Genomic DNA, 230686 nt, shown 5'->3' with positions numbered 1-230686 from the left:
GAGGTCGGCGCTCCACGAGACGAGCACGACGTCGTGCGTCAGCCATCGCCGGGTCGATTCCCGGGCCACCCGCTGGATCCCTGTCATGAGAGTGGTCGACGCGGTGTGCGCGACGTCCACGACGGTGCGCTGCGACTCGACCCTGACGTGTCGGCGAGCCGACTCTGTGGTGGTGAGCTGAGCGAGCCGACGCACGAGCGCGGACGGGTCCGACTCGCTCGCCCGCGCCGTCTCGACGACGGTCGTGTCGTCCGGCAGGGTCGCGGAGAGGACGGCGAGGGCCAGCCAGACCTGTGACGGATCGGTCATCTCGACGATCCTCCCGACGGCCTCACGAACTGCTGCGGGGGAGGCCTCCGGAACTTCTGCTGCGGTGTCGAGAGCCGCCGCGAGGATCGGGACCCGGCGGGACCACGCGGCGATGATGTCGGGGTCGAGGTGCGGTGCGGCGTGGGCGGACCGTCGCCAGGTCCGAGGTCTCGTCGGCGTCATCAGTGCTCCCCCTTCGGCGGCTCCGCTCCTGTCAGGAAGTCCCACAGGTCGGCGGCGTAGTCGTCCCACGTCCGTTCCGGACGGTTCCGCGCCTCGCCCTTGAGCCGCTCCCGCAGGTCCCCGTCGGTCACGAGCCTGCGCAGTCCTTCGGTCACCTGGTCGTCGTCGCGGGGATCGACCAGCACGCATCCGCCGTCGGCGGCGACCTCGGCCTGGCTGCCGTAGGCGGTCGTCAGCACGGGGGTGCCCACCGAGAGCGCCTCGGCGATCGGGAGGCCGTAGCCCTCGTGGAGCGAGACGAACGCCACTGCGTCGGCCGCGCGCAGCTCGTCCCACAGGACCTGCTCGCTGACCCGGCCCAGCTCGACGAGCGGTCGGCCCTCGGCACGGAGCCGCGCGGTGGCGTCGCCCAGCGGCTCGTCGGACCAGCCGAACCCGCCGACGAGGCGGAGCTCGAAGTCCACGCCCTCGCGCCACAGCCGCTCGGCGGCGTGGACGACGGCGCGGTGGTTCTTGTGCGGTTCGCGCGTACCGGTGCAGAGCACGACGGGGCGCGCGGAGGCGTGGCGCGCGCGGCCGGAGTCCGGCATCGGTGAGGAGATGGCCGGCAGCTGGACCTCCTCCACGTGCGGTCCGACGAGACCCTGCGCCGGGAGAGCCTCCACGAAACCGCGGAACTCCGCCGTCGCGGAGCGGCTGATGCACGCGACGCGCTCGGCGTGCTTGACCACGTGCAGGAGCCCCGCCGTCCCGTTCGCCTCGCCCCACGGACGCAGGTCCGCGCTCGTGATGGGAATGAGGTCGTAGCCCACCAGCCCCACCGTGCTGCCCGACCATCGAGCGAGCGTCGCGAGGACGTCGCTCGCGGCCCCGACGGGCACGTCGGGGAGCAGGATCCGTGTGTGCCAGGGGACCACGATCGTGTGGACGTAGTCCGACTCCGGCTCGAGCAGGGGATCGTCCTGGCCGAACGACAGCACGCGGGCCTTCTCGCGGGGCGCCAGGGTGCGCAGCGCGGCGTTGTCGTCGCCCCACGCGGTGAGGGTGACCTCGTGGTGGTCGGCCCACCGCGGTACCGTCTCGCGCACCACGCGCTGGATGCCGGTGTGATGGTCGTGGCGAGCGCTGTAGTTCACCTCGACGACCGCCGAGCGGACGATGATCATCGGTCCGTCGGCGTGCCGCGCGGGGTTGCGCATCGCCGTGGCCAGGAGATCCGCCTCGACGGCCTCAGGGGCGTCGAGCTCGAGCGAGCGTCGGAAGGCGACGAACTCGTCCGACGTGGGGTACCTCGCGAACACCGCGACGAGCACGAGCCAGCGGACGTCGTCCCCGGCCTCGTCGTGCCGCGCCGCAGCGACGAGGAGCGGGAGCAGCTCCGCCGCCGTGGTCCCGGGCGGCCCGTCGACCGGGCCACCGTCGGACCCGAGGACGATCTCGGCCGCGCTCGCGAGCCGGTGGTCGAGCGCGTCCAGGTAGCGCGCGGCCCCGGACGCGGCTGAGGTCACGAACCCTTCCTCGCGGCCAGCCGGCGGACGAGGCGCAGGGGTCGTGTGACCCGCCACGACAAGGTCCGCCGCATCGCCTCGAGCTCCTGGCGCGCGGACTCGTCGACGGCCGGCTGACGAGCCTGCGCCTCGGCCCACTGCACCAGCGCCTGGTTGCGCCAGTGCACGAGCTGGCGTGACACGTCGGAGACCTGGTTCGACTTGTCACCGAGCTCGCGGGCGTAGTTGGACTGCGCCTCGACCAGCGTGTACGGGGTGTAGTCGTCCAGCGCGCAGGCCGGGTACGAGAGCTTCGACCGCAGCGCGTCCGCCCGTTCGCTGGCGACGTAGAAGCGCGAGATGCCGTCGAAGAGGCAGAACTCGTATCCCGCCTCCAGGATCCCTGGCTCCCAGACGTCGTGCGTCGGGGTGGTCGACAAGGGGGCCGTCGACTCGATGACCAGCACCCACGGCCGCCAGTGGGTCAGGTCGATGCTCGAGAGGACGTCGGCCTCGGCGCCCTCGACGTCGACGAGGAGGAAGTGGATGTCGCGGGGCTCCCATCCCGTGCTCTCGAGCAGGGCGTCGAGCCGCCGGGCCTCGACGGTGACGTCCTCGTGAGCGAACCCCGCCTCCGCGTGGCGTGCGCTCACGTCGTCCACGAGGGTGGACAGGCCGCTGTCCGGGATGAGGTGCAGGGTGATCTCGTCGACGTCGGCAGACGTCACCGCGACCTGCGCCTGGATGTCTCGAGGACGCTCGCGCCGATGGGCCTCCACGTAGGCAGGGACAGGCTCGACCGTCAGGCCGCACCATCCCCTCTCGTAGAAGGTGCGGCTCACCGAGTGGCGCAGGGGTTCGTTGGCACCCACCTCCACGTAACGACCGCCGTGGACATGGCCGAGCGCGCGCCAGAGCACCACGTCCTCGTGGTTCTGCGCGTACGAGATGAGGGGACCGTCGGGCATGGGCGTCAGCATATCCACGACGAACGGCTCGCCGTGCACGCCTCGGCGCGGGTCCTGCGCCCTCGGCTACGCTTGCTCGGTCCCCGAAACCGATCAGACGAGGAACCATGGCACGCGCGCTCATCACCGGCATCACCGGCCAGGACGGTCTGTACCTCTCGGAGCTGCTGCTCTCGAAGGGTTACGAGGTCTACGGGCTCATCCGTGGACAGAACAACCCGAAGCTCGACCTGGTCCGCGAGACCGTGCCGGACGTGAAGCTCGTGACCGGTGACCTCACGGACCTCTCGTCGCTCCTGCGTGCGCTCCAGGTCGCCCAGCCCGACGAGGTCTACAACCTGGGCGCGATCTCGTTCGTGGCGTACTCGTGGGAGAACGCCACGCTGACGAGCGACGTCACCGGCAAGGGTGTGCTCAACATCCTCGAGGCCGTGCGCCTCTACTCGAACGACGACCCGTCGAAGGTCCGCTTCTACCAGGCGTCGAGCTCGGAGATGTTCGGCAAGGTCCAGGAGGTCCCGCAGCGCGAGTCGACCCTCCTCTGGCCGCGCTCGCCCTACGGCGTCGCGAAGGTCTTCGGTCACTACATGACCATCAACTACCGCGAGTCGTACGGCATGCACGCCTCCAGCGGCATCCTCTTCAACCACGAGTCCCCGCGCCGCGGCCCCGAGTTCGTCACGCGCAAGGTGACGCAGGCGGTCGCGCGGATCAAGCTCGGTCTCCAGGACGACCTCGTCCTCGGGAACCTCGACGCGAAGCGCGACTGGGGCTTCGCCGGGGACTACGTCGAGGCGATGTGGCGCATGCTCCAGCAGCCGGAGGCCGACGACTACGTCGTCGCCACGGGCGAGACGCACTCGATCCGCGACCTGCTCGACCACGCCTTCTCCCACGTCGGGATCGAGGACTGGTCCGGCTACGTGAAGCAGGACCCGCGGTTCATGCGTCCTGCCGAGGTCGAGCTGCTCATCGGCGACCCGGCCAAGGCGCACGAGAAGCTCGGCTGGGAGCGCAAGGTCGACTTCCCGGGCCTCGTGGGCATGATGGTCGAGAACGACCTCCGGGAGCAGTCCGAGCACGCCGGTCGGTGACGGGGATGACGACAGCCCTCGTGACCGGCGTCACCGGTCAGGACGGCTCCTACCTCGCCGAGCGTCTTCTGGCAGAGGGCGTCGAGGTCCACGGGATCGTGCACTCGGCGTCGACCCCGGCCGGTGGCCCGGCGGTCCCGGAGGGCGTCGTGGTCCACGTCGGCGACCTCCGGGACGGTGAGGGCGTCGCCCGCATCGTCGACGACGTCCGGCCGGACGAGATCTACAACCTGGGCGGCATCAGCTCGGTCGCCTACTCGTGGGACCACCCGGTGGAGACCGGCAGCGTGAGCGGGCTCGGGGCCGTGGCCCTGTTCGAGGCCGCGCGCCGGGCGCAGGACGCGTCCGGTCGGCCGGTGCGCGTGGTGCAGGCGTCGAGCGCGGAGATCTTCGGGTCCCCCGACCGCACGCCCCAGGACGAGCAGACCTCGGTCCGTCCGCTGTCGCCGTACGGCGCGGCCAAGGCCTACGCGCACCAGTCGGCGGCGGTCTACCGCAGCCGTGGTCTCGCCGTCTCCACGTGCGTGCTGTACAACCACGAGTCGCCGCGGCGGCCCGAGTCCTTCGTGACCCGCAAGATCACCGCGGCCGCCGCGCGGATCGCGCGGGACGGCGGAGGGGTCGTGACCCTCGGGCGGCTCGACGTCCGCCGGGACTGGGGCTGGGCGCCGGACTACGTGGACGCCATGGTGCGCGCCGTCCGGCACGCGGAGGCCGACGACTACGTCGTCGCGACGGGCACGACGCACTCGGTGGAGGACTTCGTCCGGGTGGCGCTCCAGCGCGCCGGGATCGAGGACTGGCGCTCGCACGTCGAGGTCGACCAGCGCTTCGTCCGGCCCGCGGACGCCGCCGAGCAGGTGGGCGACGCCTCGAGAGCACGCACCGTCCTGGGCTGGGAGCCCACCGTAGGATTCGACGACATCGTGGGGCGGATGGTCGACCACGACATCGCCCTCGCAGGGAAGGGCTGACGCCGACGTGAACGAGCCGACAGTGCGCGACGGTGTTGTCTCCGTCGTCCTGGTCAACTACAAGGGCGCGGACGACACGATCACGTGCCTCCGGGCGTTCGACGAGGTGGACTGGCCGCGCGAGCGGCTCGAGCTGATCGTCGTCGACAACGACTCGCAGGACGGCAGCGCCGAGCGGATCCGTGCGGCGGTGCCGCACGCGAAGGTCGTGGAGTCGGGAGGCAACCTCGGCTTCGCCGGCGGGTGCAACACCGGTGTCGCGCACGCCACCGGCCAGTGGGTGGGCTTCATCAACAACGACGCCCGTCCCGGCCCGGGGTGGATCACGGCGGCGGTCGAGGCGATGAGCGCCGACCCGTCGATCGGCGCCGTCGCCTCGAAGGTCCTCGACTGGGAGGGCAAGCTCGTCGACTACGTCGACGGGTCGCTCACCTGGTACGGCATGGGCTACAAGCGCGAGGCGGAGTGGCCCGACTCTCCGGAGTACGACGTGCCGAAGGACGTCCTGTTCGGGACCGGCGCGGCGATGTTCGTGCCGACGGCGCTCTACCGCGAGATCGGCGGGTTCGACGAGCGGTTCTTCATGTTCTACGAGGACGTGGACCTCGGCTGGCGTCTGAACCTCCTCGGTTACCGCGTGCGGTACGTCCCGGGGTCCGTGGCGTACCACAAGCACCACGTCACGATGAAGAAGTTCGGGAACTACCGGGAGTCCTACCTCCTGGAGCGCAACGCGCTGCTCTCGATGTACAAGAACCTCGACGACGAGTCGCTCGCGCGCGCCCTCCCGGCCGCGATGGCGCTCGCCGTCCGGCGGTCGGTCGCCCGCACCGGCACGGACGCCACGATGCTGGACCTCCAGCGGTCACCGGGCGGCGACGACGTCGGCACCGTCGAGATCGAGAAGATGGCGCTCACCGGGCCGCTGGCCATCGACTACTTCGTCGAGCAGCTCCCGTCGCTCGCGGAGTCGCGCCGCGAGCTGCAGGCGCGGCGCAGACGCTCGGACCGCGAGCTCTTCCCGCTCTTCCGGCACGCGATCGAGCCGGCCTACGCCATCGAGAGCTACCTGACGGCGCACTCCGACCTCGTCGAGGCGTTCGGGATCGACGAGCACTTCGTGTCGCGGCAGCGCGTGCTCGTCGTGACCGGTGAGCCCCTCCTGGAGCGGATGGCGGGGCCGGCGATCCGTGCGTGGGAGATCGCGCACGCGCTCGCCCCGGTCGCCGAGGTCCGGCTCCTGTCCACGGCCGGCGTCAAGGTGGAGTCTCCGGAGTTCGACGTCGTGCACGCGCACGGCCGCGAGCTGCGCAAGCAGACCGACTGGGCGGACGTCATCGTCTTCCAGGGCTTCCTCCTGGAGGGCGCGCCCTGGCTCAAGGAGAGCTCGAAGATCCTCGTCGCCGACGTCTACGACCCGATGCACCTCGAGCAGCTCGAGCAGGCGAAGGACCTCGGTCCGAGCGGTCGTGACCGGTCCATCCGGGAGACGACGCGCGTGCTCAACGAGCAGCTCGCGCGCGCGGACTTCGTCCTGTGCGCCTCCGAGAAGCAGCGCGACTTCTGGCTCGGTCAGATGGCCGGTCAGGGCCGGGTGAACGCAGCGGTCTACGACGAGGACGAGAGCCTCGACTCGCTCATCGCTGTCGTCCCGTTCGGCATCGCCGACGAGAACCCCGTGCAGCGTCGCCACGCCATCAAGGGCACCGTCCCCGGCATCGGTCCGGACGACAAGGTCATCCTCTGGGGCGGCGGCGTCTACAACTGGTTCGACCCGCTGACCCTCGTGCGCGCGGTGGACCGGCTGCGTCGTCGCCGCCCGGAGGTACGCCTGTACTTCCTCGGGCTCAAGCACCCCAACCCCGGTGTGCCGGACATGCGGATCGCCTGGGAGCTCCAGCAGCTCTCCGACGAGCTCGGCCTGACAGGCAAGCACATCTTCTTCAACGAGGGGTGGGTCCCGTACGGCGAACGGGCCGACTACCTGCTCGACGCGGACCTGGGGGTGTCGACGCACTTCCACCACGTCGAGACGGCGTTCAGCTTCCGCACGCGCATCCTCGACTACCTCTGGGCCGAGCTGCCGATCGTCGCGACGAGCGGTGACACCTTCGGCGGCCTCATCACCGAGCACGGCCTGGGTGCCGCGGTGCCTCCCGAGGACGTCGAGGCGCTCGAGTCAGCGCTCGAGACCTACCTCTTCGACGACGCGGCGATCGCGGAGGCGCGGGAGAACGTCAAGAGCTTCGCCGAGTCGTACCGCTGGGCGGAGGTGCTGCGCCCGCTCGTCGACTTCTGCCGGTTCCCCCGCCGCGCGGCCGACCTCCACTACGACCTGGGCGAGCCGGAGACCGTGGCCCGCGGCTTCGAGCGCCGTGGCGGGCTGCGCGCGGACCTCGCGCTGGCCCGGGACTACCTGCGCGCCGGAGGGATCGGCGAGGTCGCCCGACGTGCCGGCGGGCGCGTGCGCAGGGCCATCAGCCCTTCCTCCTGACCGGACGGAAGCCCGACGGGACGACGAGGGCGGGTGCGGCAACGCCGCACCCGCCCTCAGCGCGTGAACGGGAGGGAGCCGCGCAGCGCCCGCCCGCGACGCGCGACGACGTCGCGCAACGACGTGAGCCGCTGGTCGAGGTTCCGGCTCGCCCCGTGCAGCCCGGCCAGGTGCTCGGCCATCCGCCGTCCCGCCACCTCGGGCGAGTGAAGGGTCCGGATGTCCTCCGCCGCTCGTCGACCGACCCCCCGTGCGCGCTCCGGGTCGTCGACCACGGTCCGCATGTGCGCCGCCGCGGCGGTGACGTCGGGCTCCGCCCACGGGCTCCCCGCGGGATACGGGTCGGCGCCCTCGGGGATCGGCGTGCTCGTCCACGGCACGAGGAACGAGTTCTGCTCGGTCATGAACTGCATGTCGCCCGAGTACGCGGTGGCGATGACCGGCCGGCCCCAGGCCATCGCCTCGGCGATGGTCAGGCCCAGTCCCTCGGACCGGTGGAGCGAGACGTAGCAGGCGCAGCGAGCGGCTAGCGCGTCCCGCTCCGCAGCGGAGAGGTATCCCTCGAGCAGCACGACGTCCGGGTCGTCGGCGACGAGGAGCCGAAGTCGTTCGGCGTCGGCCGGTCGCTTGTCGGCGTTGATCGTCTTGAGCACCAGCACCGGTCCCTCGCCCGGTCCGAAGGCCGTCCGGAACGCGTCGACGACCGCCCAGGGGTTCTTGCGCTCCACCGTGCTGAGGTAGTCGAAGGCGAAGAGGAAGTAGGGGCGGTCGAGCGGGATACCGAGACCCTCGGGCAGCGAGGGCCGCTCCGGCGACCGCTGCGGCAGCGGCGGAGGCATGGTGACGACCGGTACGGGCGCGGCGGCGGCGATCGCGTCGCGCACGAAGTCCGTCGCCGTCCACACCTCGTCGACGTGGTCGAAGGCCGGCGCGTAGGACGCCGGGAAGGCCTCGACCTCCCAGTACCACATGCCGATGCGCCGGGACCCGGCGGTGAGCGTCGCGACCGCCGCCGCGATCTCCGGGGTCTGGTCGGCGTTGACGCAGAGCAGCGTGACGTCGAACACCTCGTTGTCCCGGGACGCCTCGAAAGTGGCCGACGTGCGGCTCTGGAGGTTCCGTGCCACGGGGACGGTGGAGTGGCGCACGCCGCCGGCGGTCAGCGCCTGCTCCACGAGGCGCGCCGACTCGCCGACCCCGAGCTCGCCCGCGAGGTACCCGACGAGGTTGACCCCGTGCGGGTACTGGCCCTGCTGACGCAGCGGAACGGCCCGATGGGCACGGGCCGTCGCGCTGGCGGCGGCTCGCATCAGGTCGGGGTCGTAGGCCGCCTCGCCGACTCCGCTCGCCAGCGCCCAGTCGACCAGCGCGGGCGTGTCGGGACCCGGGACCAGCGGGAACGCCGCGCGCAGGTCGTCGCGGTCGTCGTACGCCGCGGCGAGGTAGCGGGCGACGCCGGCGTCGTGACCGGTCGGCAGCACGTCGAGCAGCCACGCCGTGAGCGCCGTCGCGGACCCGTCGGCGAAGAGGTCCGGGAACGAGCCGCCCTCGGAGGCGGTGCGCCGGAGGACGAGGCGCAGGTGCCGGTGGAGCGGGATGCCCGATGCGGTCGTGGAGAACCGCCGGGTGGCCGGGTGCACGTCCCGCCCGCGCTCCTCGGCCTCGGTAGCGCACCGGTGCGCGAGGGCGGGGTGCTCGCTGAGCAGCAGCATCGGCGGGTCGTCGCTCCGGACGTCGAAGAGCCAGGGCCGAGCGGGATCGAGGCCGCCGAGGTCGAGTGCCACGACGCCCCGCCCGTCACGGCGCAGGGCGGTGCCGTCCTCGTCGAAGCCTGCCGAAGGAGGCGTGTTCCAACGGGTGACGAGCACCGCGTCGTCGCGCACGACGGTCACCGGCACCGCCATCGCGAAGAGGTCGAGCGCGGCGTCGCCCACCTCCCACGACTCGAGCAGGCGGACGAGCGACGGGAGCGAGGGCAGGATCACCGGCCCGAGCGCGATCAGGTCGCTCACCAGGCGCGGCCGCGGGACGAGCGACGACGCGGAGTCCTCGGGTCCACGGCCGAGAGGGGCGGTCGCCCGGGGGAGGGCCACGAACCCGGTCTCCTCGACGCGCCCCGTGAACCTCGCGGGAGAGGAGAGCAGGACGACGCCCGCGGCGACCACGAGCACCTCACGGCCGGCGGCGAGCAGCTCCGCGGCGAGGCGTACGCCGAGGAGCCGCACGAGCTGCTCCTCCTCGAGCAGCGCTGCCCACCGGTGCAGCTCTGCGCCCGGCACGACGTCCTCCGGACGCCGCACCTCCTCGTCGCGGACGGGCTCGTAGCCCTCGTCCACGGCGAGGACGACGACGGGGCTGCTCGGGTCGACGCGCCCGACGGACCGGACGGTCGCGCGGGCCGCGGCGTTCGTGGATGCGGTGGCGACGACGACGACGGTCACACGGCCTCCTGGTGCTGGACGGAAGGATCAGAGCCTAGTCGGGCGGGCGGGGAGCGGTGGGGCGGGCACCCTGCGCCGTCGCGACGCGGAACACCTCGGCCCGGGTGCGGCGCGCTCCGCGCCAGAGGCTCCGCCGCTCGCGCCACGTGGTCGGCGCGCGGCGGACGGCGTCGACCACGGCGCGACGGCGGGCGGCGGTCACGGCGGGCCGCTCCGAGCGGCGGACGCTGTGCACGACCGCCGCGGCGACCTGGCGCACGGTGGAGCGCACCACCACGGCCGGCGGCGCGTGCCGGCCGAGCACGACGAGGGAGTTGCGCGTGTTGTAGTAGCGGAACAGCGGGCTCGCCGCGTCGCTGCTCGCAGCGTGGTGGTGATGGGCGACCGCGGTCGCGCAGTAGCGCACGGTCCAGCCTCGGGCGCGCAGCCGCCACGAGAGGTCGGTGTCCTCGTAGTACAGGAACAGCCACGGGTCGAACGACCCGACGTGCCGGAGGGCGGCGGCCCGCAGGAGCGCCGCGCCACCGCAGAACCCGAAGACGTCGGGGTCGGGGTCGATCGTGCCGTCCACGGCCAGCCAGTCCCGGTCTCCGCCGGCGCCGTCGGGCCGCACGACGTTGCCCGTCGAGTTGACGAGCGTCCGGCCGAGCGTGTCGGGCTCCGTGAGGAGGATCCGCGCGGTCACGGCGCCGACGGCGGGCTCGGCGTCGGCGACCTCGACCATCCTCCGTACGGCGTCCGGCTCGAACCGGGCGTCGTTGTTGAGCAGCACGGCGTACTCGGCGTCGAGGTCCCGGAGACCGAGCTCCGCCCCTCCGGCGAAGCCCAGGTTCTCGGGGCTCGCGACCACCCGGACCGTCGGGAACTCGGCCGCGAGCATCGCGGGCGTCCCGTCCGACGAGCCGTTGTCCACGACCAGGACGTCGAGCTCCCCGTCGGCGAGGTCCTGGGCGAGCAGCGAGGGCAGCGACTCGCGCAGCAGCTCCGCGCCGTTCCAGGTGACCACGACGGCCCGCACGCGCGGCGTCGTCGCCGGGGCGCTCACGCGGCCGCCTCGAGCGCGTCCCGGTACGCCTCGGCGTGCGCGGCGGCCGAGCGCTCCCACGTGTACCGGGCGGCGTTCTCCACCGCGGCGCGGGAGAGCACGTCGTGCCCGTCGCCGGCCGCGCGCTCGATCCCCGCGGCGATCGCGTCCGGGTCGGCCGGGTCGACGAGGACCACACCGTCGCCACCCACCTCCGCCATCGACGTCCCGCGCGACGTGACGACCGGCGTGCCGTGCGACTGGGCCTCGAGCACCGGCATGCCGAACCCCTCCCACCACGACGGGAACGCGAAGACCCGCGCGGACGCGTACGCGAGGTGGAGGTCGTGCACGCTGAGCGGTCCGAGGAGGTGGACCCGTCCGGGCGGCAGGAGCGCGAGCCGGGACGCGACCTCGCGCTCGGCATCGCCCCAGCCCGGAGGGCCGGCCAGGACGAGGTCGAGGTCCGTGCCTTGGCCGACCAGGTCCCGGTAGGCGTCCACGAGCCCCGTGACGTTCTTTCGCGGCTCGAGCGCACCGCACCAGAGCACGAACGGACGGTCGAGGCCGTGCCGCTGCCGGAAGGAGCGGGCCTGCTCCGCGGTGACCCGCGGGCCCTCCGCGCCGTGCGGGATCACGCGGACACGCTCGGCGTCGACGCCCGCCTCGATGCAGTCCTGCCGCGTCGCCTCGGACGGCGTGACGACGACGTCGGCCTCCCGGCGCACGACGGCGAGCCCACGCTCGAAGAACTCGACGCCGCGGGCGGTGAAGTGTTCCGGGGCACGGCGGAACGCGAGGTCGTGCACGGTGACGACCAGGGGCGCCGTCCGCGGCGGGACGGCCCAGGTGGTGGCGTGGACCACGTCGGGCCGCGGACCCGGGACGCGCGGGCGACGCCAGCGGGACCACGCCTCGTAGAGCACGGGGCGCGGGAGGACCGATCGGTGGACCGGCATCGCGGGCGGGAGCCCGCGGTCGTCGGCCGGACCGCGCGCCCGGGCGCCGGCGACGACGACGTCGTCACGCTCCCAGAGGCCCCGGGACAGCTCGCGCACGTAGGTCCCGGAACCGCCCGGTACCGGCTGCCAGAGCTGTTCGACGGTGAGCGTGACGCGCAGTCTCGCGGGGTGGGGAGGCACGCGATGCAGCCTAGACGCTGCCGGTCGCCGGGCGCGGCGCCGCCGTCACGAGTCCCGTCGAGAGCCGCCACAGGGTCACGGCCGCGACGAGCGCGCCCGTCAACGGTCCGACGACCGCGCCGACCACCGCGGACGGGACGAGGTCGAGCGGGCTCAGCAGGAGCCACAGCGCGGTCGACACCGCTCCCGTCGCCCAGACGACGACGACCCAGCGGTAGCTCCCGAACGCGATGAGGGCGGCGGACATGAGCTGGAGGCCGGCGAGGAGGCACGCCGAGAAGACCAGGCCCGCGATGGCGGCGGGAGCGATCACGTAGTCCGCGCCGTAGGCGAGCCGCACGGCCCACGGACCGAGGAACCAGGCACCCGTCGCGAGGGCCGCGCCCACGACGAGCGTCGCGGCCACGCCGAGGAGGAGGAACCGGCGCGCGCGAGCCGTGCCCCCGCCCGAGTGGCGCCACCGCACGATGGCGGGCACGGCGAGGGCCTGGAGCGGCGCGACGAAGAGCAGCGGCACGCGCGAGACGGTGAGCGCGGCGAAGACCGTGCCGCCCGCCGCGCCGAGCTCCCCGCCCGAGAAGGCCGTCACCATCGTGGGGTACCCGGTGATCATGCTCGCCGTCAGGCCCGCGGCGAGCATGAGCGAGCCTGCGCGCGCACCGGAGGCGGACCACGACGCACGCCCGTCGTCCGTACCCGTGGTCGTACCCCTGCCCGGGTCCGTGGCCGGGCCGGACGCCGGACGGCGGAGCTGCCGGGCGTACACGAGCCAGGCGTACGACCCAACGACCACCGCGGCGGCTGCGGTGCCGAGGGTCAGACCGATGGTGGCCCAGAGCGCCAGCAGGACGACGAGGCGCGAGACGGCCTCGAGGATCACGAGCACGCTGTAGCGGCGGACCTGCCCGCTCCCCACGAGGATGCCGCGGACCGTGAACTGCACGGCGAAGCCGAGGACCGCGACGAGGACCAGGACCCCGAGCCGGCTGCCGGCGTCGCCGTAGAGGCGCAGAGCGACCGGCGGCAGGAGCGTGAGCGCCGCGGCGGTCGCCGCGATGACGGCCGCTGTCGCCGCCACGCGGCGGATCGGCGCCCGCGCGCTGGTGCCCGGTTCCGCCGCCTGCCGAGCGGCCTCCTGCTCGATGGTGGACAACGAGCCGGCGAGCCCGAAGAGCACGCCCCAGAACGAGACGAACAGGCCGAACTCCGCCGGGCTGAGCGCACGACCGACGACAGCGAGCAGGAGGTAGCCGACGACGCTCGAGATCGCGATCGCGACGCCCACGCTGAGGACGCGCGTGCTCCCCCCGCCGCGTGCCGGGCTCACGCCCGCGAGCCGCGGGACCGCAGCGCGTGCCGGGTCGCCAGGAAGAAGCCGCGGAGCACGCCCGCGCCGAAGAGCGCCACGAACGCGGGGGTCAGCGCCGCGGCGGCACGCACCTCTGCGCCCTTGCCGCCCGACGCCGCGACGACGGCGGGCACCAGCACCCAGACGGCCCCCAGCCCGACGACGCCGAGCACCGGTCTGGCGACCGTGAGCGCGACCAGGCCCGCCCCGCTGACCGTCGCCGCGACGAGCAGGCCGCCGAGCAGCCGTGACTGGCCGAGATAGCTGTCCACGAAGGTGGTCCCGCGGAAGTAGGCCTGCCGGCGGAAGCCCGAGACGCCCGACTTGCCGTGGTAGGTGAACGCGAAGTCCGGCGAGAGCCAGATACGCCGCTCGGCGGCGGCCCGGCGCAGAAGCCGGGTGTCGTCGCTCGCGAGATGGTGCGACTCGAACAGCGAGTCGAACGACGCCGCGAGCTCGAGGAAGTGCTCGCGCTCGAGGAGGAGGCACGTCGTGCCCTTGGGGTAGAGGTCGAAGTCGTCGGCCCCGAACGACACGAGGCGGGGGCGTGAGAAGTACCGACGCCAGCCGACCTTGGCGAGGCCGGACCAGAAGGCGGCCGTCGGGTTGCCCCGGGTCTCGACGTCGACGTGGCCGCACCACACGGTGGCCTCGGGCCTGGCGGGCAGGTTCTCGACCATCCAGGCCAGCGAGTCCTCGCCGACGAGCACGCGCGAGTCGAGCATGAGGACCCAGCGGTTCCGGGCCGCGCGGGCGCCGGCCGTCCGAGCAGCCATCCGCCCCGAGTTGGGCTGGCTGAGGCGGCGGACGCGCGCGTCGGCCGCCGCCAGCTCGTCGACGACGCCGGCCGTGCCGTCGGTGCTCCCGTCGTCCACCACGACCACCTCCGCCCGCACGCCGGCGCGGTCCACGGCGGCGAGCACCGCACCGACCGAGCGTCGGATCCACGTCTCCTCGTCGTAGACGGGGATCACGACGCTCAGGTCCGTCAACGGGGCGCCCGCCGTCGGCGCGAGATCGGGCAGGGGAGTGGTCACGCGCATAGGCTAGCCGCCCTCCGTGCGCCTGTAGGCTGGCGCGACGTCACGCGGAGGGACCCTGGCTACGTTGATCGCCTTCATCGTCGGCACCACTGCCGAGCTCATCAAGATCGCCCCCGTCTACCACGAGCTCGGCTCCCGGGGCCGGTCGGCGGAGATCTGGTACACCGGACAGCACGTCAACGAGCTGCCCGGCGTCCTCGCCGACCTGCACCTCCCGGAGCCGGCCGTGTGGCTGGTCCCCGAGGAGGGGGCCACGAACCTCGCCCGGACCGCGCAGGTGCCGGGGTGGGTGCTCCGTCTGGCCCGCACCGTGCTCTCGCGCCGCGGCGAGCTGCGCGCGCGGCTGCGGGCCGACGGCGGTGCGCCGGTCGTGCTCGTGCACGGCGACACCTTCACCACGCTCTTCGGCGCGGTGATCGGCCGGGTGCTCGGCGCACGCGTGGGGCACGTCGAGGCCGGGCTGCGCAGCGGGCACCTCCTCCACCCGTTCCCCGAGGAGATCAACCGCAAGCTCACCGCCCGGTTGGCGCACGTGCACTTCGCTCCCGGCGAGGTCGAGGCGAAGAACCTCGCCGGGCGGAGAGGCGTCGTCGTCACGGGGGGGAACACGGTCATCGACGCGGTGCGGGCGGCGCTCGCGGAGGACGTCGTGGGTACGTCCCTGCAGCTGCCGGAGCGGTACGGGCTCGCGACCCTGCACCGGTTCGAGCTGGTCCGGGACAGGGACGCCTACGCGGCGGCGCTCGCCGTCCTGCGGGAGCACGCGTCACGGGTCCCGATCGTGTACTTCGCCGGGGAGTCCGAGAAGGCGCGTCTCATCGAGTACGGATTGACCGAGGTGTTCGACGGCGAGCACCTGCTCCTGCGGGACAAGCTCCGCTACGTCGAGTTCCTGCCCGTGCTCTCGGGGGCCGAGTTCGTCGTGACGGACAGCGGCGGCGTCCAGGAGGAGTGCGCCCACCTCGGCATCCCGTGCGCGGTGCACCGCCTGAAGACGGAGCGGCACCAGGGGCTGGGCGCCAACGTCGTGCTCACCGAGATGGACCGCGCGCGGCTGGCCGCGTTCCTCGAGCACGTCGAGGACTACCGGACCGGTGACACGTCCGACTCGGCACGCCCGAGCGCGGTCGTCGCGGACACCGTGGAGAGCATGATCTGACAGCGGCCCGTCCTCGGGCGCTGGTGGGCCGGGTGACGGTGCGGGCAGCGGTAGGATGCACCCTCGTGACCGCCCCCTCGCCGCCGCGCATGCTGGTGATCCTGCCCGCGTGGAACGAGGAGGAAGCCCTGCCAGGTGTGCTGGTCGACCTCCGCGCGCGCCTCGCGGGGGCCGACATCCTGGTCGTCAACGACGGCTCGACGGACGCCACCGGCCGCGTCGCACGACAGGGCGGGGCCATGGTGCTCGACCTCCCGCTCAACCTCGGTGTCGGCGGTGCCATGCGGGCCGGCTACAAGTTCGCGCGCAACGAGGGCTACGACATCGCGGTACAGCTCGACGCGGACGGCCAGCACGACCCGGCCGAGGTCCCCAAGCTCGTGGACACCCTGGCCGCCGAGGGAGCCGATGTGGTGATCGGCGCACGGTTCGCAGGCACGGGGTCCTACGCGGTCCGGGGACCCCGCCGCTGGGCGATGCGGCTGCTCTCCCTCGTCCTGTCGCGGGTCGCCGGGACGCGCCTGACCGACACGACGTCGGGCTTCAAGGCCTCGAACCGTCGCGCCGTCGAGCTGTTCGCGCGCGAGTACCCCGCCGAGTACCTCGGCGACACGGTGGAGTCCCTCGTCATCGCCGCACGCGCCGGCCTCACGGTGCGACAGGTCGGTGTCTCGATGCGCGCGCGCGCCGGCGGGACGCCGTCGCACAACGCCGCGAAGGCGGCGCTCTTCCTCGCGCGCGCGATGCTCGCGCTCCTCATCGCGCTGACGCGCCCCGTCACACCCGAGGTCGAGGCCCGATGAACACGTACTATCTCGCGCTCGCCGTCGTCGTCGCCCTCGTCATCTTCCTCGTCGTGCTGCTGCGGACGCGCCGCCTCAAGGAGAAGTACGCGGCGGCGTGGCTGCTGCTCGCCGTCGCGGTGTCCGTCGTCGGGGCGTTCCCGAGCGTGGTGTCGACGATCGCCGCCGTGCTGGGGGTGGCGACGCCGAGCAACCTGCTGTTCGCCGCGGCGCTCGCCGTGCTCCTCGGCGTGTGCATCCAGCTCAGCGTCGAGCTGACGACGCTGGAGGAGGAGACGCGCACCCTCGCCGAGGAGCTGGCGATGCTCCGCCTCGACCTGGAGAGGCGGACGGGCACCGGGGTGACCCCTCCGTCGGCGCCGTCCACGGGCGCGGTCGACGTCACCTCCTCCTCCGCCTCCTCGGCGCCGAGCGCCGCCGAGACCGGGGCATGAGCGTGGAGCAGGAGGCCACGGACCTGCCGGAGACGGCGGCTCCGAGCACGGTGCGGTCCCGACGGGCGGCGGGTGCCGCCGCGGCACCGCTGGTCGGACTCCTGCTGTTCGTGGTCTTCCTCACGTCCTGGGCGTTGGCCTCTCCCGTGGGCTCGAGCCCCGACGAGGACTACCACCTGGCGAGCATCTGGTGCGCACAGGGCGACCGTGACGGAGCATGCGTCGTCGACGGCGACGGCGAGGGCGCCGACGCCACGTACGCCGTCCCGGCCGACGTGCGCAACGCTCCGTGCTTCGCGTTCGACCCCGCCGAGTCGGCGGCCTGCCAGCGTGCCGACGAAACGGGGATGGTCGAGACCGAACGCGGGAACTTCGGGGCGCACGCTGGCGACTATCCGCCGGTCTTCTACGCGACCATGAGCCTCTTCGTCGGTCCGGACCTCGAGCGTTCGGTCCTCGTGATGCGGCTGGTCAACGTGCTGATCGCCGCGGCGATGCTCGCCGCCACCTACGTCGCGAGCTCCGTCCGGGTGCGCCGAGGGGTCGTGGCGACGGTCGGCGTGACCCTGGTCCCTCTCGGCGCGTTCATCGTCCCCTCGATCAACCCGAGCAGCTGGGCGGTGACGTCGGCGCTCACGCTGTTCTTCGGGGTGCTCGGGTTCCTGACCGCGAAGGACCGGTGGCGGGCGGTCGCGCTGGCCCTGGTGTCCGTAGTCTCTCTGGTGCTCGCCGCCGGGTCCCGGGCGGACGCGTCCGTCTACTCGATCGTCGGGATCGGGGCAGCCGTCGTCACCGCGCTCTCGGTCACCGGCCTCACTCGTCGGGCACTCGTCCGGCTGCCGCTGCCGGTGGCGCTCGCCGCGGTCGCGGCGTGGAGCTACGGCGCCGCGGGCCAGGCGGTCGGTGGTGGCGAGACCGTCCGAGCGAGCGTCGGCGACTTCGTCCTCGTGGCATGGGACGCGCTCGGCTACTGGGTCGGTGCCCTGGGGATGAGCCCGCTCGGATGGCTCGACACCTCCCTGCCCGCCGTCGTGTGGGTGCTCGTCACCGCCTGCTTCTTCGCCGTCGTGTTCGTCGCCCTCGCTGATGTCGGCGTCTGGCGCGGCGCGATGGTGGCCGGCGTGGCGCTCGCCGCGGTCCTGGTCCCCACCTACATCGAGGCGACGTCCGCGAGTCCTGCCGGCAGCGTGCAGGCGCGCTACCTGTATCCGCTGCTGATCCTCCTCGCGGCCGTCGCGACGACGAGCACGGAGCGTGAGCGGAGGGACTTCCGGCTGACGACCGTCCAGCGATGGGTGGTCGTGCTCGCGGTGAGCACAGCGGGCGCCGTTGCCCTGTACACGAACGTGCGGCGCTACGTGACGGGCGACGACGTCATCCACCTGCGGCTCACACCCGCCGAGTGGTGGTGGGAGGGGCTCCCGGTCTCACCCGACCTGGTCGTCCTCGCGGGGTCCGCGGCCCTCCTCGTCGCGCTCGCGACGGCGTCGCGCGTCCTCGTGATGACCCGCACGGACACGCCCCACCGTGAGCCTGACGCGGACTCGGGTGCCGGACGGACTACCGCGGAGTCGAGTTCCGTCGCGGCGTAGGCACGCCGTCAGGCAGAGTCCACGTCGGCACGACGGCTGGTCGTCGGTCGTGCCTCCGAGCCAGTCGGAGACGCGGAGGACGGTAGGATCGAGGCCGTCCACTTCTCGATCGGAAAGCCGTCATGAAACTCTTCGTCCAGATCCCGTGCCTCAACGAGGAGGAGACCCTGCCGCTCGTGCTCGCGTCGATCCCACGGGAGATCGAGGGCATCGACGAGGTCGAGATCCTCGTGATCGACGACGGCTCGACCGATCGTACCGTCGAGGTCGCCCGTCGTCTCGGTGTCACCCACATCGTCCGGCACACACGGAACATGGGCCTCGCGCGGTCGTTCCGCGACGGCGTGGACTACGCCCTCAAGCACGGGGCGGACATCGTCGTCAACACCGACGGCGACAACCAGTACCCCCAGGAGTCGATCACCGAGCTCGTCGCTCCTCTCCTGCGCGGCGAGGCGGACATCGCGATCGGTGACCGTCAGACGGCGACGATCGCGCACTTCTCTCCCTTCAAGAGGTTCATGCAGCGCGTCGGCAGCGACGTGGTCAACAAGGCAGCAGGCACTGACCTGCCGGACGCGGCGAGCGGGTTCCGCGCCTACTCCCGTGCGTCCCTGTACCGGCTGAACATCGTCACCGAGTTCAGCTACTGCATGGAGACGATCATCCAGGCGGGCAACAAGCGCCTGCGCATCGCGAGCGTCCCGATCACCACGAACGCGAAGACGCGCGAGTCCCGGCTGTTCAAGAACATCGGCCACCACATGGCCAAGTCCGGGCAGGCGATCATGAGGAGCTACCTCATGTTCAAGCCGCACGTGGTATTCGTGTCCCTGGGGTCCTTGTTCCTCCTCGCCGGCATCGTCCCGTTCATCCGCTTCTTCGTCCTGTGGATGATGGGTAGCGCCGGCGGGCACGTCCAGTCGCTCATCTTCGGCACGGCGATGCTCGTCGGCGCACTGCTCTGCTTCGCGCTGCTCGTGATCGCGGACCTGCTCAAGACCAACCGTGCCCTCATGGAGGACACGCTCGAGCGGCTCAAGGAGATCCAGTACCGTCCCGGTGCCGGCAGCTCGGGTGCGACGGCCGACGAGGTCCTGGCGGCCGCCCTCGCCGACAGCCTGGTCTCGACGCCCGACGCGTCAGGTGCGCTCCGCGATCCGCGGATGCCGCGCGAGCAGCACGCCGACGAGCGCCGCTAGCGCGTCGACCAGGGTCAGCAGCGCACGGCTGACGATCGCGAGCACCAGCGCGTCGGCTGAGGTGAGCGCACCGCTGAAGGCGACGACGAGAGCCGCCTCGCGCGCTCCCACGCCCGCGGGTGCCAGGAAGAAGAGGAACCCGACGAGCCAGGCGAAGGCGAAGGCACCCGTCGAGAGCAGGAGGCTCGGGGCGTCGTCGGGCGAGCCGGCATCCAGGTCCTGCAGGATGAGCCAGGTGTGGGCGCCGAACGCGAGCCACATGGCGAGCGACCAGCAGGCCGCCTCGACGAGGCCCCGCCAGGAGAGCTCGGGCGCCGTGTACGTGCGGCGTGTCGCGCGTGCGACCAGGGTGAGGACCCGCGAGAGCACGGGAGGGGTCAGGAGCGCCGCACCCGCGGGCACGAGGGCCAGCAGGTACCAATAGGTGCGCACCCCTCCCGGGGTCGCCGTGATGAGGGTCGCTGCGGCGACGCACGCGCTCGTGACCACTCCGACCGCCATCGCGACCAGCGACCCGGTTGCGCTCGTCGACCGGGAGATGCCCCGGCGCCGTGTCATCTCCATCTGGGTCACGACGGGCCAGATGCTCCCCGGGAGGTACTTGCCGATCTGCGAGACGAAGAAGATCCGGACCGACCACAAGGCGGGTAGCGGTGCCCCGACGCCCTTCATCGAGCTCGACCACGCACCGGTGTTGAGACAGAGCGCGACGCACCCCAGCAAGAAGGCTCCGACCAGCGTCGTCCACTGCAGGCGGGACGCGGCCTCGAGGAACTCGTCCTTCTGCCTCCAGACCGCGACGGCGAGCAGAGCGGTCGCGAGCACGGCGAACACGCCGTTGATCCATCGCTTGCGCACGTCCGAGCGTGCGACCGTCTCGGTGGGCGCGAGCTGCTCGTCGGCCCCGGTCACTCGTCGCGCTCGCCGTCGAGGATCCACTCCCACATGGCCTTCGTCCCTGTCGCGAGCGGTGTGCTCGGAATCCACCCGACGGCTTCACGAGCCGCCGAGACGTCGAGCCACACCCTGTCGGCGTCGAACGAGCGCGCCGGGTCGATCTCGACCTGCGGTACCTGTTCCCCGGCGACCTCCCGCACGACGGCGAGGACCTCGGCGAGCGTGGTGGGCACGCCGGAGCCGAGGTTGAGGACGGCGGGCAGCGCCGGGGCGGCGTGGAGCCGAGCGAGACCGTCGACGAGGTCGTCGATGAAGACGTAGTCCCGGACCGAGCGGAGGTCGCCGAAGACGTGCACGGTCCGCCCCGCGGCGACCGCGCGCAGCCAGTGTCCGAGCACGCCCTGTCCTGGTGCCGTCCGCTGGCCGGGCCCATAGGCGTTGGACACACGGACGGCGACCGATCCCGGGGGAGCGAGCTCGTGCAGGTCCTCCTCGAGGACAGCCTTCGCCCGCCCGTACGCGGTGGTGGGCCGCACCGTGACGGACTCGGTGAAGGGGGGCGCGCCCGCGTCGCCGTAGACGGTTCCCCCGGAGCTGAGCAGCACGACGCGGCTCGTCGAGCCCTCCGCGCGCAACCCGGTGAGCAGGTCCCGGAACGCCATCCGGTCCGAGTGCACCAGCTCCGGGTGGCGCTCGGCGATCTGCGGGTTGATCGTCGAGGCGCACCAGTAGATCGTCGAGTCGTGTGCCGCCGCCGACCAGGTCGAGGTACCTGGTTCGAGCGGGAACGAGCGTGTGACATCGCTCACCTCGTACCCGTCTGCGACGAGCTTTCGCGCGAGAGCGCGCCCGATGAACCCCCGCGCACCGACGATCACGGCTCTGCGGGTGTGGGATGCTTCAGACATGCTCCTCCAGATGGACGTCCATGAAGAACGGTAGCCCACGTCTTCTCGTGCTCGGGTCCACGTTCCCGGGACGAGCAGACGACGGAACGCCCGCCTTCGTCCGGGATCTGGCCATCGAGATGTCGTCGACGTTCGACGTCCGAGTCGTGACCCCGAGCGTTCCGGGGAGCGCGGGGGCAGAACGTGTCGACGGTGTCGACGTCCGCCGGTTCCGCTTCTTCCCGCGGCGGTGGGAGGACCTCGCCGACGGTGCGATCATCGAGAACCTGCGCGCCCGACCGAGTCGTTGGCTGCAGGTGATCCCGTTCCTCGTCGCCGAGGCGGTCGCAGTGAGGCGTCACGTGCGCGAATTCCGGCCGGACGTCGTCCACGCCCACTGGATCATCCCGCAGGGTCTCGTCGCGACCCTGGCGGCCCCGCGGGTCCCTCGCGTCGTCACCACCCTGGGCGGTGACCTCTACGCTCTCAGGTCTCGCCCGCTCACTCGTCTGAAGTCGTTCGTCGTGCGGCGGGCCTCGCGCGTGACCGTGATGAACGCCGAGATGGCGACGATCGTGCGCGAGCTCGGGGCCCAGGAAGTCCTGACGCGGCCGATGGGGGCGGACACGGGTCTCTTCGCGCGTGTCGCGCGGTCCCGACGACCGGTGCCCGGGACGTTGCGTCTCCTGTTCGTCGGCCGGCTGGTCGAGAAGAAGGGGCTCGCCGTGCTCGTCGACGCGCTGCGCGGCCTGGGCCGCGAGGATCTCCAGCTCTCGGTCGTCGGCGACGGTCCGCTGCGTGCCGACCTCGAGGGTGCGGCCGCGGGGCTCCCGGTGACCTTCCTCGGTCAGCTCGGCAGGGCCGACCTCGCGCAGGTCTACGCCGAGCACGACGTGATCGTGGTGCCGTCGGTGCACGCCGGCTCGGGTGACAAGGACGGCCTTCCGGTCGCTCTGCTGGAGGCGATGGCGGCGGGCTGTGCGGTCGTCGCGTCGGACCTGCCCGGGATCAACGAGGCGGTCCGTCCCGGGGTGGACGGCGTGCTTGTCCCCAGCGGTGACGAGGCGGCCCTCGGCGCGGCACTGGCGTCACTGGCCGACGGGAGGGCGTGGTGCGACGAGCTCGGGGAACGAGCGGCGGCGCGTGCCGACGAGTTCTCCCTCCGGCGCGTCGGTGGCCGGTACGCCGAGATGCTCCTCGCCGTCGCAGGGCGGGCGCAAGCACGTCCTGCAGAGCTTGCAACGGCCCACGAGGAGCGCGACGGCGCCGAGACCCTCGAAGGCCTCGTCTCCGTCGTGCCGAGCGGGTCCGGTCCTCGCGCGACCTGACGGGCGAGCCACCCGCACCCCGCCCGTCCGCCGCGCGTGTCCCGACGGCCAGGCCGTCGTCGCACGGAGACGGTTCCCGCCGGGTTCGGCCTCCGCGGTTGTTAGGGTCTGTCCGACTCTCCGCCGCGACGAGAGCCTTCCCTCGGATCGGAGCAGCCTGTGCGAGTACTCCTTGACGCGACCGCAGTCCCCGCCGACCGCGGGGGCGTCGGCCGCTACGTCGACGAGCTCGTCCCCGAGCTCGTCGCGGCAGGCGTGGACCTGGTCCTCGCCGTGCAGCAGCGCGACGTCGACCTCTTCGCGCGGGTCGCGCCCGCTGCGGACCTCGTGCCGGCGCCGTCCGCCGTCGCGCGTCGCGCGACCCGCATGGCCTGGGAGCAGTCCGGCCTGCCGGCGCTCGTACGCTCGGTGCGCCCCGACGTCGTGCACTCGCCGCACTACACGCTGCCTCTCGTCACGGGAGCGCCGACCGTGGTCACCCTGCACGACGCCACGTTCTTCACGACGCCGGAGCTGCACCTGCGGTCCAAGGCCGTCTTCTTCCGCAACGCCATCAGGCTCGCGTCCCGTCGTGCGGACGCGCTCGTCGTGCCGTCCCGCGCCACACGGGACGAGGTCGTCCGGCTCGTCGGCGCCGACGCCGAGAAGTTCTTCGTCGCCTACCACGGCGTGGACCACGCACGGTTCCACCCGACGAGCACCGACGAGCGTGAGCGGGTGCGTCGCACGCTCGACGTCGGCGACGCCCCCTACGTCGGCTTCCTGGGCACGCTCGAGCCCCGCAAGAACGTCCCCGCGCTCGTCCGGGGCTGGGTCGAGGCGTGCGCCGGGCTCGAGAACCCTCCTGCTCTCGTCCTCGCGGGCGGCCGCGGGTGGGACGACCGCATCGACGCCGAGGTGGCGCGCGTCCCGGAGCACCTGACGGTGCGGCGGCCGGGGTACCTCCCGCTCGACGACCTGCCGGGCTTCCTCGGCGGGGCGAGCGTGCTCGCCTACCCGAGCCTCGGGGAGGGTTTCGGGCTGCCGGTGCTCGAGGCGATGGCCTGCCGCGCGACCGTGCTCACGACGCGCGAGCTCTCGCTGCCGGAGGTCGGCGGCGACGCCGTCGCGTACTGCGGGACGGCCGACACCTCCATCGCGCGCGAGCTCGGCTCGCTGCTGGCCGACGACGAGCGCCGTGCGCGCCTCGCCGTCGCGGCGGCGGCGCGGGCGCAGGAGTTCACGTGGGCCGCCGCGGCCCGCGTCCACGTCGAGGCGTACGAGGCCGCGGTCAGGCGCGCAGGGAGGCGATGAACTCCTCGACGGCCGCCGCCGTCGGGAGCAGGCCCTGCTCGGCCGCCTCGTGCAGCCCAGGCGCTGCCTCGTCCTTCGCGGAGAGCTGGTGCGTGAGGGGCGAGCCGTCGCGTGCCGTCGTCGGCCACTCGATGCCGACCGCCGGGTCGAGCGGGTGGATCCCGTGCTCACGGCCGGGCGCGTAGCCCGTCGAGCACAGGTACAGGACCGTCGAGTCGTCCTCGAGCGAGAGGAAGGCGTGCCCGAGCCCTTCGCCGAGGTAGATGGCACGACGGTCCACGTCGTCCAGCAGGACCGAGTCCCACTGCCCGAACGTCGGCGAGCCGACGCGGACGTCCACGACCACGTCGAGCACGGCGCCCCGGGCGCACGTCACGTACTTGGCCTGTCCCGGCGGGACGTCGGCGAAGTGGATCCCCCGCAGGACCCCCGCGGCGGAGACCGAGCAGTTCGCCTGCTGCAGGTCGAGCGGGTGGCCCACCGCCTCGGCGAACGGCCCGGACTTGAACCACTCGAGGAAGACCCCTCGCGGGTCGCCGTGCTGCTGCGGCGTGATCTCCCACGCACCGGGGACGGCGAGCTCGCGGAACTGCATGGAGGTGCTCCTCTTCGGACGTCGTGGCGGACCGCGCCACGGACGTCACGCGGCGGGCCCTTAGGATCTTACGGTGCCCCGACCGGGGCGCGCGGCCTCCCGCACGACAGGGGCGGGCGCACCTCAGCACCGACCGCCGTGCGTGGTCGCATCCAGGGACGGAGCGTCGTGGACGAGACGACGGACCACGGGACCACGCGGACCGGATCCACCGGGCCGTCACGCCGATGGCTGGTGGTCGGAGCGGGCGGCATGCTCGGGCACGACGTCGTGGCGGCGGTCGGTGCCACGGGCCACGAGGTGGTCGCGGTCGACCGCCGGTCGCTGGACGTCACGGACCCGGTCGCTACGGCCGATGCCGCCCGCGGGTTCGACGTCGTCGTGAACTGTGCCGCATGGACGGCGGTCGACGACGCCGAGTCGCAGGAGCCGGCCGCGTTCGCGGTGAACGGCACGGGCGCCGCCAACGTGGCGCGCGGGGCTGCTCGGGCAGGGGCGCGCGTCGTGCACGTCTCGACCGACTACGTCTTCGACGGCCACGCCACCCAGCCGTACGCGGAGGACGCTCCTCCCGCGCCGCGGTCGGCCTACGGGCGCACCAAGCTGGCGGGGGAGTGGGCCGTCCGGGCCGAGGCTCCGGACCACCTCGTCGTGCGGACCGCGTGGCTCTACGGAGCTCACGGCGCGTGCTTCCCGAAGACCATGGCCCGCCTGGCGGCCGAGCGCGACGAGCTCACCGTGGTCGACGACCAGGTCGGTCAGCCGACCTGGACCGTGGACCTCGCCGACCTCATCGTGCGCCTCGTGGCGGCGGGAGCCCCGAGCGGGACGTACCACGGCACGTCGTCGGGGTCCGCGTCCTGGTTCGAGTTCGCGCGACAGGTCGTGGCGTCGGCGGGCGGGGGCGCCCGCGTGGTCCCGACGACGAGCGAGGGCTTCGTCCGTCCGGCTCCGCGCCCGGCCTACTCGGTGCTGGGTCACGAGGCCCTGCGTGCCTCCGGCGTGGAGCCGATCGGTGCGTGGGAGGAGCGGTGGGCGTCGGCCGCGACCACGGTGCTGGGCCGGGACTGACCGGGCCTGCCCGACCGGCCGGCCCCGCTCGAGCGGCCCTGACCGACGGCCCCGGTCGAGCGGCCCGGGTCAGACGGGGCTCAGGAGCGACGTCTGCTCGCCGTAGGGGAGCGTGGGCGTGAGGCCGGTGCAGCGCCTCTCGCGCAGACCGCTGCTCTCGATCGCGGGCCTGTACCGGGCCCGGCGGCTGTTGTCGAACACCACGAGACCGTCCGGCGCGAGGCGCTGCACGGCGTGCGCGAGGCTCGCGCCCCGCGCACGCCCGTCGACCACCACGAGGTCGAACGTCCCACCGGCGCGGTCGATCGCGGCGACGTAGTCGGCGAAGTCGAGCCCGGACTGGCCCTCCTTCTGCGACGGCACGACCGGGTGGTCCGAGACCTCGGGCTCGACGAGCTCGACGCTGAGGTTGTCCTGCGCCTCGAAGGACGGGCGCATGTACTCGTAGAAGCCCTCGTGGTGCTCGACGGAGTGCACCTCTCCCGCACGGCGCGCGAGCCACAGCGAGCTCGCGCCGGACCCGTACTCGAAGATGCGGGCCTGCTCGCGACCCTTGAGCCAGGTCTCCACGGCGTCGATCGCGTCGTAGGTCCACCACGGGACGTCCATCTTGATCATGGCCTGCGGGTCGTACACCCGCGTGAGGCTGTAGAACCAGTGCTTGGTGCGTGCGGTGCGGGGAGGAGGAGCGTCGTCGAGGACGTGCAGGGCTCGCAGCCCCGACCCGAGCGTCTTCATGCCTGACACGTAGGCGCTCTTCGACATGCGGAGGACGGTGTCTCTCATCAGGTCTGCTCCTCGGTGGTCACCGGACGAGCCCGGCGACGAAGATACGAGAACGCCACCAAAGCGGCGGCGCCGTCCACGAGAACATAGAGCAGTCGCGAGACTGTGGCAACGATCACACCCGGTGCCGCGCCGAGCCCGCACAACGCGGCGAAGACGATCTCGCGCAGGCCGGCGCCGGCGGGTACGGGGACCGCGACGATCCCGACCGTCCACGCGGCGACGGCGGCCATCGACACCGCCGCCGCCGACTGCTCGTACCCCAGCGAGGCCGTGACGAGCACCGATGCGCCGCCCACGAAGAGCCACGACGGGAGGGTGAGCACGGTCAGCCGGCACATCGCCCCCCAGCTGGGCACCGTGAGCATCCGGTCCCCCCGCAGCGCGACGTGCATCAGCCGCAGACCGAGGCCGACGACCCGCGGGTGCAGGAGCACCGCTCCGAGGGGGAGGGCGAGGGCGAACCACGCCACCCAGGTCGGCGCGTCACCCAGCGCGACGGCCAGCGGCCCGACGACGCCGCAGAACCAGCCCCCGGAGACGACGATCGCGCCGAGCGACAGGAGCGTCGAGGCGTAGCTGGTCCGGCGGTCGATCCCTCCGCGCACCGACAGCTCGCCGCGCCCGACGATCGCCCAGATGCCTCCGGGCAGGTACTTGCCGATCTCCCCGCCGAAGTACCAGGCGAGGACGTCGTTCACGGCCCGGCCGTGCCCCACGATGCGCAGGCAGTACCACCACGCGGTGGCCAGCACGAGACCCGCGAGAGCGCTGACCAGGAGGGCGACGGCGAGGAGCGTCAGGTCGGCGGAGCGCAGGTCCGCCGAGATCCGGTCCCACTGGGTGACCACCGTCCACACGCACAGCGCGACGGCGACGACGGCCACCAGCCGGCCCGCGAGGCGGACCCATCTGGCTCGTGCGGTGGTGGGGCGGGCATCGTCGTCCTGCGCAACCTCGGGCTCCTCAGATGTCACGGCCCCACAGTACGGTGCGCTCCGGCGGAGCCCCAGGGTGGCGACTACTCGTCGAGGAGGCCGATGAGGTAGGAGCCGTACCCGGACTTCACGAGGGCCTCGCCACGCTGGCGGAGCTCGTCGTCGGAGAGGAAGCCGCGGCGCCAGGCGACCTCCTCGGGCGAGCCGATCTTCAGGCCCTGGCGATTCTCGATGGTGCGCACGTAGTCCGAGGCCTCGAGCAGCGAGTCGAACGTGCCGGTGTCCAGCCAGGCCGTGCCGCGGGGCAGGACCTCGACCTGGAGCCGTCCCTGGCGCAGGTACTCGCGGTTGACGTCGGTGATCTCGTACTCGCCGCGGGGGGAGGGCTCGAGGTCGCGGGCGATGGCGACGACGTCGTTGTCGTAGAAGTACAGGCCGGGGACGGCGTAGCTGGAGCGGGGCTGGGCGGGCTTCTCCTCGAGCGACAGGGCGCGGCCCTGCGCGTCGAACTCGACCACGCCGTAGGCGGTGGGGTCCGAGACGCGGTAGGCGAAGACGGCGCCGCCGTCGATGTCCTCGAACCGGGTGAGCTGGGAGCCCAGACCGGGTCCGTAGAAGATGTTGTCCCCCAGGACGAGGGCGGCGGAGTCGTCCCCGATGAAGTCCGCGCCGAGGACGAACGCCTGGGCGAGGCCGTTCGGCTCGGCCTGGACGGTGTAGCTGATCGAGACGCCGAACTGCGACCCGTCACCGAGCAGGCGGCGGAACTGCTCGGCGTCGTGCGGGGTGGTGATGACGAGGATGTCCTGGATGCCCGCGAGGATCAGCGTGGACAGGGGGTAGTAGATCATCGGCTTGTCGTAGACCGGGACGAGCTGCTTGCTCACGCCGAGGGTGATCGGGTGCAGACGGGTGCCGGAGCCGCCGGCCAGGATGATTCCACGCATGGTCGCCATTGTGCCGTACGCCAGGTGGCTCAGGACCGTGTCGCCCGGCGCGCGCCGGCGACCTCCAGCTGCTCGCGCACGCGCAGACCGAGGACGGCGACCCAGCGCACCGGTGCCTCGAACCAGCGCCGGTACCGGCGCCGCACGTACCGTCGGGCGCTGGCGTGGTGGGCGCGGATCATCGGTTCGGGCGTCCGCTTCCAGGACGCGCCCTGGATGTGCGTCACGGTCGCCGAGGGGACGACGACGTTCTCCCACCCCGCACGGCCCAGCCGCTCCCCGAGGTCGAGGTCCTCGAAGAACATGAAGTAGCCGTTGTCGAACCCCGACACCGCCTCGAAGGCCTCGCGGCGCAGCAGGAGGAGCGCTCCCGAGAGCCAGCCGACGGCGCGCTCGGCACCGGGGTCCGCTGGGTTCTCCCGGCGGTAGCGGCGGGACAGCGGGTTGGACGGCCAGACGCGCACCAGGAGCGCGTGCCCGGCCCCGAGCCACAACGAGGGGACCGCCCGCGCCGACGGGTACACCGTGCCGTCCTCGTTGAGGATCCGCGGACCGAGCGAGCCCGCCGTCGGGCGGCGCGCGGCGGCGTCGAGCAGGGCGTCCAGGGACCCGGGTTCCCAGACGACGTCGGGGTTCGCGACCACCAGCCACGGCGAGGCGGAACCGCGCGCGCCGATGTTCGCCGCGCGGCCGTAGCCGACGTTGCCCCCGGACTCGACGAGACGTGCCGCGCCCTCGTCGACGAGCTGCTGCACCACCGCGCTGGGTCCGCCGTTGTTCACCAGGACCAGCTCGTACGACTCGCTCGTCGCCGTGCGCAGCGAGCGTGCGAAGGCCTCGAGCTCGGGGCCGGGGTTGAACACGACGCAGACGACTCGGACGGCAGGGGGGACCGGCGGAGGGGCGGACGGCATGGCACGCGAGCCTAGCGGTCGCCCGACGCGCCGCGGGCACGCCGGCGGCGATTGGGGCGTAGGGTCCCGATCGGATAACCTCCTGGCGACATCGGCCCGAAGGACACGCGTGAAAATCTCAGTGATCGGTTGCGGTTACCTCGGCGCCGTGCACGCGGCGTGCATGGCGAAGCTCGGCCACGAGGTGGTGGGCGTCGACGTCGACGAGGCGAAGGTCGCCGCGCTCGCAGAGGGGCGCGCGCCGTTCTTCGAGCCAGGCCTGCCCGAGCTGCTCACCGAGGTCTCGGGCACCGGGACCCTGCGCTTCACGACGGACATGGCGGAGGTCGCGGGCTCGCAGGTCCACTTCGTCTGCGTCGGGACCCCGCAGCGCCGTGGCGAGTACGCGGCCGACCTGCGGTACGTCGAGAGCGCCGTGACGGGCTTGATCCCTCATCTGCGCGAGGGCGACCTCGTCGTCGGCAAGTCGACCGTCCCGGTCGGCACGGCCGCCGGGATCGCGGGGCGGCTCGAGCGCGAGGTGCCGGGGGTGTCGCTCGCGTGGAACCCGGAGTTCCTCCGGGAGGGCTTCGCGGTCAAGGACACGCTCCACCCCGACCGGCTGGTCTACGGGGTCCCCGCCGCGGAGGCGGGGGAGCGGGCGGTCGCGCTGCTCGACGAGGTGTACGCCGGGCCGCTGTCGGAGCACACGCCCCGTGTCGTGACGGACTACCCGACCGCCGAGCTCGTGAAGGTCGCCGCCAACTCGTTCCTCGCGACGAAGATCTCGTTCATCAACGCGATGGCCGAGCTGTGCGAGGAGACGGGAGCGGACGTCACGCGCCTCGCCGACGCGATCGGGTACGACGACCGGATCGGGCGCAAGTTCCTCAACGCGGGCCTCGGCTTCGGCGGCGGCTGCCTCCCGAAGGACATCCGCGCCTTCATGGCCCGGGCGGGCGAGCTCGGCGCGGACCAGGCCGTGGCGTTCCTCAAGGAGATCGACGCGATCAACACGCGCCGCCGGGTCCGGATGGTCGACCTCGCGCGCGAGGTGCTCGACGGGTCCATCGTGGGCAAGCGGATCGCCGTGCTCGGGGCGGCGTTCAAGCCCAACAGCGACGACGTCCGGGACTCGCCGGCCCTCGACGTGGCGGTCCAGCTCGCGCGACAGGGCGCGGACGTCCGGGTGACCGATCCCCAGGCGGTCCCCAACGCGCGCCGGGTGCACCCCGAGCTGCGGCTCGTGGAGTCCCTGGACGAGGCGGTCGTCGACGCCGACATCGTGCTGCTCCTCACGGAGTGGCAGGAGTACCGCGAGCTCGTCCCGGCCGAGCTCGCCGAGAAGGTCGCGGGGCAGCGGATCCTCGACGGGCGCAACGTCCTCGACCCGGTCGCCTGGCGCTCCGCCGGCTGGACGTACCGGGCGCTCGGCCGCCCCTGACCTCGTCGCGTCCGACCGCCTCGCCGTCCGACCGCCCCGCGTCGGGGCGCGTCAGGCGGTGACGCGCTCGTCCCGTGCGATGCGCTCGAGGCGCGTCGCGTCCAGCGTCTGCACGAGCACCGCCGAGCCGTCGGACGCCCACAGGCGCACGACGGTCCGCAGGACGCCGTCCAGGGGTTCTGCGGCTGCGGCGACGAGCTCCCGGTGGCCGGCGCCGGCCGTCTCGCCGCCCGTCGCGTCGGCCTCTGCGGGACGCAGGAGCTCGGCATGGTCGCGCTCGGCAGCGCCCGCGACGGCCGGGAGGTCGAGGTCGGGCTCCGGCACCCAGCCCAGCTGGTCGCCGTACGTCATCACCGCCGACGCGGCGTCGACGGCCCCGGCCGGCAGGTCGCCGTCGAACCCGCGCGCGAGGGCGGGGAGCGAGACGGCGACGAGCTCGGCCCTGGAGCCGGCCCACCGCCCTGGCCGTGCCGTCACGACGACGTCGGGTGCCTCGGCCGCTCCGGTCGCCCCGTCCTCGTCCACGAGGACGGCGGTCGCGCCGACGCGCCACACCGCGAGCGCCCAGATGACGGTGCGCCAATGCGCGGGCAGGTCGATGACGACGCGTGTTCCCGGGCCCGCGTCGAATTCCTCGACGAGCAGGTTCGTCGTCTTGTTGATCCAGTTTTCAAGCACCGCGCCGGACAGCTCGACGCGTTCACCGTCGTCGCCATACCAGGTGAGCCGCGGGCGGCCGGGTTCACGGGTGATCAGACGCAGCAGGTCAGCGACGTGCGCCGGGCGCTCGCCGGGAGTGCCGGAGCCGGCCGCGGAGGGATGGGGAGAGGTCACCATGGCACCACCCTAGGTGGTGTGCTATGCGTCCGGACATGTCGGGATTTCACCCCGGCGCCTTCGCGGGGCTATCACATTTCGGCTTGACGCCTGAGGACGACACGCGTGTAATTTCTTCAATGCAGTTTCTCGTGAACGGCATGAAGGGGCGCACGATGTGGAACATTCTGGACGGAGCCGGAGGGGGCATTCCCTCCGACGCTGGGCGTGAGGTGGAGCGTGTAGCACCGGTGCTGCCGCTCTTCGGCGAGCCGGTCGACGACGGGCTCATGGGGTGGCAGGAGCGCGCCCTGTGCGCGCAGACCGACCCGGAGGCGTTCTTCCCCGAGAAGGGCGGGTCCACGCGCGAGGCCAAGAAGGTTTGCACGGGCTGCGAGGTCCGCGCGGAGTGCCTCGAGTACGCGCTCGAGAACGACGAGCGCTTCGGGATCTGGGGCGGGCTGTCCGAGCGGGAGCGCCGCAAGCTCAAGCGCCGCGTCGTCTGACGGGGCGTCGGGCCTGGCGGGAGCGGACGGCACGAGCGCCGGACCGCAGTCCCCACGGGCCCTTCTCAGGCGGGGTGACGACACCCCGCCACACCGAGGCGCGCAAATGCCGGGTCCCGCGCCGTCCTCGTCGCATGATCGACGGGACATGACTTCCTCGGACCTGACGAGCAGCACGCGCGCGCCCCTCCCGGGCCCTGCGCAGACCGTGGTGCGCGCGCCCGTCGGCGCCGCGCCGCCGACGTCGCCCCCGACCGGCGTGCCGGTCTCGGCGCCCGACGTCGTCGCGACGGTGACGGGCGCGCTGGCCGTCGTGGTGACCGTCACCGCGGTGGTGGTCACGCGCGGCGAGTCCCCGTACCTGCGCCGCACGCTCGCCGCGGTGCGCGACCAGACGAGCGGGCCGGACGCCGTCGTCGTCGTCGACGCCGCGAGCGCGGGGGCCGCCGGCCAGTACCCCGACCTCCACCTCGGCGACGCGCGGTTCGTCGCGGCGCCCAGGGCGCGCTCGTTCGGTGACGCCGTGGACGCCGCCCTGGCGAACGTGGACGCGGGCACGTGGATCTGGCTCCTGCACGACGACTCCGCGCCGGCGCCGGACGCTCTCGCCGAGCTGCTGCGCGCCGTCGAGCACTCGAGCGCCGTGGCCGTCGCGGGGCCGAAGCAGGAGCGATGGGTGCACGGCCCGGCGCCCGAGCCGGCGGACCCGTTCGAGCCGGGGAGCCCGGGGCGCCTCCTCGAGGTCGGCTTCACGACGACGCCGCTGGGCCGTCGGATGACGGGCATCGACGACGACGAGATCGACCAGGGTCAGCACGACGCGCGCGAGGACGTGCTCGCGGTCGGTCTCGCGGGAGCGCTCGTGCGTCGGGCCGCCTGGGAGGAGCTTGGCGGGACCGACCCGGAGCTCGGCCCGTTCGGGGACGGTCTCGACCTGTGCCGGCGCGCGCGGCTCGCGGGGCACCGGGTGATCGTCGTCCCGTCGGCCGTGGTGCGGCACGCGCAGGCGTCGCTCCTCGGGTTGCGGGACCGGTCCGCGCGCCGGGCCGGCGAGGCGCCGCGGCCGGACCCGGACACGTCGTACGTCCAGCGACGACGGGCGCACCTGCACGCTCGTCTCGTCGGTGTCGCGCTCCCGTGGCTGCCGGTCGTCGCGCTGGCCATGCTCCTGGCGGCGCCGTTCCACGCCATGTACCGCCTGCTCGTCAAGCAGCCCGGTCACGCGCGCGACGAGATCGTCGCGCCGGTCTGGGCGCTGGCCCGGGTCGGGCCGGTCGTGCGAGCACGCCGGCGGGCCGGGCGGACGGCGCGGCTGCCGCGCGGCACGCTGCGTCCGCTCAAGGGGACGTGGCGCGAGGTCCTCGCCGAACGCCGGGACCGTCGTCTCGCGCGGGCCGAGCTGCGGCGCACGGTGTGGGCACCCACGGACATCGAGCGGCGCGAGCTCCGCGCGCTGGCCGTGCGCCGGCGGGCCGGCCTCGGCGTCGTGGTCGCGGGGCTCGCGGGACTCACCGCGCTCGTCTTCGGCCCGCTCGTCGGTCCCCTCCTGGCCGGGGGCCGGCTCGTCGGCGGAGGCATGCTCCCGGCCGGCAGCACGCTCGGGGACGTGTGGCGGGCCGCCACGACGGGCTGGATCTCGACGGAGCTCGGGGCGTCGGCGCCCGCCGACCCGTTCGTCTCCGCGCTCGTCCCCGGGGCGCTCCTCGCGGGCGGCTCGGCGCAGACCGCCGTCGACGTCCTCGTGCCGGCCTGCTTCCTCGTTGCCGGTCTGGGCGCCTGGTTCGCGGCGGGAGCTCTCACGCGCTCGGTGGCCCTGCGCGGATGGGCGGCGCTCGTCTGGGTCGCGGCGCCGAGCCTGCTCGCCGCCGTCGACTCGGGGCGCATCGGTGCGGTCCTCGCGCACGCCGCGCTGCCGTGGGTGGCGCTGACCGTGGTGCGCGCCGTCGGCCTGCAGCGGGTCGACGTCGTCGCCCCGGCCACGCCCGACGCGCCCCGCCGCCCCACCCGTCCGGAGCCCGGGTCGCTCGCCGCGGCCGCGGCGGCGGGGTTCGCGTTCGCCGTGGCCGTCGCCGGGGCGCCCGTCCTCCTCCCGGCCGGCCTGGTCGCCCTCGGGGTCGTGGCGCTGGGCGTCCGCCGCCACCGCCGCTACCTCGCGCTCGTCCCCGTCCCCGCGGCCGTCGTCTTCGCCCCGTTCCTCGTGCACGCGGTCCGCACGTGGTCCGACGGCGGGTGGCGGCTCCTGCTCGCCGACCCCGGGGCGCCCGTCGCCTCCGACGCGGCACCCGGGTGGCAGCAGGTGCTCGGGCTGCCCGTCACCCCCGTGCCGTGGTTCGGTGCGGACGGGACGGGCGCCGCCGACCTCCTCGCGCGGTGGGCGCCGTTCGTCGCGGGCGGCGTCGTCGTCGTGCTGGCCGTGGCCGCCGTCGTGCGAGGACGTCGTGCCGCCGCGGGCGCGTGGTTCGTCGCGGCGGTCGGGATCGGCGCGGGCGTCCTCGCGGGGGCGACGACCGTCGCCCCCGGTCCCGCGGACGCCGCACCGGTCACGGGCTGGCCGGGTGCGGGCGTGTCGTTGGCGCTCCTCGCGCTCCTCGGCGCGGCGCTCGCCGGGCTGCCCCGGCTCCCGGGGCGGGACGCGGCCGCGTGGCGCACGGGCAGCGTCGTCGCGCTCGCGCTCGTGGTGACCCTGCTCCCGCTCGGGACGGCCGCGTCGTGGACCGCGCAGGTCCTCGACCGCACCGATGCCAGCGTGGGAGCCGTCCGCGCCACCACGCAGCCCGTCGTCCCGCCGGTCGGCCGCCAGATGCAGACGTCCCCGCGGCAGGCCCGTGTGCTGACGCTCGAGCCCGGGGCGGACGGCGTCGTCGCGTACGCCGCGCTCCGCGGTGACGGGCCCCAGGCCGTGGACGCGTCCGCCGTCGTGCGCTCGCGCCAGGAGGCCGCGCCCGGCGTCGTCGAGGCGGACCTGCCCGCGACGGTCGCCGAGCTCACCGCAGGCACGTCCGACGACGCCGCGGCGCGCCTCGCGCGGCTGGGCGTGGGGGCGGTCCTCGTCCCGGCGTCCGTGCCGGCGGACCAGGAGCGGGCCGAGCTGGTCGCCCGGCTCGACATGGTGCCGGGCCTCGAACGCATGACGGAGGGACGGTCGGAGGTGACGTGGCGGGTGGCGCCGGAGGGCGTCGAGCCGTCGTACGCGCGCGTGGAGACGGCGGACGGTGCGGTCGAGACGCTCGCCGCCGACCGGAGCGCGCTGCGGCCCGTCGACGTCGCGCTGGTCGCCGGGCCGGCGGACCGTACGGTCGTGCTGGCGGAGAACGCCGCTCCCGGCTGGCGCGCGACCCTCGACGGGCGAGCGCTCGACCCGGTCGACCCGGCGCTGACGGGCGGTCTGCAGGCGTTCGAGCTCGGTCCGGACGGCGGGCACCTCGCGGTCTTCCACGCCGCGGACCACCGGACGGGGTGGCTGGCGGTCACGGGTGTCGTCCTGCTCGTGTTCGTCCTGCTGGCGGTCCCGGTGCGGCGACGTCGGCCGGTGGCGCGATGACGGCCCGGCGCTCTGTCGCCCGTCGGCTCGCGACGACGGGCGCAGGCGTGGTCGGCATCCTCGCCGTGGGAGCGGTCGCGGCGTTCGGGGGCGTCCTCACGGACCGCGTGCCCGACGCCGAGGTGGTCGATCCCGTCGAGCACGTGACGGTGGCTCCCGCGCAGGACGTCCTCGTGTGCCCCGGACCCGCGCGGCTTACCGACCCCGAGGCGGTCGGGGACGCCCAGTTCGGGCCGGCCCCGGTCGGCACGACGAGCGCGCTGCGGGCCGCCGTCGGAGGGGACGCGACGTCGACCCTCACACCGCTCGACGGCGGCGCGGCAGCCGAGCTCGACGCGGGCGCGGACACGGAAGGTCCCGCCGCGACGACGGTCGAGGACCCGTCCGTCGGGTCGGTGCTCGCGGTCCGGCCGGGCGAGGGCGACCCGCCGCGGCCCGCGGCGTCCGTGGGCTCGGTGACGACCGCGGGCGACCTGCGCGGTCTCGCCGCGGCGAGCTGTGTCCGACCCGGGATCAGCCACTGGCTCGTCGGCGGAAGCACCGAGGTCGGCAGCAGCGCCCAGCTCGTCCTCCAGAACCCCGGCCTCACGCCGGCGACGGTCCAGGTGACCGCCTGGGGACAGGGCGGCCAGGCGGTCCTCGCCGGGGGCGGGCAACAGCTCGTCGGGCCGGGAGAGGAGGTCGTGACGCTCGTCGAGGCGGCCGCACCCGAGCAGCGACGCCTCGTCGTGCACGTCGAGGCGTCCGGCGGGCTCGTCTCCGCGTACCTGCAGCACACCACCCTCGACGGGCTCGTCCCGCTCGGGGTCGACGACGTCGTGCCGGGCGCCCAGCCCGCCCAGGCCGTCGCGCTCACGGGGTTCCAGAGCGGGGGAGAGGCCGTCGACGACCCGCACGCGCCCCGGCTGCGCGTGCTCGCTCCCGGCCCGGACGCGGGGACGGCGCGCGTCGTCGTCCACGGCGAGGACGGGGTCGTGCCGCTGCGCGGCGTCGAGGAGGTCGCGCTCACGCCGGGCGTCGTGACGGACGTGTCGCTGGGCGGTCTGCCCGAGGGCCGGTACACGGTCGCGGTCCACGCCGACGTCCCCGTCGTCGCCGGAGGCTCCGTCGACCGGCGGGGCGAGCCGGACCCCGACCTGCTCCACGAGGAGCGACAGTACGACCGGGCCTGGATCGCGGCGGTGCCGCTCACGGTGCCCGAGTCCACCGGGCCGGCACGGGCGGGCCAGGTCGCGCTCGTCCCGCGCACGTCGTCGAGCCTGTCGCTCGCGGCGGTGCCGGTCGACGACGAGGCAGGCGACCCTCCGGCCGGAGAGGTCGAGCTGGTGGTGCGCGCCTACGCCGTGGACGGGACGCTCCTCGGGGAGGAGACGGTCGCCGTGCCGGCCGGGGCGACGACCACGCTCGCCGCGAGCTCGCTGCGGCCGGAGGACTCGGACGACGCGCCGGCGACCGTCACCGTCGACGTCGTCCGGGGCGTCGAGGGAGTCGTCCCCCTGTGGTCGGTGCTCGCGAGCGCCGGCCCGCCGAGCGGGGACGAGGGCGACAGGACGCCGAGCCTGCTCTCCGTGCTGCTCCCGGTCACCGACGGCACCGCACCGCGCGAGGTGGCCGTCCGCGCGTCGGGCACGGCTGGGCTCGGGCAGTAGTACCGGGCCCGGCCCGGCCGTCAGTGGTCGCCGGTGTAGCGCGGGTCGATCTCCTCGGGCGAGCGCGCCAGCAGGTGCGCGACCTGCTCCACGACCACGTCGCGCACGAGGTCCTCGAGGTCCTCCGCGTCCAGCGCGCGGGCCTCGACCGGGCGACGGTAGACGACGACCCGGGACGGCTGGCCGGACTCCGCCGGGAAGCAGCGACCGAGCGGGACCACGCCCTGCTCCCACGGCGCGGGGTCGGACGGCGGGACGTCCTCGACGGCGAACTCCGTCCCGCGCAGCTGCTTGGCCCACCCACGCTCCACGCGTTCGACCACGTCGACCACGACGTCGTCGAACCGCTCGGCCCGCGTCCGGCTCGCCGGCGCGGACGGCGGGAGGAGGGGGCCGCGCAGGCCGCGGCCCCGACGGTCGCGGCGTCGTGCCGCCGGTCCGTGCCCGCCGGGCCCGGGCGCGCGCAGGGGGATGTCCAGGTCGTCGAACGACGGCTCGACGGGCCCCTGCTCCGCGGACGCGGTCGGACGGCGACCGGTGGCCCGGTCGCGCGACCGGCGCCCACGCCCTGCCGGCTCGGGCCGGGAACCGGGGAAGGAAGGGAAGCCACGCACACGACGACTGTAGACGTGCAGGTGGGCCGCTGTCCCGCTGCGGTCCCGGTCGAGCCGGGACACGGGGACCACGACGGCGTGTGCCGCGACCGCCGACCTCGCGGAAGGCGTAAGGTCACCCCGTGAGATCCGTCAGGCAGTGCTCGCGCACGGCGTGCGTCCGTGCCGCCGTCGCGACCCTCACCTACGTGTACGCCGACTCGACGGCGGTCCTGGGTCCGCTCGCGCACCTCGCCGAGCCCCACAGCTACGACCTGTGCGCCGAGCACGCCGAGCGTCTCACCGCCCCGCGCGGCTGGGAGGTCGTGCGGCTCTCTCCGGAGTTCGTCGAGACCGGCCCGAGCGACGACGACCTGTCGGCGCTCGCGGACGCGGTCCGGGAGGCGGGCAAGGTGCGGAGCGAGCCCGAGCCTGCGGCCGTCACCGAGGTCGGGCGGCGCGGCCACCTGCGCGTGCTGCGCGCCGAGGGCGACTGAGCGAGCCTCGTCGGCCGCAGCGCTCCTGAGCGCCGGCTAAGGGGTCCAGACGCAGACGACGTGGCCGTGTCCGCCGATGCGCAGGGACCCGGCGCTGTGCGGCACGAACGCGGACTCGCCCCGGGCGAGGACCAGGTCGTCCTCGTCGCCGTGCAGGACGGCCTTGCCGTCCAGGCACAGGACGATGCGAGGGCCCTCGGACGGGAACGTCAGCGTCTCGTGCTCGTCGACGTCGGCGACGACGAGGCCGAACTCCTCGACCGGGGCCCGGTACGTGTGGAGCTGTCCGCGGTCGCCCGTGGCGGTGACCGCAGGAACCATGGGGCTGCTCGGCTCGAAGACGGCGCACTCGACCAGTGCCTCCTCGTCGACCCGCTTCGACGTGAGCCCCGCGCGCAGCACGTTGTCGGAGCTCGCCATGACCTCGATGCCGAGGCCGTTGACATAGGCGTGCACCACGCCGGCCGGGATGAACAACGACTCGCCGGGCTCCAGCGTCACCCGGTTGAGCAGGAGCGAGACGAGGGCTCCCGGGTCACCCGGGTGCTGCTCGGCGAGGAGCATGACGGTGCGGTCCGCGCGCTCGTACGGAGATCCGGCGTCCAGTCGACGGCGCACCGACTCGAGGGACTGCACGAGCGCGGCAGGCGTGCCCGGGTCGTGGCGCGACGCGACGAGGCCCGTGAACGCGGTCCGGATGCCGCGGGCGGACCTGTCGGCGACGAGCGCCTCGCGGACCGCCGCGACGAGCGGGCCGTCGAGGTCCTCGAGGAGGGACAGGATCGCTCGCGGGGTGCGGAAGCCGACGAGTCCCTCGAACTGCGAGAGCGCGACGACCATCTCCGGCTTGTGCTGGTCGTCGTGGAACGAGCGGTCGGGAGAGCCGTGCGGCAGCCCGTCGAGGTTCTCGCGGTTGAAGCCGGCTCGTGCGTGGTGGGGTCGTGGGTGCACCTGGAGCGAGAGGGCCCGGTCGGCGGCGAGCACCTTGAGCAGGTAGGGCAGTCGCGGGCCGAAGGCGTCCGCCACGCGTCGTCCGAGCATCCTCTCGGGGTCGCCCTGGACGAGGTCGGCGAGCGAGACCTGTCCGGCCGAGCCACCCGGTGCCGCGTCGAGCACCGTCGACGGCGCGCTGCGGTGCGCACCGAGCCAGAGCTCCGCGGCCGGCCGGCCGTCCGGGACCGAGCCCAGGAGCTCGTGGATCCGCGTGGGCGAGCCCCAGTCGTAGTGCTGGACCGTGTTGTCGAGCCGGAGGTGCCGGTTGTGCATGCTGAGAGGTCTCGCGTCCGTCTGGCGGGGGCGCGTCCTGCCCTCGCGGTCCGATGAGGTCTCCGGCCAGGGTAGCCGAGGGCCTCCGACCGCCGGGGCACCCCGCGCGCGTGGGCCGGGGGGAGCTCACGGCCGGTCCCCACTAGTGTTGTCGGGTGACCACGAGCGATCTCTCCCACCTCATCAAGGCCTACGACGTCCGCGGTACCGTCCCGGACCAGCTGAACGCGGAGGTGACCCGGGCGATCGGCGCCGCGTTCGCCCAGGCCGTCGTGCTCCCCGAGGCGCCGGTCGCGGGCGGTGACGTGGCGGCGCGGCCGAGCGTCGTCGTCGGGCACGACATGCGCGACTCCGGCCCGGAGCTCGTGGACGCGTTCGCCGCAGGCCTCGCGGACGCGGGCGTGGACGTGACCCGGATCGGGCTCTGCTCGACGGACGGGCTGTACCACGCGTCGGGCGTGCTCGGTGTGCCGGGCGCGATGTTCACGGCGAGCCACAACCCCGCCGCGTACAACGGCATCAAGCTGTGCCGCGCGGGTGCGCGACCCGTCGGGCAGGACTCGGGCCTCGCCGAGGTCCGCCGCCTCGCGGAGGGCTTCCTCGACGACGGTCTGCCGTCCGCTGTCGGCGAGCGCGGCGTCGTCTCCGACCGCGAGATGCTCGCCGACTACGCGGCGTTCCTCCGCGACCTCGTCGACCTGTCCGGCATCCGCCCTCTCAAGGTGGTCGTCGACGCGGGGAACGGCATGGGCGGGTACACCGTCCCTGCCGTCCTCGGGACCGGCGCGGGCCTGCCGGCGCTGCCCCTCGACGTCGTCCCGCTGTACTTCGAGCTCGACGGGACGTTCCCGAACCACGAGGCCAACCCGCTCGACCCGAAGAACCTCGTCGACCTGCAGGCCGCGGTCGTCGAGCACGGCGCCGACCTCGGGCTCGCGTTCGACGGCGACGCGGACCGCTGCTTCGTCGTCGACGAGCAGGGCGCCCCGGTGTCGCCGTCGGCGATCACGGCTCTGGTGGGGCTGCGGGAGGTCGGCAAGGAGCTCGAGGCGGGCCGTACGCCGACGGTCATCCACAACCTCATCACGTCGCGCGCGGTGCCCGACTTCCTCGGCGCGGCCGGCGCTCGGACCGTGCGCACGCGCGTCGGGCACTCGTTCATCAAGGCGCAGATGGCCGACAACGACGCCGTGTTCGGCGGGGAGCACAGCGCGCACTACTACTTCCGCGACTTCTTCTTCGCGGACACGGGCATGCTCGCCGCGATGCACGTGCTCGCGGCCCTCGGCACCCAGCCGCACCCGATGTCGGCCCTCGGGGAGATGTACGAGCCGTACGTCGCCTCGGGCGAGATCAACTCCACCGTGGCCGACGTCCCCGCGGCACGGGCCCGCGTCGTCGAGGCCTACGTAACGCAGCAGGGTGCCGGACCGGTCGACGTCGACGAGCTCGACGGCCTGACCGTCTCGCACTGGGACTCCCACCCCCAGTGGTGGTTCAACCTGCGTGCGTCGAACACGGAGCCGCTGCTGCGGCTCAACGTCGAGGCCGCGGACCAGGACATCCTGGAGAAGGTGCGCGACGACGTCCTGTCGCTCGTGCGCGCGTCCGACGGCCCGGCGTCGGGCACCACGACGAGCGAGGAGCGAGCATGAGCCGCCAGATCGACCCGTGGGTGCGCGAGGCCCTGCGCTGCCCCGTGACGGGCGCGACGCTCGTTGACGGCACCGGACCCAACGGCGCTCCCGAGCTGCACTCGACGGACCCGGAGCGACCGCTGGCGTACCCGGTGCGCGACGGCATCCCCGTCCTGCTGGAGGACGACGCCCGGGCACTCTGAGCCCCTGTCACGCGCACGAAGGCCGGCTCCCTGGAGGGAGCCGGCCTTCGACGTCGTGAGAGGTGCGGGTCAGACGCCCGCGGCGTCCTTGAGGTCGTCGACGAACGTCGGGTTGGCCTCGAGCCACGCCTCGACGGCCGCGTCCTCGTCGGCGTGCTCGTCGGAGTTGAACATCATGTTCTCGAGCGAGAACAGCTGCTCGTCGTCCAGCTCGAACGCGCCGACGAGCTTCGTGAGCGTCGGGTAGCGGTCCTCGAAGTCGGCGGCGCCGTACGTGTGGATCTCCTCGGCGTCGCCGAGCGTGCCCTCGGGGTCCTCGAGGTCGCGGACGGGGAACTCGTCGTAGGCCCAGTGCGGGCGCCACAGCGTCACGGCGATGTTCTCGCCGGAGCCGGTCGCGCCCTTGAGCTCGGCGAGCATCGCCGGGGTCGAGGAGATGGTGTAGTCCATGCCCTCGAGCCCGTAGGTCGGGATGACCTCCTCCTGCGTGACCTTGGTCAGGCCGGCGCCGGCCTCGATGCCCACCAGCTTGTTGCCGTACTCGTCCGCCATGGTGGCCAGGTCCTCGAGCGACTGCGCGGGGGAGTCCTCGTTCACCGCGATGGTGAGCTTCGCGTCGTCGTACCAGACGCCGAGGTCGGTGACGTCCTCGCCGTACTCCTCGAGGTACGACGCGTGCGTGATGGGCAGCCACGTGTCGAACAGCAGGTCGAAGTCGCCGCCGGCGAGACCGGTGAAGACGATGCCGATGTCGGCGGTCTGCGTCTCGACGTCGTAGCCCTCGTCCTCGAGGATCGCCTTCCACAGGTGGGAGACGGCGATGCCCTCGTCCCAGCCGGACGGGATGCCGATCGAGACCGACGTCTCGTCCTCGCCGGTGGAGGCGTCGCCCGAGTCACCGGACTCGGTGCCGGACGCGCAGGCGGACAGGCCGAGGCCGAGGACGGCGGCGGTGGCGACGGCCGCCGTGCGGCGGGCGGTGCGGTGGGTCGTGCGTGCGGGGGTCATGCGTTCCTTCCTTGGGCCCGGTCGGGCCCGGTCGGTGGTGCCCGGCGGCGCGACGTCGTGCGCCGTGCCGCCGGACGGGCCGGGCCGTGCCCGTGGCGTGGGCCGGCCCGCAGACGGCTCAGACGCGTGCTGCGGCGAGGGCCCGGGAGACGGGGGCGCGGTCGGCGAGGGCCGACGTCACGCGGTCGAGGAACATCGCGAGGATCACGACGGACAGGCCGGCCTCGAAGCCGAGCGCGACGTCGATGCTGCTCAGCGCCTGGACGACGGGCTGCCCGAGGCCGCCGGCGCCGACGAAGCCGGCGATGACGACCATCGACAGCGACAGCATGATGACCTGGTTGACGCCCGCCATGATCGTGGGCATCGCGAGGGGGAGCTGGATCTGGCGCAGGATCCGTCCGGGGGTCGAGCCGAACGCGTGGCCGGCCTCGACCACCTCCTTGTCGACCTGGCGGATGCCGAGCTCGGTGAAGCGCACGCCGGGCGCCATCGCGAACACGATCGTCGCGATGATCCCGGGGACGGGGCCGGTGAGGAAGATGACGACGGTCGGGATGAGGTAGACGAACGCCGGCATGGTCTGCATGAAGTCGAGCACCGGTCGGACGGTGCGCGAGACCCGGTCGTCGCGTGCCGCCCAGATGCCGAGCGGTATGGCGATCGCGAGGGTGATCGCCGTGGCCAGCAGCACGAGCGCGAGGGTGTCCATCGCGTTGTCCCACTGGGCGACGCCGGCGATGACGACGAAGCCGACGAGCGAGCCCACGGCGAGCTTCCACCCCTTGGCGGCGAGGGCGACGCCCGCGAGCACCAGGGCCACGACCCAGAACGGAGGGGTCGCCAGGACCGTCTCGAAGACGTCGTAGACGCTCGTGAGCACGTCCTTGACGACGTCGAAGACGGGGTCGAAGACGTCGGTCACCCAGTCGACGAAGGACTCGATCCACTGGCCGAGGGGGAAGCGGGGAACGAGCGTGCCGGTCATGCCGCACCTCCCTCGGTGGGGGCGTCGGCGTGCTCGACGGGGGCGTCCTGGGTCGTCGACAGGTCGATCTCACCGGTCCTGGGCTGGTCGCCCGGCACCATGGCCTCGAGCAGCGTCACGCGGGGCACGACGCCGACCAGGCGACCCTCTCCGTCGGTGACCGCGACCGGCAGCGGGGACTCCGCAGCGGGCGCGAAGATCTCCGCGAGGGCGGTGTCGGGGGAGACGGGCGCGACGCCGTCGCGCACGATGCCGTCGAGCGACTCCTTGCCGGCCTTGAGCGCGGCGACCGCGTCGGCGTCGCGCACGACGCCCTGCAGGCGGCGCTGGCGGTCGACGACGTACGCGGCCGACACCTGCGCCTCGCGCATGGTGCGGCTCGCCTGGCGCGGACCGCCGCCCATCGGGACGACGACGGCCGGGCGCACCATGACGGACGACGCCGTGAGGACGCGCGTGCGGTCCACGTCGGCCACGAACTGGGCGACGTAGTCGTTCGCGGGGTCGGAGAGGATCTGCTCGGCGGTGCCGATCTGCACGATGCGGCCGTCGCGCATGACGGCGATGCGGTCGCCGAGGTGCATGGCCTCGTTGAGGTCGTGCGTGATGAAGACGATCGTCTTCCCGAGCGTCTGCTGGAGCTCGAGGAGCTGCTCCTGCATCTCGCGGCGGATCAGCGGGTCGAGCGCGCTGAACGCCTCGTCCATGAGCAGCACGTCGGTGTCGGCGGCGAGGGCGCGGGCGAGCCCGACGCGCTGGCGCATGCCTCCGGAGAGCTGCGACGGCAAGGAGTCCTGCCAGCCGCCGAGGCCCACGAGCTCGAGCGCCTGCTGCGCCTTCTCGCGGCGCTCCGCCTTGCCCATGCCCTGGATCTCCAGGGGGTAGGCCGCGTTGTCGAGCACGGTGCGGTGGGGAAGGAGCGCGAAGTGCTGGAACACCATCGACACGTGCTGGCGGCGCAGCGAGCGCATCTGCTGCGCGTCGGCCTGGGCGAGGTCGGTGCCGCCGAGCAGCACGTGGCCCGAGGTGGGTTTCCACAGGCCGTTGAGCATGCGGATGAGCGTCGACTTGCCGGACCCGGAGAGGCCCATGACGACGAAGATCTCGCCCTGCTGGACGTCGAAGCTCGCGTCGATGACCGCGGCGGTCCCGAGAGGCTTGACGTCGTCGCGCGACGCGCCCTGCTCGAGCCGGCGCACGGCCTCGACGGGCCTGCGCCCGAAGACCTTGTAGACGTCGCGGACCGAGAGCGCGGTCTCGCGCTCGGCAGGGTTCGTGCCGTGTCCGCCGGGACCTCCGGCGGGTTCCGCGGGTCCGGGTGGTGCCGTGGTGCTGAGAGCTGTCATGCGGCGGTGTCGCCACCTTCCGTCCGTGGACCGGCGTGCCCGTGCGCCGGACGGGTCACCCCGGGCGGGGGACGTCGACGGTGGCACGGGACGAGGTCCCGGTGCGAGGACGGCCTCCTTCGGGCGGCTCGTCCGGCCGGCGCCCTGCTGGGCCGGCGCACACGGGACCTCACGCTGATCCGATGTCCATCGGTTCCCCAGCACCCTGCCTCAATCCAGGCCGAATTGAAACCGAGGTCCCGTGATTCCGGGACGTTTGCAGGTGGATCCTTGACCCAAGATCGTTGCGAGGATGCGGATAGCGCCGGATCGCGGATCGTTATCTCTTCGTGATCTTGATTCGGTCAAGAGATCGTGCTACCGCGCGCGCCCGCGCGCGCTCAGCGTTCTCGGCCGTACCGGTCGACCGGGGCACGTCGACCGAGACTCGCCGGGGCGCTCGCGAGAACCCGTCCCGACCGCCTCGTGGCGTGCTGGGTAGGGTGGGGGTGTCCGTCGGCGAGGTCGACGGGCAGGCGCGGACGGGAGCCCCCAGCGCAGACCTCGACCGTGATCGTCCCCAAGGAGAATCATGTCCACGACGGCGCCAGCCCCCACCACGGCCCCCGGCTTCGACGAGCTCCCCGGCCGCTACAAGGTCCGGGACCTCTCGCTCGCCGAGGCCGGACGCCACCAGCTCCGCCTCGCCGAGCACGAGATGCCCGGCCTCATGGCCCTGCGCTCCGAGTACGGCGCGTCGCAGCCCCTCGCCGGCGCGCGCATCGCCGGGTCGCTGCACATGACCGTCCAGACCGCCGTGCTCATCGAGACGCTCGTGGCCCTCGGCGCCGAGGTGCGCTGGGCGAGCTGCAACATCTTCTCGACGCAGGACGAGGCCGCTGCCGCCGTCGTCGTCGGCCCCGACGGCACGCCCGAGGACCCGCGCGGCGTGCCCGTGTTCGCCTGGAAGGGCGAGAGCCTCGAGGAGTACTGGGACTGCACCGAGCAGATCCTCGTGTGGCCGGGCGAGGGTGCCGCCGGCCCGAACATGATCCTCGACGACGGCGGCGACGCGACGATGCTCGTGCACCTCGGCCTGCAGTACGAGCGCGCGGGCGTCGTCCCGCCCGACACGCTGCCGGGCGAGCCGGACCACACGCACGAGATGAACGTCGTGCGCTCGGTCCTGCGCCGCGCGCTCGAGCAGGACCCGCTGCGCTGGACGACGATCGCGCAGGCGATCCAGGGCGTCACCGAGGAGACCACGACGGGCGTGCACCGCCTGTACCAGCTCGCCGAGGCGGGCGAGCTCCTCTTCCCGGCGATCAACGTCAACGACTCGGTGACCAAGTCGAAGTTCGACAACAAGTACGGCATCCGGCACTCGCTGCCCGACGGCATCAACCGCGCGACCGACGTCCTCATGGGCGGCAAGGTCGCGTTCGTCGCCGGCTACGGCGACGTCGGCAAGGGCGCCGCGGAGGCGTTCCGCGGCCAGGGCGCGCGCGTCATCGTCTCGGAGGTCGACCCGATCTGCGCGCTGCAGGCCGCGATGGACGGCTACCAGGTCGCGCGCATCGAGGACGTCCTCGACGAGGCCGACTTCTTCATCACCACGACGGGCAACAAGGACGTCATCCGCGCCGACCACATGGCCGCGATGAAGAACAAGGCCGTCGTGGGGAACATCGGGCACTTCGACAACGAGATCGACATGGCCGGCCTGGCCGACCTCCCGGGCGTCACGCGGACCGAGATCAAGCCGCAGGTCCACGAGTGGACCTTCCCCGCCGGCACGGCGGACGACGGCACGCAGCGCGCGGAGCGGTCGATCATCGTGCTCTCCGAGGGCCGCCTGCTCAACCTGGGCAACGCCACGGGTCACCCGTCGTTCGTCATGAGCAACTCGTTCTCCAACCAGGTGATCGGGCAGATCGAGCTGTACCGCGACGCCGTGGACTCGGCCGAGGCCGGTCGCGAGCGGTCTTACGAGCACCAGGTGTACCGCCTGCCGAAGGTGCTCGACGAGAAGGTGGCGCGGCTGCACCTGGACGCGCTCGGCGTGCGGCTCACGGAGCTCACCGCGTCGCAGGCCGACTACCTCGGGGTGCCCGTCTCGGGCCCGTACAAGCCCGAGCACTACCGCTACTGAGAGCGAGCGCGCCGGGCCGGCGGGGGATGTCCCCCCTCCGGTCCGGCGGACCGCTCCCTGGTGGAGGCGCGGCCGGTGTCGCCAGACTGGCACCATGATCGCCGTGACCCCTGACCAGCCGAGCGTCCTCCCCGCGGGCGAGCCGTCGTCGGGCCCTCCCGCGACGGCACCCGAGCCGGGCGCGCCCGCCGTTCCCGCGACCTTCGCCGGGACGAGCCCCGACCCGCGCTACGTGGACCACCGCCGGCAGGTCTCCTTCCTGCGCGCGCCGTTCGCGGGCAGGACCTGGCGCGAGTACGGGTACCTGTGGCTCGCGCTGCTGCTCGCGCCGTTCGGCCTTGCGTACGCGCTGTTCACCGTGTCGTTCCTCGCGGGGATGCTCGTCACGGTGCTCGGGATCTTCGTCGCCGGCGGCGTCGTGCTCGGTGCGCGCGGCTGGGGGTCGATGTACCGGTCGATGGCACGCACCATGCTCGACGTCGACGTCGCGGCACCCGGACCCTACGTCCGGCCGCGCGGCTTCTGGCGCACCCTGTGGAGCGGTGTCGGCGACGCGACCGGCTGGCGCGCGGTGCTGTACCTGCTCGTCACCTTCCCGCTCGCGCTCGTCTCGTTCGTCGCGAGCACCGTGCTCCTCGCCGTCGGCCTCGGCGCCATGACCCACTGGCTCTGGTCGCGCTGGCTGCCGCTCCAGCAGGCGAGCGACGGGACGTGGCACCGCGGCGCCTCGTTCGGCACCGACTGGTTCGTCGACACGCCGGTGCGTCAGCTCGGGTTCGTGCTCGTCGGAGCCCTCCTGCTCTGGGTCTGGCCGCACGTGACGCGCGCGTTCGCGCACCTCTTCCGGGTCCTGACCGTCGCCCTGCTCGGCCCGACCCTGGCGAGCCTGCGCGTCGCGGACCTCGAGGAGTCCCGCGGTCGCACGGTGGAGGACGCCGACGCCAAGCTGCGGCGCATCGAGCGCGACCTGCACGACGGCACGCAGGCACGCCTCGTCGCGGTCGCGATGCAGCTCGGGGAGGCGAAGGAGCAGCTCGCGACCGGTCGCGACGCGAGCGAGGCGCTCGACCTCGTCGACCTCGCGCACTCCTCGACCAAGGAGGCGCTCGTCGAGCTGCGCGAGCTCGCCCGCGGCATCCACCCGCCCGCGCTGGACAACGGCCTCGCGGTCGCCCTGGAGACGCTCGCCGCCCGGTCTCCGCTGCCGGTGACGGTCGACGTCGACCCGGCCGTCGAGGCGTCGGGCCGGCTCGCGCCCGCGGTCGAGTCGATCGCGTACTTCTGCGTCGCCGAGCTCGTGACCAACGCGGTCAAGCACGCGCGTGCCACGGGCGTGTACGTGCTCGTCGAGCGCCAGGGCACCGGTCGGGGCGCGCGGCTGCGGCTGCGCGTGCGCGACGACGGGCAGGGCGGCGCGCGCGTGGTGCAGCCCGGGTCTGACGGCCAGCGGTCCGGTCTCGCGGGCCTCGCCGAGCGCGTGCGGTCGGTCGACGGCTCGTTCGAGCTGACGAGCCCGGTCGGTGGGCCCACCGTCGTGACGGTGCTCCTGCCCGCGCGCGTGTGAGGATGGCCGCGCACCCCGACGGAAGGACATCGATGCGGCTCGTCATCGCCGAGGACTCGGCCATCCTGCGCGACGGGCTCGTCGCGCTCGTCACGCGCCGCGGCCACGAGGTCGTGGCCGACGTGCCCGACGGCGACGCGCTCGTCGCCGCGGTGACGCGGCTCGCCGCGCAGGACGCGCTGCCCGACGTCGCGGTCGTCGACATCCGCATGCCGCCGACGTTCACGGACGAAGGCCTGCGGGCGGCCCTCGCGCTGCGCGCCGCGCACCCGGGTCTCGGTGTCCTGCTGTTCTCGCAGTACGTCGAGACGCGCTTCGCGAGCGAGCTGCTGACGGGCGGGGCGCAGGGGGTCGGCTACCTGCTCAAGGACCGCGTCGCCGACGTGAGCGAGTTCGTCGACGCGCTCACGCGCATCGCGGCGGGACAGACGGTGCTCGACCCGGAGGTCGTCAGCCAGCTCATGGGCGCCTCGCGGTCCGACGACGGTCTCGCGCGCCTCACGCCGCGCGAGACCGAGGTCCTCGAGCTCATGGCCCAGGGCCGGTCGAACTCCGCGATCGCCGAGGCGCTCTTCCTCTCCTACGGCGCCGTCGAGAAGAACGTGACGTCGATCTTCGGCAAGCTCGGGCTCCCGCAGGACGCGGGCGACCACCGCCGCGTCCTGGCGGTGCTGCGCTACCTCAAGATCTGAGCCGATCCCGCTCGACCTGTCAGCGCCCCACCGGTCCGTGCACCGGTGGGGCGCTGACACGTCGGGGGACCGGGGGAGAACCCCCGTGCGGTCGGGCGGCTCGCCCCGCAGCGCTCGGGGGGAGGGTCCCGTTCCAGGTCAGAGGGGACTTCTCAAGACTGGTGGAAGCCGGATGACGCCGGCTCCCACCGACCGAGGAGCGTCTCGTGACCACCCTGCTCGACCCACCCCGCTCGCCGCGGCAGGCCCGCGCGCAGCACCCGTCCGCGGCGGCCCCGACGGCCGGGCCGCGCACCGCCGTCGGGCAGCGCGCGGCCGCCGACGGCGACGACCGCGCCGACCGCGCCGGCAGACCGCCGCGCGACGTCTTCGTCGACGCGGTCCGGGCGCTCGCGACCGTGTGCGTCGTGACCGCGCACTGGCTGATGGCCGACGCGACGTGGGACGGCCAGCGCCTCGAGCTCGGCAACGCGCTCGCGCACGGGCACGGCTGGGCCGTGACGTGGGTGCTGCAGGTGCTCGCCCTCCTGTTCTTCGCGGCGGGCGCGTCAGCCGCGTACGGGTTGCAGCGCGGTCCCGACGGCGCGACCCCCTCCGGTCTGCGGCTCGTCACCCGGCGCCTGCCGAGGCTCCTGCGGCCCGTCGGGGTCTTCGTCGGGGCGTGGGTGGTCGTGGTGGGCGTCCTCCTCGCCCTCGGGCTGCCCGACGACGCGGTGCTGACCCTCGCACGTCTCGCGCCCCAGCTCCTGTGGTTCCTCGGCATCTACGTCCTGCTCGTCGCGCTCACGCCGGTCCTGCGGCGCGCGCTGCACGCCGCGGGATGGTGGGCCGTCGCCGGGCTCGCCGTGGTCCCGCTCGCGGTCGAGGCCCTGCGCTTCGGGGCGGGCCTCGAACGCCTCGCGCTCGTGGACGTCGTGCTCGTGTGGGCCGTCCCGTACCTCGTCGGGATGCTCTACGCGGACGCTCGTGCCGGGCTGCGCGTGGTGCGCCGGGGACGCGTCGTCCCCGTCGCGGCCGTGCCGTCCCGGGCCGTGCTCGTCGCGGTGGGTGCAGGGGCGCTCGCCCTCGCGGCGCTCCTGGTCGCCGTCGGGCCGTACCCCGTGTCGCTCATCGGGATGCCGGGGGACGCGATGTCGAACCTCGGTCCGCCGACGGCGCCCGTCCTGCTGCACGCGATCGGTCTCGTCGCGCTCGTGCTGGCCGCCCGCGGTGCGCTCGTGCGCTGGGCGGACGGCCGGGGGAGTGGCGTCGTGGCGGCGCTCGCGGCCCGCTCGATGACGGTCTACCTGTGGCACGTCACCGCGATGATCGCGGTCGTGGCGTTCGTCCTCGTGGTCCTCGGGACGCCGCTCCCGGAGCCGGGCTCGGCCGACTGGTGGGCGAGCCGGCCGTTGTGGTTCGGGGCGTTCGGGCTCGTCCTCGTGGGGATCGTGCGCGCCGCCGGGCGGTTCGAGAGCGCGGCGACGCGTCCGCGCGGCACGCGGCCGGCCGACGCCGCCGGACCGGTCACCGCGACGGGTCGGGCACCGAGTACGGCAGCCGGTGCAGCATCTCGGCCTGCTCCGCCGCGAGCACCTGCTGGCGTCGCGCGGTGACCCAGTCACGGTCCCGGCGGGCGGCGAGCACGGCCATCAGGAACGCCTCGGGGTGCGTCCCAGGCGGTGGCCCGGGGGCGACGTACCTCTCGATCTGCCCGGCGAGCTCCTGCCCGAGGCGTGCCCGCGACGCCGGATTGAGCCGGTCGACGCGCGCGAGGAACTGCCGGGCGGCGAGCGCCAGGCCGTCGGGGAGCCGGCGCATGTCGGCGTGCGACGCCCAGGCCTGGAGGTACGGCGGCATCACCAGCGGTGCGAGCGTCGCCCTGCCTCCCCGGACGCGGATCGCGTACGTCCCCGCCGCCATGTCACCGAGCCGCTTGCCGCGGTCGTTGGTCAGGGACGCGACGAGCGCGACGGTCCCGAACGTGAGCCACAGCTCGCCGACCCCCACGAGCGCCCGCAGGAAGGCGTGCCGGAAGCGGACGGGGCCGCCGTCGTCGCGCACCACGCGGATCCCGAGGGCGAGCTTGCCGAGCGAGCGGCCGCGCGTGAGGGTCTCCACGGTCGTGGGGATCACGACCATGACGAGCACGAGGATCGCGATGAGGATCGCCGGCCCGTAGTCCGGGTCGACGAAGGACAGCGAACGGGACGCGACGAGCGAGAGCGCGACGAGGAGGACCCCGATCGCGACGAGGTCCAGGAAGAACCCGAGGCCTCGGGAGAGGAAGGACGCGGGCCGTGCGTCGAGGACCACGCCCTCACCGATCAGGATGCCGTCGCGCACGTCGCTCCTCGTCTCGTCTCGTCCGTCCTGCCGGGCCGTCGCGCCACCGGGCGACCGTCCCGTGTGGCAGGGTATCGGTCGTGGACCTCGACGCCTTCACCGACGTGCACCGCGCGCAGTGGGACCGCCTGGAGGCGCTGACGAAGCGGCGATCGCTCGACGGCGCGGAGGCGGACGAGCTCGTGCGCCTGTACCAGGCCGTGGCCACGCACCTCTCGACGATCCGGTCGGTCGCGCCCGACCCCGTGCTCGTCACGCGGCTCTCCGACCTCCTGGGCCGCGCCCGCACCCGCATCGCGGGCGCGCACGAGCCGGCCTGGCGCGACGTCGTGCGCTTTCTCGTCGTCTCGCTCCCCGCAGCGCTGTACCGGATCCGCTGGTGGTCCGTGGGCGTCACGACGGCGTTCCTCGTCGTCGCGCTGGTGGCGGGCGTGTGGGTCGCGACGACGCCCGAGGGGCTCGCGTCGATGGGCCCGCCGAGCGTCCAGGAGGAGTACGTCCAGAACGCGTTCGCGTCGTACTACGACCCGGGGCTCGACTTCGCGGCCGTCGTGTGGACGAACAACGCCTGGATCGCCGCGCAGTGCATCGGGCTCGGGATCACCGGCATCTACCCGGCGTACGTGCTGTTCTCGAACGCGGTCGCCGTCGGGTCGACGGGCGGGATGATGGCCGCGCACGGCGAGCTCGACCTGTTCCTCACGCTCATCGCGCCCCACGGCCTGCTCGAGCTCATGTCGATCTTCGTCGCGGGTGCGGCCGGGCTGCGGATCTTCTGGGCCTGGGTCGACCCGGGGCCGTTGCCGCGGTCCCGTGCGCTCGCCCAGGAGGGGCGTGCGCTCGTCACGGTCGCCATCGGCCTGACGATCGCGCTCGCGGTCTCGGGCCTCATCGAGGGCTTCGTCACCGGGTCCACCATGCCGTGGTGGCTGAAGATCGTCATCGGCGCGATCGCGCTCGCCGCCTTCTGGGTCTACACCATCGTGCTCGGCCGTCGTGCGGTGCGCGCGGGCGAGACCGGCGACCTCTCGGCGGACCACGCGGGCGACGTCGCCCCGGTCGCGGCCTGACGCCTGCCGCACCTCCCGCGAGCTCTGGCGCGCGCGACGTCGCCCGGGCCGCGCAACGCACCGCTGCCGGCGGTTCCACGAGGACTCAGGCGTGCACGACGACGCTCGGTCGCGCCCCCGGAGCCGCGACCCGCAGCCAGTCCTCGGCGCGTGCGACGACCTCGTCCCGGATCTCCGGGTCGGCCAGCCGGGCCGCGGGGTGCGCCGCGCCGACCGGGACCGCCCCGCTCCCCGCGCCGTCGGCCTCGGTCCCCGCGGGAAGGAGCGGCCGCACCTCCACCCGCGCGGCGGCCTCGTCCGCCCTGGCGTCGAGGGTCCACGTCCACGTGCCGGCCACCCGGCCGTCGACGAGCACCGTGGCAGCCACCTGCCCGTTGATGCTCACGACCTGCTTCACGGCGACCCCGCCGAGGACCCGCGTGCGGTCGTCGTGCGAGAGCACCAGGTTGTCGAAGTCGGCGGCGAGCACCACGGGGACGGGTTCGTCGCCGGGCGGGCGCGGCGCGTCGGGACGGTCGAACAGCTCGACACCGCGCGGTGCGCCGGTGCTCCCGGCCGCTGTCGAGCCGGGTCCCGGCCGGCTCGCCCCCGGTCGCGCGGTCGCCGGTCGCCCCGGGCCGGTGAACGTCACGAGCTCGGGCCGCAGGGCTTCGACCGCCGGGCGCAGCCGCGTCAGCCCGGACCACCGCTGCACGTCGGCGACCGTCACGGGGCCGAACGCCGCGAGATAGCGGCGCACGAGCCGCACGCGCGCGGCGAGCACGGCGTCGGGGTCGCTCGCCGTCGCGACGGCGTCGAGCTCGTCGGCGGACCGGTGCGTCGGACCGCCGAGCCAGGCGTGCGCCGTCGTCCACGTCGTGGTGGTCCCCGGCCCGTTCGCGCCCCACAGGCCGCGCGGCGGGACCTGGACGAGCGGGAGGAGGCACCGCGCGCCGTACGCGAGGTGCTTCGGGTCGACCTCGGGCCAGCGCTCCGCGAGGCGGCGTCCCAGCGCGACGGACGTGAGCGGCTCGGCGAGCAGGTCGGCAGCGACCTGCTCGAGCTCGTCGAGGTCGACGTGGCGCAGGGCGTCGCCGTGCTGGTTCTTCGCCCGCAGGTACGCGGCGAGCGCGGGGCGCGCGTGCGCGGCGAGCTCGAACGCGTCGTCGGCGGTGACGAGGTGCACGGTGCCCCGCAGCGTCGCGATCCGCACGACCGACCGGTCCAGCAACCGCGCGCCGAGGTCGTCGGTCGTGAACCCCGGCAGGCGCGACCACAGGCCGGGGTACGGCGACGACGGGACCTGCGACTGGAGCCCGACGAGGTGGCCCACCTCGGCGACCACACCGGCCGACGCGTCGGAGCCGGTCGGGCCGGCATCGGCCGGACGTCGGGGCACGAGGTGCTGACGCGCGAGCAGCGCGCGGTTCAGCGCGTCGTGGTCCAGCCACGGCCCGTACCGGTCGTCGCTCACGTCGCCCCCGCCGACTCAGGACAGGACGATGGCGAGCGCGGGGATGACGAACGTCGCGAGCAGCGCGGCGACGACGATGATCGCGACGCGCCGGTTCCGCCGCTCACGGTCTCGCGGGTCGGGGGGCTGCCAGGCCACGGGCACTCCTGAGGTCGGGGATCGTGCGGCCACGACCCTACCCTGCACCCCCGACGCCCCGAGGTAGAGCCGCGGTCGTCGAGGTAGAGCCGCGGTGGCCGAGATAGAGCCCTGGTCGTCTGGCCAGGGCTCTATCTCTCGAACCAGAGCGCTATGTCGGCGACCAGGGCTCTCTCTCGCGAACCAGAGCGCTACGTCGGCGACCAGGGATCTCTCTCGCGGTGAGCGCGTACCAGGGCGAGACGACGCCGGGAGGGGTGGAGGGGGCGCCGCGTCGTGGTGGGTCTGGCGGGAGCCGCGAGGAACGAGCGGCGGATGGTAGACGCGGCGCCCCCTCCACCCCGACACCCAGGGCGACCACGCGCCGTCGAGCACGACCACGGTGCTCTCGCGGGCGCGGAGCCGTCAGAGGCGACCGGCGGCCTTGAGCGCGAGGTAGGTGTCGGCGAGCCGCGGCGCGAGCTCGTCGGGCAGCGCGTCGACGACCTCGACGCCCTTCTGCCGCAGGACCGTCGTGACGGCGGCACGCTCGATCTCCCCGCGCGCCGCCGCGGCGGCGTCGTAGACCTCCGCGGTGCCGCTCCGGTCCGCGCGCAGCTCCGCCACCTCCGGGTCGCCCGCCGCGGCCAGGACCACCTGGTGCTTGGACGTGAGCTGCGCGACGACGGGCAGCAGACCGGTCTCGACCGCCGCCGCGTCGAGCGTCGAGAGCAGCACGACGAGCGCGCGCTGGGACAGCCGCTCCTGCACCGCGCCGACGAGGCCCGGCCAGTCCGTCTCGAGGAGCGCGGGCTCGAGCGGGGCGAGGGCGTCGGCCATCGCGGGCATGAGCCGCGGCCCTGCGGCGCCGGCGACCCGCGCACGGACCGTGCGGTCGAACGCGACGAGCTCGACCCGGTCGCCCGCGCGGCCGGCGAGCGCCGCGAGGAGCAGCGCCGCCTCGATGCTCGCGTCGAGACGTGGCTCGTCGCCGAGGCGCGTGGCCGACGTCCGCGAGGTGTCGACCACGATCAGCACGCGCCGGTCGCGCTCGGGGCGCCACGTGCGCACCACCATGTCGCGGCCCCGCGCGGACGCGCGCCAGTCGATGGAGCGCACGTCGTCGCCGATCACGTACTCGCGCAGCGAGTCGAACTCCGTGCCCTCGCCGCGCACCTGCACCGCGGCTCGGCCGTCCATCTCGCGCAGTCGCGCGAGGCGGCTCGGCAGGTGGCGGCGGGACGCGAACTCGGGCAGGACGCGCAGCCGCCCGGGGACCGGGAGCGACGCCTGACGGGCCGCGAGCCGCAGCGGTCCGAAGGAACGGATCGTCACGCGGTCGGCCACGCGCTCGCCGCGCCGCGTCGGGACCAGCATCGTCACGGCGCGCGTCGCCTCACCGGGCGGCAGGTCGACCGCGTGCCGGTTCACCTGCGTGCCCGCCGACGGCGGCCACGCGTCGCGCACGAGCGCGCGCAGGCGACGCGGCGCGAGGTTGGTCAGGGTCAGGGTCGACGCCGTGCGGTCGGTGAGCCGGACCGAGCCCGGCACCCGCCGCTCGATCGCGATGCGCCGCGGTGAGGCGGCGAGCGCGACGTCGACGGAGCATGCCGCGACGACGACCAGCGCCCACACGAGCACCGTGCCCGGCACCGGGTACAGCAGCACGGGCACGAGGCCGAGCGCCACCAGCACGACGGCGCGCCACGTCAGGGCCACGTCGAGCGCCTCAGCGGGGGACGGGCACGGACGCGAGGACCGTGTCGAGCACGCTCTCCGCGGTGACGCCCTCGAGCTCGGCCTCGGGCCGCAGCTGCACGCGGTGGCGCAGCGTGGGGTGCGCGAGGGCCTTGACGTCGTCGGGCGTCACGTAGGAGCGGCCCGACAGCCATGCCCACGCGCGCGACGTCGCGAGGAGCGCCGTGGCACCACGCGGCGAGACGCCGAGCGACAGGGAGGGCGAGTGACGCGTCGCGCGGCACACGTCGACCGCGTAGCCGAGCACCTCGCGCGCGACCTGCACGCGCGCGACCTCCGCACGGGCCCGGTCGAGGACGTCGCGCGCCGCGACGGGCCGCACGCCCGCCCCGGCCAGGTCGCGCGGGTCGAACCCGGCGGCGTGGCGGGCGAGGACCTCGACCTCCTGCTCGCGCTCGGGGAGCGGCAGCACGACCTTGAGCAGGAAGCGGTCGAGCTGGGCCTCGGGCAGGGGGTACGTGCCCTCGTACTCGACGGGGTTCTGCGTCGCGATGACGAGGAACGGGTCAGGCAGCGGGCGCGGCGTCCCGTCGACGGAGACCTGACGCTCCTCCATCGCCTCGAGGAGCGACGCCTGCGTCTTCGGGGGCGTGCGGTTGATCTCGTCCGCGAGCAGGAGGTTCGTGAAGACCGGGCCCTCGCGGAACGAGAACTCGGCCGTGCGGGCGTCGTACACGAGCGACCCCGTGACGTCGCCGGGCATGAGGTCGGGCGTGAACTGCACGCGCTTGGTGCCGAGGTCGAGCGACGCCGCGAGCGTGCGCACGAGCAGCGTCTTCGCGACCCCCGGCACGCCCTCGAGCAGCACGTGGCCCTTGCACAGCAGGGCGATGAGCAGGCTCGTCACGGCGCCGTCCTGCCCGACGACGGCCTTGCCGACCTCGGTCCGCACGGCGGCCAGGGCCTGGCGCAGCTCGAGCGACGGCGCGGGCGGGGCTCCATGTGCGGGCGCGGGGGCGGGCGGACGGGGTGCGTCCGGCCGAGGTGCGGAGGGCTGCGACGGCGGGCTCGACGGCGGGCCCGACGGCGCGCCGTCGGGCTGCCGGGACGCGTCCGGCACCTGGCCCGGTCCCTGCGCGGCGGCGCTCACGCGGTCCGCGACGGAGTCCGAGGTCTGGCTCGCGTGCGGCGCGGTGCCGTACGGGCCCGGCTGTGCGTCGGGCCTGGCTGCGGGGGCGAATCGGTCGGGCTGGGGCTGCGTGCCCTCGGGGTGCTGCGTCACGAGTGGTAGACCTCGCTCTCGATCTGGTCAAGGTGACGCGCGAGCTCGAGCAGCGCCGCGTCGTCGGCGGGTGGGGGTCCGTACAGGAGGTGGGCGAGCTGGTCGGGCGGTCGCCCGGTGGCGCGCGCGACGGCGTCCACCAAGGATGCCGCGTCGGCGGAGCGCGGGAGGCCGAGGCGTCCGGCGAGCCGGTCGGCCGCGCTCGCCCGCAGACCGGCGGCTGCGTGGCCGCGCGAACCGGCACGGCGGTAGAGGCGCCCGCGCCCGCGTGTCGTCTCCGCCGCGCGCACCACCACCGGGAGGTCCTCGGTGACGAGCGGGCCGAGCCGCCGCCCGCGCCACAGCGCGACGACGACCACGAGGACGAGGAGCTGGAGCGCGACGACGCCCGTCCACGGGGGCAGCGCGAGGGCGGGCTGCTCGTCGCCACCGGTCAGCGAGGTGTCGAACGGGTCGGGGACCAGCCAGACGAGACGCTCCTCCGCGCCGAGCGTCCACAGCGCGAGCGCCGCGTTCCCGTCCTCGGGCACGGTGTCGTTGCGCAGCACGGACGCGGTGTCGACGGCACGCACGGTGCGGTCGCCGGCCTCGTGGACGACGTAGGCGCCCGCGGTCGGCTCGGTGGGGGACGGGAAGCACACGACCGTGCTCCCGCCCGCACCCGCACCGCTCAGGGCGTACCCCACGCCGTCCGAGCGGATCCTCTCCGCGGCGCGTGCCGCAGGGTCCTCGCACCCCGGCTCGCGCACCGCGGAGCCGTCGGGCCAGTCGTACACGACCTCGGCCGCGCCACCGGTCGCGGCCGACAGGAGGTACTCGTTCGGCGCGACGAGCACGAGGTCCGCCGCTGTGGCGACGAGCGCGTCGGCCTGCTCGTCCAGGAGGAAGTCGCTCTGCGCGACGAGGAGCGTCGTGCCGTCGCCGCTCGCGGCGACGGCGTCGGCCACGGTCTGCACGTACGTCACGTCGACGCCGCGGTCGCGCAGCACCTCGGCGACGGCACGGCCGCCACCGGGTCCCGGGTTGTCGGGCGCGAGCGGCGTGCTCGACGTCGTCGGGCGGGCGATCGCCGACAACCCGGCGAGCGCGAGCAGCACCACGAGCACGGTCACGGGCCAGCGCGCGCGCCGCCAGCGCCGGCGGGCGCGAGAGCCCGCGGTGGTGCCGTCGCCCACGACGGGGACGTGCGCCGTCGTGACCGAGCGGGGCCCGCCGCCCGTCGTGGGAGACGTGGCGGTGCCCTCCGAGACCGTGGGGGTGGTCGGAGGTGGGGGCGTGGTCGCGCTCACGCGTCGCCACCTCCGAGGTGCGGTCCGGTGACGGTGAGCTCCGACCTCAGCACGGGGCGCGTCGCACGCGTCTCTTCGTCGAGCGCGCGCAGGAACGCGTCGGCCTCGGGCCCGACGACGGTCTTGCCGTACGCGACGTCGTCGAACAGGTCCGCACCGCGTGCCAGCGCGTCCGCGACGTCGGGCAGCCGCTCGCCCGCGGCCCGGGCGGCCTCCCACGCGGTGCGGCCGGGCCGTACGTCGAGGATCGCTCGCTCCTCGAGCGAGCGCACGACGGCGCGAAAACGTTCGAGGACCGCCGTCGACCAGTCACCCATGGCCGCGGCACGGTCGGCTGCGGCCTGCATCTCGGCCGCGGTCCGCACGTCGTCGTCCAGCACGACGGCGGAGCCGGGCGCCTTGCGCGACAGGCGCACCGGCCCGGCGACCCAGTACGCGATCCCGGCGACGAGGAGGACGACCGCGACGACGGCGAGCGCGACCCAGGGCGTGGGGAGGTCCAGGGCCGGGGCACCGTCGAAGAGGCCGGACAGCCACTCGAGGAAGCGGGCCAGCAGGGACGGGTCCGTGCTGTACTCCGGCTTCGCGAGCTCCTCGACGAGCCAGCGCCGGGCCTCGTCCGCGCCGGGCTCCACCGGGACGTCGGCGGCGAGCAGGGTGAGGGTCATGCCGCGGGCTGCTCGCTCGCTGCCGCGGCGAGCTCGACGTCGAGGCCCTCGCGCCGCATCCGCACGTCGATGTAGAGCAGGGCGACGACGCTGCCCAGGAACAGGGTCAGGGCGATGGTCGACACCGCGATCCCGAGCGTCAGGACGAGGTTGCCGACGAACACCTGACCGGCGCCCAGCGCGATGCCGCCGACGAGGCTGAACGGTGTGATGAGGATCTGCGTGACGACGTAGATCGCGACGTACGCGAGCAGGTAGATGCCGAGGAGGCGCCAGAACGACCCGCGCGTGAGCCGCCACACGCGGGTCACCGTGGCCCAGAACGGCTGACCCTCGAGCGCGAGCGCGGGCGGCACCAGACCCGTCCGCACCCCGACCCACACCACGAGCACGAGGTACGCGGGGATCGCGAGGAGGATCGTGATGCCGCCGAGCGCCGGGTCGACGGTGAACGCGAGGACGGCGAGCAGCACGAGCGCGGTGACCAGCACGGTCGACGCAAGAGCGAGGAGCAGCGTGAAGCCGAGGAGGAACCAGGCGCGCCGTCCGACCTGCGACCAGACCTCCCCGACGGTCGCCCTGCGGCCGATGACCGACTGGCCGATGGAGACGGTGAGGAGGCCGCTGACGATCGGCGTCGCGAGCGCCGTGGTGATCCCCGTCCCGAAGAACGTCGAGTACACCGTGGCGAACTGCGACTCCATCCCCCCGAACCCGGCGTCGGACGGCAGCGCGAAGAAGAGGTCCGCGACGTAGCCCGAGAACGCGTACCCGATCAGCGCCCCGACGATCGTCGCCGCGACGACGACGATCGTGGTCATGCCGAGCATGACCCGCGGGTTGTGGCGGATGGCGCCGAACGACCCGTCGAAGATCTCGCCGAGCGTCAGCGGTCGCAGCGGGACGATCCCCGGCTTCGAGGCGGGCGGGACGTACGGGACCCCGCCGAACCCGGCCGGCGGCCCGTACCCCGGCTGACCGTACTGCGGCTGCCCGTACTGGGGGGCCTGGCCGTACTGCTGCTGTCCGTACTGCGGCTGCCCGTACTGGCCCTGTCCGTGCTGCTCGGGCTGGCCGTACTGGCCCGGCTGTCCGTACTGGCCCTGCCCCTGCTGCCCCTGCTGCTCGGGCTGGCCGTACTGGCCGTACCGCGGCTGCGCGGCCGGTGAACCTGTCGCGGGTCCGTATCCGGGCTGCCCGTACGACGGCGTGCCCCAGCCGGACGACGCGGGCTGCGTGGCTCCCGCAGCAGGACCGGCCTCCTGCTCGTCCCGTGCGTCGGGCGCGGCCCCGTCCGGCGTGCCGGGGGCGTCAGGTGTGCTCATCGGGGCTGTCGTCCTCGCTCGTCTTCAGAACGTCGTCTGCACATCGTTGGCTGGTTGTCCCGCTCATGTCCTGCTCGACCGCCTCGGGGACGCGACGCGGCACCGCTGGCGAGGCCACCCTAGTACGGGCCCCCGACCCGCGACGGGGGCGCGCCCGCCGGTACCGACGCCCCGCGATGGCAAGATGTGCGCATGAAGGTTCGCGTGCTCGTGGTCGACGACGACACCGCCCTGGCCGAGATGATCGGCATCGTGCTCCGCTCGGAGGGGTTCGAGCCGGTGTTCTGCGCGGACGGTGACCTCGCGCTGGAGACGTTCCGCAACGCGCAGCCCGACCTCGTGCTGCTCGACCTCATGCTCCCCGGCAAGGACGGCACCGAGGTGTGCCGCCTCATCCGGGCGGAGTCCGGGGTGCCCGTCATCATGCTCACGGCCAAGAGCGACACGGTCGACGTCGTCCTCGGGCTCGAGTCCGGGGCGGACGACTACATCTCCAAGCCGTTCAAGCCCAAGGAGCTCGTGGCCCGGATCCGGGCTCGCCTGCGCCGGACCGACGAGCCCGCGCCCGAGCACCTCGCGATCGGCGACGTCGAGATCGACGTCACGGGACACCGCGTCCTGCGCGGCGGCGAGGCCATCGCGCTCACCCCGCTCGAGTTCGACCTGCTCGTCGCCCTCGCGCGCAAGCCGTGGCAGGTCTTCACCCGCGAGGTCCTGCTCGAGAAGGTCTGGGGCTACCGGCACGCCGCGGACACGCGGCTCGTCAACGTCCACGTCCAGCGCCTGCGGTCGAAGATCGAGCACGACCCGGAGAACCCCGAGATCGTGCTCACCGTCCGCGGCGTCGGGTACAAGGCGGGCGCGGCGCGGACGTGAGCACGACGGCCGGCACGGGTGCGCGGCGACGCGGTGCGTGGTCCCGGCTGCGGGTCCGCGTACGGGCTGCCGTACGCCGCGTCGTGTGGCGGTGGCGCTCGTCGATGCAGCTGCGGGTCGTCACGTCGGCGCTCGTCGTCGGTGTCGTCGTGGTCGCGGCCCTCGGCGCGTTCCTGTCGGACTCGATGCGCGACGGCCTGTTCGAGCGCCGGCTGGCCGAGATCGACCAGGAGAGCGCGCAGTCCACGGCCCAGGCCCGGCGCACGCTCGACGCGTCGCCGGCGTCCAGCGTCTCCGAGGCGCAGTCGCTGCTGTATGACCTCTACTCGATGCTCCTGTACAGCGGCTCGGCGTCGCGCGAGGTCTTCCTGTGGCGCGCCGAGGACGAGACGTCCGGCGCGCTGCTCGACCTCTCGTCGAACGACCAGCTCGACGGGCTCGTCTCGCCCGAGATGCGGGAGCAGACGCTCGCGGCGGACGGCGGGCAGAAGCGGCAGTCGGTGGCCATCCCGCTCGACCCTTCCGACCCGGGTTCCCCGGTGGTGCCGGGCGTCGTCGTCGGCTCGACGGTCGAGGTGCCGATCGGCGGCACCTACGAGCTCTACTACCTCTACGACCTCGAGGCGGACCAGGAGACGCTGTCGTTCCTCCAGTCGGTCCTGCTCGTCGGGGCCCTGGTCCTGCTCGCGCTGCTCGTTGGGATCACCGCGCTCGTGACGCGTCAGGCCGTCGTACCGGTGCGGCAGGCCGCGCGCGTCGCGGAACGTCTGGCCGACGGGCACCTCGACGAGCGGCTGCCCGTCAAGGGGCACGACGAGATGGCCTCGCTCGCCCGGACCTTCAACGAGATGGCCCACAGCCTCCAGGAGCAGATCGAGCGCATGGAGGAGCTGTCGATGCTCCAGCGACGCTTCGTGTCCGACGTGTCGCACGAGCTGCGGACGCCGCTCACGACGATCCGCATGGCGTCGGAGGTGCTGCACTCCTCGCGCGACGACTTCGACCCGGTCTCGCGGCGCTCGACCGAGCTGCTCCAGGCCCAGCTCGACCGGTTCGAGGACCTCCTCGCCGACCTCCTGGAGATCAGCCGGTTCGACGCCGGCGCAGCCGTCCTCGACGCCGAGCGCCGGGACGTGCGCGACGTCGTCAACGCGGCCGTCGACCACGCCGCGCCGCTCGCGGAGCGCAAGGGCGTGTGGCTCTCGGTCCACCTCGGGGACGAGCCGCTGACGGCCGACGTCGACCCGCGGCGCGTCGAGCGGATCGTGCGCAACCTGGTCGTCAACGCGGTCGAGCACGCGGAGGAGAAGCCGGTGGAGATCACCGTCGAGGGGGACGGCCACGCGATCGCGGTGGTCGTCCGCGACCACGGGGTGGGCATGACGCCCGACGAGGTCCAGCACGTGTTCGACCGCTTCTGGCGGGCCGACCCCGCGCGCGCCCGCACGACCGGCGGCACCGGGCTCGGCCTCGCGATCTCGCTCGAAGACGCCCACCTGCACGGCGGCTGGCTCGAGGCGTGGGGCCGGCCCGCGCGCGGGGCGAGCTTCCGCCTCACGCTGCCGCGCCGCGCCGGCATCCGGCTCCAGTCGTCGCCGCTCCCGCTGGTCTCCGAGGTGACCGGGGACCGGGGGCTCGGCAGCGGGTGGAGCGCGCACGCCGCCGTCGTCGAGGACGTCGACGGCACCGTCGGGCCCGCCGACCTCCCGTCGGTCACCGGGGGGATCCCCGTGGTGATCCCGGCGTCGGTCCCCGGCGCCGACGACCGCGCCCGCACCCCGCACGCCGGCGCGGACGAGGCGTCCGGAGCGGCAGGCCACGACTCCACCGTGCGTGAGGGCGGACGATGAACAGGACCCGGTTCACGAGGCACCGGTCGCGGCGCGCGGCGCTCGCGGTCCTCGCCGCGGCGCTCGTGGCCGGCCCCGTCGCGGCGTGCGCGTCCATCCCGACGTCGGGTGCGGTGATGGACGGCGAGACGGTCCTGTCCCAGCGCGGCCCGGTCTTCGTCCGGGCCGACGCCCCGCGCGAGGACGCGCTGCCCGAGCAGATCGTGCGCGGCTTCCTCACGGCGCAGGCGGAGGGTGCGTCCGGCTCGTTCGACGTGGCCACGCAGTACCTCACGCCGGAGACGGCGACCACCTGGTCGCCGCTCGCCCAGGTGGCGGTGCTGGCCGCCGAGCCGGAGCTCGAGGTCGACGACTCGCGCGCCGAGGAGGGTGTCGCCACGGTGCGCGCGACCGCCGACGTCGTCGGCACGGTCGACGCCCACGGTGTGTACACCGAGGAGGTCCCCGGGACGACGACCGACCTCGTGTACGGGCTCGTGCGCGACGACGAGGGGCAGTGGCGCGTCGACACGACGGACGACGGGCTCGCGGTCTCGGCGACGAACTTCGTGCAGACGTACCGCGCGACCGACCTGTACTTCCCGACGCCCGACCGTCGCTACCTCGTGCCCGACGCCCGGTGGTTCCCGAGCCGGAACTGGCAGACGCTCGCGGTGCGCGAGACGCTGGTCGGCCCCGTCCCGTGGCTCGCGGGATCGGTGACGACGGTGGCCCCCGAGGGGACGGCGCTGAGCATCGACTCCGTGACCGCGCCCCCGTCCGGCCTCGTCGAGGTGCCCCTCACGGACGCCGTCTCCGGGACCTCCGCCGAGGATCGTGCGGTGCTGGTCGCGCAGCTCGGCGCGTCGCTGGGCAACCCGTCTCCGCGAGAGGTGCAGATCACGGTCGAGGGCGTGCCCCTCGGCGCCGTGGACGAGACGACGGCGCGGCCGGCGACGACGCCGAACGACCCCGTCGTCCTCGCCGGCGACCAGGTCACGAGCATCGTCGGACGGTCCACCCAGCCCCTGGAGTCCGTCGCCCCGCTCACCGGCCTGCAGCCGACCGCGCTGGCGTTCACCGGCTCGTCCTCCGACGCGACGTTCGTCGTGCGTGACGGGTCACGTCGCCTCGTGACGGCCCCCACCGCGGACGCGGAGCCCGTGCTGCTCATGGACGGCGAGAACCTCCTCGCGCCGAGCGTGGACCGGTTCGACCTCGTGTGGAGCGGGCCGCAGGAGCAGCCCGGCTCTCTCCGGGTCGCCGACCTGGAAGGTGCCGTCACCGAGGTGGCTGCGCCGTGGCTCGCGGGCCGGACCGTCATGTCCCTGCGGGTCGCGCCCGACGGTGCGCGCATCGCCGTCGTGAGCGCTACCGGGACGGGCGTGCAGGTCCACGTCGCGGGCATCCTGCGGGGCGAGGAGGGTCTGCCGACGGAGCTCTCCGAGCCGGTGCGGGTCGGTCAGCCGATCGTCGCGGCGACCCAGGTGGTGTGGGTGGACCGGACGACGCTCGGTGTGCTCGGCCGGTCGAGCGGCGACACCGCGCCCGTGGTCCACCTCGTACCCGTCGGCGGCCCGACGAGCAAGGCGTCCCCGCTCGAGGACGCCGTCTCGCTCGCCTCGGGGACCGGCATCGGCACGATGCTCCTCGGGACGAGCGAGGGCAGCCTGTACGCCGCCGGCTCCGCCTCGTTGTGGACACGCGTCGCGACCGAGGTGCGGCTCCCGACGTATCCGGGCTGAGACGCCGGATCGGGCCGTCCACAGGCCCGGTCCAGCGCTGCCCGTCCACAGGACGTGGCACGGGCCACGGTGCGGGCGCACCGAGACGCGACGATGCTGCGATGAGCAGCCGTCCCGAGCGTGCCCTGACCCTTCTCGCCGTGCTGGGGCGCGGCGTGCACGACGTCGCACGCCTCGCCCTGCCCGTGGCGTGCCCCGCGTGCCGCACGCCGGACGTCCGCTGGTGCTCACCCTGTCTCGCCGCGCTGAGCGCCCCGCCGTGGCGGTGCGAGGCCACCGCACCGCGCCTCGACCGGCTCGACGACGTCGGCCCGCTCCCGGTGTGGGCGCTCGCCGACTACGCGGGCGGCCTGCGCGACGTCGTCGTGGCGTGGAAGGACCGTGGCCGGGCGGACCTCGACGCGCCCCTGCGCGCGGCGGCCCGACGCGCGGGCGAGCGGCTGCGTCCGGTCCTCGCTCCCGCGGGGCCGGTGCTCGTCGCGGCCGCGCCCACGAGCAGGGCCGCCCGCCGGGCGCGCGGTCGGGACCCGGTGGCAGGGCTCGCGGACGCGTTCGCCGCAGGGCTGGCGGCGCCGGCCCGCTCCGCGCGCCTCCTCGTCCAGCGGGGGCGGGCGCGCGACCAGGTGGGGCTCGGTTCACGGGCCCGCGGCGACCGGCTCCGCGCCGTGGAGCTCGCGCGGGCGCCACGGGTGCGACGCGTCCTGAGGCCCGCGCCGTCGGTCCTCCTGGTCGACGACGTGCTCACCACCGGCGCGACGCTCGCCGCGTGCGAGAAGGCCCTCGCCCGAGCAGGGATCCCCGTGGTCGGGGCGTTCGTCCTCGCCGCGACACCGTCGCCGCGGCGGGAGTCGTGAACGCCTCGTGGCGCGGTCCCGCGGGTCCCGGGGCCGACGGACGAACGTCCCGGTGTTCACCTTCCGTTGGGACTGCCGACACCCTGCAGCGGGGGTTACGCTGAGGGCCAGTCGCCGCGGGGACCGGGTGCACAGGACGCCTGTGCCGGTCGCCGCGCGAGCCCGCCGAGCGGGACGCCCCGGCGTCGCAAGGAGGTGGTAGACCACCGGCACCGATCACGGTGCCCTACCAGATCCGGACCGACGCTCGCGCAACGGGCGTCACTACCCTCGTGGAGGCTCACATGGAGATCGTCGTCGTCGGCAGGCACACCGAGGTGGCCGACCGCTTCCGGCAGCACGCGGAGGACAAGCTCGCGAAGGTCCAGCAGCTCGCGCCCACGGCGCAGCGCGTGGACGTCGAGGTCACCCACGAGAACAACCCGAGGCTCTCCGGGGTCCGTGAACGCGTCGAGCTCACGGTGCGCGCCAAGGGGCCCGTCGTCCGGGCCGAGGCTGCGGCCGACGACCGGTTCGGCGCCCTCGACCTCGCGATGGAAAAGCTCGCCGAGCGCCTGCGCCGCGTGCGAGACCGTCGCAAGGACCACCGGAACCACACCGTCGTGCCGCCCGTCGACGTCCGTCCCTACGACCCCGTGGCGCACGCCGCGCCACCGGCACCGACCCCGACGTCGCCCTCAGAGCCCGGGGAAGCGGTCGAGACGCCCCTCGGCGACGGTGACTCGCCGGTCGTGATCCGCCAGAAGCTGCACAGCGCCGAACCCATGACGGTCGACGACGCGCTCTACGAGATGGAGATGGTCGGCCACGACTTCTTCCTCTTCGTCGACGTCGAGACCGCGCGCCCTTCCGTCGCGTACCGGCGACGCGGCTGGACCTACGGCGTCGTCGCGCTCGACACGTCGTGCGACTGCGCCGAGGTGAAGGCCGAGAAGTCCGCCTGACCCTCGTGGACCACTTGCGGTCCTGAGTCGCCTCCGGACGAGGTGAGGGTGGGCGCTCCGGTTGGCTCCGGACGAGGTGAGGGTGGGCGCTCCGGTCGGCTCCGGACGAGGTGAGGGTAGGCGCTCCGGTCGCCTCCGGACGAGGTGAGGGTGGGCGCGCGCGACCTACCATCCGCCCGCTCGTTCCTCGCGGGCTCCCGCCAGGCCCGCCACGGTCGCGCGCGCCCACCCTCACCTCGTCCTCTGCTGCCACTCTCACCTCGTCCTCTGCTGCCACTCTCACCTCGTCTTGTGCTGCCACCCTCACCTCGTCGTCCGCCCGGGTTTCCGGTCGGCGAGCGGCAAGTGACGAGATAGAACCTCAGGTCTCGACGTAGAGCTCCGCGAGTTCTACGTCGAGACCTGGGGTTCTACTTCGCGGGGGTCGCGGTGGCGGGCGAGAGGCGTGTGGGTGGGGCCGGGCAGGATCGGGGGGTGGTCACCGTCGAGACGATGTCGTTGTCCCAGGCCCGGCGGGTCGCGCTCGCGGCGCAAGGGCTGCACCGGCCGCGCCCGTTCGGCGGGGCCGGGGGAGAGGGACGCGCGGGGGTGCCGACGATGCGGCACGTGCAGGGCGTGATCGACCGGCTCGGTCTGCTGCAGATCGACTCCGTCAACGTGCTCGCCCGTGCGCACCTCATGCCGCTGTACGCGCGGCTCGGGCCGTATGACACGGCGCTGCTGGACCGTGCGGCCGGGCGGGCGCCGCGTCGGCTCGTCGAGACCTGGGCCCATGTCGCGTCGTACGTCCCGCCGTCCACCTGGCCCCTGCTCGAGTGGAGGCGCCGCCGCTACCGCACGGAGGCCTGGGGCACCATCAGCGCGGTCGAGATGAGCCACTCCGAGACCGTGGAGGACGTGCGGCGCCTCGTGACCGAACGTGGGCCGGTCACGGCGAGCGAGGTGCACGCGATCCTCGAGGAGGAGGGGCGCGCCCACCCGCGCGACCGGTCGCAGTGGGGCTGGAACTGGACCGTCGCCAAGCGCGCGCTCGAGTTCCTCTTCTTCACGGGCGAGATCACCTCGGCCCGGAGGAACGGTGCGTTCGAGCGCTGCTACGACCTCACGGAACGCGTCCTGCCGCCCGAGGTGGTCTCGGCCGCACCGGTCGCGGACGCCGACGCCGTCCGGCAGCTCCTCGAGATCGGCGCCCGTGCCCACGGCGTCGGGACGCTGCGCTGCTTCAAGGACTACTTCCGGCTCGCGGGGCCGGCCGTGCGCACGGCGCTCGCGGAGCTGGTCGAGGCAGGGACGCTGCGGCCCGTCGCCGTGCGGGGCTGGGACGAGCCGACCTACCTGCACGCCGACGCCGCGCTGCCGCGACGTGCCACCGCCGCGACGCTGCTCAACCCGTTCGACCCGCTGGTCTTCGAACGCACCCGCCTGGAGCGGCTGTTCGACGTGCACTACCGCATCGAGATCTACGTCCCGGCGGCCAAGCGCGTGCACGGCTACTACGTGCTCCCGTTCCTCGAGGGCGAGGTCCTCACGGCGCGCGTCGACCTCAAGGCCGACCGCCGCGCCGGCGTGCTGCGCGTGCTGTCCGCGCACCGCGAGCAGGCGGCCGGGCCGGAGACCCCCGCACGGCTCGCGGCGGAGCTGCGCGTGCTCGGCGCGTGGCTCGGCGTGCCCGAGGTCGAGGTCGCACCCTCCGGCGACCTCGCGCCGGCACTGGCGGCAGAGGTCGCGAGCGGCGTCACCGTCTGAGGGCGAGCTCCTCCAGCCGGCGGACGACGTCGTCGGGCGGCGTCACGCTCGTGTCGATCTCGTGGGTGCACGCCGCGCGCAGGAGCGGCACGACGGCGCGGGTGTCGGCGACGATCCGCTCGCGCTCGGCCTCGTCCTTGCCGAACGGGTTGGTCGTCCGTCGGGCGACCCGGTCGAGCATGACGTCGAGCGGTGCCGTCAGCAGCGCGACGGCGTCGAACCGGTCGAGGAACCGCCCCAGGTTCGGCACCGTGCCGGCCACGACGAGCGGACGCCCCGCGCGGTCGTCGAGCAGGGCCGTCATCCGCTCCTCGCGCCACACGCGGTCGACCGTGCCACGCGGTGCACCCGGCACCTGGCCGAGGACGCACCAGTCGCCGTCGTCGGTCTCGACGACGTCGACGCCCCGGTCCCCGAGACCACGGAGCGCCGTGGACTTCCCGACGCCGGACATCCCCGTCACGAGCACGTGAGCCACGGCCCGAGCCTACGGGCGGCCGGACGCGGCGAGCGAGGGCCTCGGTGGGACGGGCACGGTTCGTCGTGGGCGAAACGCGCGCGGGACCACGAGGCCTCTGGCTCCCCTACGATGTTGTGTGACGTTGCCGACGCCCGACCCGCGCGCCCGCGGTGAGGAGCAGCGGCCTTCCCGCGCCGTCCGGCACGGGACGCGATCGATACGGGAGTTCTGCGTGCCTTCGATCCTCGACAAGGTCCTTCGCATCGGCGAGGGCCGGATCCTCAAGAAGCTGTCCGGCATCGCCGACCAGATCAACAAGCTGGAGCCCAGCTTCGAGGATCTCACCGACGAGGAGCTGCGGGAGGAGACGGACCGTTTCAAGGCTCGCCTCGCCGACGGTGCGACCCTGGACGAGATCCTGCCGGAGGCCTTCGCGACCGTCCGGGAGGCGGCGCGACGCACGCTCGGGCAGCGCCACTTCGACGTCCAGCTCATGGGCGGGGCCGCGCTGCACCTCGGCAACATCGCCGAGATGAAGACCGGTGAGGGCAAGACGCTCGTCGCGACGACGGCCGCCTACCTCAACGCGCTCGAGGGCAAGGGCGTGCACGTCGTCACGGTCAACGACTACCTGGCGAAGTACCAGAGCGAGCTCATGGGCCGCGTCTACCGCTTCCTCGGGCTCACGACGGGCGTGATCCTGTCCGGTCAGACGCCCGCGCAGCGCCGCGAGGAGTACGCCGCCGACATCACGTACGGCACGAACAACGAGTTCGGCTTCGACTACCTGCGCGACAACATGGCGTGGTCCACCGACGACCTCGTCCAGCGAGGCCACAACTTCGCGATCGTCGACGAGGTCGACTCGATCCTCATCGACGAGGCCCGCACGCCGCTCATCATCTCCGGCCCCGCCTCGGGCGACACGAACCGCTGGTTCGGGGAGTTCGCGAAGGTCGTGCGCCGCCTGAACGCCGGCGCGGACTACGAGGTCGACGAGAAGAAGCGCACCGTCGGCGTGCTCGAGCCGGGCATCGCCAAGGTCGAGGACTACCTCGGTATCGACAACCTCTACGAGTCGCTCAACACGCCGCTCATCGGGTTCCTCAACAACGCCATCAAGGCGAAGGAGCTCTTCAAGCGCGACAAGGACTACGTCGTGCTCAACGGCGAGGTCATGATCGTCGACGAGCACACGGGACGCATCCTGGCCGGCCGGCGCTACAACGAGGGCATGCACCAGGCGATCGAGGCCAAGGAGGGCGTGCAGATCAAGGCCGAGAACCAGACGCTCGCCACGATCACGCTGCAGAACTACTTCCGCCTGTACTCGAAGCTCGCGGGCATGACGGGTACGGCCGACACCGAGGCGGCCGAGTTCCAGGGCACGTACAAGCTCGGGGTCGTGCCGATCCCGACCAACCGCCCGATGCAGCGCCTGGACCAGGCCGACCTCGTCTACAAGAACGAGGACGGGAAGTTCGACGCCGTCGTCGCGGACATCGTCGAGCGCCACGCGCACGGTCAGCCGGTGCTCGTCGGCACGACGAGCGTCGAGAAGTCCGAGCTGCTGTCGTCCAAGCTCAAGAAGCAGGGCGTCCCGCACGAGGTCCTCAACGCGAAGCAGCACGCGCGCGAGGCCGCGATCGTCGCGCAGGCCGGCCGCAAGGGCGCGGTCACGGTCGCGACCAACATGGCCGGTCGAGGCACCGACATCATGCTCGGCGGCAACGCCGAGTTCATGGCGGTCGCCGACCTCGCCGCCCGGGGGCTCGACGCCGCGGAGAACGCGGAGGAGTACGAGGCCGCGTGGCCCGACGCGCTCGAGAAGGCGAAGGCTGCCGTCGCGGCGGAGCACGACGAGGTCAAGGAGCTCGGCGGGCTCTACGTGCTCGGCACGGAGCGCCACGAGTCGCGCCGCATCGACAACCAGCTCCGCGGTCGGTCCGGCCGTCAGGGCGACCCGGGCGAGTCCCGGTTCTACCTGTCGATGCAGGACGACCTCATGCGGCTGTTCAACTCGGGTCTCGCCGAGTCGATGATGAACCGCGCAGGGTTCCCCGACGACGTCCCGCTCGAGTCGAAGATGGTCACGCGCGGCATTGCGAGCGCGCAGGGCCAGGTCGAGTCGCGCAACTTCGAGATCCGCAAGAACGTCCTCAAGTACGACGACGTCCTGTCCCGTCAGCGCACCGTCATCTACGACGAGCGTCGCCGCGTGCTCGAGGGCGAGGACCTGCACGAGCAGGTGCAGCACTTCCTCACCGACGTGATCACCGCCTACGTCGAGGCCGCGACGGCCGAGGGCAACCCCGAGAACTGGGACCTCGAGGCGCTGTGGACCGCGGTCAAGGCCGTCTACCCGATCTCGATCGAGGTCGACGAGGTCGTCGAGCAGGCCGGCGGGGCGACGCGCCTGACGCAGGAGCTCCTGCTCGAGGAGATCCTGTCCGACGCCCGCATCGCCTACGAGAACCGCGAGGAACAGCTGGGCTCGGCGAACATGCGCCAGCTCGAGCGGCGCGTGACGCTCTCCGTCCTCGACCGCAAGTGGCGCGAGCACCTCTACGAGATGGACTACCTCAAGGAGGGCATCGGGCTGCGCGCGATGGCCCAGCGTGACCCGCTCGTCGAGTACCAGCGCGAGGGCTACCAGCTCTTCCAGGCGATGACCGAGGCGATCAAGGAGGAGACCGTCGGCTTCCTCTTCAACCTCGAGGTCAAGGTCGCCGAGCCCGGCGCGGCACAGGGCCAGCCCGCGGTGATCGACGCCGCGCAGGCGGCTCAGGCGGCGCAGTCCGCGGCGGGCCAGGCCCTCGGCGGTGCTGCGGGCGCTGCCACCGCAGGTGCGACCGCCGGTCTCGCCGCCGCGGCCCAGGCGTCGGCGACGCGGCCCGCCCCGGCGTCGTCCCCCGTCGAGGACGCCACCGTGGACGCCGTGGAGGACGCGACCGTCGAGGACGCGCCGACGGAGGCTCCGTCGGTGGCGAAGTCCTCGGTCGACGAGGCGCCCGTGCAGGCGGCCGCCGCAGAGGGTGCGCCCGTGGCGGCGCCGGCAGCGTCCGGCGACCGTACCGGCACGCTCATCGCGAAGGGTCTCGACGGCCCCGAGCGTCAGGTGCCGCTCTCGTACAGCGCCCCGAGCGAGGACGGCACGGGTGCCGCGGTCGTGACGGGCGACGCCGGTCGCCGGTCGCGCCGCGCGCTGCACGGGGAGGCGACCGCCGTCGAGAGCGACGGCCGGACGTTCCCCGGGACGCCGCGCAACGCGCAGTGCCCGTGCGGCTCGGGCAAGAAGTACAAGGTCTGCCACGGTCAGAACGAGGCGTGACGGACCCGGGTCGCAGGACGCGCCTCGACCCACGAGCACGAGGGGCGGTCGGTTTCCGACCGCCCCTCGTGGCGTCTGACCAGGCGCACCACGTGGACGGTGCGGAAGGTCACCCGATCTCGAGCGCGACGACGCGCCACGTCCCGCGCCGCACCTCGAGCCGGGCGGCGGCCGCCCGCACCCTGTCGCCGTCGTCGACGACCACCGTCGCCTCGGCGACCTCGGACCCGAGGCGCAGGACGCGGGCGCGTCGGACCGTCACGGGTCGTGTCGCCGTGTCGGGAGCGAGACCCGCGTCGAGCACGATCCGCGCGCGGCGCGCGAGCGCCTCGTAGATCTCGGGAGTCACCCACCGAGCGAGCTGCTGGACCGTGCGGTCCCCGCGCACCACCTCGACGGCAGCCCTCACCACGGCGCAGCACAGGGGTGTCGGGTCCGGGAGCGGCACCGAGGTCGTGGGGACCAGCGGCCGACCGTGCACCACGTGCCGCGGGACGCGCGCCCGAGGGTCGCGGACGTCGACGGTCGCCGCAGGCGTCTCACCGACGCACCGGAGCAGCCGGGCGCCGCTCGCCTCGGTCGGGACGCTCGTGGAGCGTGCCGTCGCGGTGGTCTGGGGGTCGACCACGCTCGTCGTCGTCATCGTCGGCTCCTTCGGTCGTTCGGGACGGGGGTCACGCCGACGGTGCGACGAGCACCTGGCCGGGTCGGATGAGGTCGGGGTCGTCGCCGATGGCGGCGGCGTTCGCCGCGTGCCACTGCCGCACGGCCGCGGCGACGTCGGCGTCGGTGGCGTCGGCGGGGAGCGACCGGGCGGCGATGCCCCAGAGCGTGTCGCCCCGCAGCACCACGACCTCGGTGCCGGACGGGGGCAGCTCGCGGGTGACGGTGAGCGCGGCGTCCCGCTCCGCGGCGGGCAGCGACGACGCGGGGCGGACCGCCGTGGTCCGGGCGTCCGCGACGCTGGGACGTGGAGCAGTGTCGGTCGTGGGAACGCGGTGGGTGGTCGCGTGCCCGGACTCCTGCCGAGGAGGGCTGCTCTGGCCGGACGCGGGGGACCGAGGTCCGTCGGTCCTCGGTGCCCCCGGTGCCGCCTCGACGGGGAGCGCGGAGGAGGTGGGAGCGCCGTCGGCTGCAGGCGCGGCACGCGTGCTGCTCGTGCTGGGCGGCACCGGGGTGGGAGCGGTCGCGTCGCCGGGGGTGGCTGCCGTGCCACGGGACGGCAGGGCGTCGCCGGGCCGGCCGTCCGTGCCGTGGTCGGCCGTGGACGTTCCCGGTCCTCCTGCCACGGCCCCTGGCGCGACCTCCGGAGCCGATGCGCGCCACCCGAGGTCGACGGCGACGACCGGTGCTCGGTCCTCGTCGGGGCCTTCGGTCGCGTGGGCGGTCCCGGCGCCGAGGACCAGCCCGGCACCGACGGTCATGCTCACGCCGATGCGCGCCGCCCGGCGCACGACCGCGGGGGCGTGGCGGGCGATCATCCGTTCACCGGCGGACCAGGTGCGCCCACCCGCCCGGACGGCCACGCAACCGATCGCCAGCGCGCTGCACAGGGCGACCCAGGCGGCGACGAACGCCCCGACGGCGACCGCCGCGAGCTCGAGGTAGACCTCGAACCGCGTGGTGGGCAGCGTCTCCGCGACGTGCAGGGCCCGTGCCGTGAGGGCTGCGGCCGCCCCGGACATGACCGCGAGCAGGGCCAGGAGCGTCCAGCCCCCGTGACCGCCACCGCCGCCGCGTGCTGCCGGCTCGTCGGGTCGTGATCGCTGGTCGGTCCGCCGTGCCATGTGTCCCCCTGGTGCTCACCGCCGCGAAGCGTTCGGCGAGTCGATCTCGGTGCTTCGATGTCGTTTGATGGAGTTTGATGCTGGTAACGCCATCTAAGTGCAGCTTGTTGTCGGTGTCCAGGGGGTTCTTGCGATGTGGACGGGGCGGACCTGTCCTGGTGCCCCGCCCGCTACCGTGTGCGCGTGCGGTGGGACGCCCTCTTCGACGACCTCGCGGCGCAGCTGGCCGCCGCCGAGCGCGCCGAGCTGACCGGCGCGGTGGCCGACCTGACGCGCGCCGAGCACGCCACCGTCTCTCTCGTCGAGCGCCTCCGCGGGGCGGAGGGAACCGTCACGCTGGAGCTGCGGGACGGGTCCCGGGTCACCGGTGTGGTCCGTGACGTTGCCACGGACTGGGTGCTCGTGGAGGAGCAGCAGCGTCAGCACCTCGTGCCGTCGGGGGCCGTCGCTGCCGTCACCGGGCTCGGGAGGTTCGCGCGTCCCGCGACCACCGAGCGCGCCGAGCGGCTCGGTCTGGGACACGTCCTGCGAGCCCTCATGCGCGACCGTCGACCGGTGCAGGTGCGGGTCCACACCGCCGCGTACCCGGGCTGGATCTCGCGCGTGGGCAAGGACCACGTCGACCTGGAGGTCTCCCCGGGGGCGCGGCACGGGACCCGGTCGGTCCCGTATGCGGCGCTGCTGTGCGTCAGCGACTCCTGGCCGGGTGGCGCCGCACGATGATCACGACGCAGGGGGAGCGTTCGGAGAGGTCCGGGAGGTCAGGCCGAGAGGCTCGACGCCAGCGCGGCCGCGTGGCGACGTCAGCCGTCGAACTCGCCGGCCTCGATCCGCTGGCGGGTCTGCGCGTACATGCGCTGGATGTAGCCCTCGAGCTCGCTGGCCTCGACGCGCCACTGGCCGCGTCCGCCGACCTGGATGGCGGGCAGCTCGCCCGACCGCACGAGCGCGTACGCCTGCGCCGCGGAGATGTTGAGCTCTTCCGTGACGTCGGCGAGGGTGAGGAAGCGCTGGGCCATGCCGCAAGTCTGGCACGGGGCCGACGAGGCACCGACGTTGTCCACAGCCCTCCCCGCGGCGTCGCGGCAGCGACGATCATGGACGGGCGGCCGCCGGCCGCGGGCTCGAGCAGGTGCAGGACCTCGCACACGACCACGGACGGGACTCGATGACGACGACCCTGGAACGCCCTTCGCGCGACACGACGGCGACGCTCTCGCCTCCCCGCACAGCCACTCGGCTGCGGCGGCCGACCTGGCGTGACCCGCGGCTTCTCGTCGGCCTGGTCGTCGTCGCCGCGTCCGTCGCGCTCGGCTCCTGGGCCGTCGCCGCGGCAGGGCACACCGACGCCGTGTACGCGGCCGACGCGGTGCTGACGCCCGGCGACCGGGTGAGCGCGCAGGACCTGCGCGCGGTGGAGGTCCGGCTCGGCAGCGGGACGGACGACTACCTGCTCGCCGCCGACGGCGTCCCCGAGGACGCCGTGGTGCTCCGGACGGTCGAGCCGGGCGAGCTCGTCCCGGCGAGCGCGCTGGGGGCCGCGGACGACCTCACGCTGCGCACGGTCGCCGTGCCCGTCACGTCGGGGCTGTCCGACCGCATCGTGGCCGGGGCCGCGGTCGACCTGTGGCACGTGCCGCCCGCGCCGTCCGCCACCGGTGCGCAGGACGCTCCGGTCGCGGAGCCCGGACCGGCGGTGCTGGTCGAGGGAGTCACCGTGGCCGAGATCGACGAGGCCGGTGGCACGTTCGTCGCCGGCGGGCCGGTGACGATCCACGTCCTCGTCGCGTCCGACGACCTCGCCACGGTGCTCGGCGCCGTGGCGGGAGAAGGGTCGATCGCGGTCGTCCCCGTGGGCGGTGCGGGATGAGCGGGGCGACCGCCGTCGCCACGGTGCTCTGCGCGGTCCGGGGGCCCTTCGAGGCCGACGTCGTGACCGCGCTCGACGCGCCCGGGCTCCAGGTGACGCGACGCTGCGCCGACGTCGTCGAGTTGCGCGCCGCGGCAGCGGCAGGTGCGGGCCAGGTGGGCGTGGTGTCCGCCGACCTGCCCGCCTTCGACCGGGAGGCCGTCGGTGAGCTGCACGCGCACGGCGTCCGAGTCGTCGGCCTGGCGCCTGTGGGGTCGTGGGAGGAGAGCAGGCTACGGGCGCTCGGGGTCGACGTCGTCGTCGACCTCGCCGCGTCGGCAGACTCGCTCCGGGAGGCCGTGCGCGCCGTCGTCGCGCGCCCCGTGCCGGTCGCCGTGGCTCCCGAGGGCCCGTCCGGGCCACCGGTCCCGGCGTCGGTCGGCGTCGTGCCGGCGCGCCGCCTCGGGCGGGTCGTGGCGGTGTGGGGGCCGACGGGTGCGCCCGGGCGCACGACCCTCGCGGTGAACCTGGCCGCCGAGCTCGCCGGACCGCCGTCGTCCCCGCGCCGCGGGTCGCGGCGCGACCGTCGCCCGTCGGAGGTCGAGCTGCCCGCGGTCGCGCCGACGGGCCCGGAGTCCGGTGTCCTCCTGGTCGACGCGGACACGTACGGCGGTTCGGTGGCCCAGCACCTCGGGATGCTCGACGAGTCGCCAGGGCTCGCGGCAGCCGCCCGCAGCGCGGGCCACGGAGCGCTCGACGCCGCAGGCCTCCAGGCGCTCGCGCCGACCGTCGTCCCACGCCTCCAGGTCCTCACCGGGCTCGCGCGGGCCGCGCGCTGGCCGGAGCTGCCGGGGTCGTCGCTGGACGTCGTGTGGGACGTGGCGCGGTCGGTCGCGGACTGGACCGTCGTCGACTGCGGGTTCTCCCTCGAGAGCGACGAGCTCCTCACGTACGACACGCGGGCGCCGCAGCGCAACGCCGCCACGCTCAGCGCGCTGGGGGCCGCCGACACGGTCGTCGTGGTCGGGGGAGCGGACCCTGTCTCCCTCCAGCGGCTCGTGCGCGCACTCGACGAGCTGAACGACACGGGCGCCGCGGCCGGGGCGCTGCGGGTCGTCGTGGTGAACCGCGTGCGGTCCGCCGTCGTCGGGCCCCGGCCCGAGCGCGCCGTGCGCGAGGCGCTCGCACGGTACGCCGGCGTGGACGACCTGCAGGCCGTCCCCGAGGACCGGTCGCTGGACCTCGCGCTGCGCGAGGGACGGGTCCTGGCCGAGGTCGCACCGGCGAGCCCGGCACGCCGCGCCCTCGCGCGTCTCGCCGCGCACGTGCGGGCCGCGACGCCCGCACCCGTGGCCAGCACCGGGCACCTCGAGACGGCACACTGAGGCCATGCGCATCTATCTTCCTGCCACGTTGGACGAGCTCGACGCCGCGACCGTCACCGACGACGCCGCGCTCTGGACGGTGGCGCCGCGCGGCGCGCACGCCGTGACGTCGGCCCTCGTCCGGTCCCTGCCCGACGAGGACGAGGAAGGGCTCGAGTACGCAGCGGCCCTCGAGGCCGCCGACGACTCGCTCGCGCTCGTCGCGTCCCGGCCGGACGCGCCGCGGCAGCGGCTCGTCGTGACGCTGGAGGTGCCCGACGACGCGGTCCAGGTCGTCGATGCCGCGTCCGGTGACGATGACGAACCGGCGCCGAGCGCGGTCCAGGTCGTGCGGACCGTGCCCGACGTCCCGATCGTGTGCGTGCACGTCGACGAGCCCGAGGCAGCCCCCGACGTCGACGCCGTGCTCACGGCAGCCGACGGTGACGGGCCCGACGCCGACGCGGCTCTCGACTCGGCGCTCGACCGGGTCACCGAGCGGGACCTGCTCTGGTACGACTGGTCGGAGATCCCCGACGTCCCGCGCGCCTGAGGCGGCGACGACCCGCACCCGCCGGACGACCGGCACCCGCCGGACGACCGGCACCCGCCGGCCTCAGCCCAGGCGGCCGAGCACCTCGTCGTGGAGGAGACCGTTCGTCGCGACGGCGTTGCCGCCCCAGGGGCCCTGGGCGCCGTCGAGCGACGTGAACCGCCCGCCCGCCTCGGTGACGATCGGCACCAGCGCGGCCATGTCGTAGAGCTCGAGCTCGGGCTCGGCGGCGGCGTCGACGGCGCCCTCGGCCACGAGCATGTACGACCAGAAGTCTCCGTAGCCGCGCGTGCGCCACGCACCCCGCATGAGGTCGAGGAACGGGTCGAGGCGGTCGCGCTCCTCCCAGCCGGTGAGCGAGGAGTAGGCGAGCGACGCGTCCTCCCACCGCGAGACCGCGGACACCTGGAGGCGCGACGCGGCGGCGAGCGACTTGCCGGTCCACGCGCCGGTGCCCTTCGCGGCCCACCAGCGGCGGCCGAGGGCGGGGGCGGAGACCAGACCGACGACGACCTCGTCGCCGTCGGCGAGCGCGATGAGCGTGGCCCACACCGGCACGCCGCGCACGAAGTTCTTCGTCCCGTCGATCGGGTCGATGATCCAGCGTCGCGACCCGTGCCCGGTCTCGCCGTACTCCTCGCCGACGATCGCGTCCCGCCCCCGCGCACGGCCGAGCCCGGCGCGGATGATCTCCTCCGCGGCGCGGTCGGCGTCGCTCACCGGCGTCGAGTCGGGCTTCGACTCCACGTGCAGGTCGATCGCCTTGAATCGGGACATCGTGTGGCCGTCGACCTGGTCGGCGATCACGTGGGCGAGGCGCAGGTCGTCGTCGTAGCTCCGCGTCGAGGGGGGCGTCATGGCTCACACCGTAGCGGTGGCGCCCGGCATGGTGCGCGCGCCTCGCAGGGCAGGGCCTCCTGCCCGTGCGACAGCGGCAGAGCCGTCGTCAGCCGCCTGGAGGCGTGCCGACCGGCTCCGGCTCGCGGGTCGCGGCCCCGAGCCGAGCGCGACGCTCGACCTCCGCCGCGATGCGAGCCTCCCAGCGCGCCGCACGGCGTCGACGTCGGCGGACCGCCCACAGGACGCCGGCGAGGAGGAGCAGCGCGGCGAGGGCCGCCCACGGGACGACGACCGTCCCGGCCGTGGCGATCGCCGGGACAGGGTCCGGCGAGGGTGGCTCGCGGTCCACGACGACGGGTGCGACCGTCAGCCGGGCGCGCAGGTGGAGCGCGGGAGCCGCGACGTCCTCGATCGAGGTCGTCACCCTCACACGGTCCCCGGGCAGCAGCTCGACACCTTCCTCGTGGGCGGCCGTCGTGGTGGTCGGCGGGCTGCCACCGACGTCACGCCCGAGGAGGTCGCGCAGCTCCACGCTCGCCTGCGCCCGCACGCGGACGTTGCCGCTGTTGACGAGCGTGTACCGCAGCGTCACACCGCGGGTGGACGCCGGGGAGAGGGCCTCGTCCGCACGGACCTGGAGGTCCTCGACCGCGAGCGTGGGCCGGACGGGGCCCGCTACGCGCACGTCGACGACCGTCCCGAGACGACGGTCGACGGAGAGGCCGCCCTGGTCGTCCTTCCAGGCCGTGAGGAGCGCGAACGTGTGGTCACCCGGTTCCGCGTCCGCCGGGACGGCTACCCGGAACGGCACGGTCGCCGAGGCGCCCGGATCGACGGTCACGGTCGCCGCGTCGAGCGTCACCCACGCAGCGGCTCCCTCCGGCTCGTCCGCCGCGAGCGCAGCGGCCGGTGTGCCGTCCTGCCCGGTGCGCACGTCCGCGGGGTAGAGAGCGAGCCCGAGGGGTTCGGCGGAGTAGTTCGACACCACCACGGCGTCGTCCGCGGTGGAGCCGGGCTCGACCTCGAGACGCAGCGTGGGGCGTTCGACGCCCTCAGCGGTCTCTGCCGGACGGACTCCCCAGGTGACGGTCCCGTCAGGTGCCTCGGGTCCGGGCTCGGCCACGGCGGGCGGGGTCCAGAGCGCTCCGACGAGGCCTGCGACGAGGAGCATGAGGTACGGGACCGGCGAGCGACGCCCGCCGGTCCCGCGCACCGTGTTGTCGGTCATCCTCAGCCGAGCGCCGTCAGCGTGAGGGTCGACGTGTAGCGACCGGTCGGTGCCTCGACGGGCGCCTCGAGGGAGAGCTCCGCGCCGAGGACAGCGGTGCCCTGGTCGTGGCCGGGCGGCGCCGACCCGAGGACGGACGGCGTCGCGAGCCCCTTGCCGGCCAGCAGGTCCGGCTCGACGGTGACGCCCTGGCGCGTGCCGCCACCCGGGCGGAGGAGCCGTGGTTCCCAACCGAGCGAGGAGGCGGCCAGCGTGGAACCCGACCCCGACCGGAAGTCACCGACCTGACCCGTGAGGTACCAGGCGGGAGATCCCTGGCGCGTGTCGGTGACGCTCACCTCGTGCAGGGTCCCGTGGGCCGCCGTGCGATCGCCTGCCGGAGCTGCCACGCCCAGGTCGACGGGGGCGTCGCTCGCGACCGACCAGACCAGCTCGCCGGGGGTCGACTCGGCCGTCACGCTCACCATGAGGTCGACACCCGTGCCGTCCCCGGCCGGTCGGCCGATCGTGAAACGGTCGAGGATCCGTGGCTTCCCGCCGGCGGCGAGGTCGAGGTCGTAGCTCGTGACCTCGCCGGTCGCCGTGTCGAGCGCCGTGAACACCGCGTTCGTGTTGCTCTGGACGAACGGGAGCGGTGTGCCGTCGGACGCCCGGTGCGGGTTCACCGTCGGGACCACCGGGGCGAGACCACCGGGGTTGCCCTGCGCGAGGTAGTTCGCCGCGTCCCACGGCGCGCCCGGCAGCGGACGGGAGCGGCCGGACAGCGCGTGGAAGGCCCCGTAGGTGTTGCCCGTGTTCGAGGTCTCGAGGAAGTGGGTGATCCCGTTGTCGCTCTCGAACCGGTTCCAGAGGTGGCTGTGGCCGTTCTGGACGAGGTCGACCCCGGCGTCCTCGAGGAGCGGCTGGAGGTCGTACAGCAGGGAGTTCGCCGACGTCGGGTACTCGTAGCGCACGCCGACGACGGCACCCGCCTCGTCCTTCTCCTCGATCCGGACCGGATCGGCGAACACGGGCATGATGTTGTCGCCCAGCCCTTGCGGTCCCTCGTGGAGGATCACGACGCGGTACCGGGCGTTCGTGAACTCCTCGCTCTGCAGCTCCTCCGACAGCCACGCGTACTGCTCGCTCGACGCGTCGATCGCCTCGAAGACGTGCTCCCCGTAACCCTGGGCGAGCGGGTCGTCGAGGTTCGCAGCGGCCTCCTGGTAGCGGGACGAGCTCGTGCGCGCTGCGGGGTCGGCCTGGGCGGCGGTCCCGCGCCAGATCCGGGTCGAGTAGAGCGAGACCAGCCGCACGTCACCGAAGGTCGTCGCGTAGTAGGTCTCGCCGCCGGGCGAGTCCTCCGGGAGCGTGAAGATCTCCTCGTAGGTCGTGGTCGAGAACGAGTTGTCCTCGATCCATCGCGCCTCGACGGCCGGGTCGTCGCCCGGGTTGACGCTCGCCGCGACCTTCGCGTACTCCGCCTCCGCCACCTCGCGGGGCACGGGGGCGTTGAAGGACGCGCCGAGGCTCTTCGCGCCGGCACGCCGGCCCTGGACCTCGTGGTTGCCGACGGCGGGGTACAGCGGTGCGTTCTGGAGGATCTGGCCCCCCTGGTAGACGGCCCCGTCGGTCGAGGTCCGGCCACCGCGGCCCTGCAGGCTCGGGAAGAACGCGCTGCCCCGCGTGTCGTCGAACCACTCGGAGGCGCGGTCAGGGATGTTGACGAGGTCGCCTGCGAGGAACACCGCATCGATGTCACCGAGCGTCTGGGCGGCCGCCTGCAGGTTCGCCGGCGTGTTCACCATCGCCTGGTGGTCGCTCGTCAGCAGGATCGTGCTGCCCTCGCCGGGCGCGGGCTGTGGCTGGAGGGAGAAGGTCCCGGACGCAGCGACGGCGCCGCCGACGGCACTGACCACCCGGTAGGGGACGGAGACGCCGGGTTCGAGGCCCGTCACTGCCGCCTCGTGGCGATACACGGTACGGTCCACGATCCCGTCCGCGGCATCGGGCCTGAGCTCGGGCGGCAGCTGCGACGACGCGTCCTCCGCGACGCGGGAGAGCCGCGTGGTCCGGGCCTCGACCCGCGTGACGCCCGCAGGGACGCCCCCGTCGGCGGCCACGGCCAGCTGGGACGCGGTCAGGGCCGCGACACCGTCGCCCACGAGCGTCACGCTGTCGGTGCCCTCGAACTCCGTGAACCACACCACCCGGACGCCGTCGGCGGTCGGGAGCTGGAGGAACGGGTCGGACAGGAGGTCGAGGTCACCGGTCCGGTCCGTCGTGAGCGCAGGGACAGCGCCGGCCACCCCGGCGGCGGGCGCCGATGCCACGGCGCCGGGTGCGGTGGTGAGGGACGCGACGAGCGCGAGGCTGACGAGCGTGACCAGCGGAGGGGCGGAACGCGGTCTGCGGTGCAGTGTTCTCACAGGGCGGCTTCTCTCGGAGTCGTCGTGTCGCTGCCCGGTCGGCAGCCGCGCCGACTCTTCCGACCGCGGATGGCGCCCACGTGTACTGCGTGCCATCACAGGGTGACCGGTCGATGACCGGACCTCCGGAGATGTCGGAGGGGTGGCGCGCTGCTGAACCCCCGCGGAACTCTCTCGTCCCCGGGGGCGGTCCGCGTGGTCCTGTGGCTAGCGTCGTCGTGCGTCGACGCGTCGTCCCACTCATCGAGACCCTCGCAGCAGAAGGAGATTCCCGTGCCTGCAACCACCCGATCCCGTCACCGCCTCCGTGCGACGTCCCTGTCCGTGTCCGCGCTGATCGGTCTGGCCGCGGTCGTGCTCGGCCCGGCGCCGGCCCAGGCCGCCGAGTGCGTCGGCGGCATGTGCGGAGGCGTCACGGCGAGCCCGCACACCGCGCTCCCCGTGAAGTACACGACCCAGTGGTCGACCTCTCCCGCCGTCTCCGGGACGCTCCGCGCGGGTCAGAGCGCGGGCGGCTGGTGGTCGGGCGTCGACGTCGACGGCTTCTACGTCCCTCAGTACTGCCACGCATCGGTCAGTGGCTGGGGCTCGTCGAGCGCCGGCGCGGGCTGGCACAAGATCGCGACGAACCAGCAGGTCACCGTCAACATCCAGTGCGCCTGACGTGACGGTCGGGGTGGCGGGGCGGTCCGCGTCGCCACCCCGGTCCGGGATCAGGCCGCGCCGGTGCGCGACGTGAGCACGCGACGGAACGACTCGAGCCGTGCGGCGCGGGCCGCACGCGTCTCGTCGTCGGGCGCCGCCTCGACCCACTCGTCGAGGGCGCAGTCGGGGGCGTCGTCGAGGTGCGTGCACCCGCGCGGGCACCCCGCCGCGACGTCGTCCAGGTCGTCGAACGCGCGCAGCAGGTTCCCGACCTCGACGTGCGCGAGCCCGAACGACCGCACGCCGGGGGTGTCGATCACCCAGCCGCCCCCGGGCAGGCGCAGCGCGACGGCGGAGGTCGACGTGTGCCGGCCGCGGCCCGTCACGTCGTTCACGATCCCGGTGGCGCGCCGGGCGTCGGGCACGAGCGCGTTGACGAGCGTGGACTTCCCGACGCCGGAGTGCCCCACGAACACCGAGGTGCGTCCGGCGAGCGCGTCCCGGACCGCGTCGAGGGGCTCGATCACCCAGCCGTCCGGCGCGAGCCCGTCCGGCACGCGTCGCGTCTCGACGACCGACACGCCGAGCGGCTCGTAGAGCGCCCGCAACGGCGCCGGGTCGGCGAGGTCTGCCTTGGTGAGGCACAGCAGGACGTCCATCCCGGCGTCGTACGCCGCGACGACGCAGCGGTCGATCATGCGCGTGCGCGGCTCGGGCTCGGCGAGCGCCGTGACGACGACGAGCTGGTCGGCGTTCGCGACGATGACCCGTTCGTAGGGGTCGGTGTCGTCGGCGGTCCGCCGCAGGACGGCGCTGCGCTCCTGGATGCGCACGATGCGCGCGAGGCTGCCGTCGTCGCCGGACACGTCACCGACGAGGTCGACCCGGTCGCCGCACACGACGCGCGTGCGCCCGATGTCGCGGGCCTTCATCGCGACGACGACCCGTTCGTCAGGGCCGTCCGCGTCGACCAGGAGCGTGTACCGCCCGCGGTCGACCCCCGTGACGAAGCCGGTGACCGCGTCCGCGTGCTCGGGCCGCTGCTTGGTGCGCGGCCGGCTGCCCCGCTTGCCGGGGCGGGACCGGAAGTCCGACTCGTCGGGGACGCGGCGTGCCATCAGCGGGCCGCCACCCCCTCGGCGGGGGCGGCCGGGCCACCCTGCGCGGCCGCTCCCGGTGCACCGCCGGCGAGCATCCGCTCCCACATGCCCGCGAACCCGGGCAGCGTCTTCGCGGTCGTCTCCACGTTCTCCACGGCGACCCCGGGGACGCGCAGGCCGATCAGGGCGGCGGACGTCGCCATCCGGTGGTCGTGGTACGTGCGGAACGTCGCGCCGTGCAGAGGGCGCGGCGTGATGACGAGCCCGTCGCGCGTCTCCTCCGCCTGCCCGCCCAGTCGCGTGATCTCGGTCGCGAGCGCGGCCAGGCGGTCGGTCTCGTGGCCGCGCAGGTGCGCGATGCCGCGCAGCCGGCTCGGGGAGTCGGCGAGCGCCGCGAGGGCGGCGATCGTCGGTGCGAGCTCGCCGGCCGCGTGGAGGTCGACGTCGACGCCGCGCACCTCGCCCGTGCCCGTCACGGACATGACGCCGTCCTCGAGGCTCGCTGCACCGCCCATCGCCGTGAGGAGCTCGCCGAGCATCGCGCCGGGCTGCGTGGTGGTGGTCGGCCAGCCCGGGACGCGGACCGTGCCGCCCGCGACGAGCGCGGCCGCCAGGAACGGTCCGGCGTTGGAGAGGTCGGGCTCGACCTGGACGTCGCGTGCGGTGATGGGTCCGGGCTCGACGCGCCAGATCGCCGGCCGCGAGTCGTCGACCACGACGCCGACCTCGCGCAGGACCTCCACCGTCATGTCGATGTGCGGCATGCTCGGCAGGGTCGTGCCGACGTGGCGCAGCGTCAGGCCCTGGTCGAACCGCGCGGCCGCGAGCAGCAGCCCCGAGACGAACTGGCTCGACGCCGACGCGTTCACGTCGACCGACCCGCCGCGCACCCGGCCGCGGCCACGGATCGTGAACGGGAGGGTCGTCAGAGGGCCTGCCGTCCCGCCGTCCCCGTCCGTGACGCCGACGTCGAGCGCGCGGAGCGCCGTCAGGACCGGTCCCATGGGTCGCACGCGGGCGCCCTCGTCGCCGTCGAACCGCACCGTCCCGTCGGCGAGCGCGGCGACGGGCGGAAGGAACCGCATGACCGTGCCGGCGAGGCCGCAGTCGATCTCCGCAGGACCACGCAGGGCACCCGGCGTGACGTGCAGCTCGGCCGGGGACGAGCCCGCGGTGACGTCCACGCCGAGCGCGCGGAGCCCGGCCGCCATGAGGTCGGCGTCGCGGCTGCGCAGCGCGCCGCGCAGAGCACCCGGACCGTCCGCGAGGGCCGCGAGGACGAGGAGGCGGTTCGTCAGCGACTTCGAGCCCGGCACCTCGACGGTCGCGTCGAGAGGTCCGGCGACCGTCGGCGCTGCCCACCCTTCCGCCTCGGCGGGGACGGGGGCTGCGGGGCGCGGGTCGGTCATGGTGCCCAGGCTAGTGGAGGGGCAGGGCCCGACGCCGGACCCTGCCGCCCCGCGGACGAGGTCGGCCCGCCCCGCTCGTCGTCGCCCGCGGTCAGGCGACCTTCGAGCGGACGGCCGCACCGGCGTCGTGCACGGCACCCGCCGTGAGGCTCGCGGCGTGCTCGGCGGCCTCGCGAGCGGCCTTCGCCGCCCGCCGCGCGGCGCGCCCGGCATCGGCGGACGCCTGCTTCGCGGAACCCGTGACACCCTTCGCCGTCCCCTTGACGCCCTTCGCCGTGCCCTGGGCGCGCGCGACGACGGCGTCCTGCTTGGCCTGCTTGGCCCGGGCCAGGTCGTGGCGCGCCTTCTCGAGCCGCCACTGCACCCCCGGCCGCCCCTCGTAGTCGGCCCCGGCGATGAGCGCGGCACCGATCGCCCCGATGTTGGCCACGAACTTGCGCGTGCGCTCCGACCGGGTCGCCTCGCCGCCGGTGAACGGCTGGTTGACGACGGCGAGCGGGACGGTGAGCGCCGCGAGCGTGAGCGCCGCCGTGCGGGGCGCCTTGCTGACGGCGAGGAACACGCCCGCGACGGCCGTCGCGACACCGTGCGCCCGGACGAGCGCCGTGACCTGCGCGTCGCTGAGCGGAGCCTCCACGCCGGCGCCCTTCTCGACGAGCTCGACGCCGCTGCGCGCGGCGCGGACGTGCTCGGCCGGCTTGAGCGCGGTCTGGACGCCGTCGTAGACGAACCAGGAGGCCAGCATGGGCCTCGCGAGGTGACGCAGCAGCATCGGTACTCCTTCGGTCGCGTGTCGGTCCCAGCCTGCCGCGCCGACGGTCCGCGCGCCACCGGCGACGGCGCCACGGACGGACGAGTGGGGAGACGGGCACGGGGCGCGGGACGAGGGAGGCGCGGGACGACGGTGGGGCAGGGGAGAGGGTGAGCTACGGACGAGGGTGCGATGAGGGAGGGCGCGCGCGATCGTGGCGGGTCTGGCGGGAGCCCGCGAGGGACGAGCGGGCGGATGGTAGATCGCGCGCGCCCTCCCTCATCTCACCCGGTGGCGCCCGGAACGCTGCGCCCGGCGACGAGGCGACCGGTCAGAGCGCACCGCCCGCCGCCTCGGGCGCGTCCGCGGACTCGCCCGAGGCGACGAGGCGACCGGTCAGAGCGCACCGCCCGCCGCCTCGGGCGCGTCCGCGGACTCGCCCGAGTCGCCGATCGTCTCGCGCGCGACGTAGTTCTCGAGGTCGAACAGGTTGTCCCCGGCGCGCTGCGCGACGGTGAGGAGCGTGGTCGCCGACGCGACCTCCTCGACCTGCTCCTTGAGGAACCACAGGAGGAACTGCTCGCCGAGCGCGTCGCCCTCCTCGCGCGCCGCACGGAAGATCGCCTCGATCTGGGCCGTGACCTGCTTCTCCTGGTCGAGGGCGAGCTGGAGCGGCTCGACGACGGAGGAGAAGTCGTTGCGCACGTCGCTCGTGCCCGGGATGACGACGGGCAGGTCTCGGTCGAGGTGGTACTGCACGATCATCATCGCGTGGTTGCGCTCCTCGACCGCCTGGCGGTAGAAGTGCGCGGCGAGCTGGGGCAGGTCGTGCGAGTCGAACCACACGGCGATCGCGATGTACTGCTGGTGCGCGTCGAGCTCGTGCGCGACCTGCTCGCGCAGGAGGGTGAGGAAGCGGGACGGGTTCTCGGTCGTGGTCATGGGCGTCACGCTAGCGACGTCGGTCGTGCGGCACACCCCGTGCCGGGCGCCGGGGACGGTCCGGCGGGCACCGCGGGAATGGGTCGCCGTGCAGGGTGGTTGCACACCTCGTGACCATCCTGCTCGACGCCCGGTCGACCGCCACCCCCGCGGTCGCCCCGGCCTCCCCGGACGAGGCCTTCGTGGCGGCCTTCTCGGCCGGCGCTGCCGCGAGGTCGGCCCCAGAGAACAACCTGACGAACAGGGGACTAGGCTCGTTGTCGATGACTGAGCAGATCCCCGGGAGCCCCGAGACGGTGCCGTCCGCGACGCCGACCTCCGCGCTGCCCGAGGGGACGGAGCACGACGTCTCCGCGACGACCGGCACGGACGACGACACCGACACGAACCGCGCGCCGGCGGCGGAGGACGACGCCGCGCGGGCGGCGCGGTTCGAGCGCGACGCGCTGCAGTACCTCGACCAGCTGTACTCGGCGGCGCTGCGCATGACGCGCAACCCGTCGGACGCCGAGGACCTCGTGCAGGAGACGTTCGCCAAGGCGTTCGCGGCGTTCCACCAGTACCGCCCGGGGACCAACCTCAAGGCGTGGCTGTACCGGATCCTCACGAACACGTTCATCAACACGTACCGCAAGAAGCAGCGCGAGCCGCAGCAGTCGCAGGCCGAGGACGTCGAGGACTGGCAGATCGCGCGCGCCGCGTCGCACACGTCGCAGGGGCTGCGGTCGGCGGAGGCCGAGGCGCTGGACCGCCTGCCGGACACGGACGTGAAGCGTGCGCTGCAGGAGCTGCCCGAGGACCGCCGCATGGTCGTGTACTACGCGGACGTCGAGGGCTTCCCGTACAAGGAGATCGCGGAGATCATGGGGACACCGATCGGTACGGTCATGTCCCGCCTGCATCGGGGCAGGCGCCAGCTGCGAGAGCTGCTGGCCGACTACGCCGCGAAGCGAGGACTGGTAGGGGCGAAGGCTCCTGGAGGTGGGTCGTGAGCACGTCAGAGAGCCGGACGCCGGGCCTGCGGGCGACGGACGAGGCGGTCACGCCGATCCCGCACTCGACCGAGGGCGAGTCGGAGTGCGAGCACGCCCTCCTGCACCTCTACGAGTACCTGGACTCCGAGATGACGGCGGACGACGAGCTGCGGATGCGCGCTCATGTCGCGCACTGCTCGCCGTGCCTCGCCGAGCTGAGCGTGGAGGAGCTCGTGAAGCGGCTCGTGCGCCGCTCGTGCCACGAGCAGGCGCCGGCCAGCCTGCGCGCGCGGATCCACGCGCAGCTCGTCGTCATGACGACGACCACCACGGTGGTCGAGACGCGCTGAGGCGCTGTCCGGTGAAGCCCGCCGCCGCGGACTCCTCCGGACGACGAAGGGCCCGGACCGACGATGTCGGTCCGGGCCCTTCGTGGTTGCGCCTGGGATCAGGCGTTGGGGCGCTTGCCGTGGTTCGCGCCGTTGCCCTTGCGGCTGCGACGCTTGCGTCCGCGCTTGCTCATGATGTTCTCCTGATCGTCTGGGGAAGTGCCGTCCCGGGGGGTTCTCGGCGGGAACGGCCGCCCGCGGCGGGTCCGGTCCGCCTCCCATCGTCCCACACGTCGCCCCTTGCCCTGCGCCCGAACGCGATATATCGTGTCTCGGGAAACGCGATATATCGCAACCTTCCGCGGGGAAGAGCCGTGCGAGGACAGCACCGCCGACCGCCTCCGGGCGCGACCCGGTGGACGAGAGGACGGGGCGCAGGATGACGCACGAGAGCTGGACCGTCACCGGTCCGCGGACGATCGGGGTGGAGCACGTCGCACTGCTCGACGCGACGGTCATCGGCGGCCGCATCGACGTCGTCGCCCACGGCGACCCTGCCCGGACCGACGTCCTCGTCGAGGTGCACTCCGTGACCGGACGCGCGCTCGAGGTGACGGTGGACGGCACGACCCTGCGGATCGGCTACGGCTCGTACGAGGCCGGCTGGAAGGGTTTCGTCGAGCGCTTCCGCACCTACACCGGCAAGGACGCGGCGGACGTGCACGTCGCCGTCCCGGCCACGACGCGCGCCAAGGTCGTCACCGTCCAGGGCGAGGGCCTCGTCGCGGGGCTCCGGCACGGTGTGCGCGTCGGCACGGTCACGGGCTCGCTCATGACCAGCCGCACGGCGGGCGAGCTGCGCGTCGACACGGTCTCGGGCGAGGTCTCCGTGAGCGAGCACGACGGCGAGGTCCGCATGGAGTCCGTCTCGGGCGGGATCACGGCGACGGGTTCTCTGCGCTCGCTGCGGCTCGAGTCCGTCTCCGGCGCGGTGACGGTCGACACGCGCACGACCCCGTCCGAGGTGAGCGTGAGCGCCGTCTCCGCCGACGTGCTCGTGCGGCTGCCCGACCCGGACGCCATGTCGTACGCGATCCGGTGCCTGAGCGGCCGGCTCCTCGTCGACGGGACGGAGCAGCGGGGCACGGCGGGCGTGTTCAGCCGACCGGCGCTGCACGGACCGGCGGCGCCCGTCCGCGTGTCGGCCGTCTCCGGGAACGTGACGGTGCTGCGCGGGTCGCCCGGCGACGACGCGGAGCACCGCGCGGCCGCCGCGACCGGGCACGCGACCGACGACGCCCCGGCCTGGGGGTCTCCCGGCCCTCGCGCGGCGAGCGCCCCGAGCGGGCCGGTGGACCGCTGATGGCCACCGTCTTCGCCCACGGCGAGCTGCGCCTGTACCTCCTCGCGCTGCTCGACGCCGGGCCCAAGCACGGGTACGAGCTCATCACCGAGCTCACGGAGCGCTTCGGCGGCACCTACCGGCCGAGCGCGGGAACCATCTACCCCCGTCTCGGACGGCTCGAGGACGAAGGGCTGGTGCGGCGCAGCGTCGAAGGACGCAAGACGACGTACGAGCTCACGCCTGCCGGTCGCGCCGAGATCGAGGCGCGGCGCGGCGACGTCGCGCAGCTCGAGCACGGCATCTCCGAGACCGTCCGGCAGCGCGCGCAGGCGCTGCGGGCCGAGGTCCAGGGCTCGCTCCAAGGGCTACGCGCCGAGCTCGCCGCCGCCGCGCAGTCGGCGCGCGCGCGTCCGCGCGAGGGCGAGCCCGACCCCCGCCGGCGCGAGTCGTACGCGTGGCGCATGGAGGCCGAGGCGCTCGTGCACCGCTTCCGCGAGGACGTGCGCGCGGACCTGCGCCGCGCCGACGCGTCGAGCGTCGTCACCGAGCTCACCGTGGACACGCTGCGCACCGTGCTCGACAGCGCGCGCAGGGCCGTGCGGGCCACCCTGCCCTGACTGACGCGCGAGACCTGCAGGACCGGCTCCCGACCTCGACCAGCACACCGACCATCTCGACCGAGCGCCAAACAGCAAACACCGAACACCGAACACCGAACGAGGAGAGATCGCATGAGCACCGAGACCTGGGTGGTCACCACCCCGCAGACCGTCGACGTCGCCGAGGTGCGGCGCGTCGTCGTCCAGCTGACCGACGGCTCCGTCGACGTCGTCGCGGACCCGAACCGCGCCGACGGCGCGCACGTCGAGATCGGCGACGTCACCGAGCGTCCGCTGCAGGTGAGCGCGCACGACGGCGAGCTGCGCATCGGCTACGACTTCGCCGGCATCGAGGGTGTCGTCGACCGCGCGAAGGGCCTGCGCGACAAGGACCGCGCCGTCGTGCGCGTCACCGTCCCGGCCGACGTGCCCGTCAAGGTGACGACGGCGCGTGCCGCCACCACTGTCACGGGCACCACGGCCGACCTGTCGGTGACCACCGCCACCGGCCCGGTGCGCGTCCAGGGCACGACGGGCCCCGTCTCCGTCAAGACGGCCTCCGCGCCCGTGGACGTCGTCGAGCACGTCGGGGACGTCCGGGTGAGCACCGCCTCCGGCGCCGTCAACGTGGCGGGGTCGCTGGGCCGCGTGTCGGTCACGACCGTGACGAGCGGCGTCGAGGTGGTCGCGCGCGAGAGCACGCCGCTCGTCGACGCCCGCACGGTCTCCGGCGACGTCGCCGTGCGCCTTGGCGCCGGCGCTCCCGTGAACCTCAAGGCGCGCAGCGTCACCGGCAAGGCCGTGCTCGACGGCGTACGCCTCGAGAGCTCCGCGCAGCGCACGACCTCGATCGACCACGTCGACCGTCCGGCCGAGAGCCCCACCGCCGGCGGCGCCTACGTCTCGGCGAGCACCGTGTCCGGCGACCTCACCGTCTCGCGCGGCTGACCCGGTGCCCGACGACGCCGCCTCAGGGCGCGTCGTCGGGCAGGCCGAGCCAGGCGTGCCAGCCCGTGTGCAGCACGAGCCACGCCATGAGGCCGTAGCCCGCCTGCCCCGGGAAGCCGTTGCCGCTCTGGGCCAGGTCTGCGAGCCACTGCTCGTGGGTCACGAGCGGGCTGAAGGTGTCGACGTACGGCACGCGGCGACGGTTCGCGACGTCCGCGAAGGCGTTCGACAGCTCCGCGAGCCGGTCCGCGTCCTGCGGGTGCCCCGGCGGCGGCCCGACGACGAACGTCGGCAGGCGCCGTGACTCCGCGACGTCGAGCACGTTCGCGAGGTTGAGCCGGGACCGGGCCACGGACAGGCCGGAGTCGAGGTCGTGGCGACCCAGACCGACGACGAGCCGGTTGTCGACGTCGGGCTCGGGAGAGAACCGCCGCGCGGTCTCCGCCTCCCAGCGCTGGCTCAGTGCCGTCGTCGTCTCCCCGGGGATCGCGAGCGGGAAGACGTAGACGGGCTGCGGGAAGCGCGTGCGCGCGACGACGCGCCCCGACCACCCCAGGGCCTTAGCGTCCCCGACGCCGGCGCTCAGCTCGTCGCCGACGACGCAGATCCGGACTTCTCGACGTGCTGCGTCCTCCACGAGGGTCATTCTCCCCGACTCCGGGAGCCGCGGTCGATCCTGGGCCGTCCGCCCGGCGTGTCGGTGCCCGTGCGCGACCGCCGCGCACGGGCACCGGCCCGTTTCTCAGAGGAGGCTGGCGCCCCATGTCACCTCGTGCGAGTCGCCCGGCGCGAGGCGCACGAGCCGGTCCCCGGTGCGGAACGCGTCGGCGATGCAGCTCATCGGCTCCGCCGCGACGCCCGACCGGCGGAACGCGGCGTCGCCCACGTGGTCGCCCGTGCAGATCTGCCACGTGTCCATCGACGCGTCCATCCACACGGCCGCGGTGCGCCCGTCCGGCGCACCGAGCCGGATCCACGACAGACCGTCCTCGTCACGCGTCACGTCGACGAAGGCGTCGTCGAGGTCCACACCCTGCAGGGAGCGCGTCTCACGCAGGTCGAAGGTGCCCGACGCCGGCTCCGTCCCCGTGGGCAGCAGGCGGTCGTCGGTCGTGACGCGCGAGACGGCGTCGAGCCGGATCGTGCAGTCGTCGAGGTCCGCGCCGGCGGGAGACAGCCACGGGTGGAAGCCGATCCCGTACGGCGCCGTGCCGCGACCGGCGTTGGTGGTGCGCACGTGCACGCGCAGCCCGTCGTCGCTCAGCGAGTACGCGACGCGCGAGACCAGCGCGAACGGGTACCCGGGCGTCGGGACCAGACGGAGCTCGAGCGTCACCGCGGCATCGGTGTGCTCGACGACCGTCCAGCGCTGCCAGCACGCGAGGCCGTGCAGCGCGGTGCTGCGCGCGAACTCGGTGACGGGGACCTGGTACCTCGTGCCGTCGATCTCGTACTGGCCGTCGCGCAGGCGGTTGGGCCACGGCAGCAGCACCGCGGCGTTGAACGCGGGGGAGACCTCGTCCTCGGCGAAGGGGAGGAAGACGGGGCGGCCCGCGACGGCGTACTCGCGCACCGCCGCTCCGACCTCGGTGATCGTGGCGGCGTGGTCGCCGTGGGAGATGCGCAGCTGTGCGCCGGAGGGTGCGTCGGTGTTCACGCTCACATACGGTACTCGGCGTGCGCGGGTGCACGATGGGCCCTCGCCCGTCAGACTCGGTGCCCGGGCACGTGCACCTGCGCGCCCGACGCAGCACGAGGAGGAACGATGGAACGACGTGTGCTCGGACGCACGGGACGGCTCGTCTCGGTGGTGGGGCTGGGGACGTGGCAGCTCGGCGCCGACTGGGGCGACGTCGACGAGGGCGACGCGCGTGCGGTGCTCGACGCCTCCGCCGAGGCCGGGGTGACGTTTTTCGACACGGCGGACGTCTACGGGGACGGTCGCAGCGAGCAGATCATCGGCTCCTACCTCGCCGACAACCCCGGGCACGGGATCACCGTCGCCACGAAGATGGGCCGCCGCGAGGCGCAGGACCCCGAGAACTTCACGCTCGCAAAGTTCCGCGAGTGGACCGACCGCTCGCGCGCGAACCTGCGGACCGAGCGGCTCGACCTCGTCCAGCTCCACTGCCCGCCGACGGCCGTCTACTCGCGCGACGAGGTCTACGACGCGCTCGACACGCTCGTCGCCGAGGGCGCGATCGCCTCCTACGGCGTGAGCGTCGAGACGGTCGACGAGGCGCTCACCGCCATCGCGCGCTCCGGGGTCGCGACCGTGCAGATCATCCTCAACGCGTTCCGCCTGAAGCCGCTCGACGAGGTGCTTCCCGCGGCCTCCGCGGCCGGCGTGGGCATCATCGCCCGCGTGCCGCTCGCCTCGGGCCTGCTGTCCGGCAAGTACACGCGCGAGACGACGTTCGCGGACGACGACCACAGGACCTTCAACCGCGACGGCAGCGCGTTCGACGTCGGCGAGACGTTCTCGGGAGTGGACTTCGAGACCGGTGTCGAGGCGGCCCGCACGTTCTCCGACCTCGTCCGCGACACCGTGGCCCAGGACCTCACCCCGGCGCAGGCAGCCATCGCCTGGATCTGGCAGCAGCCCGGCGTCACGACCGTCATCCCCGGCGCGCGCAACGTCGAGCAGGCGCGCTCCAACGCCGTCGCAGGGTCGGCCGAGGTGCTCGGTCCGCTCTTCGCGTCGGGCATCCGCGAGATCTACGACGAGCACATCCGGGCGGCGGTCCACGACCGCTGGTGAGGTGTGGTCGCGGCGGGTCGCGGCCGTCGCGGCGGGTGCGTGCTCGTGGTGGGGTCGGTCGGGACCGGAGGAGCGGCGGCGGGTCTACTATCCGCGGCGCTCGTCCCTCGCGCCGCTCCCGCCAGACCCGCCACGACCCGCCGCCGCCCCTCCGGTCCCGCCCTGCGGTGACGTCGCCCTGGCCAGCGCCTGCCAAGCGGCGGGTGAGCGGCAGGTGAGCACTCGACCGGCGAGGCGCGATCGCTGGGGTGAGCGCCGGGGCGAGCGCCAGGTGAGGGGTCGGGCGAGGTGGTGGCCCAGGTGCGGGGGCGCGGGTCGTGGTGGGTCTGGCGGGAGCCCGCGAGGAACGAGCGGGCGGATGGTAGACCCGCGCCCCCGCACCTGGGCTGCCGCCGGAAGTAGCCCACGACGCGCGACCACTCACGACGACGAAGGCCCCCTCCCGTGGGAGGGGGCCTTCGTGGTGCTCAGGTCCGCGAGTACGGGCCGGACATCAGCGGGCGAACGCCTGCTCGAGGAGCACGGCCTGCTGGGCCTGGTGCTTCTTCGCCGTGCCGGCCGCCGTGGAGGCCGACGCCGGGCGGGAGACGACGCGCACGCGCGGCAGGTCCTCCGGCAGGTTGATGTGGACGAACGACCAGGCGCCCTGGTTCTCGGGCTCGTCCTGGACCCACACGACCTCGGCGTCACCGTACTTCGCGATCTCAGCGCGGATCGCCTCGACGTCGAGCGGGTAGAGCTGCTCGAGGCGGACGATCGCCGTGCGGTCGTCGCCGCGCTTGGTGCGCTCGGCGAGGAGGTCGTAGTAGACGCGACCGGTGCACAGGAGCACGCGGTCGACCTTCGCGGGGTCGGCGGCGGCGTCTGCGATCACCGGCCTGAAGGTGCCCTGGGTGAACTCCTCGACCGGGGACGCGGCCGCCTTGAGGCGCAGCAGCTGCTTCGGCGTGAAGACGACGAGCGGGCGGCGGGGGCGGTCGTACGCCTGACGTCGCAGCAGGTGGAAGTACGACGCGGGGGTCGACGGCTGCGCGATCGTCATGTTGTCCTCGGCGGCGAGCTGCAGGAAGCGCTCGATGCGCGCGGACGAGTGGTCCGGGCCCTGTCCCTCGTAGCCGTGGGGGAGCAGCATGACGACCGAGGAGTACTGGCCCCACTTCTGCTCCGCCGACGAGATGAACTCGTCGATGACCGTCTGGGCGCCGTTGACGAAGTCGCCGAACTGCGCCTCCCACAGCACGAGGGCGTCGGGGCGCTCGACGGAGTAGCCGTACTCGAAGCCGAGGGCCGCGTACTCGGACAGCGACGAGTCGTAGACCCAGAACTTCGCCTGGTCGGCCGAGAGGTAGAGCAGCGGCGTCCACTCGGCGCCCGTCTCGCGGTCGTGCAGGACGGCGTGGCGCTGCACGAACGTGCCGCGGCGCGAGTCCTGACCGGCGAGGCGCACGGGCGTGCCCTCGGCGAGGAGCGAGCCGAACGCGAGGAGCTCGCCGAAGCCCCAGTCGATGCCGCCCTCGACGGACATCTGACGGCGCTTCTCGAGGAGCTGCGCGAGCTTGGGGTGCACGGTGAAGCCCTCGGGCGGCGCGACGTGCACCTGACCGATGCGCTCGACGACGTCCGGGTCGACCGCGGTGCGCCAGCCGACCATCGTGCCGGCGTCCTCGAGCTGCGACTCCGGGCGCTCCAGGCCCGCCACGGGCTCCTTCGAGGCGGACGGCGTGTAGCCGCCCTCCTTCGTCTCCGTGAAGACCCGCTCGAGCTGGGCCTGGTAGTCCTGCAGGACGTGCTCGGCCTCCTCGAGCGTGATGTCGCCGCGCGCGACGAGGTTCTCGGTGTAGAGCTTGCGCACCGAGCGCTTCGCCTCGATGAGGTTGTACATGAGCGGCTGCGTCATCGACGGGTCGTCGCCCTCGTTGTGCCCGCGGCGGCGGTAGCAGATGAGGTCGATGATGACGTCGCGGTCGAACTGCTCGCGGAACGCGAAGGCCAGCTCGGCGACGCGCACGCACGCCTCGGGGTCGTCGCCGTTCACGTGGAAGATCGGGACCTGGTAGCCCTTGGCCACGTCGGTCGCGTACGTCGTCGAGCGCGACGACGACGGGCCCGTGGTGAAGCCGACCTGGTTGTTGACGACGACGTGGACCGTGCCGCCCGTGCGGTAGCCGCGCAGCTGGGCCAGGTTGAGCACCTCGGGCACCACGCCCTGGCCCGCGAAGGCTGCGTCGCCGTGGATGAGGATCGGCAGCACGGAGAAGCCGTCGCCGCCGAGGTCGATGCGGTCCTGCTTGGCCCGCACGATGCCCTCGAGCACCGGGTCGACGGCCTCGAGGTGCGACGGGTTCGCCGCGAGGTAGACCTTCGTCGTCGCGCCGGACTCGGCCGTGAAGGTGCCTTCGGTCCCGAGGTGGTACTTCACGTCGCCGGAGCCCTGCACGCTCTTCGGGTCGAGGTTGCCCTCGAACTCCGCGAAGATCTGCGCGTAGCTCTTGCCGGCGATGTTCGCGAGCACGTTGAGGCGACCGCGGTGCGCCATGCCGATGCCGACCTCGTCGAGGCCGTTCTCGGCCGCCTTCGACAGGATCGCGTCGAGCAGCGGGATGAGGGACTCCCCGCCCTCGAGCGAGAAGCGCTTCTGGCCGACGAACTTCGTCTGGAGGAAGGTCTCGAACGCCTCGGCGGAGTTGAGCCGGCGCAGGATGCGCAGCTGGTCCTCGCGCGGCGTGCGGGCGTACCCGGACTCGAGGCGCTCCTGCAGCCACTTGCGCTGCGTGCGGTCCGCGAGGTGCATGTACTCGACGCCGACGGTGCGGCAGTACGAGTCGCGCAGGAGGCCGAGGATGTCGCGCAGCGACGACTTCGTCTTCCCGCCGAACCCGCCCGTGGGGAACGTGCGGTCCAGGTCCCACAGCGTGAGGCCGTGGTTCTGGATGTCGAGGTCGCCGTGCTTGCGCTGGCGGTATGCGAGCGGGTCGGTGTCCGCCATGAGGTGGCCGCGGGAGCGGTACGAGTGGACGAGCTCGGCGATCTTCGCCGGCTTGGCCGCCTCGATCTCGGCGTCCGTCGTGTTGTCCCGGACCCAGCGCACGGGCTCGTAGGGGATCCGCAGCGCCGCGAACACGCGGTCGTAGAAGCCGTCCTCGCCGAGCAGCTTCTGCGACAGGATGCGCAGGAACTCGCCCGACTGGGCGCCCTGGATGATGCGGTGGTCGTAGGTCGACGTGATCGTCAGGACCTTCGAGATGCCGAGGCGCGCGAGGCGCTCGGTCGAGGCTCCCGCGAACTCCGCCGGGTAGTCCATCGCGCCGACGCCGATGATCGTGCCCTGGCCCTGCATGAGCCGCGGCACCGAGTGCACCGTGCCGATCCCGCCGGGGTTCGTCAGCGAGATCGTCGTGCCGGCGAAGTCGTCGACGCCCAGCTTGCCGCCGCGCGCCCGTCGCACGAGGTCCTCGTAGGCCGCCCAGAACTGGGCGAAGTCCATCGTGTCGGCCTTCTTGACGCTCGGGACGAGGAGCTGGCGCGTGCCGTCCGGCTTCGCGAGGTCGATCGCCAGGCCGAAGTTCACGTGGGCCGGCTGGCTGACGGCCGGCTTGCCGTCGAGCTCGGTGTAGCTCGAGTTCATGGCCGGCATGTCCGCCAGCGCCTCGACGAGCGCGAAGCCGATGAGGTGCGTGAACGAGATCTTGCCGCCACGACCGCGAGCGAGGTGGTTGTTGATGACGATGCGGTTGTCGACCATGAGCTTGGCCGGGACGGCGCGCACGGACGTCGCCGTCGGGACCTGGAGGCTCGACTCCATGTTCGTCACGACGCGCGCGGCGGGGCCGCGCAGCTTCTGGACGTCGTCGACGGCCTCCGTCTGCTCGTCCGGCGCAGCGGCGACCTTGCGTGCCGGGACCTGCGCGTACGGCGCGGTGGCGGGCTGCGCCGTCGCGACGGGCTTGTGCGCACGCACGGCCTCGACCGCCGCGTTGACGGCGGGGTCCGCGGGCAGCTTCGGGGCCTTGACGCGCTGCGCGGCCTCGGCCGCGGCGGAGCCGTCCGTCACCGGCGTGGGCTTCGTGGCCTCCGCGGGTCGGGCGGCCGGTGCCGGGGCAGCGGGCGCGCTCTGCGCGGGGCTGCCGTTCGTGGACGCCGACGCCGGTGCCGCAGACGGTGCGGGCTCGTCGCCCGTGTCGTCGCGCTCCGTCGGACGGTAGTCCTCGAAGAAGTCCCACCACGCGGGGTCTACCGCGTTCTTGTCCTTGAGGTACTGCTCGTAGAGCTCGTCGACCAGCCACTCGTTCGCTCCGAACACGGAGCTTGCGTCGCTGATCGCCTCTGACTCAGCCTTCGGGGACACGCGAGGATCGCCCACTTTCACACACAGGTCGCTGTACGGTCACAGTCGTGTCGGCGCGTGACGGCGAGACGACGACGCGCCCCGGCACAGACTCGTCCGGCATCCGGACCACACCAGCCTAGGCCCTCGGGCCCCGCTCGCAGGGCCGCCGGGGGCGTTCCCGCGCGAGCCGTGCCCGGGTTCTTCACGCCGCGTCTGCCCGAGGCAAACGCGGTGCAACGGTCGGCTCGACTCCGGGCAAGAGCCCGGAATTCCAGGCCATCACGGGGTATGCGCGGGTGGTTCTGTGACGCATCTCTCACCGCACCGAGGGCAGCAGACCGTGCGTGGTCGGGGGATGTCGTCCTCAGGGGACGTCGTCGCCGAGCGGGGGCAGCGAGACGTCGGCCCTCGCCGGGAGCGTCACCCGCATCGTCGCCCCCCGACGCGAGTCCGCGACCTCGATCCGGCCGCCGTGCAGGTCGACCGCCCACCGGACGATCGCCAGCCCGATCCCGGTACCGCCGGTCGAGCCGCCGCCGGCCGGGTGCGTCCCCGTCGCGTGGGTCCCCGTCGCGCTCGCTCGCGCGAAGCGCTCGAAGATCCTCTCGCGGTCCTCCTTCGCGATCCCCGGCCCCTCGTCGACGACCTCGATCACGACCTCGTCGTCCACGGGGTACGCCTCGAGCCGGATCTCGCCGCTCGGGGGAGAGTGGCGGATCGCGTTCTGGAGCAGGTTCACGACCACCTGGTGGAGACGCTCCCGGTCGGCCTCGAGCACGAGGTCCGGCGGGGTGACGTCGACGACGTACCGCAGCCCCTTGGCCGCCTCGACCATCGAGACGGCCTCGGCGTTCTCCTCGAGAAAGTCGCCGACCTCGATCTCGGTGATGTTCAGCGCCGCGGCGCCGGCCTCGATGCGCGACAGGTCGAGCAGGTACGCGACGAGGCGGGTGAGCCGCTCCGTCTGGGCGAGCGCCATCTCCATCGTCGCGGGCGTCGGCTGGGTGACGCCGTCGACGACGTTCTCGAGCTGCGCCTGGAGCGCGGCGATCGGTGTGCGCAGCTCGTGCGACACGTTGGCGATGAGCTCGCGGCGCACCTGGTCGCTCGTCGCGAGGTCCTCCGCCATGACGTTGAACGCCACCGCGAGCTGACCGACCTCGTCGCGGCTCGTGGCCCGGACGCGGCGGGTGTAGTCGCCGTCGGCCATCGCGCGCGCCGCCGCGGTCATCTCGCGCAGCGGGGACGTCATGCCGCGCGCGAGGATCTGGGTGAGCAGGAGCGACAGGACGATCGCGAGCGGGAACGTCCGCGACGGGCCGAGCTGGTTCTGCAGCCCGATCCACGTGATGAGGACGGCGAGCGTCACCGTCGCCGCGACGAGCACGCCGAGCTTGATCTTCAGCGAGCGGAACGAGTCGAGCGGCCGGACGTCGGGCAGGTGGGGCCGGATCGTGTGGGACCGGTGCGGCGCGCTGCGGGTCGGGGTCGACCGGTCCTGCCCACCGGTGGGCGTCGTCATCCGGCGGGCGGCTCGAACGCGTAGCCCACGCCGTGCACCGTGCGGATGAGGTCCGCACCGAGCTTGCGGCGCAGCGCCTTGATGTGCGAGTCGACGGTGCGGGTCCCGCTCGCGTCGGCCCAGTCCCACACCTCGGCGAGCAGGCGCTCGCGCGTGAGCACCGTCTTGGGCGAGCTCGCGAGCATGACGAGCAGCTCGAACTCCGTGGGCGTCAGGTGGACCTCCTCGCCGGCGCGGTACACGCGGCGCTGGGCCTTGTCGATCGTCACGTCGCCCACGGCCATGGGGGGCTCGGCGGGTGTCGTGCTCGCCGCCTGCGCCGCGCGGTCCATGCGCCGCAGGAGCGCCTTGATGCGCGCGACCAGCTCGCGCATGGAGAACGGCTTCGTCATGTAGTCGTCCGCGCCCACGCCGAGACCGATGAGCATGTCGGTCTCGTCGTCGCGAGCGGTGAGCATGAGGATGGGCACCGGCTGCTCGGCCTGGATGCGTCGCGTCACCTCGAGCCCGTCGATGCCGGGGAGCATGACGTCCAGCACGATGACGTCGGGACGCAGGCGGGTCGCGGCGTCGACGCCGGACAGCCCGTCCCGCGCGACCTCCACGCGCCAGCCCTCGGCGCTCAGGCGCTGCGCGATCGCCGTCGCGATCGCCGGCTCGTCCTCGACGACGAGCACGGTCGCGGTCTGCTGGCCGGCCGGCCCGGTCGGGGGAGCGGGGGTGCGGCTCGTGGTCGGCCCTGCACCCGCGCCGGTGGGGAATGCGCTCGCTGCCCTCGGATCTGCCATGGGATACAGCGTGGCACACGTCGGCCCAGGTCGGGCGGATTTGCGGACCGCCGCGGGCCGTCCGCGGGGACGCCGGCGTGCCCGGGGGCTAGCATGCTGCGCACGATGAAGAGCACCTCCCGATATCCGTGGAGCACCTCGTGGTAGGCGACTGGGTCATGGTCGCGCTCGGGGTGCTCCTCACCGCAGGAACCGCCGTCTTCGTGGCCGGGGAGTTCTCCCTCGTCACCCTCGACCCGGCCGTCGTCGGATCCGGGGACGACCCGACCGACGAGGAGGGCGACAGACCCGACGGCCGCAGCGACCGGCGCGACCGCAGCGTCCGTGCCGCCCTCAAGCACCTGTCGACCGAGCTGAGCTCGGCCCAGGTGGGCATCACCCTCACCACGATCCTGCTCGGCTACACCGCGCAGCCCGCTCTCCTGTCGCTCCTGGCCGACGGGCTCGGGCGCACCCCGCTCAGCCAGGCCGTCGCCGGCGTCCTCGCGGGGATCCTCGCTCTCGTGGTGGTCAACGCCTTCTCGATGGTCGTCGGGGAGCTCATCCCCAAGAACTTCGCGCTGAGCGCGCCGTACGCGACGGCTCGCCAGGTCGTCCCGGTGCAGCGCCAGTTCACCAAGCTCTTCCGCCCGGTGATCTCCGTGCTCAACGGGTCGGCGAACGCCATCCTGCGGCGGGTCGGCGTCGAGCCGCGCGAGGAGCTCTCGGGCGCGCGGTCGGCCACGGAGCTCGCCGCGCTCGTGCGTCGCTCCGCGCAGGAGGGCACGCTCGACGTGTCCGTCGCGACCCTGCTGACCAACTCGATCGAGCTCGACACGCTCTCGGCGGTGGACGTCATGACCGACCGGATGCGCATGGTCGTCGTCGACCGCGACGCGACGGCCGCCGACGTGGTCGACGCCGCCCGCCGCACCGGGCACTCCCGGTTCCCGGTCATCGGCGACGACCGCGACGACGTCGTCGGCCTCGTCCACCTGCGCCGCGCGGTGGCCGTGCCGCACGAGCGCCGTCCCGAGGTGCCCGCCGCGGCGCTCATGGTCGACGCGCCGCGCGTCCCCGAGACGGTCCGCCTCGGGCCCCTGCTCGTCGAGCTGCGCGGGTTCGGGCTGCAGATGGCGGTCGTCGTCGACGAGTACGGGGGCACCGCCGGCGTCGTGACGCTCGAGGACGTCGTCGAGGAGCTCGTCGGGGACGTCGCGGACGAGCACGACCGTCGCCGCGCGGGCGCCGCGCGCCGCGCGGACGGGTCCTGGTTCGTCCCGGGCGTCCTGCGCCCCGACGAGCTGACGGAGGTCACCGGCCTGCGCGTCCCCGAGGACGCCGCGTACGAGACGCTCGGCGGCCTCGTCATGTCCCGCCTCGGGCGCGTGCCCGTGACGGGCGACGAGGTCGTCGTGGGCGAGGGCGCCGAGCGCGTCGTCGTCCGCGTGGAGGCGATGGAGGGCCGTCGGGTCGAGCGGGTCAACGTCCGTCCCGCGCCCGGGGAGGTCCCGGCATGAGCTCGACCACCGCGCTCCTCCTCGGCCTCGTGCTCCTCGCGGGCAACGCGTTCTTCGTCGGCGCGGAGTTCGCCGTCATCTCGGCCCGCCGCTCGGCCATCGAGCCCCTCGCGGCCCGCGGCGACCGGCGTGCCCAGACGGTGCTGTGGGCGATGGAGAACGTCTCCCTCATGCTCGCGTGCGCGCAGCTCGGCGTGACCGTGTGCTCGACGGGCCTGGGCGTCGTCGCCGAGCCCGCTCTCGCGCACCTCATCGAGGACCCCCTGCACGCCCTGGGCGTGAGCACCTCGCTCGCGCACCCGATCGCGTTCGTGGTCGCCCTGGCCGTCGTCGTGTACCTGCACGTGGTCCTCGGCGAGATGGTGCCGAAGAACCTCGCGGTGGCAGGGCCCGACCGGGCCGTGCTGTGGTTCGGCCCGCCGCTCGTGTGGATCGGCCGGGTGCTGCGCCCGGTCATCGTCGCGCTCAACTGGGTCGCGAACCACGTGGTGCGCTGGTCGGGCGTGGAACCTCGGGACGAGGTGGCGTCGGCCTACACGGCCGAGGAGGTGCAGTCGATCGTCGAGCACTCGCAGGCCGAGGGAGTGCTGCGCGACGAGCAGGGCCTGCTGTCGGGCGCGATCGAGTTCTCCGAACGCACGGCGAGCGACGTCATGGTCCCGGTCGCGGACCTCGTGACCGTCGTCGAGGGATGCACGCCCGACGAGCTCGAGCGCCTCGTCGCCCGCACCGGGTTCTCGCGGTTCCCCGTCGCGGACGCGTCGGGCGACCTCGTGGGGTACCTCCACGTCAAGGACGTCCTCTACGCCGACGACACGACACGTCACGATCCCGTCCCCGGCTGGCGCGTGCGGGCGCTCGCGGTGTCGGCCCCGGACGACGAGGTCGAGGACGCCCTGCGTGCCATGCAGGGGTCGGGCGCCCACCTCGCGCGCGTGGACGGGCCGAGGGGCTCGCTCGGCGTCGTGTTCCTCGAGGACATCCTGGAGGAGCTCGTCGGCGAGGTCCGCGACGCCATGCAGCGCAGGCCGCACTGACCGGGCCCGGCCCGGCCCCGTCCAGGCAGAGCCAGGGCGGTCGCCGGCGCGGCCGGGCGTGGGAACCTTCCCGCAGCCCTGACCAGGGGACTTGGCAACGCCGGACGCCTTCGTTACTGTTCCGTGATTGACCGCGGTCGCCAGTGTCGTTCACCGGCCGGTCGTCGTCGGTTCACGGTCCGTTCCGAGAGCAGAAGGCAGGTGGCGGGTGCAGTCGCAGCAGACCGACGGCCCCGCCCTCGAGTCCCGCCGCGCACGTCGCGAGGCAGAGCACGGGACGCGTCGTCCGCGCCGCAGCCAGGCCCAGGTCCCGGGCCAGCACCGCTGGGTCCCCCGGGTGGCGGTCCTCAGCACCCTCGCCATGGCGACGATCGCGATGCCGCTCTCCGCGGGCGCCGACGACGGTCTCGGGGCCAGGTCGCCGTTCGAGCCCGACGCCCGCCCTGCGGGCCCCAGCGCCCTCGACCTCGCGACCGCCGCGTCGACCGTCCCGGCGCTCTCGGAGAGCGTCGCGGCCGCGCCGCGGACCGCGGTGCGCAGCGACGCCGCCTCCCGGTCGTTCGAGCGGGAGCCGCTGCCCGGGTGCGACCCGACCGTCCGCCCCACGGGGACCAACGGCAACCTCGACCAGCACGAGCTGTGCGAGCTGTGGCAGCCCGGCGACTTCCTCCGGCCTGACGCCGCGGTCGCGCTGTCCGCGCTCAACGAGGCGTTCCGCGCGAGCTTCGGCCGCGACCTGTGCCTCGTCTCGTCGTACCGGACCCTCTCGACCCAGGTCTCGCTCAAGTCGACGCGCGGCGGCTTCGCCGCCCGCCCCGGCACCTCGATGCACGGCTGGGGCCTCGCCATCGACCTGTGCTCGATCGAGACGGGGTCGCGCGAGGTGTACGCGTGGCTCAACGAGAACGGCACGACGTACGGCTGGGCCAACCCGCCGTGGGCCAAGCGCGGCGGCGGCGGCGCCTACGAGCCGTGGCACTTCGAGTTCACCGAGGGCGTCGCGGAGATGGGCGGCGACTGACCCGCCGTCCGGCCCGCCCCGGCGGCGTCGGAGCCCGGTGGGTCGCTGCCCGCCGCTGTCGTCCTGCCCCCGAGCACGCGCTCGCCGCGCAGCTCGTCGCCCTCGCGCCACGGCGGCGTCGTGCGTGGGGCTCCTACGGTCCCGCGAGGCGCTCGTTGCGCCCGAAGTCCTGGAGGAAGCGCGGGCCCGACGCCGCGAGCTCGGCCGCGTAGGCCGTCCGCCACCCCGCGAAGGGCCGGCTCGCGAGCGCGTCGTTCGAGAACCGCGGGTCGTCGGTGAGCTCGGTGACGCAGAAGGCGGGGATCTGCAGGTCGGTGACGGGGCCGGAGCGCTCGCACTCCGCGACGACGAGCGGGTGGTCCGCTCCGCCGAACACGTCGACGACCCAGCCGTCGTCACCGAGCCACACGGACCAGCGGGTCTTGACGATGCGCGACCCGCCGCGCCGGATCATCTGCAGCCCGACGGCGACGTCGATCTCGCGCTCCGCCTCGTAGCGCGTGCCCCCCGCCATCGGGCCCTTCACGGTGAGCGTGCACAGGTCGACCTCGGACGCGTAGCGGTCGAGGAGCGTGATCGCGTCCGTGCCGGCGTCCAGGGGCGCGTCGACCCCGGGGGCGGTGGCGCGCAGGCGCAGCGCGTACCCCTCGTCGGCGAGGTAGTAGCTCTGCACGATCAGGGCCGGGGCGTCGCGCAGCTCCTCGGGCAGCTCGTGCACCAGGAAGCGTCGTTCGAACTCGAAGTCCCCGTAGCCGCCGTCGGTCATGGGGACACCGTAGCGAAGTGCGGGGGATCGGCGTCCGGCAGATGCCGGACGCCCGTGACGCCGAAGGTGCCCTCGATAGGATTCGAACCTACGACCTTCTGCTCCGGAGGCAGACGCTCTATCCACTGAGCTACGAGGGCGTGCGCTGCTGCGGGGAGTACCCGGCGGCGCGATGCACGAGACTACCAGCCCGCCGGAGGGTGTCGGCAACAGGTCCGCGCCCGCCGCGCCCGGTTCCCGCCGCGACGGGCGACGAGCGCCGCGTGGTGCGTCGGTAGGATTCTCCCGTGACCCCCGACGAGCTCTCCGAAGCGCTGAGCGCTGCCCTGGCCGCCGCCGTCGCCGACGGCACCCTCGCCCTGCCCGCCGAGGCCCTCCCGGCCTCCGTGCACGTCGAGCGACCCCGCCAGCGCGAGCACGGCGACTGGGCCACCAACGTCGCGCTGCAGCTCGCGAAGAAGGCGGGCACGACGCCGCGCGCGCTCGCCGAGGACCTCGCGAACCGCCTCGCCGCGACGCCGGGCGTCAAGGCGGTCGACGTCGCGGGGCCGGGCTTCCTCAACATCACGCTCGAGGCGGGTGCCGCCGGCGAGCTGGCACGCACGATCGTCGAGGCGGGCGTCGCGTACGGCCGCGGGGACTCGGAGGCGGGAAAGCGCGTCAACCTCGAGTTCGTCTCGGCGAACCCCACGGGACCGCTCCACATCGGCGGCGTGCGCTGGGCGGCCGTCGGCGACTCGCTCGCGCGCGTGCTCCAGGCGAGCGGCGCCGAGGTGGCGCGCGAGTACTACTTCAACGACCACGGCGCGCAGATCGACCGGTTCGCGCGCTCCCTCCTCGCGCGCGCCCGCGGTGAGGCGGCGCCGGAGGACGGCTACGGCGGCCAGTACATCTCCGAGATCGCGGACGCGGTGGTCGCGGACGCGCTCGCGGCGGGGGAGCCCGACCCGCGCACGCTGCCCGACGACGAGGCGCTCGAGGCCTTCCGGGCCCGTGGCGTCGAGCGGATGTTCGGCGAGATCAAGGCGTCGCTGCACGACTTCGGCGTCGACTTCGACCTGTACTTCCACGAGGACTCGCTCCACGAGTCGGGAGCGGTCGAGCGCGCCGTCGCGCGGCTGCGCGAGTCCGGCCACGTCTTCGAGCAGGACGGCGCGACGTGGCTGCGCACCACCGACTTCGGCGACGACAAGGACCGCGTCGTCATCAAGTCCGACGGCGAGGCCGCCTACATCGCGGGCGACATCGCGTACTACCTCGACAAGCGCGAGCGCGGCTTCGACGAGGTCATCATCATGCTGGGCGCGGACCACCACGGATACATCGGCCGCATGATGGCTGTGTGCGCGGCGTTCGGCGACGAGCCGGGCAGGAACCTCCAGATCCTCATCGGCCAGCTCGTCAACCTCGTCAAGGACGGCGAGCCGGTGCGCATGTCCAAGCGAGCGGGCACGGTGCTCACGATCGACGACCTCGTGGGCGCCGTCGGCGTCGACGCTGCGCGCTACTCGCTCACGCGGTCGTCGGCCGACTCGAGCATCGACCTCGACCTCGACCTCCTCACGCGCGCGACCAACGAGAACCCCGTCTACTACGTGCAGTACGCGCACTCGCGCACCTGCGCGGTGGACCGCAACGCGGCGGACCGCGCCGTGGCCCGTGCGGACGGGTTCGACCCGTCGCTGCTCGACCACCCGACGGAGGCGGCGCTGATCGGGCGCCTCACGGAGTTCCCGCGCATCGTGGCCCAGGCCGCGGAGCTGCGCGAGCCGCACCGCGTCGCGCGCTACCTCGAGGCCCTCGCCGGGGACTACCACACGTGGTACCAGCAGAAGGACCGCCGGGTGCTCCCGTACCCCGACGAGGAGGTCACGGACACGCACCGCACCCGCCTGTGGCTCAACGACGCGGTGCGCCAGGTCCTCGCCAACGGCCTGGGACTGCTCGGCGTGTCCGCGCCGGAGCGCATGTGACCAGCGGCGGCCCGACGGCGCAGCCCGGCCCCACGACGTCGCGCACCGGGGGAGCGGGCTATCCCGGGGAGCCGTGGTCGCGGGGCGTGCGCCGTCGCGACGACGGCGTGGTCGAGGTCGCGGGCCTCGACGTCCACGACCTCGCCGCCCAGGTCGGCACGCCCGCCTACGTGCTCGACGAGGCGGACTTCCGCGCCCGTGCCCGTGCCTACCGCACGGCGTTCGAGACGGCCTTCCGCGCCGTCGGCACCGACGTCGACGTCTACTACGCGGGCAAGGCGCTGCTGACGGTCGCCGTCGCGCGCTGGGCGCGCGAGGAGGGCCTGCGCGTCGACACGGCGTCGGGCGGGGAGCTCGCCGTCGCGCTGCGTGCGGGCGTCCCGGGCGCCGAGATCGGGCTGCACGGGAACAACAAGTCCGACGTGGAGCTCGACCGCGCCCTCGAGGTCGGCGTCGGCCGCATCATCGTGGACTCGCTCGTCGAGATCGAGCGCGTCGCCCGCGCCGCCGCGGCGCGGGGCGTCGTCGCGCCCGTCATGGTCCGGGTGACGACGGGCGTGCACGCGGGCGGGCACGAGTACATCTCGACCGCGCACGAGGACCAGAAGTTCGGGCTCTCGATCGCGGCGTCGCGTCAGTCCGGCGGCACGGCCGGCACGGCCGGCACGGCCGACGCCGCCGACGCCGCCGACGGGCTGGCCGACTCGCCCGCCATGACCGCGCTGCTCGACGTCGTGAGCCGCCCCGAGCTGCACCTGCTCGGCATCCACTCGCACATCGGGTCGCAGATCCTCGACCCGACCGGGTTCGAGGTCGCGGCCCGCGCCGTGCTCGAGCTCCGCGCGGACCTCGCGGCGCGCACGGGCGTGCTGGTCGACGAGGTGGACATCGGCGGCGGGTACGGCATCGCGTACCTCCCCGGCGACGTCGCGCTCGACCCCGAGCGCATCGCGAAGGACGTGGCGGGGGCCGTCGACGCGGTCGCGGCCCGTCTCGGCACGCCGCTCCCGCGGTTCTCCATCGAGCCCGGCCGCGCGATCGTCGGGCCGGCGGGCCTCACGCTCTACACGGTCGGCACGGTCAAGCCCGTGACGCTCGACGACGGGCGCGTGCGGACCTACGTGTCCGTCGACGGCGGCATGAGCGACAACATCCGTCCCGCGCTCTACGGCGCGCAGTACCACGCGGAGCTCGTGGGTCGATCCTCTGCGGCCGAGCCCGTGCTCGCTCGGGTCGTCGGCAAGCACTGCGAGAGCGGCGACATCGTGGTGCACGAGGTGATGCTGCCGGGCGACGTGCGCGCCGGCGACCTCCTCGCCGTGCCCGCGACGGGTGCGTACGGCCGGTCGATGGCGTCGAACTACAACCTCCTGACGCGACCGCCGGTGGTCGCCGTCACGGACGGGACGGCACGCGTCCTCGTCCGGCGCGAGACCGTGGACGACCTCCTCGCGCTCGACCTGGGCTGAGCACCCTCGCGCTCGACCTGGGCTCAGCGCACCCTCGCGCTCGGCGAGGGCCGAGCACCTCGCGACCGGCACGGCCCGCCCCCGGGCGGGCCGTCGTCGTCCGTGGACGACGGAGGTTCACGGACTTGTCCGGACGAGTGCCGCTTCCGTTCACCCGATCGTCGCCCGGACCTCCGCCCGGCGTCGTCATCCGGCCGCGGGGCGCGGCGAGAGTCGTCGCGCACCCGTTCCCGACGCCGAGACGGAGACCTCCGCCATGCCGTTCGCCCATACCCTCACCGCGGTCGTCGCGATCGTGACGAGCACGCTCGCCGCGATCGCGCTGCCCGCCGCAGCCACGTCCCCGCCGTCGGCGGTCGTCGCCGACGAGCTCGCCCCACCCACCTTCTCCGTCGCCGGAGGACGCTTCACGGGTCCCACGACGGTGGCCCTGTCCGCTCCCGCCGGCGCCGAGATCCGCTACACGCTCGACGGGTCGACGCCGACCACGGCGAGCGCGCTCTACACCGGCCCGCTCACCGTCGCGGAGTCGAGCAACGTCGCCGCCGTCGCGGTGCGCGACGGGGCCGTCAGCCGACCCGAGGTCGAGGGCTACCTCGTCAAGACGGCGGAGGAACCGCTCCTGTCGTTCGTCGTCCTCAGCGACATCGAGACGACGACCTACGACGACGCGAGCCGCGCGCGCTGGGACCACTACTTCGACGTCATCACGTCGTTGCAGCCGGAACCGGACCTGATCCTGTCGAACGGTGACCAGATCGCCGACAACTACTACGACTCGGGCGAGGACCACCGGGACGTGCGCGCGCTGCTCGAGGACGGGCTGTCCAGCCACGGCCTGGACGGCACGCGCGTCCTCATGTCGTTCGGCAACCACGACGACCGTCTCGCGGTGATGACCCAGCACTACCCGACCGAGTGGTTCCCGCACGCCGGTGGCGGGTACTACGAGCAGGAGATCGAGGGCGTGCACTTCCTCGTGCTCAACACCGAGGCCTACGGCGCGGAGCAGCGCGCGTGGGTCCGGGAACGGCTCGCCGCGATCGCCGCCGAGCCCGGGGCGCTCGGCCGACCCGTCTTCGTCGTGGGTCACCGTCCGACCACCGGGACGGTCAACGACGGCGCCCAGGCGTCGAACCCGGCGATCGCCCAGGACCTGGCGCCGTACCCGCAGGCGGTGTACGTCTCGGGCCACTCGCACCTCAACCTCAACAGCGAGAAGTCGATCCACCAGCGGGACTTCACGGCCGTCAACGACGGGTCGATGTCGTACTCGCAGATCCCGCGCGACTCCTACCAGGACTACGGCGACGTCCTGGTCGACAACTTCACCCTCCCCGTCCCGCAGGGTCTGCTCGTCGAGGTGTACGCGGACCGGACGGAGATCGACAGGGTCGCGTTCAGCGCCGAGCCGCGCCGCACGTACGACGCCACCGGTGCCTGGAGCCCGTACCCGCCGACGGTCCCGACGCCGAGCGCCGGCACCCTCGCGGGCCCGACCTGGACCCTGCGCCTGGACGGCGACACCCCGGAGGACGTCCGCGCAGGGTTCGCGTACACCGACGCGGCGCGCGCCGACCGGACGCCGCCCACCCTCGGTGCCGCCCCGACCGTGCACGTGGAGGACGGGGTCACGCGGCTGAGCATCCCCGCGGCCCACGACGACCGCCTCGTCCACGGCTACGAGATCCGCGTGACCGACACCGCGACGGGCGCGCTCGCGCTGCCGTTCCGCGCGGGCACGGTCGTGTCGAGCGACTCCTTCTTCTCGCCCCGCCCGTCGGTGCTCGACGTGCCGCTCGCGATCCGCCAGGGCATCGCTGCCACGGCGCCCGTCGTCGGCCTGACCGACGGGACCTCCTACGTCGCGACCGTGCGCGCGGTGGACTCGTGGGGCAACCGGTCGGAACCGGTGTCGGTGGGCTTCGTCGCCGGGGTCGAGGCCCCGGAGGTCGTCGTGTCGTCCTCGACCCGGTGCCTCGCCGGCAGGGCCTACGTCGCGGTCCGGGCGACCTACGCGGGGACGGGGCAACCGGGAGCGGACGCCCCGGTGGCGATCGGGCTCACCACGCCCTTCGGGACTCGCGTCGCCGTGGACGTCGCCCCCGGCGCGAGCGTGTACCAGTCGTTCGCCGTCCGGTCGTCGTCGGTCGCCGCGGGGGAGGCCTCGATCCGGGTGACCGACGCCGCCGGTGCCGTCACCGAGCAGGTCTCGGCCTGGCCGGCGCTCACCTGCTGAGCCGGTCCGACGTGCCCCCCGGGCGACAGCCCGGTGGCACCGGCCAGGCCGTGACCACTCCTCGGGAGGGGCGACCGGTCGCCCCGGCGCACACGTATCCTGTGCCCTGCGGCGCCTCGCCGCCCCTCCCAGGAGCCTGACCGGCCTGACGCCGGCCGACCGAAAGAAGCCCCGTGCCCGCTGTCCCCGTCGAGTCACACCCGCCCCTGCGTGTCGCCCTGCTGGGCTGCGGCGTCGTCGGGACGCAGGTCGCGCGGCTGCTGGCGCAGCAGGCGGACGACCTGGCGTCGCGCGTCGGCGCCCGCCTCGAGCTCGTGGGGATCGCGGTCCGGGACGCGTCCGCGCCGCGTGACCCCGCGATCGACCGGTCGCTGCTCACCGAGGACGCCGCGGCGCTCGTCGAGCGCGCGGACATCGTCGTCGAGGTCGTGGGCGGGATCGAGCCCGCGCGAGACCTGCTGCTGCGCGCGATCGGCGCGGGGGCGGCCGTCGTCACGGCGAACAAGGCGCTGCTCGCCGAGGACGGCCCGACGCTCTACAAGGCCGCCGACGACGCCGGCGTCGACATCTACTTCGAGGCCGCGGTCGCGGGAGCCATCCCCATCGTGCGTCCCGTGCGCGAGTCGCTCGCGGGCGACCACGTGCGCCGCGTGCTCGGCATCGTCAACGGGACCACGAACTACGTGCTCGACCAGATGACGACCACGGGAATGAGCCTCGAGGAGGCGGTCAAGGAGGCCCAGGACCTCGGGTACGCGGAGGCGGACCCGACGGCCGACGTCGAGGGCTACGACGCCGCCGCCAAGGCGGCGATCCTCGCGAGCCTCGCCTTCCACACGCGCGTCTCGCTGGACGACGTCGCGCGCGAGGGCATCATGTCCGTCACCGCCGACGACGTGGCGTGGGCCGCGCAGACCGGGCACGTCATCAAGCTGCTCGCCATCGCGGAGCTGCGCGACGGCGCGACGGCGGCCGGCGCAGCCGGGGTCTCCGTCCGGGTGCACCCCGCCCTCGTGCCCACCTCGCACCCGCTCGCGAACGTGCGCGGCTCGTTCAACGCCGTGTTCGTCGAGGCGGAGTCGGCGGGCGAGCTCATGTTCTACGGCCGCGGCGCAGGTGGCGCTCCGACTGCGTCGGCGGTCCTCGGCGACGTCGTCTCCGCCGCGCGCCACCGCGTGCTCGGGGGCAAGGGCCCGCAGGAGTCCACGTACGCCGAGCTCGCGATCCTGCCCCCGAGCGCCGCGCTCACGCGCTACCAGGTGCGGCTCGAGGTCGACGACCGTCCCGGCGTCCTCGCCCAGGTGGCGCAGGCGCTCGCCGCGCACGGGGTGTCGATCGAGGCCGTGCGGCAGCCCGGCACGCCCGAGGCGCCGGACGGCGGCCAGGCGGCAGGGGTCGCCCAGCTCGTCATCACCACGCACACCGCGCCGGAGTCGGCGCTCGCGGCGACCGTCGAGGCCGTCGCGGGACTCGAGCCCGTACGCACCGTCACGTCCGTCCTGAGAGTCGAAGGAGCCTGAGATGACCGGCCGGATGGCCCACCAGTGGCGCGGCATCATCGCCGAGTACGCCGACCGCCTGCCCGCGCACGTGTCGGAGCGCGTCGTGACGCTCGGTGAGGGCGGCACGCCGCTCGTCGAGGCGCCCGCGCTGTCCGACCGCACCGGCGCACAGGTCTTCGTCAAGGTCGAGGGCATGAACCCGACCGGCTCGTTCAAGGACCGCGGCATGACGACGGCGATCTCCGCCGCGGCGGCGCGCGGCGCGAAGGCGGTTGTGTGCGCCTCGACGGGCAACACGTCGGCGTCGGCGGCGGCGTACGCGACGCGCGCGGGCATGCTGTGCGCCGTGCTCGTCCCGGACGGCAAGATCGCGATGGGCAAGCTCAGCCAGGCGATCGCGCACGGCGCCCGGCTCCTGCAGGTCGACGGCAACTTCGACGACTGCCTGGTCGCGGCGCGCAAGCTCGCCGAGACGCACCCGATCGAGCTCGTGAACTCGGTGAACCCCGACCGCATCGAGGGCCAGAAGACCGGCGCGTTCGAGATCGTCGACGCGCTCGGCGACGCGCCCGACATCCACGCGCTCCCCGTGGGCAACGCGGGGAACATCACGGCGTACTGGCGCGGGTTCCGCGAGTACGCGGGCCAGGGCGCACCCGGTCACCCGGGGGAGGCGCTCCCGGCGGTCTCGACGCGCGTCCCGCAGATGTGGGGCTTCCAGGCCGCGGGCGCAGCGCCGATCGTCGCGGGTCACCCGATCACCGAGCCCGAGACGATCGCGACGGCGATCCGCATCGGCAACCCCGCGTCCTGGGAGCTCGCCGAGGCGGCGCGCGACGAGTCGGGCGGCGTCATCGAGGCGGTCAGCGACGAGCAGATCCTCGCGGCGCACCGCGTCCTGTCGAGCGAGGTCGGCGTCTTCGTCGAGCCGGCGTCGGCGGCCGGCGTCGCCGGGATCCTCGCTCGCGCCGAGCGCGGGCTCGTCCCGGCCGGCGCCCGGATCGTCGTCACGGTGACCGGGCACGGCCTCAAGGACCCGCAGTGGGCGCTGCGGACGGCCGACGGCGGCGAGGTCGTGCCGACGCGCGTCGGCGCCGACGTCGTGTCCATCGCCGACGCGCTCGGCCTCGGCTGATGCAGCTCGGCGCCGACCACGTGCGGGTCCGCGTCCCCGCGACGAGCGCGAACCTCGGGCCCGGCTTCGACGCGCTCGGCCTCGCGCTCGCGCTGCACGACGTCATCGAGGTGCGGGCGCTCGCGTCCGACGCGGTCGTGGTCGACGTCGAGGGTGAGGGCGCGGGGGAGGTCCCCGGCGACGAGAGCCACCTCGTCGTGCGAGCGCTGCGCGCCGCGCTCGACGTCGCGGGGGCACCGCAGACCGGCCTGCACCTCTCGTGCGTCAACCGGATCCCGCACGGCCGAGGGCTCGGCTCGTCGGCCGCGGCGGCGGTCGCGGGGATCGTCGCGGCGCGGGCGCTCGTCGCCGACCCGACGGCGCTCGACGACGCCACGGTCCTGGGTCTCGCGAGCGAGCTCGAGGGTCATCCGGACAACGCCGCCCCCGCTCTCCTGGGCGGGGCGACCGTGGCGTGGCTCGCGGGCGTCGCGGGCGGCGCGCGTGCCGCCCGCCTGGACGTCCACCCCGACGTGCGTGCGACGGTGCTCGTCCCGTCGGCACGGCTCGCGACGAGCCGCGCCCGCGGCGTGCTGCCGCAGACGGTGCCGCACGCCGACGCCGCGTTCAACGCCGGCCGCGCGGCCCTCCTCGTCGAGGCGCTCACCCGCAGGCCCGACCTCCTGCTCGAGGCGACCGAGGACCGGCTGCACCAGGGCTACCGGTCCGACGTCATGCCCTCGACGTACGAGCTCGTCCAGGCCCTGCGCGCCGAGGGGCTCGCGGCGACGGTCTCCGGGGCGGGGCCCACGGTCCTCGTCCTCGAGGACGCGGCCGGGCCGGACCGGGCGGGCGGTGTCGCGGCCGAGCTCGTCGGCGGGGCCGCCGACTGGGAGGTCCGCCCGCTCGAGATCGACCAGCGCGGAGTGGTGGCCGAACGTCTCCAGGCGGCACAGGCCCGGTGCTAGGATGGGGTCAGCCTTCGGTCACGTCCTCCCGTACCGTCGGGCGCCACGTCAGGTGTCCCGCCGCGCACATCTCGGTCGCCATCTCGTGCGATCGAGGCGAGGGCCGTCCGAGAGAAGGCCATCCAGCCCACGTCAGCTGACGTCGTCGTACCACTGACGCGTGGTAACACCTGCGCTCCGGCCGTCACGCGCCGAGCGTCGACCACCCGCGGCCCACCCTCTGAGAGGTGGGCGCAAACGAGGGGGAAGGGTCCTTCGTGACAGACACCATCGACACCGCCACGAGCAGCGCGACCGGTACGGCCGCTGCAGGCGGTCAGGCCCGGACCGGCGCGCTGAGCGCGCTGCGTCTCCCGGAGCTCCAGGCGCTCGCCTCGCAGCTCGGGGTCAAGGGCACGTCCAAGATGCGCAAGGGCGATCTCGTGGACGTCATCCGTGCTCGCACCGGCGAGCAGAGCGCCCCCGCGCGTACCGCGGGCGCGGCGCCCCAGAACGACACGGCCCCGGCGGCCGAGGACGGCGCCGAGGCGCGTCCTGCGCGCAGCCGCAGCCGCCGCGCGGACCGGCCCGCGAGCTCCGCGGTCGAGACCACCGAGGCGCGCTCCGGAGCGCCCGCGGCGGCGAGCCGCGAGGACCGCAGCGCCGCCCCGGTGCTCGACCTGCCCGTCCGCACCGACGTGCGCGCCGACGACGCGCGCTCCGACGGCGCGCGCCGCGACCGCTCGCGCGACGTGCGTCCCGAGGCTGCCGCGGCGGTCGCCGAGGCGCTCGGCGAGCAGGGCGTGCGCACCCGGGACGACGGCGAGACGCCCGACGAGCGTGCCGCGCGTGCCGCGGCAGCGGTCGGCCTCGTGACGGGCGAGCGCGGGTCGCGCCGCTCCGGACGCGGTGCCGGTGCACCGGCGGGCGACGGGACGGCCGAGGTCGCCGCCCAGCGCGGCGAGCGGCAGGCCGACCGTCAGCAGGACCGTCAGGGCGAGCGGCAGCAGGCGCCGCGCCAGGCCGAGCCGGCCCAGCGCGCCGAGCGCGCCGCCGACCGCCAGGCCCTGCTCGAGGACGAGCGCGGCGGGCGCCGTCGCCGTGGACGTGACCGTGGCCGGGAGCGGGACCGCAAGCGTGGTCGCGGTCGCCAGGGCCCGGACGTCGCAGGCCTCGACGAGGTCGAGGTCAACGAGGACGACGTGCTGCTGCCCGTCGCCGGCATCCTCGACATCCTCGACAACTACGCCTTCGTCCGCACGAGCGGCTACCTGCCCGGCGCGAACGACGTCTACGTCTCGCTCGGCCAGGTCAAGAAGTCGGGCCTGCGCCGTGGTGACGCGATCGTCGGTGCCGTACGCCAGCCGCGCGACGGCGAGACCGCCGCCAACACGGCGCGGCAGAAGTTCAACGCGCTGGTGCGCCTCGACTCCGTGAACGGCATGTCGCCGGACGAGGCGCGCGAGCGCCCCGACTTCACGAAGCTCACGCCGCTGTACCCGCAGGAGCGGCTGCGCCTGGAGAACCCGGAGGCCACGCGCCTCACCCCGCGCGTGATCGACATCGTCGCCCCGATCGGGAAGGGCCAGCGCGGCCTCATCGTCGCGCCCCCCAAGGCCGGCAAGACGATCATCATGCAGCAGATCGCCAACGCGATCACCGCGAACAACCCCGAGGTCCACCTCATGGTGGTGCTCGTGGACGAGCGGCCCGAAGAGGTCACGGACATGGAGCGGACGGTCAAGGGCGAGGTCATCGCCTCGACGTTCGACCGCCCCGCGTCCGACCACACTATCGTCGCCGAGCTCGCGATCGAGCGCGCGAAGCGGCTCGTGGAGCTCGGCCAGGACGTCGTGGTGCTGCTCGACTCGCTCACGCGCCTGTCCCGCGCGTACAACCTCGCGGCGCCCGCGTCGGGCCGCATCCTCTCCGGTGGTGTGGACGCCTCGGCGCTCTACCCGCCGAAGCGGTTCTTCGGTGCTGCGCGCAACATCGAGAACGGCGGCTCGCTCACGATCCTCGCCTCCGCGCTCGTCGAGACCGGGTCCAAGATGGACGAGGTCATCTTCGAGGAGTTCAAGGGCACGGGGAACATGGAGCTCCGCCTGTCGCGCAACCTCGCGGACAAGCGCATCTTCCCGGCGGTGGACGTCAACGCCTCCGGCACGCGCCGCGAGGAGGTGCTGCTCTCCCAGGACGAGCTGCGCATCGTCTACAAGCTGCGCCGCGTCATGGGCGCCCTGGACCAGCAGCAGGCCATCGAGCTCCTGCTCGGCCAGCTGAAGAAGACGGCGACCAACGTCGAGTTCCTCCTGCACGTGCAGAAGACGACGCCGAGCGGTCTCGCGGACGACGAGAACGTGGGTCGCACGATCTGATCCCCGTCCCGGTCCGCGGCAGTCTGCGCGGACCGGGGCTCCACGGGACCGTGCCGGGAAGATTTCGGCACGGTCCCGCGTTCTGGCACAATGGTTCGTCGGCCTGCGTAGCGCAGGCCCGCCTGCGGTTCACAGGCACGGGGTGTCCCGTCCTGACCCGGAGGCATCTCACCCAAGGAGCAACCCGTGAAGTCTGGTATCCACCCCGAGTACGTCGTCACCGAGGTGACGTGCACCTGTGGCAACACCTTCGTGACGCGCAGCACCGAGACGTCCGGCAAGATCAGCTCGGACGTGTGCAGCGCCTGCCACCCGTTCTACACGGGCAAGCAGAAGATCCTGGACACCGGCGGCCGCGTGGCCCGGTTCCAGGCGCGCTACGGCAAGAAGGACGCCGACAAGTAGCACTCCCGCAGCGCCGGTGGTCCGAGCCCGACAACCTCTCCAGGGGCAGTCGACGAGCTCGGACCGCCGGCGCTGTCGCGTTGTCCGGGGCCTTCCCGCGACGGCGCCCGCACGCGCCCTGCACGTCCCTGCCGCACCGAGGAGCCCTCGTGACCGACCAGTTCGCCGCGACGCGGCCGCTCCTCGCCGAGCACGCGGAGATCGAGGCGCAGCTCGCCGACCCGGCGGTGCACGCCGACGCCGCCCGCGCCCGCTCCCTCGGCCGGCGCTACGCCGAGCTCAACCAGGTCGTCGGCGCCTACCGGGCATGGCGCGAGGCCTCCGACGACGCCGAGGCCGCGGCCGAGCTCGCCGACGAGGACGAGGGTTTCGCCGCGGAGCTGCCGGCGCTGCGCGAGACGGCGGACGCCGCGGCCGAGCGCCTGCGACGCGTGCTCGTCCCGCGCGACCCCGACGACGGCCGCGACGTCATCCTCGAGATCAAGGCGGGGGAGGGCGGCGAGGAGTCGGCCCTGTTCGCGGGCGACCTCCTGCGCATGTACCTGCGGTACGCGGAGCGGCGCGGCTGGAAGACCGAGGTGATCGAGGCGACCGAGTCCGACCTCGGCGGGTACAAGGACGTGCAGGTCGCCGTGAAGGCGAAGGGCACGCCCTCGGACCCGGGGGACGGCGTCTGGGCGAACCTCAAGTACGAGGGCGGCGTGCACCGGGTGCAGCGCGTCCCCGTGACGGAGTCCCAGGGACGGATCCACACGTCCGCGGCCGGCGTGCTCGTGTTCCCCGAGGTCGAGGACGCGGGCGAGGTCGAGATCGACCCGAACGACCTGCGCATCGACGTCTACCGCTCGTCCGGTCCGGGCGGTCAGTCCGTCAACACGACGGACTCCGCCGTGCGCATCACGCACGTGCCCACAGGCATCGTCGTGTCGATGCAGAACGAGAAGTCGCAGCTGCAGAACCGCGAGCAGGCGATGCGCGTCCTGCGGGCGCGGCTCCTCGCCGCGCAGCAGGAGGCGGCCGCGGCCGAGGCGGCCGACCTGCGCCGCTCGCAGGTGCGGACCGTCGACCGCTCGGAGCGCATCCGGACGTACAACTACCCCGAGAACCGCATCGCGGACCACCGGACGGGGTACAAGGCCTACAACCTCGACCACGTGCTCGACGGCGACCTCGACCCGGTCGTGCGGTCGGCGATCGAGGCGGACGAGGCGGCGCGGCTCGCGGCCGCGGGCGATGCCTGAGGTGGTCGTGGGTGGACAGTCCGACGGCGCGTCGGCGGCGGACGGACGGGGGTCCGACGGCGGCGGCTCGCCCCGCTCACGCTCGCTGCGCTCGCTCCGCTACGGCTTGACGGCTTCGCCTCCGCCGTCGGACCCCCGTCCTTCTGCCTGGGTGCGGTGGGCCGCGGCCAGGCTGGCCGGAAGCGGTGTGACGAGCTCGCGAGCGGACGCCGAGATCCTGCTCGGACACGCACTCGCGGTGTCCACGGGCGAGGTACGGCGGCTGGTCGTGCTCGACCGGCCGCTGCCCGACGACGCGGTGCGGGCCTTCGCGGACCTCGTGGCCCGGCGTGCCGAGCGGGTGCCGCTCCAGCACCTCACGGGCGCGGCGCCGTTCCGGCACCTCGAGCTCGCCGTCGGGCCGGGCGTCTTCGTGCCGCGGCCCGAGACCGAGCAGGTGGCGCAGGTCGCGGTCGACGAGGCCGCTGCCGTCGTCGCGCGCGAGGGGCGCGCCGTCGTCGTCGACCTGTGCACCGGGTCGGGGGCGATCGCTCTCGCCGTGGCGAGCGAGGTGCCGGGCACCGAGGTGCACGCGGTGGAGCTGGACGCGGACGCGCACGGCTGGGCCGCGCGCAACGTGACGGCCGCGCGGGAGGCGACGGGCGCCGTCGTGCACCTCGTGCGGGGCGACGCCCGGCGCGCGCTCGCGGGGGAGCCCGCCGACGGCGGGCTCGACGGCGCGTGCGACGTCGTCGTGTCCAACCCGCCGTACGTGCCGCCCGACGCGGTCCCGCGCGACCCCGAGGTCGCGGACCACGACCCGGCGGTAGCGCTCTACGGCCTCGGCCCGGACGGGCTGGAGGTGCCGCGCGGCGTGACCGCCGCGGCCGCGCGCCTCCTGCGCCCCGGCGGGCTCTACGTCATGGAGCACGCCGAGGTGCAGGCCGTCGCCGCGCGCGCCATGGTCGAGGCGACCGGGGCGTTCGTCGACGTCCGCACGCTGCCGGATCTCACCGGTCGCGACCGGATGGTCGTCGCCCGCCGGGCGGACATCCCCGTGACCGGCGGCACGGACCCGACCGACCGGCGTGGAACACTGGACCCGTGAGCTCCGTCCACCCCGTGACCGACCCGAACAGCTGGGGCCCCGGGATCGACGAGGCGGTCAACGCGGTCTCCCGCGGCGGCCTCGTGGTCCTGCCCACCGACACCGTCTACGGCATCGGCGCCGACGCGTTCGACGCCGACGCCGTCGCCGCGCTCCTCGCCGCGAAGGGTCGCGGCCGACAGATGCCGCCGCCCGTCCTCGTGCCCGACGCGCGCACGCTCGACGGCCTCGCGACCGAGGTGCCCGACGACGCGCGCCGCCTCGTCGAGGAGCTGTGGCCGGGCGGGCTCACGATCATCCTCAAGGCGCAGCCGTCGCTCGCCTGGGACCTCGGGGAGACGCACGGGACGGTCGCGCTGCGCATGCCCGACCACGAGGCGGCGCTCGCCCTCCTGCGACGCACGGGGCCGCTCGCGGTGTCGTCCGCGAACAGGACCGGCAGCCCCGCCGCGCTCGACGCGGACGACGCGCGCGCCCAGCTCGGCGACGCGGTCGTGGTGTACCTCGACGGCGGTCCCGTGCCCGGGGGAGTGGCGTCCACCATCGTCGACGCGACGTCGGGCACGCTGCGCGTCGTGCGGGCCGGCGCGGTCTCCCTCGACCGCCTGCGCGAGATCGCGCCCGTCGACGGACCGACCGACCCGGGCCGCGAGGCCCCGGAGGCCACCCGCGACGAGACGTCCGAGGCCGCCGGTGACGACAGCACGCCGAGCGCGCCGGAGGCGAACGGCGGGTGAGGGTCTACCTGCTCGTCATGCTCGTCGCCGCCGCGGTGACGTTCCTGACGACACCCTTCGCCCGGTGGGTCGCGATGCGGACGGGCGCGATCACCGCCGTGCGCGCGCGCGACGTGCACACCGTCCCGACCCCGCGCCTCGGGGGTGTCGCGATGCTGCTGGGTCTCGCCGTCGCCGTGGTGCTCGCCTCGCAGATGCCGTTCCTCGAGGGTGTCTTCGTCCGCGACGTCGGTGGCGTGCCCTACGTGGACAGCCGGGTGTGGGGCATCCTCGGTGCCGCGGCGATCGTGTGCCTGCTGGGGGTCGCCGACGACATCTGGGACCTCGACTGGATGACCAAGCTGGCCGGGCAGGTGCTCGCGGCGGGGCTCATGGCGGCGCAGGGCGTCGTGCTCTACACGCTGCCGACCGGCGACCTCCTGACGCTGCCCTCGTCGCGGATGCAGCTCGCCGTGACGATCCTCGTCGTGGTCGTCGCGATGAACGCCGTGAACTTCGTCGACGGGCTGGACGGTCTCGCCGCCGGCCTGGTCGCGATCGGCGGCACCGCGTTCTTCCTCTACTCCTACGTGCTGACGCTCCGCACGAACCCCGACGACTACTCGAGCCTCGCGACGCTCGTCATGGCAGCCCTGGTGGGCGTGTGCGTCGGCTTCCTGCCGCACAACTTCAACCCGGCACGCATCTTCATGGGCGACTCGGGGTCGATGGTGCTCGGCCTCGTCCTGTCGGGCGCGGCCATCGTCGTCACCGGGAACATCGACCCCGGCGTGACGTCCGGGGCCGCGACGCTGCCGGCGTACATCCCGCTCCTCCTGCCGCTCGCCGTGATCCTCCTGCCCCTGCTCGACATGGGCATGGCCGTGGTGCGACGCGTGCTCGCGGGCAAGTCGCCGTTCCACCCCGACCGCATGCACCTGCACCACCGCATGCTCGCGATCGGGCACTCGCACCGGCGCGCCGTCCTCATCCTCTACGTGTGGACCGCCGTGTTCGCGTTCGGCGCCGTCGCCCTCGTCTACTGGGACGTGCGCACCGTCGCGATCGGCCTCGGGGTGGCCGCCGTCGTGGCTCTGCTCCTCACGCTCGGTCCGCTGCGCACGCGCGGCCGGTTCCTCGACGACCAGGAGCCGACGACCGCCGCCCAGCCGGCGGTGCCGCCCAGCCCGACGAACCCTCCCCGCCCCGCCGTCCCCTCGAAGGAAGCCTGAGATGTCCACGAACCTGCCCGAGCCCGCGCGCCGCGACGACGAGACCGCCCGCTCCACGCAGGAGCCCGACGCGCCGACGGGTGGCGCCGACGAGCAGACGATCGGGCCGCACGGCCAGGCCGTGCGCGCCGTCTTCCGCACCGCGCTGCGCGACGTCCTGGTGCTCCTCGGGGCGCTCACCGTGCTCGGCGTCGCGATCGGTGCGGTGGTCGCCGGCGTGCCGGGGGTGTGGGGCGCGCTGCTCGGCGTCGCCGTGGCCCTCGTCTTCTCGGCCACGACCGTCTGGACGATGCTGCGCACCGTCGACTCGTCGCCCACGACGACGGCGGCGGTCGTCATGGGGAGCTGGCTCGCCAAGATGGTCGTGCTGATCGCCGTGCTCGTCGTCCTGCGTGGCCAGGACTTCTACGACCGGTGGGTGTTCGCAGGCGTCCTGCTCGTCGGCGTGATCGGCTCCGCGGTGCTGGACTACCGAGCCGTGAACCGGGGCCGCATCCCGTACGTCGAGCCGCGCGCCTGACCGCCCGGGACGAGCCCGGCACGGTTGCCCGGGGCGCATGAGCAAAAAGTCACAAGCGCCCCAGGATCGGCGTGAGCACGCCGATCCATACGTTAGGCTAGCGGCGAATCCATGACGGCCAGGTCCGACGGCGTGCCCACGATCGCGTGGTGAGTGCCCGGACCACACGACCACTGGGAGTCCACCCTGTTCACGCTCGCGACCCCCGCGCTCCTTGCTGCTTCCGAGAGCGAAGGTGGCTTCCACGCGCCGTCCATCGCCGACTTCTTCCCGCCGGCGATCCTCTTCGAGGACACGATCTTCCAGATCGACCGCATCTGGATCATCCGCGTCGTAGCGACCGTCGTCCTGCTGACGATCTTCGTCATCGGGGCGCGTCGTGCGCGGCTCGTCCCCGGCCGGTTCCAGAACGCCCTCGAGATGCTCATCGACTTCGTGCGCGTCCAGATCGTCGAGGAGATCATGGGGAAGGAGAACGCGCGCCGGTTCGTCCCGATGATCGCGACGATCTTCTTCGCCGTCCTCGCGTTCAACATCACGAGCGTGATCCCCGGGCTCAACCTCGCGGGCTCGTCCCGCATCGGCCTCCCGATCATGCTCGCGCTGTGGGTGTTCGTCACCTACTGGGCGGTCGGCATCAAGAAGCACGGCCTCGGCGGCTACCTGAAGAACAACCTCTTCCCCCCGGGCATCCCGTGGCCGATCTACCTCATCGTCACGCCGATCGAGCTGCTGCAGATCCTCGTCATCCGGCCCGCGTCGCTGGCCATCCGGCTCGCGGCCAACATGATCGCCGGGCACATCATGCTCGTCCTGTGCTTCGCGGCGACGCAGTACTTCGTGTTCGAGGCCGTGCCCGCGATGAAGGCCTTCGGCGCGCTGACGCTCGTCGGCGGCTTCGCGATCACGCTCTTCGAGATCCTCGTGGCGTTCCTGCAGGCCTACATCTTCGCCCTCCTCGCCGCCGTGTACATCAACATGTCGCTCGAGGAGGAGCACTGACCCCCGCGGTCGTGCGCCGACTCCGCTCCACCAGACACACCATCAAGCGCAGTACCAACGCGACGCCCGGTCACCCGGTCGGGCGCCCAACGGAAGGAACGAGCAATCGTGGACGTCACCACTCTCGCTGAGGTCACCGGCAACATCGGCACCGTCGGTTACGGCCTCGCCGCGATCGGCCCGGGCATCGGTCTCGGCATCCTCATCGGCAAGACCATCGAGGGCATCGCCCGCCAGCCCGAGGTCGCCGGGCAGCTCCGCGCCACCATGTTCATCGGTGTCGCGTTCGTCGAGGTGCTCGCGCTGCTCGGTCTCGTCGCCGGCTTCCTCTTCACGGCGTGATGTCGGCGCTGGCGACCGCCGCGCTGAACGTCGCGGCGGAGACGGGCGAGGAGCCGCAGGGCATTGACCTGTTCCTCCCCGCCCCGTACGACATCCTCTGGTCGTCCGTCGTGCTCCTGGTCATCGCGGTCGTCTTCTACAAGGCGATCCTCCCGAAGTTCCAGGCCGTGCTCGACGAGCGCACCGCGAAGATCGAGGGTGGCCTCGCCAAGGCGGAGTCCGCCCAGGCGGAGGCCGCTGCAGCGCTGGCGGAGTACCACCAGCAGCTCCAGGAGGCGCGTGCCGAGGCCGCGAAGATCCGCGAGGAGGCGCGCGCCGAGGGCGGCGCCATCGTGGCCGACCTGCGGACCAAGGCGTCCGACGACGCCGCGCGCATCGTCGAGACGGCGCACCGTCAGATCGAGGCCGAGCGTCAGCAGGCCGCGATCTCGTTGCGCAACGACGTCGGCCTGCTCGCGACCGAGCTCGCGTCGAAGATCGTCGGCGAGTCCCTCGCCGACTCGGCGCGCCAGAGCCGTGTGGTCGACCGCTTCCTCGACGAGCTCGAGGCCGCGGGTCCCGCGGCGGCGAGCACCGTCGGCGGTCGGGCCGCAGAGGAGAACTGATGCGCGGTACCAGCGGAGAGTCCCTGAACCGGGCCCGGGAGCGGTTCGAGCCGGTCCTGCGGTCGGCCGGCGAGGACGGCCTCACCCTGGGTGAGCAGCTGTTCGCGGTCACCGCGGCGCTCGACGAGTCGGCGCCCCTGCGGCGCGGGCTCGCCGACCCGTCGCGGTCGGGCGACGACAAGGCCGCGCTCGTGTCGGCGGTCCTCGGTTCCGGCTTCGACGGCCGCGTCGTCGACCTCGTGGCGGGCGTCGTCCGGTCGCGCTGGTCGCACGAGCGCGACCTGGGTGATGCGATCGAGCGCCTCGGCCTCGACGCGGTGCTCGCGTCCGCCGAGTCGCGGGGCGCCCTCGAGAAGGTCGAGGACGAGCTCTTCCGTGTGTCGCGCTCGCTCGTCGGGCAGCGCGAGGCCCGCCAGGTGCTCTCCGACGCCGCGACCGACCCGGCTCGTCGCGCTGCCTTCGTGGCCTCGCTGCTCGACGGCAAGGTCGACCGCGTGACGGCGGCGCTCGCCCAGCACGCGACGCGCGCCCTGCGCGGGCGTCGGTTCGTGCCGACGCTCGGCTGGTTCGGCGAGATCGCGGCCGAGCGGCGTCAGCGCCTCGTGGCCTCCGTCACGTCGGCCGTCGTCCTCGACGCCACGCAGCTCGACCGTCTCGGCGCGCTGCTCGAGCGGGCCTACGGCCGCGCCGTGCAGCTCAACGTCACGGTCGACCCGGCGGTGCTCGGCGGGCTGCGCGTGCAGGTGGGTGCCGACGTCGTGGACTCCACCGTCCTGTCCCGTCTCGCCGACGCTCGTCGGCGACTCGTGAGCTGACGCCGCGAGCCGACGATCTCCCGACCGACGACCGACCGCCGGCCACCGGCCGCACAACCCACACACGTTCGACCGCACCCGAACCACGAGGCGCGGTTACGACAGGAGAAGAGCAATGGCTGAGCTGACGATCCGGCCGGAGGAGATCCGGGCCGCGCTGGACAGCTTCGTGAAGTCCTACGAGCCCGAGGGCGCCGTGTCCGAGGAGGTGGGCCGGGTCACCCTGGCCGCCGACGGCATCGCCAACGTCGAGGGTCTGCCCGGCGCGATGGCCAACGAGCTGCTGCGCTTCGAGGACGGGACCCTCGGTCTCGCCCTGAACCTCGACGTCCGCGAGATCGGTGTCGTCGTCCTCGGCGAGTTCACCGGCATCGAGGAGGGCCAGGAGGTCCGTCGCACGGGCGAGGTCCTGTCGGTGCCGGTCGGTGAGGGCTACCTGGGTCGCGTCGTCGACCCGCTCGGGAACCCGATCGACGGTCTCGGTGAGATCGCGACCGAGGGCCGCCGCGCGCTGGAGCTCCAGGCTCCCGGCGTCATGGACCGCAAGTCGGTCCACGAGCCGCTGCAGACCGGCCTCAAGGCGATCGACTCGATGATCCCGATCGGCCGCGGTCAGCGCCAGCTGATCATCGGCGACCGCCAGACCGGCAAGACGGCGATCGCGACCGACACGATCATCAACCAGAAGGCCAACTGGGAGTCGGGCGACCCCGAGAAGCAGGTCCGCTGCATCTACGTCGCGATCGGCCAGAAGGGCTCGACGATCGCTGCCGTGCGCGGCGCGCTCGAGGAGGCCGGAGCGCTCGAGTACACGACGATCGTCGCGGCTCCCGCGTCCGACCCCGCGGGCTTCAAGTACCTCGCGCCGTACACCGGCTCGGCCATCGGCCAGCACTGGATGTACCAGGGCAAGCACGTCCTCATCGTGTTCGACGACCTGTCGAAGCAGGCCGAGGCGTACCGCGCCGTGTCGCTCCTCCTGCGCCGCCCGCCGGGCCGCGAGGCGTACCCCGGTGACGTCTTCTACCTGCACTCCCGCCTGCTCGAGCGTTGCGCGAAGCTTTCGGACGAGCTCGGCGCGGGTTCGATGACGGGTCTGCCCGTCATCGAGACGAAGGCGAACGACGTCTCGGCGTACATCCCGACGAACGTCATCTCCATCACCGACGGGCAGATCTTCCTCCAGTCCGACCTGTTCAACGCCGACCAGCGCCCCGCCGTCGACGTCGGCATCTCGGTGTCCCGCGTCGGTGGTGCCGCGCAGGTCAAGGCGATGAAGCAGGTCTCGGGCACGCTCAAGCTCGAGCTCGCCCAGTACCGCTCGCTCGAGGCGTTCGCGATGTTCGCGTCCGACCTCGACGCGGCCTCGCGCGGCCAGCTCGCCCGTGGCGCGGTGCTCATGGAGCTGCTCAAGCAGGGCCAGTACTCGCCGTACCCGGTCGAGGAGCAGGTCGCGTCCATCTGGGCCGGCACCAAGGGCAAGCTGGACGACGTCCCCGTCGAGGACGTGCGTCGCTTCGAGTCCGAGATGCTCGACCACCTGCGTCGCAACACGGACGTGCTGTCCGTGATCGCCGACACCGGCAAGCTGGCCGAGGACACCGAGGCGCAGCTCGCCTCGGCGGTCGACGCCGTGCGCGCCGGGTTCCTCAAGGCCGACGGCACGCCGCTGGTCGGCGGTGCCGAGGACGAGGACGAGGGCGTGGACGTCGAGCAGGAGCAGATCGTCCGCCAGAAGAGGGCCTGAGCATGGCCGGATCCCAGCGCGTCTACAAGCAGCGGATCAAGTCGACGCAGTCGCTGAAGAAGATGTTCCGCGCGCAGGAGCTCATCGCGGCGTCGCGCATCGGCAAGGCCCGGGCGCGGACCGCGGCGTCGGTCCCGTACGCGCGCGCCATCACGCGCGCCGTGTCCGCGGTCGCCACGCACTCCTCGACGCAGCACCCGCTGACGAGCGAGCGCACCGACACGAACCGTGTCGCCGTGCTCGTCGTGGCGTCGGACCGCGGCATGGCCGGCTCCTACTCGGCGTCGATCCTGCGCGAGTCCGAGCGGCTCGTGGAGCGGCTGACGGCCGAGGGCAAGGACGTCGCGCTCTACGCGTCCGGGCGCCGGGCGATCTCGTACTACACGTTCCGCGGGCGCGAGCTCGCCGGGACGTGGTCGTACGGGTCGGACGCACCGGACGCCGACGTCGCGGCCGAGATCGCGGACTCGCTCCTCGGGGCGTTCCTCGCCCCGGCCGCCGAGGGCGGCGTGAGCGAGCTGCACATCGTGTACACGCAGTTCGTGAACATGGTGACGCAGCGCCCGCGCGTGGTGCGCATGCTGCCGCTCGAGGTCGTCGAGGGCGTCGCGCCCGCCGGCAAGCACGACGTGCTGCCGCTGTACGACTTCGAGCCGTCGCCCGAGGCCGTGCTCGACGCACTGCTCCCGCGCTACGTGCGCAGCCGGATCTTCAGCTGCCTCCTCGAGGCGGCGGCGTCCGAGCTGGCGGCCCGCCAGCGCGCGATGCACACGGCGACGGACAACGCGGAGGACCTCATCCGCACCTACACGCGTCTGGCGAACCAGGCGCGGCAGGCGGACATCACCCAGGAGATCAGCGAGATCGTCTCGGGTGCCGACGCGCTGGCGGCGTCATGACAGCGCGCACCGTCGCCCGAGGCGGCGACACCACTCCCCAGACCATCTCCATCGAGACCGCCGGACCCCGCTCCGGCACTGCGAAGCGAGGCCAGAAATGACCGCCACCACCGTGGAAGCACAGGTCGAGCACTCCGGCGGGCCCGGCGTCGGCCGTGTCGCCCGCGTGATCGGCCCCGTCGTGGACATCGAGTTCCCCGCGGACGCCATCCCCGACATCTACAACGCGCTGAAGGTCGACATCGACCTCTCGGGGCAGGGCGAGGACGAGAAGAGCTTCACGCTCATGCTCGAGGTCGCCCAGCACCTCGGCGACTCGCTCGTGCGCGCCATCGCGCTCAAGCCCACGGACGGCCTCGTCCGCGGCGCCCAGGTGACCGACACGGGCGCGCCGATCAGCGTCCCCGTCGGCGACGTCACCAAGGGCCGCGTGTTCAACGTGACCGGTGACATCCTCAACGCCGAGCCGGGCGAGACCATCGAGGTCACCGAGCGCTGGCCGATCCACCGCCGGCCCCCGGCGTTCGACCAGCTCGAGTCGAAGACCACGATGTTCGAGACGGGCATCAAGTCGATCGACCTCCTCACCCCGTACGTCCAGGGTGGCAAGATCGGGCTCTTCGGTGGTGCGGGCGTCGGCAAGACGGTCCTCATCCAGGAGATGATCCAGCGCGTCGCCCAGAACCACGGCGGTGTCTCGGTGTTCGCCGGCGTCGGCGAGCGCACGCGCGAGGGCAACGACCTCATCGTCGAGATGGAGGAGGCGGGCGTCTTCGACAAGACCGCTCTCGTCTTCGGCCAGATGGACGAGCCGCCGGGCACGCGTCTGCGCGTCGCCCTGTCGGCGCTGACGATGGCGGAGTACTTCCGCGACGTGAAGAAGCAGGACGTGCTCCTCTTCATCGACAACATCTTCCGCTTCACGCAGGCGGGCTCCGAGGTCTCGACGCTGCTCGGGCGCATGCCGTCCGCGGTGGGCTACCAGCCGAACCTCGCCGACGAGATGGGTCTGCTCCAGGAGCGCATCACCTCGACGCGTGGTCACTCGATCACGTCGCTCCAGGCGATCTACGTCCCGGCGGACGACTACACCGACCCCGCCCCGGCGACGACGTTCGCGCACCTCGACGCGACGACGGAGCTCTCCCGCGAGATCGCGTCGCGTGGTCTGTACCCCGCGATCGACCCGCTGGCCTCGACGTCGCGCATCCTCGACCCGCGCTACGTGGGCCAGGAGCACTACGACGTCGCGACGCGCGTGAAGTCGATCCTGCAGCGCAACAAGGAGCTCCAGGACATCATCGCGATCCTCGGTGTGGACGAGCTCTCGGAGGAGGACAAGACGGTCGTCGCGCGTGCGCGCCGCATCCAGCAGTTCCTCTCCCAGAACACGTACATGGCGGAGAAGTTCACGGGTGTCGTCGGCTCGACGGTCCCGCTGAGCGAGACCATCGAGGCGTTCAAGAAGATCGCGGACGGCGAGTTCGACCACATCGCCGAGCAGGCGTTCTTCAACATCGGCGGTCTCGAGGATCTCGAGCGCAACTGGGCCCGTATCCAGAAGGAGTACGGCGCCTGACCTGACGTCCGTCGCGGGGCCGGGCCGCTCGGCCCGACCCCGCGGCAGCGTCATCGCGCGGTCCGTCCACGGACCGCGGGGAACGTCGACGGACGTCGTCCCGGCCACGGAGCGCCGGGACGGCGTCCGGACCCGATCCGGACCGAGTGCCGGGCATGGAGGAGTTGCAGTGGCAGAGCTGAACGTCGATCTCGTGTCGGCAGACCGCAAGATCTGGTCGGGCACCGCGCAGCAGGTGAGCGCACCCGCAGCGGACGGCGAGATCGGCATCCTCGCGGACCACTCGCCGCTGCTCTCGGTCCTGCGCGAGGGCCAGGTCCGGATCAAGGGTGGCCAGGGGAGTGCTCCCGTCGAGGTCCACGTCACCGGTGGGTTCATCTCGGTGGACTCGAACCACGTGACGATCGTCGCGGACTCCGTCGAGTCCGTCTCGAACCGCTGACCACCGGGACCGCCCGACCATGACGCTCCCCGCCTGGATCGCCCTCGGACTGCTTCTCGCGGTCCTGATGGTGGCCGGGCTGGGAGCGTTCCGTCTGCGCGCGCTCTCGCACCGCGTCGGCTCGTTCGAGTGCGGCGCCCGCCCGGCGGGCGGGGACGGGTCGTGGACCCTCGGGATCGCGCACTACGGCGTCGGTCGCATCGACTGGTGGCGCTCCTGGTCGCTCTCGCTGCGCCCCGCCCGGACGTGGTCGCGTCACGACCTGCTCATCACCGGCCGCGAGCCCTTGACGACCGTCGAGTCCCGCCCCGACACGTACCTCGTGCGCTGTCGCTACCAGGGCCAGGACTTCGAGCTGTCGATGTCCCGTGGTGCGTACGAAGGCCTCGCCTCCTGGCTCGAGGCCGCCCCGCCGGGCCGGCGCGACGTCGTCGTCTGACCTCGCCCACGCTCGACCCCCACCCCGGAGGACCCGCCGCCCCATGCGCCTCGTCGTCGCCCGCTGCTCCGCCCGCTACACGGGCCGGCTGTCGGCCCACCTGCCCCTCGCGACGCGCGTGCTCCTCGTCAAGGCCGACGGGAGCGTGCTCCTGCACTCCGACGGCGGTTCGTACAAGCCGCTGAACTGGATGAGCCCGCCGTGCTCGCTCGCCACGAGCGAGCCCAGCGACGAGGCGCGCGAGCGCGGCGTCAGCGAGGTCTGGGCCGTCCAGCACGCCAAGAGCGACGACCGGCTCGAGATCGAGCTCTACGAGGTCCTGCACGACAGCCGGCACGAGCTCGGCGTGGACCCCGGACTCGTCAAGGACGGCGTCGAGGCCCACCTCCAGGAGATGCTCGCGGCGCAGATCGAGCTCCTCGGCGGCGGACACACCCTCGTGCGTCGCGAGTACCCGACGGCGATCGGGCCCGTCGACATCCTCGCCAAGGACTCCACGGGGGCGACGGTCGCGGTCGAGATCAAGCGGCGTGGTGACATCGACGGCGTCGAACAGCTCACGCGCTACCTCGAGCTGCTCAACCGCGACCCGTTGCTCGCACCGGTGCGCGGGGTGTTCGCGGCGCAGGAGATCAAGCCCCAGGCCCGGGTCCTGGCGACGGACCGGGGTATCGGGTGCCTCGTCCTCGACTACGACGCGATGCGGGGCGTCGACGACGTGGACTCGCGCCTCTTCTGAGCCGTGGTCCGGTTCGCGGCGGGGTCGCGGTGGCCGTGGTCGTGGTGGTGGTCGGGTGGGCGGACGGGACGGGTCCCGGCGGGTCTACCATCCGGACCCTCGTTCCTCGGGTCCTCCCACCAGACCCGCCACGACCCGCCGGAACCCGTCCCGTCCGCCCTCGTCGGTGGTCGCCTTCGTCGCTGGTCGCCTTCGTCGCTCGGCGGCTCGTGTCTTGCGTCTCGATCTTCGCGGTGGGGGAGGCTCTTGCCGTCTGGTAGGTTTTGAACATGTTCAGAATGATGGCTGGGGCGCGGCGATGAGCGGGTCGACGGCCAAGTCGGAGCGGACGCGGGCGCACGTGCGCGAGGTGGCGATCCGCATGCTGCGCGACGTCGGGTACGAGCGCACGACGATGCGGGCGATCGCTGTCGAGGCCGGGGTGAGCACGGGGAACGCGTACTACCACTTCCCGTCGAAGGACGCGCTCGTCCAGGAGCTCTACCTGGACGTGCAGCGGGAGCACGCGGCCCTCGCCGCTCCTGTCCTGGCGGCCGGCGGCACTCTCGCCGAGCGGCTGCGCGGCGTCTGGGGTGCGTCGGTCGACGCGTTCGCGCCGTTCCACGCCTTCGGCGCGGAGTTCGTGTCCGTGGCGATCCGGCCCGGTTCCGACGCGAGCCCGTTCTCGGGCGCGTCGACAGCGGCCCGCGAGCAGTCGCGCGAGCTGTTCGAGGCCGTCGTGGCCGGGGCCGAGCCGGCAGTCCCGGCGCGGCTGCGGGCCGATCTGCCGGAGCTGCTGTGGCTCGCCCAGCTGGGCGTCACGCTGTTCTGGGTCCACGACACCTCGCCGGGCTTCGCCCGCACGCGCCGGCTCGTGGCCGGGGGATCGGGGCTCGTCGGGAACGTCGTCCGGCTCGCCCGGCTCCCGGTCGCGCGCGGGGTGGTCGACGACGCGCTGCGCCTCGTGCGGTCGGTCCACCCCGGCGTCGCGGGGCCTGGCATGGGCGCCCGCGAGACGGCGGTGCAGGCATGAGTGCTGGCAGCACGGGTGGTGCAGGCATGAGCGGTGGCGGCACGGGTCGTGCAGGCACGAGCGCCGGCGGCACGGGTCGTGCAGGCACGAGCGCCGGCGGCACTGTGGTGACGGCATGAGCGCGGGTGGTGCGCTGGTCGTGACGGCGCTCGTCGTGGTGGGCATGGTCGTGGTGCTCCCGCTGGGGCTGCGGTTGCTCGGCGCGCCGACGGTGCCCGCGCCGCGCAGCGTCGCGTGGCCGCTGGCCGGTCTGGCGGGCGCGGTGAGCCTCGCGCTGCCGCGCGGCCCCGCGGCGGTGGTGCTCGCCTCGGCGTTCGCCGCGGCGACCGCCGTGCTGCTCGTGGCCGCCGTCCGCGTCGCGGTCGCCGCGGTGCGTCGGCCTGCCCGGTCACGCCGGTGGGCGGGTCTCGGTGCGGACTGTGCCACCGCCGTCGCGCTCGCGACGCCGGCCGTCGGGGCGAGCGCGCTCGTCGCGGAGCGGGCGGGCTGGGGGCTGCTCGGCTTCTCGGGGACCTACCTCGCGCTGACCGTCCCGCACATGCTCTACGCGGGCTTCGGCGCGGCGCTCGTGGCGGGGACGGTCGCGCACCTCGCGCCCGACGACGCCGGCGCCGTCGTCGGCGCGTGGGGCGTCCCGGTCGGCACGCTCCTCGTCCTCGTCGGCTACTTCGTCGGTGACGCCGCCGAGCTCGTCGGCGCGCTCGTGCTCACCGCCGCGCTCTGGGCCACCGCCTTCGCGACCGTGCGGTCGCTCGCGGCGGTGCCCGCCCCCGCCGCGTCCCCGGCCGGCACCGCAGCGCCCGGTCCCGCCCCGGACCCGACGGGCCGCTCGGGGTGGGGCGGACCGCACCGCGCGCCTCGGGCGCTCGTCGGGGGCGGCGCCGTCGTCGTCGCGCTGTCGATGCTGCTCGCCGTGTGGTGGGCCGCGGGCGAGGCGCTCGACCTTCCGCACCCGAGCCTCGACGTCATGGCGGCGACGCACGGCGTCGCGAACGCGCTGGGGTTCGTGCTGTGCAGCCTGCTCGGGCTGCGCCTGCTCGTCCGCGACCGCGCGACGGACCATCCCGCCCCCGACGGGGCAGACACCCGGAGGACACGATGAGTTTCACCTACCCCGAGGTCGGGGCGACGCGCACGGGGGACCGCCCCGCGGGCTACCGGTACCTCACGGTGCGCCGACGGCTGTCGCGCCGCGCGCACCCGCCGCAGGACCTCGCGTGGCTCGGGGAGCAGCTCCTCGCGTGGCAGGTCCACGCGGCGGCGCACGTCCGGGTCGAGACCGACGCTCCCGTGGCGGCTCCCGGTGGTCGGGTGACCACGCTGCTCGGCGTCGGACCCCTCGTGCTGCGCGAGTGCTGCGAGGTCGTGTGGGTCGAGCGCGGCGAGGACCGTGTCGCGTTCGGCTACGGGACGCTCCCCGGTCACGCGTTCGTCGGGGAGGAGCTCTTCGCCGTGGAGCGCGACGACGCGGGGGACCTGTGGTGGCGCGTCGAGGTGTTCAGCAGGCCCGTGCTGTGGTGGTTGCGCCCTATCTCCTGGGCGATCCCGACGTTCCAGCGCCTGTTCGCGGGCCACCTCGGACGCGGTGCCGCCCGGCTCCTGCGGTCTCGCGGCGCCTGACCGACGAGTTTGTGCGCCGGGTGTACGAAGTGCGCCACAATGGCGGCATGGCTCACGAGCACCCCGCGCAGCGTCCGGACGAGCGCCCCGTCCCGATCCTCCTCAGCGGTCGGGTCGTCACCCCGGACGGGGTCCTCGACGACGGCGTCGTGGTCGTGGCGGGCGAGCGCATCGCCTGGGTCGGCGCGCGTGCGGACGCCGCGGCGGCGGGGTTCGCGGGGGACACGAGCCCGGTCGCCGGTGCCACGGTCCTGCCCGGCCTCGTCGACCTGCACGACCACGGCGGCGGGGGGGCCAGCTTTCCCGACGCCACCAGCGCCGACGAGGCGCGCGTCGCCGCGCGCGAGCACCTGCGCCACGGCACGACGACCCTCGTCGCGTCGCTCGTCACCGCGCCCCGCGACGTGCTGCTGGCACGGGTCGCGACACTCGCGGAGCTCGCGGACGCGGGTGAGATCGCCGGGATCCACCTCGAAGGGCCGTTCCTGTCCGTGGTGCGCTGCGGCGCGCAGAACCCGCACGACATGCTCGACGGCGACCCCGGCCTCGTCCGCGCGCTCGCGGCCGCCGCGCGGGGCCACCTGCGGACGATGACGGTCGCCCCCGAGGTGCCGGGCGTCGACGGGCCGGGCGGGGTGATCGAGACGCTCGTCGAGGTGGGCGCCGTGCCGTCGATCGGGCACACGGACGCGAGCACCGAGCAGACCGACGCGGCGATAGCCAGAGCCCGCTCGGCGTTCGCCGCGGCCGGACGCCCGACCGCGCGCCTCACCGCGACGCACCTCTTCAACGGCATGCGCCCGCTCCACCACCGTGAGCCGGGCCCGATCGCCGCGTGCCTCGCTGCCGCGGCTCGAGGGGAGATGGTCGTCGAGCTCGTCGCGGACGGCACGCACCTCGCGCCCGGGACGACCCGCAGCGTCGTCGACCTCGTCGGCGCGGGCGTCGACGACGGGACGGTGACCGGTCCGGACGCCGTCGCGCTCGTCACCGACGCCATGGCCGCCGCCGGGATGGCCGACGGCGCCTACGAGCTCGGGCCGATGCGCGTCACCGTCGGGGGCGGCGTCGCACGCCTGACCGACGGCGGCGCGATCGCGGGCGGGACCTTCCACCTGCTCGACGTGGTGCGCGAGACGGTGGCGTCGGGCGTGCCCCTCGTCGACGCCGTGCGAGCGGCGTCCTGGACGCCCGCGCACGTGCTCGGGCGCGACGACGTCGGCGGGCTCGTCGCCGGCCGATGCGCCGACGTCGTCGTGACGGACGCCGACCTGCGCGTCCGGCGCGTCCTGCGCGGCGGGGCGGACGTCACAGACGCCTGACCGGCGTGCCGGGAGGGACGTGCGTCCCTCCCGGCACGTCGCGCCTGACGGCTCCCGCCCGTCCGGGTCAGGCGTCCGACCCGGTGCCCGGGAAGCGGACCGCCCCGAGCCGCACGCCTGCGGGCACCACGACGCGCACGTCGTAGGTCCCGGCCAGCGCGTCGGACCGCGCGTCCGTCCGGACGTCGATGCTGCCCGGGACCTCGTGCCACCGGTGGCGCACCGGGGTGTCGCCGTCGTCCCCGGCGACCCGGCCCGGATCGACCGCCGTGAGCGGGACCCACGCCTCGTCGGTGCCCGACGCCCGCACCTCGACCTGTACCGGACGTGCCGCACCGGGACCGGTCCGGGCGACGTCGAGCACGACCGCCCCGACCCCGGTGAGGTCCACCCGGTCGAACGCGACCCACCCCGCGTGCCGTCCTGGCGCCACGTCGACGGCCCAGCCCGCCTCGGCGGTCCTCTCGGCGGTGACGACACCCTCGTAGGCGCTGAACGCGTGCGCCGGGAGGCGCAGGCCCGGGCCGCGACGGGGAGCGGGGTCGGCGCCGTCGACCCGCAGCGTCGCGCGGACGGGGAGCTCGGCGCTCGACGGGCCCGCCGCGAGGACGTAGTCGGCCGCCTGCACGCGGAACGCCCCGACGTGCAGGTCGGGGTCGGCGTCGGCGAGCAGGCCGGCGAGCCCTTCGTCGGCCGGGGTCGCCGTCACGTCCCACACCGCGAGGCGCGCGAGGTCGACGGCGAGCGCGACCTCCCGGCGCTCGCCGGCGTCGAGGCGCACGCGCGCGTGCGCGACGAGCACGCGCCGGGGCGCCGGCACCGGCAGGCCTGCGGGGGCGAGGGCGTAGAGCTGGACCAGCTCCTCCGCGGGGCGGTCGCCGTCGTTGTGCACGACGACGCGCGCCACCACCCGCCCGGCGTCCGGCACCGTGCGCGCCGACCAGCCGGCGGGGGCGTCGACGCGGTCGCGGTCGAGCGCGACCGCCGCGTACGTGACGTGCGAGTAGGTCAGACCGTGCCCGAACGCGAACGCCGGCTCGCCGTCCGCGTACCGGTATGTCATCCCCGCGCCCTGGACGTCGTACTCGAGCAGGGGACCGGGCTGGTCCGCGTCGGCCGGCCACGACTGCGCGAGGCGACCCGACGGCTCGGCGTCGCCGCTCAGCACGTCGACCAGCCCGGGGCCGAGCTCCTGGCCGCCGTGCGAGGACCAGACGACCGCGGCGGCGTCCTGCGTCGCAGGACCGAGCACGTACGGGTAGCTCGAGACGACGACGAGCACGGCACGTTCGCTGACGTCCCGCGCCGCGCGCCACACCTCCTCGGCCGCCGACGGCAGCGCGAGGTGCGGGCGGTCCTCGGTCTCGCGGCCCGCCAGGTGCGGGTCGTTGCCCACGACGACGAGCACGGTGTCCGCGCCGTGCGCCGCCTGCGCGACCGCCTCGTGGCCGGCGCGCACCGTGCGCCAGACGAAGCGCTCCGCCCCGTGCGGCCCGGACGCCTCCGCGACGAGCAGGCCCGAGCCGTGCTGCACGCGCAGCCACCGGCCGGAGGCGACGTGCTGGAGCGACCACGTGCCGTCGTCGTGCAGGTGGCGCCGGAAGCTCTCCTGGACGACCCAGCCGCCCACGCGCTCGGCGTCGGCCGACACGATCCACGACGCCCCGCTGAGCAGCCGGCCGGTCGCCACCGAGCGCAGCGTGAGCACGCCGTCGCCCCAGTCCGTGACGTCGAGGTGGGCGCCCGGGCCCGCGGTCCCGGAGCTCGCGGTGACGACGGCCGGGTCGTCGCCGACCTCGAGGTAGGCGCCCGTGGTGGTCGAGCGCAGCGCGACGCGGTCGGCGCCGTCCGCGACGACGACCTCCGCGTCGGGGTAGCGGGCGGCGACGGCCGCGGCGACCGACGTCGTGTACGGCGGGGTCCCGGAGTACCAGTCGTGCAGGACGCGGTCGGCGAGCGGGCCGACGACCGCGACCCGCGCCGGAGCCGCCGGGAGCGGCAGCGCGGGCACGCCGGACCCCGCGGGGTCGTTGCGCAGCACGACGACGGACCGCGCGACGGCCTCGCGCGCGAGCGCCCGGTGGGCGGGCACGTCGATCGCGTCGGCGCCGATCGCCGACCAGGGGTCGTCCGCGACGTCGAGCTCGCCCGTGCGCAGGCGCAGCTCCAGGACGCGCAGCGCCGCACGGTCGACGTCGTCCGGCGTGATCAGCCCCTGTTCGAGCGCGACGCGCAGGCGCTCGAGCGTGAGGTGCGGGTCCGCGTCGTTGTCCGTGAAGGAGTCCACGCCGGCGCGCAGCGACGCGGCGTGCGAGGCGACGTGGTCCGGGAAGTACCGTTCCCCGACGACGAGGTTCGTGGGTGCGGCGGCGTCGGAGACCACGGCGATCGAGCCGTCGGTCCACGAGCGCAGCTCGTCGAGGAGCCCGCGCGCGACGTGGTTGGGCCGCCCGTTCGTGAGGTTGTAGCCGGGCATGACCGCGCCGGCCGTGCCGTCGGCGAGCGGGCCGCGGAACGCCGGCAGCTCCCACTCGTGCAGGAGGCGCAGCGGGACGTGCGAGCTCGTCACGGCGCGGTCGGTCTCGCTGGAGTAGGCGAGGAAGTGCTTGAGGGTCGGGACCGTCCGCCACACGCGCGGGTGGTCCCCGCGCAGGCCGCGCGCGTAGGCGCTCGCGAGCCAGGCCGTCACGTGCGGGTCCTCGGAGAAGCCCTCCTCGTTGCGGCCCCAGCGCGGGTGCCGCAGGGGGTTGACGACGGGGGCCCACACGTTGAGGCTCACGGTCGGGTCGGCCGCGTGCTTGGCGCGCACCTCGGTGCCGACGGCCTCGCCGACCCGGCGTAGCAGCTCGGTGTCCCACGTGGCCGCGAGGCCGACCGGCTGGGGGAAGACCGTCGCCGTGCCCAGCCAGGACACGCCGTGCAGGCCTTCGGTGCCGGTGCGGAACGGGGCGAGCCCGAGGCGGTCGACGGCCGGTGCGTGCTGGTGCAGCAGGGCGAGCCGCTCGCCGGGGGTGAGGCGTTCGAGGAGGTCTGCCGCCCGCACCGGGACGGGCAGCTCCTCGCGCAGGTACGGGGGTACGTCGGTGATCGCCTCGGGCGGCACGGCATCGTCCTTCCTGGCAGCGGGTTCACGTCGAAAAACCGTTCGAAACGGTTCGACGCCGCGTCGCGACCGTGCGACGCATCCGGCCCATGGTGCCACAGGTGCGGACGCTGGAAGCGGGAGTGGTATCGAGACCGGACGGTGACCTGGCGAGTCTTGCACTGGGCCGAGGCAGCCCGTACTCTCCGTTGAAGCGCTTCGACATCACCGAGCATGTCGAGGCGGCCCGGGGGCCCGGGCACCGGAGGGCGGCAGAGCGGCAGCCCTCCCGAGGTCACGAAGGAGTGCGACGTCGATGAGGGCATTCAGGCACGGAAACGGCCGGCGCTGGAGCGCCGTCTTCGCTGCTGTGGGAGCGATCTCACTCACGGCAGCGTGCAGCGGCGGAGGCGGTGGCGGCAACGTCGCCGACCCCGACCAGCAGGTGGGCAACGACGCCGCGCTCCCGAACCACGTCCCGGTCGAGTACGTCGAGCCGGACTTCCCGAGCGTCGAGGGCTCGACGGCCGGCTTCGAGACGGTGCCCGAGGAGTTCGTGCAGGTCTTCGACTCCCCGCCCGGCTCCGGTGGCTCGTACACCGTGATGACGCCGCTGTGGGGGACCATCCCGCCGACCGAGGGCAACGAGTACTTCGACGCGGTCAACGAGGCGATCGGCACCGACCTCACGTTCCAGATCTCCGACGGCAACACCTACGGGGACAAGCTCGCCGCCGTCCTGGCCTCGCCGAAGGACGTCGCGGACTGGGTCACCATCCCGTCGTGGAACGTCCCGCCGCGCTTCGGCCAGGCGGTCGACACGATCTTCACCGACCTCACCCCGTACCTCGCGGGCGACAAGGTCGAGGACTACCCGAACCTCGCCAACATCCCCACCGACGCCTGGCGCGCGTGCATGTGGAACGGCAAGCTCTACGGCCTGCCGCTGCCGGGCGAGCTCGTCAACGACGCGACGTTCTACCGGGCAGACCTCCTGCCCGAGGGCACGGAGCTCCCGACGAACGCCGACGAGGCGCTCGAGTTCGTCTCGTCGCTCACCGACGCCGACGCGCGGCAGTGGGGCAGCAACGACCTGTGGATCCTCGCGACGCAGATGTTCTCCGTCGTGCCGAAGTGGACGCAGGACGAGGAGGGCAACCTCGTGCACCGCGTCGAGACGCAGGAGTACCGCGACGCCCTCGAGTGGATCTCCACGCTCTACGCGTCCGGTGCGGTGCACCCGGACGCGGTCGCCGAGTCCGGCGACGGCAAGGAGCGGTTCGAGTCCGGCCAGGTCCTCGTGACCTCGGACGGCGTGGGCGCGTGGCACGAGGCGCTCGGCCGCAACCTGCCGTCGAACCCCGAGTTCTCCCAGCAGCCCCTCCCGCTCATCGCGGCCGACGGCGGCGAGCCGAAGATCTTCAAGGGCGGCGCCGCGAGCATGTGCTCGTACCTCAAGAAGACCGACACCGAGGGCGCGATCGAGGAGCTCCTCTCCGCGGCCGACTTCCTCGCCTCGCCCTTCGGCACCGCCGAGTACCAGCTCGTCAACTACGGCGTCGAGGACGTGCACTACACGCTCGACGAGAACCGTCTCCCCGTCGCCACCGAGCTCGCGGCGACCGAGGTCCAGCCGTCGTACATCTTCCTCGTCGGCCCGCCCATGGTGAACGCGAAGGTCCAGTACCCGGGCTTCGTCGAGGACTTCACCACCTGGATGGCCGACGCCGCGCCGTACGTCGACGAGCCGCTCTTCTACGGCATGCAGATCACCGAGCCGGCGCAGTACGCGTCGCTGGGCCAGCCGTTCGAGGACCTGGAGAAGGACATCGCCCGCGGGCGCAAGTCGCTCGACGACCTCGACGCTGCCGTCGAGACCTGGCGGACCTCGGGCGGTGAGGAGCTGCGCGCGTACTACCAGGAGATCCTCGACGGCGGGTCGGCCGAGACCGACGGCGAGTGAGCCCGTTGTGAGCACCAAGATCTCCGACGTCACCGACGCGCCCGGCGCGGACGCGGCGACGACGGACCCCTCCGGCCCGGCGGCGACGCCGGGCCGGAGGGCCCGCACGGCACGGCCGGCCCGACCGGGCCGACCGGACACTGCCGGGCAGCGTCGTCTGTCGTGGCGGGCGCGGCTGCGCCGCGACCGGTCCCTGCTCCTCATGACGCTGCCGGGCGTGCTCCTGCTCGTCGTGTTCGCCTACGTCCCGATGCTCGGGAACGTCATCGCGTGGCAGGACTACTCGCCCTACGTCGGCATCCTCGACTCGCCGTTCGTCGGCTGGTGGAACTTCGAGCGGGTCTTCACGAACCCGCTGTTCCTCGAGGCGGTGGGCAACACGCTCGCCATCACGGCCTTCCAGCTCGTCTTCTACTTCCCGATCCCCATCGCGCTCGCGCTCCTGCTCAACAGCGTCGTCACGCCCGCGATCCGGACGACGATCCAGTCGATCGTCTACCTGCCCCACTTCTTCTCGTGGGTGCTCGTCGTGACGATCTTCCAGCAGATCTTCGGCGGTGCCGGGCTCCTGAACCGGGTGCTCGCCGAGCACGGGTACGCCGGGTTCGACCTCATGACGAACCCGGACACCTTCCTCGTCCTCATCACCATGCAGTCGGTGTGGAAGGACGCGGGCTGGGGGATCATCATCTTCCTCGCCGCCCTGAGCACGGTCGACCCGGCGCTCCACGAGGCGGCGGCGATGGACGGTGCGGGCCGGATGCGCCGCACGTGGCACATCACGCTGCCCGCGCTGCGGCCGACGATCATCCTGCTGCTCATCCTGCGCCTGGGTGACGCGCTCACGGTCGGGTTCGAGCAGCTCATCCTGCAGCGGGCCGCGGTCGGCGCCGAGGTGTCCGAGGTCATCGACACGTTCGTCTACTACCAGGGCGTCGTGAACGGCGACTGGGCCTTCGCCGCGGCAGCGGGTCTCGTCAAGGGTCTCGTCTCGCTCGCGCTCGTCCTCGGCGCGAACAAGCTCGCGCACGTCTTCGGTGAGGCAGGGGTGTACAAGAAGTCATGAGCATCACCAACGACACGGGGCAAGGGCCCCTGAGCCACCCGGACGCGGTGCCGTTCCCGGCACCGCCGGCGTCGGGCCGCCGTCGTCAGCGGCGCTCGCCGCACCGCGCGGCGTGGGAGGGCACGCCGAGCCCGCTCGGCCAGGCCGGCAAGGGGCTGGCTCTCCTCCTCATCGTGCTGGTCGTCCTCTTCCCCCTCTACACGGTCGTCCTCACGTCGTTCTCGACGCAGGCCGACATCAACCGGTCGGGCGGGATGGTCGTCGTCCCCGGCGACTTCACGACGGCGGCCTACCAGCAGATCCTCTCCGGCGGCATCGTGACGCGGGCGGCGATGGTCTCGATCGTCGTCACGACGATCGGCACGGTGCTCTCCACGGTCGTGTCGGTCCTCGCGGCGTACGGGCTCTCGAGGCCGTCGAGCCTGGGGCACCGGACGATCCTGTTCGTCTTCCTCATCACGATGTTCTTCGGCGCCGGCATGATCCCGACGTACCTGCTCGTGAGCAACCTGGGCCTCATCGACAGCCTGTGGGCGCTCATCCTCCCGGGGGCGGTCTCGGCGTTCAACGTCCTCATCCTGCGCAACTTCTTCATGAACATCGACGCGTCCATCACGGACGCGGCCCGGATCGACGGGGCGGGGGACTGGCGGATCATGGGGCAGATCGTCGCCCCGATGTCGAAGGCGGCGATCGCCGTCGTCGCGCTGTTCTACGGGGTGGGCTACTTCAACGCGTTCTTCAACGCGATGCTCTACATCAACGACAACGCGAAGTGGCCGCTGCAGCTCGTCCTGCGCTCGTACGTCCTGCAGGGCGTCACGCTCCCGGGCAGCGGCACGGGTCAGGTCGACGTCGCGACGGGCGCCGTCACGGGCCTGCCGGTGAAGATGGCGATCATGGTGCTCGCCGTCGTGCCGATCCTCCTGGTCTACCCGTTCGTGCAGCGCCACTTCACGAAGGGCGTGATCTTCGGCGCCATCAAGGGCTGAGCGTGGACCGACAGGCCGACCGGACGGCGCACACCCTGCGCCCTCCGGTCGGCCTCTCGTCGTGGCCCGCCCGCGACGGCGGGCAGCGCGCGTCGACCCGCGCCGCGTCAGGGGGCAGCGCGCGTCGACCCGCGCTCGGTGAGGACCGGCGTCAGCAGCCGGGTCTCGGCGGGCTCGTCGTCCTCGATGCGCGCCATGACCATGTCGACCGCGACGTGGCCGATGCGCTCCGCCGGGATGTCGATCCCCGTGACGGGCACGATCTGGGCGGCCGCGACGTCGGCCGGGCTGATGGTCACGACCGAGAGGTCGTCGGGCACGCGGCGGCCGAGCTCCGCGAGGCGGGCGAGGACGTGGGGCAGCGCGGCCTCGTTGTGCACGAGGAGGGCGGTGAGGTCCGGTTCCTGCTCCAGCAGCGCGTCGACGGACGCGACGACACCGTCGCGCGTCGTCGGGGTCTCGACCGTGCGGGCGTGCACGTCCTCGTCGCGAGCGGCGACCGTGAACCCGCGCAGCACGCGGTCGGCGTACGAGGTGTGGCGCGCGACGACCTCGGGCGGCGGCCCGAGGAACGCCACCCGGCGGTGTCCCCGGCGGGCGAGGTGCTCGAGGCCGAGCCGACCGGCGGCCTCGAAGTCGAGGTCGACGCAGCTGAGGGTGCCCGGGTCGGCCGGCAGCCCGATGAGGACCGCGGGCTGGCGCAGCCGGGCGAGGCTCGGGAGCCGCTCGTCGTGCGCCTCGACGTCCATGACGACGATGCCGTCGACCATCGACCCGGAACCGACGCGCTCGGCGCCCGACACGTCGTCCTGGGTCAGCAGCAGGACGTCGTGGGAGTGCTCGCGGGCGCGCAGGAGGACGCCCGAGACGAACTGCATGATGACGTTGACGTCGACGCCGGCGCGCAGCGGCGCCATGAGGGCGAGGACGTTGGTCCGGGACGAGGCGAGGGCACGGGCGCCGGCGTGCGGCCGGTACCCGAGCTGCTGGATCGCCTTCTCGACGCGGCGGCGCGTGGGGGCCGAGATGCTGCGCTTGCCCGACAGCACGTAGGAGACGGTCGACGCGGAGACCCCGGCCGTCCGTGCGACGTCCTCGATGGTGGCCACTGCTTCTCCTCAGCTGACGGGATCGCGGCGGTCGAGACCGGCTCGACCGCGCGACCGCTCGGGGGACACCGTAGCGCCTGGCGCGGCGCTCGGGGCGGCGGGCCGCGGTCGTCGGTGCGTGCGCACGGCCGGCCGTCCGGTGCCGGGTTCGCCGTGGCGGACGACGATCGAGGGAAGCGCTTCGATAGGCGAGGCATGCGACCGTGCCGGAGCGGGGCCGTCGGCCGGGCCCCGTAGCGGATGGTCGGGGCCTGGCGGGAGGCGGTCGGAGACGGCGCCGTTCATGGGCAGATCCTCTGGTGGTCGGGACGATGGCACCGTTTCGAGGTCGGCTCGGGACGACGACGTCTCGGTCGACGGGTGATCCTCGTGATCGCCTGCCGGTGTCCTGGACAAGGGTGCACGTCACAGGCTAGCGTGTTGAAACGCTTCGACGATGGCGCCCTGCCACGTCGCTGTGAGACACGACGGAGGTAGGCGACGGTGCCGACGAACGCGATCCACGCGTCCCCGCGCGGCGGGGGGTTCGCCGATCTCACGACAGACGGGATCCGCTTCGGGGGCGACTACAACCCGGAGCAGTGGCCCGCGCACGTGTGGCGCGAGGACGCGCGGCTCATGCGCGAGGCGCACGTGAACCTCGTGACCGTGGGCGTCTTCTCCTGGGCCCGCTACGAGCCGTCGCCGGGAGTCCGTGACTTCGCGTGGCTCGACGAGGTGCTCGACGTGCTCGACGAGCACGGCGTCGGCGTCGACCTCGCGACACCCACGGCCTCGCCGCCGCCGTGGCTCGGCGTCCTGCACCCCGACACGCTGCCGGTCGACCCGGACGGCGTGCGCCTCGTCGCGGGGTCGCGCAACCAGTTCAGCCCGGCGTCGCGCGTCTACCGCGAGCACGCGCTCGCGATCACCGACGCGCTCGTCGCCCGGTACGCCGCGCACCCTGCGGTGCGCATGTGGCACGTCGGCAACGAGTTCGGCCAGGTCTGCTACGGCGACGAGTCGGCCGCCGCGTTCCGTGCCTGGCTCGAGCGGCGCTACGGCACCGTCGAGGCGCTCAACGCGGCATGGGGCACGACCGTGTGGTCGCAGCACTACGGCGACTGGTCCGAGATCGTGCCCCCGCGCCGCACGGTCTACCACGTCAACCCCTCGCAGGCGCTGGACTGGCGGCGGTACTGCTCCGACCAGCTCCTCGCGCTCTACCGCGAGCAGCGCGACCTGATCCGCACGTACGACGCCGAGCGTCCCGTGACGACGAACTTCATGGGCTTCTTCCCGGGCATCGACCCGTGGACGTGGGCCGACGACGTCGACGTGGTCGCGGACGACGCGTACCCGGACCCGGGCGACCCGCGCGCACCGGCCGACGCCGCGCTCACGCAGGACCTGATGCGCTCGCTGGGCGACGGCGCGCCCTGGCTGCTCATGGAGTCCGCGACGAGCGCGGTGAGCTGGCGCCCGCACAACCTCCCGAAGTCCCCCGAGCGCTCCCGGCTCGAGTCGCTCCAGGCGGTCGCGCGGGGCGCGGACGGCGTGTGCTTCTTCCAGTGGCGCGCGTCGCGGAGCGGCGCCGAGCGCTTCCACTCGGCGATGCTCCCGCACGCCGGTCCCGACACCCGCCTGCACCGCGGCGTCCGGCGCCTCGGCGCCGACCTCGCCCGGCTCGCGCCGGTCGTCGGGGGACGGGTCGAGGCGGACGTCGCCGTCGTCGTCGACTGGCCCTCGTGGTGGGCGAGCGGCGAGGTCGCCCGCCCCACGGACCGCCTCGACGCGCTCGAGCAGGTGCGCCGCTGGTACCGCGTGCTGTGGGCGCGCGGCGTCGCGTGCGACCTCGTCCCGGCCGGGCGCGACGTCTCCGGCTACCGGGCCGTGCTCGTCCCGCAGCTCTACCTCCTCGACGAGGCCGGGGCCTCCGCGCTGCGCGCGGCGGCGCACGCCGGCGCGACGCTCGTCGTCGGGCCGTTCACCGGCGTCGCGGACGAGAACGCGCACGTGCGCACCGGTCGGTTCCCGGCGCTCCTGCGCGACGTCCTCGGCGTCAGCGGGGAGGAGTGGGTCCCGCTGCCCGACGGCGGTGTCGGGCTCGACGTCGCGGCGGACCTGCCCACCGGCGTCGTCCTATCGCCCGGTGACGCAAGCGCTCTGGGTGACCCGCGCGCCCGGGTGCTCGGCGAGCTCCTCGAGACGGACGGTGCGACCGTGCTCGCGACGTTCGCCGACGGGCACCTCGCCGGCGGCCCCGCGGTGACCCGGCACGTGCACGGGGCGGGGGAGGCCTGGTACGTCGCGACCGTCCCCGACGAGGGACTTCTCGGCGACGTCCTGGGTGCCGCTCTCGACCGCGCCGGCGTCGCGCCCGTCCTCCCCGCGGCGGACGACGCCCCCGGAGTCGAGGTCGTGCGCCGCGGCGACGTGCTCTTCGTGCTCAACCACACCACCGGGCCGGTCACCGTGCCCGTCGGTGGTCATCTCCTCGACCTCCTCACCGGGCGCCCGGTCGACGACGCCGTGCGCCTCGCCGCGCACGACGTCGCCGCTCTGGTCGACCACCCCACCGAAAGGACGCCATGAAGTTCACCGACGGGTACTGGCAGCTGCGACCCGGGGTCAGCATGCTGCGCCCGCGCTCGATCGACGAGGTCGTCGACGAGGGCGAGCGCCTCGTCGTGCACGCGCCCACGGCGGTCGTCGCGTCGCGCGGGGACACCCTCAACCAGCCGGTCGTCACCGTGACCTTCGACGCCCCGGCGGAAGGCGTGGTCGGCGTCCGGATCGAGCACCACCGCGGTCGTCGCGACCACGGCCCGCACTTCGGCATCGAGCGCTCGACGGCCGGCGCGAAGGTCGCCCTCCCCGAGCTCATCGGGGCCCCCGAGGCGACGATCACCTCGGGCGGGCTCACCGCGCGCGTGCGGACCGACGGCCCGTGGCACGTGGACTTCGAGGCCGACGGCGCGGTGCTCACGTCGTCGCTCGACCGCAGCATCGGGATCGCGACGACGGCCGACGGGCGCTCGCACGTCCACGAGCAGCTCGCGCTCGGCGTGGGGGAGCACCTCTACGGCCTCGGGGAGCGGTTCGGCGCGTTCGTCAAGAACGGCCAGAGCGTCGACGTGTGGAACGAGGACGGCGGGACCGCGAGCGACCTCGCGTACAAGAACGTGCCGTTCTACCTGAGCAGCAAGGGCTACGGCGTGCTCGTGGCCCACCCCGAGCGGGTGTCGTTCGAGCTCGGGACCGAGGTCGTCTCGCGCGCCCAGTTCTCCGTCGAGGGCCAGGCCCTGCAGTACTACGTCATCCAGGGCCCGACGCCCAAGGACGTGCTGCGCCGCTACACGGCCCTGACCGGCCGGCCCGCGCGCGTCCCGGCGTGGTCGTACGGGCTGTGGCTCTCGACGTCGTTCACGACCGACTACGACGAGGCCACCGTCACGAGCTTCGTCGAGGGGATGGCGGAGCGCGAGATCCCGCTGAGCGTCTTCCACTTCGACTGCTTCTGGATGCGCCAGTTCCACTGGTGCGACTTCGTGTGGGACCCGAAGACCTTCCCGGACCCGGAGGGGATGCTCGCGCGACTGCGCGGGCGGGGGCTGCGCGTCAGCGCGTGGATCAACCCGTACATCGCGCAGCGCTCGCACCTGTTCGACGAGGGGCGCGAGCGCGGCTACCTCGTGACCACGCCGACGGGCGATGTCTGGCAGTGGGACCTGTGGCAGGCGGGCATGGCGCTCGTCGACTTCACCAACCCCGAGGCGCGGGCCTGGTACCAGGAGAAGCTGCGCGGTCTGCTGCGGCAGGGTGTCGACTGCTTCAAGACGGACTTCGGCGAGCGCATCCCCACCGACGTCGTGTGGCACGACGGCTCCGACCCGCAGCGCATGCACAACTACTACACGCACCTGTACAACGAGGCCGTGTTCGAGGTGCTCGAGCAGGAGCGGGGGAGCGGCGAGGCCGTCCTCTTCGCGCGGTCCGCGACCGCGGGCGGGCAGCAGTTCCCCGTGCACTGGGGCGGCGACTGCGAGTCGACGTTCGTGGCGATGGCGGAGTCGCTGCGCGGTGGTCTGTCGCTCGCGCTGTCCGGGTTCGGGTACTGGAGCCACGACATCGGCGGCTTCGAGGGCACGCCCGACCCGGCGGTGTTCAAGCGCTGGGTCGCCTTCGGCATGCTGTCGTCGCACTCACGCCTGCACGGCTCCGACTCCTACCGCGTCCCGTGGGCGTTCGACGACGAGGCCGTCGACGTCACGCGACGGTTCACGCGGCTCAAGATGACGCTCATGCCCTACCTCGCGCGGCTCGGCGAGGAGGCGCACACCGACGGCGTGCCCGTCATGCGCCCGATGGTGCTGGAGCACCCCGCGGACCGCACGGCGGCCCTCGTCGACACGCAGTACATGCTCGGGGACGCGCTGCTGGTCGCCCCCGTGTTCCGCGCCGACGGACAGGTCGAGTACTACGTCCCCGAGGGCACGTGGACGCGGCTCGTCGACGGCGCACCGGACGGTCCTGCGGGGACCCTCCCGGCCACGGTCACCGGACCGCGGTGGGTCACCGAGACCCACGGCTTCGACTCCCTCCCGGTGCTCGTGCGGGCGGGCTCCGTGCTTCCCGTCGGGGCGCGCGACGACGCGCCGGAGTACGACTGGGCGGACGGCGTCACGCTCCGGGCATTCGCGCTGCCCGACGGGCACGAGAGCGACGTCGTCGTCCCGCGGCCGGGCGGCGCCTCGGCCACGTTCCGCGTCCGGCGAGACGGCCGGTCGCTCACGGTGACGTCCGACGACGCCCCGGGCGCCTGGTCCGTGGAGGCCGACGGCGTGACCGCGGCAGCCGCCGGTCCCGGGTCGCTGACGCTCGCACTGCCCTGACCGAGGTACCCTGGGAAGACCGGCGTGGAAGCGCTACCACGCCGGTCTTCCATCGCCCGCCGTCGGGGCCGCCCAGGCCCTGGCACACCCGATCAGCGAGGATCTCGTGACGACCGACACCCCCACCCGTCCCGCCGGCGCCACGCCCGGCACCCACCCCGACGCCGCGCCGTCGGGCCGCGCGTTCCCCCAGGACTTCGTCTGGGGCTCCGCCACCGCCTCGTACCAGATCGAAGGGGCCGCCGCCGAGGGCGGGCGCACCCCGTCCATCTGGGACACCTACTCCCACACCCCCGGCCGCATCCTCAACGGCGACACCGGCGACGTCGCCGACGACCACTACCACCGGTGGGCCGAGGACGTGCAGCACATCGCCGACCTCGGTCTCGGCGCGTACCGCTTCTCCATCTCCTGGTCGCGCGTGCAGCCCGGCGGCACCGGACCGCTCAACCCCGAGGGCGTCGCGTTCTACTCGCGCCTCGTGGACGCGCTCCTCGAGAAGGGCGTCAAGCCCGTCGTCACGCTCTACCACTGGGACCTCCCGCAGGAGCTCGAGGACGCGGGCGGCTGGGCCAACCGCGACACCGCGTACGCCTTCGCCGAGTACGCCCGCCACATGGCCCGTGAGCTCGGCGACCGCGTCGACACCTGGACCACGCTCAACGAGCCCTGGTGCTCCGCGTACCTCGGCTACGGCTCCGGCGTGCACGCGCCCGGCCGCACCGAGCCCGCGGCGGCGCTCGCGGCCGTGCACCACCTCAACCTCGCCCACGGCCTCGCCGTCGCGGCGATCCGCGACGAGCTCGGCGAGGACGTCAAGACGTCCGTCACGCTGAACCTGCACGTGATCCGGCCCGACGACCCCGCGAACGCGAACGACCTCGACGCGGTGCGCAAGATCGACGCGCTCGCCAACCGCGCGTTCCTCGGACCCATCCTCGACGGGGCGTACCCGGCGGACCTGCTCACCGACACCGCCCACGTGACCGACTGGTCGTTCGTGCAGGACGGTGACCTCGAGCTCGTGCGCCAGCCGGTCTCGATCCTCGGCATCAACTACTACTCGACCGTGCGCGTGCGCCACTACGACGGCACGGGCGAGCGGGCCGAGAACGACGGCCACGGCGCGTCGACCCACAGCCCGTGGATCGGGGTCACCGACGTCGAGTTCGTCCAGCAGCCCGGCCCCTACACGGCCATGGGCTGGAACATCGAGCCCGCCGGCATGACCGAGCTCCTCGTGTCCGTCGCGACGACCTACCCCGACCAGCCGCTCATGGTCACCGAGAACGGCGCCGCGTTCGACGACGAGGTGACCGTCGCGCCCGACGGGACCCAGCGCGTGCACGACGACCGCCGCGTCGCCTACCTGCACGACCACGTCGACGCCGTCGGTGCCGCCATCGACGCCGGCGCGGACGTGCGCGGGTACTTCGCGTGGTCGCTGCTCGACAACTTCGAGTGGGGGTACGGCTACGACCGCCGCTTCGGCATCATCCGCGTCGACTACGAGACGCTCGAGCGCACGTGGAAGGACTCCGCGCACTGGTACCGCCGGCTCGCGACGTCGAACGTGCTGGCGGGGGTCGACGAGACCGCCTGACCCGTCGTGCAGGGCCCGTCCTCGACATACGTCGGGGGCGGGCTCTTCGCGTGCGTCGGTCGGTGTGCTGGGTCCGCGGGCGGGCCTCCGCGGGCGGACCTTCGCGGGCGGGCCTGCGTGGGCGGGCCTCCGCGGGCGGGGTCGCGGGTCTACCATCCGGCCGCTCGTTCCTCGCGGCCTCCCGCCAGACCCACCACGACCCGCGACCCCGCCCGCTCCGGCCCGCCCGCTCGTCTCTCGGCTCACCTGCCGAGGTAGAGCCGTGGTCGGCGAGGTAGAGCCGTGGTCGGCGGAGTAGAGCCGGGGTCGGCGAGGTAGAACCGCGGCTGGGAGGGGCGCGGTCACTCGCCGGCTGACCTCGTGCGCGTGCGGGGTGATGTATGTCGCAGATCCGAGTTGTCGTGCGGGAGAGCGCGACACGCCGAGGGAGCGCGACACGCCGACGAGTTCTGCGGGCAGCGTGCCCGGATTGGTGCGTTCTGGGGGCACTCCGGGACGGCGCGTCGGGGTCGCGGAGGGGGTGCCCACCGGCCTGCACAGGGTGTGGATCGACGTCGTCCCCACCCTGTGGACGACGTCGCGCCAGGCGCGTCACCACGCCGTTCTCCACCGTCTGGAGCGGTGGATGACGGGGTGTGGAAAGGCGTGTCAGAGGGGCCTGGGACCATGGACCCATGGCTAGTACCACACTCGGCTGGGTGAAGTTCAGACACGACATGTAGTGGGGTGGCAGTGTCCGAACCCCTAGGTATAGTGGTTGCACACCCAGGGGGCGAAGGCTCTCCGGGGAATCACACAGACGTAGTTCCAGCGGTGTCCTTCGAGGTCAGAGAGTCTTCTCCCTCCCCGAGGACCGGGCCCAGGACGAGAAGCGAGGAGTCACCACCATGAGCGTCACGGTCTACAGCAAGCCGGCTTGCGTTCAGTGCGACGCGACGTACCGCGCTCTCGACAAGAAGGGCGTCGAGTACACCGTCGTGGACATCAGCCAGGACGCCGAGGCGCTCGAGCTGGTGCGCGGGCTCGGCTACCTGCAGGCGCCCGTGGTCGTGGCCGGCGACGAGCACTGGTCGGGCTTCCGTCCCGACCAGATCAACGCCCTCGCGCAGAAGGTCTCTCCGGTCGTCGCCTGACGACGAGCGGCCGGACGGACCGGGACGGTCCGTCCGGCACCGCCGGGCCGGCGTGAGCCGCCCGGCAGCAGGACAGCAGCTCGCGAGCACAGCAGGACGGAGGTGCGGTCCCCATGGGGTCGCTCGTCTACTTCTCCAGCGTCAGCGAGAACACGCGCCGGTTCGTCCAGCGGCTCGACCTGCCGGGCATCGGCATCGACGTGCGGCGCATCCCGACGCGACCCACCGAGGGGTTCCTGCGGGTCGACGAGCCGTACGTGCTCATGGTCCCGACCTACGGGGGCGGCAACGAGGGCGGGGCCGTCCCGCGTCAGGTCGTGAAGTTCTTGAACGACGTCCACAACCGGTCGTTGATCCGCGGCGTGATCGCTGCGGGCAACACCAACTTCGGCGAGGCGTACTGCATCGCCGGCGACATCATCTCCGCGAAGTGCCAGGTGCCCTACCTGTACGCCTTCGAACTCCTGGGAACAGCCGAGGACGCCGCGCGCGTCCGCGACGGATTGGGACGATTTTGGCAACGACAGTCACAGATTCCGGCGTGATCTCCGAGAGCGCAGGGACGGGCGACGTCGCGCTGGCGCCGCAGAAGGTGTCGCTGTCGAGCGCGCAGCTCGACTACCACGCGCTCAACGCGATGCTCAACCTCTACGGCCCGGACGGCGAGATCCAGTTCGACAAGGACCGCGAGGCCGCACGCGCGTACTTCCTGCAGCACGTCAACCAGAACACGGTCTTCTTCCACGACCTGCAGGAGAAGCTCGACTACCTCGTCGAGAACAAGTACTACGACCCGGCGGTCCTCGCGAAGTACGACCGCGCGTTCGTGAAGTCGCTGTTCGAGTTCGCGTACTCCAAGAAGTTCCGGTTCGAGACGTTCCTCGGCGCGTTCAAGTACTACACGTCGTACACGCTCAAGACGTTCGACGGCAAGCGCTACCTCGAGCGCTTCGAGGACCGCGTCTGCATGGTCGCGCTTGGCCTGGCCGACGGCAACGAGCAGCAGGCTCTCGACATCGTCGAGGAGGTCATCTCGGGTCGTTTCCAGCCCGCGACCCCGACGTTCCTCAACGTCGGCAAGGCGCAGCGCGGCGAGCCCGTGTCCTGCTTCCTGCTGCGCATCGAGGACAACATGGAGTCCATCGCGCGCGGCATCAACTCCGCGTTGCAGCTCTCCAAGCGCGGCGGCGGCGTCGCCCTGCTCCTGTCGAACATCCGCGAGCACGGCGCCCCGATCAAGCACATCGAGAACCAGTCGTCCGGCGTCATCCCCGTGATGAAGCTGCTCGAGGACTCCTTCTCCTACGCGAACCAGCTCGGCGCGCGCCAGGGCGCGGGCGCGGTGTACCTGCACGCGCACCACCCGGACATCCTGCGGTTCCTCGACACCAAGCGCGAGAACGCCGACGAGAAGATCCGCATCAAGACGCTGTCGCTCGGCGTCGTGATCCCGGACATCACGTTCGAGCTCGCGAAGAAGAACGAGGACATGTACCTCTTCTCGCCGTACGACGTCGAGCGCGTCTACGGCGTGCCGTTCGCCGACATCTCCGTCACCGAGAAGTACGACGAGATGGTCGACGACTCGCGCATCCGCAAGACGAAGATCAAGGCGCGCGACTTCTTCCAGACCATCGCGGAGCTCCAGTTCGAGTCCGGCTACCCGTACATCATGTTCGAGGACACGGTGAACCGGGCGAACCCGATCAAGGGCCGCATCACCCACTCGAACCTGTGCTCCGAGATCCTCCAGGTCTCGACGCCGTCGACGTTCAACGAGGACCTCTCGTACGAGCACGTCGGCCGCGACATCTCGTGCAACCTCGGCTCGCTGAACATCGCGAAGACGATGGACTCGCCCGACTTCGCGAAGTCGATCGACACCGCGATCCGCGCGCTCACGGCCGTCTCGGACCAGACGAGCATCGAGTCCGTCCCCTCGATCAAGCGCGCCAACGAGGGGGGGCACGCCATCGGTCTCGGGCAGATGAACCTCCACGGCTACCTCGCGCGCGAGCGGATCCACTACGGCTCCACCGAGGGCGTGGACTTCACGAACATCTACTTCTACACGGTCGCCTACCACGCGATCGCGGCCTCCAACCGGCTCGCGATCGAGCGCGGGCGCGCGTTCGCCGGCTTCGAGGACTCGAAGTACGCGACCGGCGAGTACTTCGACAAGTACACCGACGGGGTGTGGGCGCCGGAGACCGACCGCGTGCGCCAGCTCTTCGCCGACGCCGGCGTGCACATCCCCACGCAGGACGACTGGAAGGCCCTCAAGGCCTCTGTCATGGAGCACGGGATCTACAACCAGAACCTCCAGGCCGTCCCGCCGACCGGCTCGATCTCGTACATCAACAACTCGACGTCGTCGATCCACCCGGTGCCGTCGAAGATCGAGATCCGCAAGGAAGGCAAGATCGGCCGCGTCTACTACCCGGCGCCGTACCTGACGAACGACAACCTCGAGTACTACGAGGATGCGTACGAGATCGGGTACGAGAAGATCATCGACACCTACGCCGCGGCGACGCAGCACGTCGACCAGGGCCTGAGCCTCACGCTGTTCTTCAAGGACACCGTGACGACCCGCGACGTCAACCGCGCGCAGATCTACGCGTGGCGCAAGGGCATCAAGACGCTCTACTACATCCGTCTCCGCCAGATGGCCCTGGAGGGGACCGAGGTGGAGGGTTGCGTCAGCTGCATGCTGTGAGTTGACGACGTCGCGGCCTCGCTGCCGCGCCGTCCGGAGCAAGGGGCGCCGGTCTACCATCCGGCCGCTCGTGCCTCGCGGCCTCCGCCAGGCCCGCCACGACCGGCGCCCCTCGCTCCTCCCGCCGCTCACCGTGCGGCTCACCTTCGTCGTCGGCAGCGGTGCCCGACGACGGAGGGTCCGGTCAGTCGAAACGTCCCGGTCGGTCCGGGGTCAGCAGGAGAGAAGAACGCAGATGTCGCCCACCGGGAAGCTCAAGCTCATCGATCGCGTGAGCGCGATCAACTGGAACCGTCTGGAGGACGAGAAGGACCTCGAGGTCTGGGACCGTCTCGTCGGGAACTTCTGGCTCCCGGAGAAGGTGCCGGTGTCCAACGACATCCAGTCGTGGCACACGCTCACCGCGCAGGAGCAGGAACTCACGATGCGCGTGTTCACGGGCCTGACGCTGCTCGACACGATCCAGGGAACCGTCGGCGCCGTGTCGCTCATCCCGGACGCGATCACGCCGCACGAGGAGGCGGTGTACACGAACATCGCGTTCATGGAGTCGGTGCACGCCAAGAGCTACTCGTCGATCTTCTCGACGCTGTGCTCGACGCGCGAGATCGACGACGCGTTCCGCTGGTCGGAGGAGAACCCGAACCTGCAGCGCAAGGCTGAGATCGTCATGGAGTACTACAAGGGCGACTCGCCGCTCAAGCGCAAGGTCGCGAGCACGCTCCTTGAGTCGTTCCTCTTCTACTCGGGCTTCTACCTGCCGATGTACTGGTCGTCGCGCGCCAAGCTGACGAACACGGCCGACCTCATCCGCCTCATCATCCGCGACGAGGCCGTGCACGGGTACTACATCGGCTACAAGTACCAGAAGGGCCTGGAGAAGCTCTCGCCGGCCGAGCGCGAGGAGCTCAAGGGCTACACGTTCGAGCTGCTCTTCGAGCTCTACGACAACGAGGTGCAGTACACGGAGGACCTGTACGACGGCGTCGGGCTCACCGAGGACGTCAAGAAGTTCCTGCGGTACAACGCGAACAAGGCGCTCATGAACCTCGGCTACGAGGCGCTGTTCCCCAAGGACGAGACCGACGTCAACCCGGCGATCCTCTCGGCCCTGTCGCCGAACGCCGACGAGAACCACGACTTCTTCTCGGGGTCCGGCTCGTCGTACGTCATCGGCAAGGCCGTGAACACCGAGGACGACGACTGGGACTTCTGACCCGTCCCGCACACAGCACGACGACGGCCGCCACCCCGCGTGGGGAGGCGGCCGTCGTCGTGCGTGCCGGTCCGTCGCGGACCTGCTGCGGCCCGGGACCAGCGGGGCTCAGTCCGCGGGACGCGGCCGCGCGCCCTCGACGGGCGGGTCGGCCGACCACGGGAACGTGATCCAGAGGTCGGTGTCCTTCCACGAGAAGTCCGGCTGGATGATCGTGCGCGGCTTGGTGTAGAGCACCGCGGACCGGGCCTCCGCGCCGTGGTGCGAGAGCATCTCCATGACCAGGGCGAGCGTGCGGCCCGAGTCGGCGACGTCGTCGACCACGAGGACGTGGGCTCCGGGAAGGTCGGAGGTGTCCATGAGCGGCGGCAGGACGCGCGGGTCGGCGAGGGTCTGGCCGATGTCCGTGTAGAACTCGACGTTGAGCGTGCCCACGCCCTTCGTGCCGAGCGCGTACGCCACCGCGCCACCGGGCAGCAGGCCGCCCCGCGCGACCGCGACGACGACGTCCGGCCGGAAGCCGCTCGCCACGACCTGCTCCGCGAGCTCGCGGGCGGCCACGCCGAACGTCTCCCACGTGAGGACCTCCCGCTCGGGCGGCACACCGGCCACCGGCGGGGCCGAGAACTCGGCGGGCTCAGCAGGCACGGCGGGCTCAGCGGGCGCAGCGGATGCGAGGGGCGTCGAGGGTTCGGTCATGCGTCGAGCCTACGGCGACCCGCGGTGTGCCCGACGTCGCACGGGGCGCCCGGCACGACGAGGGCCGCCCCCCGTCGAACGGGAGGCGGCCCTGTGCGTCAGTGCGCGAGAGGCGGTCGCGGTGCGGCCGTCACTCCGCCGCGAGGATGTCGACGACGAACACCAGCGGCGAGTCCGGCGGGATGGTGTCGCCGCTGCCCTGCGCGCCGTAGCCGAGCTCGGACGGGATGACGAGCAGCACCTGGCTGCCGACCGTCTGGCCGGCGAGACCCTGGGTCCAGCCGGGGATGACGCCCTGCAGCGAGAAGCTCGTCGGGGTGCCGCGGTCCCAGGAGGAGTCGAAGACCGTGCCGTCGAGCAGCATGCCGGTGTAGTGCGCGGTGACCGTCTGGTCCTCGGTCACGACCGGGCCGTCGCCCTTGATGAGCGTCTGCGCGACGAGCTCGGTCGGCGCCTCGTAGCCCTCGGGGACCTCGATCGTCGGCTTGCCGGTGTCGTCGAGCGTCACGGTGGGCAGGCCCTCGGCGGGCGTCACGGGCTCGCCCTCGGCGCGCGAGGGGATCTTCTTGGCGTCGACGACCTCGATGAGGTTGACGACGGTGCCGCCCGACTGGTCCGGCCCGGCGAAGAGGAGGCGCGCGCCGACCTTCTGGCCGAGCAACGGCTCCGTGAGCAGGTCGAACTGCGGGTCGCCGAGCGTGAAGGACTGGGGAGCGTCGTCCTCCCACGTCGAGCCGGCGCGCGCGGCGTCCGCCCCGTTGTAGGCGACGTACTGCATCGTCACCTGCATACCCTCCTCGAGCTCCGCGCCCGTGCCCTCGTCGTGCAAGCTCGTGACGGCGGCGGAGACCTCGAGAGGCGCCTCGAACTCGAGCGTCGGCTCGGCGCCCGGGTCACCCGTGACGGTGACGGCCTCGAGCGCGGCGAGGTCCTCCGGGGAGGCGGAGGGCGCGTCGCTCGCCGAGGGGCTCGGCGAGGTCTCGGCGTCCGACCCGCCGTCGCCCGAACCGCAGCCGGCGAGGAGGAGGGAGGCGCCGAGGGTGAGCGCGGCGACGCCGCGCAGGGTGCGGTGCTTCACGTGGGGGAGTCCTTCGGTCGAGGGGACGACGCAAGCCGTCGGGGTCTGTGCCACAACGGGACGAGCCACGTCACGACGACGTAGTCGATCCTCAGGTGCAGCACCGGCCCGGACACTCTAGCGGTCCGGTCTGGACGCCCGCTGGGAGCCGGGTTCGGCGTCGACACGGCCGTCGGGGGATCATGGAGGGGTGCCGTCCCGCCGACCCTCCCGCAAGCGCCCCTGGAGCGCCGAGCCCGCCCCGCTCGACCTGGATCGCGCGCTCGGGGGAGCGCGCCGCGAGTCGGGGTCCGACGGCGAGTGGTCCGTCCGCACGGTGCGCGGCGCCGACAAGTCCTACCTGTGCCCGGGCTGCAACCAGACGATCCCGCCCGGCACGGGCCACGTCGTCGCGTGGCAGGAGGACTCGTTCTTCGGCGCGCAGACCGCTCTCGAGCACCGCAGGCACTGGCACACCGCGTGCTGGCAGGCGCGCGGTCGCCGTCGTCCCCGCTGACGCCCTACCGCCCGCGAAGACACCGGGCCGAACAACTAGGCTCGAACCGATGAGCACCGCACCTGACGCCGCCCCCGCCCAGCCCGCCGGCCCGGACGACGAAGCCACCCCCATCCGTTCCTTGACGGTGCTGCCCGCGCGGCGCGAGGACATCGAGCTCCACACCGCCGACGGCCTGACGCTCGTCGGCGAGCTCGCGCTCCCCGAGGAACGCGACCCGGCGGCGACCCTGCTCACGCTGCACCCGCTGCCGACCCACGGCGGGTACATGGACTCCCACGTCTACCGCAAGGCCGCGTGGCGTCTCCCGGCGCTCGCGGACCTGGCCGTCCTGCGGTTCAACACGCGCGGCACGTCGTCGCCGCGGGGCACGAGCGAGGGCGCGTTCGACGGCGGCGAGTCCGAGCGCTTCGACGTCGCCGCCGCCATCGAGTACGCCGAGTTCCACGACCTGCCGCACCCGTGGCTCGTCGGGTGGTCGTTCGGCACGGAGCTCGCCCTCAAGCACGGTGCGGACCCGGCCGTCGAGGGCGCGATCCTGCTCTCGCCGCCCCTGCACCGCGCCACCGACGAGGACCTCGACCGCTGGGACGCGTTCGGCAAGCCGCTCGTCGTGCTGGTGCCCGAGCTCGACGACTACCTGCGCCCGGACGAGGCGCGCCGCCGCTTCGCGCGTGTACGGCAGGCGGAGGTCATCGGTGTCGAGGACGCGAAGCACCTGTGGGTGGGGGAGTCGTCGGTGCGCCGCGTGCTCGACGAGATCGTCCGGCACGTCCTGCCCGGCCACCCGCTGCCGCTGCCGACGACGTGGTCGGGTTCGGCGCAGGCGGCGCGCGCGGCCGAGCAGGACACGGAGAGCACCGACCAGGCGAGCTACGACGCGAACCGCGCGGACGGCACGGCGGACTGACCACGTGCGACGGCGACGCGGACCGGTTCGCGTCCCGCCACGGCAGGGAGCCGCGGTCCGTGGCAGCGTGGAGAGCGGCGGTCCCGCATGACCGGTACGGGCCGCCGCACCGACGACAGAAGGAGCACGACGTGACGACCACCCGGCCCCAGGGACGACTCGAGACGTTCACCCTCCGCGACGGGTCCGGCCTGCCGCTCGTGCTCCTGCACGGATTCCCCGTCGACCACCGCATGTGGTCCGACGTCGCCGCCGCGATCCCGGGCGAGCCGACCGTCGTCGCGGTGGACCTGCCCGGGCTCGGGCAGAGCCCCCTCGGGTCCGAGGAGCCGTCGATCGACGCGGCGGCGGACGCGACGGCCGAGTCCCTGCGCGCGGCGGGCGTCTCGCGGGCGGTCGTCGCCGGGCTCTCCATGGGCGGGTACGTCGCCCTCGCGCTCGCCGAGCGCCACCCGGACCTCGTCGCCGGGCTCGGGCTCGTCGACACGAAGTCCACCGCCGACTCCGACGAGGCGCGGGCGAACAGGCTGCGCATCGCCGACCGCGTGACGTCCGAGCAGACCGTCGACGCCGTGCTGGGCATGCCCGGGGTGCTCCTCGGGGAGACGAGCAAGGCGGCGCGCAAGCACCTGACCTCGCGCCTCGAGGAGTGGATCCGGTCCCAGCGGCCGACCGGGGTCGCGTGGTCGCAGCGAGCCATGGCGGCGCGACCCGACCGGACGCACGTGCTGGAGACGTTCAGCGGACCTGTCTCGGTCGTCGTCGGCGAGGAGGACCAGGTGACTCCGGTCGCCGAGGCGGAGCACATGGCGTCGGCGGCACCGCACGCCCAGCTCGTCCAGGTCCAGGGTGTCGGGCACATGAGCGCGATCGAGGACCCTGCCGCGGTCGCGGACGCGCTCGCCGACCTCCTGGCGCGCGCGGCGTCCTGAGCGGCGGACCGGTCGGCGAGGGCCCGGGCGTCAGGACCCGTCGAGGACCAGCGCGAGCGCGTCGGCGAGGTCGATCGACTCGCCGTCCCGCCCACCCTTGCCGAGCACGAGCGGCGGGTCCGACGGGGTGAGCGTCGCGCCACGCAGTCGCGCACCCAGGCTGGCCGGGACGCCGAGCACGTAGAACTCGCCGTCGGTCCCGACGGCCACCGACCGGTTGCGGCGCAGGTACCAGCCGAGCACCGGGGTGCGGTACGTCGCGCGGCCGTCGAACGACCGCGCGCGCAACGGTTCGGGCTCCAGCCCTCGCTCGCGGGCGCGCTCGACGAAGTCCGCGAGGAGCGCGCGCGCCGCCGCCGACTCCTGCGCCCGACGACGGTCCAGCTCACGCTGCTGGTGCTCCGCCGCCTCCGTCCGCTGCCGACGCCACGCGTCGGCGTCGGCAGCGGCGGGGTCAGCCATCGGTCAGGCCTTGGCGGGAGCGTCGGTCTCGCGGTCCGAGGACACCGGGGCCTTCGGGCCCTTCGGGGTCTCGCGCCGGGGCGCCTCGACCGTGGCGACGGGAGTCACGGGCTCGTCGGCGACCTCCGGGACCTCGGCCGTGACGAGCTGTGCCGCCCGGGCCTGCTGCGCGGGCGTGCCCGCGGGGACCGCGGCGGGACGCGACGCGGGCTTCGAGGCACCCTCGGCGTCGCTGGCCAGCAGGCCGCGGAGCTCGTCGAGGTAGGTGTTGATCGAGTCGTGCTGGCGCGTGAGGTCCTCGAGCTGACGCTGCGCGACGGCGCGCTGCTGCTCGGCCTCCGCCTTCGCGTCGCCCACCGTCTGCTCCGCGAACTCGCGCGCCTCGGCGACGACACGGTCCGCGTTGCGCCGTGCGGTCTGCATGAGGTCCTTGACGTACGCGTCGGACTCGGCACGCACCTTCTCGGCCTGCTCGAGGGCGAGCGCCACGCGCTTCTCGGCCTCGGCGGCGTGCTCCTCCGCGGTCGCGACGAGCTTCTCGGTCTCGGCCTTCGCGGTGAGGTGACGCGCTGCGTTCTCCTGCTCGGCCTCCTCGCGACGACGGACGACCTCGAGCTCGGCGTCGGCCAGGGCGGTCCGGGCCCTGTCGCGCAGCTCCTCCATCTCGGACGTCACGGCGTTCGCGGCCTCCGACGCCTTGCGCTGAGCCTCGTCGACCTGGCGCTGCGCCTCACGGCGCGCGTTCTCCAGCAGCTCGGACGTCTCGCGGTCCGCCGCCTCGCGCTGGGCCGCGGTCTCGGCGGCGACCCGTGCACGCAGCTCCGCGGCCTCGCGCTCCGTGCCGACGCGCAGCTCCGTGGTCTCGCGCTCGACGGACGCGCGCAGCGTGCCCAGCTCGCGCTCGAGCGACGCACGCCGCTCGCTCTCCTCCGTGGCGATCGCGCTCTGGATCCGCGCGGCCTCGCGCTCCGCGGAGCCGACGAGCTCCTCGGCGCGCCGCTGCGCCCCCACGAGCGTGCTCTCGACCTCCGACGCGCTCGTGGCGCGGATCTCCTCCGCCTCGAGACGCGCGCTGTTGAGCAGCTCGGCGACCTCGTTCTCCGCGCGCGAGCGCACCTGGCCCGCGGACAGCTTGGCGCGCGCCATGATGTCGGCGGCCTGGGCGTTCGCCTGGGAGAGGATGTCCGCCGACTGCTCCTCCGCGGAGCGCATGAGCTGCTCGATCCGGGAGCCGAGGCCCGCGTACGACGGCCGGTCCGCCTCCCGCAGCTGGCGCTGCGCGTCCCCGAGCTCGGTCGTCAGCTGCATGATCCGGCCGTCGGACGCCTCGAGCCGCGAGCGCGTCTCCTCGAGCGCCTTCTCCAGCCTCGCGAGCTGGGCCTCGACCTGGACACGGTCGTAGCCGCGCATGGTGATGGGGAAGAGCGTGCGCTCGTCGGACACGTCGATGACCTCCGGTGTGGTTCGTCGTGGACTCCACCGCTGGGCGAGGTGCTCTCCAGCGCTGGTCGGCGGGCGGCGGTCGCGCCGCGGCCCCACGTGGTCCGTCCAGGATACGGGCCGGACCGTGTCCTGAATACCCGGAATGGCTCACGTGGAATGGCACGACCACGCCGTCGTGACAACGTGGGACGGGCTCGCGACCGTGTCGTGAACGGTTGGTGAGAGATCCACAGCCCGCACGCGCAGGTCGATCCTCGACGGCGTTCGCACCTATCCTGGAACGTCGGTCGACGAAGGGAACACTCGGTGCTGCAACGAATCATCGCCGCCGTCCTGATCGTGGGAGGGCTCGTCGCGGTGGGTCTCGGCGTCGCGTCCGCCACGGTCTGGCGAGACAGCGACACGGTCGCCGCGACCACGGCGTTCGACGGCGACGGCACGGTGCTGGTCACCGAGCCCGGCGTCCTCGACCTCGTGGACGACGGCGTGACGATCCGCGCGACGGTGCCCGACGAGCAGCAGGTGACCCTGGCGATCGGTCGCGAGGTGGACGTCACCGGCTGGGTCGGCGAGGACCCGCACGGGGTCGTGACCGGTCTCGCGGACTGGGACCGCCTCGCCACGAGCGCCGTCGTCCCGGAGGAGCCGGAGGCCGAGGCGCCTGCGGACGGCGAGACGTCGACCGAGAAGCCTGCCGAGGGCGAGGAAGCAGAGACCGAGACGCCTGCGGAGACCGAGGCACCCGCCGAGGGTGAGACGCCCGCCGAGGGCGAGACGCCGGCGGAGGGTGAGGCCGAGGCAGAGGAGGAGCCCGTCGTCGGCGTCGACCCCGCCGGGTCCGACATGTGGGTCGCCGAGACGACCGGGACCGGTTCGGTGACCCTGCGCTGGGACGACCAGCCCGGCCGCTGGCAGCTCCTCGCCGCCGGCGTAGGAGAGGGCGCGGTCGCGCCGACGGTCGAGCTCTCCTGGCCGCGCGAGGTCGAGACGCCGTTCCTCTGGCCCGGCGTGATCGGCGGAGTCGTCCTGATCCTGCTCGGCCTGGGGATCGGTGCTGCCGCGATGCGTCCGAAGCGCAAGACCGCCGGCCGCCGGTCGGCGACCGCCGCGACACCAGTCGCCGGGGCGGCCGCCGCCCCCGCGTCGTCGGGCCAGGGGTCGGACGACGCCCCGGGCGAGGCGCCGACCGACACCGCCCAGGTCCGGATGCTCACCCGACGCGAGCTGCGGGAGCGCGAGGAGGCAGACCGGCTCGCCGAGCAGCAGGCCAAGGCCCAGAAGCCTCGGCGCGCGTGGCTGACCGGACAGATCCCCGTGGTGCCGCGCGACCGCCGCCCGAAGACGGCGGCCCAGCCCGTGGTCGACCCGGCCGCCGCCCACCCGACGGAGCAGGACAGCGCCGTGACGCGCGCGGACGCCTGGCGCCGCACCTGGGGCTTCACCGCCGGTGCGCAGGCCCCCGAGGTCACGCGCGACGAGGACGAGACGAAGGACGCCACACGATGAGGACGCCGCACCGCACCACTGCCCGCCCCCGCCGCGCCCGCCTCGCGGCGGTCGCGGCGGCCGCCGGCATGGTCCTGCTCGCGGGCTGTGCCGCACCGCTCCCGACGCCGCAGCCCGAGGAGACCCCCGCGACCCCTCCGCCCGTGCTCGACGAGACGGAGCAGGACGACGTCCTCGCCGCCGTCGGGACGGCGCTCGAGGAGGCGGGGGCCGCCACGGACCCTGCGCTGCTCGAAGGTCGCGTCTCCGGACCGGCCCTCGCCATCCGCACGAGCCAGCTGAACGTCGCCAAGGCGCGCGGCAACGCGGACCTGGTCACGGAGCTCCCGACCGACGTGCAGCAGGTCGTCATCCCGACGACGCAGACGTGGCCCCGCACGTCGTACGGCGTGAGCGTGCAGCCGGAGAGCCTCCAGCCGCCGCGCCTCAGCGTCTACGAGCAGGCCGGGGCGCGCGACCAGTACGAGCTGTGGGGCTGGGTGCGGCTCTTCCCGAGCACGACCCTGCCCAGCTTCGCGGCGCCGACCATCGGGAGCGAGGCCGTCGCGCCCGACGACGACACGCTGCTCGTCACGCCGACCGACGCCGTCGCGCAGTACGCCGACGTGCTCAACGTGGGGTCGTCGTCGAGCTTCGCCGCGTCCTTCCCCGACGACTCCTTCCGCGCGCAGCTCGCAGAGCGGGCCAAGGTCTGGACGGATGCGCTCGCCCCGGCGGCGGGGAAGTACACCCTGACCTTCACGCCGGACCCCGACCAGCCCGTCCGGTCCGTGCGGACCGCGGACGGCGGCGCGCTCGTCGTCGGCACGATGACGTCCGCCGAGTCCATGACGGCCGAGGAAGGGGCGCAGGTCCCGCCCGACACGGAGTCGGTGAAGGCGCTCTTCGGCTCGGCCGGGACGACCAACGTCCTCAAGGTCGGATACCGCGACGTCGTGGCCATCTACGTGCCGCCGGCGGGCTCGGAGGAGCAGCTGCAGGTGCTCGGGACGGAGCACGTCGCGACGTCGGCGGCCAACGCCTGACGCTCCGTAGGATGCACCCATGAGCGAACCCACCCAGCCCACCTTCGACGTGCGCGGCGCGGTCGACCTGTCCGCGCTCACCCGCCCGCAGGCCCCTCCGCCCGGTACGGAGGGCGGTGCGCCGGCGGCGGGAGGCTACGTCGTCGACGTCACCGACGAGACGTTCCCGCAGCTCGTCCAGGACTCCACGCAGTACCCGGTCGTCGTCCTGCTGTGGATCCCGACGGACCAGGCGAACGCCCAGATCGGCACGGACCTCGGCGCGCTCGCCGACGAGTACGCGGGCCGCTTCCTGCTCGCGCGCGTGGACGCCCAGGCCTACCCGCAGGTCGCCGCCGCGTTCCAGGTGCAGGGCGTCCCCACCGTCGTGGCCGTGCTCCAGGGCCAGCCGCTGCCGCTGTTCCAGGGCGCCGCGCCCGTGGAGCAGATCCGCGAGGTGCTGGACCAGGTCCTCCAGGCCGCCGAGGCCAACGGCGTCACGGGGCGTGTCCCGTCCCCGGACGGCGCGCCCGACGACGACGCCGCGCAGCCGGCAGCGGAGCCCGAGCCCGAGCTGCCGCCGCTGCACCAGGAGGCGTACGACGCGATCGAGCGCGACGACCTCGACACGGCGGTCGCCGCCTACGAGAAGGCCATCAAGCAGGACCCGAAGGACGCGCTCGCCGTCGCCGGCCTCGCGCAGGTCCACCTCCTGCGCCGCACGCGCGATGCCGACCTGAACGCCGTGCGCGCCGCCGCGGCCGACGCGCCGACCGACGTCGACGCCCAGCTCGCTGTCGCCGACCTCGACCTCCTCGGCGGGAAGGTCGACGACGCGCTGGGCCGCCTCCTCGACCTCCTGCCGGGCGCTGACGCCGACGCCAAGGAGAAGATCCGTGTCCGCCTCCTCGACTACTTCGAGGTCGTCGGCCCCACGGACCCCCGCGTCGGCAAGGCCCGCCAGCGCCTCGCGATCAGCCTCTACTGACTGGCGCGATCAACCTCTCGCTGACTGACGCTGCCCGACGGCGAACACCCGACCCCGGCGCCCGGCCCACCCCGGTGGACCGGGCGCCGTCGTGCCAGCACCGACCTGTCAGCACCCGGCGGACCCAGGGATCCGCCAGACGCTGACAACACCGCGACACCAAGTGCCGTGATGCGGGTGGTCGGCGTGGCCGGGCCCGGAACGTGAGGTGAGGCGACACGGGTGGGTGGGGAGGGGCGCCGGGTCGTGGTGGGTCTGGCGGGAGCCGCGAGGAACGAGCAGCGGATGGTAGACCCGGCGCCCCCACCCCACCCACCACCCCGAGTGACCACGGCTCTATCTCGCCGACCACGGCTCTATCTCGGCGGACCGTCGTCGGCGTCAGGCAGTTGGCACGAGGTACAGCGCACCGAGCGGTGGCACGCGCAGCAGGGCGGAGTGCGCACGGCCCTTCCACGGCACGGCCTCCGCCTCCACCGTGCCGAGGTTCCCGACGCCCGACCCGCCGTACACCTCGGCGTCCGTGTTGAGCACCTCGCGCCACGCACCTCCGGCGGGCAGCGCGACCCGGTAGCCCTCGTGCGGCGTCCCGGCGAAGTTCACGACGACGGCCACCTGACCGCCGTCGCGCCCGCGCCGCACGTACGCGAGCACGTTGTGCCCGGCGTCGTCGGCGTCGAGCCACTCGAACCCTGACGGGTCGTGGTCGAGCTCCCACAGCGCGGGCGTCGCCCGGTAGAGCGCGTTGAGGTCGCGCACGGCGCGCTGGACCCCGGCCCGGCCGGGGTCGGCGGCGAGGCCGTCCCAGTCGAGCGAGCGTCCTTCGTTCCACTCGGTGTGCTGGCCGATCTCGCTGCCCATGAAGAGCAGCTGCTTGCCGGGGTGCGACCACTGGTAGGCCAGAAAGGCGCGCACGCCCGCCCTCTTCTGCCAGTCGTCGCCGGGCATCTTGCCGTAGAGGGAGCCCTTGCCGTGCACGACCTCGTCGTGGCTGATCGGCAGCACGAACTGCTCGGAGTACGCGTAGACCATCGAGAACGTGATCTCGTGGTGGTGGTAGCGCCGGTTGATGGGCTCCTCGGCGACGTAGCGCAGGGAGTCGTTCATCCAGCCCATGTTCCACTTGAGCCCGAAGCCGAGGCCGCCCGCGGACGTGGGTCGCGTGACGCCCGGCCACGCCGTGGACTCCTCCGCGATCATCATGACGCCGGGGGTGCGCCGGTACGCGGTCGCGTTGGTCTCCTGGAGGAACGCGATGGCCTCGAGGTTCTCCCGGCCGCCGTGCACGTTGGGGTGCCACTGCCCGGGGCCGCGCGAGTAGTCGAGGTAGAGCATCGAGGCGACGGCGTCGACGCGCAGCGCGTCCACGTGGAACTCCTCGAACCAGTAGGTCGCGTTCGCGACGAGGAAGTTGCGCACCTCGTTGCGCCCGAAGTCGAACACGTACGTGCCCCAGTCGGGCTGCTCGCCGCGCAGGGGGTCCGCGTGCTCGTACAGCGGCGTGCCGTCGAAGCGGGCCAGCGCCCACTCGTCGCGCGGGAAGTGCGCGGGGACCCAGTCGACGATCACGCCGACGCCTGCGGCGTGCAGGCGGTCGACGAGGTACCGGAAGTCGTCGGGGTGACCGAAGCGGGACGTGGGCGCGTAGTAGCCGGTGACCTGGTAGCCCCACGATCCGCCGAACGGGTGCTCGGCGACGGGGAGGAGCTCGACGTGCGTGAAGCCCTGCTCGACGACGTAGCCGGTCAGCTGGTCCGCGAGGTCCCGGTACGACAGCCCCTGCCGCCACGAGCCGAGGTGGACCTCGTAGACGCTCAGCGGGCCGGCGTGCGGGTCGCGCGCCGACCGGTCGGCGAGCCACGCGTCGTCGGACCACGTGAAGGAGGACTCGACCACGACGCTCGCGGTGGCGGGCGGGACCTCCGTGCCCTTCGCGAGGGGGTCGGCCTTCTGCCGCCACGAGCCGTCCGGGCCGAGGATCTCGAACTTGTACCGGGCGCCTCCGCCCACCCCGGGGACGAAGAGCTCCCAGACGCCGGTCGAGCCGAGCGAGCGCATGGGGTGCGTGCCGCCCCAGCCGTTGAAGTCGCCGATCACGCGCACCGCGCGCGCGTTCGGCGCCCACACGGCGAACGCGGTGCCGGTCGTGGCGCCGAGGACGCTGGGGAACGACCGCACGTTCGCGCCGAGCGCCGTCCACAGCTGCTCGTGACGGCCCTCGCGGATCAGGTGCTGGTCCACCTCGCCGACGGTCGGCAGGAAGCGGTACGGGTCGTCCCCGGTCGTCGTCTGGTCGCCGTACCGGGCGCGGACCCGGTAGTCCGGCGCGTGGCGTGCGCCGTCGTCGTCCACGGGTACCGGCACGACGGCGGCCCACACCCCGTCCTGCTCGTGCACGGCCGCGTGCTCGCCGTCGAGCGTGACGACGACGACCTCGTCCGCGAGGGGGCGCAGCACGCGCACGACCGCGCGCGCGTCGTCGAGGTCGGGCGCGAGGTGGGGGCCGAGCACCGCGTGCGGGTCGAACGTCCGTCCGGACGCGGTCGCGGCGAGCGCCTCCGACGGTGCGACGACGGGAGGCGGGGTGGGGGAAGCGGCAGGCCCGGTCATGGCCCAACCTTTCCACGTCCCCGTTTCCCCCACATGACGGGCTCGCCGGGCGGGCCCAGTAGGCTCGCGGTCGAGTGGGAGGGAGTCTCGTGGCGAGGATCACGATCGCCGACATCGCGAAGCAGGCGGGGGTGTCGACGGGTGCGGTGTCGTACGCGCTGAACAATCGGCCGGGGGTCTCGGACGAGACGCGTGCGCGCGTCCTCGCGATCGCGGCGGAGCTGGGGTGGGCACCGAGCTCGGCGGCGCGCTCGTTGTCCGGGGCGAGGACGGAGACGGTCGGCCTCGTCCTGGCCCGTGAGGCGGACACGCTGGGCGTCGAGTCGTTCTACATGCAGTTCCTTGCCGGCATCGAGTCCGAACTGACGAAGCGGTCCTACGGGCTGCTGCTCCAGGTCGTCCCGGACACCGAGTCGGAGATGCGGACGTACCGCTCCTGGCGGGCCGCGCGCCGGGTCGACGGGGTCGTCGTGGTCGACCCCAAGGAGCACGACCCCCGTATCGAGCTCCTCTCGGCACCCGACGCGCTGCCCGCCGTGGTGGTGGGCGACCCGTCGCTCGCCGGGGGGTTGCCGTCGGTCTGGACGGACGACGCGGCGGCGATGCGCGAGTCGGTGCGGTACCTCGCGGCGGTCGGGCACCGCCGGATCGCGCGGGTGGCGGGAGTGAGCGGCTTCGGGCACACGATGATCCGTGACACGGCGTTCCGCGCCGAGGTCGAGGATCTGGGGATCGAGGGGACGATCTCGCGCACGGACTACACGGCGGTGCAGGGTGCGGGTGCGACGCGTGCACTCCTCACGCAGGCCGAGCGGCCGAGCGCGATCATCTACGACAACGACGTCATGGCGGTCGCGGGGCTGGGCGTGGCGAGCGAGGTCGGCGTCCGGGTGCCCGAGGACGTCTCGATCATCGCGTGGGACGACTCTCCGTTGTGCGAGGCCACCTTCCCCCGCCTGTCCGCGCTGAGCCACGACGTCACGCGGTACGGCGCGCACGTCGCGCGACGGCTCTTCGACCGCATGGACGGGGAGCTCGGGGGCAGCTTCCTCGACTCGGTCCCCGTCCTGCGAACGCGCGGGACGACGGCGCGCCGCGGCGCCTGAGCCGGACCGGTCCGGGGGCCGCCCTCGCCGGGAGCACGCTCTGGGTGTGATCTGATCGTGATCTTCCCTTCTGGACTTACGAAAACTTAAGCGCTTCACTAGTCATGTCGCACCCGGGAAGAGGGCCGGGCGCCCGCCCGTGCGACGTCAATGACGACAGAGGAGTGGACAACCATGGCAAGGAAGAAGATCGTCGCCGCTGTCGCGGTGACAGCGCTGACAGTGTCGCTGGCCGCGTGCTCGAGCGACTCCGACGGCGGCGAGGGTGCGGACGACGGCGAGGTCTCGGGCACCATCACGGTGCTGACCAACCGCACGGACATCGTCGACACGACGCTCGCGGACTACGCCGAGCAGTTCCAGGAGACCTACCCCGACGTCACCGTCGAGTTCGAGGCGATCACCGACTACGAGGGCGACGTCTCGATCCGCCTCAACACGCAGGACTACGGTGACGTGCTGCTCGTCCCGAACAGCGTGAACACGGACCAGCTCCCGCAGTTCTTCGAGCCGCTCGGCACGGTCGACGAGCTGGGGCAGAAGTACCGCTTCGTCAACGAGAAGGCCTACGACGGCGACGTCTACGGCATTGCCACCTTCGGCACCGCCATGGGCCTCGCGGTCAACACCGCGGTGTGGGCCGAGGCGGGCATCACGGAGCCGCCGACGAGCGAGGCGGAGTTCCTCGACGCGCTCGCCGCGATCTCCGAGAAGACCGAGGCGACGCCGTACTACACGAACTACGCGGACGGCTGGCCTCTCTCGCAGTGGCAGAACAGCCAGGGCAGCATCGCCGGGCCCGGCGCGGTCCAGGAGCGCGTCGCCTCCGACGCCCCGTGGACCGAGGGGGAGGAGCAGTACGCGATCGACTCCCTGCTCTACGAGATCGTGGCCGCCGGGTACTCGGAGGCCGACCCGACGACCACGAACTGGGAGGAGTCCAAGGTCCTCCTCGGCACCGGGAAGATCGCCTCGATGGCTCTCGGCTCCTGGTCCGTCCCGCAGATGCAGGCGGCCGCGACGGACGCCGGCGGCTCGGCGGACGACATCGACTTCTGGCCGCTGCCCTTCCAGCGTGAGGGGAAGTACTCGACCACCGTCTCGGGGGACTACAAGATCGGGATCTCGAAGCACTCGGAGAACAAGGCCGCGGCCCGCGCGTGGGTCGACTGGTTCCTCGACGAGTCCCTGTTCGCCGCCGAGCAGGGCGGGCTCTCGCCCCTCGTCGGGGCGGAGAACCCCGAGACGCTCGCGACGTTCGCAGAGCTGGGCGTCCAGCAGGTCGAGCTCGACCCGTCCCCCGCCGGCGAGGAGTCGTGGGACAACGACATCTCGAGCGAGTCGGAGATCGACCTCTGGGGCGACAAGTACCGCCGTTCGATGGTCGACGTCGCACGCGGTGCGGCGGACGGCGACAAGGCGTCGTTCTTCGCCGACCTCAACTCCCGCTGGGCGGAGGCCCGGGCCTCCGTCGTGGGCTGACCGGCCCTCGTCCAGCCGGTGCGGGGCGCGCGACGCGGCGACGTCGGGCGCCCCGCACCCCGCCACGCAGAAATGAGCACGTCATGACCGTCATGAGTCCGCCGACCACGCACCTCACCGGGGAGGGCCGGACGGGGAGAACCCGCGCCGGCGGCACCCGTCGGGGGTGGGGGATCACCCCGTGGCTGTTCCTCGTCGTACCCCTCGGCTTCCTCGTCCTCTTCACCTACGTCCCCGTCGCCAACATGGTGTGGTACAGCTTCACCTCCTGGGACGGTCTGGACGTCGTGAAGGAACCCGTCGGTCTCGACAACTACGTGAAGATCTTCACGGACCCGGAGATCTTCCGGGTGTTCCTCGTCAGCCTGTACTACCTCGTCGGGGCGTTCCTCCAGCTCGCGCTCGCGCTGTACTTCGCGACGGTGCTGAGCTTCAGCACGCGGTTCCGGAACTGGTTCAAGGGGATCCTGTTCTTCCCGTACCTGCTCAACGGCGTCGCGATCGGCCTCGTGTTCCTCTTCTTCTTCCGGCCGGGCGGCACGCTGGACGCGCTGCTCTCGCTCGTCGGTGTCGCTGAGCCCCCGCTGTGGCTCGGCGACCCGTCCCTCGTCAACTACTCGCTCGCGGCGACGTCGGTGTGGCGCTACATGGGCCTTAACTTCGTCCTCTTCCTCGGCGCGATCCAGTCGATCCCGGGAGAGCTCTACGAGGCCGCCGACCTCGACGGCGCGAGCTCGTGGCAGAAGTTCCGCTACATCATCCTTCCCGGGATCCGCAACATCGTCGGGCTCTCGCTCATCCTCGCCGTCTCCGGCGCGCTGTCGGTCTTCGAGATCCCGTTCATCATGACCGGCGGCGCCAACGGGTCGGAGACGTTCGTCATCCAGACGGTCGACACCGCGTTCCGCTTCTCGAAGGTCGGGCTCGCCTCGGCGATGGCGGTGGTCCTGCTGCTCGTCGTCCTCGTCATCAGCTGGGCGCAGCGCCGCATGTTCCCCGAGGGCAAGGGAGACCTCGCATGACCACCTCGACCACCCCGACCGCCGATCGCGAGGCCACCGCGGTGGAGCGTGCGCGCCGGGCCACCGTCCGGTGGTCACGGTCCGTGAGCCCGCTCCTCGGACCGTTGGCGAAGACCCTGAAGTACGTGAGCCTCGTCGTCGCCTCCGCCTGCGCGATCATCCCGATCGTGACCATCTTCATGGCGGCGTTCAAGTCGCGTGAGGAGTACGCGTCGACCGGGCCGCTCGACCCGCCGCGGAACTGGTTCAACCTCGAGAACTTCGGCGTCGCGTTCACGCAGGGCAAGATGATCGAGGGCTTCGTCAACACGACGGTCATCCTCGTCGTCGCGCTCGTCGGGACGATCCTCATCGGCACGATGACCGCTTACGCGGTCGACCGCTTCGACTTCCGCGGCAAGCGGCTCGTGATGCTGCTCTTCCTCCTCGCCACGCTGGTCCCCGCCGTCACCACGCAGGTCGCGACCTTCCAGATCGTCAACGGGCTCGGCCTGTTCAACACGCGCTGGGCCGCGATCGTGCTGTTCATGGGCACCGACATCATCGCGATCTACATCTTCCTGCAGTTCATGCGATCGATCCCGCGCTCGCTCGACGAGGCCGCGATGCTCGACGGCGCGAACCGCCTGACCATCTACGCGCGGATCATCTTCCCGTTGCTGCGCCCAGCCATCGCGACGGTGGTGATCATCAAGGGGATCGCCGTCTACAACGAGTTCTACATCCCGTTCCTCTACATGCCGTCGAGCAAGCTCGGCGTGATCTCGACCTCGCTGTTCCGGTTCAAGAGCCCCTTCGGCTCGCAGTGGGAGGTCATCGCGGCCGGCACGATCCTCGTGATCGTCCCGACGCTCGTCGCCTTCCTCCTTCTCCAACGACACATCTACAACGGTCTGACCGCAGGAGCCACCAAGTGACCATCACCGCGTCCCGTACCCTCGCGACGACCCACCGCGAGCTGCACGACGGATGGGCGGTGCGCTCCGTCGCGGGTCCGGTCCCGGCCGAGGTCGCCGCCGCAGGCCCCGTGCCCGCGACCGTGCCGGGCAGCGTGCACACCGACCTGCTCGCCGCCGGGCTGATCGTCGACCCGTACCTCGACGACCACGAGGCGCTCCTGGGCTGGATCGGCCGGAGCGACTGGGAGTACGCGACGACGTTCGGGTGGAGCCCTGACGGCCACGACCGTCACGACCTCGTCTTCGACGGTCTCGACACGGTCGCGGACGTCACGCTCAACGGCACGACCGTGGGCTCGACGGCGAACATGCACCGCTCGTACCGGTTCGACGTCCGTGAGCTGCTCGTCGACGGCGACAACGAGCTCGTCGTGCGCTTCGCCGCGCCGGTGCCGTACGCGGACCGGCAGAGCCTGCTGCTCGGCTACCGGCCTCAGGTCAACCACCACCCGTTCAACGCGATGCGCAAGATGGCGTGCAGCTTCGGGTGGGACTGGGGGCCGGACACCGCGACCTCGGGCATCTGGCGCCCCGTGCGTCTCGAGTCGTGGTCAGTCGCTCGTATCGCGCAGGCGCGCGTGCACGCGAGCGTCACCCCTCTCACCACGCTCGGCGAGGACGGGCAGGACGACAGGCAGGGTGGCTCCCCCGCGGGGCGGGTGGCCGTCCACGTCGAGCTCGATCGCGCGGTCCACGACGACGGCCTCGTCGTCACGGCGGCCGTCGCGGGGTCGCGCGTCGAGGTCGAGGTGCCGGCGAGTTCCGCGACGGCGGACGTCGTCGTCGAGGTGCCGCACGTCGACCTGTGGTGGCCGCGAGGCTACGGCGACCAGCCGCTCTACGACGTCGACGTGACCCTCCGCTCGGGCGACGGCGAGCTCGGTAGCCGGGCCTCGCGCGTCGGCTTCCGCACCGCCGCGCTCGAGCTGGAGCCGGACGACGACGGCACGTCGTTCCGCTTCGTCGTCAACGGGGTCCCCGTGTGGGTCAAGGGAGCGAACTGGATCCCCGACGACGCGTTCCCGCACCGTGTGACGCGCGAGCGGTATGCCGCCCGGATCGACCAGGCGGTCGCCGCGAACCTGAACCTGCTCCGCGTGTGGGGCGGCGGCATCTACGAGTCGGACGACTTCTACGACCTGTGCGACGAGCGCGGAGTCCTCACGTGGCAGGACTTCCTCTTCGCGTGCGCGGCGTACGCCGAGGAGGAGCCGCTGCGCTCGGAGGTGGAGGCGGAGGTGCGCGAGAACGTCTCCCGCCTGGGCCATCACGCGTCGCTCGTGCTGTGGAACGGGAGCAACGAGAACATCTGGGGCTTCCACGACTGGAGCTGGCAGAAGCGTCTCGACGGTCGCACGTGGGGGCTCGGGTACTACACGGAGCTGTTCCCGCAGGTCGTCGCGGAGCTCGACCCCGACTGCTCCTACACGCCCTCGAGCCCGTGGTCGGGCAGCCTCGACGTGCACCCGAACGCCCCTCGCCACGGCTCGATGCACGAGTGGGAGCTGTGGAACCGGCAGGACTGGCCGCACTATCGCGACACGGTGCCCCGGTTCATGGCCGAGTTCGGCTGGCAGGGGCCGCCCACGTGGTCGACGCTCACCCGGGCGGTCAGCGACGACCCGCTCACGCCCGAGTCGCCCGGGATGCTCGTGCACCAGAAGGCGATGCAGGGCAACGACAAGCTCACCGACGGGCTCGTCGCGCACGTGCCTCTGCCGGACGGGATGGAGGACTGGCACTGGGCGATGTCCTGGAACCAGGCGACCGCGGTGAGCACGGCGATCGAGCACTACCGCTCGTGGGGTCCTCGGTGCATGGGCGCCGTCGTGTGGCAGCTCAACGACTGCTGGCCCGTGACGTCGTGGGCCGCGGTCGACGGCGACGGTCACGCCAAGCCGCTCCTGCACGCGCTGCGGCACGCCTACGCCGACCGGCTCCTCACGGTGCAGCCCCGCGGCGAGCACGGTGAGCTGGTCGTGGCCGTCGTCAACGACACCGCCGAGCGGTGGCACGGGGATCTCGTGGTCCGCCGCGCCCGGTACGACGGCGTCGAGCGCGAGGTGACCACGATCGCCGTCGACGTCCCGGCCCGCACGACGACCACCGTCCCGGTGCCGCCCGAGGTGGCGGCCCCAGGGGACGCCACGTCCGAGCTCCTCGTCGCGTCCCTGGGGCACGAGAGCGCGACGTGGTTCTACGCGGAGCCGCGCGACAGCGCGCTGCGGGCCCCCGCCCTGCACGTCGAGGTGTCGTCGACGCCCGACGGGGCGCGTGTGCGCGTCACGACCGACACCCTCGTGCGTGGGCTGAGCCTCCTCGTCGACAAGGTGCACCCCGACGCGGAGGTCGACGAGATGCTCGTGGACCTCCTCGCGGGCGAGAGCGCCACGTTCCACGTCACCGCGCCGGTGCCGCTCGACCGGAGCGCGCTCGCGAGCCCGCGCGTGCTGCGGTGCGTGAACCAGATCGTGTCGCGGGGACGGGGGACGAGGTGACGGCGTCGACGCGCCACGTCGGGCGTGCCCGCGCCCTGGAATGGACCGACCGCGACACCCACGTCGCCTGGCTCGACGCGCACCTGCGCTCGCTGCTCGACTTCGGTCGGGCGGTCGTCGCCCCCGGGGGCGGGGCCGCGTACCTCGACACCACGGGACGGCCGGACCCGCGGTCCGGCGTCCGCACGTGGATCACGAGCCGTACCGTCCACGTGTACGCGCTCGGGACGATGCTCGGCGTGCCCGGGTGCCGCCGGATCGCCGAGGGTGCGCTGCGCGGTCTGCAGGGCCCGTTGCTGGACCGCGAGCACGGTGGGTGGTTCCACGGCCTCGACGCCGCCGGACGGCCCGAGGTCACCGTGGGCAAGTCGTGCTACGACCACGCGTTCGTCCTGCTCGCCGCGTCGAGCGCGAGCCTCGCGGGCCTGCCGGGCGCGCGGGACCTGCTCGACGAGGCGTGCCGTGTGTTCCTGGACCGCTTCTGGGACGACTCCGCCGGTCTCGCCGTCGACACGTGGGACGCGGCGTTCACGACGCTGGACCCGTACCGCGGCCTCAACGCCAACATGCACGCGGTCGAGGCGATGCTCGCCGTCGCCGACGCCACCGGAGACCCCGCGTGGCGCGACCGGGCGGAGCGTGTCACGCGCCTCGTCGTGCGCCTCGCCGCGGAGCACGACGGTCGCCTGCCTGAGCACTTCGACGCCTCCTGGGCGGCGGTGCCCGACCTCAACCGCGACCGTCCGGACGACCGGTTCAAGCCGTACGGCGCCACCGTGGGGCACGGTCTCGAGTGGTCGCGGCTCCTGCTCGCGACCGAGGCCGCGCTCGGGACCGTGGCACCAGCGGACCTGCGCCCGACGGCGGTCGTGCTGTTCGACCGGGCCGTCGCGGACGGGTGGGCGGTCGACGGGGCGGACGGCTTCGTGTACACGACCGACTGGTCCGGGAACCCGGTGGTGCGCGACCGCATGCACTGGGTCGTGGCCGAGGCGATCGCCGCGGCGGACGCCCTGCACCGCCGGACCGGTGACGCCGGCTACGCCGAGCGCTACGCACAGTGGTGGGACTACGCCGCCGCGCACGTGCACGACCCGGTGCACGGGTCGTGGCACCACCAGCTCGACCCCGCCAACGCACTCACCGACGGCGTGTGGCCCGGCAAGCCCGACCTCTACCACGCGGTCCAGGCAGCGCTCCTGCCCCGCGTGCCGCTCGCACCGACGATCGCACGTGCCGTGCGGGACGGGATGGTGACCTCGTGACGCAGTTCCTCGTGATCGGGGAGGCCCTCGTCGACGTCGTCCCTGCCTCGGACGGGACGACCCGTGACCTGCCGGGCGGGAGCCCGGCGAACGTCGCGCTCACCCTGGGCCGTCTGGGTCGCGACGCGGTCCTCGCGACGACGCTCGGCGCCGACGCGCGGGGGCGCGCGGTGCGCTCGTGGCTGGCCGAGAGCGGCGTGGAGGTCCGTGCCGTCGCGCCACCGGGCGGACGCACCTCCAGCGCGCACGTGACCCTCGACGCGCAGGGCGGTGCGACATACGCGTTCGACGTGTCCTGGGACCCCGGCGTGGTCGACGTCGGGGGTGCGGAGGTCGTGCACGTCGGGTCCGTCGCGACGGTCCTGCCGCCCGGTGCGGACCGCGTGCTCGACGCGGTGCGGCGCGCTCGCGGACGTGCGCTCGTCTCGCTCGACCCGAACGTGCGCCCCTCGCTCGTGGACGACCCGGCGGCGGCACGGACGCGCATCGCGGAGCTCGTAGCCCTCGCCGACGTCGTGAAGGTGAGCGACGAGGACCTCGCGTGGTACGCGCCGGGGGTGGACCCTTTGGAGACCGCCCGGACCTGGTCCTCGTGGGGTGCCGGGCTCGTCGTCGTCACCCGCGGGGCGGACGGAGCGACGCTCCTCCGCCACGACGGGGTCACCCTGGAGGCCCCGGGGCGTCGCGTGGAGGTCGTGGACACCGTCGGCGCCGGGGACACGTTCATGGGCGCACTGCTCGACGCGCTCGCGACACGTGGCGTCCACGGGGCCGGTGGTGCTCGCGCGCTGCGCGCCCTGTCCGACGCCGCGGTACGCACCGCGGCCCGCGCCGCGTCGGTCGCCGCGTCGGTGACGGTGACCCGTGCCGGGGCGAACCCCCCGACACGTGCAGAGCTCCGCGAGGCGCTGGGACCGGTACGTCCCGAGCCGTTCCCCGGGTCTCCGGTCACCGGTATGACGTGGGGGTGGACCGGTGTGCGCGGCACGTGGACAGGGCCCGCCGCCGAGCGTTCGATGGACGAGCTGAGCGGCCTCGGTGTCGACTGGGTCGCGGTGACCTTCTCCGCGAAGCAGGACACGCCGCAGTCGACGACCGTGCGGTTCGCGGACGCGCCCACCGTGACGGACGACGAGGTGCGCGCGGCGATCCGGGCGGCGAGGTCCCGGGGCTGGAACGTGTGCCTCAAGCCCGTCGTCGACTCGGCGGACGGCACGTGGCGCGCGTTCATCGGGTTCTTCGACGCCGACGTGCCGGGCGAGCCGACGTGGGACGAGTGGTTCGCGTCGTACACCGCGTTCGTGGTGCACCACGCCCGCATCGCGGCCGAGGAGGGCGTCGAGATGTTCTGCGTGGGGTGCGAGATGGTCCGCGCGGACGGGCGCGACGCGCAGTGGCGTGCGCTCGTCGCCGCGGTGCGGGAGGTCTACGACGGGCTCGTGACGTACAACTGCGACAAGTACCAGGAGGACCGCGTCACCTGGTGGGACGCGGTCGACGTCATCGGCAGCTCCGGCTACTACCCCGCGGGCACGTGGCAGCAGCACCTGGACCGCATCGAAGCCGTGGTGGAGCGCGAGGACAAGCCGTTCGTCTTCCTCGAGGCCGGGTGCCCGAGCCGCGTCGGGTCACCGGCGCGGCCGAACGACTGGTCCCTCGTCGGAGCACCGTCGGGGGAGGCGCAGGCGCAGTGGCTCGCCGAGATGTTCGAGGCCTGCGCGCGGCGCCCCTGGGTGTCGGGCTTCTTCCTCTGGGACTGGCCGTCGCCGCTGTACGCCGAGTCCGACGCCCCGACCGACGACGACTACTGCATGTACGGCAAGCCGGGTGCGGACGTCGTGCGGGCGTCCTACGAGGAGCTGCGCGCGAGGCCGCGGGACCGACCCCGCCGTACGGCGGGCTGAGCCGGTCCGGTGCCCGCGCGCACGGCCCGGGAGCGGTCCGGAGGACGGATCGCTCCCGGGGCCGCCGTGCGTCCCCGGGTCCGAGCCGGTGCCCGCGGCCGGTGCGGTGGCGGGAAAGTGGCCCTGGAATTCTGCGCGGCGGTGCACTAGCGTAGTGATGAAGCGCTTAAGCGCACTTCAGGCGGCTGCCGGGCGCAAGGCCCCGGCGGGGGGTTGGTTTCCGACGGCCCGACGACGACGTCCGCCGACGGATCGGGCGACGAGGCCCGACGGGAGGATTCTGATGAGACGACTGTTCGCCGCCGCCCTGGGGGCGGTGCTGGCCCTGGTCGCGGTACCGGTGCCCGCACAGGGTGCCGCCGACGACGGGTTCTCCGTCAGCGGCACGACCATCTACGACGCGAACGGCAACCCCTTCGTGCCCGTCGGCGTGAACCACGCGCACGCGTGGTACCCGACGCAGACGCAGTCCTTCGCGGACATCCGCGCCGCGGGCGCCAACACGGTGCGCGTCGTGCTCTCCGGCGGACGCTACGGGACGACGTCCGCGGCCGAGGTGAGCGCCGTCGTCGAGCGCTGCAAGCAGCACCGGCTCGTGTGCCTCCTCGAGAACCACGACACCACGGGGTACGGCGAGGACGGCAGCGCCCGGTCCCTCGCCGCAGCGGCCCAGTACTGGACGAGCGTCGCCTCGGCCCTGCGCGGCCAGGAGCGCTACGTGATGATCAACCTCGGCAACGAGCCGTTCGGCAACAGCGGGTACCAGGCCTGGGCGGGCGACACGATCGCGGCGATCCGGACCCTGCGTGCCGCCGGCCTCGAGCACACGCTCGTCGTGGACGCCCCGAACTGGGGCCAGGACTGGTCCTTCACGATGCGGGACAACGCTCCGGCGGTCGCCGCGGCGGACGACAACGTCGTGTTCAGCGTGCACATGTACGGGGTTTTCGACACCGGTGCCGAGGTCCGCGCGTACATCGACTCCTTCAGGAGCCGCGGGCTGCCGCTCATGGTGGGCGAGTTCGGCCACGACCACTCGGACGGCAACCCCGACGAGGCGACGATCATGAGCTACACACGCTCGCAGGGCGTCGGGATGCTGGGCTGGTCCTGGTCCGGTAACAGCGGCGGCGTCGAGTACCTCGACATGGTGAACGGCTTCTCGGCCGGGTCCCTCACCGCCTGGGGCCAGCGCTTCGTCAACGGGGCCGACGGCCTGCGGGCGCGCAACGCGCCCGTCGCCACGGTGTACGGCGACGGTGGCGACGGTGGCGACGGTGGCGACGGTGGCGACGGTGGCGACGGTGGCGGTGAGGAGGCCGGCACGGCGCCGAACGGGTATCCGTACTGCGTGGGCGCGTCGTCCGACCCCGACGGTGACGGGTGGGGCTGGGAGAACAGCGCGTCCTGCGTGGTGCGGGGTTCGGCGGCGGACACGGGGGTCGGGGGCGAGGCCGGCACGGCGCCGAACGGGTATCCGTACTGCGTGAGCGCGTCGTCCGACCCCGACGGTGACGGGTGGGGCTGGGAGAACAGCGCGTCCTGCGTGGTGCGCGGTTCTGCCGCCGACCGCTGACGCGCGGCGGCCGAGACGTGACGCCTCGCACGGCTCCTCCGCGCCGCGCCAGGACGAATGGCGGTATGAAGCGGTTCATCCCGCACGCTCCAGAATGCATTTCCTGAAAGCATTTCCTGTGATGGCAGTCCGAGGGTGCGACGCGCTCTCGGGCACGGAACGAAGGAGTTTCATGACCACGAACACCGCACGGTGGGTGCACGCGCTCACCGCCTCTGCGGCAACGCTCGCAGCGATCGGTGCGGGCGCTCTGGCGCTCGCCCCGGCAGCGACGGCGAGTCCGGCGCCCGACGGCCTGCACGTGCAGGACGGCCGGCTCGTCGAGGCCGACGGTTCCGACCTGGTGCTGCGCGGCGTCAACCACGCGCACACCTGGTACCCGCACGAGCTCCAGTCGTTCGCGGACATCAAGGCCACGGGGGCCAACGCCGTGCGCGTCGTGCTGTCCAGCGGGGACCAGTGGACCCGCAACGACCCCGACGACGTCGGGCGCGTCGTCCGCGAGTGCGACGCGAACCGCCTGGTGTGCGCCCTCGAAGTCCACGACACAACCGGCTACGGCGACGAGTACGCCCCGGCCGCGGTGTCGCTCGACCGTGCGGTCGACTACTGGGAGGACCTCTACCCGGTGCTCGCCGGGACGGAGGACAGGGTCCTCGTCAACATCGGCAACGAGCCGATCGGCAACGGGTCGATCTCCGAGGAGTGGGCCTCGCGGACGTCGGACGCCGTGCAGCGGCTGCGCGAGATCGGCTACGAGCACACGATCGTCGTCGATGCGCCCAACTGGGGTCAGGACTGGACGCGGACGATGTACGCCGAGGCGCAGGAGGTCTTCGACGCCGACCCCGAGGCGAACGTGGTGTTCTCGGTCCACATGTATGAGGTCTACGGCGACGGAGCGACCGTCACCGACTACCTCGAGCACTTCGTCGACGCAGGCCTGCCCCTGGTGGTCGGCGAGTTCGGACCAGCACACCACGGCAACGACGTCGACGAGGACACGATCCTCGCGGAGACGCGACGCCTCGGCCTGGGCTGGTTCGGCTGGTCCTGGAGCGGCAACAGCGGCGGCGTGGAAGACCTGGACCTCGTCCACGACTTCGATCCCGCGCAGCCGTCGTCGTGGGGCACGCGCCTGTTCGACGGCCCGGACGGGATCCGTGAGACCTCGCACGAGGCCGCGGTGTTCGCCGACCGGGCCGACGGCTGCACCGCCGAGCTCGAGATCCAGTACCGCTGGCCGGGCGGCTACCAGGGCCAGGTCCGCGTGGACTTCGACGGTGGGCCCGTCTCGAGCTGGTCGACGTCCTGGCGCGTGCCCGCGGGCAGCGAGCTCGTCCAGACCTGGCACGGCGCGCTCGCGGTCGAGGACGGCCTCGCGTCCGTCGTGGCCGAGTCGTGGAACGCGAGCGTCCCGGCCGGAGGGACGATCACCTACGGGTTCTCGGCGCGCGGTGACGCGCCCGTGCTGGCCCCGCTCGTGAACTGCTCCGCGCGCTGACGTCGCCGGGGGAGACCTGGTGCCGCCGGGAGGAGCCGTGACCACGGCTCCTCCCGGCGGCGGCGAGCCCGGAGGATCAGGAGTTCCCCGAGAGCAGGCGGTCCACGGCCGCGAGCGGGATCGGCTCCCAGTCGGGCCGGTTGCGCGACTCGTACACGACCTCGTAGAGCGCCTTGTCCAGCGTGAGCGCCCGGACGAGCGCCTCGGACGTGTCGCGGTCGACGCCGGCCGTGTCGGCACGCGCGTAGGCCTCGAGGAACGCGCTGCGCGCCTGCACGGCCCAGCCGGGGTTGGTCGCACGCCCCACCGCCGCGGCGTAGTCGAACGAGCGGACGATCCCGGCGACGTCGCGCAGGGCGAGGTCGGGACGCGTCCGTTCCGCCACGGGGCGCAGGGGCTCGCCCTCGAAGTCGAGCACCTTCCAGCCGAAGCGGCGCGCGTGCAGCACCTGCCCGAGGTGCAGGTCGCCGTGCACGGTCTGGAGCCGCGGGAGGGCGTCGGGGACGCGCGTGACGCCCGCGAGGCGCTGGGCCGTGCGGTCCCAGAACGCCGCGACGCCGTCCGCGCGGCGGGCGAGAGCGCGCGAGGACGCGACGGCCTCCTCGGACCGTCGCCGCAGGTCGGCGACGAGCCACGCGGCGTCGACGGGCGCCCCGGTGCCGAACGCCTCGCGCAGGGCGGCGTGCAGGTCGGCGAGGACGCGGCCGAGGTCGAACGCGAGGTCGGCGAACGACGCGTCCTGGCCCGCGTAGGCGCACGCGAGGTCGAAGCCGTCGCGCGCGCCGTCGACGAACTCGCTGAGGATCGCGAGGTGCGCCGAGCGCTCGGGGGTGGCCTCCGGCGTGCGCTCGGCGTCGTCCTCCGCATCCCACGTGACCTCGAGCCACGCGAGCGGCCTCGGCACGCCGGACCACCCCTGGGCGGCGAGAGCGCGCGGGATGGTCAGGTCGGGGTTGGGCCCGATCGCGATGGCGCGCAGGACCTTGAGCATCGTGCCGCCCGCGGTCCCCGGGAGGAGGACCGAGCTGTTCGACTGCTCGACCGCGAGCGCGCGGCCGCCCTCGAGGTCCACGGGCTCGGGCGCTGCCCCGTCCCACGTGGACGCCGCGAGCAGGGCGCCCCAGCACGCGGGGTGGGCCGCGCCGTCGTGCACGACCCACGTGCCGCCGTCCTCCACGACCTCGCCGATGCGGGACGGCCCGCCGGTCGCCGCTGCGCCGGCACGCTCGAGCACGAGGGGCACCTGGACCACGAGTTCCACGCCGTCGCCCAGGAGCCGGAGCAGGTGGAGGACGACGCGCGGGGCGTCGTCGGACGGAGGGACGGCTCCGGTGGGCGGGTCGAGCGCGAACGCGATCCACGGGACGTGCCGGACATCGACCCCCTTGACCGGGTACCAGCGTCGGGTGGGGAGCCAGTCGTCCAGGAGCGCGAGGAGCGCCGGGGAGGGCAGCTCCGTCCGTCGTAGGGCCACGCGTCTCCTTCGGTCGGGTCGGGTCGCCTCCCATGGCACCACGGCTCCGCGTGGCGCGCCGCTCCGGGGCGGTCGTGCGCTCGGACGTCAGGGCGCGGACGATCGAAGGGATGGTGGCCGCGATGTTCGAGCGCGGTCAGTCGTCGTCCTCCGGCTGGCCCACCACGAGCCAGTAGAAGTCGCGCGAGCCCCACGTCATGGAGACCGTGCCGTCCTCACCGACGTCGGGGAAGCGCGCGCCGCCGAAGACGTCGGTCAGGGTCGCCCCGGCGTGGTCGCCCAGCCGGACGGTCGCGGAGCGCGCGGTCGCGGACAGGTTCGCGACGCACAGCAGGGTCTCGTCCGGGGAGCGGCGCAGGAACGCGAGGATCGACTCGTTGTCGCAGTCGAGGGCCACGAAGTCGCCCGTGCCGAACGCCGGGTGGCGGCGACGGACCTTGAGCATGCCGTGGACCCAGTGCAGCAGGGACGTGGACTGCTCGAGCTGCGCCTCGACGTTGACGTACCCGTAGTGGTGCACGAGCGACTGGACGAGCGGGAGGTACAGCTTGCCCGGGTCGGCCGTCGAGAACCCGGCGTTGCGGTCCGGCGTCCACTGCATGGGCGTGCGGACGGCGTCGCGGTCGGGGAGCCAGATGTTGTCGCCCATCCCGATCTCGTCGCCGTAGTACAGGCACGGGCTGCCCGGCAGCGAGAGCAGGAGCGCGTGCGCGAGCTCGACCTCCTTGCGCGAGTTGTCGAGCAGCGTGGCGAGGCGGCGCCGGATCCCGACGTTCGCGCGCATGCGCGGATCCTGCGCGTACCAGCCGTACATCGACGCGCGCTCCTCGGTGGAGACCATCTCGAGCGTCAGCTCGTCGTGGTTGCGCAGGAACGTGCTCCACTGGGCCCCGGGCGGGATGTCGGGCGTGTCCGCGAGGATCTCGAGGACCTGGTTCGCCCGTTGGTCCCTGATCGCGTAGAAGATCCGCGGCATCACCGGGAAGTGGAAGCACATGTGGCACTCCGGCTCCTCCTCGGTCCCGAAGTAGTCCACCACCTCGCGCGGCCACTGGTTCGCCTCGGCGAGCAGGATCCGCCCGGGGAACTCGGTGTCGACCATCTTCCGCACGCGGCGCAGGAAGTCGTGCGTGCGCGGGAGGTTCTCGCAGTTCGTGCCCTCCTCCTCGTACAGGTACGGCACGGCGTCGAGCCGGAACCCGTCGACACCCATCTGCAGCCAGAAGCGCGCGACGTCGAGCATCGAGTCGGCGACGCGCGGGTTCTCGAAGTTGAGGTCCGGCTGGTGGGAGAAGAACCGGTGCCAGAAGAACTGGCGGCGCACGGGGTCGAACGTCCAGTTGGACGTCTCGGTGTCGACGAAGATGATCCGCGCGTCGGGGTAGCGCGAGTCGTCGTCGCTCCACACGTAGAAGTCGCCGTACGGGCCCTCGGGGTCGGCGCGCGACGCCTGGAACCACGGGTGCTGGTCGCTCGTGTGGTTCATGACGAGGTCGATGACGACGCGGATGCCGCGCGCGTGGGCCTCGCGGACCAGCTCGGCGAAGTCGGACGTCGACCCGTACTGCGGCGCGATGGCGGTGTAGTCCGAGACGTCGTACCCGCCGTCGCGCAGCGGTGACGGGAAGAACGGTGGCAGCCAGAGCGCGTCGATGCCGAGCCACTGCAGGTAGTCCAGGCGGTCGACGAGGCCGCGCAGGTCGCCCGTGCCCGTGCCGTCCGAGTCGGAGAACGCGCGGACGATGACCTCGTAGAACACGGCCGTGCGGTACCAGTCCGGGTCGTCGGACAGCCCGGGGCGCGTCTCGGTCGCGGCGACCGGCTGACGGCGTGGCGGCAGCGCCGCCATCGGGACCGGAGCGGTGATCGGCGGCACCGGCGCCGGGCCTGCGGAGACACCGCGGGACGAGACGGGCACGCCCGCGACCCAGGTCGTCCCACCGTCCGCGCGCCCGGGAGCGGGCGGCATCATGCCTGCCTCACGTGCACGACGTGCGCGACCTGGCGCAGGGGCTCGAGCCGCACGTACACGTTCTCGCCCCAGCCGAAGCTCTCGCCCGACAGCTCGTCGTGCGCGACGAACGACGGCGCCCACGGGTCGTGCCCCTCCGCGGGTGCGGGCAGGCCGAGCGTGACGGGGTCGAGGTGGACGTCCGACTCCTGCGGCGAGTGCGGGTCGAGGTTCACCACGACGACGACCGTGTCCGCCACGCCCGTCGGGGAGTGCTCGGCGGGCAGGTGCCGCGAGAACGCGAGCACCTGGTCGTTCGTCGTGGGGTGGACCGTGAGGTTGCGCAGCTGCCGCAGCGCCGGGTGGTCGCGGCGGATCTCGTTGAGCCGCGTGAGCAGCGTCGAGATCCCGATCTCCTCGGCGGCGGCCCAGTCGCGCGGCTTGTACTCGTACTTCTCGTTGTCGATCTGCTCCTCGACGCCGGGGCGCGGGACGTTCTCGACGAGCTCGTAGCCGGAGTAGATCCCCCACGTCGGCGAGCCGAGCGCCGCGAGCACCGCGCGCACCGCGAACCCGGCCACCCCGCCGTGCTGGAGGTACGGCGGGAGGATGTCGTGCGTCGTCGGCCAGAACGACGGCCGCATGTACGCGCCCGCGGGTCCCGACACCTCCTCGAGGTACTCCGCGAGCTCCGTGCGGGAGTTGCGCCACGTGAAGTACGTGTACGACTGGTGGAACCCGATGCGCGCGAGCGTGTGCATCATCGCGGGCTTGGTGAACGCCTCCGACAGGAAGATCACCTCGGGGTTCGTGCGCCGCACCTCCGCGAGCAGCCACTCCCAGAAGTCGAGCGGCTTCGTGTGCGGGTTGTCCACGCGGAACGCCGTGACGCCCCGGTCGATCCACACGCGCACCACCCGCAGCACCTCGGCGTAGATGCCCGCGGGGTCGTTGTCGAAGTTCAGCGGGTAGATGTCCTGGTACTTCTTCGGCGGGTTCTCCGCGTACGCGATCGAGCCGTCGACGCGCGTCGTGAACCACTCCGGGTGCTCGCTCACCCACGGGTGGTCGGGCGAGCACTGCAGCGCGAGGTCGATCGCGACCTCCAGACCGTTGCGCCGGGCCTCCTTGACGAACGCCTTGAACGTCCGCTCGCTGCCCAGCTCGGGGTGGATCGCGTCGTGGCCGCCGTCCTTCGAGCCGATCGCGTACGGGCTGCCCGGGTCGCCCGGCAGCGCCGTGAGCGAGTTGTTGCGGCCCTTGCGGTGCGTGGTGCCGATCGGGTGGACCGGCGTGAGGTAGACGACGTCGAAGCCCATCGCCGCGATCGCCGGCAGGCGCCGGGCCGCGCTCGTGAACGTCCCCGACCGCCAGCGCCCGTCCTTGAGCCGGCGCGCACCCTCCGAGCGCGGGAACATCTCGTACCACGCGCCCGCGAGCGCGAGCGGCCGCTCCACGCGCAGGTCGTACGTGGCCGACGCGGTCACGTGGTCGCGCAGCGGGGCGCGGTCCAGGGCCTCGCGGACCTCGGGGGCCGTCGCCGCGGCGAGGCGTGCGAGCGCGGGGCGGCCGGCGTCGGCGAGCGCCGCGGCGGCGTCGGCGAGCGTGCGGCCGTCGTCGGGGTCGCGGCGGGAACCGGTCGGTCCCGCGGTCGGGGACGCGTGCCGCCCGCCCGGCGCCGCGCCGTCGGCCAGGACGCGCTCGAAGAGGCGCACGCCCTCGGCGAGCATGAGGTCGACGTCGACCCCCGCCTCGATCTTGATCGTCGCGTCGTGCGCCCAGGTCCCGTAGGGGTCGCTCCACGCCTCGACGCGCAGCGACCACGGGCCCTCGACGTCGGGGTGGAGCGTCGCGCGGAACCGGTCGAGGCCCGGTGCGACGTCGACCATGCGCGCGGTGCGCTCCGACCCGTCGGGGGCGACGAGGACCGCGGTCGCCGCGACGGCGTCGTGACCCTCGCGGAACACGGTGGCCTCGATCGGGACCATCTCGCCCACCACGGCCTTGGCGGGCCAGCGGCCGCCCTCGACGACGGGGGAGACCTCGAGGACGGGGATGCGGCCGATCGGCGTGGCGGGGGCAGGGGAGGGGACGGGCGAGCGGAGGGGGGCGCTGGCCGGTGGGGTCGACGTCACACGGACAACGTAGCGAGGGCTGCGGGGACCCGGCACCTGGGGAGCGCTCCCGGCGTGCCGGGAGGTGCGACAGAGATTTCATGCAGGTGTTACGTCGAGGTGACACGGACGGGGTGTGCCGGGTCGTCGGGCTGCGTAGTCTCGTGCCCGTGAGAGCGATCCGACGGTTCACCGTCCGCACCCTGCTGCCCGCCGCGCTGCGCGACCTCGACGAGCTGGCCCACAACCTGCGCTGGTCCTGGCACGCCCCGACGCACGACCTGTTCGCCGGGATCGACCCCGAGTGCTGGTCGGCCGTCCACGGCGACCCCGTCGCGCTGCTCGGCGTCCTCGGTCCCGAGCGGCTCGCGGAGCTCGCCGGCGACGCCGCCTTCGTCGAGCGGGTGCGCGCCGCCGCCGACGACCTGCGCCACTACCTGCAGGACGACCTGTGGTACCAGCAGCAGGCGGCGACCCGGTCGGCCGGCGGGGCGGACGACGGATCGGCGAGCGGCGGGGACGCGCTGCCCGCCGCGATCGCGTACTTCTCGCCCGAGTTCGGCATCACCTCGGTGCTCCCGCAGTACTCGGGCGGCCTCGGCATCCTCGCCGGCGACCACCTCAAGAGCGCGAGCGACCTCGGCGTGCCGATCGTCGGCGTCGGGCTGCTGTACGGCGCCGGGTACTTCAAGCAGTCGCTCACGCGCGACGGCTGGCAGGTCGAGACCTACCCGCTGCTCGACCCGGACGGACTGCCCCTGACGCTGCTGCGCGAGGACGACGGGACGCCCGCGCGCGTGTCCCTCGACCTGCCGGGCGGGCGGGCGCTGCACGCCCACGTCTGGGTCGCGGCCGTCGGCCGTGTGCCGCTGCTCCTGCTCGACTCGAACGTGCCGGGCAACGACGAGGCGGCGCGCAAGGTGACGGACCGCCTCTACGGCGGCGGCGGCGAGCACCGGCTCCAGCAGGAGCTGCTCCTCGGCGTCGGCGGGGTCCGGGCGCTGCGCCTGTGGTCACGCCTCACCGACGCACCGGCGCCCGAGGTCTACCACACCAACGAGGGCCACGCGGGTTTCCTCGGCGTCGAGCGGATCCGCGAGCTCGTCGAGCAGGGCCTGACGTTCGAGGAGGCGCTCGAGGCGGTCCGCGCCGCGACGGTCTTCACGACGCACACCCCCGTCCCGGCCGGCATCGACCGCTTCGGTCGCGACCTGATCACGCAGTACTTCGGCGGGGACATGGCCGTCGACGGCCTGCCGGTCGACCGGATCCTCGCGCTGGGCGCCGAGGACTACGACGGCGGCGACCCCACGGTGTTCAACATGGCCGTCATGGGGCTGCGGCTCGGCGGTCGTGCGAACGGCGTCTCGCTCCTGCACGGGCAGGTGTCCCGCGGCATGTTCGAGGGCCTGTGGCCGGGGTTCGACGCGCGCGAGGTGCCGATCACGTCGGTGACCAACGGCGTCCACTCGCCCACCTGGGTCGACCCGGCGCTCGCGGCCCTGGAGGCCGAGCGGCTCGGGCTCGACGAGCTCACGGCCGACGCCGCGTCGTCGGGCTGGCTGCGGACCGGCCGCGAAGGCACGGTCGACGGGGGCGCGGTGGGCGACGGGCCTGCCGTGAGCGACACGGAGCTGTGGGCGATCCGGCGCGAGATGCGCGGCCGGCTGGTCGACGAGGCGCGGCGCCGCGTGCGCAAGTCGTGGCGCGAGCGCGGCGCGAGCCCGGCCGAGCTCGGCTGGATCGACGACGTGCTCTCGCCCGACGTGCTGACCATCGGGTTCGCCCGCCGCGTGCCCACCTACAAGCGGCTCACGCTCATGCTGCGCGACCCGGACCGGCTCAAGGCGCTCCTGCTCCACCCGGAGCGCCCGGTGCAGCTCGTCGTCGCGGGCAAGTCCCACCCCGCCGACGACCAGGGCAAGCGGCTCATCCAGCAGCTCGTCCGGTTCACCGACGACCCTGAGGTGCGCCACCGCATCGTGTTCCTGCCGAACTACGACATCGCCATGGCGCAGTCGCTGTACCCGGGCTGCGACGTGTGGCTCAACAACCCGCTGCGTCCGCTCGAGGCGTCGGGGACCTCGGGCATGAAGTCGGCGCTCAACGGCGGACTCAACCTGTCGATCCTCGACGGCTGGTGGGACGAGTGGTTCGACGGCGAGAACGGCTGGGCCATCCCGACCGCCGACGGCGTGGACGACCCGGACCGCCGCGACGACCTCGAGGCCGCGGCGCTGTACGACCTCGTCGAGCAGCAGGTCGCGACGCGCTTCTACGACCGCTCCGCGGACGGCGTGCCCGAGCGCTGGCTCGAGATGGTGCGGCACACGCTCGCGACGCTCGGGCCGAAGGTGCAGGCCACGCGCATGGTCGGCGAGTACGTCACGCGGCTCTACGCCCCCGCGGCCGCCGCCGGGCGGGCGCTCGCCGCCGACGGGCTCGAGCCTGCGCGCGAGCTCGCGCACTGGAAGAGGTCGGTGCGGGACGGCTGGTCCCGGGTGCGCGTCGACCACGTCGACTCGAGCGGCATCAGCGAGGTCCCGCAGGTGGGGGACACGCTCACCGTGCGCGCGTACGTCTCGCTCGGCGACCTGCGCCCGGAGGACGTCGAGGTGCAGGTCGTGCACGGCCGCGTCACCGAGGCCGACGTCATCGAGGAGTTCACCGCCGAGCCGCTCGCGCTCGCGGAGACCTACGAGGCGGGCCGGCACGCGTTCGCCGGCGAGGTCGTGCTCGAGTCGTCGGGCCCGTTCGGCTACACCGTGCGCATCGTGCCGAAGCATGCCGGCCTGCCGAGCGTCGCCGAGCTCGGCCTGGTCGCCAACGCCTGAGATGCGTACCTGAGCGCGAGGTAGAACCCGCGGTCGCGAGGTAGAACCCGCCACGTTCTATTTCGCGACCGCGGCTTCTACCTCGCGGATACCGCCAGGGCGAGGTGGCGACGGCTCCTCCGCTCGTCCACGTGCGGTGCGCGGTCCACAGGCTCTTGGCTCGTCCACAGGCCCGCCTGCCGGTCTGGCGACGCCGTGCCGGCTCGGCCAGGCTGTGCCGCATGGACACGGACGGGCACGAGGTCGAGTCGGCGCGGCGAGCGGCAGGTCGCCCACGAGGAACACGTCGCCCGGCTGGACGTGTCGACGCGCCGTCGACCACGCCTCTGCCCTCCGTCGTGCGCTTCTCCGCGGAGCGGCGTGCGGAGATCGCCGGAGCGCTGCGCCGCGGCACGCTCGTGCGGGCGCGCCAGGGAATCTACGTGAGCACGCCCTCTGCGTCGACGCAGCCGGCGCAGCGTCGACGGCAGACGGTCGTGATTCAGGCCGTCGCGCTCGCCGAGCGGTTGACGACGGACTACTGGTTCAGCCACTCGACCGCCGCTGTCCTGCACGGTCTCTGGACGTGGCGCCTCTCCGACGAGGTGCACGTGACGCAACTCGGGAACCCGTCCGTGCGGCGTCGTACCGACCCGGGTGTCCGACGGCACTGGACGGCGCTCCCCGAGGCCGATCGGGGCGAAGCCGACGGGCTGCCGGTCACCTCGCTCGAGCGGACGATCGTCGACTGCGCGCGGCACCTCACGCCGACGGCTGGCATCGTCGTCGCGGACTCCGGGATCCGTGCCGGTGCGGACCTCGAGCGGGTGGCACAGATCCTTGACGCTGCCGCCGGAGGACGAGGAGTACGACGGGCGCGACAGGTGCTGGCCGAGGCCGACGGGCGGTCGGAGTCTCCCGGTGAGAGCGCGGTCCGGTGGATCGCGATCGACGGTGGGCTCCCGCGCCCGGAGCCGAACCACGTGGTGTCGACCTGGCGCGGCGAGTACCGGCTCGACCTCGCCTGGACGCAGCAGCAGGTCGCCGTCGAGTTCGACGGTGCGGTCAAGTACTCCGGCGGCAAGTACGGCGACCCGCAGGCTCGGCTGCTCGCGGAGAAGGCGCGCCACGACGCGCTGGTGGAGGCCGGCTGGCTCGTGCTGCGCGTCACGTGGGGCGACCTCGCGGACCCGGACCTGCTCGTCCGCCGGATCCGGACGGCTCTCGTCCGACGTGCCGCGAGATAGAACTCACGGTCGCGAGATAGAGCTCGGCGAGCTCTATCTCGCGGCGGGAGGCTCTATCTCGCGGAGGTGAGGAGGTCGAGGTAGCGGGCGCGGGTGCGCAGGACGTCTCGGAGCTGGGTACCGATGCCCTCGACGAACTCCTCGCGGTACACCGCGTCGACCTGCACGGAGATGGCGTAGTAGAGCCCGGTGAAGGTCGCGATCGCGACGGAGACGCGCAGCAGCGTCTGCGTCACGACGAGCTGCGCCCCCTCGACGCCCGGACCGCCCGCGAGCGCGAACGACCGCTCCCACGTGCCGCCGTCGACGTCCCACAGCGCCATGACCTCGGGCGTGACGGTGAGCGTCCCGAGCGCCATGAAGAACACCCCCATGCCGAGACTCACGACGAGCACCTGGAGCAGCTGGCTCGTGGCGATCATCGCCGCGAGGTTCGCCATCTGCCTCCGCGTGAACCGCGCGGCCCGCTCACCGTCCGGCACGTCGGCGGCGGCGTCCGCGAGCGCCTCGCGCGCCTCGCCGGGCACGCGCAGCGCCACGAACAGCACGACGAGCAGGAGGAAGAACCCGCCGAGCACGAGGTCGGCGACACCGTGCGTGCGGTCGAACACCTGCCACACCTCGGCGTTGTAGAACAGCACGAGCGAGAACACGAGGAGCAGCGGCAGCAGGCGCACGAGCCGCAGCAGCGACGCCCCGAGCTCGTCGACGACGCGCGCCAGCCCCCACCACAGCGACGACAGCACGCCGTAGCCGACGACCACGCGCACCACGCCCAGCAGCACGAGGTTTCCGACGACGGTGAGCAGCGCGTCGGCCCACTGCCCGCCGAACACGAGCGGGAGCAGCGCGGGCGCGAGGACGAAGAACGCGAGCTCGGGAAGGCCGACGGACTGCGGCAGCGTCGACCACCGTCGGCCGCGCAGCACGTTGAGCCCGGCGTAGGCGGCTCCGACGAGCACGGCGCCGCCGAGCAGCGCGAGCGCGTTGGCCCACGCGGGCCAGCCCATCCGGACGGCCCCCGACAGCTCGGCGAGCAGCACCACGAGGAGGAACGGCGCGGACCGCCCGAACACGTCACGGTCGAGCGAGTGGCCCTCGACGAGGAGCGGCAGACCGTTGCGCCGGAAGAACCGCTCGCACTCGGCCGCGTCCCCGCGCCCGACGCCGGTGCCCACCCCGCGCCCGACGTCGCGGCCCGGCCGGGGCGCGTCGTCGCGCCCGGGCGACGGAATGCCCGGGGCGACGTCGGGTGCGAGGGCCGGGGACGCGTCGTCGGGCACGGTCATGGCCCGGACCCTACCGCGGGGGACGTCAGGCGAGCGCGGCCGCGAGAGCCCGGCCGGCGACGCGACCCGAGAAGAGGCAGCCGCCGAGGAACGTGCCCTCGAGCGCGCGGTGCCCGTGCACCCCGCCGCCGCCGAAGCCCGCCGCCTCGCCCGCGGCCCAGAGACCGGGGAGCACGGAGCCGTCCGCGCGCAGGACGCGCGCCGACGTGTCGGTCCACAGCCCGCCGAGCGTCTTGCGGGTCAGCACCGAGAGGCGGACGGCGAGGAGCGGCCCGTCCTTCGGGGTGGTGAGCGGGCGCGGCGGCGACACGCGGATGAGCCGGTCCACGCGGTAGCGCCGCGCCATCGCCGTCGCGACGACCTGCGGGTCCTTGCCGAGGCCCGTGCTGACCTGCTCGTCGCGCAGGCGCACGACCCGGGCGAGCGCGTCGGGGTCGACGTGCCCGCGCGAGCCCGGCGTCGCGTCGGTCAGCGCGTTCATCCCCGCCGCGAGCTTCTCGGGAGAGTCGGCCCAGACGAACTCGGGCGACTGCTCGGCGAACCGGGCCACCGGACCGACGGCGCGGGGCAGCACGCGCTGGGCGAGCAGCCGCACGTCCTTGCCGGTGAGGTCGGGGTTCTGCTCCGAGCCGGACAGCGCGAACTCGGACTCCATGATCGCCTTGTTGAGCACGAACCAGGAGTGGTCGTCGCCGCGCTCGGTGACGTGCTGGAGCGCGCCGAGCGCGTCGAAGCCCGGGAACAGCGGTGCGGGCAGGCGGTTGCCGTCGGCGTCCAGCCACAGCGAGCTCGGGCCGGGCAGGATGCGGATGCCGTGGTCGGTCCACACGGGGGAGTGGTTGGCGATGCCCTCGGGGTAGTGCCACATGCGGTCCTCGTGCACGAGCGTGGCGCCCGCGTCGGCGGCCGCCGTGATCATCAGACCGTCCGTGGAGTCGGGGACGCCGGAGAGCATCCGCGCGGGCAGCGTCCCGGCGGCCTGCGGCCACCGGGAGCGCACGAGCTCGTGGTTCGCCCCGATCCCGCCGGACGTCACGACGACGGCGCTCGCAGCGATCTCGACCTCGCCGACGACGTCCCGCGAGGAGGGCGCCCCGCGCTCGGCGTCCGACGGCGCGAGGATCTCGGCCCGCACACCCGTCACGGCGCCGTCGGTCACGACGAGCGACGTGACCCGGTGCCGGAACCGCAGGTCGAGCAGGCCGGCTGCACGCGCGTCGAGCGCGGCACGGACGAACGGTTCGAGGACCGCCGGGCCGGTGCCCCACGTGACGTGGAAGCGCGGGACCGAGTTGCCGTGCGCGCCGGCCGCGCTCCCGTCGGCTCCCGAGCGCACCGGGTACCCGCCGCGCTCGGCCCACTGCACGAGCGGGAACCAGCGCACGCCCTTGTCGTGCAGCCAGCCCCGCATCTCGCCGGCCGCGAAGTCGACGAACCCGCGGGCCCACGCGTAGCCGTGGCGGTCGGGTCCTTCGCCGCGGTCCGCGCCGGGCGCGAACTGCGCCGACCCGAGCCAGTCGTCGAACGCGAGGTCCGCGGAGTCGGTCACGCCCATGCGCCTCTGCTCGGGCGAGCCGACGAGGAACAGGCCGCCGAACGACCACCACGCCTGGCCGCCGAGGCTCGCGGCGGGCTCCTGGTCGAGCAGCACGACGCGACGGCCCGCGGCGGTGAGCTCCGTCGCGGCCACGAGACCGGCGAGGCCCGCCCCCACGACGACGACGTCGGGGCTCTCGACGGTGTGCGAGCTGTCGGGGGAGTCGACCACGGTGTCACTCATGCGCGAACACTAGGGCACACCGGGCGCGGACGGGAGCCTCCGGCTCCCGACACCGGGTCACCACCTCCCGACACCGGGGCACTACCTTGCGGTGCCCGGGTCCTCCCTCGGCGGGGCGGGCGAGACGTACACCCGCAGGCTCAGCGGCTCGAGCACGACGACGTCGCCCGCCCGGACGTCCTCGTCGCCCTGGTCGTCGGGGTGCTCCCAGTCGGAGTCCCACGCGAGCGTCCACCGCTCGGGGGTGCTGCCCACGGCGGCCCGCACGCCCGGCAGCGTCACCTCGACGGCGTCGAGCGAGCCCGCCAGCACGACGAGGACGTCGCTCGTGCCGGGCTCGGGGGCGGTGCGCAGCATCTGGAGCGTGCGCACGTGCGGGTCGTGCCACGTCCCGTGGTCGATGAGCGCGCCGTCGGCGTCGAACCACACGAGGTCGGGGACCCCGGGGACGTCCGACCCCGGAACGGGGCGCCCGGTGAAGAACGTGTCAGGTCGCAGGGCCGGGTGCTCGCGCCGCAGCGCGAGCAGGTGGCGGGCGGTCGCCAGGAGGTCCTTGCGCCACGGCGACAGGTCCCACGAGACCCACGACGTCTCGTCGTCCAGCACGTACGCGTTGTTGTTGCCCCGCTGGGTGCGGCCCATCTCGTCGCCGGCCGTGATCATGGGGGTCCCCGCTGCGAGCACGAGCGTCGCGAAGAGGTTGCGGATCGACCGCCGCCGCAGCGGCGCGATCTCGACGCCCGGACCGAGCGCTCCGGCGCCGTGCCCGTCCTCGGGGACCGCACCCGTGCCGTGCCCCGCGCCGCCCGCTCCCGCCGCGCCGCCCGCTCCCGCCGCGCCGTCCGGGCCTGCCGCGCCGTGCGGGCCGGCCACGACGGACGTCGCGTCGGGCGTCGCGACCGGGCCCTCGATGCCGTGGTTCCACGACCTGTTGTCGTTCGTGCCGTCCCGGTTGCCCTCGCCGTTCGCGAGGTTGTGCTTGTGGTCGTACGCGACGAGGTCGGCGAGCGTGAAGCCGTCGTGCGCCGTCACGTAGCTCACCGACGCGACGGGGCCGCGCAGCAGCGGCGGGTCGCTGTGGCCGAACAGGTCCGCGGACCCCGCGAGGCGGGTCGCGAGGTCGCGCACGCCGTGGCCCGGTCGTCCGTGCGAGGCCTCGCGCGCGTCGGCGAGCCAGAACTGGCGGACGGCGTCCCGGAAGCGGTCGTTCCACTCGGCCATCGGCGGCGGGAACTGGCCCGTGCGCCATCCGCCCGGCCCGACGTCCCACGGCTCGGCGACGAGCTTGAGCCCGCTGAGCACCGGGTCGGTCTGGAGCGCGACGAGGAACGGGTGGTCGGGGTCGAAGCCGCTCTCGCCGCGCCCGAGCGTCACCGCGAGGTCGAAGCGGAACCCGTCCACGCCCACGACCTCGGCCCAGTACCGCAGCGAGTCGAGCGCGGCGCGCACGACGGCGGGCCGGCGGAAGTCGAGCGAGTTGCCCGTCCCGGTGACGTCGGCCAGCCGGGCGGGCGTCGCGCCGTCGTGCAGGTAGTGGACCGCGTTGTCGAGGCCGCGCCACGACAGGTGGTACCCGTCGGCGCCGCCCTCGCACGTGTGGTTGTGCACGACGTCGAGCAGCACCTCGAGGCCCGCCTCGTGCAGCAGGTGCACCATGCCGCGCACCTCGTCGAGGACGGCGCCCGGGCCGGCGGCCTGCGCCGCGCGCGTGGCGTACGCGGCGTGCGGGGCGAAGAATCCCAGCGTCGAGTAGCCCCAGTAGTTGGTGCGGCCGCTCGCCAGCAGGTGCGGCTCCGGGACGTTCGCGTGCACGGGCAGCAGCTCGACCGTCGTGACGCCGAGCGAGCGCAGGTGCTCGATCGTCACCGGGTGCGCGAGCCCCGCGTACGTCCCGCGCAGGCGCTCGGGCAGCGCGTCGAGACGCTGCGTGAGCCCGCGCACGTGCGCCTCGTACACGACCGTCTCCGACCAGGGCACGTGCGGCCGTGGCGCGAGCGGGCCCGTCGGCTCCGCCACGACCACGGAGTGGGGGACGAACGGCAGCGAGTCGCGGTCGTCCGCCGGTCCGTACGGGTCGTCGCCCGCGTGGCCGCGGATCGCCGGGTCGTCGACGAGCTCGCCCACGAGCCCGCGCGCGTACGGGTCGACGAGCAGCTTCGCCGGGTTGTGCCGCAGACCCGCCGCGGGGTCCCACGGCCCGTGCACCCGGAAGCCGTAGCGCTGACCGGCCCGCACCCCGGGCACGTGCGCGCGCCAGATGCCGAACGCAGGTCCCGTCAGCGGGACCCGGCGCTCGCGGAACCGCGACGCGGCGCCGTCGTCGACGTCCACCAGGCACAGCTCGACGGCGGTCGCGTGGGAGGCCTGGACGGCGACGTCGACCCCGTCACCGGCCAGCTGGACACCGAGCCGGGGGACGGGCGCGTGGCGGTCGACGCGGGCGGGCGCCGGGAAGTCGGACGGAGCGTGCACCCGTCCATTGTGGCGGGTGTCACCGGCCCCGTCGTGCAGCCGCCGGTACGCTTCCTGTGCAGGGCGGGCACGCTGCCCGACCCACCGCCCAGCACAGGGAGTGAGCACTCGATGCGGATCGTCGTCGCCGTGAAGTACGTCCCGGACATCCATGCCGACCGGGCCTTCGAGGACGGGCGCGTCGTCCGCCGCTCCGACGAGGGGACGCTCAACGAGCTCGACGAGAACGCGCTCGAGGCCGCTCTGCGTGTCGTCGAGGGTCTCCCGGAGGACGAGCGCGCGACGAGCGAGGTCGTCGTCGTCACGGTCGCCGGGCCGGATGCCGACGCGGCGGTGAAGAAGGCGTTCCAGCTCGGCGTGGACCGCGGCGTGCGCGTGAGCGACGACGCGATCGCCGGTTCCGACTACTTCGGCACGGCGCGCGTGCTCGCCGCGGCCGTTCGTCGGCTCTCCGCGGAGTCCCCGGTCGACCTCGTGGTCACGGGCATGGCGGCGCTCGACGGGCTGGGGTCCGTCGTGCCGGCGCTCCTCGCGGCCGAGCTCGACCTGCCCCAGCTCACGCTCGCGGGGACGCTCGAGCTCGACGGCGAGGCGGGCGCCCGCACCGCGCGCGTCACGCGCGAGCTCGACGGCGTCGACGAGGTGCTCGAGGCGCCGCTCCCCGCCGTCGTGAGCGTCACGGACCACGCCAACGACCCGCGGTTCCCGAACTTCAAGCTCATCATGGCGGCCCGCACGAAGCAGGTGGAGGCGTGGAGCCTCGCGGACCTCGAGGTGGACCCGGCCGAGGTCGGCGACGCCGGCGCCCGCACGCGGGTGCTCGCCGCGTCGCCGCGCCCACCGCGGCCCGAGGTCGAGATCGTCGTCGACAAGGGAGAGGGCGGCCGCGCGCTCGCCGAGTACCTCATCCGCAACGAGCTGGTCTGAGAGGACGCCGCCATGACCGCAACGACTCCCACGGGAAACCGCACCGTCCTCGTCCTGCTCGACAGCCCCGGCAGCGAGCTGCGCTCGCCCGGGCTCGAGCTCCTCACGCACGCGCGCGGCGTCGGCCGTGTCGAGGCCGTCGCGCTCGAGGCCCCGAGCCTCGAGGTGCTCGCCCAGCTCGGCGCGTACGGCGTCGAGACCGTCCGTCAGGCCGAGCTCTCGGCCGACGGCCACGGCGTGGGCGGCGACGTCGCGCACCTCACGCCCGTCGTCGCCGAGGCGCTCGCCGCGGCGGTGCGCGCGACGGACGCCGACGTCGTGCTGCTCACCTCGTCGTTCCCCAACAAGGAGGCGGCGGCGCGCCTCGCCTTCCTCACGGGCGCCGGCCTCGTCGTCGACGCGACCACGCTGGACGTGGCCGACGACGGCGCGGACGCCGGGCACGTCGTCGCCGGCAAGAGCGTCTTCGCCGGGTCGTGGGACGTGCGCAGCGCCGTGACCACGGAGATCGCCGTCCTCACGGTCCGCGCGAACTCCGTCGCGCCGGAGCCGGCGCCCGAGGCGGTCGGCACCGAGGTCGTCGGGTTCTCCGTCGACCTGTCCGCCGCCGCGACGTCGGCCCGCGTCGTCTCGCGGACCGTGCACCCCGCGTCCGCGGCGGGACGGCCCGCGCTCGGCGAGGCCGCGATCGTCGTCACCGGCGGGCGCGGCACGAACGGCGACTTCGAGCCCGTCCTCGAGCTCGCGGACGCACTCGGCGCGGCGGTCGGCGCGACGCGCGACGCCGTCTACGAGGGCTGGCACGACCAGTTCGTGGGCCAGACCGGGGTCACCGTCGCGCCGCGGCTGTACATCGGTGCGGGTGTCTCGGGCGCCCCGCACCACCGCGGGGGCATGCAGGCGTCGCAGGTCGTCGTCGCGGTGAACAACGACCCGGAGTGCCCCCTGTTCGAGATCTCGGACTTCGCGGTGGTCGGCGACCTCGCCGACGTGCTGCCGCAGGCGGCGCAGGTCATCCGCGAGCACCGGGCGGCCCAGGGCTGACCGCGGCCGGTGCCCGCACCACGGGCGCCGGCCACCACCCGGTGGGCATCCAGAGTTCACCCGCTCGCCACCTGCCGGCACACCGGTCGTCACGGACCGTTCCTAGCGTCGGGCCGACTCCTCGTCACGAGGAGGCCCCCGACCCGTGGAGAAGCCCGATGACGATCACTCCCGCCCCCGAGCGACGCACGATGCTGCCGCTCGCGCCCTACGCGCGCGGCAAGCGCAGCCCGGTGACGTGCCGCCTGAAGTGCGCCGACGCGTGCTCGCACGCGGCGCCCAACGCGAGCGACAACGAGTACTTCCGCGACGTCGCCGGCCGTGCCCTCTCGCGCCGCGCCCTGCTCGGCGGGCTCGCGGTCGGGGCCGCCGTCGTCGTGGTCGGTGCACAGACGGCGACCGCGCCCTCCGCGCAGGCCGCAGTGCCGGCGCACGGCGGGTGGGGCGGTGGCGGCCACGGCGCGGGCAAGGGCCTGTCGTTCGGCCCGATCGCCCCGCAGGCCGCCGCGACGGACGCGTTCGTCGTGCCCGACGGCTACGCGTGGCGCCCGATCATCCGCTGGGGCGACCCGATCCTGCGCGGGGGGCGTGCGTTCGACCCGGCGAACCAGTCGCCGGAGCAGCAGGCGCTGCAGTTCGGCTACAACAACGACTACCTCGACATCCTCCCGTACGAGCGCAACCGCGGGCTGTGGTGGTGGGGCCGCCACAAGGACGACGGCCGCGGCACGCGCGGTCTGCTCGTGACGAACCACGAGTACACCAACCCCGGCGTGATGTTCGACGACTCGTACGACGCCGCGACCCGTCGGGCGATCGAGCGTGCCGCGCACGGCATGTCGGTCGTGGAGGTCCGGCGCCGTCGCACGGGGGAGCCGTGGGAGTACGTGCCCGACAGCCGCTCGAACCGCCGCGTCCACATCGGCACGGAGTTCCGCGTCGACGGTCCGGCGGCGGGCACCGAGCTGCTGAAGACGGTGGCCGACCCGTCGGGCACGCGCGTCCTCGGCACGCTCAACAACTGCGCGGGCGGCACGACGCCCTGGGGCACGGTCCTGTCCGGCGAGGAGAACTTCCACGGCTACTTCCGGACCGCGGGCACCGGGAACGACGCGCGCTACGGCCTGCGCGACGCCGCGACCGGCTACGGCTGGGAGCTCGACGACCCGCGCTTCGACGCGCGCAACGCCGGCTACGAGAACGAGCCGAACCGGTTCGGGTGGATCGTCGAGATCGACCCGTACGCGCCGGACGAGGCGCCCGTGAAGCACACCGCGCTGGGGCGCTTCAAGCACGAGGGCGCGAACGTCATCCTGTCCCGCCGCGGCCACGCGGTGGCGTACATGGGCGACGACGAGCGCTTCGACTACGTCTACAAGTTCGTCTCCTCGCGCACGATGCGTCCGGGCAACAGCGACGGTGCGCGCCGGCACAACAAGACGCTGCTCAGCGAGGGGTCGCTGTACGTCGCGCGGTTCGTCGGTGACTCGCCCGCCGGCGAGATCGACGGCTCGGGCGCCCTGCCGTCCGACGGCGCGTTCGACGGCCGGGGCGAGTGGCTGCCGCTCGTGGTCGACGGGCGCAGCGAGGTGGAGGGCATGAGCGTCGAGGAGGTGCTCGTCTACACGCGCGTCGCGGCGGACAAGGTCGGCGCGACGAAGATGGACCGTCCCGAGGACGTCGAGCCGAACCCGGTGACGGGCCGCGTCTACGTGGCGTGCACGAACAACACCTCGCGCGGCCCGTCGGGCACCGAGGCCGCGACGGAGCCGAACCCGCGCAACACCAACCGCGACGGGCACGTCGTGGAGATCGTCGAGGACCGGGACGACGCCGCGGCGCTGACGTTCCGGTGGAACCTCCTCCTCGTCGCGGGCGACCCGGCGACGAACGCCTCCACGTACTTCGCGGGCTACCCGAAGGACAAGGTGTCGCCCATCTCGTGCCCCGACAACCTCGCGTTCGACGCCGAGGGCAACCTCTGGATCTCCACGGACGGCCAGCCGAGCACGATCCAGAAGTGCGACGGGCTGTTCAAGGTGCCGCTCAGCGGTCGCGAGCGCGGCCGCGTCCAGCAGTTCCTGTCCGTCCCCGCCGGTGGCGAGACCTGCGGTCCCGTCATCGACTCCGAGGACCGGATGGTCTACGTCGCGGTCCAGCACCCGGGCGAGGACGGCTCGTTCGCGAACCCGCAGTCGCGGTTCCCGGACTACGTGACCCCGGGCGCGCCCGTGCCGCCCGGCGCGTTCGCGGGCCCGCGGCCGGCGGTCGTGCAGGTCTGGAAGGACTGAGCGAGCGCTCGTCGTGCCCGACGGCGCCGGTCACCCTCGAGGGGACCGGCGCCGTCGGCTCAGTGGTCGCAGAGGCCCACGTGCTCGAGCCACGCGACCGCCGCGACGCCCTGTGCCCGCTGGAACGGGCGCAGGTTGGGGATGCTCGGGATCTCCGGCTTGCGCGCGGAGTGGAGGAAGTATCCGGCGATGCCGGCGACGACCGCGCGCAGGTCGGCGGGATGGACGTCGCGGGTGAGCGGGTGCGCCGCGAACGTGGCGGCCGCCCACGCGCCGCCGCGCGCGCGCCGCGCGGCGTCCGCCTGCGGCGTCACGGGGCCGACGACGCCCGCGACGCCCTGCATGACGACGCTCGGCAGGAACATCGCCAGGTCCAGCCACCCCGCGCCGCGCGAGGCGTGCGGCCAGTCGACGAGGTAGACGGTCGACGGCGTGAGGAGGACGTTGTCGGCGCGCAGGTCGCCGTGCACGAAGGACTCGCCCTCGCACGCGACGAGCGCGCTGCGCTCCGCCTCGGCCAGCGCGTCGAGGTGCTCGGCCGCCCATGGCACCAGGGACCCGAGCCCGGGGTCGGGGTCGTCGCGCAGTGCGCGCCACCCGGTCGACAGGCGAGCGAAGTCGGGCCCCGTGGGGGGCAGGCGCATCGCGCGCGCGCCCGGGACGGCCGCCAGCGTCTCGAGCGCCGCGAGCACGCGGTCCAGCTCGTCGGGCACCCAGGGCGTGGCGGGGACGTGCCCGTCGACCACCTCGAACGCGAGGACGATCCAGTCGCCGTCGCCGTGCCCCCAGGCGAACCGGGGCGTCGGGATCTGGCGCGGCAACCGCATGGCGATCCTCGCCTCCGCGCGGTGCAGGTCGGCGGCGACCGGCTCGTCCGCCGAGCGGGCCGCCTTGACGAAGAGCCGCTGGCCGTCGTCGAGCTCGAGCACGGACGCGAGGCCGGGGCTGAAACCGGACGTCACGGACGTCTCCCCGACGACGCTCCCCCCGGCGACCGCCTCGAGCTCGTCGCGCAGCGCGGGGGGCAGGTCGCCCCAGCGCAGGCGGCGTCCGCCGGCGGCGACGGGGACGTGGGAGGTCCCGTCCACGGCGGGTGCGACGTCGTCGGGCATCGTGGTGCCATTTCCCCTGGTTCGGCTCACGGGTGTGCCGGCAGGCGCTGCCTGTGCCGCACGGGCCGCACGGGGCTGTCCTGCCGGGGTGCCGGGCCCGCGACGGAACGATCGGCGCGCGGCCTGGTTCGAGGGTCGGGACCGGCCGACGGCCGGGCACAGACCTGAGACAAAATAGCGTGTCTGGGGCGATTGTCCAGCGACGGACCGCAGGGTGAACCGGAGCGGGGCGGCGATTCGTCGGCTGCTTCGTAGACTGGGTGACCGTGACCCAGCCATCCGGCGCCCTCTCCGGGACCTCCTCCGCCACCGCCCGGGGAGTCGCGTACCTCGACCACGCCGCCACGACACCCCTCTCGGCGGCCGCTCGGGACGCCCTCGTCGACGAGCTGTCGCGCACGGGCAACCCGTCCTCGCTGCACGCCGCGGGCCGCGCCGCGCGGCGCACGGTCGAGGAGGCGCGCGAGGCGGTCGCCGCGGCGCTGGGTGCACGGCCGAGCGAGGTCGTGCTCACGGCGGGGGGCACCGAGGCGGACAACCTCGCGATCAAGGGCCTGTTCTGGGGCCGGCGCACGACCGACCCGAGCCGCCGTCGCATCGTCGTCTCCGCGGTCGAGCACCACGCGGTCCTCGACCCGGCGTTCTGGATGGCGGAGCACGCGGGTGCGGAGATCGTGCTGCTGCCGGTCGACGCGCAGGGTCGCGTCGACCTCGACGCGCTGCGGGCCGAGCTCGCGCAGCACGCCGACGAGATCGCGCTCATCTCGGTCATGTGGGCGAACAACGAGGTCGGCACGCTGCAGCCCGTGCACGAGGTCGTCCAGCTCGCGCGCCCGCACGGCATCCCGGTGCACTCGGACGCCGTGCAGGCCGTGGGTCAGGTCCCGGTCGACTTCGCGGCGAGCGGCCTCGACGCGATGACGGTCTCGGGGCACAAGCTCGGCGGGCCGGTGGGGGTGGGGGCGCTGATCGCGCGGCGCGACGCGCCGCTCACACCCGTGCTGCATGGTGGCGGCCAGGAGCGCGGCGTACGGTCCGGGACGCTCGACGCCCCCGCGATCCGCGCGTTCGGCGTCGCGGTCGCGGAGGCGGTCGCGAGCCGCGCGGAGCGGGCGCGCCACCTGCAGTCGCTGCGCGACGAGCTCGTCGCGGGAGTGCGCCAGGTGGTCCCGGACGCCGTCCTCAGCGGTCCCGAGACCGCTCCCGGCACGGGCGAGGAGGCCGACGCGAGGCTGCCCGGGAACGCCCACTTCACGTTCCCCGGGGCCGAGGGCGACTCCCTGCTCTACCTGCTCGACTCCGCCGGGGTGCAGGCGTCCACCGGGTCGGCGTGCCAGGCGGGGGTGCCGCAGCCGTCCCACGTCCTGCTCGCCATGGGCGTCCCGGAGAACGACGCGCGCGGCGCCCTGCGCTTCTCGCTCGGGGCCTCGTCCACGCCCGACGACGTCGCGCACCTCCTCGACGCGCTGCCCGCCGCGGTGGACCGCGCCCGGGCGGCCGGGCTCGCGTCGTCGCCCGCCCGGACCCGGCCGGCGGCCCCGCCGCCCCCCGCGCCGGTGACGACGAGCGCGCCCGTCGCGAGCGGGGGTGCGGCATGAGGGTGCTCGCCGCGATGTCCGGCGGCGTGGACTCCGCGGTCGCCGCGGCCCTCGCCGTCGAGGCGGGGCACGACGTCGTCGGCGTCCACATGGCCCTGTCCCGCAACCGGGACCAGTTCCGGACCGGGTCGCGGGGCTGCTGCTCGATCGAGGACGCGGGCGACGCGCGGCGCGCCGCCGACGTGCTCGGCATCCCGTACTACGTGTGGGACCTCTCGGAGCGGTTCGAGGACACCGTCGTGGCCGACTTCCTCGCCGAGTACGAGGCCGGCCGCACGCCCAACCCCTGCGTGCGCTGCAACGAGCACATCAAGTTCGAGGCGCTGCTCGACAAGGCGACCGCGCTCGGCTTCGACGCCGTCGCGACCGGCCACTACGCGCGCGTCGTGACGCGCGGGGCGGCCCCGGACGGGACGGGCGGCGTTCGCGAGCTGCACCGATCGCCGAACGCGGCGAAGGACCAGTCCTACGTGCTCGCGGTCATGGGACCCGAGCGGCTCGCGCGCGCGATGTTCCCGCTCGGCGACTTCGCGTCGAAGGACGAGGTCCGCGCCGAGGCCGCGCGCCGCGGGCTCTCCGTCTCGGCCAAGCCCGACTCGTACGACATCTGCTTCGTCGCCGACGGCGACACGCAAGGGTTCCTGCGCGACCGGCTCGGCTCGCGCCCCGGCGAGGTCGTCGACACCGAGGGCCGCGTCCTGGGCGAGCACGACGGCGCGTACTCGTACACGGTCGGCCAGCGCAAGGGGCTCGGGATCGACCGCCCGGCGCCCGACGGTCGGCCCCGCTACGTGCTCGACGTGCAGCCCGCGGCGAACCGCGTGGTCGTCGGACCGGCCGAGCTGCTGAGCGTCGACCGGATCGAGGCCGGGGGAGCGGTCTGGTTCGACGGCGTCCTCGACGGCCCCGCACCGCTCGCCCGACCGGGGGATCCGTTCGACGCCGAGGTGCAGGTCCGCGCGCACGGCGCCCCGGTGCCCGCGCGCGTACGGGCCACCGACGGCGGCTCCGCCGACGTGGGGGACACGGCGGCGATGACGGTCGAGCTCACGGGCACGCCGCTGCGCGGCGTCGCCGCCGGGCAGTCGCTGGTCGTCTACGCGGGCACGCGCGTGCTCGGCCAGGCCACGGTCGACCGGGCCTACCGTGCCTCGCGTGCGTCCCGTGGCGCTCCCGCCCCGGTGTCGGCTCAGCCCGCCCGCACGGCGGTGTCGTCCTGAGCGAGGGCTCGCGCGAGCGCCGGCTCGTCGCGCACGCACCAGTGCTCCACCTCGCGCCCCTCCGCGAAGCGCAGCACGTGCATCTCGCGCACGCGGAAGCGTCGCCCCGTCGGCGCGAGCCCGCGGTAGAAGCCGGTGTGGCGCGCGCTCACCTCGACGTGCAGCGCGACGAGGTCGCCCTCCGCGACGGCGTGCAGCACGTCGACGCGCTGGTCGTCGAACGCGTCGGCGTGCCAGTGCATGGTCGCGACGAGCGACTCGACCCCGCCGTCCCGGCCGGCGTCGTGGTCGCGGAACCCGGGCGCGAGCAGCGCGGCGAGCGCGTCGGCGTGGTTGCCCGGGATGGCCTGCGTGTGCACGGTGATCGCGACGGCCTTGTTGACCGCCGTGGCACCGCGCAGGCCGTGGTCTGGTGCCGTCGTGCGACGGCCGTCGTCGTGGACCCTCATGTCGGTCGTGTCCTCCGGTGGGTACCGTCCCGGGCAGAGGTGCGCCCCCGGGCCTCGGCGAGGTCTCGGCACGGCTCCGTCCTTCGAGTACTCCTGGAGAGAGGTGACGGACGCATGATCCGTGACGTACGTGGTGCCCCGGCTGTCCGGGGAGCGGTCCGATGACGGCCGTGACGGGCCTGGGGCCCTGGCCCGGCGGCGAGGGCGAGGTCCTCGAGGCGCAGCTCACGGTGCTCGGCGACCTCGCCGCGGTGCCCACGGGGGTGCGCGGGATCCCGTTCCTCGCGCAGCTCGTCGGGCGCGGTCCCGGCGCCGACGCGACGGGGCGCACGGCCGCGCTGCTGCCCGGCCTGCCGGTCGAGCTCGGTCCGCACGGCTGGAAGCTCGCCGACCACCCCGGTGCCGACGAGCGCCGCGCCGAGGCACTGGTCCGCGAGGACGTCGAGGCGCTCGCGATCGCGGCCTCCGGGTACACCGGTCCGCTCGCCGTGACGGTGCAGGGCCCGTGGACGCTCGCGGCGGAGCTCTACCTGGCGCGCGGCGACCGCGTGCTGTCCGACCGGGGCGCCGTCCACGACCTCGTGGAGGCGCTCGCGGCCGGGGTGGGTGAGCACGTCGCCGAGGTGCGGCGCCAGGTCCCCGGGGCCGACGTCGTCGTGCAGCTCGACGAGCCCCTGCTCGCCGCGGTCGGGGCGGGCGCCCTGCCCACCTTCTCGGGATTCTCGCGGCTGCGCGCGGTCGCGGGACCGGACCTCGTCGACGGTCTGCGGCCGGTGCTCGACGCCGCGCGCGCGTCCGACGCGTCGACGGTCGTGCACGTGGGGTCGGCGCGGGTCGGGATCGCGCCGGTCGTGCTGGCGGGTGCGGACGCCGTCGGGCTGGCCCTGGGCGCGTGGGACGAGCGCCTGTGGGAGACGGTCGCGCGGGCCGTCGAGCGGGGCGTGGGGCTGTGGGCGGCGCTGCCGCCCGCGAAGGTCTCGCAGTGCGCCGGCCCGGCGCTCGGCGAGCTCGCGGACCTCGTCGCGACGCCCTGGCGCCGCATCGGTCTCCCACCTGCCGCTCTCGACGACGTGACGCTCCTCGGCGCGTCGCGCACGCACGCGGCGGGACTCGGTCGGGTGGTCGGGGGGACGCCCGACGAGCACCGTGCGCTGCTCGCGAACCTCGGCCGCGTCGCGGAGGTGCTCGCGGAGCGCGCGCAGGACTGAGCGGCTTCTCGCGAACCTCCCCCGGTGCGTAGGCTGGTCCTCGGCGCGGGCGCCACCCGCCCGGGTGGTCCTCGCGTGCCACGACCTGTCATGATCCTGCACGCCCGGACCGACCAGAGATCGGACCGCTCCCCGCCCCCGCCCACCGCGAAGGACCCCCATGCCCGTCCTGCGAGCCGTGCTCTTCGACCTCGACGGCGTCCTCACCCCGACCGCCGAGCTCCACATGCGCGCCTGGGAGCGCCTGTTCGCCCCGTTCAGCACGGAGCGCGGCCTGGCGCCCTACACGTCCGCCGACTACTTCGCCCACATCGACGGCAAGCCGCGCTACGACGGCGTCGCGACGTTCCTCGCGTCGCGGGGCGTCGAGCTGCCGCGCGGCACGGCGGACGACGCCCCGGGCGAGGACACCGTGTGCGCGCTCGGCAACCGCAAGGACGAGATCGTCAACCGGATCTTCGCCGAGGAGGGCATCTCGCCCTACCCGGGCTCGGTCCGGTTCCTCGACGCCGTGACGGCGGCGGGCGCGGCCGTCGCGGTCGTGTCGTCGTCGCGCAACACCCCGGCGGTCCTCGCCGCCGCCGGCCTCGCGGACCGCTTCACGGTGGTCGTGGACGGCAACGTCGCGGCGCGCGAGGGCATCCCCGGCAAGCCGGGGCCGGACATGTTCCTGCGTGCCGCAGAGCTCCTCGGCGTGCCGCCCGTCGCGGCGGTCGTCGTCGAGGACGCGCTTTCCGGCGTGCAGGCCGGGGCGGCCGGTGGATTCGGCCTGGTGGTCGGCGTCGACCGGGGCGTGGGTCCCGAGGTGCTGCGGGAGCACGGCGCGGACCTCGTCGTGCGCGACCTCGAAGACCTCGACGCCGCCGTCCTCGACGCGCCTGCCCGCGAGGGTGGTGCCGCGTGATCCGCAAGACCTCCGACGAGCAGAACACGATCGACCGGCTCCGGTTCCCCGCCGACCCGTGGCGCCTCGTCGAGGCGCGGTTCTCCGCGGCGGACCTCGGGGTCACGGAGACGCTGTTCGCCACCGCCAACGGCTACCTCGGCATGCGCGGCAACGTCGAGGAGGGGCGCGAGTCGCACGCGCACGGCACGTTCATCAACGGCTTCCACGAGACCTGGTCGATCCACCACGCCGAGGAGGCGTACGGGTTCGCGAAGGTCGGCCAGACCATCGTCAACGTGCCCGACGCCAAGGTGATCCGCCTCTACGTCGACGACGAGCCGCTCCTGCTGCCCGTCGCGGACCTCGTCGACTACGAGCGCTCGCTCGACCTGCGCGACGGCGTGCTGCGCCGCGAGCTACTGTGGCGCACGCCGTCGGGCAAGCGCGTGCGGATCCGGTCGGAGCGCATGGTCTCCTTCGTCGAGCGCCACCTCGCCGTCATGACGTTCGAGGTGACGATGCTCGACGACGCGGCCCCCGTCGCCATCTCGTCGCAGGTGCTCAACCGGCAGGACGGGCAGGACGAGTACCACGTGCGTGCGGCGTCCCTCGGGGAAGGGTTCGACCCGCGCAAGGCCGAGCAGTTCGCCGGGCGGGTCCTCCAGCCGCAGACGCAGTGGGGCGACGACGAGCGCCTCGTGCTGTCGTACCGGTGCACGAACTCGGGCATGACGCTCGCCGTCGCCGCGGACGACCACCTCGAGACCGAGAACGAGTGGGACGTGCGCACCCAGGTCGACGAGGACCTCGCGAAGCACGTGTTCCGCGTGCACGCCGAGCCCGGGCGACCGATCCGGCTCACGAAGACCGTCGCGTACCACACGTCGCGCGGCGTCCCGTCGCGCGAGCTCGTGGACCGCTGCCGGCGCTCGCTCGACCGCGTCCGGGACCGCGGCATCGCGGCGGAGATGGCCGACCAGCGCGCCTGGCTCGACGACTTCTGGGCGCGGTCCGACGTCGAGGTCGAGGGGCGTCCGGAGATCCAGCAGGCCGTGCGCTGGAACCTCTTCCAGCTCGCGCAGGCGACGGCGCGCGCGGAGGGCAACGGCGTCCCGGCGAAGGGCCTGACCGGCTCCGGCTACAGCGGGCACTACTTCTGGGACACCGAGATCTACGTCCTGCCCTTCCTCACCTACACGAGCCCTCGGTACGCGCGCAACGCGCTCCGGTTCCGCTACCAGATGCTCGACGCCGCGCGGCGCCGGGCGCAGGAGCTGTCGCAGAAGGGCGCGCTCTTCCCGTGGCGCACCATCAACGGCGAGGAGGCGTCGGCGTACTACGCCGCCGGCACCGCGCAGTACCACATCGACGCCGACGTCAGCTATGCCCTCGTGCAGTACGTGCGCGCGACGGGTGACACGGACTTCCTGCGGCGCGAGGCCGTCGACATCCTCGTCGAGACGGCCCGGATGTGGGAGGACCTCGGGTTCTGGCGCGTCAACGGGGACGACAACTTCCACATCCACGGCGTCACCGGCCCGGACGAGTACACGACCGTCGTCAACGACAACCTCTTCACGAACGTCATGGCGCGCTTCAACCTGCGCGCGGCGGCGCTCGTCGTCGAGCGGATGCGCGAGGACTACCCCGACGACTACGCGCAGATGGCCGACCGGCTCGGCCTCGGCATCACCGAGCCCACGGAGTGGGTGCGCGCGGCGGACCACATGTCCATCCCGTACGCCGAGGGCATCGGCATCCACCCGCAGGACTCGCACTTCCTCGAGCGCGAGATCTGGGACCTCGCGCACACCCCCGCGGACAGGCGGCCGCTCCTGCTGCACTACCACCCGCTCGTCATCTACCGCTACCAGGTGCTCAAGCAGGCCGACGTCGTGCTCGCGCTGTTCCTCCAGGGCCAGCACTTCACGGCCGAGGAGAAGCTCGCCGACTTCGAGTACTACGACCCGTTGACGACCGGCGACTCGACGCTCTCGGGCGTCGTGCAGTCGATCATCGCGGCCGAGGTCGGGTACCACGAGCTCGCTATCGAGTACTTCCTCTCGTCGCTGTTCGTGGACCTCGCGAACCTCCACGCCAACGCCGCCGACGGCGTGCACGTCGCCTCCGCGGGCGGCACGTGGACGGCCCTCGTGTGCGGGTTCGGCGGCATGCGCGACCACAACGGCGAGCTGACGTTCGACCCGCGGCTGCCGCAGGGCTGGGAGTCGCTCGCGTACCGCCTCACGTGGCAGGGGTCGCGGCTCAAGGTCACCGTGCTGCCCGACGCGATCGAGCTCGTCGTCGAGACGGGCGACGCGGTGCAGGTCTCCGTGCGTGGCAAGGACGTCGACGTCGCGCCGGGCGAGGTCACGCGCGTGCCCCTCGAGGACCAGGGGCCGGTCCGGCCCGGTCGTCCGAGCCTGCGCGCGCTGTCCGGCAACCGCCGCGAGGACGGCACGCTCATCACCGCGACGGTCCCGCACTCCTGAGCCTGCGCGCGGCGTAGAGCTCTGGTTGGCGAGATAGAGCCCTGGTCGGACGACCAGGGCTCTATCTCGGGAACCGAGGCTCTATCTCGGGAACCAGGGCTCTACCTCGGCGGCAGGGACCCTTGTCTCGATGGTTGCCGGGCGACGCGTCTCTCAGGCCAGGCGCTCGGCGAGGAAGCGGTAGTGCACCGCTGCCATGTGGGCGGCCTGGGCGTTGTTCGCGGCGCCGCCGTGGCCGCCCTCGATGTTCTCGTAGTACGTGACGTCCTTGCCCGCGGAGAGCATGAGCGCGGCGAGCTTGCGGGCGTGGCCCGGGTGGACGCGGTCGTCCTTCGTCGACGTCGTGAAGAGCACCGGCGGGTACTCGCGGTCGCTGTCGAACAGGTGGTACGGCGAGAACGTGCGGAGGAACTCCCACTGGTCCGGGTCGTCCGGGTCGCCGTACTCCGCGGCCCACGACGCGCCCGCGAGGAGCTTCGTGTAGCGCTTCATGTCGAGCAGCGGGACGCCGACGATCACCGCGGCGAACAGGTCGGGGTACTGCGTGAGCATGTTGCCCGCGAGCAGGCCGCCGTTGGAGCGGCCCTCCATGCCGAGGTGCTCGTGCGTCGTGATGCCGCGCGCGACGAGGTCGCGCGCGACCGCGGCGAAGTCCTCGTAGGCCCGGTGCCGGTCGGCCTTGAGCGCGGCCTGGTGCCACGCCGGCCCGTACTCGCCGCCGCCGCGGATGTTCGCGACGACGTACACGCCGCCCTGCGAGAGCCAGGCGCGACCGAGCGCGCCCGAGTAGCCGGGCGTGAGGGAGACCTCGAAGCCGCCGTACCCGTAGAGGAGCGTGGGTGCCGTGCCGGTGGCGCCCGCGACCAGGTCCGCGCGGCCGACGACGAAGTACGGGACGCGCGTGCCGTCGTCGGACGTCGTGAAGTGCTGGGCGACCGTCAGGCCGGACGTGTCGAAGAACGCCGGGTTCGACTTGAGCGGCTCGGGCGCGACGGCGTCCCCGGGGTGCTCGCCGAGGCGGACCAGCGACAGCGTGGTCGGCGTGAGGTAGTCGGTCGTGACGAGCCACAGGTCGTCCGTCTCGACCGGGTCGACCGCGCCGACGCCGATCGTGCCGAGCGTGGGCAGGCCAGGGATCTCGGAGCGCACCCAGGGCGCGTCCGTGCCCGACGCCGCGCGCTCGCCCACGGCGTGGTCGTCGCCCTCGGGCGTGGCGGGCGGGGTGAGGACGTGGAGGCGGTTCTTCACGTCGTCGAGCACGTTGACGACGAGGTGGTGGCGCGTCCACGTCGCGCCCGCGAGCGACGTCGTGGCGGTGGGCTCGAAGAGCACGGTGAAGCCGCGGTCGCCCGCGAGGAAGTCGTCGAGGCGCGTGACGAGGAGCGACCCCGCCACGTAGGTCGCGCCGCCGGCGGTCCAGTCGTCGCGCAGCTCGACGAGCATCCACTCGCGGCGCACGCCGACCTCGGCGGAGTCGGGGACGTCGATCTTCGTGAGGACCTGCTCGGGCGTCCCGGGGTTCTCGGCGAGGTAGAGCTCGTCGGAGTAGAACGCCTTCGAGCGGTGCACGAAGTCGCGCTCGAACCCGGGGGTGTGCGAACGCCACGCCGAGATGTACATGTCCTCGTCGGTGCCCTCGAACACCGTCACGGCGTCGGCGAGCGGCGTGCCGCGCGTCCAGCGCTTGACGACGCGCGGGTAGCCCGACGGCGTGAGCGTCCCCGGGCCGAAGTCGGTGAAGACGTAGACGGTGTCGGCGTCGACCCAGCCGAGCGACCCCTTCGCCTCGGCGCGGTGGAAGCCGCCCTCGGCGGGCTCGACGAAGCGCTTCTCGACGAGGTCGAACTCGCGCGTCACGTCGGCGTCGGAGCCGCCGGGGGAGAGCTCCACCAGTGCGTGCCGCCAGGGCTCACCCGCGGCGAGCTGCTCGGGCGTCGGCCGCAGGACGCTCGCGCCGTGCCACACCCAGCTCTCGCCCTCGCGCGCCGCGAGGGCGTCGAGGTCGAGGACGGTCTCCCACTCGGGCGCGTCGGTGCGGTAGGAGTCCACGGTCGTGCGGCGCCACAGGCCGCGCTCGTGCTGGGCGTCGCGCCAGAAGTTGTACAGGCGGTCGCCGATGAGGGAGACCTCGGGGATCTTCGCGTCGGAGTCGAGGACCTCGCGGATCGCCGTCTCCGTCGCGGCGAACGACGCGGGCACCTCGAGCGTCGCGGCGACCTCGGCGTTGCGGGCCCGCACCCAGGAGAGTGCCTCGTCGCCCTCGACCTCCTCGAGCCACAGGTACGGGTCGGTGTCGGTGGTCGCAGGAGTGACCGCGTCCGTCACGTGCTCGGCTGTCATGGGACCCCACCCTACGGCGACGGTCCGGGCCGGGACCAAAGACCTGTGTTCGCCGCGACACGCACCGGACCTTGTCGCGGGCGAGCGACTTGTGAAAGTCTTCACAAGTAGAGACCGCCGAAGGAGCCGGGGCATCCGGCCCTGGCAGCACCCGCGGCCCGTCGCCCGGCCAGGCCGGGCTCCGGAGGGGACGCATGAGCGCGAAGGGCGCGAGCACGAAGGTCGCCGAGACCCGACAGGACGAGGTTCGCACCCGCACGACCGAGGAGATCGACGTCCTCGTCGAGCGGGCGCGCAAGGCCCTCGACCGGTACATGAGCCTCACGCAGGAGGACGTGGACCGGATCGTCCTCAAGGCGTCCGTGGCGGGGCTGAGCAAGCACGGCCACCTGGCACAGATGGCCGTCGCCGAGACCGGCCGCGGGGTCTTCGAGGACAAGGCGACGAAGAACATCTTCGCGTGCGAGCACGTGCCGAACTCGATGGCCCGGCTCAAGACCGTCGGGGTCGTGGGGCGCGACGAGCTCACGGGCGTCGTCGAGATCGCCGAGCCCGTCGGCGTCGTGTGCGCGGTCACCCCGGTGACCAACCCGACGTCGACCACGATCTTCAAGTCGCTCATCGCGCTCAAGACGCGCAACCCCGTCGTGTTCGCGTTCCACCCGAGCGCGCAGCGCTCCTCGGTCGAGGCGGCGCGCGTCGTGCGCGACGCCGCGGTCGCGGCCGGGGCGCCCGACGACTGCATCCAGTGGGTCGAGCACCCGTCGATCGAGGCGACGAGCACGCTCATGCACCACCCGGGCGTCTCGCTCATCCTCGCGACGGGTGGCAACGGCATGGTCCGCGCCGCCTACTCGGCCGGCAAGCCCGCGCTGGGCGTCGGCGCGGGCAACGTCCCCGCGTACGTCGAGAAGAGCGCCGACCTCGGCCGGGCGATCAACGACGTCGTCATGTCCAAGGCCTTCGACAACGGCATGGTGTGCGCGTCGGAGCAGGCGCTCCTCCTCGACGACGTGATCTACGACGACGCGATGCGCGAGCTCGACCGGCTGCACGCCTACCGCGCGACGCCGCAGGAGAAGGCGATGCTCGAGCGCCTGATCTTCGGGGTCGAGGCGAGCGGGACGAGCTGCGGGGGAGCGAGGCTCAACCCGAAGGTCGTCGGGCAGTCGCCGGTGTGGATCGCGCGCGAGGCCGGCTTCGAGGTGCCCGACGACACGTCGATCATCCTCGCGGAGATCGACGACGTCGGGCCGCAGGAGCCCCTGAGCCGCGAGAAGCTCACGCCCGTCCTCGCCGTGCTGCGCGCGCGGGACACCGAGCACGGCATCACGCTCGCCGAGCGCATGGTCGAGCTCGACGGGCTCGGGCACTCGGCCGCGATCCACACGTCGGACGAGGCGCTCGTCGAGCGGTACGGGTCGCGCGTCAAGGCGGTGCGCGTGCTGTGGAACAGCCCGACGTCGCTCGGCGGCATCGGTGACATCTACAACGCGCTCGTGCCGTCCCTCACGCTCGGCTGCGGCAGCTACGGCGCCAACTCGGTGTCGAACAACGTCTCCGCGGTCAACCTCATCAACGTCAAGCGGATCGGACGACGCAACAACAACATGCAGTGGTTCAAGGTCCCCGCGAAGACGTACTTCGAGCCGAACTCGATCCAGTACCTCGCCCAGATGCGCGACGTGCACCGCGTCACGATCGTCACCGACAAGGTGATGCACCGCATCGGTGTCGTCGACCGCCTGCTCGACGTCCTCGCCCGCCGCGAGGAGCGCGTCGCGATCCAGATCATCGACGACGTCGAGCCCGAGCCGAGCGTCGGGACCGTGAACCGCGGCGCCGCGTCGATGCGCGACTTCGAGCCCGACACGATCGTCGCGATCGGCGGCGGCTCGCCGATGGACGCCGCGAAGGTCATGTGGCTGCGCTACGAGCACCCGGAGATCGAGTTCTCGGACATGCGCGAGAAGTTCTTCGACGTGCGCAAGCGGGCCTACAAGTTCCCCGAGCTGGGAGAGCGGGCGAAGCTCGTGTGCATCCCGACGTCGTCGGGCACGGGCGCCGAGGTCACGCCGTTCGCCGTCATCACCGACGAGGAGACGGGGTTCAAGTACCCCCTCGCCGACTACGCGCTCACCCCGACCGTCGCGATCGTCGACCCGGTGCTCACCGAGACGATGCCCGCGAGGCTCGCGGCGGACTCGGGATTCGACGCCCTGACCCACGCGACCGAGGCGTTCGTCTCCGTCTACGCCAACGACTTCACCGACGGGCTGTGCCTGCAGGCCATCAAGATGGTCTTCGAGAGCATCGAGGAGTCCGTCACGCGCGGCTCGGCCGCGCCGAAGGCCCGCGAACGGATGCACAACGCCGCGACCATCGCGGGCATGGCGTTCGGCTCGGCGATGCTCGGGATCGTGCACGCCATGGCGCACACCGTCGGCTCGACGTTCCACCTCGTGCACGGTCGCACCAACGCCGTGCTCCTGCCGCACGTGATCCGCTACAACGGCCAGGTCCCGACCAAGCTCACGAGCTGGCCGAAGTACGAGCGCTACGTCGCCCCGGAGCGCTTCCAGCAGATCGCGCAGCACCTCGGCCTCCCGGCCGCCACGCCGGAGGAGGCCGTCGAGTCGTACGCGCGCGCCGTCGAGGAGCTGCGCGCGAAGGTCGGCATCGAGCCGACGTTCGCCGACCAGGGCGTCGACGAGAACGCCTTCATGATCCGCCTCGACGAGCTCGCCCTGCGCTCGTTCGAGGACCAGTGCGCGCCCGCCAACCCCCGCATGCCCGTGCTGGAGGACATGCGCGACATCCTCGCCGCCGCCTACCGCGGCACGAGCCGCGAGGAGGTCCGGGCCGCACGCCTCGCGGCCGACCGTGAGCGGGCCGAGGAGGTCGTGCCGGCCGGCTGACCCGCCCGCCGGCCACAGTCACCGTGCCCGACGACGCGCGTCCCCTCGCGTCGTCGGGCACGGTCATGTCCGCGCGGCTCAGGCGCGGTCGCCCGGGCGGACCAGGCCCGCCTCGTACGCGAGCACGACGAGCTGGACACGATTCGTCAGCCCGACCTTGGTGAGCAGCGAGCGCACGTGACTCTTGACGGTCGCCTCGGTGAGGTGCAGCTCGGCCCCGATCTCGCGGTTCGACAACCCGCGCGCGACCGCGAGCAGCACCTCGCGCTCGCGCGGCGTCGCGCTGTCGAGCCCGCCCGTCGCGCCTGCCCCGTCGTCGGCGCCGCCGCCCGCGAGCGGCGTGTGCCGCGCGAGCTCGACGTACGTCGAGATGATCCGTCCCGTCACGGCCGGGTCGAGGAGCGAGTCGCCCGCACGGACGCGGTGCACCGCGTCGACCAGGGTCTGCGGGTCGGCGTCCTTGAGCAGGAAGCCCGCGGCCCCGGCACGCAGTGCGCCGTAGACGTACTCGTCGTCGTCGAAGGTCGTCAGGACGAGCGTGCGCACCCCCGCGAGGTCCGGGTCGGCGGCGATGCGCGCCGTCGCCCCGATCCCGTCGAGGCGCGGCATGCGCACGTCCATGAGCACGACGTCGGGCCGTACGGCGCGCGCCATCGCCACCGCTGTCTCCCCGTCGCCCGCCTCGCCGACCACGGTGACGTCCGGCTCGTTGTCCAGGATCATGCGCAGGCCGAGCCGGATCGTCGCCTGGTCGTCGACGACGACGACGCGCACGGGGTCGACGGTCGGCCCGCCCGGGTCCGTGCTCACCGCACGCCCCGGGGGAGCGTGGCCTCGACGAGCCAGCCGCCACGACCGTCCGGCCCGGCGGTGAGCCGTCCCCCGGCCGCGGCGGCACGCTCGCGCATCGAGGACAGGCCGAAGCCGGTGCGCCCCGACGGGTCGTCGGGCAGCGGCGGGCCGGCGTCGTGGACCCGGACCGCGACGTCGGCGCCGGTGGCGGTCACCGTCGCGATGACGTCGCGGGCGAGGGAGTGCAGCAGCACGTTGGTCAGGGCCTCCTGGGTGATGCGGACGACGGCGAGACCGGTCTCGGCGCTCGTCGTCGGCCACGGTTCGGGCAGGGTGAGCGCGACGGCGTGGCCCGCGTCCGTGAGGCGGCGTGCGGCCGCGCGGAGCTGGTCGGCGGTGTCGTCGTCGGTCCCGGGCGTCGGTGCGAGGGTCGCGACGCCGTCGTCGAGGGCGTCGTCGCGGCGGAGCACGTGCACGACGGAACGCATCGAGGTCAGCGCGCGCTTGCCCTCGTCGGTGATCCAGCGCACCGCCTCGCGCGGCGCCTCCGGCTGGTTCGCGGCGACGCGGTCCGCGGCCTGCGCGCGCACGACGATCGCCGACACGTGGTGCGCGACGACGTCGTGCAGCTCGCGCGCGATGCGCGTGCGTTCCGCGAGGACCGCCTGCTCGGCGAGCTCGGCCTGCAAGGCCTGGAGCTCGGCGTTGCGCTCGCGCAGGGTCTCCGACGTCACGGCCAGGCGGTGGAAGAACACCCCGGCGGCGACGGGGACGAGGACCAGGGCGAGGACGACGAGGTATTCCGAGGGCGACCGGACGATCCAGAGGGAACCCGGGACGACCGAGAACGGCGGACGGAAGCCGGGGCGTTCGAAGAGCAGGAGCGACCAGCCCGAGACCGTGCTCGCGAGCGCGACGAGCGGCCACGGCACCGCGCGCGACCGGGTGGCCCCGAAAGCGGCCACCATCAGCGGGACGAGGTGGAAGTAGGACTGGAGGGTCGTCGGCTGGACGAGCGGGTAGAGCATCGCCGTCGCCCAGAAGAGCGGCCCCGGAACGACGCGGCGCAGCGCCAGCGTGGCGACGATCCAGACGCCGGCGATCTCGTAGGACTCGATCCAGCGTGGGTACCAGTACCCGCCGTGCCGCATCACCGTGATCACCGTGAACCACGCGGCGCCCGCCGCGAGGGCGACCGCGAGGTCCTGGGCCCAGACGGGCAGGCGGGAGGCGGACGGCACGGCCCCACGGTAGCGGGCGGGTCGCGGCCGCGGGACAGACCTCGGGCGGGGGCGCGGGCACGGTCGTCTCCGCCCCAGGGCGGAGATCGCGTGCCGGTGCCACGCCCTCGGGCGAGGTCCACGACCGCTCCCTGGGCCGATCCGCGGCAGCGCCGCTGCGTGGGACGCTCTCGTCCATGCCGCGAATCTCCGAACCGGTCCTCGCCCGGACCGTCACCTACGGCGTCGTCTGCGTGCTGCTCGCGACAGCGGCGGCAGGGGTCGAGGCCTGGCCCCTGACGTCGTACCGCCTCTTCAGCGGGGTGCGCACCGATGCCCGCACCGCGCTCGAGCTCGTGGCCGTCGGCGTGGACGGCCCGACCGTCGTGCGACCCGACCCCACCCACCCCGTCCTCGCCACGACGACGTACCGCTACGACGACCTCGCCCCCGCGTCGCCCGCCGAGCGTGAGGAGCTGGTGCGTGCCTGGCTCGACACCGCGGGGATCGATCCCGCCGACGTCGCGTCCGTGCGGCTCGACCGTGTGCGCAGCACGCTCGACCCCGAGACCCTCGAGTGGACCGAGGTCTCGCGCGAGCCGGTGCTCGAGGTCCTGCCGTGAGCGCCCGCAGCACGCGCGAGATCGACCCGCACGTCGCGACGTCGACCCACCGAGGGTCGATCTCGCGCGCACGGGTCGATCTCGGTCGAGGACCCGGTCGTGCGCTGGGGCGGGGGTTCGCACGGGTGGTCGACGGCGTGCGGGGCGTCGACCGCCGGCTCCTCGCCCCGGTGCCCTGGTACCGGCTCGTCGAGGTGCACACGCTCGTCGCGGTGGTCGTCGGCGTCCGGCTCGTCACGCGCGACTGGACGCTCGTCGCGGACCGGCCCGCCGCGCTCACCGGCAGCCCGACCGTCCTGGCGTGGCTGCCGGTGCAGGCCCCGGTCGCGCTCCTGCTCGCGGTCCAGGTCGTGGGGATCCTCGGGGTCGCGCTCGTGCTCGCGGGCGTCCGGACGCGCACGGGCTTCGCCGTCGCCTGGGTCGCCTACCTCGTCCTGACCGCCTTGTGGGGGAGCTCCGGCAAGGTGATGCACAACGACGTCCTGACGGTGACGGTCGGCTTCGTGCTGCTCTTCGCCGCGCCGCCGGCGCGCGGGACCGCGCACGGCGAGGAACCGGCGCGCACCGGGTGGACCGTGCGCGCGGCGCTCGCGGTCGTCGCGTGCGTGTACTTCCTCACCGGGGCGCAGAAGCTCGCGCACAGCGGGCCGTCGTGGGCGCTCGGCGACTCCATGGCGTGGATCCTGCGGCAGGGCGCCTCGCCGTTCGGCGAGGGGTTGACGCGGGTCGTCGCCGACCAGCCGCTGCTCACGCGCGCGCTCGCGACCGGGGCGCTGCTGCTCGAGCTCACGGCTCCCGTGTGGCTCGCCGTGCGGGTCACCCGCATCCCGTTCGTCGTCGCGGTGGCGGCGATGCACGCGAGCATCTGGGTGTTCCTCGGCCTCGACTACTCGGCCTGGGTCCTCACCGTCGCGGCCGTCGCCGTCCCGCTCGCTCTCGCCCCGGGCCGGCGCCTCCTGCCCCGCCCGAGACCGACCGAGGAGGTCCCGCGATGACGCTGCGAGACATGCCGGTGCTGGCCCACCCGGCGCGGACCACACCGGGGACCACGCGGTCCGCACGACGACGGCGCGTCGGCCGGCGGGTCTACGCCGGGTCGGTCGTCGCGGGCCTGGCCGCGTGCGCGGTCGCCGTCGTCCAGCTCGCCTCCGCGCCGTCGGACCAGGTGGACGGGTCGGTGGCGGCCACGGCCGGGACGGCGCCGGTCGCGGCGACGGGGCTCGACCCCGGGCTCCAGCAGCGGTTCGACGACGCCCGGGCCGCGGCAGCCGCCGACGGTGTCGAGCTGCGGATCACGTCGGGGTGGCGCACGGCGGACGAGCAGCAGCGGCTCGTGGACGAGGCGGTCGAGCGGTACGGGTCCGTCGGGGAGGCGCGGCGGTGGGTCCTGCCGCCCGAGTCGTCGGAGCACGTCGCCGGCACCGCGATCGACGTCGGGCCGACCGAGGGCGCGTACTGGCTCCAGCAGCACGGCGCGGACTTCGGGCTGTGCCAGACGTACGCCAACGAGGTGTGGCACTACGAGGCCGTGACCGAGCCCGGCGGGGTGTGCCCTCCGATGCACGACGACGCGTCGCACGGCTGGTGACCGCACGGGTACCGCAGCAGGTGGGTACCGCAGGCGGGACGAGCGGCTCACCGGCCGGTGGGGCGTGACGCGAACGTGTCGGCGGTTCGCGCGATGATGTGCGGGTGACCGAGAGCATCGACGCGACCGACCTGCCGACCGGCGACGTGACCGACCTGCCGACCGGCGACCCGGCGACCTCTGCCCGCGCCGTCGTGCACGGGGCCGGTTCCGCGGCCGGGCTCGACGAGGTGGCTGCGCAGCGCCGCTGGTCCGAGCTCGTCGCGCAGATCGAGGCGGACCAGCGCGCGTACTACGAGGAGGACCAGCCGGTGTCCTCGGACGCCGAGTACGACGCGCGGATGCACGAGCTCCAGGCGCTCGAGGCGGCGCACCCCGCGCTCGTGACCCCCGAGTCGCCGACGCAGCGCGTCGGCGGTCGCGCGGCGGCCGGGTTCGCGACGGTCGAGCACCTCGAGCGCATGCTCTCGCTCGACAACGCGTTCAGCGAGGAGGACCTCGCCGCCTGGGCCGCGCGCGTGCACCGCGACCTCGGTGTGCCCGCCGACGCCGGCGTCGAGTACCTGTGCGAGGTGAAGATCGACGGGCTCGCCATCGCGCTGCTCTACGAGAAGGGTCGGCTCGTGCGCGCCGCCACGCGCGGCGACGGCCGCGCCGGTGAGGACGTGACCGCGAACGTCCGCACGATCGGGTCGATCCCTCAGCAGCTCGCCGGAGACCCCGCGACGCACCCCGACGTCATCGAGGTGCGCGGCGAGGTGTTCATGGGGGTCGAGGACTTCGCCGCCCTCAACGAGCGTCTCGTCGCCGCCGGGCAGGCGCCGTACGCCAACCCGCGCAACACCGCGGCCGGTTCGCTGCGCCAGAAGGACCCGGCCGTCACGGCGAGCCGCAACCTGCGCATGTACGCGCACGGCGTGGGCGCGCTGCAGTGGGAGGAGGGCGAGCACGCCGACCTCGAGCGGCAGTCCGCCGCGTACGCGCTGTTCGAGCAGTGGGGCGTGCCGGTCTCCCCGCACACCCGCGTGGTCGCCGGGCTCGACGAGGTCATGGAGCGGATCGCGTACTTCGGCGAGCACCGGCACGACATCGAGCACGAGCTGGACGGCATCGTCGTCAAGGTCGACGAGCTCGCGCTCCAGCGCCGGCTCGGCGCGACGAGCCGCGCACCGCGGTGGGCGATCGCCTACAAGTACCCGCCCGAGGAGGTCAACACGCGCCTCCTCGCGATCCAGGTCGGCGTCGGCCGCACCGGGCGCGCCACGCCGTACGCCGTCATGGAGCCGGTCAAGGTCGCGGGCTCGACCGTCCGCCAGGCCACGCTGCACAACCAGGACGTCGTCCGGGCCAAGGGCGTGCGCATCGGCGACATGGTCGTGCTGCGCAAGGCCGGCGACGTCATCCCCGAGATCCTCGGCCCCGTCGCGGCGCTCGCGGACGACGGGTACCCGCGCGAGGAATTCGTCATGCCGGCGGACTGCCCCGAGTGCGGCACGCCCCTGCGCCCCATGAAGGAGGGCGACGTCGACCTGCGCTGCCCCAACGCCGAGTCGTGCCCCGCGCAGGTCCGGGGCCGCGTCGAGCACATCGGGTCGCGCGGAGGCCTCGACGTCGAGGTGCTCGGCGAGGTGACGGCGGCAGCCCTCACGCACCCGCTCGAGCCCGCGGAGCCCCCGCTCGCGACGGAGGCCGGGCTGTTCGAGCTCAGCGTCGAGCAGCTCGTCCCGATCCGCGTCGTCGTGCGCGACTCCGAGACCGGACTGCCCCGCGAGTTCGACGGCACGGGCGAGCCCGCCGAGATCACGATGCCCGACGGCTCCACCGCGACGGTCAAGACCGTCTGGCCGTTCCGCAAGCGCCGCAAGCTCTCCAAGGCCGCCGAGCGCGCGGCCGTGGAGGCGGGGGAGCCGCTGTTCGAGGCGTCGACGAACGCGACGAAGCTCGTGGAGGAGCTCGAGCTCGCGAAGACCAAGGACCTGTGGCGCATCCTCGTGAGCCTCAACATCCGGCACGTCGGCCCGGTCGCGGCGCGCGCGCTCGCCGACTGGTTCGGGTCTCTCGACGCGATCCGCGCCGCGTCGCGCGACGAGCTCGCGGCCGTCGAAGGGGTCGGCCCCGTGATCGCCGACCAGGTCGTCGAGTGGTTCACCGTCGGCTGGCACGTCGAGATCGTCGAGCGGTGGGCAGCGGCGGGCGTCCGGTTCGAGATCCCGGGTCACCCGGGGCCGGGCAAGGCGGAGGCGCCCTCCGGTCCGCTCGACGGGCTGACGGTCGTGGTGACCGGGGGGCTCGAGGGCTTCAGCCGCGACGGCGCGAAGGAGGCGATCGTCGCCGCGGGCGGCAAGTCCTCCGGCTCGGTCTCCAAGCGGACGGACTACGTCGTGGTCGGCGAGAACGCGGGCTCCAAGGAGACCAAGGCTCGGGACCTCGGCCTGCCGATCCTCGACGAGGCGGGCTTCGTCGCGCTCCTCCAGGGCGGTCCGGACGCGGTCGCGCACCTGGTCGCGGCGGAGAGCGCGGACGACGCGGGCGACGTCGGCTGACGGCCGGTCGCCGTCCCGCGCGTCGCGGCGTCGCGGAGGCCCGCGCGCACGGGCACCGCGTCGTTCACGCGGCGCTCGGGACGACCGGGCGCCGGGCGACGAGCGCGTGGAGCACGGCGACCTGCTCGGCGGTCGCGGGCCGCGACGGGCCGCGCGGCGGCGCCGTCGGCACTCCCAGGGCCGTCGCGAGCGCGTGGAGGCTGCTCACCGGACGCATCCGCTGGAGCTCCCGGACCACCTCGAGGAGCCAGCGCAGGGAACGCTCCGTCCCCGGGTCGGGGCGTCCAGCCGCCCGTGCGCGCCGGACGGCGACGTACTCCTCGGGAAGGAGCGCGGCGACGCCGGTGTGCCAGGCATCGGCGACGTCAGCGCTCTCGACCAGCGCCGGGTCGCCGCTCAGCCCGAGGCTCATGCGGTGCTCGCCCAGTGCGGCGCGCAGCTCGTCGAGGCGCGCGCCCGACCGCCCCGGCAGCACCGCGGGATCCTTGAGCGCCAGGACGCGCGCCGTCGTCGCGAGCTGCGACAGGACGTCGGGCGAGACGTCGTACCCGGTCTGCAGCGGCTTGTTGTAGAAGCACACCGGCACGTCGACCGCGTCCGCCACGGCCCGGAAGAGCCCGATCACCTCGGCGTCGACGAGCGGCAGGTAGGAGAAGGGCGCGAGGACGACCCCGCTCGCCCCGCCCTCCTGCGCGGCGCGCGCGTGCCGGACGACGTCCCGCGTCGACGCGCCGCTCACGGCGACGTGGACGGGGAGAGGGCGGTCGCCCGAGGCCGCGGACTCCACGGCCGTCCGCACGACGGCGGCCCGCTCGGCGGGGTCGAACGTCACGCCCGCCCCGGACGACGCGAGGACCGTCACGGCGTCCACCCCGGCCGACGCCGCCCCGCGCACGAGGCGCGCGAGCGTGTCGAGGTCGGGCGCGTCGTCGGGCGTGAGCGGCGTGATCGGGTAGGCGAGGAGCCCGTGGAAGGGGTTCGGACCGGTCATCGGCCCACTCTCTCAGGCATGGAGCGGCGGACGGCGGACGCGTCCACGCCGACCGGTCCCGCCGCACCCTGCCGAGGCGGCACGCTCTCGTCGAGACCGAGGCGGCGGTGCCAGCGCGCGAGCGGCGCGGGCGCCCACCACGCGGCGCGACCCGCGAGGCGCATCGAGGCCGGTACGAGGACGCCCCGCACGATCGTCGCGTCGACGAGCACCGCCAGCGCCATCCCGATGCCGAGCTGCTGGAGGAACGTGACCTCGCTCGTCGCGTAGACGGCGAACGACGTGGCGAGCACGAGCGCGGCGGCCGAGACGAGGGGCCCCGACCGCGCGATGCCGCGCGGCACCGAACCGGTGAGGTCGCCCGTGCGGTCGTAGTCCTCCTTGATGCGGGCGAGGACGAAGACCTCGTAGTCCATCGACAACCCGTACGCGACGCAGAACATGAGCAGCGGGATGCTCGGCTCGATCGTCCCGGTGGGCTCGAACCCGAGCGGGCCCGAGAGCGCGCCCTCCTGGAAGCCCCACACGAGGACGCCGAACATCACCGTGAGGCTGAGCAGGTTGAGGACGGTCGCCCTGACCGGGGCGACGACCGATCCCGTCATGAGGAACAGCACGACGAACGTGACGACGGCGATCAGCCCCGCGACGAGAGGCAGGCGCTCGACGACCCCGTCGCGGTAGTCGGTCAGCTCGGCGGGCGACCCGCCGACGAGCGGGGTACCGAGCTCGTCGGGGACGTCGACGGCGCGGACGTCCGCGACGAGCCCGGTGGGGTCGGCGCCGAGACGCTGCCCGGTGGGGACCACCGAGAGCCAGGTGCCGCCGCCGGCGAGCGGTGCGAAGCGTTCGGAGCTCCCCGGCCCTGGCCCGGCGACGTGCTCGCCGCCGGCGTAGGTGCCGGTCGCGGCGTCGACGCGCAGCACTCCGGGGACGGCGGAGAGAGCCGTCGCGTAGCCGTCGAGCGCCGTGGCCCCGGCAGGGGCGCCGGGCAGCGCCACCTGCAGCGCGTCCGCCTCCTCCGTCGTGTAGTCGGCACGGATCGTGTCGTACATGTCCCGCACCGCGTGCTGACCCGCGAGGACGCGGTCGTCGGGCGCCCCGAAGACGGTGCCGAGAGCGGGGGCGCCGAGGAGCAGGAGGGCCACGAGCCCGGCCCCGCCGGCGAGGACCGGTCGGCGCATGACCGCTCGCGCCGTCCTCGCCCAACCCTGCCCCGGCTCTCGCGCGTCGTCGCGGCGCCGGACGCCGTCGCCGAGCAGCAGCAGGACGGCGGGCAGGACCACGACCGAGGCGGCGACGGCAGACGCCACGACCGCGATCCCGGCCCACGCGAACGAGGACAGGAACGGGAACGGGAAGACGAACAGGACGGCGAGCGAGGTGGCGACGGTGACACCGCTGAAGACGATCGTCCGTCCGGCGCCCCGGACCGCCCGCGCCGTGGCGGCACGCGCGCCATGACCGGCACGCAGCTCCTCGCGGAACCGGTAGACCATGAACAGCCCGTAGTCGACGCCGAGCCCGATGCCCATGACGAGGGCGATGTTCGACGCGAAGGTGGACACCTCCGCGAAGGTCGTGACGACGCGGAGCAGCGCGAGCGTCCCGACGACGGTGAGCACCCCGGTCACGAGGGTCGCGAGCGCCGGACCGAGGCGTCGCAGGACGAGCCACAGGAGGAGCCCGACGAGCGGCAGGATCACGAGCTCGGCGCGCAGGAAGTCGGTGCGTGCCTGCTCGGCGACGACGCGGAACACCTCGTCCCCGCCGCCGAGCGTCACCGAGACGGTGTCGGCGGCGGATGCGGGGGAGACGAGGCGCTCGAGCTCGGGCAGGACCGTCCGGCGCACGTGGTCGGCGTCGCCCGGGACCCAGGCGAGGACGAGGCCCGAGGTGCGGTCCTCGCTCGCGAGGGTCGTCGGAGCGCCGTGCTCCCAGGCGGACCGGACGTCACCGACCGCCGGGTGCGCCGCGAGGCCCGCGGCGACGTCCTGCGCTGCGCGCGCGACGTCGGGGTCGTCGATCGTCCCCGAGCTCGCCTCGACGAGCACCGCGACGTTCGGGGTCCCCGTGCCGAGTCGCGCGAGGGCCTCCCGGGCGGCGACGGACTCGGAGCCGGGCGCCTCGTAGCGGTTCAGGGACAGCGCGTCGATCGTGCCGGCGGCGACGACGCCGAGCGCGACGAGCAGGAACGCGGCGGCGAGGGCGACGAGGCGGGGCGCGCGGGTGACGAGTCGGGCGATCACGGGTTCTCCTCGGGGTCAGGGCCGGTGCTACCGTGAACGCGAGCCATCGCTCGCATCCACCGCGAGCGACGATACGAGCAAACGCTCGTGTTTGTCGAGACCCTCTCGGCGGGCACGGGGCGAGGAGGGCACGATGACCGCGGACGGGGTGCGCCGGCAGGCGAGGGGCGAGCGGAGGATCGCCCAGATCCTCGACGCCGCCGCGACGGTGCTGGCGCGCGACGGCTACGAGGGCGCGACGACCAACGCGATCGCACGCGAGGCGGGGATCTCCCCGGGGTCGCTCTACCAGTTCTTCCGCAACAAGGAGGAGGTCGCCGCTGCCCTCACCGTGCGCTACACGACCGAGCTGCGTGCGGCCCAGGCGCGGTCGCTCGAAGGCCTCGACCCGGGGGCGATGTCCTGGGACGCCCTGGTCGGGCGGGTCCTCGCGCCGCTCGTGGCGTTCAACGCCGAGCGGGCGGGCTTCAAGGCGCTGTTCGCCCGTGCCGACATGCCTCCCGCGCTGCGCGAGGCGACCGCGCCGCTCCACGACGCCCTGCAGGGCAGGGTCGCGCAGATCCTCGCCGTCCGCTCACCGGAAGCCGACCCGGACGAGCTGCGCCGCGCGGCGGTGGTCGCGATCCAGCTCGTGAGGGGGATGATGCCGCTCGTCGTCGCAGCCTCGGGCGACGAGCGGGACGCTCTCGACGCGGAGATGCGCCGCGCCGTCGTCTCCTACCTGTCCGGCCACCCGGCGCTCGGCCGCTGACGCGGGGCCGTCACCGGCTCGCCCAGAGGATGCCGCGCTCGACGATCGTGCGGACGGCCGGGACCTCGAGGTCGGCGAGCTGGTGGCCGGCGGTCGAGACGAAGACCCGGCCCTCGCCCCACTGCCGCGTCCACACGGCGGGGCAGACGACGGGCTCGCGCCAGGGGTCGCCGTCGCGCGGGCGGATCGTCGTGGTCGCGAGCACGTCGTTGTAGGAGTCGGTGAGGACCCAGTACTGCTCGGAGTGCAACGAGATCGCGCCGTCGAGGCCCGCGACGATCTCGTGGTCGGCGCGCTCGGGAACGATCTCCACGGTGTGGTCGACGAGGTCGTGCGCGTGCGCGGCGAACTGGCCACCGACCATCTGCAGGTAGTCGGTCGCGAGGCGGAACGAGTCGATGATGCCGCCGTGCCAGCCGGCGAAGCCCGTGCCGTTCGCGACGGCGGTGCGCAGGCCGCGCATCTCGTCCGGGAGGATCTCGCCCATCGTCCAGCACTGGACGACGAGGTCGAGGTCGGTCATGAACCGCGTGTCCGCATAGGCCTCGAGAGAGCCCTCGAGCGTGACGTCGTAGCCCGCCTCTTCCAGGAACGGGACGAACAGCTCCGCCGCCTCCTCTGGCGCGTGCCCGGGCCAACCGCCTCGGACCACGAGCGCCCGACGGTTCCGCTCGGTCATGATTCCTCCTCGTGCATCGTCACACTCGCCGTTCTCGGAAGGTCGCCCACGTCGGCGCCGGCCGACGACCGACGCCTCAGCCGACGAGTGCGTCGATCGCTGCGGGAGAGAGTACGTGATCGACCGCCATGGCGCTGGCACCGAGCACGCCCGCCTGGCCGCGGGCCTGCGACGTGACAATCCGCAGGTGCTGCGTCGCCAGGGGGAGGGAGCGCTGGTAGACGATCTCCCGGATGCCGGCGATGAGGTGCTCGCCGGCCTCGGCCACGATGCCGCCGATGACGATGAGGGAGGGGTTGAGCAGGCTCACGCACGCCGCGAGCACCGAGCCGATGTCCCGTCCGGCCTGGCGTACCGCCTGGCTCGCGGTGAGGTCGCCCGCGCGGACGAGCGCCACGACGTCGGCGCTGGTCCGCGCGTCCAGGCCGGCGGCCGTGAGGATGCTCGCGACGGACTGCCCGCTGGCGACGGCCTCGAGGCACCCCACGTTGCCGCAGCGGCACGGGACGTCGGCCGCGCTGGGGACCGCGACGTGCCCGATGTCGCCGGCGGCGCCCTGCGCGCCGCGTCGCAGCTCGCCGTCGGCGATGATGCCCGAGCCGATGCCGGTGGCGACCTTGACGAAGAGCATGTCGGTGACGTCGGGCCAGGCCGTGCGGTGCTCGCCCAGCGCCATGATGTTCACGTCGTTGTCGACGAGGACCGACGCGTCGAAGCGCTTCGCGAGGATGCCCGGCACGTCGACGTCGTCCCACGAGGGCATGATCGGCGGGTTGATGGGCCGGCCCGTGGAGTGCTCGACCGGGCCCGGGAGGCCCACGCCGACGCTCACGAGGTCGTCGATGCTGCGACCGGTCGTCGCGACGAGCTTCTCGCCCGTCTCGGCGACCCAGGACAGCACGACGTCCGGCCCGTCCGCGATCGCGAGGGCGGCGTCGGTCTCCGCGAGCACGTTGGACGCGAGGTCCGTGACGGCGAGGCGCGCGTGGGTGGCGCCGAGGTCGACGGCCAGCACGATGCGCGCGCCCGGGTTGAACGCGAACGTCACCGGGGGGCGCCCGCCCGTCGAGCTCGCTTCACCGGCGGGGGCGATGAGGCCCGAGGACATGAGGAGGTCGATCCGCGCCGCGATCGTCGATCGCGCCTGCCCGGTGATCGACGCGAGGTCCGCGCGCGTGCGCGGCTGGCCGTCCCGGAGCAGCTGGAACATGTCTCCGGCGCCCGTCGGACGCGGGGCGAACTTCAGGAGCTCCTCCATGAGCACAGTGAACCACGAAGCCTCTCGACAGCCGTCCGTGTCGACGGCGACTCTGACGTCTTTTGCTTGACGATCGACAAAAGATACCCTACCGTCCGTCAGTACGGCGACACCGAGGTCGCCGCGCTCCGGGCCGCGCGCGTGTCCCCCGGTAGCCCGCAGCCGCACCGTCGCCGCGCGAACGGCCCCGAACTGCCGATGTCGACACCTCTCACCCCTGCATCCGCGCACGTCCCACCGTCTCGACGGGCCTCTCCTCCGCGGCCGCCGGGGATCGTGCAGCCGACCGGGTCCAGAGAACTTTTGTCGGTAACAGTCCGGTAACGCGGGTGAATCTCCCGGACTTATGATTGACGCTCGGCAAAAGATGCCCTAGGTTCAGCCACATGGTCAGAGCAGACCCCCACCAGCCGTTCCTGCAGATGCAGGGCATCGTCAAGGTCTTCCCCGGAGCGCGAGCGCTCGACGGGGTCGACCTCGAGATCCTCCCCGGTGAGGTCCACTGCCTCCTCGGTCAGAACGGCGCCGGCAAGTCCACGCTCATCAAGGTGCTCGCCGGCGCCCACCAGCCGACCGAGGGGCAGATCCTCCTCGACGGGGAGCCCATCAACATCTCCGACCCCGTCGCCGCGCTGCGGCACGGCGTCGCGACGATGTACCAGGAGCTCGACGTCGTCGACGGTCTGACCGTCGCCGAGAACGTCTACCTGGGCCACGAGCTCTCCACGCTCGGGTTCTCCCAGCGCCGCGAGGCGGTACGCCGCACGCGGGACATCCTCAAGCAGCTCGGCCACTCCGAGGTCTCGCCCAACCAGGAGGTCGGGAACCTGTCCGCGGCCGGGAAGCAGATCGTCTCGATGGCGCGGGCACTGTCGCACGACGCGCGCGTCATCGTCATGGACGAGCCGTCCGCGGTGCTCGACTCCGAGGAGGTCGCGAACCTCTTCCGCGTCGTCAAGGAGCTGACGAAGGCGGGCGTAGCCGTCGTCTACATCTCGCACCGGCTCGAGGAGATCCGCGAGATCGGCGACCGCATCACCGTCCTCAAGGACGGCCGGACCGTCGCGCAGAACCTCCCGGTCTCCGAGACGCCGACGCAGAAGCTCATCACCCTCATGACGGGGCGCTCCGTCGAGTACGTCTTCCCCGACTCCACCGAGCTCGCCGACGACGCGCCCGTCGTGCTCGACGTCGCGGGGCTGAGCCTGCGCGGCACGTTCGAGGGCGTGTCGCTCCAGGTGCGCGCGGGGGAGATCGTGGGCCTCGCCGGCCTCGTGGGGGCGGGCCGCTCGGAGATCATCGAGACGATCTACGGCGCTCGCCGCGCGACGGCGGGCACCGTCACCGTCGACTCCAGGAAGCTGCGCGCCGGCTCCGTGGCCTCCGCCGTGGACGCCGGGATCGGCCTCGCGCCCGAGGAGCGCAAGAGCCAGGGACTGCTCCTCGACGAGCCGGTCTACCGCAACGTCACCCTCTCGACGTTCTCGCGCTTCGCGCGCTTCGGCTTCCTCGACGAGAGCGCCGAGCGCAAGGCGGCCACGGAGCAGGCCGACTCGCTCGAGCTGCGCCCCGCCGGGGTCGACCGCGCGATCCGCACCCTGTCGGGCGGAAACCAGCAGAAGGCGATGCTCGCGCGCTGGCTGGTCCACGGCTGCCGCGTGCTCCTCCTCGACGAGCCGACGCGCGGCGTCGACGTCGGCGCGCGCGCCGAGATCTACGCCCTCATCCGCAGGCTCGCCGACGAGGGTGCAGCCGTCGTCGTCGTGTCCAGCGAGATCCCCGAAGTCCTCGGCCTCGCCGACCGCGTCCTCGTCGTCTCCGAGGGTCGGGTCGTGCACGAAGGGCCCACGAGCTCCATCGACGAGCACCAGGTGCTCGACATGGTCATGGAAGGAAGTGTCGCGTGAGCGAGCAGCAGGTGTCGGCATCGGTGCCGACGGGAAAGCCGGACGCCGACGAGTCGGCCCGGGTCGAGAGGGCCGCGAGCGAACGCCGCAAGGGCGGGTTCATGTCCGGGGCGGCGGGTCGCAACATCGGCCTCGTCGTCGCGCTGCTGCTCCTGTGCGTCGTGGGCTTCGCGACGGGCGGCGAGCGGTTCCTGAGCGTCAGCAACCTCATGACGATCCTCAGCCTCGGGTCGGTCACCGGCGTCCTGGCGATCGGCATGACGTTCGTCATCACGACGGGCGGCATCGACCTGTCGGTCGGCTCGGTGCTCGGGCTGTCCTCCGTCTGGGCGACGACGCTCGCGACCCAGTCGTACGGGTGGGTCGTCATGGTGATCTGCGCGCTCGCGGTCGGCGTCGGGGCCGGGCTCATCAACGGCGTGATCATCGCGTACGGAAAGGTCGTGGCGTTCATCGCGACGCTCGCGATGCTCGTCGCGGCACGTGGCCTCGCCGAGCTCATCGCGCAGAAGCGCACGCAGCGCGTCGATGTCGCCGCGTTCAACGACGTCTTCAAGGGAAACCTCGTCGGCATCCCGAAGATCGTGTGGATCTTCGCGATCGTCGCCGTGCTCGGCTGGTTCCTGTTCAACCGCACGACGTTCGGCCGCCGGACGGTCGCCGTCGGCGGCAACGCCGAGGCCGCGCGCCTCGCGGGCATCAAGGTCAAGCGCCACCTCGTGTACGTGTACGCGCTGTCCGGGCTCGCCGCGGGCATCGCCGGCGTCATGATCCTCGCCCGCACGAGCGCCGGCTCCTCGACCAACGGCCTGCTCCTCGAGCTCGACACCATCGCCGCGGTCGTCGTCGGCGGCACGCTCCTCGCGGGCGGTCGCGGCACGATCGTCGGCACGGTCCTGGGCGTCCTGATCTTCACGACGCTGACCAACGTCTTCATCATCAACAACATCGACAGCTCGGTCCAGCAGATCGCCAAGGGCGTGATCATCGTCGGCGCGGTGCTGCTCCAGCAGCGCCTCTCCCGGCGGACCACCTAGCTCGTCGTACGACCCAGCAGCGCCCGGCACCACCCACCACATTTTTCGCAGAGTTCCTCCAGCAGGACAGCATCGAAGGAGATCCCATGTCCGCACGTACCACCCTCCGCCGCCGCATCGCGCTCGCGACGGTCTCGGCCGCCTCGATCGCGCTGGTCGCCGCAGCCTGCACGTCGAACACCCCGACCGCCGAGGAGACCGGCGACGGGGGCGGCAGCGCGAACGAGGCCGTCTCCGACAACGACGCCGCGGGCGACGAGATCGTCATCGGCTTCTCGGCCCCCGCCGCCGACCACGGCTGGATGGGTGCCATCACCACCGCCGCGGAGGCCGAGGCCGCCGAGTACGAGGACGTGGAGCTCCGCGTCGCCGACGGCACGAACGACGTCAACGTCCAGATCAGCCAGATCGAGGGCTTCATCAACGACGAGGTCGACGCGATCGTGCTCCTGCCGTTCGACGGCGCCGCGCTCACCGACGTCGCCACGCAGGCGATGGAGGCCGGCATCCCGGTCATCAACGTGGACCGCGAGTTCACCAGCCCGTTCGCCGCGCGCTCCACGGTCCTCGGCGACAACTACGGCATGGGCGTGTCCGCCGGCACCTACATCTGCGAGCAGCTCGGCGACAACCCGGACGCCGTCGTGGCCGAGATCCAGGGCATCGCGTCGCTCCCGCTCACCCAGGACCGCAGCCAGGGCTTCGCGGACGCGCTGTCCGACTGCGGCCTCGAGGTCGCGACGCAGGTCCAGGGCGACTTCACCGTCCAGGGCGGCGAGGCGGCGACGGCCAACCTGCTCCAGGCCGAGCCGCAGATCGACGCCATCTGGAACCACGACGACGACCAGGGCATCGGCGTGCTCTCCGCGATCGAGAACGCGGGACGCGACGAGTTCTTCATGGTCGGCGGTGCCGGCTCGAAGCAGGTCATGGAGCACATCCAGGCCGGCGACTCGGTCCTGCAGGCCACGGTCGTCTACCCGTCGACCCAGGCTGCTGACGGCATCAAGCTCGCCCGCCTCGTCGCGCACGAGAAGAGCATGAGCGACCTCGCCTCGTCGGGCGTGCCCCGCACGGTCCAGCTCTTCGCGCCGGTCGTCACCGAGGAGAACGTCGAGCAGTACCTGCCGAGCGCCTTCGACTCCTGATACCGAGCCAGACCAGCAGCACGCGGATCGCGCCCACGGTCCGCCCGGGGTGATCACCCGGCCGGACCGTGGGCGCGCGTACGTCTCGCGCACTCGATGCGCACGGAAGGAAACGTCATGGCAGGAAGCAACGGCGCGCAGCTCGGCGTCGGCATGGTCGGGTACTCGTTCATGGGGGCAGCGCACTCGCAGGCATGGCGTACCGCCCCCCGGTTCTTCGACCTCCCCCTCGAGCCGCGCATGCGCGTGCTCGGCGGGCGCAACCCCGGGGCGGTCAAGGCCGCCGCGGACCGTCTCGGGTGGGAGTCCACCGAGACGAGCTGGCAGGCTCTCGTCGCACGGGACGACGTCGACCTCGTCGACGTGTGCACCCCGGGCGACACCCACGCCGAGATCGCGATCGCGGCGCTCGAGGCCGGCAAGCACGTGCTGTGCGAGAAGCCGCTGGCGAACACGGTGGCCGAGGCGGAACAGATGGTCGCCGCGGCGGAGGCGGCCGCGTCGCGCGGCCAGGTCGCGATGGTCGGGTTCACCTACCGTCGCGTCCCCGCCATCCAGCTCGCGCGGCGGCTCGTGACCGACGGCCGCATCGGCACGATCCGGCACGTGCGGGCGCAGTACCTGCAGGACTGGATCGCGGACGAGAACGCCCCGCTCTCGTGGCGTCTCGA

Annotated in this window: 185 protein-coding genes and 1 tRNA gene (2 of these 186 cut by a window edge); 116 read left to right on the top strand and 70 right to left on the bottom strand. The window is 73.4% G+C overall.

Annotated features, from left to right (window positions below; genetic code table 11):
- The 3 genes in view from V5D56_RS18445 to V5D56_RS18435 are tightly spaced (each overlapping or abutting the next) and all read right to left on the bottom strand, a layout consistent with a single transcriptional unit that may run on beyond the window.
- On the bottom strand, positions 1–492 hold the start of the coding sequence (locus V5D56_RS18445) for a glycosyltransferase (RefSeq protein ID WP_435736719.1). Its footprint begins 1026 nt before the window's first position; only the first 492 of its 1518 coding nucleotides appear in the window; its start codon is at positions 490–492; its stop codon lies beyond the left edge, outside the window.
- The gene (locus V5D56_RS18440) at positions 492–2000 is read right to left on the bottom strand and encodes a glycosyltransferase family 4 protein (RefSeq protein WP_435736718.1); all 1509 of its coding nucleotides are present in this window, start codon (positions 1998–2000) and stop codon (positions 492–494) included. Before V5D56_RS18440 ends, V5D56_RS18445 begins: the two co-directional genes overlap by 1 nt.
- A complete protein-coding gene (locus V5D56_RS18435) occupies positions 1997–2947 on the bottom strand; it encodes an FkbM family methyltransferase (RefSeq protein ID WP_435736717.1) in 951 nt (316 codons plus the stop codon). The genes V5D56_RS18440 and V5D56_RS18435 overlap by 4 nt, the downstream gene beginning before the upstream one ends.
- Before the next feature lie 107 nt (positions 2948–3054).
- Here V5D56_RS18435 and V5D56_RS18430 point away from each other — a divergent pair, with 107 nt between their 5' ends.
- From V5D56_RS18430 to V5D56_RS18420, 3 genes are read left to right on the top strand one after another with little or no spacing between them, the layout of a single operon-like run.
- Complete coding sequence (locus tag V5D56_RS18430) at positions 3055–4041, top strand: GDP-mannose 4,6-dehydratase (protein ID WP_435736716.1); 987 nt, start codon at positions 3055–3057, stop codon at positions 4039–4041.
- Positions 4042–4046: 5 nt separating this feature from the next.
- Complete coding sequence (locus V5D56_RS18425) at positions 4047–5015, top strand: GDP-mannose 4,6-dehydratase (protein WP_435736715.1); 969 nt, start codon at positions 4047–4049, stop codon at positions 5013–5015.
- Between the two features lie 7 nt (positions 5016–5022).
- On the top strand, positions 5023–7509 hold the full coding sequence (locus tag V5D56_RS18420; RefSeq protein ID WP_435736714.1) for a glycosyltransferase: 2487 nt from the start codon (positions 5023–5025) through the stop codon (positions 7507–7509).
- Between the two features lie 56 nt (positions 7510–7565).
- Here V5D56_RS18420 and V5D56_RS18415 read toward each other — a convergent pair whose 3' ends face one another.
- The 5 genes from V5D56_RS18415 to V5D56_RS18395 are packed head-to-tail and all read right to left on the bottom strand — an operon-like array spanning position 7566 to position 14501.
- Entirely contained in the window at positions 7566–9950 is a 2385-nt protein-coding gene (locus tag V5D56_RS18415) for a glycosyltransferase family 4 protein (protein ID WP_435736713.1), read from the bottom strand.
- Between the two features lie 34 nt (positions 9951–9984).
- Positions 9985–10995: a glycosyltransferase family 2 protein gene (locus V5D56_RS18410; protein WP_435736712.1), complete on the bottom strand. Its 1011-nt coding sequence runs from the start codon at positions 10993–10995 to the stop codon at positions 9985–9987.
- Positions 10992–12116, bottom strand: coding sequence for a glycosyltransferase family 4 protein (locus tag V5D56_RS18405; protein WP_435736711.1), 1125 nt, complete (start codon positions 12114–12116; stop codon positions 10992–10994). The genes V5D56_RS18410 and V5D56_RS18405 overlap by 4 nt, the downstream gene beginning before the upstream one ends.
- A 10-nt stretch (positions 12117–12126) precedes the next feature.
- Positions 12127–13443 carry a lipopolysaccharide biosynthesis protein gene (locus V5D56_RS18400; RefSeq protein ID WP_435736710.1) on the bottom strand — a complete coding sequence of 439 codons (1317 nt, stop codon included), beginning with the start codon at positions 13441–13443 and terminating at the stop codon, positions 12127–12129.
- Entirely contained in the window at positions 13440–14501 is a 1062-nt protein-coding gene (locus V5D56_RS18395) for a glycosyltransferase (protein ID WP_435736709.1), read from the bottom strand. The genes V5D56_RS18400 and V5D56_RS18395 overlap by 4 nt, the downstream gene beginning before the upstream one ends.
- 70 nt (positions 14502–14571) lie before the next feature.
- Here V5D56_RS18395 and V5D56_RS18390 point away from each other — a divergent pair, with 70 nt between their 5' ends.
- The 5 genes from V5D56_RS18390 to V5D56_RS18370 all read left to right on the top strand — a co-directional run bounded on the left by V5D56_RS18390 (position 14572) and on the right by V5D56_RS18370 (position 19697).
- Positions 14572–15666 carry a UDP-N-acetylglucosamine 2-epimerase gene (locus tag V5D56_RS18390; RefSeq protein ID WP_435736708.1) on the top strand — a complete coding sequence of 365 codons (1095 nt, stop codon included), beginning with the start codon at positions 14572–14574 and terminating at the stop codon, positions 15664–15666.
- Between the two features lie 89 nt (positions 15667–15755).
- Positions 15756–16469: a glycosyltransferase family 2 protein gene (locus tag V5D56_RS18385; RefSeq protein ID WP_435739077.1), complete on the top strand. Its 714-nt coding sequence runs from the start codon at positions 15756–15758 to the stop codon at positions 16467–16469.
- Entirely contained in the window at positions 16466–16903 is a 438-nt protein-coding gene (locus tag V5D56_RS18380) for a DUF2304 family protein (RefSeq protein ID WP_435736707.1), read from the top strand. The genes V5D56_RS18385 and V5D56_RS18380 overlap by 4 nt, the downstream gene beginning before the upstream one ends.
- Entirely contained in the window at positions 16900–18495 is a 1596-nt protein-coding gene (locus V5D56_RS18375) for a DUF2142 domain-containing protein (protein ID WP_435736706.1), read from the top strand. Before V5D56_RS18380 ends, V5D56_RS18375 begins: the two co-directional genes overlap by 4 nt.
- Before the next feature lie 122 nt (positions 18496–18617).
- Positions 18618–19697 carry a glycosyltransferase family 2 protein gene (locus V5D56_RS18370; RefSeq protein ID WP_435736705.1) on the top strand — a complete coding sequence of 360 codons (1080 nt, stop codon included), beginning with the start codon at positions 18618–18620 and terminating at the stop codon, positions 19695–19697.
- On the opposite strand, the gene V5D56_RS18365 is transcribed toward V5D56_RS18370, so the two are convergent.
- Both V5D56_RS18365 and V5D56_RS18360 read right to left on the bottom strand, forming a co-directional pair.
- Positions 19638–20609: a lysylphosphatidylglycerol synthase transmembrane domain-containing protein gene (locus tag V5D56_RS18365; protein WP_435736704.1), complete on the bottom strand. Its 972-nt coding sequence runs from the start codon at positions 20607–20609 to the stop codon at positions 19638–19640. The genes V5D56_RS18370 and V5D56_RS18365 overlap by 60 nt on opposite strands.
- The gene (locus tag V5D56_RS18360; protein ID WP_435736703.1) at positions 20606–21502 is read right to left on the bottom strand and encodes an NAD-dependent epimerase/dehydratase family protein; all 897 of its coding nucleotides are present in this window, start codon (positions 21500–21502) and stop codon (positions 20606–20608) included. Before V5D56_RS18360 ends, V5D56_RS18365 begins: the two co-directional genes overlap by 4 nt.
- Before the next feature lie 20 nt (positions 21503–21522).
- On the opposite strand from V5D56_RS18360, the gene V5D56_RS18355 reads away from it, so the two are divergent.
- Together V5D56_RS18355 and V5D56_RS18350 are read left to right on the top strand one after the other, a co-directional pair.
- Complete coding sequence (locus tag V5D56_RS18355; RefSeq protein ID WP_435736702.1) at positions 21523–22809, top strand: glycosyltransferase; 1287 nt, start codon at positions 21523–21525, stop codon at positions 22807–22809.
- A gap of 159 nt (positions 22810–22968) precedes the next feature.
- Positions 22969–24102, top strand: coding sequence for a glycosyltransferase family 4 protein (locus tag V5D56_RS18350; protein ID WP_435736701.1), 1134 nt, complete (start codon positions 22969–22971; stop codon positions 24100–24102).
- Here the strand turns inward: V5D56_RS18350 and V5D56_RS18345 are convergent.
- Positions 24080–24697 carry a dTDP-4-dehydrorhamnose 3,5-epimerase family protein gene (locus tag V5D56_RS18345; protein WP_435736700.1) on the bottom strand — a complete coding sequence of 206 codons (618 nt, stop codon included), beginning with the start codon at positions 24695–24697 and terminating at the stop codon, positions 24080–24082. The two genes, V5D56_RS18350 and V5D56_RS18345, sit on opposite strands and share 23 nt — an antisense overlap.
- 168 nt (positions 24698–24865) lie before the next feature.
- On the opposite strand from V5D56_RS18345, the gene rfbD reads away from it, so the two are divergent.
- Positions 24866–25768: a dTDP-4-dehydrorhamnose reductase gene (rfbD, locus tag V5D56_RS18340; protein WP_435736699.1), complete on the top strand. Its 903-nt coding sequence runs from the start codon at positions 24866–24868 to the stop codon at positions 25766–25768.
- A 69-nt stretch (positions 25769–25837) separates the two neighbouring features.
- Here the strand turns inward: rfbD and V5D56_RS18335 are convergent, their stop codons facing one another.
- Genes V5D56_RS18335 through V5D56_RS18320 form a run of 4 tightly spaced genes read right to left on the bottom strand, consistent with a single transcriptional unit; the run spans position 25838 to position 29353 of the window.
- A complete protein-coding gene (locus V5D56_RS18335; RefSeq protein ID WP_435736698.1) occupies positions 25838–26554 on the bottom strand; it encodes a class I SAM-dependent methyltransferase in 717 nt (238 codons plus the stop codon).
- Positions 26554–27531: a lysylphosphatidylglycerol synthase domain-containing protein gene (locus V5D56_RS18330; protein ID WP_435736697.1), complete on the bottom strand. Its 978-nt coding sequence runs from the start codon at positions 27529–27531 to the stop codon at positions 26554–26556. Before V5D56_RS18330 ends, V5D56_RS18335 begins: the two co-directional genes overlap by 1 nt.
- A gap of 44 nt (positions 27532–27575) precedes the next feature.
- On the bottom strand, positions 27576–28439 hold the full coding sequence (rfbA, locus tag V5D56_RS18325) for a glucose-1-phosphate thymidylyltransferase RfbA (protein ID WP_435736696.1): 864 nt from the start codon (positions 28437–28439) through the stop codon (positions 27576–27578).
- Between the two features lie 29 nt (positions 28440–28468).
- The gene (locus tag V5D56_RS18320; RefSeq protein ID WP_435736695.1) at positions 28469–29353 is read right to left on the bottom strand and encodes a glycosyltransferase family 2 protein; all 885 of its coding nucleotides are present in this window, start codon (positions 29351–29353) and stop codon (positions 28469–28471) included.
- Between the two features lie 109 nt (positions 29354–29462).
- Between V5D56_RS18320 and V5D56_RS18315 the strand changes: the two genes are divergently transcribed.
- The gene (locus V5D56_RS18315) at positions 29463–30776 is read left to right on the top strand and encodes a UDP-glucose dehydrogenase family protein (protein ID WP_435736694.1); all 1314 of its coding nucleotides are present in this window, start codon (positions 29463–29465) and stop codon (positions 30774–30776) included.
- A 51-nt stretch (positions 30777–30827) separates the two neighbouring features.
- Here the strand turns inward: V5D56_RS18315 and V5D56_RS18310 are convergent, their stop codons facing one another.
- Entirely contained in the window at positions 30828–31613 is a 786-nt protein-coding gene (locus V5D56_RS18310; RefSeq protein ID WP_435736693.1) for a TIGR03089 family protein, read from the bottom strand.
- A gap of 155 nt (positions 31614–31768) precedes the next feature.
- Between V5D56_RS18310 and V5D56_RS18305 the strand changes: the two genes are divergently transcribed.
- The 3 genes from V5D56_RS18305 to V5D56_RS18295 all read left to right on the top strand — a co-directional run bounded on the left by V5D56_RS18305 (position 31769) and on the right by V5D56_RS18295 (position 37288).
- Positions 31769–32098, top strand: a complete 330-nt coding sequence (locus V5D56_RS18305; protein ID WP_435739076.1) for a WhiB family transcriptional regulator — start codon at positions 31769–31771, stop codon at positions 32096–32098.
- Between the two features lie 148 nt (positions 32099–32246).
- Complete coding sequence (locus tag V5D56_RS18300) at positions 32247–35639, top strand: glycosyltransferase (protein ID WP_435736692.1); 3393 nt, start codon at positions 32247–32249, stop codon at positions 35637–35639.
- The gene (locus tag V5D56_RS18295) at positions 35636–37288 is read left to right on the top strand and encodes a DUF5719 family protein (RefSeq protein WP_435736691.1); all 1653 of its coding nucleotides are present in this window, start codon (positions 35636–35638) and stop codon (positions 37286–37288) included. Before V5D56_RS18300 ends, V5D56_RS18295 begins: the two co-directional genes overlap by 4 nt.
- A 20-nt stretch (positions 37289–37308) precedes the next feature.
- Here V5D56_RS18295 and V5D56_RS18290 read toward each other — a convergent pair whose 3' ends face one another.
- A complete protein-coding gene (locus V5D56_RS18290; protein WP_435736690.1) occupies positions 37309–37902 on the bottom strand; it encodes a metallopeptidase family protein in 594 nt (197 codons plus the stop codon).
- Positions 37903–38024: 122 nt separating this feature from the next.
- Between V5D56_RS18290 and V5D56_RS18285 the strand changes: the two genes are divergently transcribed.
- On the top strand, positions 38025–38378 hold the full coding sequence (locus V5D56_RS18285; RefSeq protein WP_251150333.1) for a DUF3499 domain-containing protein: 354 nt from the start codon (positions 38025–38027) through the stop codon (positions 38376–38378).
- 36 nt (positions 38379–38414) lie between these two features.
- Here the strand turns inward: V5D56_RS18285 and manA are convergent, their stop codons facing one another.
- Positions 38415–39644, bottom strand: a complete 1230-nt coding sequence (manA, locus tag V5D56_RS18280) for a mannose-6-phosphate isomerase, class I (protein WP_435736689.1) — start codon at positions 39642–39644, stop codon at positions 38415–38417.
- Between the two features lie 155 nt (positions 39645–39799).
- Here manA and V5D56_RS18275 point away from each other — a divergent pair, with 155 nt between their 5' ends.
- Both V5D56_RS18275 and V5D56_RS18270 read left to right on the top strand, forming a co-directional pair.
- Positions 39800–41299: a phosphomannomutase/phosphoglucomutase gene (locus V5D56_RS18275; protein WP_435736688.1), complete on the top strand. Its 1500-nt coding sequence runs from the start codon at positions 39800–39802 to the stop codon at positions 41297–41299.
- Positions 41296–41484: a Trm112 family protein gene (locus tag V5D56_RS18270; protein WP_435736687.1), complete on the top strand. Its 189-nt coding sequence runs from the start codon at positions 41296–41298 to the stop codon at positions 41482–41484. Before V5D56_RS18275 ends, V5D56_RS18270 begins: the two co-directional genes overlap by 4 nt.
- A gap of 69 nt (positions 41485–41553) precedes the next feature.
- Here the strand turns inward: V5D56_RS18270 and V5D56_RS18265 are convergent, their stop codons facing one another.
- The 3 genes from V5D56_RS18265 to V5D56_RS18255 all read right to left on the bottom strand — a co-directional run bounded on the left by V5D56_RS18265 (position 41554) and on the right by V5D56_RS18255 (position 44826).
- A complete protein-coding gene (locus tag V5D56_RS18265) occupies positions 41554–42492 on the bottom strand; it encodes a glycine betaine ABC transporter substrate-binding protein (protein ID WP_435736686.1) in 939 nt (312 codons plus the stop codon).
- A gap of 118 nt (positions 42493–42610) precedes the next feature.
- Positions 42611–43480 carry an ABC transporter permease gene (locus V5D56_RS18260; RefSeq protein WP_435736685.1) on the bottom strand — a complete coding sequence of 290 codons (870 nt, stop codon included), beginning with the start codon at positions 43478–43480 and terminating at the stop codon, positions 42611–42613.
- Positions 43477–44826 (bottom strand): quaternary amine ABC transporter ATP-binding protein, encoded by a 1350-nt coding sequence (locus V5D56_RS18255; RefSeq protein ID WP_435736684.1) that lies wholly within the window; start codon positions 44824–44826, stop codon positions 43477–43479. The genes V5D56_RS18260 and V5D56_RS18255 overlap by 4 nt, the downstream gene beginning before the upstream one ends.
- A gap of 571 nt (positions 44827–45397) precedes the next feature.
- On the opposite strand from V5D56_RS18255, the gene ahcY reads away from it, so the two are divergent.
- The 4 genes from ahcY to V5D56_RS18235 all read left to right on the top strand — a co-directional run bounded on the left by ahcY (position 45398) and on the right by V5D56_RS18235 (position 50808).
- The gene (gene ahcY, locus V5D56_RS18250; protein WP_435736683.1) at positions 45398–46957 is read left to right on the top strand and encodes an adenosylhomocysteinase; all 1560 of its coding nucleotides are present in this window, start codon (positions 45398–45400) and stop codon (positions 46955–46957) included.
- A 94-nt stretch (positions 46958–47051) separates the two neighbouring features.
- Positions 47052–48521 (top strand): sensor histidine kinase, encoded by a 1470-nt coding sequence (locus V5D56_RS18245; RefSeq protein WP_435736682.1) that lies wholly within the window; start codon positions 47052–47054, stop codon positions 48519–48521.
- 32 nt (positions 48522–48553) lie between these two features.
- Positions 48554–49213 (top strand): response regulator transcription factor, encoded by a 660-nt coding sequence (locus tag V5D56_RS18240; protein ID WP_435736681.1) that lies wholly within the window; start codon positions 48554–48556, stop codon positions 49211–49213.
- A 206-nt stretch (positions 49214–49419) separates the two neighbouring features.
- Positions 49420–50808 (top strand): acyltransferase family protein, encoded by a 1389-nt coding sequence (locus tag V5D56_RS18235; RefSeq protein WP_435736680.1) that lies wholly within the window; start codon positions 49420–49422, stop codon positions 50806–50808.
- Here V5D56_RS18235 and V5D56_RS18230 read toward each other — a convergent pair.
- The gene (locus V5D56_RS18230; protein ID WP_435736679.1) at positions 50720–51538 is read right to left on the bottom strand and encodes an RDD family protein; all 819 of its coding nucleotides are present in this window, start codon (positions 51536–51538) and stop codon (positions 50720–50722) included. The genes V5D56_RS18235 and V5D56_RS18230 overlap by 89 nt on opposite strands.
- A gap of 80 nt (positions 51539–51618) precedes the next feature.
- On the opposite strand from V5D56_RS18230, the gene V5D56_RS18225 reads away from it, so the two are divergent.
- The gene (locus V5D56_RS18225; protein ID WP_435736678.1) at positions 51619–52608 is read left to right on the top strand and encodes a stage II sporulation protein M; all 990 of its coding nucleotides are present in this window, start codon (positions 51619–51621) and stop codon (positions 52606–52608) included.
- 85 nt (positions 52609–52693) lie between these two features.
- Here the strand turns inward: V5D56_RS18225 and V5D56_RS18220 are convergent, their stop codons facing one another.
- The 7 genes from V5D56_RS18220 to V5D56_RS18190 form a co-directional block, all read right to left on the bottom strand.
- On the bottom strand, positions 52694–54061 hold the full coding sequence (locus tag V5D56_RS18220; RefSeq protein ID WP_435736677.1) for a winged helix DNA-binding domain-containing protein: 1368 nt from the start codon (positions 54059–54061) through the stop codon (positions 52694–52696).
- Between the two features lie 15 nt (positions 54062–54076).
- A complete protein-coding gene (locus tag V5D56_RS18215) occupies positions 54077–54199 on the bottom strand; it encodes a hypothetical protein (RefSeq protein ID WP_435736676.1) in 123 nt (40 codons plus the stop codon).
- Between the two features lie 405 nt (positions 54200–54604).
- Positions 54605–55897, bottom strand: a complete 1293-nt coding sequence (locus V5D56_RS18210) for a DUF58 domain-containing protein (protein ID WP_435736675.1) — start codon at positions 55895–55897, stop codon at positions 54605–54607.
- 10 nt (positions 55898–55907) lie between these two features.
- Positions 55908–56996, bottom strand: a complete 1089-nt coding sequence (locus V5D56_RS18205; protein ID WP_435739075.1) for an AAA family ATPase — start codon at positions 56994–56996, stop codon at positions 55908–55910.
- A gap of 158 nt (positions 56997–57154) precedes the next feature.
- A complete protein-coding gene (locus V5D56_RS18200) occupies positions 57155–58447 on the bottom strand; it encodes a DUF4350 domain-containing protein (protein ID WP_435736674.1) in 1293 nt (430 codons plus the stop codon).
- On the bottom strand, positions 58444–59115 hold the full coding sequence (locus V5D56_RS18195; protein ID WP_435736673.1) for a DUF4129 domain-containing protein: 672 nt from the start codon (positions 59113–59115) through the stop codon (positions 58444–58446). Before V5D56_RS18195 ends, V5D56_RS18200 begins: the two co-directional genes overlap by 4 nt.
- Positions 59112–60440, bottom strand: a complete 1329-nt coding sequence (locus V5D56_RS18190; protein WP_435736672.1) for a glycerophosphoryl diester phosphodiesterase membrane domain-containing protein — start codon at positions 60438–60440, stop codon at positions 59112–59114. The genes V5D56_RS18195 and V5D56_RS18190 overlap by 4 nt, the downstream gene beginning before the upstream one ends.
- Before the next feature lie 192 nt (positions 60441–60632).
- Here V5D56_RS18190 and mtrA point away from each other — a divergent pair, with 192 nt between their 5' ends.
- The 6 genes from mtrA (at position 60633) to V5D56_RS18160 (ending at position 68434) form a co-directional block, all read left to right on the top strand.
- Complete coding sequence (gene mtrA / locus V5D56_RS18185) at positions 60633–61316, top strand: MtrAB system response regulator MtrA (protein ID WP_435736671.1); 684 nt, start codon at positions 60633–60635, stop codon at positions 61314–61316.
- Positions 61313–63166, top strand: coding sequence for an MtrAB system histidine kinase MtrB (mtrB, locus tag V5D56_RS18180; RefSeq protein WP_435736670.1), 1854 nt, complete (start codon positions 61313–61315; stop codon positions 63164–63166). Before mtrA ends, mtrB begins: the two co-directional genes overlap by 4 nt.
- Positions 63163–64890 carry an LpqB family beta-propeller domain-containing protein gene (locus V5D56_RS18175; RefSeq protein ID WP_435736669.1) on the top strand — a complete coding sequence of 576 codons (1728 nt, stop codon included), beginning with the start codon at positions 63163–63165 and terminating at the stop codon, positions 64888–64890. The genes mtrB and V5D56_RS18175 overlap by 4 nt, the downstream gene beginning before the upstream one ends.
- 101 nt (positions 64891–64991) lie before the next feature.
- The gene (locus V5D56_RS18170; protein WP_435736668.1) at positions 64992–65744 is read left to right on the top strand and encodes a ComF family protein; all 753 of its coding nucleotides are present in this window, start codon (positions 64992–64994) and stop codon (positions 65742–65744) included.
- 284 nt (positions 65745–66028) lie between these two features.
- Positions 66029–66688 (top strand): ribosome hibernation-promoting factor, HPF/YfiA family, encoded by a 660-nt coding sequence (gene hpf, locus V5D56_RS18165; RefSeq protein WP_435736667.1) that lies wholly within the window; start codon positions 66029–66031, stop codon positions 66686–66688.
- A gap of 492 nt (positions 66689–67180) precedes the next feature.
- On the top strand, positions 67181–68434 hold the full coding sequence (locus V5D56_RS18160) for a winged helix-turn-helix domain-containing protein (protein ID WP_435739074.1): 1254 nt from the start codon (positions 67181–67183) through the stop codon (positions 68432–68434).
- Here the strand turns inward: V5D56_RS18160 and V5D56_RS18155 are convergent.
- Complete coding sequence (locus tag V5D56_RS18155) at positions 68424–68912, bottom strand: AAA family ATPase (protein ID WP_435736666.1); 489 nt, start codon at positions 68910–68912, stop codon at positions 68424–68426. The genes V5D56_RS18160 and V5D56_RS18155 overlap by 11 nt on opposite strands.
- Before the next feature lie 214 nt (positions 68913–69126).
- On the opposite strand from V5D56_RS18155, the gene secA reads away from it, so the two are divergent.
- Entirely contained in the window at positions 69127–72225 is a 3099-nt protein-coding gene (gene secA, locus V5D56_RS18150; RefSeq protein ID WP_435736665.1) for a preprotein translocase subunit SecA, read from the top strand.
- A 109-nt stretch (positions 72226–72334) separates the two neighbouring features.
- Here secA and V5D56_RS18145 read toward each other — a convergent pair whose 3' ends face one another.
- Positions 72335–72868 (bottom strand): Rv3235 family protein, encoded by a 534-nt coding sequence (locus tag V5D56_RS18145; RefSeq protein WP_435736664.1) that lies wholly within the window; start codon positions 72866–72868, stop codon positions 72335–72337.
- A gap of 31 nt (positions 72869–72899) precedes the next feature.
- Complete coding sequence (locus tag V5D56_RS18140; protein WP_435736663.1) at positions 72900–74012, bottom strand: hypothetical protein; 1113 nt, start codon at positions 74010–74012, stop codon at positions 72900–72902.
- 183 nt (positions 74013–74195) lie between these two features.
- Here V5D56_RS18140 and V5D56_RS18135 point away from each other — a divergent pair, with 183 nt between their 5' ends.
- A complete protein-coding gene (locus V5D56_RS18135) occupies positions 74196–74735 on the top strand; it encodes a hypothetical protein (RefSeq protein ID WP_435736662.1) in 540 nt (179 codons plus the stop codon).
- An 80-nt stretch (positions 74736–74815) separates the two neighbouring features.
- On the opposite strand, the gene V5D56_RS18130 is transcribed toward V5D56_RS18135, so the two are convergent.
- Entirely contained in the window at positions 74816–75031 is a 216-nt protein-coding gene (locus V5D56_RS18130; protein WP_435736661.1) for a helix-turn-helix domain-containing protein, read from the bottom strand.
- A gap of 149 nt (positions 75032–75180) precedes the next feature.
- On the opposite strand from V5D56_RS18130, the gene V5D56_RS18125 reads away from it, so the two are divergent.
- The 3 genes from V5D56_RS18125 to V5D56_RS18115 are packed head-to-tail and all read left to right on the top strand — an operon-like array spanning position 75181 to position 77778.
- Entirely contained in the window at positions 75181–75882 is a 702-nt protein-coding gene (locus tag V5D56_RS18125; RefSeq protein ID WP_435736660.1) for a hypothetical protein, read from the top strand.
- Entirely contained in the window at positions 75879–77246 is a 1368-nt protein-coding gene (locus V5D56_RS18120; protein WP_435736659.1) for an AAA family ATPase, read from the top strand. The genes V5D56_RS18125 and V5D56_RS18120 overlap by 4 nt, the downstream gene beginning before the upstream one ends.
- 4 nt (positions 77247–77250) lie before the next feature.
- Positions 77251–77778, top strand: a complete 528-nt coding sequence (locus V5D56_RS18115; RefSeq protein ID WP_435736658.1) for a DUF6912 family protein — start codon at positions 77251–77253, stop codon at positions 77776–77778.
- Positions 77779–77841: 63 nt separating this feature from the next.
- Here V5D56_RS18115 and hisN read toward each other — a convergent pair whose 3' ends face one another.
- The 3 genes from hisN to V5D56_RS18100 form a co-directional block, all read right to left on the bottom strand.
- On the bottom strand, positions 77842–78636 hold the full coding sequence (hisN, locus tag V5D56_RS18110) for a histidinol-phosphatase (protein ID WP_435736657.1): 795 nt from the start codon (positions 78634–78636) through the stop codon (positions 77842–77844).
- 88 nt (positions 78637–78724) lie between these two features.
- Complete coding sequence (locus tag V5D56_RS18105; protein ID WP_435736656.1) at positions 78725–79846, bottom strand: hypothetical protein; 1122 nt, start codon at positions 79844–79846, stop codon at positions 78725–78727.
- Between the two features lie 2 nt (positions 79847–79848).
- The gene (locus tag V5D56_RS18100) at positions 79849–82254 is read right to left on the bottom strand and encodes a metallophosphoesterase family protein (RefSeq protein WP_435736655.1); all 2406 of its coding nucleotides are present in this window, start codon (positions 82252–82254) and stop codon (positions 79849–79851) included.
- A gap of 273 nt (positions 82255–82527) precedes the next feature.
- Between V5D56_RS18100 and V5D56_RS18095 the strand changes: the two genes are divergently transcribed.
- Complete coding sequence (locus V5D56_RS18095) at positions 82528–82917, top strand: hypothetical protein (protein WP_435736654.1); 390 nt, start codon at positions 82528–82530, stop codon at positions 82915–82917.
- A 50-nt stretch (positions 82918–82967) separates the two neighbouring features.
- On the opposite strand, the gene rsgA is transcribed toward V5D56_RS18095, so the two are convergent.
- The 4 genes from rsgA to V5D56_RS18075 all read right to left on the bottom strand — a co-directional run bounded on the left by rsgA (position 82968) and on the right by V5D56_RS18075 (position 87101).
- Positions 82968–84017: a ribosome small subunit-dependent GTPase A gene (gene rsgA, locus V5D56_RS18090; protein WP_435736653.1), complete on the bottom strand. Its 1050-nt coding sequence runs from the start codon at positions 84015–84017 to the stop codon at positions 82968–82970.
- Positions 84017–85408: a 3-phosphoshikimate 1-carboxyvinyltransferase gene (aroA, locus tag V5D56_RS18085; RefSeq protein WP_435736652.1), complete on the bottom strand. Its 1392-nt coding sequence runs from the start codon at positions 85406–85408 to the stop codon at positions 84017–84019. The genes rsgA and aroA overlap by 1 nt, the downstream gene beginning before the upstream one ends.
- Before the next feature lie 91 nt (positions 85409–85499).
- Entirely contained in the window at positions 85500–86180 is a 681-nt protein-coding gene (locus V5D56_RS18080) for a DoxX family membrane protein (protein WP_435736651.1), read from the bottom strand.
- Positions 86181–86555: 375 nt separating this feature from the next.
- On the bottom strand, positions 86556–87101 hold the full coding sequence (locus tag V5D56_RS18075; RefSeq protein ID WP_435736650.1) for a ferritin: 546 nt from the start codon (positions 87099–87101) through the stop codon (positions 86556–86558).
- A gap of 263 nt (positions 87102–87364) precedes the next feature.
- Between V5D56_RS18075 and V5D56_RS18070 the strand changes: the two genes are divergently transcribed.
- Together V5D56_RS18070 and rsrA are read left to right on the top strand one after the other, a co-directional pair.
- A complete protein-coding gene (locus V5D56_RS18070) occupies positions 87365–88093 on the top strand; it encodes a sigma-70 family RNA polymerase sigma factor (protein ID WP_435736649.1) in 729 nt (242 codons plus the stop codon).
- The gene (gene rsrA, locus V5D56_RS18065) at positions 88090–88425 is read left to right on the top strand and encodes a mycothiol system anti-sigma-R factor (RefSeq protein WP_435736648.1); all 336 of its coding nucleotides are present in this window, start codon (positions 88090–88092) and stop codon (positions 88423–88425) included. Before V5D56_RS18070 ends, rsrA begins: the two co-directional genes overlap by 4 nt.
- A 98-nt stretch (positions 88426–88523) precedes the next feature.
- Here the strand turns inward: rsrA and V5D56_RS18060 are convergent, their stop codons facing one another.
- A complete protein-coding gene (locus tag V5D56_RS18060) occupies positions 88524–88598 on the bottom strand; it encodes a 50S ribosomal protein bL37 (protein WP_375791718.1) in 75 nt (24 codons plus the stop codon).
- Between the two features lie 245 nt (positions 88599–88843).
- Between V5D56_RS18060 and V5D56_RS18055 the strand changes: the two genes are divergently transcribed.
- The 3 genes from V5D56_RS18055 to V5D56_RS18045 all read left to right on the top strand — a co-directional run bounded on the left by V5D56_RS18055 (position 88844) and on the right by V5D56_RS18045 (position 91296).
- Positions 88844–89767 carry a DUF4097 family beta strand repeat-containing protein gene (locus V5D56_RS18055; RefSeq protein ID WP_435736647.1) on the top strand — a complete coding sequence of 308 codons (924 nt, stop codon included), beginning with the start codon at positions 88844–88846 and terminating at the stop codon, positions 89765–89767.
- Positions 89767–90366 carry a PadR family transcriptional regulator gene (locus V5D56_RS18050; protein WP_435736646.1) on the top strand — a complete coding sequence of 200 codons (600 nt, stop codon included), beginning with the start codon at positions 89767–89769 and terminating at the stop codon, positions 90364–90366. The genes V5D56_RS18055 and V5D56_RS18050 overlap by 1 nt, the downstream gene beginning before the upstream one ends.
- 114 nt (positions 90367–90480) lie before the next feature.
- Positions 90481–91296 (top strand): DUF4097 family beta strand repeat-containing protein, encoded by an 816-nt coding sequence (locus tag V5D56_RS18045; protein ID WP_435736645.1) that lies wholly within the window; start codon positions 90481–90483, stop codon positions 91294–91296.
- Between the two features lie 22 nt (positions 91297–91318).
- On the opposite strand, the gene V5D56_RS18040 is transcribed toward V5D56_RS18045, so the two are convergent.
- Positions 91319–91933, bottom strand: coding sequence for a GDSL-type esterase/lipase family protein (locus tag V5D56_RS18040; RefSeq protein ID WP_435736644.1), 615 nt, complete (start codon positions 91931–91933; stop codon positions 91319–91321).
- A gap of 105 nt (positions 91934–92038) precedes the next feature.
- Positions 92039–92953 carry an aldose 1-epimerase family protein gene (locus tag V5D56_RS18035; RefSeq protein ID WP_435736643.1) on the bottom strand — a complete coding sequence of 305 codons (915 nt, stop codon included), beginning with the start codon at positions 92951–92953 and terminating at the stop codon, positions 92039–92041.
- 108 nt (positions 92954–93061) lie between these two features.
- Between V5D56_RS18035 and V5D56_RS18030 the strand changes: the two genes are divergently transcribed.
- The gene (locus V5D56_RS18030) at positions 93062–94057 is read left to right on the top strand and encodes an aldo/keto reductase (RefSeq protein WP_435736642.1); all 996 of its coding nucleotides are present in this window, start codon (positions 93062–93064) and stop codon (positions 94055–94057) included.
- A 493-nt stretch (positions 94058–94550) separates the two neighbouring features.
- On the opposite strand, the gene V5D56_RS18025 is transcribed toward V5D56_RS18030, so the two are convergent.
- From V5D56_RS18025 to V5D56_RS18015, 3 genes are all read right to left on the bottom strand, one after another.
- Positions 94551–98357, bottom strand: a complete 3807-nt coding sequence (locus V5D56_RS18025; RefSeq protein WP_435736641.1) for a multifunctional oxoglutarate decarboxylase/oxoglutarate dehydrogenase thiamine pyrophosphate-binding subunit/dihydrolipoyllysine-residue succinyltransferase subunit — start codon at positions 98355–98357, stop codon at positions 94551–94553.
- A gap of 391 nt (positions 98358–98748) precedes the next feature.
- Positions 98749–99906, bottom strand: a complete 1158-nt coding sequence (locus V5D56_RS18020; RefSeq protein WP_435736640.1) for a sensor histidine kinase — start codon at positions 99904–99906, stop codon at positions 98749–98751.
- Entirely contained in the window at positions 99903–100694 is a 792-nt protein-coding gene (locus V5D56_RS18015; RefSeq protein WP_435736639.1) for a response regulator transcription factor, read from the bottom strand. The genes V5D56_RS18020 and V5D56_RS18015 overlap by 4 nt, the downstream gene beginning before the upstream one ends.
- Positions 100695–100834: 140 nt before the next feature.
- On the opposite strand from V5D56_RS18015, the gene V5D56_RS18010 reads away from it, so the two are divergent.
- The 3 genes from V5D56_RS18010 to V5D56_RS18000 all read left to right on the top strand — a co-directional run bounded on the left by V5D56_RS18010 (position 100835) and on the right by V5D56_RS18000 (position 104251).
- Entirely contained in the window at positions 100835–102193 is a 1359-nt protein-coding gene (locus V5D56_RS18010; RefSeq protein WP_435736638.1) for a hemolysin family protein, read from the top strand.
- On the top strand, positions 102190–103230 hold the full coding sequence (locus V5D56_RS18005) for a hemolysin family protein (RefSeq protein WP_435736637.1): 1041 nt from the start codon (positions 102190–102192) through the stop codon (positions 103228–103230). The genes V5D56_RS18010 and V5D56_RS18005 overlap by 4 nt, the downstream gene beginning before the upstream one ends.
- A gap of 208 nt (positions 103231–103438) precedes the next feature.
- Positions 103439–104251 carry a M15 family metallopeptidase gene (locus tag V5D56_RS18000; protein ID WP_435736636.1) on the top strand — a complete coding sequence of 271 codons (813 nt, stop codon included), beginning with the start codon at positions 103439–103441 and terminating at the stop codon, positions 104249–104251.
- Between the two features lie 133 nt (positions 104252–104384).
- Here V5D56_RS18000 and V5D56_RS17995 read toward each other — a convergent pair whose 3' ends face one another.
- On the bottom strand, positions 104385–105017 hold the full coding sequence (locus tag V5D56_RS17995) for a CYTH domain-containing protein (protein ID WP_435736635.1): 633 nt from the start codon (positions 105015–105017) through the stop codon (positions 104385–104387).
- Positions 105018–105084: 67 nt separating this feature from the next.
- Positions 105085–105157, bottom strand: a tRNA-Arg gene (locus V5D56_RS17990).
- A gap of 147 nt (positions 105158–105304) precedes the next feature.
- On the opposite strand from V5D56_RS17990, the gene argS reads away from it, so the two are divergent.
- From argS to V5D56_RS17855, 27 genes are all read left to right on the top strand, one after another.
- A complete protein-coding gene (gene argS / locus V5D56_RS17985; RefSeq protein ID WP_435736634.1) occupies positions 105305–106990 on the top strand; it encodes an arginine--tRNA ligase in 1686 nt (561 codons plus the stop codon).
- Positions 106987–108459, top strand: coding sequence for a diaminopimelate decarboxylase family protein (locus tag V5D56_RS17980; protein WP_435736633.1), 1473 nt, complete (start codon positions 106987–106989; stop codon positions 108457–108459). Before argS ends, V5D56_RS17980 begins: the two co-directional genes overlap by 4 nt.
- Positions 108460–108715: 256 nt before the next feature.
- Positions 108716–110698 carry a chitobiase/beta-hexosaminidase C-terminal domain-containing protein gene (locus V5D56_RS17975; RefSeq protein WP_435736632.1) on the top strand — a complete coding sequence of 661 codons (1983 nt, stop codon included), beginning with the start codon at positions 108716–108718 and terminating at the stop codon, positions 110696–110698.
- Positions 110699–110871: 173 nt separating this feature from the next.
- Positions 110872–112218, top strand: a complete 1347-nt coding sequence (locus V5D56_RS17970) for a homoserine dehydrogenase (RefSeq protein WP_435736631.1) — start codon at positions 110872–110874, stop codon at positions 112216–112218.
- 13 nt (positions 112219–112231) lie between these two features.
- A complete protein-coding gene (thrC, locus tag V5D56_RS17965) occupies positions 112232–113335 on the top strand; it encodes a threonine synthase (RefSeq protein ID WP_435739073.1) in 1104 nt (367 codons plus the stop codon).
- Positions 113335–114282, top strand: a complete 948-nt coding sequence (gene thrB / locus V5D56_RS17960; protein WP_435736630.1) for a homoserine kinase — start codon at positions 113335–113337, stop codon at positions 114280–114282. The genes thrC and thrB overlap by 1 nt, the downstream gene beginning before the upstream one ends.
- Before the next feature lie 257 nt (positions 114283–114539).
- Positions 114540–116639 carry a transcription termination factor Rho gene (gene rho, locus V5D56_RS17955; RefSeq protein WP_435736629.1) on the top strand — a complete coding sequence of 700 codons (2100 nt, stop codon included), beginning with the start codon at positions 114540–114542 and terminating at the stop codon, positions 116637–116639.
- A 186-nt stretch (positions 116640–116825) separates the two neighbouring features.
- Positions 116826–117044 carry a 50S ribosomal protein L31 gene (gene rpmE, locus V5D56_RS17950; RefSeq protein ID WP_251150276.1) on the top strand — a complete coding sequence of 73 codons (219 nt, stop codon included), beginning with the start codon at positions 116826–116828 and terminating at the stop codon, positions 117042–117044.
- Positions 117045–117193: 149 nt separating this feature from the next.
- Positions 117194–118285 (top strand): peptide chain release factor 1, encoded by a 1092-nt coding sequence (gene prfA / locus V5D56_RS17945; protein ID WP_435736628.1) that lies wholly within the window; start codon positions 117194–117196, stop codon positions 118283–118285.
- Between the two features lie 151 nt (positions 118286–118436).
- Entirely contained in the window at positions 118437–119372 is a 936-nt protein-coding gene (gene prmC, locus V5D56_RS17940; protein ID WP_435739072.1) for a peptide chain release factor N(5)-glutamine methyltransferase, read from the top strand.
- Positions 119369–120109, top strand: coding sequence for an L-threonylcarbamoyladenylate synthase (locus V5D56_RS17935; RefSeq protein ID WP_435736627.1), 741 nt, complete (start codon positions 119369–119371; stop codon positions 120107–120109). The genes prmC and V5D56_RS17935 overlap by 4 nt, the downstream gene beginning before the upstream one ends.
- Positions 120106–121320: a glycosyltransferase family 4 protein gene (locus tag V5D56_RS17930; RefSeq protein ID WP_435736626.1), complete on the top strand. Its 1215-nt coding sequence runs from the start codon at positions 120106–120108 to the stop codon at positions 121318–121320. The genes V5D56_RS17935 and V5D56_RS17930 overlap by 4 nt, the downstream gene beginning before the upstream one ends.
- A gap of 1 nt (position 121321) precedes the next feature.
- The gene (locus V5D56_RS17925) at positions 121322–121840 is read left to right on the top strand and encodes a hypothetical protein (RefSeq protein ID WP_435736625.1); all 519 of its coding nucleotides are present in this window, start codon (positions 121322–121324) and stop codon (positions 121838–121840) included.
- Between the two features lie 153 nt (positions 121841–121993).
- Complete coding sequence (atpB, locus tag V5D56_RS17920) at positions 121994–122842, top strand: F0F1 ATP synthase subunit A (protein WP_435736624.1); 849 nt, start codon at positions 121994–121996, stop codon at positions 122840–122842.
- Between the two features lie 108 nt (positions 122843–122950).
- Positions 122951–123184, top strand: coding sequence for an ATP synthase F0 subunit C (locus V5D56_RS17915; RefSeq protein ID WP_141389322.1), 234 nt, complete (start codon positions 122951–122953; stop codon positions 123182–123184).
- Positions 123184–123789 carry a F0F1 ATP synthase subunit B gene (locus V5D56_RS17910; protein ID WP_435739071.1) on the top strand — a complete coding sequence of 202 codons (606 nt, stop codon included), beginning with the start codon at positions 123184–123186 and terminating at the stop codon, positions 123787–123789. The genes V5D56_RS17915 and V5D56_RS17910 overlap by 1 nt, the downstream gene beginning before the upstream one ends.
- The gene (locus V5D56_RS17905) at positions 123789–124604 is read left to right on the top strand and encodes a F0F1 ATP synthase subunit delta (protein ID WP_435736623.1); all 816 of its coding nucleotides are present in this window, start codon (positions 123789–123791) and stop codon (positions 124602–124604) included. The genes V5D56_RS17910 and V5D56_RS17905 overlap by 1 nt, the downstream gene beginning before the upstream one ends.
- A 115-nt stretch (positions 124605–124719) precedes the next feature.
- The gene (gene atpA / locus V5D56_RS17900; protein ID WP_435736622.1) at positions 124720–126351 is read left to right on the top strand and encodes a F0F1 ATP synthase subunit alpha; all 1632 of its coding nucleotides are present in this window, start codon (positions 124720–124722) and stop codon (positions 126349–126351) included.
- Between the two features lie 2 nt (positions 126352–126353).
- Positions 126354–127250, top strand: a complete 897-nt coding sequence (locus V5D56_RS17895; RefSeq protein ID WP_435736621.1) for a F0F1 ATP synthase subunit gamma — start codon at positions 126354–126356, stop codon at positions 127248–127250.
- 97 nt (positions 127251–127347) lie between these two features.
- Complete coding sequence (gene atpD, locus V5D56_RS17890; protein WP_435736620.1) at positions 127348–128829, top strand: F0F1 ATP synthase subunit beta; 1482 nt, start codon at positions 127348–127350, stop codon at positions 128827–128829.
- A 169-nt stretch (positions 128830–128998) separates the two neighbouring features.
- The gene (locus V5D56_RS17885; RefSeq protein ID WP_435736619.1) at positions 128999–129271 is read left to right on the top strand and encodes a F0F1 ATP synthase subunit epsilon; all 273 of its coding nucleotides are present in this window, start codon (positions 128999–129001) and stop codon (positions 129269–129271) included.
- Positions 129272–129290: 19 nt separating this feature from the next.
- On the top strand, positions 129291–129710 hold the full coding sequence (locus tag V5D56_RS17880; RefSeq protein WP_435736618.1) for a DUF2550 domain-containing protein: 420 nt from the start codon (positions 129291–129293) through the stop codon (positions 129708–129710).
- 43 nt (positions 129711–129753) lie between these two features.
- On the top strand, positions 129754–130449 hold the full coding sequence (gene nucS / locus V5D56_RS17875; RefSeq protein WP_435736617.1) for an endonuclease NucS: 696 nt from the start codon (positions 129754–129756) through the stop codon (positions 130447–130449).
- 298 nt (positions 130450–130747) lie between these two features.
- Positions 130748–131461 (top strand): TetR family transcriptional regulator, encoded by a 714-nt coding sequence (locus tag V5D56_RS17870; RefSeq protein WP_435736616.1) that lies wholly within the window; start codon positions 130748–130750, stop codon positions 131459–131461.
- A gap of 115 nt (positions 131462–131576) precedes the next feature.
- Complete coding sequence (locus V5D56_RS17865; RefSeq protein WP_435736615.1) at positions 131577–132563, top strand: YndJ family transporter; 987 nt, start codon at positions 131577–131579, stop codon at positions 132561–132563.
- A complete protein-coding gene (locus tag V5D56_RS17860) occupies positions 132560–133081 on the top strand; it encodes a DUF1990 family protein (protein WP_435736614.1) in 522 nt (173 codons plus the stop codon). Before V5D56_RS17865 ends, V5D56_RS17860 begins: the two co-directional genes overlap by 4 nt.
- A 47-nt stretch (positions 133082–133128) precedes the next feature.
- Entirely contained in the window at positions 133129–134403 is a 1275-nt protein-coding gene (locus V5D56_RS17855) for an N-acetylglucosamine-6-phosphate deacetylase (protein WP_435736613.1), read from the top strand.
- 67 nt (positions 134404–134470) lie between these two features.
- Here V5D56_RS17855 and V5D56_RS17850 read toward each other — a convergent pair whose 3' ends face one another.
- The gene (locus tag V5D56_RS17850; RefSeq protein ID WP_435736612.1) at positions 134471–137506 is read right to left on the bottom strand and encodes a glycoside hydrolase family 3 C-terminal domain-containing protein; all 3036 of its coding nucleotides are present in this window, start codon (positions 137504–137506) and stop codon (positions 134471–134473) included.
- 349 nt (positions 137507–137855) lie between these two features.
- Between V5D56_RS17850 and V5D56_RS17845 the strand changes: the two genes are divergently transcribed.
- Genes V5D56_RS17845 through V5D56_RS17835 form a run of 3 tightly spaced genes read left to right on the top strand, consistent with a single transcriptional unit; the run spans position 137856 to position 141506 of the window.
- Positions 137856–139448 (top strand): extracellular solute-binding protein, encoded by a 1593-nt coding sequence (locus V5D56_RS17845; protein WP_435736611.1) that lies wholly within the window; start codon positions 137856–137858, stop codon positions 139446–139448.
- Between the two features lie 7 nt (positions 139449–139455).
- Entirely contained in the window at positions 139456–140514 is a 1059-nt protein-coding gene (locus V5D56_RS17840) for an ABC transporter permease (RefSeq protein WP_435736610.1), read from the top strand.
- On the top strand, positions 140511–141506 hold the full coding sequence (locus V5D56_RS17835) for a carbohydrate ABC transporter permease (protein ID WP_435736609.1): 996 nt from the start codon (positions 140511–140513) through the stop codon (positions 141504–141506). Before V5D56_RS17840 ends, V5D56_RS17835 begins: the two co-directional genes overlap by 4 nt.
- Positions 141507–141613: 107 nt before the next feature.
- Here the strand turns inward: V5D56_RS17835 and V5D56_RS17830 are convergent, their stop codons facing one another.
- Positions 141614–142615, bottom strand: coding sequence for a LacI family DNA-binding transcriptional regulator (locus V5D56_RS17830; protein ID WP_435736608.1), 1002 nt, complete (start codon positions 142613–142615; stop codon positions 141614–141616).
- Between the two features lie 483 nt (positions 142616–143098).
- Here V5D56_RS17830 and V5D56_RS17825 point away from each other — a divergent pair, with 483 nt between their 5' ends.
- The 7 genes from V5D56_RS17825 to nrdF all read left to right on the top strand — a co-directional run bounded on the left by V5D56_RS17825 (position 143099) and on the right by nrdF (position 154160).
- Entirely contained in the window at positions 143099–145189 is a 2091-nt protein-coding gene (locus V5D56_RS17825; RefSeq protein ID WP_435736607.1) for a beta-galactosidase, read from the top strand.
- Positions 145186–147489 (top strand): alpha-xylosidase, encoded by a 2304-nt coding sequence (yicI, locus tag V5D56_RS17820; protein WP_435736606.1) that lies wholly within the window; start codon positions 145186–145188, stop codon positions 147487–147489. Before V5D56_RS17825 ends, yicI begins: the two co-directional genes overlap by 4 nt.
- A gap of 106 nt (positions 147490–147595) precedes the next feature.
- Positions 147596–149092 carry a GH1 family beta-glucosidase gene (locus V5D56_RS17815; protein WP_435736605.1) on the top strand — a complete coding sequence of 499 codons (1497 nt, stop codon included), beginning with the start codon at positions 147596–147598 and terminating at the stop codon, positions 149090–149092.
- Between the two features lie 887 nt (positions 149093–149979).
- Positions 149980–150225, top strand: a complete 246-nt coding sequence (nrdH, locus tag V5D56_RS17810; protein ID WP_154798230.1) for a glutaredoxin-like protein NrdH — start codon at positions 149980–149982, stop codon at positions 150223–150225.
- 113 nt (positions 150226–150338) lie between these two features.
- Positions 150339–150770: a class Ib ribonucleoside-diphosphate reductase assembly flavoprotein NrdI gene (gene nrdI / locus V5D56_RS17805; RefSeq protein ID WP_435736604.1), complete on the top strand. Its 432-nt coding sequence runs from the start codon at positions 150339–150341 to the stop codon at positions 150768–150770.
- A gap of 32 nt (positions 150771–150802) precedes the next feature.
- Complete coding sequence (gene nrdE / locus V5D56_RS17800; RefSeq protein WP_435739070.1) at positions 150803–152944, top strand: class 1b ribonucleoside-diphosphate reductase subunit alpha; 2142 nt, start codon at positions 150803–150805, stop codon at positions 152942–152944.
- Between the two features lie 235 nt (positions 152945–153179).
- On the top strand, positions 153180–154160 hold the full coding sequence (gene nrdF / locus V5D56_RS17795) for a class 1b ribonucleoside-diphosphate reductase subunit beta (protein ID WP_435736603.1): 981 nt from the start codon (positions 153180–153182) through the stop codon (positions 154158–154160).
- Positions 154161–154268: 108 nt separating this feature from the next.
- Here the strand turns inward: nrdF and V5D56_RS17790 are convergent, their stop codons facing one another.
- Positions 154269–154859: a phosphoribosyltransferase gene (locus V5D56_RS17790; protein ID WP_435736602.1), complete on the bottom strand. Its 591-nt coding sequence runs from the start codon at positions 154857–154859 to the stop codon at positions 154269–154271.
- Positions 154860–154989: 130 nt separating this feature from the next.
- Complete coding sequence (locus tag V5D56_RS17785) at positions 154990–155937, bottom strand: FKBP-type peptidyl-prolyl cis-trans isomerase (RefSeq protein ID WP_435736601.1); 948 nt, start codon at positions 155935–155937, stop codon at positions 154990–154992.
- A gap of 190 nt (positions 155938–156127) precedes the next feature.
- Here V5D56_RS17785 and V5D56_RS17780 point away from each other — a divergent pair, with 190 nt between their 5' ends.
- The 3 genes from V5D56_RS17780 to V5D56_RS17770 all read left to right on the top strand — a co-directional run bounded on the left by V5D56_RS17780 (position 156128) and on the right by V5D56_RS17770 (position 158275).
- Positions 156128–156433, top strand: coding sequence for a hypothetical protein (locus V5D56_RS17780; protein WP_251150249.1), 306 nt, complete (start codon positions 156128–156130; stop codon positions 156431–156433).
- Positions 156434–156482: 49 nt separating this feature from the next.
- Positions 156483–157343, top strand: a complete 861-nt coding sequence (locus V5D56_RS17775) for an alpha/beta hydrolase (protein WP_435736600.1) — start codon at positions 156483–156485, stop codon at positions 157341–157343.
- Between the two features lie 131 nt (positions 157344–157474).
- Positions 157475–158275, top strand: coding sequence for an alpha/beta fold hydrolase (locus tag V5D56_RS17770; protein WP_435736599.1), 801 nt, complete (start codon positions 157475–157477; stop codon positions 158273–158275).
- Positions 158276–158305: 30 nt separating this feature from the next.
- On the opposite strand, the gene V5D56_RS17765 is transcribed toward V5D56_RS17770, so the two are convergent.
- Both V5D56_RS17765 and V5D56_RS17760 read right to left on the bottom strand, forming a co-directional pair.
- A complete protein-coding gene (locus V5D56_RS17765) occupies positions 158306–158737 on the bottom strand; it encodes a hypothetical protein (protein WP_435736598.1) in 432 nt (143 codons plus the stop codon).
- 3 nt (positions 158738–158740) lie between these two features.
- Positions 158741–160180, bottom strand: coding sequence for a hypothetical protein (locus V5D56_RS17760; protein ID WP_435736597.1), 1440 nt, complete (start codon positions 160178–160180; stop codon positions 158741–158743).
- 306 nt (positions 160181–160486) lie between these two features.
- Between V5D56_RS17760 and V5D56_RS17755 the strand changes: the two genes are divergently transcribed.
- From V5D56_RS17755 to V5D56_RS17745, 3 genes are read left to right on the top strand one after another with little or no spacing between them, the layout of a single operon-like run.
- Positions 160487–161686: a hypothetical protein gene (locus V5D56_RS17755; protein WP_435736596.1), complete on the top strand. Its 1200-nt coding sequence runs from the start codon at positions 160487–160489 to the stop codon at positions 161684–161686.
- The gene (locus tag V5D56_RS17750; RefSeq protein WP_435736595.1) at positions 161683–162711 is read left to right on the top strand and encodes a hypothetical protein; all 1029 of its coding nucleotides are present in this window, start codon (positions 161683–161685) and stop codon (positions 162709–162711) included. Before V5D56_RS17755 ends, V5D56_RS17750 begins: the two co-directional genes overlap by 4 nt.
- Before the next feature lie 19 nt (positions 162712–162730).
- The gene (locus tag V5D56_RS17745) at positions 162731–163678 is read left to right on the top strand and encodes a tetratricopeptide repeat protein (protein ID WP_435736594.1); all 948 of its coding nucleotides are present in this window, start codon (positions 162731–162733) and stop codon (positions 163676–163678) included.
- Between the two features lie 381 nt (positions 163679–164059).
- Here V5D56_RS17745 and glgB read toward each other — a convergent pair whose 3' ends face one another.
- Positions 164060–166288: a 1,4-alpha-glucan branching protein GlgB gene (gene glgB, locus V5D56_RS17740; protein WP_435736593.1), complete on the bottom strand. Its 2229-nt coding sequence runs from the start codon at positions 166286–166288 to the stop codon at positions 164060–164062.
- Between the two features lie 89 nt (positions 166289–166377).
- Between glgB and V5D56_RS17735 the strand changes: the two genes are divergently transcribed.
- The 9 genes from V5D56_RS17735 (at position 166378) to V5D56_RS17695 (ending at position 179604) form a co-directional block, all read left to right on the top strand.
- Positions 166378–167394: a LacI family DNA-binding transcriptional regulator gene (locus V5D56_RS17735; protein WP_435736592.1), complete on the top strand. Its 1017-nt coding sequence runs from the start codon at positions 166378–166380 to the stop codon at positions 167392–167394.
- 174 nt (positions 167395–167568) lie between these two features.
- On the top strand, positions 167569–168876 hold the full coding sequence (locus tag V5D56_RS17730) for an extracellular solute-binding protein (protein ID WP_435736591.1): 1308 nt from the start codon (positions 167569–167571) through the stop codon (positions 168874–168876).
- Between the two features lie 83 nt (positions 168877–168959).
- Complete coding sequence (locus V5D56_RS17725; protein WP_435736590.1) at positions 168960–169898, top strand: carbohydrate ABC transporter permease; 939 nt, start codon at positions 168960–168962, stop codon at positions 169896–169898.
- Entirely contained in the window at positions 169895–170815 is a 921-nt protein-coding gene (locus V5D56_RS17720; RefSeq protein ID WP_435736589.1) for a carbohydrate ABC transporter permease, read from the top strand. Before V5D56_RS17725 ends, V5D56_RS17720 begins: the two co-directional genes overlap by 4 nt.
- Positions 170812–173355 (top strand): glycoside hydrolase family 2 protein, encoded by a 2544-nt coding sequence (locus V5D56_RS17715; protein ID WP_435736588.1) that lies wholly within the window; start codon positions 170812–170814, stop codon positions 173353–173355. The genes V5D56_RS17720 and V5D56_RS17715 overlap by 4 nt, the downstream gene beginning before the upstream one ends.
- The gene (locus V5D56_RS17710) at positions 173352–174620 is read left to right on the top strand and encodes an AGE family epimerase/isomerase (protein WP_435736587.1); all 1269 of its coding nucleotides are present in this window, start codon (positions 173352–173354) and stop codon (positions 174618–174620) included. Before V5D56_RS17715 ends, V5D56_RS17710 begins: the two co-directional genes overlap by 4 nt.
- Positions 174617–176524 carry a PfkB family carbohydrate kinase gene (locus tag V5D56_RS17705; protein WP_435736586.1) on the top strand — a complete coding sequence of 636 codons (1908 nt, stop codon included), beginning with the start codon at positions 174617–174619 and terminating at the stop codon, positions 176522–176524. Before V5D56_RS17710 ends, V5D56_RS17705 begins: the two co-directional genes overlap by 4 nt.
- Positions 176525–176807: 283 nt before the next feature.
- Positions 176808–178100, top strand: a complete 1293-nt coding sequence (locus V5D56_RS17700) for a cellulase family glycosylhydrolase (protein WP_435736585.1) — start codon at positions 176808–176810, stop codon at positions 178098–178100.
- A 172-nt stretch (positions 178101–178272) separates the two neighbouring features.
- Positions 178273–179604: a cellulase family glycosylhydrolase gene (locus tag V5D56_RS17695; protein WP_435736584.1), complete on the top strand. Its 1332-nt coding sequence runs from the start codon at positions 178273–178275 to the stop codon at positions 179602–179604.
- Positions 179605–179680: 76 nt separating this feature from the next.
- Here V5D56_RS17695 and V5D56_RS17690 read toward each other — a convergent pair whose 3' ends face one another.
- The 3 genes from V5D56_RS17690 to V5D56_RS17680 all read right to left on the bottom strand — a co-directional run bounded on the left by V5D56_RS17690 (position 179681) and on the right by V5D56_RS17680 (position 185164).
- Positions 179681–181078 carry a maltokinase N-terminal cap-like domain-containing protein gene (locus V5D56_RS17690; RefSeq protein WP_435736583.1) on the bottom strand — a complete coding sequence of 466 codons (1398 nt, stop codon included), beginning with the start codon at positions 181076–181078 and terminating at the stop codon, positions 179681–179683.
- Between the two features lie 136 nt (positions 181079–181214).
- Positions 181215–182927, bottom strand: coding sequence for a maltose alpha-D-glucosyltransferase (gene treS / locus V5D56_RS17685; protein ID WP_435739069.1), 1713 nt, complete (start codon positions 182925–182927; stop codon positions 181215–181217).
- A gap of 119 nt (positions 182928–183046) precedes the next feature.
- On the bottom strand, positions 183047–185164 hold the full coding sequence (locus tag V5D56_RS17680; protein WP_435736582.1) for an alpha-1,4-glucan--maltose-1-phosphate maltosyltransferase: 2118 nt from the start codon (positions 185162–185164) through the stop codon (positions 183047–183049).
- Positions 185165–185313: 149 nt separating this feature from the next.
- On the opposite strand from V5D56_RS17680, the gene glgP reads away from it, so the two are divergent.
- Together glgP and V5D56_RS17670 are read left to right on the top strand one after the other, a co-directional pair.
- The gene (gene glgP, locus V5D56_RS17675; protein ID WP_435736581.1) at positions 185314–187977 is read left to right on the top strand and encodes an alpha-glucan family phosphorylase; all 2664 of its coding nucleotides are present in this window, start codon (positions 185314–185316) and stop codon (positions 187975–187977) included.
- A gap of 221 nt (positions 187978–188198) precedes the next feature.
- On the top strand, positions 188199–189203 hold the full coding sequence (locus tag V5D56_RS17670; protein ID WP_435736580.1) for a hypothetical protein: 1005 nt from the start codon (positions 188199–188201) through the stop codon (positions 189201–189203).
- 53 nt (positions 189204–189256) lie between these two features.
- On the opposite strand, the gene V5D56_RS17665 is transcribed toward V5D56_RS17670, so the two are convergent.
- The 3 genes from V5D56_RS17665 to V5D56_RS17655 form a co-directional block, all read right to left on the bottom strand.
- Positions 189257–190492: a hypothetical protein gene (locus tag V5D56_RS17665; RefSeq protein WP_435736579.1), complete on the bottom strand. Its 1236-nt coding sequence runs from the start codon at positions 190490–190492 to the stop codon at positions 189257–189259.
- Between the two features lie 25 nt (positions 190493–190517).
- On the bottom strand, positions 190518–192272 hold the full coding sequence (locus V5D56_RS17660) for an FAD-binding dehydrogenase (RefSeq protein WP_435736578.1): 1755 nt from the start codon (positions 192270–192272) through the stop codon (positions 190518–190520).
- A gap of 81 nt (positions 192273–192353) precedes the next feature.
- The gene (locus V5D56_RS17655; RefSeq protein WP_435736577.1) at positions 192354–194744 is read right to left on the bottom strand and encodes a glycogen debranching protein; all 2391 of its coding nucleotides are present in this window, start codon (positions 194742–194744) and stop codon (positions 192354–192356) included.
- Positions 194745–194855: 111 nt separating this feature from the next.
- Between V5D56_RS17655 and V5D56_RS17650 the strand changes: the two genes are divergently transcribed.
- The 3 genes from V5D56_RS17650 (at position 194856) to V5D56_RS17640 (ending at position 199006) form a co-directional block, all read left to right on the top strand.
- Positions 194856–195671, top strand: a complete 816-nt coding sequence (locus V5D56_RS17650) for an electron transfer flavoprotein subunit beta/FixA family protein (RefSeq protein WP_435736576.1) — start codon at positions 194856–194858, stop codon at positions 195669–195671.
- Positions 195672–195683: 12 nt separating this feature from the next.
- Positions 195684–196715: an electron transfer flavoprotein subunit alpha/FixB family protein gene (locus tag V5D56_RS17645; RefSeq protein WP_435736575.1), complete on the top strand. Its 1032-nt coding sequence runs from the start codon at positions 195684–195686 to the stop codon at positions 196713–196715.
- Between the two features lie 158 nt (positions 196716–196873).
- Positions 196874–199006: a PhoX family protein gene (locus V5D56_RS17640; protein ID WP_435736574.1), complete on the top strand. Its 2133-nt coding sequence runs from the start codon at positions 196874–196876 to the stop codon at positions 199004–199006.
- A 59-nt stretch (positions 199007–199065) separates the two neighbouring features.
- Here the strand turns inward: V5D56_RS17640 and V5D56_RS17635 are convergent, their stop codons facing one another.
- Positions 199066–200118: an aminoglycoside phosphotransferase family protein gene (locus V5D56_RS17635; protein WP_435736573.1), complete on the bottom strand. Its 1053-nt coding sequence runs from the start codon at positions 200116–200118 to the stop codon at positions 199066–199068.
- A 266-nt stretch (positions 200119–200384) separates the two neighbouring features.
- On the opposite strand from V5D56_RS17635, the gene V5D56_RS17630 reads away from it, so the two are divergent.
- Together V5D56_RS17630 and mnmA are read left to right on the top strand one after the other, a co-directional pair.
- Positions 200385–201716: a cysteine desulfurase family protein gene (locus V5D56_RS17630; RefSeq protein ID WP_435736572.1), complete on the top strand. Its 1332-nt coding sequence runs from the start codon at positions 200385–200387 to the stop codon at positions 201714–201716.
- Positions 201713–202936, top strand: coding sequence for a tRNA 2-thiouridine(34) synthase MnmA (mnmA, locus tag V5D56_RS17625; protein ID WP_435736571.1), 1224 nt, complete (start codon positions 201713–201715; stop codon positions 202934–202936). The genes V5D56_RS17630 and mnmA overlap by 4 nt, the downstream gene beginning before the upstream one ends.
- Here mnmA and V5D56_RS17620 read toward each other — a convergent pair.
- Positions 202906–203385, bottom strand: coding sequence for an ester cyclase (locus tag V5D56_RS17620; RefSeq protein ID WP_435736570.1), 480 nt, complete (start codon positions 203383–203385; stop codon positions 202906–202908). The genes mnmA and V5D56_RS17620 overlap by 31 nt on opposite strands.
- A 161-nt stretch (positions 203386–203546) precedes the next feature.
- Between V5D56_RS17620 and V5D56_RS17615 the strand changes: the two genes are divergently transcribed.
- From V5D56_RS17615 to V5D56_RS17605, 3 genes are all read left to right on the top strand, one after another.
- Entirely contained in the window at positions 203547–204593 is a 1047-nt protein-coding gene (locus V5D56_RS17615) for a hypothetical protein (protein WP_435736569.1), read from the top strand.
- 160 nt (positions 204594–204753) lie between these two features.
- Positions 204754–205497 (top strand): HAD family hydrolase, encoded by a 744-nt coding sequence (locus V5D56_RS17610; protein ID WP_435736568.1) that lies wholly within the window; start codon positions 204754–204756, stop codon positions 205495–205497.
- Complete coding sequence (locus V5D56_RS17605) at positions 205494–207971, top strand: glycoside hydrolase family 65 protein (protein ID WP_435736567.1); 2478 nt, start codon at positions 205494–205496, stop codon at positions 207969–207971. Before V5D56_RS17610 ends, V5D56_RS17605 begins: the two co-directional genes overlap by 4 nt.
- Positions 207972–208124: 153 nt before the next feature.
- Here V5D56_RS17605 and V5D56_RS17600 read toward each other — a convergent pair whose 3' ends face one another.
- The gene (locus V5D56_RS17600; RefSeq protein WP_435736566.1) at positions 208125–210311 is read right to left on the bottom strand and encodes a prolyl oligopeptidase family serine peptidase; all 2187 of its coding nucleotides are present in this window, start codon (positions 210309–210311) and stop codon (positions 208125–208127) included.
- A 194-nt stretch (positions 210312–210505) separates the two neighbouring features.
- Between V5D56_RS17600 and adhE the strand changes: the two genes are divergently transcribed.
- Positions 210506–213229, top strand: coding sequence for a bifunctional acetaldehyde-CoA/alcohol dehydrogenase (gene adhE, locus V5D56_RS17595; RefSeq protein ID WP_435736565.1), 2724 nt, complete (start codon positions 210506–210508; stop codon positions 213227–213229).
- 78 nt (positions 213230–213307) lie between these two features.
- On the opposite strand, the gene V5D56_RS17590 is transcribed toward adhE, so the two are convergent.
- Both V5D56_RS17590 and V5D56_RS17585 read right to left on the bottom strand, forming a co-directional pair.
- Complete coding sequence (locus V5D56_RS17590) at positions 213308–213952, bottom strand: response regulator (protein WP_435739068.1); 645 nt, start codon at positions 213950–213952, stop codon at positions 213308–213310.
- Between the two features lie 83 nt (positions 213953–214035).
- Positions 214036–215262, bottom strand: a complete 1227-nt coding sequence (locus V5D56_RS17585; protein ID WP_435736564.1) for a sensor histidine kinase — start codon at positions 215260–215262, stop codon at positions 214036–214038.
- 176 nt (positions 215263–215438) lie between these two features.
- Between V5D56_RS17585 and V5D56_RS17580 the strand changes: the two genes are divergently transcribed.
- The 4 genes from V5D56_RS17580 (at position 215439) to ligA (ending at position 219995) form a co-directional block, all read left to right on the top strand.
- Positions 215439–215864 carry a hypothetical protein gene (locus V5D56_RS17580; protein WP_435736563.1) on the top strand — a complete coding sequence of 142 codons (426 nt, stop codon included), beginning with the start codon at positions 215439–215441 and terminating at the stop codon, positions 215862–215864.
- Entirely contained in the window at positions 215861–216859 is a 999-nt protein-coding gene (locus V5D56_RS17575) for a hypothetical protein (protein ID WP_435736562.1), read from the top strand. The genes V5D56_RS17580 and V5D56_RS17575 overlap by 4 nt, the downstream gene beginning before the upstream one ends.
- Complete coding sequence (locus tag V5D56_RS17570; RefSeq protein ID WP_435736561.1) at positions 216856–217452, top strand: M15 family metallopeptidase; 597 nt, start codon at positions 216856–216858, stop codon at positions 217450–217452. Before V5D56_RS17575 ends, V5D56_RS17570 begins: the two co-directional genes overlap by 4 nt.
- 194 nt (positions 217453–217646) lie before the next feature.
- A complete protein-coding gene (gene ligA, locus V5D56_RS17565) occupies positions 217647–219995 on the top strand; it encodes an NAD-dependent DNA ligase LigA (RefSeq protein WP_435739067.1) in 2349 nt (782 codons plus the stop codon).
- Positions 219996–220059: 64 nt separating this feature from the next.
- On the opposite strand, the gene V5D56_RS17560 is transcribed toward ligA, so the two are convergent.
- Entirely contained in the window at positions 220060–220986 is a 927-nt protein-coding gene (locus V5D56_RS17560) for a dihydrodipicolinate synthase family protein (RefSeq protein WP_435736560.1), read from the bottom strand.
- A complete protein-coding gene (locus tag V5D56_RS17555) occupies positions 220983–223235 on the bottom strand; it encodes an MMPL family transporter (protein WP_435736559.1) in 2253 nt (750 codons plus the stop codon). Before V5D56_RS17555 ends, V5D56_RS17560 begins: the two co-directional genes overlap by 4 nt.
- Before the next feature lie 133 nt (positions 223236–223368).
- Here V5D56_RS17555 and V5D56_RS17550 point away from each other — a divergent pair, with 133 nt between their 5' ends.
- On the top strand, positions 223369–223986 hold the full coding sequence (locus tag V5D56_RS17550) for a TetR/AcrR family transcriptional regulator (protein ID WP_435736558.1): 618 nt from the start codon (positions 223369–223371) through the stop codon (positions 223984–223986).
- Between the two features lie 10 nt (positions 223987–223996).
- Here V5D56_RS17550 and V5D56_RS17545 read toward each other — a convergent pair whose 3' ends face one another.
- Entirely contained in the window at positions 223997–224665 is a 669-nt protein-coding gene (locus V5D56_RS17545; RefSeq protein ID WP_435736557.1) for a ThuA domain-containing protein, read from the bottom strand.
- 76 nt (positions 224666–224741) lie between these two features.
- A complete protein-coding gene (locus V5D56_RS17540) occupies positions 224742–225923 on the bottom strand; it encodes an ROK family protein (protein ID WP_435736556.1) in 1182 nt (393 codons plus the stop codon).
- 386 nt (positions 225924–226309) lie between these two features.
- Between V5D56_RS17540 and V5D56_RS17535 the strand changes: the two genes are divergently transcribed.
- The 4 genes from V5D56_RS17535 to V5D56_RS17520 all read left to right on the top strand — a co-directional run.
- Entirely contained in the window at positions 226310–227830 is a 1521-nt protein-coding gene (locus V5D56_RS17535; protein ID WP_435736555.1) for a sugar ABC transporter ATP-binding protein, read from the top strand.
- A complete protein-coding gene (locus V5D56_RS17530) occupies positions 227827–228867 on the top strand; it encodes an ABC transporter permease (RefSeq protein ID WP_435736554.1) in 1041 nt (346 codons plus the stop codon). The genes V5D56_RS17535 and V5D56_RS17530 overlap by 4 nt, the downstream gene beginning before the upstream one ends.
- Before the next feature lie 86 nt (positions 228868–228953).
- Entirely contained in the window at positions 228954–230015 is a 1062-nt protein-coding gene (locus V5D56_RS17525) for a substrate-binding domain-containing protein (RefSeq protein WP_435736553.1), read from the top strand.
- 117 nt (positions 230016–230132) lie between these two features.
- Positions 230133–230686 carry the 5' portion of a Gfo/Idh/MocA family protein gene (locus tag V5D56_RS17520; protein WP_435736552.1) on the top strand. 619 nt of this gene lie beyond the right edge of the window, so only the first 554 of its 1173 coding nucleotides appear in the window; its start codon is at positions 230133–230135; the stop codon falls past the right edge of the window.

This window comes from Cellulosimicrobium sp. PMB13, assembly GCF_051294865.1.
GTDB lineage: Bacteria > Actinomycetota > Actinomycetes > Actinomycetales > Cellulomonadaceae > Cellulosimicrobium.
Note: the sequence above shows the minus strand (reverse complement) of the source record. Positions and strands in the feature narration are given on the sequence as shown.

What these genes read in the sequence shown, in the direction of transcription:
- V5D56_RS18435 (WP_435736717.1), bottom strand. Translation starts at nt 2,947, where the DNA reads ATGCCCGACGGTCCCCTCATCTCGTACGCGCAGAACCACGAGGACGTG.
- V5D56_RS18430 (WP_435736716.1), top strand. Translation starts at nt 3,055, where the DNA reads ATGGCACGCGCGCTCATCACCGGCATCACCGGCCAGGACGGTCTGTAC.
- V5D56_RS18425 (WP_435736715.1), top strand. Translation starts at nt 4,047, where the DNA reads ATGACGACAGCCCTCGTGACCGGCGTCACCGGTCAGGACGGCTCCTAC.
- V5D56_RS18385 (WP_435739077.1), top strand. Translation starts at nt 15,756, where the DNA reads ATGCTGGTGATCCTGCCCGCGTGGAACGAGGAGGAAGCCCTGCCAGGT.
- V5D56_RS18380 (WP_435736707.1), top strand. Translation starts at nt 16,466, where the DNA reads ATGAACACGTACTATCTCGCGCTCGCCGTCGTCGTCGCCCTCGTCATC.
- V5D56_RS18375 (WP_435736706.1), top strand. Translation starts at nt 16,900, where the DNA reads ATGAGCGTGGAGCAGGAGGCCACGGACCTGCCGGAGACGGCGGCTCCG.
- V5D56_RS18370 (WP_435736705.1), top strand. Translation starts at nt 18,618, where the DNA reads ATGAAACTCTTCGTCCAGATCCCGTGCCTCAACGAGGAGGAGACCCTG.
- V5D56_RS18360 (WP_435736703.1), bottom strand. Translation starts at nt 21,502, where the DNA reads ATGTCTGAAGCATCCCACACCCGCAGAGCCGTGATCGTCGGTGCGCGG.
- V5D56_RS18355 (WP_435736702.1), top strand. Translation starts at nt 21,523, where the DNA reads ATGAAGAACGGTAGCCCACGTCTTCTCGTGCTCGGGTCCACGTTCCCG.
- V5D56_RS18345 (WP_435736700.1), bottom strand. Translation starts at nt 24,697, where the DNA reads ATGCAGTTCCGCGAGCTCGCCGTCCCCGGTGCGTGGGAGATCACGCCG.
- V5D56_RS18335 (WP_435736698.1), bottom strand. Translation starts at nt 26,554, where the DNA reads ATGAGAGACACCGTCCTCCGCATGTCGAAGAGCGCCTACGTGTCAGGC.
- rfbA (WP_435736696.1), bottom strand. Translation starts at nt 28,439, where the DNA reads ATGCGTGGAATCATCCTGGCCGGCGGCTCCGGCACCCGTCTGCACCCG.
- V5D56_RS18320 (WP_435736695.1), bottom strand. Translation starts at nt 29,353, where the DNA reads ATGCCGTCCGCCCCTCCGCCGGTCCCCCCTGCCGTCCGAGTCGTCTGC.
- V5D56_RS18310 (WP_435736693.1), bottom strand. Translation starts at nt 31,613, where the DNA reads ATGGTGACCTCTCCCCATCCCTCCGCGGCCGGCTCCGGCACTCCCGGC.
- V5D56_RS18305 (WP_435739076.1), top strand. Translation starts at nt 31,769, where the DNA reads ATGTGGAACATTCTGGACGGAGCCGGAGGGGGCATTCCCTCCGACGCT.
- V5D56_RS18300 (WP_435736692.1), top strand. Translation starts at nt 32,247, where the DNA reads ATGACTTCCTCGGACCTGACGAGCAGCACGCGCGCGCCCCTCCCGGGC.
- V5D56_RS18295 (WP_435736691.1), top strand. Translation starts at nt 35,636, where the DNA reads ATGACGGCCCGGCGCTCTGTCGCCCGTCGGCTCGCGACGACGGGCGCA.
- manA (WP_435736689.1), bottom strand. Translation starts at nt 39,644, where the DNA reads ATGCACAACCGGCACCTCCGGCTCGACAACACGGTCCAGCACTACGAC.
- V5D56_RS18270 (WP_435736687.1), top strand. Translation starts at nt 41,296, where the DNA reads ATGAGCCGCCAGATCGACCCGTGGGTGCGCGAGGCCCTGCGCTGCCCC.
- V5D56_RS18265 (WP_435736686.1), bottom strand. Translation starts at nt 42,492, where the DNA reads ATGACCCCCGCACGCACGACCCACCGCACCGCCCGCCGCACGGCGGCC.
- V5D56_RS18260 (WP_435736685.1), bottom strand. Translation starts at nt 43,480, where the DNA reads ATGACCGGCACGCTCGTTCCCCGCTTCCCCCTCGGCCAGTGGATCGAG.
- V5D56_RS18255 (WP_435736684.1), bottom strand. Translation starts at nt 44,826, where the DNA reads ATGACAGCTCTCAGCACCACGGCACCACCCGGACCCGCGGAACCCGCC.
- ahcY (WP_435736683.1), top strand. Translation starts at nt 45,398, where the DNA reads ATGTCCACGACGGCGCCAGCCCCCACCACGGCCCCCGGCTTCGACGAG.
- V5D56_RS18245 (WP_435736682.1), top strand. Translation starts at nt 47,052, where the DNA reads ATGATCGCCGTGACCCCTGACCAGCCGAGCGTCCTCCCCGCGGGCGAG.
- V5D56_RS18240 (WP_435736681.1), top strand. Translation starts at nt 48,554, where the DNA reads ATGCGGCTCGTCATCGCCGAGGACTCGGCCATCCTGCGCGACGGGCTC.
- V5D56_RS18195 (WP_435736673.1), bottom strand. Translation starts at nt 59,115, where the DNA reads ATGACCCTCACCCTGCTCGCCGCCGACGTCCCGGTGGAGCCCGGCGCG.
- V5D56_RS18190 (WP_435736672.1), bottom strand. Translation starts at nt 60,440, where the DNA reads ATGAGCACACCTGACGCCCCCGGCACGCCGGACGGGGCCGCGCCCGAC.
- mtrA (WP_435736671.1), top strand. Translation starts at nt 60,633, where the DNA reads ATGAAGGTTCGCGTGCTCGTGGTCGACGACGACACCGCCCTGGCCGAG.
- V5D56_RS18175 (WP_435736669.1), top strand. Translation starts at nt 63,163, where the DNA reads ATGAACAGGACCCGGTTCACGAGGCACCGGTCGCGGCGCGCGGCGCTC.
- V5D56_RS18170 (WP_435736668.1), top strand. Translation starts at nt 64,992, where the DNA reads ATGAGCAGCCGTCCCGAGCGTGCCCTGACCCTTCTCGCCGTGCTGGGG.
- hpf (WP_435736667.1), top strand. Translation starts at nt 66,029, where the DNA reads ATGGAGATCGTCGTCGTCGGCAGGCACACCGAGGTGGCCGACCGCTTC.
- V5D56_RS18160 (WP_435739074.1), top strand. Translation starts at nt 67,181, where the DNA reads ATGTCGTTGTCCCAGGCCCGGCGGGTCGCGCTCGCGGCGCAAGGGCTG.
- V5D56_RS18145 (WP_435736664.1), bottom strand. Translation starts at nt 72,868, where the DNA reads ATGACGACGACGAGCGTGGTCGACCCCCAGACCACCGCGACGGCACGC.
- V5D56_RS18140 (WP_435736663.1), bottom strand. Translation starts at nt 74,012, where the DNA reads ATGGCACGGCGGACCGACCAGCGATCACGACCCGACGAGCCGGCAGCA.
- V5D56_RS18130 (WP_435736661.1), bottom strand. Translation starts at nt 75,031, where the DNA reads ATGGCCCAGCGCTTCCTCACCCTCGCCGACGTCACGGAAGAGCTCAAC.
- V5D56_RS18125 (WP_435736660.1), top strand. Translation starts at nt 75,181, where the DNA reads ATGACGACGACCCTGGAACGCCCTTCGCGCGACACGACGGCGACGCTC.
- V5D56_RS18120 (WP_435736659.1), top strand. Translation starts at nt 75,879, where the DNA reads ATGAGCGGGGCGACCGCCGTCGCCACGGTGCTCTGCGCGGTCCGGGGG.
- V5D56_RS18115 (WP_435736658.1), top strand. Translation starts at nt 77,251, where the DNA reads ATGCGCATCTATCTTCCTGCCACGTTGGACGAGCTCGACGCCGCGACC.
- hisN (WP_435736657.1), bottom strand. Translation starts at nt 78,636, where the DNA reads ATGACGCCCCCCTCGACGCGGAGCTACGACGACGACCTGCGCCTCGCC.
- V5D56_RS18105 (WP_435736656.1), bottom strand. Translation starts at nt 79,846, where the DNA reads ATGACCGACAACACGGTGCGCGGGACCGGCGGGCGTCGCTCGCCGGTC.
- rsgA (WP_435736653.1), bottom strand. Translation starts at nt 84,017, where the DNA reads ATGGCACGCCGCGTCCCCGACGAGTCGGACTTCCGGTCCCGCCCCGGC.
- aroA (WP_435736652.1), bottom strand. Translation starts at nt 85,408, where the DNA reads ATGACCGACCCGCGCCCCGCAGCCCCCGTCCCCGCCGAGGCGGAAGGG.
- V5D56_RS18080 (WP_435736651.1), bottom strand. Translation starts at nt 86,180, where the DNA reads ATGCTGCTGCGTCACCTCGCGAGGCCCATGCTGGCCTCCTGGTTCGTC.
- V5D56_RS18075 (WP_435736650.1), bottom strand. Translation starts at nt 87,101, where the DNA reads ATGACCACGACCGAGAACCCGTCCCGCTTCCTCACCCTCCTGCGCGAG.
- V5D56_RS18070 (WP_435736649.1), top strand. Translation starts at nt 87,365, where the DNA reads ATGACTGAGCAGATCCCCGGGAGCCCCGAGACGGTGCCGTCCGCGACG.
- V5D56_RS18055 (WP_435736647.1), top strand. Translation starts at nt 88,844, where the DNA reads ATGACGCACGAGAGCTGGACCGTCACCGGTCCGCGGACGATCGGGGTG.
- V5D56_RS18050 (WP_435736646.1), top strand. Translation starts at nt 89,767, where the DNA reads ATGGCCACCGTCTTCGCCCACGGCGAGCTGCGCCTGTACCTCCTCGCG.
- V5D56_RS18045 (WP_435736645.1), top strand. Translation starts at nt 90,481, where the DNA reads ATGAGCACCGAGACCTGGGTGGTCACCACCCCGCAGACCGTCGACGTC.
- V5D56_RS18030 (WP_435736642.1), top strand. Translation starts at nt 93,062, where the DNA reads ATGGAACGACGTGTGCTCGGACGCACGGGACGGCTCGTCTCGGTGGTG.
- V5D56_RS18020 (WP_435736640.1), bottom strand. Translation starts at nt 99,906, where the DNA reads ATGACGACGCCCACCGGTGGGCAGGACCGGTCGACCCCGACCCGCAGC.
- V5D56_RS18015 (WP_435736639.1), bottom strand. Translation starts at nt 100,694, where the DNA reads ATGGCAGATCCGAGGGCAGCGAGCGCATTCCCCACCGGCGCGGGTGCA.
- V5D56_RS18005 (WP_435736637.1), top strand. Translation starts at nt 102,190, where the DNA reads ATGAGCTCGACCACCGCGCTCCTCCTCGGCCTCGTGCTCCTCGCGGGC.
- V5D56_RS17995 (WP_435736635.1), bottom strand. Translation starts at nt 105,017, where the DNA reads ATGACCGACGGCGGCTACGGGGACTTCGAGTTCGAACGACGCTTCCTG.
- V5D56_RS17975 (WP_435736632.1), top strand. Translation starts at nt 108,716, where the DNA reads ATGCCGTTCGCCCATACCCTCACCGCGGTCGTCGCGATCGTGACGAGC.
- thrC (WP_435739073.1), top strand. Translation starts at nt 112,232, where the DNA reads ATGGCCCACCAGTGGCGCGGCATCATCGCCGAGTACGCCGACCGCCTG.
- thrB (WP_435736630.1), top strand. Translation starts at nt 113,335, where the DNA reads ATGCAGCTCGGCGCCGACCACGTGCGGGTCCGCGTCCCCGCGACGAGC.
- V5D56_RS17925 (WP_435736625.1), top strand. Translation starts at nt 121,322, where the DNA reads ATGTCCACGAACCTGCCCGAGCCCGCGCGCCGCGACGACGAGACCGCC.
- V5D56_RS17910 (WP_435739071.1), top strand. Translation starts at nt 123,184, where the DNA reads ATGTCGGCGCTGGCGACCGCCGCGCTGAACGTCGCGGCGGAGACGGGC.
- V5D56_RS17905 (WP_435736623.1), top strand. Translation starts at nt 123,789, where the DNA reads ATGCGCGGTACCAGCGGAGAGTCCCTGAACCGGGCCCGGGAGCGGTTC.
- atpA (WP_435736622.1), top strand. Translation starts at nt 124,720, where the DNA reads ATGGCTGAGCTGACGATCCGGCCGGAGGAGATCCGGGCCGCGCTGGAC.
- V5D56_RS17895 (WP_435736621.1), top strand. Translation starts at nt 126,354, where the DNA reads ATGGCCGGATCCCAGCGCGTCTACAAGCAGCGGATCAAGTCGACGCAG.
- atpD (WP_435736620.1), top strand. Translation starts at nt 127,348, where the DNA reads ATGACCGCCACCACCGTGGAAGCACAGGTCGAGCACTCCGGCGGGCCC.
- V5D56_RS17880 (WP_435736618.1), top strand. Translation starts at nt 129,291, where the DNA reads ATGACGCTCCCCGCCTGGATCGCCCTCGGACTGCTTCTCGCGGTCCTG.
- nucS (WP_435736617.1), top strand. Translation starts at nt 129,754, where the DNA reads ATGCGCCTCGTCGTCGCCCGCTGCTCCGCCCGCTACACGGGCCGGCTG.
- V5D56_RS17870 (WP_435736616.1), top strand. Translation starts at nt 130,748, where the DNA reads ATGAGCGGGTCGACGGCCAAGTCGGAGCGGACGCGGGCGCACGTGCGC.
- V5D56_RS17865 (WP_435736615.1), top strand. Translation starts at nt 131,577, where the DNA reads ATGAGCGCGGGTGGTGCGCTGGTCGTGACGGCGCTCGTCGTGGTGGGC.
- V5D56_RS17860 (WP_435736614.1), top strand. Translation starts at nt 132,560, where the DNA reads ATGAGTTTCACCTACCCCGAGGTCGGGGCGACGCGCACGGGGGACCGC.
- V5D56_RS17855 (WP_435736613.1), top strand. Translation starts at nt 133,129, where the DNA reads ATGGCTCACGAGCACCCCGCGCAGCGTCCGGACGAGCGCCCCGTCCCG.
- V5D56_RS17835 (WP_435736609.1), top strand. Translation starts at nt 140,511, where the DNA reads ATGAGCATCACCAACGACACGGGGCAAGGGCCCCTGAGCCACCCGGAC.
- yicI (WP_435736606.1), top strand. Translation starts at nt 145,186, where the DNA reads ATGAAGTTCACCGACGGGTACTGGCAGCTGCGACCCGGGGTCAGCATG.
- nrdH (WP_154798230.1), top strand. Translation starts at nt 149,980, where the DNA reads ATGAGCGTCACGGTCTACAGCAAGCCGGCTTGCGTTCAGTGCGACGCG.
- nrdI (WP_435736604.1), top strand. Translation starts at nt 150,339, where the DNA reads ATGGGGTCGCTCGTCTACTTCTCCAGCGTCAGCGAGAACACGCGCCGG.
- nrdF (WP_435736603.1), top strand. Translation starts at nt 153,180, where the DNA reads ATGTCGCCCACCGGGAAGCTCAAGCTCATCGATCGCGTGAGCGCGATC.
- V5D56_RS17790 (WP_435736602.1), bottom strand. Translation starts at nt 154,859, where the DNA reads ATGACCGAACCCTCGACGCCCCTCGCATCCGCTGCGCCCGCTGAGCCC.
- V5D56_RS17775 (WP_435736600.1), top strand. Translation starts at nt 156,483, where the DNA reads ATGAGCACCGCACCTGACGCCGCCCCCGCCCAGCCCGCCGGCCCGGAC.
- V5D56_RS17765 (WP_435736598.1), bottom strand. Translation starts at nt 158,737, where the DNA reads ATGGCTGACCCCGCCGCTGCCGACGCCGACGCGTGGCGTCGGCAGCGG.
- V5D56_RS17750 (WP_435736595.1), top strand. Translation starts at nt 161,683, where the DNA reads ATGAGGACGCCGCACCGCACCACTGCCCGCCCCCGCCGCGCCCGCCTC.
- V5D56_RS17745 (WP_435736594.1), top strand. Translation starts at nt 162,731, where the DNA reads ATGAGCGAACCCACCCAGCCCACCTTCGACGTGCGCGGCGCGGTCGAC.
- glgB (WP_435736593.1), bottom strand. Translation starts at nt 166,288, where the DNA reads ATGACCGGGCCTGCCGCTTCCCCCACCCCGCCTCCCGTCGTCGCACCG.
- V5D56_RS17730 (WP_435736591.1), top strand. Translation starts at nt 167,569, where the DNA reads ATGGCAAGGAAGAAGATCGTCGCCGCTGTCGCGGTGACAGCGCTGACA.
- V5D56_RS17725 (WP_435736590.1), top strand. Translation starts at nt 168,960, where the DNA reads ATGACCGTCATGAGTCCGCCGACCACGCACCTCACCGGGGAGGGCCGG.
- V5D56_RS17720 (WP_435736589.1), top strand. Translation starts at nt 169,895, where the DNA reads ATGACCACCTCGACCACCCCGACCGCCGATCGCGAGGCCACCGCGGTG.
- V5D56_RS17700 (WP_435736585.1), top strand. Translation starts at nt 176,808, where the DNA reads ATGAGACGACTGTTCGCCGCCGCCCTGGGGGCGGTGCTGGCCCTGGTC.
- V5D56_RS17695 (WP_435736584.1), top strand. Translation starts at nt 178,273, where the DNA reads ATGACCACGAACACCGCACGGTGGGTGCACGCGCTCACCGCCTCTGCG.
- treS (WP_435739069.1), bottom strand. Translation starts at nt 182,927, where the DNA reads ATGGCGGCGCTGCCGCCACGCCGTCAGCCGGTCGCCGCGACCGAGACG.
- V5D56_RS17670 (WP_435736580.1), top strand. Translation starts at nt 188,199, where the DNA reads ATGGACACGGACGGGCACGAGGTCGAGTCGGCGCGGCGAGCGGCAGGT.
- V5D56_RS17665 (WP_435736579.1), bottom strand. Translation starts at nt 190,492, where the DNA reads ATGACCGTGCCCGACGACGCGTCCCCGGCCCTCGCACCCGACGTCGCC.
- V5D56_RS17660 (WP_435736578.1), bottom strand. Translation starts at nt 192,272, where the DNA reads ATGAGTGACACCGTGGTCGACTCCCCCGACAGCTCGCACACCGTCGAG.
- V5D56_RS17650 (WP_435736576.1), top strand. Translation starts at nt 194,856, where the DNA reads ATGCGGATCGTCGTCGCCGTGAAGTACGTCCCGGACATCCATGCCGAC.
- V5D56_RS17645 (WP_435736575.1), top strand. Translation starts at nt 195,684, where the DNA reads ATGACCGCAACGACTCCCACGGGAAACCGCACCGTCCTCGTCCTGCTC.
- V5D56_RS17640 (WP_435736574.1), top strand. Translation starts at nt 196,874, where the DNA reads ATGACGATCACTCCCGCCCCCGAGCGACGCACGATGCTGCCGCTCGCG.
- V5D56_RS17635 (WP_435736573.1), bottom strand. Translation starts at nt 200,118, where the DNA reads ATGCCCGACGACGTCGCACCCGCCGTGGACGGGACCTCCCACGTCCCC.
- mnmA (WP_435736571.1), top strand. Translation starts at nt 201,713, where the DNA reads ATGAGGGTGCTCGCCGCGATGTCCGGCGGCGTGGACTCCGCGGTCGCC.
- V5D56_RS17620 (WP_435736570.1), bottom strand. Translation starts at nt 203,385, where the DNA reads ATGAGGGTCCACGACGACGGCCGTCGCACGACGGCACCAGACCACGGC.
- V5D56_RS17615 (WP_435736569.1), top strand. Translation starts at nt 203,547, where the DNA reads ATGACGGCCGTGACGGGCCTGGGGCCCTGGCCCGGCGGCGAGGGCGAG.
- V5D56_RS17610 (WP_435736568.1), top strand. Translation starts at nt 204,754, where the DNA reads ATGCCCGTCCTGCGAGCCGTGCTCTTCGACCTCGACGGCGTCCTCACC.
- V5D56_RS17600 (WP_435736566.1), bottom strand. Translation starts at nt 210,311, where the DNA reads ATGACAGCCGAGCACGTGACGGACGCGGTCACTCCTGCGACCACCGAC.
- adhE (WP_435736565.1), top strand. Translation starts at nt 210,506, where the DNA reads ATGAGCGCGAAGGGCGCGAGCACGAAGGTCGCCGAGACCCGACAGGAC.
- V5D56_RS17590 (WP_435739068.1), bottom strand. Translation starts at nt 213,952, where the DNA reads ATGATCCTGGACAACGAGCCGGACGTCACCGTGGTCGGCGAGGCGGGC.
- V5D56_RS17580 (WP_435736563.1), top strand. Translation starts at nt 215,439, where the DNA reads ATGCCGCGAATCTCCGAACCGGTCCTCGCCCGGACCGTCACCTACGGC.
- V5D56_RS17570 (WP_435736561.1), top strand. Translation starts at nt 216,856, where the DNA reads ATGACGCTGCGAGACATGCCGGTGCTGGCCCACCCGGCGCGGACCACA.
- V5D56_RS17560 (WP_435736560.1), bottom strand. Translation starts at nt 220,986, where the DNA reads ATGACCGGTCCGAACCCCTTCCACGGGCTCCTCGCCTACCCGATCACG.
- V5D56_RS17550 (WP_435736558.1), top strand. Translation starts at nt 223,369, where the DNA reads ATGACCGCGGACGGGGTGCGCCGGCAGGCGAGGGGCGAGCGGAGGATC.
- V5D56_RS17545 (WP_435736557.1), bottom strand. Translation starts at nt 224,665, where the DNA reads ATGACCGAGCGGAACCGTCGGGCGCTCGTGGTCCGAGGCGGTTGGCCC.
- V5D56_RS17540 (WP_435736556.1), bottom strand. Translation starts at nt 225,923, where the DNA reads ATGGAGGAGCTCCTGAAGTTCGCCCCGCGTCCGACGGGCGCCGGAGAC.
- V5D56_RS17535 (WP_435736555.1), top strand. Translation starts at nt 226,310, where the DNA reads ATGGTCAGAGCAGACCCCCACCAGCCGTTCCTGCAGATGCAGGGCATC.
- V5D56_RS17525 (WP_435736553.1), top strand. Translation starts at nt 228,954, where the DNA reads ATGTCCGCACGTACCACCCTCCGCCGCCGCATCGCGCTCGCGACGGTC.